At 68.2% G+C, this 227,093-nt stretch carries 200 protein-coding genes, 1 other RNA gene and 1 pseudogene (2 of these 202 running past the window's edge); 81 read left to right on the top strand and 121 right to left on the bottom strand.

From position 1 onward, the window contains the following. The 14 genes from AC1VNM_RS27960 to AC1VNM_RS27895 form a co-directional block, all read right to left on the bottom strand. Positions 1 to 193, bottom strand: partial view of a cell division protein FtsQ/DivIB gene (locus AC1VNM_RS27960; protein ID WP_483109076.1) — the start only. The gene continues 644 nt to the left of window position 1, outside the view; 193 of the gene's 837 nt are visible here — the first part of the coding sequence; the start codon lies at positions 191 to 193; its stop codon lies beyond the left edge, outside the window. A gap of 34 nt (positions 194 to 227) precedes the next feature. Further along, positions 228 to 1,187 carry a D-alanine--D-alanine ligase gene (locus tag AC1VNM_RS27955; protein WP_483109345.1) on the bottom strand — a complete coding sequence of 320 codons (960 nt, stop codon included), beginning with the start codon at positions 1,185 to 1,187 and terminating at the stop codon, positions 228 to 230. Positions 1,188 to 1,240: 53 nt separating this feature from the next. Beyond that, positions 1,241 to 2,701, bottom strand: coding sequence for a UDP-N-acetylmuramate--L-alanine ligase (murC, locus tag AC1VNM_RS27950; protein ID WP_377161529.1), 1,461 nt, complete (start codon positions 2,699 to 2,701; stop codon positions 1,241 to 1,243). Beyond that, positions 2,698 to 3,807: an undecaprenyldiphospho-muramoylpentapeptide beta-N-acetylglucosaminyltransferase gene (gene murG / locus AC1VNM_RS27945; protein WP_431102004.1), complete on the bottom strand. Its 1,110-nt coding sequence runs from the start codon at positions 3,805 to 3,807 to the stop codon at positions 2,698 to 2,700. Before murG ends, murC begins: the two co-directional genes overlap by 4 nt. Before the next feature lie 94 nt (positions 3,808 to 3,901). After that, the gene (ftsW, locus tag AC1VNM_RS27940; protein WP_377161531.1) at positions 3,902 to 5,128 is read right to left on the bottom strand and encodes a putative lipid II flippase FtsW; all 1,227 of its coding nucleotides are present in this window, start codon (positions 5,126 to 5,128) and stop codon (positions 3,902 to 3,904) included. A 62-nt stretch (positions 5,129 to 5,190) separates the two neighbouring features. Then, positions 5,191 to 7,038 (bottom strand): UDP-N-acetylmuramoyl-L-alanine--D-glutamate ligase, encoded by a 1,848-nt coding sequence (gene murD / locus AC1VNM_RS27935; protein ID WP_483109075.1) that lies wholly within the window; start codon positions 7,036 to 7,038, stop codon positions 5,191 to 5,193. Positions 7,039 to 7,055: 17 nt separating this feature from the next. Further along, complete coding sequence (mraY, locus tag AC1VNM_RS27930; protein WP_377157126.1) at positions 7,056 to 8,234, bottom strand: phospho-N-acetylmuramoyl-pentapeptide-transferase; 1,179 nt, start codon at positions 8,232 to 8,234, stop codon at positions 7,056 to 7,058. Beyond that, on the bottom strand, positions 8,224 to 9,660 hold the full coding sequence (locus tag AC1VNM_RS27925; protein WP_483109344.1) for a UDP-N-acetylmuramoyl-tripeptide--D-alanyl-D-alanine ligase: 1,437 nt from the start codon (positions 9,658 to 9,660) through the stop codon (positions 8,224 to 8,226). The genes mraY and AC1VNM_RS27925 overlap by 11 nt, the downstream gene beginning before the upstream one ends. 86 nt (positions 9,661 to 9,746) lie before the next feature. After that, positions 9,747 to 11,258 (bottom strand): UDP-N-acetylmuramoyl-L-alanyl-D-glutamate--2,6-diaminopimelate ligase, encoded by a 1,512-nt coding sequence (locus AC1VNM_RS27920; protein WP_483109074.1) that lies wholly within the window; start codon positions 11,256 to 11,258, stop codon positions 9,747 to 9,749. Between the two features lie 13 nt (positions 11,259 to 11,271). After that, positions 11,272 to 13,092, bottom strand: a complete 1,821-nt coding sequence (locus tag AC1VNM_RS27915) for a peptidoglycan D,D-transpeptidase FtsI family protein (protein WP_483109073.1) — start codon at positions 13,090 to 13,092, stop codon at positions 11,272 to 11,274. After that, the gene (gene ftsL, locus AC1VNM_RS27910; protein WP_377157130.1) at positions 13,089 to 13,415 is read right to left on the bottom strand and encodes a cell division protein FtsL; all 327 of its coding nucleotides are present in this window, start codon (positions 13,413 to 13,415) and stop codon (positions 13,089 to 13,091) included. Before ftsL ends, AC1VNM_RS27915 begins: the two co-directional genes overlap by 4 nt. Next, positions 13,412 to 14,428, bottom strand: a complete 1,017-nt coding sequence (gene rsmH / locus AC1VNM_RS27905) for a 16S rRNA (cytosine(1402)-N(4))-methyltransferase RsmH (RefSeq protein ID WP_483109072.1) — start codon at positions 14,426 to 14,428, stop codon at positions 13,412 to 13,414. The genes ftsL and rsmH overlap by 4 nt, the downstream gene beginning before the upstream one ends. Before the next feature lie 5 nt (positions 14,429 to 14,433). Continuing rightward, positions 14,434 to 14,862, bottom strand: coding sequence for a division/cell wall cluster transcriptional repressor MraZ (gene mraZ, locus AC1VNM_RS27900; protein ID WP_331614200.1), 429 nt, complete (start codon positions 14,860 to 14,862; stop codon positions 14,434 to 14,436). A 391-nt stretch (positions 14,863 to 15,253) separates the two neighbouring features. Beyond that, complete coding sequence (locus tag AC1VNM_RS27895) at positions 15,254 to 16,384, bottom strand: MBL fold metallo-hydrolase (RefSeq protein ID WP_483109343.1); 1,131 nt, start codon at positions 16,382 to 16,384, stop codon at positions 15,254 to 15,256. 297 nt (positions 16,385 to 16,681) lie between these two features. Between AC1VNM_RS27895 and AC1VNM_RS27890 the strand changes: the two genes are divergently transcribed. Further along, positions 16,682 to 17,290 carry a TetR/AcrR family transcriptional regulator gene (locus AC1VNM_RS27890; protein ID WP_483109342.1) on the top strand — a complete coding sequence of 203 codons (609 nt, stop codon included), beginning with the start codon at positions 16,682 to 16,684 and terminating at the stop codon, positions 17,288 to 17,290. A gap of 92 nt (positions 17,291 to 17,382) precedes the next feature. On the opposite strand, the gene AC1VNM_RS27885 is transcribed toward AC1VNM_RS27890, so the two are convergent. From AC1VNM_RS27885 to AC1VNM_RS27875, 3 genes are all read right to left on the bottom strand, one after another. Continuing rightward, complete coding sequence (locus AC1VNM_RS27885) at positions 17,383 to 19,200, bottom strand: methyl-accepting chemotaxis protein (RefSeq protein ID WP_483109071.1); 1,818 nt, start codon at positions 19,198 to 19,200, stop codon at positions 17,383 to 17,385. A gap of 169 nt (positions 19,201 to 19,369) precedes the next feature. Further along, positions 19,370 to 20,356 (bottom strand): carbonic anhydrase, encoded by a 987-nt coding sequence (locus AC1VNM_RS27880; RefSeq protein WP_483109070.1) that lies wholly within the window; start codon positions 20,354 to 20,356, stop codon positions 19,370 to 19,372. A gap of 111 nt (positions 20,357 to 20,467) precedes the next feature. After that, complete coding sequence (locus AC1VNM_RS27875; protein ID WP_483109069.1) at positions 20,468 to 21,691, bottom strand: multidrug effflux MFS transporter; 1,224 nt, start codon at positions 21,689 to 21,691, stop codon at positions 20,468 to 20,470. A 222-nt stretch (positions 21,692 to 21,913) separates the two neighbouring features. On the opposite strand from AC1VNM_RS27875, the gene AC1VNM_RS27870 reads away from it, so the two are divergent. The 4 genes from AC1VNM_RS27870 (at position 21,914) to AC1VNM_RS27855 (ending at position 25,212) form a co-directional block, all read left to right on the top strand. Beyond that, positions 21,914 to 22,873 (top strand): Gfo/Idh/MocA family protein, encoded by a 960-nt coding sequence (locus AC1VNM_RS27870; protein WP_377157139.1) that lies wholly within the window; start codon positions 21,914 to 21,916, stop codon positions 22,871 to 22,873. Positions 22,874 to 22,906: 33 nt separating this feature from the next. Then, an RNA gene (gene rnpB, locus AC1VNM_RS27865) (RNase P RNA component class A) lies at positions 22,907 to 23,352 on the top strand. A 97-nt stretch (positions 23,353 to 23,449) separates the two neighbouring features. Then, a complete protein-coding gene (locus AC1VNM_RS27860; RefSeq protein ID WP_377157141.1) occupies positions 23,450 to 23,917 on the top strand; it encodes a GNAT family N-acetyltransferase in 468 nt (155 codons plus the stop codon). 149 nt (positions 23,918 to 24,066) lie between these two features. Then, positions 24,067 to 25,212 (top strand): acyltransferase family protein, encoded by a 1,146-nt coding sequence (locus AC1VNM_RS27855; RefSeq protein ID WP_483109068.1) that lies wholly within the window; start codon positions 24,067 to 24,069, stop codon positions 25,210 to 25,212. 3 nt (positions 25,213 to 25,215) lie between these two features. Here AC1VNM_RS27855 and AC1VNM_RS27850 read toward each other — a convergent pair whose 3' ends face one another. From AC1VNM_RS27850 to AC1VNM_RS27840, 3 genes are all read right to left on the bottom strand, one after another. Continuing rightward, positions 25,216 to 26,274 (bottom strand): FHA domain-containing protein, encoded by a 1,059-nt coding sequence (locus AC1VNM_RS27850; protein WP_377157144.1) that lies wholly within the window; start codon positions 26,272 to 26,274, stop codon positions 25,216 to 25,218. Continuing rightward, positions 26,256 to 27,734 carry a S1 family peptidase gene (locus AC1VNM_RS27845; RefSeq protein WP_483109067.1) on the bottom strand — a complete coding sequence of 493 codons (1,479 nt, stop codon included), beginning with the start codon at positions 27,732 to 27,734 and terminating at the stop codon, positions 26,256 to 26,258. The genes AC1VNM_RS27850 and AC1VNM_RS27845 overlap by 19 nt, the downstream gene beginning before the upstream one ends. 158 nt (positions 27,735 to 27,892) lie before the next feature. After that, on the bottom strand, positions 27,893 to 29,110 hold the full coding sequence (locus AC1VNM_RS27840) for a cyanophycinase (protein ID WP_483109066.1): 1,218 nt from the start codon (positions 29,108 to 29,110) through the stop codon (positions 27,893 to 27,895). 463 nt (positions 29,111 to 29,573) lie between these two features. On the opposite strand from AC1VNM_RS27840, the gene AC1VNM_RS27835 reads away from it, so the two are divergent. Then, positions 29,574 to 32,387, top strand: coding sequence for a TonB-dependent receptor (locus AC1VNM_RS27835; RefSeq protein WP_483109065.1), 2,814 nt, complete (start codon positions 29,574 to 29,576; stop codon positions 32,385 to 32,387). Between the two features lie 170 nt (positions 32,388 to 32,557). On the opposite strand, the gene pyrC is transcribed toward AC1VNM_RS27835, so the two are convergent. The 8 genes from pyrC to AC1VNM_RS27795 all read right to left on the bottom strand — a co-directional run bounded on the left by pyrC (position 32,558) and on the right by AC1VNM_RS27795 (position 40,200). Next, positions 32,558 to 33,592: a dihydroorotase gene (gene pyrC, locus AC1VNM_RS27830; protein ID WP_377157151.1), complete on the bottom strand. Its 1,035-nt coding sequence runs from the start codon at positions 33,590 to 33,592 to the stop codon at positions 32,558 to 32,560. Between the two features lie 14 nt (positions 33,593 to 33,606). Next, the gene (locus tag AC1VNM_RS27825) at positions 33,607 to 33,822 is read right to left on the bottom strand and encodes a hypothetical protein (protein ID WP_377157152.1); all 216 of its coding nucleotides are present in this window, start codon (positions 33,820 to 33,822) and stop codon (positions 33,607 to 33,609) included. A gap of 281 nt (positions 33,823 to 34,103) precedes the next feature. After that, positions 34,104 to 34,838, bottom strand: coding sequence for an amino acid ABC transporter ATP-binding protein (locus AC1VNM_RS27820; protein ID WP_377157155.1), 735 nt, complete (start codon positions 34,836 to 34,838; stop codon positions 34,104 to 34,106). Positions 34,839 to 34,848: 10 nt separating this feature from the next. Further along, positions 34,849 to 35,514 (bottom strand): amino acid ABC transporter permease, encoded by a 666-nt coding sequence (locus AC1VNM_RS27815; protein ID WP_377157157.1) that lies wholly within the window; start codon positions 35,512 to 35,514, stop codon positions 34,849 to 34,851. Between the two features lies 1 nt (position 35,515). Next, positions 35,516 to 36,250 (bottom strand): amino acid ABC transporter permease, encoded by a 735-nt coding sequence (locus AC1VNM_RS27810; protein WP_483109064.1) that lies wholly within the window; start codon positions 36,248 to 36,250, stop codon positions 35,516 to 35,518. 78 nt (positions 36,251 to 36,328) lie between these two features. Continuing rightward, positions 36,329 to 37,222, bottom strand: a complete 894-nt coding sequence (locus AC1VNM_RS27805; protein ID WP_377157159.1) for an amino acid ABC transporter substrate-binding protein — start codon at positions 37,220 to 37,222, stop codon at positions 36,329 to 36,331. 177 nt (positions 37,223 to 37,399) lie between these two features. Further along, positions 37,400 to 38,329 carry a LysR substrate-binding domain-containing protein gene (locus tag AC1VNM_RS27800; RefSeq protein ID WP_483109063.1) on the bottom strand — a complete coding sequence of 310 codons (930 nt, stop codon included), beginning with the start codon at positions 38,327 to 38,329 and terminating at the stop codon, positions 37,400 to 37,402. Between the two features lie 11 nt (positions 38,330 to 38,340). After that, entirely contained in the window at positions 38,341 to 40,200 is a 1,860-nt protein-coding gene (locus tag AC1VNM_RS27795) for an ABCB family ABC transporter ATP-binding protein/permease (protein ID WP_483109062.1), read from the bottom strand. Positions 40,201 to 40,298: 98 nt separating this feature from the next. On the opposite strand from AC1VNM_RS27795, the gene AC1VNM_RS27790 reads away from it, so the two are divergent. After that, positions 40,299 to 40,766, top strand: coding sequence for an acyl-CoA thioesterase (locus AC1VNM_RS27790; protein WP_483109061.1), 468 nt, complete (start codon positions 40,299 to 40,301; stop codon positions 40,764 to 40,766). 251 nt (positions 40,767 to 41,017) lie between these two features. Then, positions 41,018 to 42,358 (top strand): dicarboxylate/amino acid:cation symporter, encoded by a 1,341-nt coding sequence (locus tag AC1VNM_RS27785; protein WP_377157165.1) that lies wholly within the window; start codon positions 41,018 to 41,020, stop codon positions 42,356 to 42,358. Between the two features lie 70 nt (positions 42,359 to 42,428). Here the strand turns inward: AC1VNM_RS27785 and AC1VNM_RS27780 are convergent, their stop codons facing one another. The 9 genes from AC1VNM_RS27780 to AC1VNM_RS27740 form a co-directional block, all read right to left on the bottom strand. Beyond that, positions 42,429 to 43,136, bottom strand: a complete 708-nt coding sequence (locus AC1VNM_RS27780; protein WP_483109060.1) for a hypothetical protein — start codon at positions 43,134 to 43,136, stop codon at positions 42,429 to 42,431. Beyond that, on the bottom strand, positions 43,133 to 43,381 hold the full coding sequence (locus tag AC1VNM_RS27775; protein ID WP_431101980.1) for a hypothetical protein: 249 nt from the start codon (positions 43,379 to 43,381) through the stop codon (positions 43,133 to 43,135). The genes AC1VNM_RS27780 and AC1VNM_RS27775 overlap by 4 nt, the downstream gene beginning before the upstream one ends. 224 nt (positions 43,382 to 43,605) lie before the next feature. Further along, complete coding sequence (locus tag AC1VNM_RS27770; RefSeq protein ID WP_297524543.1) at positions 43,606 to 44,367, bottom strand: enoyl-CoA hydratase; 762 nt, start codon at positions 44,365 to 44,367, stop codon at positions 43,606 to 43,608. An 84-nt stretch (positions 44,368 to 44,451) separates the two neighbouring features. Beyond that, complete coding sequence (locus tag AC1VNM_RS27765; protein ID WP_483109059.1) at positions 44,452 to 45,303, bottom strand: alpha/beta hydrolase family protein; 852 nt, start codon at positions 45,301 to 45,303, stop codon at positions 44,452 to 44,454. Between the two features lie 172 nt (positions 45,304 to 45,475). Next, a complete protein-coding gene (locus tag AC1VNM_RS27760) occupies positions 45,476 to 46,690 on the bottom strand; it encodes an acetyl-CoA C-acyltransferase (RefSeq protein WP_483109058.1) in 1,215 nt (404 codons plus the stop codon). A gap of 26 nt (positions 46,691 to 46,716) precedes the next feature. Beyond that, on the bottom strand, positions 46,717 to 49,113 hold the full coding sequence (locus AC1VNM_RS27755; protein WP_377157172.1) for a 3-hydroxyacyl-CoA dehydrogenase/enoyl-CoA hydratase family protein: 2,397 nt from the start codon (positions 49,111 to 49,113) through the stop codon (positions 46,717 to 46,719). A 79-nt stretch (positions 49,114 to 49,192) separates the two neighbouring features. Further along, the gene (locus tag AC1VNM_RS27750; protein ID WP_377157173.1) at positions 49,193 to 49,666 is read right to left on the bottom strand and encodes a DUF2147 domain-containing protein; all 474 of its coding nucleotides are present in this window, start codon (positions 49,664 to 49,666) and stop codon (positions 49,193 to 49,195) included. 96 nt (positions 49,667 to 49,762) lie between these two features. Further along, positions 49,763 to 51,553, bottom strand: a complete 1,791-nt coding sequence (locus AC1VNM_RS27745; protein WP_377157175.1) for an acyl-CoA dehydrogenase C-terminal domain-containing protein — start codon at positions 51,551 to 51,553, stop codon at positions 49,763 to 49,765. 55 nt (positions 51,554 to 51,608) lie between these two features. Further along, the gene (locus tag AC1VNM_RS27740; protein WP_377157177.1) at positions 51,609 to 52,373 is read right to left on the bottom strand and encodes a TetR/AcrR family transcriptional regulator; all 765 of its coding nucleotides are present in this window, start codon (positions 52,371 to 52,373) and stop codon (positions 51,609 to 51,611) included. A 318-nt stretch (positions 52,374 to 52,691) separates the two neighbouring features. Between AC1VNM_RS27740 and AC1VNM_RS27735 the strand changes: the two genes are divergently transcribed. The 9 genes from AC1VNM_RS27735 to AC1VNM_RS27695 all read left to right on the top strand — a co-directional run bounded on the left by AC1VNM_RS27735 (position 52,692) and on the right by AC1VNM_RS27695 (position 64,488). Continuing rightward, a complete protein-coding gene (locus AC1VNM_RS27735; protein WP_483109057.1) occupies positions 52,692 to 53,198 on the top strand; it encodes a chemotaxis protein CheW in 507 nt (168 codons plus the stop codon). Further along, on the top strand, positions 53,195 to 54,619 hold the full coding sequence (locus tag AC1VNM_RS27730) for a CheR family methyltransferase (RefSeq protein WP_483109056.1): 1,425 nt from the start codon (positions 53,195 to 53,197) through the stop codon (positions 54,617 to 54,619). Before AC1VNM_RS27735 ends, AC1VNM_RS27730 begins: the two co-directional genes overlap by 4 nt. Further along, complete coding sequence (locus AC1VNM_RS27725) at positions 54,616 to 55,188, top strand: chemotaxis protein CheW (protein WP_483109055.1); 573 nt, start codon at positions 54,616 to 54,618, stop codon at positions 55,186 to 55,188. Before AC1VNM_RS27730 ends, AC1VNM_RS27725 begins: the two co-directional genes overlap by 4 nt. A 16-nt stretch (positions 55,189 to 55,204) precedes the next feature. After that, positions 55,205 to 56,665, top strand: a complete 1,461-nt coding sequence (locus AC1VNM_RS27720; protein WP_377157187.1) for a CHASE3 domain-containing protein — start codon at positions 55,205 to 55,207, stop codon at positions 56,663 to 56,665. 50 nt (positions 56,666 to 56,715) lie between these two features. Further along, on the top strand, positions 56,716 to 58,812 hold the full coding sequence (locus AC1VNM_RS27715; protein WP_483109054.1) for a hybrid sensor histidine kinase/response regulator: 2,097 nt from the start codon (positions 56,716 to 56,718) through the stop codon (positions 58,810 to 58,812). Beyond that, positions 58,809 to 59,957 (top strand): chemotaxis-specific protein-glutamate methyltransferase CheB, encoded by a 1,149-nt coding sequence (cheB, locus tag AC1VNM_RS27710; protein WP_483109053.1) that lies wholly within the window; start codon positions 58,809 to 58,811, stop codon positions 59,955 to 59,957. The genes AC1VNM_RS27715 and cheB overlap by 4 nt, the downstream gene beginning before the upstream one ends. Beyond that, the gene (locus AC1VNM_RS27705; protein ID WP_483109052.1) at positions 59,954 to 62,932 is read left to right on the top strand and encodes a response regulator; all 2,979 of its coding nucleotides are present in this window, start codon (positions 59,954 to 59,956) and stop codon (positions 62,930 to 62,932) included. The genes cheB and AC1VNM_RS27705 overlap by 4 nt, the downstream gene beginning before the upstream one ends. Before the next feature lie 61 nt (positions 62,933 to 62,993). After that, positions 62,994 to 63,728, top strand: coding sequence for a response regulator (locus tag AC1VNM_RS27700; RefSeq protein ID WP_483109051.1), 735 nt, complete (start codon positions 62,994 to 62,996; stop codon positions 63,726 to 63,728). 199 nt (positions 63,729 to 63,927) lie between these two features. Next, positions 63,928 to 64,488: an HNH endonuclease gene (locus tag AC1VNM_RS27695; RefSeq protein ID WP_377157196.1), complete on the top strand. Its 561-nt coding sequence runs from the start codon at positions 63,928 to 63,930 to the stop codon at positions 64,486 to 64,488. A 28-nt stretch (positions 64,489 to 64,516) separates the two neighbouring features. Here AC1VNM_RS27695 and AC1VNM_RS27690 read toward each other — a convergent pair whose 3' ends face one another. From AC1VNM_RS27690 to AC1VNM_RS27675, 4 genes are all read right to left on the bottom strand, one after another. Continuing rightward, positions 64,517 to 64,834, bottom strand: coding sequence for a hypothetical protein (locus tag AC1VNM_RS27690; protein WP_483109050.1), 318 nt, complete (start codon positions 64,832 to 64,834; stop codon positions 64,517 to 64,519). A 182-nt stretch (positions 64,835 to 65,016) separates the two neighbouring features. Beyond that, on the bottom strand, positions 65,017 to 65,316 hold the full coding sequence (locus AC1VNM_RS27685) for a hypothetical protein (protein ID WP_377157199.1): 300 nt from the start codon (positions 65,314 to 65,316) through the stop codon (positions 65,017 to 65,019). Positions 65,317 to 65,322: 6 nt separating this feature from the next. Next, positions 65,323 to 65,949 (bottom strand): hypothetical protein, encoded by a 627-nt coding sequence (locus AC1VNM_RS27680; RefSeq protein ID WP_483109049.1) that lies wholly within the window; start codon positions 65,947 to 65,949, stop codon positions 65,323 to 65,325. Continuing rightward, a complete protein-coding gene (locus tag AC1VNM_RS27675; protein WP_483109048.1) occupies positions 65,946 to 66,557 on the bottom strand; it encodes a hypothetical protein in 612 nt (203 codons plus the stop codon). Before AC1VNM_RS27675 ends, AC1VNM_RS27680 begins: the two co-directional genes overlap by 4 nt. A gap of 278 nt (positions 66,558 to 66,835) precedes the next feature. Between AC1VNM_RS27675 and AC1VNM_RS27670 the strand changes: the two are divergent. Together AC1VNM_RS27670 and AC1VNM_RS27665 are read left to right on the top strand one after the other, a co-directional pair. Continuing rightward, positions 66,836 to 67,074, top strand: a pseudogene (locus AC1VNM_RS27670) (transposase); the annotation flags it as partial. Positions 67,075 to 67,688: 614 nt separating this feature from the next. Further along, positions 67,689 to 68,156, top strand: a complete 468-nt coding sequence (locus tag AC1VNM_RS27665; RefSeq protein ID WP_377157203.1) for an outer membrane lipoprotein — start codon at positions 67,689 to 67,691, stop codon at positions 68,154 to 68,156. Positions 68,157 to 68,236: 80 nt separating this feature from the next. On the opposite strand, the gene AC1VNM_RS27660 is transcribed toward AC1VNM_RS27665, so the two are convergent. The 10 genes from AC1VNM_RS27660 to cyoA form a co-directional block, all read right to left on the bottom strand. Further along, positions 68,237 to 68,410 (bottom strand): HepT-like ribonuclease domain-containing protein, encoded by a 174-nt coding sequence (locus AC1VNM_RS27660; RefSeq protein WP_377157204.1) that lies wholly within the window; start codon positions 68,408 to 68,410, stop codon positions 68,237 to 68,239. A 7-nt stretch (positions 68,411 to 68,417) separates the two neighbouring features. Further along, the gene (locus AC1VNM_RS27655; RefSeq protein ID WP_377157205.1) at positions 68,418 to 68,600 is read right to left on the bottom strand and encodes a HepT-like ribonuclease domain-containing protein; all 183 of its coding nucleotides are present in this window, start codon (positions 68,598 to 68,600) and stop codon (positions 68,418 to 68,420) included. Continuing rightward, positions 68,597 to 68,887, bottom strand: coding sequence for a nucleotidyltransferase family protein (locus AC1VNM_RS27650; protein WP_377157206.1), 291 nt, complete (start codon positions 68,885 to 68,887; stop codon positions 68,597 to 68,599). The genes AC1VNM_RS27655 and AC1VNM_RS27650 overlap by 4 nt, the downstream gene beginning before the upstream one ends. Before the next feature lie 87 nt (positions 68,888 to 68,974). Further along, positions 68,975 to 69,547: a response regulator transcription factor gene (locus tag AC1VNM_RS27645; RefSeq protein ID WP_377157207.1), complete on the bottom strand. Its 573-nt coding sequence runs from the start codon at positions 69,545 to 69,547 to the stop codon at positions 68,975 to 68,977. Continuing rightward, the gene (locus tag AC1VNM_RS27640; protein ID WP_377157208.1) at positions 69,534 to 70,943 is read right to left on the bottom strand and encodes an ATP-binding protein; all 1,410 of its coding nucleotides are present in this window, start codon (positions 70,941 to 70,943) and stop codon (positions 69,534 to 69,536) included. Before AC1VNM_RS27640 ends, AC1VNM_RS27645 begins: the two co-directional genes overlap by 14 nt. A gap of 10 nt (positions 70,944 to 70,953) precedes the next feature. Further along, on the bottom strand, positions 70,954 to 71,712 hold the full coding sequence (locus tag AC1VNM_RS27635; protein WP_483109047.1) for an SURF1 family protein: 759 nt from the start codon (positions 71,710 to 71,712) through the stop codon (positions 70,954 to 70,956). After that, positions 71,712 to 72,125, bottom strand: coding sequence for a cytochrome o ubiquinol oxidase subunit IV (cyoD, locus tag AC1VNM_RS27630; RefSeq protein WP_483109046.1), 414 nt, complete (start codon positions 72,123 to 72,125; stop codon positions 71,712 to 71,714). The genes AC1VNM_RS27635 and cyoD overlap by 1 nt, the downstream gene beginning before the upstream one ends. Beyond that, complete coding sequence (gene cyoC, locus AC1VNM_RS27625) at positions 72,122 to 72,730, bottom strand: cytochrome o ubiquinol oxidase subunit III (protein WP_431105026.1); 609 nt, start codon at positions 72,728 to 72,730, stop codon at positions 72,122 to 72,124. Before cyoC ends, cyoD begins: the two co-directional genes overlap by 4 nt. A 38-nt stretch (positions 72,731 to 72,768) precedes the next feature. Beyond that, complete coding sequence (gene cyoB / locus AC1VNM_RS27620) at positions 72,769 to 74,763, bottom strand: cytochrome o ubiquinol oxidase subunit I (protein WP_483109045.1); 1,995 nt, start codon at positions 74,761 to 74,763, stop codon at positions 72,769 to 72,771. Positions 74,764 to 74,828: 65 nt separating this feature from the next. Beyond that, positions 74,829 to 75,914 (bottom strand): ubiquinol oxidase subunit II, encoded by a 1,086-nt coding sequence (gene cyoA, locus AC1VNM_RS27615; protein WP_377157217.1) that lies wholly within the window; start codon positions 75,912 to 75,914, stop codon positions 74,829 to 74,831. 205 nt (positions 75,915 to 76,119) lie between these two features. Between cyoA and AC1VNM_RS27610 the strand changes: the two genes are divergently transcribed. The 6 genes from AC1VNM_RS27610 to AC1VNM_RS27585 all read left to right on the top strand — a co-directional run bounded on the left by AC1VNM_RS27610 (position 76,120) and on the right by AC1VNM_RS27585 (position 83,296). Beyond that, on the top strand, positions 76,120 to 77,478 hold the full coding sequence (locus AC1VNM_RS27610) for an MFS transporter (RefSeq protein WP_377157218.1): 1,359 nt from the start codon (positions 76,120 to 76,122) through the stop codon (positions 77,476 to 77,478). Between the two features lie 217 nt (positions 77,479 to 77,695). Continuing rightward, positions 77,696 to 78,202 carry a MarR family winged helix-turn-helix transcriptional regulator gene (locus tag AC1VNM_RS27605; RefSeq protein ID WP_377157219.1) on the top strand — a complete coding sequence of 169 codons (507 nt, stop codon included), beginning with the start codon at positions 77,696 to 77,698 and terminating at the stop codon, positions 78,200 to 78,202. Between the two features lie 25 nt (positions 78,203 to 78,227). Further along, positions 78,228 to 80,513, top strand: coding sequence for an FUSC family protein (locus AC1VNM_RS27600; protein ID WP_483109044.1), 2,286 nt, complete (start codon positions 78,228 to 78,230; stop codon positions 80,511 to 80,513). After that, on the top strand, positions 80,510 to 80,728 hold the full coding sequence (locus AC1VNM_RS27595; RefSeq protein WP_377157221.1) for a DUF1656 domain-containing protein: 219 nt from the start codon (positions 80,510 to 80,512) through the stop codon (positions 80,726 to 80,728). Before AC1VNM_RS27600 ends, AC1VNM_RS27595 begins: the two co-directional genes overlap by 4 nt. Before the next feature lie 97 nt (positions 80,729 to 80,825). Then, positions 80,826 to 81,776, top strand: a complete 951-nt coding sequence (locus AC1VNM_RS27590; RefSeq protein ID WP_377157223.1) for an efflux RND transporter periplasmic adaptor subunit — start codon at positions 80,826 to 80,828, stop codon at positions 81,774 to 81,776. Next, positions 81,773 to 83,296, top strand: a complete 1,524-nt coding sequence (locus AC1VNM_RS27585; protein WP_483109043.1) for a TolC family protein — start codon at positions 81,773 to 81,775, stop codon at positions 83,294 to 83,296. The genes AC1VNM_RS27590 and AC1VNM_RS27585 overlap by 4 nt, the downstream gene beginning before the upstream one ends. A gap of 156 nt (positions 83,297 to 83,452) precedes the next feature. On the opposite strand, the gene AC1VNM_RS27580 is transcribed toward AC1VNM_RS27585, so the two are convergent. Beyond that, on the bottom strand, positions 83,453 to 85,921 hold the full coding sequence (locus tag AC1VNM_RS27580) for a CehA/McbA family metallohydrolase (protein ID WP_483109042.1): 2,469 nt from the start codon (positions 85,919 to 85,921) through the stop codon (positions 83,453 to 83,455). A gap of 21 nt (positions 85,922 to 85,942) precedes the next feature. Further along, entirely contained in the window at positions 85,943 to 86,677 is a 735-nt protein-coding gene (locus AC1VNM_RS27575) for a PEP-CTERM sorting domain-containing protein (protein WP_483109041.1), read from the bottom strand. A gap of 392 nt (positions 86,678 to 87,069) precedes the next feature. On the opposite strand from AC1VNM_RS27575, the gene AC1VNM_RS27570 reads away from it, so the two are divergent. Together AC1VNM_RS27570 and AC1VNM_RS27565 are read left to right on the top strand one after the other, a co-directional pair. Next, positions 87,070 to 88,134 (top strand): flavodoxin family protein, encoded by a 1,065-nt coding sequence (locus AC1VNM_RS27570; protein ID WP_483109040.1) that lies wholly within the window; start codon positions 87,070 to 87,072, stop codon positions 88,132 to 88,134. Between the two features lie 59 nt (positions 88,135 to 88,193). Then, positions 88,194 to 88,442, top strand: coding sequence for a hypothetical protein (locus AC1VNM_RS27565; protein WP_431101950.1), 249 nt, complete (start codon positions 88,194 to 88,196; stop codon positions 88,440 to 88,442). An 89-nt stretch (positions 88,443 to 88,531) separates the two neighbouring features. Here AC1VNM_RS27565 and ubiE read toward each other — a convergent pair whose 3' ends face one another. The 3 genes from ubiE to AC1VNM_RS27550 form a co-directional block, all read right to left on the bottom strand. Then, a complete protein-coding gene (gene ubiE, locus AC1VNM_RS27560) occupies positions 88,532 to 89,263 on the bottom strand; it encodes a bifunctional demethylmenaquinone methyltransferase/2-methoxy-6-polyprenyl-1,4-benzoquinol methylase UbiE (RefSeq protein ID WP_483109039.1) in 732 nt (243 codons plus the stop codon). 58 nt (positions 89,264 to 89,321) lie between these two features. Continuing rightward, positions 89,322 to 89,759 (bottom strand): gamma-butyrobetaine hydroxylase family protein, encoded by a 438-nt coding sequence (locus AC1VNM_RS27555; RefSeq protein WP_483109038.1) that lies wholly within the window; start codon positions 89,757 to 89,759, stop codon positions 89,322 to 89,324. A 240-nt stretch (positions 89,760 to 89,999) separates the two neighbouring features. Beyond that, entirely contained in the window at positions 90,000 to 91,808 is a 1,809-nt protein-coding gene (locus AC1VNM_RS27550; RefSeq protein ID WP_431101947.1) for a S8 family peptidase, read from the bottom strand. 413 nt (positions 91,809 to 92,221) lie between these two features. On the opposite strand from AC1VNM_RS27550, the gene AC1VNM_RS27545 reads away from it, so the two are divergent. The 4 genes from AC1VNM_RS27545 (at position 92,222) to AC1VNM_RS27530 (ending at position 98,482) form a co-directional block, all read left to right on the top strand. Then, a complete protein-coding gene (locus AC1VNM_RS27545) occupies positions 92,222 to 94,258 on the top strand; it encodes a M13 family metallopeptidase (RefSeq protein WP_483109037.1) in 2,037 nt (678 codons plus the stop codon). Between the two features lie 411 nt (positions 94,259 to 94,669). Then, positions 94,670 to 95,203, top strand: coding sequence for a hypothetical protein (locus AC1VNM_RS27540; protein WP_483109036.1), 534 nt, complete (start codon positions 94,670 to 94,672; stop codon positions 95,201 to 95,203). 74 nt (positions 95,204 to 95,277) lie between these two features. Further along, positions 95,278 to 96,279, top strand: a complete 1,002-nt coding sequence (locus AC1VNM_RS27535) for a Bug family tripartite tricarboxylate transporter substrate binding protein (protein WP_483109035.1) — start codon at positions 95,278 to 95,280, stop codon at positions 96,277 to 96,279. Positions 96,280 to 96,547: 268 nt separating this feature from the next. After that, the gene (locus tag AC1VNM_RS27530) at positions 96,548 to 98,482 is read left to right on the top strand and encodes a methyl-accepting chemotaxis protein (RefSeq protein ID WP_483109034.1); all 1,935 of its coding nucleotides are present in this window, start codon (positions 96,548 to 96,550) and stop codon (positions 98,480 to 98,482) included. Positions 98,483 to 98,579: 97 nt separating this feature from the next. Here AC1VNM_RS27530 and AC1VNM_RS27525 read toward each other — a convergent pair whose 3' ends face one another. Further along, a complete protein-coding gene (locus AC1VNM_RS27525) occupies positions 98,580 to 102,503 on the bottom strand; it encodes a DUF3683 domain-containing protein (protein WP_483109033.1) in 3,924 nt (1,307 codons plus the stop codon). Between the two features lie 508 nt (positions 102,504 to 103,011). On the opposite strand from AC1VNM_RS27525, the gene ugpB reads away from it, so the two are divergent. The 5 genes from ugpB (at position 103,012) to ugpQ (ending at position 108,143) form a co-directional block, all read left to right on the top strand. After that, the gene (gene ugpB / locus AC1VNM_RS27520; protein WP_483109032.1) at positions 103,012 to 104,337 is read left to right on the top strand and encodes a sn-glycerol-3-phosphate ABC transporter substrate-binding protein UgpB; all 1,326 of its coding nucleotides are present in this window, start codon (positions 103,012 to 103,014) and stop codon (positions 104,335 to 104,337) included. An 80-nt stretch (positions 104,338 to 104,417) separates the two neighbouring features. After that, complete coding sequence (gene ugpA, locus AC1VNM_RS27515) at positions 104,418 to 105,305, top strand: sn-glycerol-3-phosphate ABC transporter permease UgpA (RefSeq protein WP_483109031.1); 888 nt, start codon at positions 104,418 to 104,420, stop codon at positions 105,303 to 105,305. Between the two features lies 1 nt (position 105,306). Further along, positions 105,307 to 106,155: a sn-glycerol-3-phosphate ABC transporter permease UgpE gene (gene ugpE, locus AC1VNM_RS27510; RefSeq protein WP_483109030.1), complete on the top strand. Its 849-nt coding sequence runs from the start codon at positions 105,307 to 105,309 to the stop codon at positions 106,153 to 106,155. 73 nt (positions 106,156 to 106,228) lie between these two features. Next, positions 106,229 to 107,314 carry a sn-glycerol-3-phosphate import ATP-binding protein UgpC gene (locus AC1VNM_RS27505; protein WP_483109029.1) on the top strand — a complete coding sequence of 362 codons (1,086 nt, stop codon included), beginning with the start codon at positions 106,229 to 106,231 and terminating at the stop codon, positions 107,312 to 107,314. Between the two features lie 49 nt (positions 107,315 to 107,363). Continuing rightward, on the top strand, positions 107,364 to 108,143 hold the full coding sequence (gene ugpQ, locus AC1VNM_RS27500; RefSeq protein WP_483109028.1) for a glycerophosphodiester phosphodiesterase: 780 nt from the start codon (positions 107,364 to 107,366) through the stop codon (positions 108,141 to 108,143). Between the two features lie 66 nt (positions 108,144 to 108,209). On the opposite strand, the gene AC1VNM_RS27495 is transcribed toward ugpQ, so the two are convergent. The 3 genes from AC1VNM_RS27495 to AC1VNM_RS27485 all read right to left on the bottom strand — a co-directional run bounded on the left by AC1VNM_RS27495 (position 108,210) and on the right by AC1VNM_RS27485 (position 112,231). Next, complete coding sequence (locus AC1VNM_RS27495) at positions 108,210 to 108,824, bottom strand: GNAT family N-acetyltransferase (RefSeq protein WP_377157258.1); 615 nt, start codon at positions 108,822 to 108,824, stop codon at positions 108,210 to 108,212. Positions 108,825 to 108,841: 17 nt separating this feature from the next. Then, positions 108,842 to 110,236 (bottom strand): MFS transporter, encoded by a 1,395-nt coding sequence (locus AC1VNM_RS27490; protein WP_483109027.1) that lies wholly within the window; start codon positions 110,234 to 110,236, stop codon positions 108,842 to 108,844. Positions 110,237 to 110,599: 363 nt separating this feature from the next. Further along, entirely contained in the window at positions 110,600 to 112,231 is a 1,632-nt protein-coding gene (locus AC1VNM_RS27485; protein ID WP_483109026.1) for a gamma-glutamyltransferase family protein, read from the bottom strand. A 186-nt stretch (positions 112,232 to 112,417) separates the two neighbouring features. On the opposite strand from AC1VNM_RS27485, the gene AC1VNM_RS27480 reads away from it, so the two are divergent. Then, entirely contained in the window at positions 112,418 to 112,681 is a 264-nt protein-coding gene (locus AC1VNM_RS27480) for a hypothetical protein (protein WP_377157266.1), read from the top strand. 172 nt (positions 112,682 to 112,853) lie between these two features. Here the strand turns inward: AC1VNM_RS27480 and AC1VNM_RS27475 are convergent, their stop codons facing one another. Beyond that, a complete protein-coding gene (locus AC1VNM_RS27475) occupies positions 112,854 to 113,090 on the bottom strand; it encodes a (2Fe-2S)-binding protein (RefSeq protein ID WP_377157268.1) in 237 nt (78 codons plus the stop codon). A 241-nt stretch (positions 113,091 to 113,331) separates the two neighbouring features. After that, positions 113,332 to 113,808: a bacterioferritin gene (gene bfr, locus AC1VNM_RS27470; protein ID WP_377157270.1), complete on the bottom strand. Its 477-nt coding sequence runs from the start codon at positions 113,806 to 113,808 to the stop codon at positions 113,332 to 113,334. 221 nt (positions 113,809 to 114,029) lie between these two features. Here bfr and hemP point away from each other — a divergent pair, with 221 nt between their 5' ends. The 8 genes from hemP (at position 114,030) to AC1VNM_RS27430 (ending at position 122,856) form a co-directional block, all read left to right on the top strand. Continuing rightward, entirely contained in the window at positions 114,030 to 114,254 is a 225-nt protein-coding gene (gene hemP, locus AC1VNM_RS27465) for a hemin uptake protein HemP (RefSeq protein WP_483109025.1), read from the top strand. Between the two features lie 176 nt (positions 114,255 to 114,430). Next, entirely contained in the window at positions 114,431 to 116,638 is a 2,208-nt protein-coding gene (locus tag AC1VNM_RS27460; protein ID WP_483109024.1) for a TonB-dependent hemoglobin/transferrin/lactoferrin family receptor, read from the top strand. A gap of 16 nt (positions 116,639 to 116,654) precedes the next feature. Then, a complete protein-coding gene (locus AC1VNM_RS27455; protein ID WP_483109023.1) occupies positions 116,655 to 117,752 on the top strand; it encodes a hemin-degrading factor in 1,098 nt (365 codons plus the stop codon). Next, entirely contained in the window at positions 117,746 to 118,627 is an 882-nt protein-coding gene (locus tag AC1VNM_RS27450) for a heme/hemin ABC transporter substrate-binding protein (protein ID WP_483109022.1), read from the top strand. The genes AC1VNM_RS27455 and AC1VNM_RS27450 overlap by 7 nt, the downstream gene beginning before the upstream one ends. Before the next feature lie 58 nt (positions 118,628 to 118,685). Further along, positions 118,686 to 119,783, top strand: a complete 1,098-nt coding sequence (locus AC1VNM_RS27445; RefSeq protein WP_483109021.1) for a FecCD family ABC transporter permease — start codon at positions 118,686 to 118,688, stop codon at positions 119,781 to 119,783. Next, positions 119,783 to 120,571, top strand: coding sequence for an ATP-binding cassette domain-containing protein (locus AC1VNM_RS27440; protein WP_483109020.1), 789 nt, complete (start codon positions 119,783 to 119,785; stop codon positions 120,569 to 120,571). Before AC1VNM_RS27445 ends, AC1VNM_RS27440 begins: the two co-directional genes overlap by 1 nt. Next, entirely contained in the window at positions 120,568 to 121,335 is a 768-nt protein-coding gene (locus AC1VNM_RS27435; RefSeq protein WP_483109019.1) for an energy transducer TonB, read from the top strand. The genes AC1VNM_RS27440 and AC1VNM_RS27435 overlap by 4 nt, the downstream gene beginning before the upstream one ends. 12 nt (positions 121,336 to 121,347) lie before the next feature. Further along, positions 121,348 to 122,856, top strand: a complete 1,509-nt coding sequence (locus AC1VNM_RS27430; protein ID WP_483109018.1) for a DUF2325 domain-containing protein — start codon at positions 121,348 to 121,350, stop codon at positions 122,854 to 122,856. 93 nt (positions 122,857 to 122,949) lie between these two features. Here the strand turns inward: AC1VNM_RS27430 and AC1VNM_RS27425 are convergent, their stop codons facing one another. The 3 genes from AC1VNM_RS27425 to AC1VNM_RS27415 form a co-directional block, all read right to left on the bottom strand. After that, positions 122,950 to 123,744 carry a hypothetical protein gene (locus tag AC1VNM_RS27425; RefSeq protein WP_483109017.1) on the bottom strand — a complete coding sequence of 265 codons (795 nt, stop codon included), beginning with the start codon at positions 123,742 to 123,744 and terminating at the stop codon, positions 122,950 to 122,952. A 314-nt stretch (positions 123,745 to 124,058) separates the two neighbouring features. Beyond that, a complete protein-coding gene (locus AC1VNM_RS27420; RefSeq protein WP_483109016.1) occupies positions 124,059 to 125,369 on the bottom strand; it encodes an HD-GYP domain-containing protein in 1,311 nt (436 codons plus the stop codon). Between the two features lie 45 nt (positions 125,370 to 125,414). Further along, complete coding sequence (locus tag AC1VNM_RS27415) at positions 125,415 to 126,869, bottom strand: sensor domain-containing diguanylate cyclase (RefSeq protein ID WP_483109015.1); 1,455 nt, start codon at positions 126,867 to 126,869, stop codon at positions 125,415 to 125,417. Between the two features lie 752 nt (positions 126,870 to 127,621). Here AC1VNM_RS27415 and AC1VNM_RS27410 point away from each other — a divergent pair. Next, the gene (locus AC1VNM_RS27410) at positions 127,622 to 128,197 is read left to right on the top strand and encodes a hypothetical protein (protein WP_483109014.1); all 576 of its coding nucleotides are present in this window, start codon (positions 127,622 to 127,624) and stop codon (positions 128,195 to 128,197) included. Between the two features lie 217 nt (positions 128,198 to 128,414). Here AC1VNM_RS27410 and AC1VNM_RS27405 read toward each other — a convergent pair whose 3' ends face one another. Both AC1VNM_RS27405 and AC1VNM_RS27400 read right to left on the bottom strand, forming a co-directional pair. Beyond that, positions 128,415 to 128,951, bottom strand: coding sequence for an Imm1 family immunity protein (locus tag AC1VNM_RS27405; RefSeq protein WP_483109013.1), 537 nt, complete (start codon positions 128,949 to 128,951; stop codon positions 128,415 to 128,417). Between the two features lie 43 nt (positions 128,952 to 128,994). Next, entirely contained in the window at positions 128,995 to 129,801 is an 807-nt protein-coding gene (locus AC1VNM_RS27400; RefSeq protein ID WP_483109012.1) for an SDR family NAD(P)-dependent oxidoreductase, read from the bottom strand. A 112-nt stretch (positions 129,802 to 129,913) separates the two neighbouring features. Here AC1VNM_RS27400 and AC1VNM_RS27395 point away from each other — a divergent pair, with 112 nt between their 5' ends. After that, a complete protein-coding gene (locus AC1VNM_RS27395) occupies positions 129,914 to 130,453 on the top strand; it encodes a MarR family winged helix-turn-helix transcriptional regulator (protein WP_377157285.1) in 540 nt (179 codons plus the stop codon). A 60-nt stretch (positions 130,454 to 130,513) separates the two neighbouring features. Here the strand turns inward: AC1VNM_RS27395 and AC1VNM_RS27390 are convergent, their stop codons facing one another. Continuing rightward, positions 130,514 to 131,746 carry a serine hydrolase domain-containing protein gene (locus tag AC1VNM_RS27390; RefSeq protein WP_483109011.1) on the bottom strand — a complete coding sequence of 411 codons (1,233 nt, stop codon included), beginning with the start codon at positions 131,744 to 131,746 and terminating at the stop codon, positions 130,514 to 130,516. Positions 131,747 to 131,829: 83 nt separating this feature from the next. Between AC1VNM_RS27390 and AC1VNM_RS27385 the strand changes: the two genes are divergently transcribed. Together AC1VNM_RS27385 and AC1VNM_RS27380 are read left to right on the top strand one after the other, a co-directional pair. Beyond that, positions 131,830 to 132,234: a tautomerase family protein gene (locus tag AC1VNM_RS27385; protein ID WP_483109010.1), complete on the top strand. Its 405-nt coding sequence runs from the start codon at positions 131,830 to 131,832 to the stop codon at positions 132,232 to 132,234. Positions 132,235 to 132,366: 132 nt separating this feature from the next. Next, complete coding sequence (locus AC1VNM_RS27380) at positions 132,367 to 133,485, top strand: ABC transporter substrate-binding protein (protein ID WP_377157290.1); 1,119 nt, start codon at positions 132,367 to 132,369, stop codon at positions 133,483 to 133,485. A gap of 22 nt (positions 133,486 to 133,507) precedes the next feature. Here AC1VNM_RS27380 and AC1VNM_RS27375 read toward each other — a convergent pair whose 3' ends face one another. The 3 genes from AC1VNM_RS27375 to AC1VNM_RS27365 form a co-directional block, all read right to left on the bottom strand. Further along, positions 133,508 to 133,900: a GFA family protein gene (locus AC1VNM_RS27375; RefSeq protein ID WP_483109009.1), complete on the bottom strand. Its 393-nt coding sequence runs from the start codon at positions 133,898 to 133,900 to the stop codon at positions 133,508 to 133,510. A gap of 61 nt (positions 133,901 to 133,961) precedes the next feature. Next, positions 133,962 to 134,573 carry a hypothetical protein gene (locus AC1VNM_RS27370; RefSeq protein WP_483109008.1) on the bottom strand — a complete coding sequence of 204 codons (612 nt, stop codon included), beginning with the start codon at positions 134,571 to 134,573 and terminating at the stop codon, positions 133,962 to 133,964. Positions 134,574 to 134,695: 122 nt separating this feature from the next. Further along, positions 134,696 to 135,160: a DoxX family protein gene (locus AC1VNM_RS27365; RefSeq protein ID WP_483109007.1), complete on the bottom strand. Its 465-nt coding sequence runs from the start codon at positions 135,158 to 135,160 to the stop codon at positions 134,696 to 134,698. A 460-nt stretch (positions 135,161 to 135,620) separates the two neighbouring features. Between AC1VNM_RS27365 and AC1VNM_RS27360 the strand changes: the two genes are divergently transcribed. Genes AC1VNM_RS27360 through AC1VNM_RS27350 form a run of 3 tightly spaced genes read left to right on the top strand, consistent with a single transcriptional unit; the run spans position 135,621 to position 138,231 of the window. After that, positions 135,621 to 136,772 (top strand): carbohydrate-binding protein, encoded by a 1,152-nt coding sequence (locus tag AC1VNM_RS27360; RefSeq protein WP_483109006.1) that lies wholly within the window; start codon positions 135,621 to 135,623, stop codon positions 136,770 to 136,772. Between the two features lie 13 nt (positions 136,773 to 136,785). Continuing rightward, complete coding sequence (locus tag AC1VNM_RS27355; protein ID WP_483109005.1) at positions 136,786 to 137,334, top strand: DUF2867 domain-containing protein; 549 nt, start codon at positions 136,786 to 136,788, stop codon at positions 137,332 to 137,334. Positions 137,335 to 137,379: 45 nt separating this feature from the next. Next, entirely contained in the window at positions 137,380 to 138,231 is an 852-nt protein-coding gene (locus AC1VNM_RS27350; protein ID WP_377157303.1) for a class I SAM-dependent methyltransferase, read from the top strand. Positions 138,232 to 138,274: 43 nt separating this feature from the next. Here the strand turns inward: AC1VNM_RS27350 and AC1VNM_RS27345 are convergent, their stop codons facing one another. After that, positions 138,275 to 139,537 carry an MFS transporter gene (locus tag AC1VNM_RS27345; protein ID WP_483109004.1) on the bottom strand — a complete coding sequence of 421 codons (1,263 nt, stop codon included), beginning with the start codon at positions 139,535 to 139,537 and terminating at the stop codon, positions 138,275 to 138,277. 282 nt (positions 139,538 to 139,819) lie between these two features. On the opposite strand from AC1VNM_RS27345, the gene AC1VNM_RS27340 reads away from it, so the two are divergent. Together AC1VNM_RS27340 and AC1VNM_RS27335 are read left to right on the top strand one after the other, a co-directional pair. Further along, complete coding sequence (locus AC1VNM_RS27340) at positions 139,820 to 140,602, top strand: CsgG/HfaB family protein (protein ID WP_483109341.1); 783 nt, start codon at positions 139,820 to 139,822, stop codon at positions 140,600 to 140,602. Between the two features lie 200 nt (positions 140,603 to 140,802). Then, the gene (locus AC1VNM_RS27335; RefSeq protein ID WP_483109003.1) at positions 140,803 to 143,457 is read left to right on the top strand and encodes an RICIN domain-containing protein; all 2,655 of its coding nucleotides are present in this window, start codon (positions 140,803 to 140,805) and stop codon (positions 143,455 to 143,457) included. A 116-nt stretch (positions 143,458 to 143,573) separates the two neighbouring features. Here the strand turns inward: AC1VNM_RS27335 and AC1VNM_RS27330 are convergent, their stop codons facing one another. The 4 genes from AC1VNM_RS27330 to AC1VNM_RS27315 all read right to left on the bottom strand — a co-directional run bounded on the left by AC1VNM_RS27330 (position 143,574) and on the right by AC1VNM_RS27315 (position 151,485). Further along, positions 143,574 to 146,396 (bottom strand): alpha-galactosidase, encoded by a 2,823-nt coding sequence (locus AC1VNM_RS27330; protein ID WP_483109002.1) that lies wholly within the window; start codon positions 146,394 to 146,396, stop codon positions 143,574 to 143,576. Further along, positions 146,393 to 147,535, bottom strand: a complete 1,143-nt coding sequence (locus AC1VNM_RS27325) for an amidohydrolase family protein (RefSeq protein WP_483109001.1) — start codon at positions 147,533 to 147,535, stop codon at positions 146,393 to 146,395. Before AC1VNM_RS27325 ends, AC1VNM_RS27330 begins: the two co-directional genes overlap by 4 nt. A 54-nt stretch (positions 147,536 to 147,589) precedes the next feature. After that, positions 147,590 to 148,414 (bottom strand): endo alpha-1,4 polygalactosaminidase, encoded by an 825-nt coding sequence (locus AC1VNM_RS27320; protein WP_483109000.1) that lies wholly within the window; start codon positions 148,412 to 148,414, stop codon positions 147,590 to 147,592. Between the two features lie 182 nt (positions 148,415 to 148,596). After that, a complete protein-coding gene (locus AC1VNM_RS27315) occupies positions 148,597 to 151,485 on the bottom strand; it encodes a TonB-dependent receptor (RefSeq protein WP_483108999.1) in 2,889 nt (962 codons plus the stop codon). Between the two features lie 335 nt (positions 151,486 to 151,820). Here AC1VNM_RS27315 and AC1VNM_RS27310 point away from each other — a divergent pair, with 335 nt between their 5' ends. From AC1VNM_RS27310 to AC1VNM_RS27290, 5 genes are all read left to right on the top strand, one after another. Beyond that, positions 151,821 to 152,711, top strand: a complete 891-nt coding sequence (locus tag AC1VNM_RS27310; protein WP_483108998.1) for an EamA family transporter — start codon at positions 151,821 to 151,823, stop codon at positions 152,709 to 152,711. A gap of 51 nt (positions 152,712 to 152,762) precedes the next feature. Beyond that, entirely contained in the window at positions 152,763 to 154,127 is a 1,365-nt protein-coding gene (locus AC1VNM_RS27305; protein ID WP_483108997.1) for a D-tagatose-bisphosphate aldolase, class II, non-catalytic subunit, read from the top strand. A gap of 110 nt (positions 154,128 to 154,237) precedes the next feature. Continuing rightward, complete coding sequence (locus tag AC1VNM_RS27300) at positions 154,238 to 155,413, top strand: SIS domain-containing protein (RefSeq protein ID WP_483108996.1); 1,176 nt, start codon at positions 154,238 to 154,240, stop codon at positions 155,411 to 155,413. Between the two features lie 94 nt (positions 155,414 to 155,507). After that, positions 155,508 to 156,521 carry a BadF/BadG/BcrA/BcrD ATPase family protein gene (locus tag AC1VNM_RS27295; protein WP_483108995.1) on the top strand — a complete coding sequence of 338 codons (1,014 nt, stop codon included), beginning with the start codon at positions 155,508 to 155,510 and terminating at the stop codon, positions 156,519 to 156,521. A gap of 68 nt (positions 156,522 to 156,589) precedes the next feature. After that, positions 156,590 to 157,399, top strand: a complete 810-nt coding sequence (locus tag AC1VNM_RS27290) for a DeoR/GlpR family DNA-binding transcription regulator (protein WP_483108994.1) — start codon at positions 156,590 to 156,592, stop codon at positions 157,397 to 157,399. A 288-nt stretch (positions 157,400 to 157,687) separates the two neighbouring features. On the opposite strand, the gene AC1VNM_RS27285 is transcribed toward AC1VNM_RS27290, so the two are convergent. From AC1VNM_RS27285 to AC1VNM_RS27260, 6 genes are all read right to left on the bottom strand, one after another. Continuing rightward, positions 157,688 to 158,542: a ChaN family lipoprotein gene (locus tag AC1VNM_RS27285; protein ID WP_483108993.1), complete on the bottom strand. Its 855-nt coding sequence runs from the start codon at positions 158,540 to 158,542 to the stop codon at positions 157,688 to 157,690. 177 nt (positions 158,543 to 158,719) lie between these two features. Then, on the bottom strand, positions 158,720 to 159,073 hold the full coding sequence (locus AC1VNM_RS27280) for a hypothetical protein (protein WP_483108992.1): 354 nt from the start codon (positions 159,071 to 159,073) through the stop codon (positions 158,720 to 158,722). 148 nt (positions 159,074 to 159,221) lie between these two features. Continuing rightward, positions 159,222 to 160,304 carry a S49 family peptidase gene (locus AC1VNM_RS27275; RefSeq protein WP_483108991.1) on the bottom strand — a complete coding sequence of 361 codons (1,083 nt, stop codon included), beginning with the start codon at positions 160,302 to 160,304 and terminating at the stop codon, positions 159,222 to 159,224. Continuing rightward, a complete protein-coding gene (locus tag AC1VNM_RS27270) occupies positions 160,305 to 160,691 on the bottom strand; it encodes a Rieske (2Fe-2S) protein (RefSeq protein WP_377157334.1) in 387 nt (128 codons plus the stop codon). It lies immediately after the preceding gene. Between the two features lie 61 nt (positions 160,692 to 160,752). Next, positions 160,753 to 161,409, bottom strand: coding sequence for an HAD family hydrolase (locus AC1VNM_RS27265; RefSeq protein ID WP_377157335.1), 657 nt, complete (start codon positions 161,407 to 161,409; stop codon positions 160,753 to 160,755). A 19-nt stretch (positions 161,410 to 161,428) separates the two neighbouring features. Continuing rightward, positions 161,429 to 162,469, bottom strand: coding sequence for an RluA family pseudouridine synthase (locus tag AC1VNM_RS27260; protein ID WP_377161551.1), 1,041 nt, complete (start codon positions 162,467 to 162,469; stop codon positions 161,429 to 161,431). A gap of 788 nt (positions 162,470 to 163,257) precedes the next feature. On the opposite strand from AC1VNM_RS27260, the gene AC1VNM_RS27255 reads away from it, so the two are divergent. From AC1VNM_RS27255 to AC1VNM_RS27245, 3 genes are all read left to right on the top strand, one after another. Continuing rightward, positions 163,258 to 166,389, top strand: a complete 3,132-nt coding sequence (locus AC1VNM_RS27255; protein ID WP_483108990.1) for an Rne/Rng family ribonuclease — start codon at positions 163,258 to 163,260, stop codon at positions 166,387 to 166,389. A gap of 234 nt (positions 166,390 to 166,623) precedes the next feature. Beyond that, positions 166,624 to 168,147: a POT-type proton-dependent oligopeptide transporter gene (locus AC1VNM_RS27250; RefSeq protein WP_483109340.1), complete on the top strand. Its 1,524-nt coding sequence runs from the start codon at positions 166,624 to 166,626 to the stop codon at positions 168,145 to 168,147. Between the two features lie 87 nt (positions 168,148 to 168,234). Then, positions 168,235 to 169,194, top strand: coding sequence for a hypothetical protein (locus AC1VNM_RS27245; protein WP_483108989.1), 960 nt, complete (start codon positions 168,235 to 168,237; stop codon positions 169,192 to 169,194). A gap of 82 nt (positions 169,195 to 169,276) precedes the next feature. Here AC1VNM_RS27245 and AC1VNM_RS27240 read toward each other — a convergent pair whose 3' ends face one another. Beyond that, a complete protein-coding gene (locus AC1VNM_RS27240) occupies positions 169,277 to 169,540 on the bottom strand; it encodes a hypothetical protein (RefSeq protein ID WP_483108988.1) in 264 nt (87 codons plus the stop codon). Positions 169,541 to 169,696: 156 nt separating this feature from the next. Continuing rightward, entirely contained in the window at positions 169,697 to 170,668 is a 972-nt protein-coding gene (locus AC1VNM_RS27235; protein WP_431101892.1) for a LysR family transcriptional regulator, read from the bottom strand. Positions 170,669 to 170,819: 151 nt separating this feature from the next. Here AC1VNM_RS27235 and AC1VNM_RS27230 point away from each other — a divergent pair, with 151 nt between their 5' ends. Next, entirely contained in the window at positions 170,820 to 172,037 is a 1,218-nt protein-coding gene (locus AC1VNM_RS27230) for an MFS transporter (protein WP_483108987.1), read from the top strand. A gap of 21 nt (positions 172,038 to 172,058) precedes the next feature. Here the strand turns inward: AC1VNM_RS27230 and AC1VNM_RS27225 are convergent, their stop codons facing one another. From AC1VNM_RS27225 to AC1VNM_RS27210, 4 genes are read right to left on the bottom strand one after another with little or no spacing between them, the layout of a single operon-like run. After that, positions 172,059 to 172,397, bottom strand: a complete 339-nt coding sequence (locus AC1VNM_RS27225) for a nuclear transport factor 2 family protein (protein ID WP_483108986.1) — start codon at positions 172,395 to 172,397, stop codon at positions 172,059 to 172,061. A gap of 50 nt (positions 172,398 to 172,447) precedes the next feature. Continuing rightward, positions 172,448 to 173,026, bottom strand: coding sequence for a putative glycolipid-binding domain-containing protein (locus AC1VNM_RS27220; protein ID WP_483108985.1), 579 nt, complete (start codon positions 173,024 to 173,026; stop codon positions 172,448 to 172,450). A gap of 1 nt (position 173,027) precedes the next feature. Continuing rightward, a complete protein-coding gene (locus AC1VNM_RS27215) occupies positions 173,028 to 173,426 on the bottom strand; it encodes a VOC family protein (protein WP_431101888.1) in 399 nt (132 codons plus the stop codon). Between the two features lie 13 nt (positions 173,427 to 173,439). Beyond that, positions 173,440 to 174,078 (bottom strand): LysE family translocator, encoded by a 639-nt coding sequence (locus AC1VNM_RS27210; RefSeq protein WP_483108984.1) that lies wholly within the window; start codon positions 174,076 to 174,078, stop codon positions 173,440 to 173,442. 105 nt (positions 174,079 to 174,183) lie between these two features. Between AC1VNM_RS27210 and AC1VNM_RS27205 the strand changes: the two genes are divergently transcribed. Both AC1VNM_RS27205 and AC1VNM_RS27200 read left to right on the top strand, forming a co-directional pair. Then, a complete protein-coding gene (locus AC1VNM_RS27205) occupies positions 174,184 to 174,597 on the top strand; it encodes a VOC family protein (protein WP_431101886.1) in 414 nt (137 codons plus the stop codon). Positions 174,598 to 174,647: 50 nt separating this feature from the next. Continuing rightward, positions 174,648 to 175,451 carry a prolipoprotein diacylglyceryl transferase family protein gene (locus AC1VNM_RS27200; protein ID WP_483108983.1) on the top strand — a complete coding sequence of 268 codons (804 nt, stop codon included), beginning with the start codon at positions 174,648 to 174,650 and terminating at the stop codon, positions 175,449 to 175,451. Positions 175,452 to 175,490: 39 nt separating this feature from the next. On the opposite strand, the gene AC1VNM_RS27195 is transcribed toward AC1VNM_RS27200, so the two are convergent. Continuing rightward, on the bottom strand, positions 175,491 to 176,072 hold the full coding sequence (locus AC1VNM_RS27195) for a demethoxyubiquinone hydroxylase family protein (protein ID WP_483108982.1): 582 nt from the start codon (positions 176,070 to 176,072) through the stop codon (positions 175,491 to 175,493). A 54-nt stretch (positions 176,073 to 176,126) separates the two neighbouring features. Between AC1VNM_RS27195 and AC1VNM_RS27190 the strand changes: the two genes are divergently transcribed. Then, positions 176,127 to 176,771 (top strand): DJ-1/PfpI family protein, encoded by a 645-nt coding sequence (locus AC1VNM_RS27190; protein ID WP_483108981.1) that lies wholly within the window; start codon positions 176,127 to 176,129, stop codon positions 176,769 to 176,771. A 59-nt stretch (positions 176,772 to 176,830) separates the two neighbouring features. On the opposite strand, the gene AC1VNM_RS27185 is transcribed toward AC1VNM_RS27190, so the two are convergent. From AC1VNM_RS27185 to AC1VNM_RS27155, 7 genes are all read right to left on the bottom strand, one after another. Further along, complete coding sequence (locus AC1VNM_RS27185; RefSeq protein WP_483108980.1) at positions 176,831 to 178,054, bottom strand: VWA domain-containing protein; 1,224 nt, start codon at positions 178,052 to 178,054, stop codon at positions 176,831 to 176,833. After that, positions 178,051 to 180,555, bottom strand: a complete 2,505-nt coding sequence (locus tag AC1VNM_RS27180) for a DUF5682 family protein (RefSeq protein ID WP_483108979.1) — start codon at positions 180,553 to 180,555, stop codon at positions 178,051 to 178,053. Before AC1VNM_RS27180 ends, AC1VNM_RS27185 begins: the two co-directional genes overlap by 4 nt. A 33-nt stretch (positions 180,556 to 180,588) precedes the next feature. Then, complete coding sequence (locus tag AC1VNM_RS27175; RefSeq protein ID WP_483108978.1) at positions 180,589 to 181,695, bottom strand: ATP-binding protein; 1,107 nt, start codon at positions 181,693 to 181,695, stop codon at positions 180,589 to 180,591. Beyond that, positions 181,692 to 183,356: a DUF5691 domain-containing protein gene (locus AC1VNM_RS27170; RefSeq protein ID WP_483108977.1), complete on the bottom strand. Its 1,665-nt coding sequence runs from the start codon at positions 183,354 to 183,356 to the stop codon at positions 181,692 to 181,694. Before AC1VNM_RS27170 ends, AC1VNM_RS27175 begins: the two co-directional genes overlap by 4 nt. Next, on the bottom strand, positions 183,353 to 184,819 hold the full coding sequence (locus AC1VNM_RS27165) for an SWIM zinc finger family protein (RefSeq protein ID WP_483108976.1): 1,467 nt from the start codon (positions 184,817 to 184,819) through the stop codon (positions 183,353 to 183,355). The genes AC1VNM_RS27170 and AC1VNM_RS27165 overlap by 4 nt, the downstream gene beginning before the upstream one ends. Positions 184,820 to 184,935: 116 nt before the next feature. Further along, positions 184,936 to 185,355, bottom strand: coding sequence for a lysozyme inhibitor LprI family protein (locus AC1VNM_RS27160; RefSeq protein WP_483108975.1), 420 nt, complete (start codon positions 185,353 to 185,355; stop codon positions 184,936 to 184,938). After that, on the bottom strand, positions 185,352 to 186,005 hold the full coding sequence (locus AC1VNM_RS27155) for a DUF7684 family protein (protein WP_483108974.1): 654 nt from the start codon (positions 186,003 to 186,005) through the stop codon (positions 185,352 to 185,354). Before AC1VNM_RS27155 ends, AC1VNM_RS27160 begins: the two co-directional genes overlap by 4 nt. A 35-nt stretch (positions 186,006 to 186,040) precedes the next feature. Here AC1VNM_RS27155 and AC1VNM_RS27150 point away from each other — a divergent pair, with 35 nt between their 5' ends. Then, on the top strand, positions 186,041 to 186,484 hold the full coding sequence (locus AC1VNM_RS27150) for an STY0301 family protein (RefSeq protein ID WP_483109339.1): 444 nt from the start codon (positions 186,041 to 186,043) through the stop codon (positions 186,482 to 186,484). An 18-nt stretch (positions 186,485 to 186,502) separates the two neighbouring features. On the opposite strand, the gene nagZ is transcribed toward AC1VNM_RS27150, so the two are convergent. The 19 genes from nagZ to AC1VNM_RS27055 all read right to left on the bottom strand — a co-directional run bounded on the left by nagZ (position 186,503) and on the right by AC1VNM_RS27055 (position 204,421). Then, complete coding sequence (nagZ, locus tag AC1VNM_RS27145) at positions 186,503 to 187,588, bottom strand: beta-N-acetylhexosaminidase (protein ID WP_483108973.1); 1,086 nt, start codon at positions 187,586 to 187,588, stop codon at positions 186,503 to 186,505. Positions 187,589 to 187,640: 52 nt separating this feature from the next. Next, positions 187,641 to 188,066, bottom strand: a complete 426-nt coding sequence (gene acpS, locus AC1VNM_RS27140; protein ID WP_483108972.1) for a holo-ACP synthase — start codon at positions 188,064 to 188,066, stop codon at positions 187,641 to 187,643. A gap of 70 nt (positions 188,067 to 188,136) precedes the next feature. Beyond that, complete coding sequence (locus tag AC1VNM_RS27135) at positions 188,137 to 188,919, bottom strand: pyridoxine 5'-phosphate synthase (protein ID WP_377157376.1); 783 nt, start codon at positions 188,917 to 188,919, stop codon at positions 188,137 to 188,139. Beyond that, positions 188,916 to 189,692, bottom strand: coding sequence for a DNA repair protein RecO (gene recO / locus AC1VNM_RS27130; protein WP_483108971.1), 777 nt, complete (start codon positions 189,690 to 189,692; stop codon positions 188,916 to 188,918). The genes AC1VNM_RS27135 and recO overlap by 4 nt, the downstream gene beginning before the upstream one ends. Before the next feature lie 5 nt (positions 189,693 to 189,697). Continuing rightward, the gene (era, locus tag AC1VNM_RS27125; protein WP_377161555.1) at positions 189,698 to 190,591 is read right to left on the bottom strand and encodes a GTPase Era; all 894 of its coding nucleotides are present in this window, start codon (positions 190,589 to 190,591) and stop codon (positions 189,698 to 189,700) included. 268 nt (positions 190,592 to 190,859) lie between these two features. Further along, positions 190,860 to 191,567: a ribonuclease III gene (rnc, locus tag AC1VNM_RS27120; RefSeq protein ID WP_377157381.1), complete on the bottom strand. Its 708-nt coding sequence runs from the start codon at positions 191,565 to 191,567 to the stop codon at positions 190,860 to 190,862. A 33-nt stretch (positions 191,568 to 191,600) separates the two neighbouring features. Continuing rightward, a complete protein-coding gene (locus tag AC1VNM_RS27115) occupies positions 191,601 to 191,957 on the bottom strand; it encodes a DUF4845 domain-containing protein (RefSeq protein WP_431101869.1) in 357 nt (118 codons plus the stop codon). Between the two features lie 94 nt (positions 191,958 to 192,051). Further along, complete coding sequence (gene lepB / locus AC1VNM_RS27110; protein WP_377157385.1) at positions 192,052 to 193,023, bottom strand: signal peptidase I; 972 nt, start codon at positions 193,021 to 193,023, stop codon at positions 192,052 to 192,054. Positions 193,024 to 193,040: 17 nt separating this feature from the next. Next, positions 193,041 to 194,849, bottom strand: coding sequence for a translation elongation factor 4 (gene lepA, locus AC1VNM_RS27105; RefSeq protein ID WP_377157387.1), 1,809 nt, complete (start codon positions 194,847 to 194,849; stop codon positions 193,041 to 193,043). A 553-nt stretch (positions 194,850 to 195,402) separates the two neighbouring features. Further along, positions 195,403 to 196,947, bottom strand: coding sequence for a DegQ family serine endoprotease (locus AC1VNM_RS27100; protein ID WP_377157390.1), 1,545 nt, complete (start codon positions 196,945 to 196,947; stop codon positions 195,403 to 195,405). Between the two features lie 70 nt (positions 196,948 to 197,017). After that, positions 197,018 to 197,485 carry a hypothetical protein gene (locus tag AC1VNM_RS27095; protein ID WP_483108970.1) on the bottom strand — a complete coding sequence of 156 codons (468 nt, stop codon included), beginning with the start codon at positions 197,483 to 197,485 and terminating at the stop codon, positions 197,018 to 197,020. 66 nt (positions 197,486 to 197,551) lie between these two features. Next, complete coding sequence (gene fabF / locus AC1VNM_RS27090) at positions 197,552 to 198,799, bottom strand: beta-ketoacyl-ACP synthase II (RefSeq protein ID WP_483108969.1); 1,248 nt, start codon at positions 198,797 to 198,799, stop codon at positions 197,552 to 197,554. A gap of 9 nt (positions 198,800 to 198,808) precedes the next feature. Beyond that, positions 198,809 to 199,048, bottom strand: a complete 240-nt coding sequence (acpP, locus tag AC1VNM_RS27085; protein WP_058936430.1) for an acyl carrier protein — start codon at positions 199,046 to 199,048, stop codon at positions 198,809 to 198,811. A 186-nt stretch (positions 199,049 to 199,234) separates the two neighbouring features. Next, the gene (fabG, locus tag AC1VNM_RS27080) at positions 199,235 to 199,984 is read right to left on the bottom strand and encodes a 3-oxoacyl-ACP reductase FabG (protein WP_483108968.1); all 750 of its coding nucleotides are present in this window, start codon (positions 199,982 to 199,984) and stop codon (positions 199,235 to 199,237) included. Between the two features lie 41 nt (positions 199,985 to 200,025). Then, a complete protein-coding gene (fabD, locus tag AC1VNM_RS27075; protein ID WP_483108967.1) occupies positions 200,026 to 200,967 on the bottom strand; it encodes an ACP S-malonyltransferase in 942 nt (313 codons plus the stop codon). A 125-nt stretch (positions 200,968 to 201,092) separates the two neighbouring features. Further along, a complete protein-coding gene (locus tag AC1VNM_RS27070; RefSeq protein ID WP_483108966.1) occupies positions 201,093 to 202,082 on the bottom strand; it encodes a beta-ketoacyl-ACP synthase III in 990 nt (329 codons plus the stop codon). Continuing rightward, the gene (gene plsX, locus AC1VNM_RS27065; protein ID WP_483108965.1) at positions 202,079 to 203,212 is read right to left on the bottom strand and encodes a phosphate acyltransferase PlsX; all 1,134 of its coding nucleotides are present in this window, start codon (positions 203,210 to 203,212) and stop codon (positions 202,079 to 202,081) included. Before plsX ends, AC1VNM_RS27070 begins: the two co-directional genes overlap by 4 nt. 196 nt (positions 203,213 to 203,408) lie before the next feature. Then, complete coding sequence (gene rpmF, locus AC1VNM_RS27060) at positions 203,409 to 203,594, bottom strand: 50S ribosomal protein L32 (RefSeq protein WP_067065736.1); 186 nt, start codon at positions 203,592 to 203,594, stop codon at positions 203,409 to 203,411. Between the two features lie 263 nt (positions 203,595 to 203,857). After that, positions 203,858 to 204,421: a YceD family protein gene (locus AC1VNM_RS27055; RefSeq protein ID WP_483108964.1), complete on the bottom strand. Its 564-nt coding sequence runs from the start codon at positions 204,419 to 204,421 to the stop codon at positions 203,858 to 203,860. A gap of 50 nt (positions 204,422 to 204,471) precedes the next feature. Between AC1VNM_RS27055 and AC1VNM_RS27050 the strand changes: the two genes are divergently transcribed. Next, positions 204,472 to 205,083, top strand: coding sequence for a Maf family nucleotide pyrophosphatase (locus tag AC1VNM_RS27050; RefSeq protein WP_483108963.1), 612 nt, complete (start codon positions 204,472 to 204,474; stop codon positions 205,081 to 205,083). Positions 205,084 to 205,119: 36 nt separating this feature from the next. After that, positions 205,120 to 205,911, top strand: a complete 792-nt coding sequence (locus AC1VNM_RS27045) for an SAM-dependent methyltransferase (RefSeq protein WP_483108962.1) — start codon at positions 205,120 to 205,122, stop codon at positions 205,909 to 205,911. Between the two features lie 42 nt (positions 205,912 to 205,953). Here AC1VNM_RS27045 and AC1VNM_RS27040 read toward each other — a convergent pair whose 3' ends face one another. Beyond that, complete coding sequence (locus tag AC1VNM_RS27040) at positions 205,954 to 207,522, bottom strand: DEAD/DEAH box helicase (protein WP_483108961.1); 1,569 nt, start codon at positions 207,520 to 207,522, stop codon at positions 205,954 to 205,956. A 74-nt stretch (positions 207,523 to 207,596) separates the two neighbouring features. Beyond that, positions 207,597 to 208,721, bottom strand: a complete 1,125-nt coding sequence (locus tag AC1VNM_RS27035) for an MraY family glycosyltransferase (RefSeq protein ID WP_483108960.1) — start codon at positions 208,719 to 208,721, stop codon at positions 207,597 to 207,599. A gap of 181 nt (positions 208,722 to 208,902) precedes the next feature. Here AC1VNM_RS27035 and AC1VNM_RS27030 point away from each other — a divergent pair, with 181 nt between their 5' ends. The 12 genes from AC1VNM_RS27030 to AC1VNM_RS26975 are packed head-to-tail and all read left to right on the top strand — an operon-like array spanning position 208,903 to position 222,589. Next, positions 208,903 to 210,921, top strand: coding sequence for an SLBB domain-containing protein (locus AC1VNM_RS27030; protein WP_483108959.1), 2,019 nt, complete (start codon positions 208,903 to 208,905; stop codon positions 210,919 to 210,921). After that, a complete protein-coding gene (locus AC1VNM_RS27025) occupies positions 210,858 to 212,045 on the top strand; it encodes a GumC domain-containing protein (protein ID WP_483108958.1) in 1,188 nt (395 codons plus the stop codon). The genes AC1VNM_RS27030 and AC1VNM_RS27025 overlap by 64 nt, the downstream gene beginning before the upstream one ends. A gap of 43 nt (positions 212,046 to 212,088) precedes the next feature. Next, a complete protein-coding gene (locus AC1VNM_RS27020; protein ID WP_483108957.1) occupies positions 212,089 to 213,105 on the top strand; it encodes a hypothetical protein in 1,017 nt (338 codons plus the stop codon). A gap of 1 nt (position 213,106) precedes the next feature. Beyond that, positions 213,107 to 214,177: a rhamnosyltransferase WsaF family glycosyltransferase gene (locus AC1VNM_RS27015; RefSeq protein ID WP_483108956.1), complete on the top strand. Its 1,071-nt coding sequence runs from the start codon at positions 213,107 to 213,109 to the stop codon at positions 214,175 to 214,177. Beyond that, on the top strand, positions 214,174 to 215,271 hold the full coding sequence (locus AC1VNM_RS27010; RefSeq protein WP_483108955.1) for a hypothetical protein: 1,098 nt from the start codon (positions 214,174 to 214,176) through the stop codon (positions 215,269 to 215,271). Before AC1VNM_RS27015 ends, AC1VNM_RS27010 begins: the two co-directional genes overlap by 4 nt. 11 nt (positions 215,272 to 215,282) lie before the next feature. Continuing rightward, entirely contained in the window at positions 215,283 to 216,125 is an 843-nt protein-coding gene (locus AC1VNM_RS27005) for a glycosyltransferase family protein (RefSeq protein WP_483108954.1), read from the top strand. Next, positions 216,122 to 217,246: an NAD-dependent epimerase/dehydratase family protein gene (locus tag AC1VNM_RS27000; RefSeq protein ID WP_483108953.1), complete on the top strand. Its 1,125-nt coding sequence runs from the start codon at positions 216,122 to 216,124 to the stop codon at positions 217,244 to 217,246. Before AC1VNM_RS27005 ends, AC1VNM_RS27000 begins: the two co-directional genes overlap by 4 nt. Positions 217,247 to 217,289: 43 nt before the next feature. Then, positions 217,290 to 218,285 carry an NAD-dependent epimerase/dehydratase family protein gene (locus tag AC1VNM_RS26995; RefSeq protein WP_483108952.1) on the top strand — a complete coding sequence of 332 codons (996 nt, stop codon included), beginning with the start codon at positions 217,290 to 217,292 and terminating at the stop codon, positions 218,283 to 218,285. Then, positions 218,278 to 219,087, top strand: a complete 810-nt coding sequence (locus AC1VNM_RS26990; RefSeq protein WP_483108951.1) for a glycosyltransferase — start codon at positions 218,278 to 218,280, stop codon at positions 219,085 to 219,087. Before AC1VNM_RS26995 ends, AC1VNM_RS26990 begins: the two co-directional genes overlap by 8 nt. Further along, positions 219,084 to 221,021 (top strand): HAD-IIIA family hydrolase, encoded by a 1,938-nt coding sequence (locus AC1VNM_RS26985; RefSeq protein ID WP_483109338.1) that lies wholly within the window; start codon positions 219,084 to 219,086, stop codon positions 221,019 to 221,021. Before AC1VNM_RS26990 ends, AC1VNM_RS26985 begins: the two co-directional genes overlap by 4 nt. Positions 221,022 to 221,048: 27 nt before the next feature. Beyond that, entirely contained in the window at positions 221,049 to 222,008 is a 960-nt protein-coding gene (locus AC1VNM_RS26980; protein WP_483108950.1) for a GHMP family kinase ATP-binding protein, read from the top strand. An 8-nt stretch (positions 222,009 to 222,016) separates the two neighbouring features. Continuing rightward, positions 222,017 to 222,589, top strand: a complete 573-nt coding sequence (locus AC1VNM_RS26975; RefSeq protein WP_483108949.1) for a D-sedoheptulose-7-phosphate isomerase — start codon at positions 222,017 to 222,019, stop codon at positions 222,587 to 222,589. 69 nt (positions 222,590 to 222,658) lie between these two features. Here AC1VNM_RS26975 and AC1VNM_RS26970 read toward each other — a convergent pair whose 3' ends face one another. The 4 genes in view from AC1VNM_RS26970 to AC1VNM_RS26955 are tightly spaced (at most 40 nt apart) and all read right to left on the bottom strand, a layout consistent with a single transcriptional unit that may run on beyond the window. Continuing rightward, the gene (locus AC1VNM_RS26970) at positions 222,659 to 224,527 is read right to left on the bottom strand and encodes a polysaccharide biosynthesis protein (RefSeq protein WP_483108948.1); all 1,869 of its coding nucleotides are present in this window, start codon (positions 224,525 to 224,527) and stop codon (positions 222,659 to 222,661) included. A gap of 17 nt (positions 224,528 to 224,544) precedes the next feature. Beyond that, positions 224,545 to 225,138 carry a sugar transferase gene (locus tag AC1VNM_RS26965; protein ID WP_483108947.1) on the bottom strand — a complete coding sequence of 198 codons (594 nt, stop codon included), beginning with the start codon at positions 225,136 to 225,138 and terminating at the stop codon, positions 224,545 to 224,547. A gap of 40 nt (positions 225,139 to 225,178) precedes the next feature. Continuing rightward, positions 225,179 to 226,390, bottom strand: a complete 1,212-nt coding sequence (locus tag AC1VNM_RS26960; protein WP_483108946.1) for a DegT/DnrJ/EryC1/StrS family aminotransferase — start codon at positions 226,388 to 226,390, stop codon at positions 225,179 to 225,181. Then, positions 226,387 to 227,093: the 3' portion of a class I SAM-dependent methyltransferase gene (locus AC1VNM_RS26955; protein ID WP_483108945.1), read on the bottom strand. Its footprint extends 19 nt past the window's final position; the window shows 707 of its 726 coding nt (coding positions 20-726); its start codon lies beyond the right edge, outside the window; the stop codon is at positions 226,387 to 226,389. Before AC1VNM_RS26955 ends, AC1VNM_RS26960 begins: the two co-directional genes overlap by 4 nt.

The raw sequence follows: 227,093 nt of genomic DNA, 5'->3' as shown, positions 1-227,093 counted from the left end.
CGCCGCTGTTGCGACTGACGTCGCCCTCGACCGTGATCGACTTGATCGAGAACGCCGGCTGCCGCGCCAGCCAATGCAGTCCCACGGCCCCCGCGGCCAGCGCCACGACGGCCAGCAGCAGGCCGGCCACGCCGTTCATCACGCGGATGTCCGGCGGCAGCGGGCTGGCGGTGTGGGTGAAGGTGGCGCCCATGGGGGTGGCTGGTGGGGGGTGACCCGGTGTCCGTTCAGGCCTGGCTGTCCAGCCGCGATTGCGACAGGAGGTACAGGCACAGCTTCGGGTAGGAGATGCCGACGGCGGCGGCCGCCTTCGGCACCAGCGAATGGGAGGTCATGCCCGGCGAGGTGTTGATCTCCAGCAGGAACAGCTGGCCGTCGGAGGTGCGCCGCATCACGTCGACGCGACCCCAGCCGCGCGCGCCCAGCGAGCGGTAGGCCGCCAGCACCAGGTCCTGCACGCGGGCCTGCTCGTCGGCCGGCAACTGGCCGACCAGATACTGGGTCGTGTCGGTGAAGTACTTGTTCTGGTAGTCGTAGTTGCCACCCTCGGCGCGGATCTCGATCACCGGCAGCGCGATCGCGTCGGCGCCCTCGCCCAGCACCGGGCAAGTCAGCTCGGCGCCGTCGACGAATTCCTCGCACAGCACTTCGGCGTCGTACTTCGCGGCGAGTTCGACGGCCGCCTGCATGTCCGAGTAGCCCATCACCTTGCTCGCCCCGATGGAGGATCCCTCGTGCGGCGGCTTGACGAAGATGGGCAGGCCCAGCTCGTCCGGCACGGTGCGGACGCGCTCGCACTGCAACTCGCCGCGCTTGAGGCTGACCCAGCGCGGCGTCGACAGCTTGTCGGCCAGCCAGACGCGCTTGGTGGTGATCTTGTCCATCGCGATGGCCGATGCCATCACGCCGGAGCCGGTGTACGGGATGCCCATCAGTTCGAGCGCGCCCTGCACCGTGCCGTCTTCGCCGTGGCGACCGTGCAAGGCGATGAAGGCGCGCTGGAAGCCTTCCGTCTTGAGGTCGAGCAGGTTGCGCTGGCCCGGGTCGAAGGCGTGCGCGTCGACGCCTTCCGACTGCAGCGCGGCCAGCACGCCGCTGCCGGACATCAGCGAGACCTCGCGTTCGGCCGAGTCGCCGCCGAAGAGCACGGCGACCTTGCCGAGCGCCTTCGCATCGATGGCATCGATGCCGAGGTGTCGATACAGCGCCGATGGCGCCGAGGCATTGTTGAGGTCAGTGGTCATGCACGGCCTCCCTTCGTCATGAGTTCAACGGTGCGCGCGGGGACGGCGGCGATCGAGCCGGCCCCCATCACGATCACCACATCGCCGGCGCGCGCCTGGTGGGCGATCGCCTGCGGCAGTCCCTGCCAGTCGCCGACGAAGCCCGCCGCGGTGCCGCGGTCGGTGACCGCCCGCGCCAGGCTTTCGCCGCTGATGCCGGGCAGCGGGGACTCGCTGGCGGCATAGATCTCGGTCAGCAGCACGCCGTCGGCCTGCGCGAGGACGTCGGCGAATTCTTCGAAGCAATCGCGGGTGCGCGTGTAGCGGTGCGGCTGGAAGGCCAGCACCAGGCGACGGCCCGGATAGGCGCCGCGCGCGGCCTTCAGCACGGCCTGCATCTCGACGGGGTGGTGGCCGTAGTCGTCGATCAGCAGTGCGGTGCCCACGCCCGCCGCGCCGCTGGAGGCCGCATCGGCGCCCTCCCCTGTGGCCAGCACCGGCAGCTCGCCATAGGACTGGAAGCGCCGGCCCACGCCGCCGAAGTTGGCAAGACCTTGCAGCAGCGCCGCGTCGTCGACGCCCAGCTCCATCGCCATCGCGATCACCGACAGCGCGTTCAGCACGTTGTGCTGGCCGTTCAGGCGCAGCAGCACCTGCAGCGGCGGCAGCTCGCGGCCCTGGCGGTCGCGGCGCAGCGCGTTGAAGCGCATGCCGCCGCCGGCCTCGGCGCTGACGTCGGTCGCGCGCACGGCATTGCCCGCGTCCAGCCCATACAGGATCACCGGCCGCGACAGCATCGGCACGATGCTGCGCACGCCCGCGTCGTCGCCGCACAGCACGGCCGCGCCCCAGAACGGCATCCGGTGCAGGAAGTCGACGAAGGCCTGACGCAGACGGGCCATGTCGTGCCCGTAGGTGTCCATGTGGTCGGCGTCGATGTTGGTGACGATCGCCAGCTGCGGCAGCAGGTGCAGGAAGGAGGCGTCGGACTCGTCCGCCTCGACGACCATGTGCAGCCCGCCGCCCAGCGCCGCATTGGCGCCCGCGGCCAGCAGCTGCCCGCCGATCGCGTAGCTCGGGTCGAGGCCGGCCTGCTGCATCACCGTCGTCAGCAGCGAGGTGGTCGTCGTCTTGCCGTGCGTGCCGGCGACGGCGATGCCCATGCGCGGGCGCATCAGCTCGGCGAGCATCTGCGCGCGCAGCAGCACCGGGATGCCGTGCTGGTGGGCGGCCATCAGCTCGGGGTTGTCGGCCTTGATCGCGCTGGACTTGACCAGCACCTGCGCCGCGCCGACGTGCTCGGCGGCATGGCCGATCTTCACGTCGACACCGAGTGAACGCAGGCGGCGCGTGGTGTCGCTCTCGCCCTGGTCGGAACCGCTGACGCGATAGCCCTGCGCGGCCAGCAGCTCGGCGATGCCGCTCATGCCGGCGCCACCGATGCCGGTGAAGTGGATGCGTTGGATGGCGTGCTTCATGTGCGCACTCCATTGCCGGACTTCGCGTCCCGCGCATTCACCAGCGCCTCGAGCTCGTCGGCCACGCGCGACGCCGCGCGCGGGCGCGCCAGCGAGCGCGCCTTCGACGCCATCGCCAGCCAGTGCTCGCGCGGCTGCTGGAGCAGGTCGAACAGCGCCTGCGCGCTGAGCTCGCCCTGCGGCAGGTGCGTGCCGGCGCCGTGCTGCGCCATGTATTGCGCGTTGTCGCGCTGGTGCGAGGTCGTGCTGACGACCAACGGCACCAGGATGCTGGCGACACCTGCGGCGCACAGCTCGGACACAGTCACCGCGCCGGCGCGGCAGATCACCACGTCGGCCTCGGACAGGCGCTGCGCCATGTCGTTGATGAAGGGCACGACCTCGGCCTGCACGCCGACCTTCGCGTAGGCGGCCTGCACGAGCGGGAAGTTGGCTTCGCCGGTCTGGTGCGTGACCTGCGGACGCTGGTGCTCGTCCCACAGCGCGAGCGTCTGCGGCAGCACGTCGTTGATCGCGCGCGCGCCGAGCGAGCCGCCGACCACCAGCACCTTCAGCGGACCGTTGCGATCGGCGAAGCGCAGCTCGGGCGCGGGCAGATCCTCGATCTCGGCGCGGACCGGGTTGCCGGTGACGACGCTCTTCTTCTGCTGCGCGGCGGCAAGGCCGTCGAAGCCGAAGGCGATCTTCTTCGCCACCGGCGCGAGCGCCTTGTTGGACAGCAGCAGCGCCGCGTCGGCATTCACGAGCATCAGCGGACGGCGCATCACCCAGGCCATCAGGCCACCGGGGAAGCAGACATAACCACCCATGCCAAGCACTGCATCGGCCTGGCGCGCGCTGAAGATGTGGGCGCTCTGCCCCAGCGCCTTGAACAGGCGCACGACGCCGAGCAGCGAATGCTTGAGGCCCTTGCCGCGCAGGCCGGCGAAGGACAGCCGGTCCATCGGCAGGCCCGACGGCGGCACGAGCTTGTTCTCCATGCCGGCTTCGGTGCCGAGCCAGGACACGGTCCAACCGCGGCGCTGCATCTCGGCGGCCACGGCCAGTCCAGGAATGACGTGACCGCCCGTACCGGCGGCCATCACGACGAGGTGACGCGTGCTCATGCGCGGCCCCCTCGCATCAGTTGTCTATTCTGGCTGCGCCGAACCCGCAAAGCCTCGCTTCGCGCGGCCGGCTGGCCACGATGTGTCCAGCCGCTCATGCTCGGCCTCCTCGCATGAGTTGGCGGTTTTCAATGTCGATTCGCAAGCAGATCGCCAATGCCACGCAGTTGAGGACGGTGGCGGAACCGCCGTAGCTCATCAGCGGCAGCGTCAGGCCCTTGGTGGGCAGCGCGCCGAGGTTCACGCCCATGTTGATGAAGGCCTGGCCGCCCATCCAGATGCCGATGCCCTGCGCGTAGAGACCGGCGAAGACGCGGTCCAGCGCCACCGCCTGACGGCCGATGTGGAACAGCCGGCGCGACAGCCAGAAGAACGCGAAGATCACGATGGCCACGCCGATGAAGCCGAGCTCCTCGCCGATGACGGCGAGCAGGAAGTCGGTGTGGGCCTCGGGCAGGTAATGCAGCTTCTCGAGGCTGGACCCCAGGCCCTGGCCGAAGAACTCGCCGCGCCCGAAGGCGATCAGCGAGTGCGTCAGCTGGTAGGCCTTGCCCTGCGCGTACTTCTCGTCCCACGGGTTCAGGTAGGCGAAGATCCGTTCGCGACGGAAATCGCTGAAGGTGATCATCAGCACGAAAGCGCCGATCAGCACCGCGACGCTGAGGAAGAACATGCGGCCGTTGACGCCGCCCAGGAACAGGATGCCCATCGCGATGGCCGCGATGACCATGAAGGCGCCCATGTCCGGCTCGGCCAGCAGCAGCATGCCGGTGAAGGCCAGCGCGGCGGCCATGGGCCACACGGCGCGGACGAAGTTCTCCTTCACCTCCATCTTGCGGACCATGTAGTTGGCCGCGTACATCGCGATGGCCAGCTTGGCCAGCTCGGACGGCTGGAAGTTCATGACCCCCAGCGGCAGCCAGCGGCGCGCGCCGTTGACGCCCTTGCCGACGTGCGGGATCAGCACGATCATCAGCAGCGCCAGCGCGACGACGAAGATCTTGGGCGCGTGACGCTCCCAGAAGCTCACCGGCACCATCACGGTGATCCAGCCGGCCAGCAGGCCGATCACGATGAACAGGCTCTGACGCACGAAGAAGTGCATCGGCTGGTACTTCGCGAACTTGGGGTTGTCCGGCAGCGCGATCGAGGCCGAGTAGACCATCAGCAGGCCCAGCGCCAGCAGCGACAGCACGACCCAGATCAGCGTCAGGTCGAAGCCGAGCAGCCGCGTGGGCTGGCCGGACGAGGTGGAGACCCAGTCCCGCACCGGCACGTCGACGCTGCCGGCGCCACCGGCGCCCGCGGCCCCCGCGCCCATGCCGCGGCGCGAGGCCAGCGCGCGCATGCGCTCGCTCAGGTTGTCGAAGATCGATGCGGCGCTCATCCGATGAGGCCCTCGTCTTCCGCCAGTTCGCGCACGGTGGCGATGAACACCTCGGCGCGATGGGCGTAGTTGCGGAACATGTCCAGGCTGGCGCAGGCGGGGCTCAGCAGCACGCTGTCGCCCGATTGCGCCTGCGCGAGCGCCCAGTGCGTCGCGGCCTCGAGCGAGTCGTGGCGATGCATCACGACGCCGCTGTCCTGCAGCGCGGCTTCAATCTGCGGCGCGTCGCGGCCGATCAATGCCACCGCGCGGGCATGCAACGCAATCGGCGTCGCGAGCGGCGAGAAGTCCTGCCCCTTGCCGTCGCCGCCCAGGATCATCACCAGCTTGGCCGGTGCGCGGTCGGCGCCCAGGCCCATCACGGCGGCGACGGTGGCGCCGACGTTGGTGCCCTTGGAGTCGTCGTAGAAGTCGACGCCCTTGATCGCGGTGACGAACTCGACGCGATGCGGCTCGCCGCGGTACTCGCGCAGGCCGTGCAGCATCGGGGCCAGCGGGCAGTCGATGGACGTGGCGAGCGCCAGCGCTGCCAGCGCATTCGCCGCGTTGTGGCGGCCGCGCACGCGCAGCGCGTCGGCGGGCATCAGGCGCTGGATGATGAGGTCTTCGTCATCGTCCTTGCGGCGCTTCAGGCCCTTCAGCTCTTCTTCCTGCTCGCGGGCACGGACCAGCCAGGCCATGCCGTTCTCGACGAGCAGGCCGAAATCGCCGGGACGACGCGGCGCGTCCAGACCGAAGCGCACGACGTTGCGCTCGACCAGCTTCGCTGGACGACCGCGGCCCTGCTTCACCGTGATCGGTGCGGGCACCAGCGCTTCGACCTCGGGGTCGTCGCGGTTGATCACGAGCACGCCGTGCTCGCCGAAGATGCGGCCCTTGGCGCGCGCGTAGGCCGGCATGTCGCCATGCCAGTCCAGGTGGTCCTGCGTGATGTTGAGCACCGCGCCGGCGCTCGGCTCGAAGCCCTTCACGCCGTCCAGCTGGAAGCTCGACAGCTCCAGCACCCAGACCTGCGGCAGCACCTCGAACTCGGCGGGCTTGGGCGGCGGCGGCTTGATCGGCAGCGGCTGCTCGTCGAGCAGGTCGGCGACCGTCTCGAGCGCGGTGCGGTCGTCGGTCGGCGCTTCCACCACCGGTTCGTCGACCGGCGCCAGCAGCACATCGGCCGGATCGTCGACGGCGACATCGGCAGCGTCATCGTCGGGCACCACCGCCTCGACAGCCAAGTCGACGATCGCCTCTTCGGCCGCATCGACGTCGGTCGCCGCATCGGCGACTGCTTCGTCCTTCGGCTGCGGCATCGGCTCCTTGTCGAGCGCGTCGCTCAAGGTCCCCAGCAGCGTCGGGCCGATGTTGCCGGCCATCGCGACGCGGCGGCCGGCGCGCTCGACGAGCAGCGCGGTCATGCTGGTCGTCGTCGTCTTGCCGTTCGTGCCGGTGATTGCGAGCACGCCGGGCTCGTAGCGGTACAGCGTCTTGAGCTCCGCCAGCGCCTGCGCGAACAGCTCCAGCTCACCGCGCACGCGCAGGCCGATCTCCTCCGCCCGCGCGAGCAGCGGCTTCAGGCGCGCATCCAGCGGCGACAGGCCGGGGCTCTTCAGCAGCACCCAGCTGTGGTCGATCGCGCCCAGCAGCTCCGGCGAGAAGTCGCCGTGCTCGAAGGCGGCGTCGGGCAGGCGCTCGCGCAGCGCGGGCAGCTGCGGCGGCTGCTCGCGGCTGTCCCAGACCGTGACGCGCGCCCCCAGGCGCGCGGCCCAGGCCGCCATCGCGAGCCCGGAGTCGCCCAGGCCCAGCACGAGCGCGTGCCGATCCTGGAAGAGCGCCGGGAAGTGGAGGGAGGACATCGTCGTTCCGTTCCCGCTCAGCGCAACTTCAGGCTGGCCAGCCCGACCAGGCACAGCAGCATCGTGATGATCCAGAACCGGATGACGACCTGCGTCTCCTTCCAGCCCGACTTCTCGAAGTGGTGGTGCAGCGGCGCCATCTTGAAGATGCGCCGGCCCTCGCCGTACTTCTTCTTCGTGTACTTGAACCAGGTCACCTGCAGCATCACCGACAGCACCTCGGCGACGAAGACGCCGCCCATGATGCCGAGCACGATCTCCTGGCGCGTGATGACGGCCAGCGTGCCCAGGCCGCCGCCGAGCGCCAGCGCGCCCACGTCGCCCATGAACACCTGCGCCGGATGCGCGTTGAACCACAGGAAGGCCAGCCCCGCGCCCGCGAGCGCGGCGCAGAAGATCAGCAGCTCGCCCGCGCCGGGGATGTAGGGGAACAGCAGGTAGCGGCTGTACACCGACGAGCCGGTCACATAGGCGAAGACGCCCAGCGCCGAGCCCACCATCACCACCGGCATGATCGCCAGGCCGTCCAGGCCGTCGGTGAAGTTCACCGCGTTGCTGGTGCCGACGATGACGAGGTAGGACAGGCCGATGAAGCCGAACACGCCCAGCGGGTAGCTGATCGACTTGAAGAACGGCAGCATCAGGTCGGCCTTGGGCGGCAGCTCGGTCGAGAAGCCGCTCGTGACCCAGCGGAAGAACAGCTGCACGACGCCGAGGAAGCTGGTCTCCGACACGCTGAAGGCCAGGTAGATCGCCGCGATCAGGCCGATGATCGACTGCCACAGGAACTTCTCGCGGCTGCGCATGCCCTCGGGGTCCTTGTTGACCACCTTGCGGTAGTCGTCGACCCAGCCGATCAGGCCGAAGCCCATCGTCACCAGCATCACCACCCAGACGAAGCGGTTGGACCAGTCGAACCACAGCAGTGTCGAGATGCCGATGCCGATCAGCACCAGCACGCCGCCCATCGTCGGCGTACCGCTCTTGGCCAGATGCTGCTGCACGCCGTACTCGCGGATCGGCTGGCCGATCTTGAGCTCGGTCAGGCGGCGGATCACCCACGGGCCGAAGGCCAGGCCGATCAGCAGCGCCGTCAGCGCCGCCATCACGGCGCGGAAGGTGATGTAGCTGAAGACGCGGAGGAACCCGAGTTCAGAGTAATTGGCCTGCAGCCACTGGGCCAGACTAAGCAGCATGGGGGTCTCCTGGGCCGCCGGACTGCAAGGCGGCCACGATCTGTTCCATCTTCATGAAGCGCGAACCCTTGACGAGGATGTTCTGCACTTGCGGCGCGTCCTTCAGCGCGCCGATCAGCCCGGCGACGGTGTCGAACGCGCGGGCACCCGCGCCGTACGCGGTCGCGGCGTCACGCGCGGCGGCGCCGGCCGTCCACAGCGCGGCCAGGCCCTGGTCGGCCGCGTGCGCGCCGACTTCCTGGTGGAAGGCGGGGCCCTGCTCGCCGACCTCGCCCATGTCGCCGAGGATCAGCCAGGACGCGCCCGGCAGTTCCGCCAGCACGTCGATGGCGGCGCGGACGCTGTCGGGGTTGGCGTTGTAGCTGTCGTCGATCAGCGTGATGCGGCGGCCCTGCCACACCGCCGTCTGCAGCGCCGAGCGGCCTTTCACGGCCTTGAACGACTGCAGACCGTCGCGGATCGCCGCGAGCGGCGCCCCCGCGGCCAGCGTGCAGGCCGCGGCGGCCAGCGCGTTGCGGACGTTGTGCTGGCCGGCCATCGCCAGCGCGACCGGGATCGCGCCGGCGGGCGTGAGGATCTCGATCGCCCAGTGACCCGCACCGCCGGCGATCACGCTCGCATCGGTCGGCGCGACCCACTGCGCGCGGCCCATCACGTCGGCCTGGCCCTGCAGCGCGAAGCTCAGCGTCGCGCGGCCCACGGCCTGCGACTGCCACACCGGCGCGCACGGATCCTCGGCGGGGAACACCGCGACACCGGCCGTGCCCAGCGCGCCGATCACGGCGCCGTTCTCGCGCGCGACGGCCTCGACGGTGTGCATGAACTCCTGGTGCTCGCGCTGCGCGTTGTTGACCAGCGCCACCGTCGGCTGCGTCATCGCGGACAGCGGTGCGATCTCGCCCGGGTGGTTCATGCCGAGTTCGACCACCGCCGCGCGATGCCAGGCGGCCTCGTTCTGGCGCAGGCGCAGCAGCGTCAGCGGCACGCCGATCTCGTTGTTGAAGTTGCCTTCGGTCGCGAGCATCGCCGCGTCGCCCAGCCAGGCGCGCAGGATGGACGCGATCATCTGCGTCACCGTCGTCTTGCCGTTGCTGCCGGTGACGGCGATCACGGGCAGGTGATGCTGCTCGCGCCAGGCCTGGGAGAGCAGGCCCAGCGCGGCCTTCGCGTCGGGCACCAGCAGGCCTGGCAGGTCGGCCTCGGCCAGACCGCGCTCGGCGATGGCCGCGGCCGCGCCGGAGGCCTTGGCCTGCGCGAGGAAGTCGTTGGCGTCGAAACGCTCGCCGCGCAGCGCGACGAACAGGTCACCCGCGCGCAGTGAGCGCGTGTCGGTGTGCACGCGCAGCAGCGGCGTGGACGGCTCGCCCACCAGCGTCGCCGCCGGCAGCAGCGGCGACAGCAATTCGAACGCGCGGCCGAGCGTCATCATCGGCGCGCTCGATTCGCTCGACGCGCTCAGCGCACTCGATGCGCCCGGAGCGGCGGAGCCGGCGTTGATCGGGGTCGTGTCGCTCACAGCCCGGCCCTCTCGATCAGCGCGGCACGCGCCGCCTGCACGTCGGAGAACGCGCGACGTTCGCCGTGGATCTCCTGATAGTCCTCATGCCCCTTGCCGGCCACCAGCACGACGTCACGCGCGCCCGCCTGATCGACGGCGCGCGTGATCGCCGCGGCACGGTCCGCGATGACTTCGCGCGCGACACCCGCCGGCAGGCCGGCCTCGATGTCGGCGAGGATCTTCAGCGGGTCCTCGGTGCGCGGGTTGTCGCTGGTCAGCACGACGTGCGCGGCCAGGCGCGCGGCGATCGCGCCCATCAGCGGGCGCTTCGTCGGATCGCGATCACCACCGCAGCCGAACACGACGCGCAACTCGCCGCCACGCGCGGTGGCCAGCGGCTTCAGCGCGCTCAGCGCCTTCTCCAGCGCATCCGGCGTGTGGGCGTAGTCGACCACCAGCTGCGGCAGCTCACGACCGCTGCCCACGCGCTGCATGCGGCCCGGCACCGGCGTCACCAGCGCGACGACGCGCGCGATGTCCTCCAGGCCATGGCCCAGCGCCCGCAGACCGGCGATCACGCCGAGCAGGTTGGACACGTTGTAGTCGCCGATCAGGCCGGTCTGCACCGGCACCGTCGCGGCGCCCTCGCGCAGCGTGAAGGCGAGACCGTGCGCGTCGTGACGCAGGTCGATCGCGCTCAGGCGCGCATCGGCCCGGTTGAGCCCGTAGGTCCACACGTCGAGCTGGCCGGCAGCGCTCAACTCGGCGGCGAGCTCGACGCCCTTCGGATCGTCGATGTTGAGCACCGCGGCCTTCAGGCCGTCCCAGTCGAACAGCTTGCGCTTGGCCACCCAGTAGGCGTCCATGCCACCGTGGTAGTCGAGGTGGTCCTGCGTGAAGTTGGTGAGCAGCGCGACCTGGATGGTGGTGCCGCTGAGCCGGTGCTCCTCGATGCCGATCGAGGAGGCCTCGATCGCGCACGCGCCGAAGCCGTCATCGGCCATGCGCTTGAAGGCCTCCTGCAGGCGCACGGGATCGGGCGTCGTGAGGCCGGTGGCTTCGATCGAGGCATTCGTCGTGGCGCCGGGCACCGGCGGCTGGCCGACGCCCAGCGTGCCGATCACGCCGCAGCGCGATCCCAGCAGCGTCAGCGCCTGCGCGATCCACCAGGCGCTGGAGGTCTTGCCGTTCGTGCCGGTGACGGCGAGCACGTTCAGGCGCTTGCTCGGCTCGCCGTAGAACGCCGACGCGATGCGGCCGCAGTTCAGCTTCAGGTCGGGCAGCGACGCGATGCGGGCGTCGGTGAAGCCGTACTCTGCAGCGCCCGCATGCTCGACCAGCGCGGTCGCCGCGCCGGCCGACAGCGCGCCCGCGACGAACTGCCGCGCGTCCTTCGCATAACCGGGCCACGCGATGAACGCGTCGCCGGCGCCCACGGCGCGGCTGTCCGTGCGCAGCTGGCCGCTCGGCGTCCATTCCTGCAGCCAGCGGGCGGCGGCTTCGGGGGATTTCAGGTGCATCAACATGGTTCGTGCCCGCTCAGAAACTCTCGTCGACGGCTTGCAGCCGTTGCTGCGCCACGATCTGCGGCTTCACGTCGAGGTCCGGCGGCTCGCCCAGCAATCTGAGCGTCTGCGCCACGACCTGGCTGAAGACCGGACCTGCCACGGCGCCGCCGAAGTACTGGCCGTTCTTCGGCTCGTCGACCATCACCGCGACGATGATGCGCGGCTTGGAAATCGGTGCGATGCCCACGAACCACGAACGGTATTTGTGGCTCGCATAGCCCTTGCCTTCCTGCTTGTGCGCCGTGCCGGACTTGCCGCCGACGCTGTAGCCGGGAACCATCGCCTGCGGCGCCGTGCCGCCCGGGCCGGCCGCCATCTGCAGCATCCCGCGGATGTCCGCGGCGACCTTCGGGCTGAAGACCTTGATGCCGTTCACCGGCTGGTCGGCCGGGCGCCGGGTCATCGTGATGGGGATGATGTCGCCCTCGCGCGCGAAGACCGTGTAGGCGCGCGCCAGCTGCAGCAGCGACGCGGACAGGCCGTAGCCGTAGCTCATCGTCGCCTGCTCGATCGGACGCCAGCTCTTCCACGGGCGCAGCTTGCCGGTCACCGCGCCGGGGAAGTCGATCTGCGGCCGCTGGCCCAGGCCGATCGCGGTGAACATCTCGTGCATCTCGCGCGGCTGCATCATCAGCGCCATCCGCGCGGCGCCGATGTTGCTGGACTTCTGGATCACCTGCGTCACCGTCAGGTCGCCGTGCGGGTGCGCATCGGTCGGCGACCAGCCGGAGATCACCACGCTGCGCGGACCGGTGCTCAGCAGTGTGTCGGGACGCACCCGGCCGGTCTCCAGCGCCAGCGCGGTCGTGAACGGCTTCATCGTCGAGCCCGGCTCGAAGACGTCGGTCAGCGCGCGATTGCGCAGTTGCTCGCCGGACAGGTTCTGGCGGTGACCCGGGTCGTAGCTCGGGAAGTTGGCCAGCGCCAGCACCTCGCCGGTGTGGGCATCCAGCACGACCACCGAGCCGGCCTTGGCCTTGTTCTCCGCCACCGCGTCGCGCACGCGCTGGTAGGCGAAGAACTGCACCTTCGCGTCGATCGACAGCTCGATGTCCTTGCCGTTGGTCTCGGGCACGCGCTCGCCGATGTCCTCGACGACGCGGCCCAGCCGGTCGCGCACGACCGAGCGCGAACCGTCCCGGCCCTGCAGGTCCTTCTGGAACGCGAGCTCGATGCCTTCCTGGCCCTGCTCCTCGATGTTGGTGAAGCCGACGATGTGCGCGGCGGCTTCGCCCTCGGGGTACTGGCGCTTGTATTCGCGGTCCTGGAACACGCCCTTCAGGCCGAGTTCCTTGATCTTGCGGGCGGTTTCGTCGTCAGCCTGGCGGCGCAGGAACACGAAACGGTTGGCCGGGTCGAGGCGCTTGTCGAGCTCCGCGCGCGACATGTCCAGCAGCTTCGCGAGCTGGCGGCGCTTGTCGGGATCGGTGTCGACTTCCTTCGGGAAGGCCCAGATCGACGGCACGGCCACGCTGGCGGCCAGCACCTGGCCGCTGCGGTCGCTGATCTTGCCGCGGCTGGCCGGCAGCTCCATCTTGTGGGCGTAGCGGGCTTCGCCCTGGCGCTGGAAGAAGTCCTCGCCGATCAGCTGGATGTAGGCCGCGCGCGCCAGCAGGCCGGCGAACGCCAGGCCCACCAGCGCGACCAGGAACCGCGAGCGCCACGGCGGCGTCTTCGACGCCAGCAGCGGGCTGCTCGAATAGCTGACGCCACGCGTCGAGCCGTTGCGCGCTGCATTGCGCGAGGCGTTCCGGGCGCTGTTGCCCAGCTTCTTGCGGAGCTTGCCGATCATCGGGCGGCTCCTTGCACTGGAGGCTGCGCACGACCGCGCACACCGCTGGCCTCGATCGCCGGCGCCTCCGGATTGAACGTGATCGCCGGCGAGATCGGACGCATCTTCAGCCGCTCGCGCGCGACCTGCTCGACGCGCAGGTTGGTCGCCTGCGCCTGGCGGTCGGCCATCAGCTTCTGGTAGTCGGCGTCGAGCCGGCGGCCCTCGGTCTGCGCACGGTCGAGCTCGGTGAACAGGCGGCGCGATTCATAGGCGCTGCGCACCATGTAGATGCCGGACACCATCACCGCGGCGATCAGCAGCAGGTTCAGGCGGCCGATCATCGACGGCCCCCCTTCTTGCGCTTGCCGGTGTCCTCGGCGACCGGCGGCGGCAGCGGCGCGTCGGTGCGCTCGGCCACCCGCAGGATCGCGGAGCGCGAGCGCGGGTTGCCGCGCACCTCGTCCTCGCTGGGCTTGACGCGCGCGATGGCGCGCAGCGGTTGCGGCTTGGGTTCGGCGAACGGAGCGCGGCGGTCGAACACTTCCTTGCTGTGTTCAGCGATGAAGTTCTTGACGATGCGGTCTTCCAGCGAATGGAAGCTGATCACCGCCAGCCGGCCGCCCGGCTTGAGCTTGGCCAGCGCGGCCTTCAGCCCCTGCTGCAACTCTTCAAGCTCGGCGTTGACGAATATCCGTAGAGCCTGAAATGTGCGCGTCGAAGGATCCTTGCCCGGCTCGCGGGTTTTGACTGCACCAGCCACGACTTGGGAAAGCTCGGCGGTTGTCCGGACAGGGCGCCCGCCTTCCCGGCGAGCCACAAGCGCCTTTGCAATCGGGAGAGCAAACCGTTCTTCGCCATAGTCGCGGATCACCTGTGCAAGTTGGTCCACCTCCGCGCGGGCGATGAACTCCGCGGCGCTTTCGCCCCGCGTCGTGTCCATGCGCATGTCGAGGGGGCCGTCGAAGCGGAAGCTGAAGCCGCGCTCCGGGTTGTCGATCTGCGGGCTGGAGACGCCCAGGTCCAGCAGGATGCCGTCGACCTGGTCGACGCCCAGCGCGTCGAGTTGCGCGCCCATGTCGGCGAACGCGCTGTGGCAGATGTGGAAACGCGGGTCGTCGACCCGCGTCTGTCCGGACGTTGCGGCCGCGACCGCCTCCGGGTCGCGGTCGATGGCAATCAACCGTCCCTTCTCCCCCAGCCGTGACAGCAGCAGGCGGGAGTGGCCGCCGCGCCCGAAGGTGCCGTCCACATAGATGCCGTCGGGGGTCGTGAAGGCGCCGTCCACCGTCTCGTGCAGCAGCACGGTCGTGTGGGCGAAGGCGGGGGCGGCGGAGGACGGGGACTGCTCGCTCATGACGGTTAGAAGCTGAAGTCCTGGAGCACGGCCGGCATCTCGGACTGCATCACGGCGGCCTCATGGGCGGCGTAGGCCTGGGCGTCCCAGAGCTCGAAGTGGCTGCCCATGCCGAGGAGCATCGTGTCCTTCTGCAGCCCGGCGGCGGTGCGCAGCTCCGGCGCGATCAGCACGCGGGCGGCGGAATCGATCTCGACGTCCTGGGCGTTGCCGAGGAAGACGCGCTTCCAGCCGGCGGCGGACATGGGCAGCGCGGCGACCTTGTCGCGGAACTGTTCCCAGGCGGGACGGGGGAAGACCATCAGGCAGCCTTCAGGGTGCTTGGTCAGCGTGAGCTGGCCGCCGCACAGCGCCTGCAGGACCTCGCGGTGCCGAGCAGGGACGGTCAAGCGCCCCTTGGCGTCCAACGCCAAGGCACTCGCCCCCTGAAACACGACATTCGCCACTTTGCCCCACCGAATTGCACTTTCTCCCACTTTAATGGCGGGCCGCGCCCCGGTCAAGGTAATTTGGCGTTTTTCCCAATCAAATCAATTACTTAGCTCCCATTTTCAAGCCAGTGCGTGAAATAAAAGTCGTTCAAAATGAAGGACTTAACAACTGCAGTGCAAGTGATGGATCAACTCAAATCGACTGTCGTACCCGCCTGAAACCGGGACAGCGGCCCCCAGGCGGAGGCACCAATGTGGGGGTCGGCCGCGCTCCCACCCTGCCTCAATGAGCTATCCACCGTCCGACAGTGGCGGAAAAGTGGGAGCCATGCAAAAAGCCCGGCCAGGCCGGGCTTTTTGGTGGGAGAGCGGTTCGAAACCTAGCGGCCGAGGCTCAGGGGGTCACAGCGGATGCGGCGGTCGATGCGGCCGCCGGCTGGCCCGCGCCCGTGGAGACCGGCGAAGCGACGGCTGCACCCTGCCACCACTGCGGCGTCGGCCCCGGCTGTTCAATCGCCAGCGGCGAACCGATCACCGGCGTCACCAGCTCCACGTTGCGCAGCCGCGCCAGCGCGCTGATGCGCTCGAACGGGTCCTGCCAGCGGTGCATTGCCAGGTCGAAGGTGCCGTTGTGGATCGGCAGCAGGCGCTTGCCCTTCAGGTCGACATGCGCCTGCATCGTCTGCTCCGGCTGCATGTGGACGTAGGGCCAGCGCGGGTCGTAGGCGCCGGTTTCCATCAGCGTCAGGTCGAAGGGGCCGAAGCGCTCGCCGATCGCCTTGAAGCCGTCGAAGTAGCCGGTGTCGCCGCTGAAGAACACGCGCAGGTCGTCGTCGATCAGCACCCACGAGGCCCACAGCGTCGAGTTGCGGTCGCTCAGGCTGCGGCCCGAGAAATGCTGCGCGGGGGTCGCGGTCAACTGCACGCCCGCGATCGACGTGCCCTGCCACCAGTCGAACTGCTGCACCTTGGCCGCGGGGACGCCCCAGTCGATCAGGCGCTGCCCCACGCCCAGCGGCGTCACGAAGTGGCGCACCTTGGGCGCCAGCGCGAGCACGGTGTCGTGGTCGAGGTGGTCGTAGTGGTCATGCGACAGGATCACCGCCTCGATCTCCGGCAACTCGTCGAGGGCGATCGGCGGCGCGTGGAAGCGCTTCGGACCCATGAACGAGAACGGCGACGCGCGCTCCGAGAACACCGGATCCGTCAGCCAGAAGCGGCCGCGCAGCTTCAGCAGCAGGGTTGAATGACCGAGGCGGAACAGCGTCCGGTCCGGCGCGGCCAGCAACTGGGCCTTGGTCAGCGCCTGCACCTCGATGGGCGTGTCCGGCGCGGTGCCGGCAGGCTTGTGGAACATGAAGTCCCACATGATGCCCATCGTCTTCCAGAAGCCCTGCTCGGGCTCCACCGCGGGGTTGTGGAACTGGCCCTTCGCCCATTGCGGCGACTGCTCGACGGCGGGCTGGGTGCCCTCCGGCGCGGGGGCGGAGACGCCCTTCGAGGGGATGGCGGCGGGCGAGGACATCACGCGGGAAGCGGTCATGGCGAGGGCTCCAACAATCAGGATGGCGGCAACGCTGCTCAGCGCGCTCAAGGAGCGCGGCAGCAAGGCGCGGGCGCTGCGGACGACGGGGTGGCGGGGAGACTGAGGGCGCATTTGAAAACTTGCACTACACAGTGTAGTTTTGCAGCAGTCTAGACGCTCAATCCTGAAAAGTAAACTCCCCGGTGTAAGATTGATCCCATGACTTCCGACGCCGCCCGCCCCCTGCCAGCGCCGCTCGCTCCCGAGGAACTCGCCGCCTACGGCGAGGCGGAGCGCATGCGGCTGACCGACCGCAAGCGCCAGGCGATCGTCGACGCGGCCATCGCGGAGTTCCGCGAGCATGGTTTCGAGGTCGCGAACATGGACCGCATCGCGGGCCGCGCGCAGGTGTCCAAGCGCACCGTCTACAACCATTTCAGCGGCAAGGACGCCCTGTTCGACGCGATCCTGGAGCGGCTCTGGGTCGCGACCGAGGCGAAGCTCAAGCTGACCTACCGCGCCGACCGGCCACTGCGCGAGCAGTTGCTGACGCTGGTCGAGCAGAAGCTCGCGATGAGCGACGACCCGCAGTTCCTGGATCTGGCGCGGGTCCTGATCGCCGAGGCGATCCACGCGCCGCAACGCGCGCGGGAGATGCTGTGCCGGCTCGGCGGCCGAGAGGAAGCGCTGACTGTGTGGATCCGCGCGGCGATGGCGGACGGCCGCCTCAAGGACGGGGATCCGGCCTTCGCCGCGGCGCAGCTGCAGGCCCTGGTCAAGGGCTTCGCTTTCTGGCCGCAGATCACGATGGGACAGCCGTCGCTGGACAAGGCGCAGCAGCGGCAGGTGGCCGATTCGGCGACCGACATGTTCCTGCGCTTCCACGCGGTCGATCCGGCGCGCTGAGCGGCACGCCCGGCATCGCCATCCTGCGCAGGCCGCTGGCCCTCACCCCTTCCCTCTCCCGCAAGCGGGAGAGGGGGTAAGAGCGGCGGGGATCAGAACGTCGTCGACGCCGAGCCGCTCAGGCGGAAGGTGCCGACGACGTCGGCCAGCTTCTGCGCCTGGTCCTTGAGACTTTCCGCGGCAGCCGCCGATTCCTCGACCAGCGACGCGTTCTGCTGCGTCACCTGGTCCAGCTGCGCGACGGCCACGTTCACCTGGCCGATGCCGTGGCTCTGCTCCTGCGCGGTGTGGCTGATCTCGCCGATCATCTGCGCCACACGCTGCACGCTGCCGACGACCTCGTTCATCGTCTCGCCGGCGGAGGACACCTGGCGCGCGCCAGTGTCGACGCGCTCGACGCTGGCCGTGATCAGCGTCTTGATCTCCTTGGCCGCGCCGGCCGAACGCTGCGCCAGCGCACGCACCTCGCTCGCCACGACCGCGAAACCGCGACCCTGCTCGCCCGCACGCGCGGCCTCGACGGCGGCGTTCAGCGCGAGGATGTTGGTCTGGAAGGCGATGCCGTCGATCGTGCCAATGATGTCGCCGATCTGCCGCGAGCTGGTGCTGATGTCCTGCATCGTCGCGACCACCTGGCCCATCGCCTCGCCGCCCTGGCGCGCGACGCGGCTGGCGGTATCAGCCAGTTGCCGCGCCTGGTCGGCGTTGGCGGCACTGTTGGCCACGGTGCTGTTGAGCTCCTCCATCGAGCTCGCCGTCTCCTGCAGGTTGCTGGCCGTCTCCTCGGTACGCTGACTCAGGTCATGGTTGCCGGCGGCGATCTGGCGCGACGCCACCGCGATCGACTGGCTGGTCTCGCGCACCTGCAGCATCACCTGCTCGATCTTGTGCACGAACTGGTTGAAGCCGCGCGAGATGTCGGCAAGCTCGTCCTCGCCACGCACCTGCAGGCGCTGGCTGAGATTGCCCTCGCCGGCGCCGATGTCGTTCATCGCGCGCTTGATGCCAGCCAGGCCTTTGAGCAACGCACCGACCGCCGCGGCGGCGACCAGTGCCGCCACAATCGTCACGACCAGCATCGTCAAGCCCGCGTTGCGCAGCACGTCGGACAGCGCGGCCAGAGCCTCGTTGCGCTCGGCTGCGGCCACCAGCACCCAGTCCGTGCCGGGCACGTCCACGGCCTTCAGGAAAAAGCGGGCGGCGCCGACCTCGGCCAGCGTCGGCTCGTCGCCATGGGCGGTCGACAGCAACGCGCCGTCGATCGCGGCGGACAGGTCCTTCACCGGCTTCAAGGTCAGTGCCGCGTCCGGGTGCGCAATGACGGTGCCCTGCTTGTCCAGCAGCATCGCAAAACCGCTCGCGGTCGGCTTGATCGACTTCATCGTTGCGACGATGTCGTCCAGCGCCACGTCGGTGCCCACCACGGCCTTGAGTTCGCCGCCCGCGCGCACCGCACTGGCGAAGGTGACGACCAGCTTCTTGCTCGACGCCGCCACGTAGGGCGCGGTGATCACCGGCTGGTCCGTGCCGGACGCCAGCTTGTACCAGCCGCGGCCGGTCGGGTCGTACTCCGCCGGGCGTTGGCGGTCGGGGATGGAGATCATCCGCTTGTCCGCGCCGCCGACGTAGGCCAGATCCAGCCGGCCCGACTGCAAGGCCTGCGTCAGCACGGGGCGCGGGTCCTCGAGCTGCGCGGCCGATGCCATCGCGGTGACCACGTCCTTCTGCGTCTTCACCCACGCGGCGATGCCGGCGGCATTGGCGGTGGCCAGATCGGTCAGTTGGGCCTGCACCTGGCGGCGCGCATGATCGCGCACGGCCCAGTAGCTGGCGAAGGTGGCGAGCGCGACGGCCGCCACGACGATCAGGATGCTGATGGCGATCAGGCGCGATTTGATGGTCTTCAACACGGTGGGAGTCCGGGGGGGGGGAGGCCGGCATTGTGCGGGTAGCGTCACCTCCAACCAAGGGTTTCCACCAAGAAGAAGGCCGAGGCGTGACGGTGGTCACGGCCTCGGCCCAAAGCGGAAACAGTGCTTTCCGCGGCTCAGAAATTGAAGAGACGAACCCTTCGCTGATTCAGTTCGATTCCTTGATCAGACGGCCCGACTGCGCCTGCAGCGGCCGGGCGTTCATCGGGTACAGGTGCGAGAACACCGAGATCTGCTGCGACGACACCTGCACCGGTTGGCGCAGCACCAGCCACAGCACGCCTTCGCTGCAGGGCGGCGTGGTCATCGAGCCCATGTACGAGAAGTAGGCCTGGTCCCGCGGCAGCAACTGGGTGAGGTCGATGGGAACCGGCGCCGTATAGGTATCGCCGCGTTCGAGGGGGAGGTAGTTCCAGACCGTCTGGATCAGCGCCTGGTCCTGGCCGCGCTCCAGCAGCACCGCCACCGTGGCCTGGCGCCCCTCGGCATCCTTGTGGACCAGGTGGGCCACCATGTCGTACTGGCGGCCGTTGATGCGCTCCTCGCTCGGGCGATGGAAGTGGAACTGCTGCAGTTCGTAGCGCCGACCCATGATCGTCAGGGCATTGCCCGCCGCCACATTCACCTGGATCGTGTGGCCGTTGTCGACCACGGAGAAGCTGCTGGGCTTGTAGTCGAACTGGATGCGCTCCTGATCGACCTTGATCGTGTCGCGCAGGTCGATCGGGCTCTGGCGGGTGCCGATCGCGCATTGGCGGAACTCAGGCTGCAGTTGGCCCCATTTGTCGGGCGCGCCTTCGCCGGTGTAGGCCCAGGGGATCGAGGATTTCGCCGCGGAGGCCGCCACCGCGGGCTTGGCGGCGCGGCGCGCGCGCAGGTCAACCGGGTTGGCGGTTTTCACGTCCATCGCCGCGCCGGCCGGTTTGGTGCTCAGCTTGAGCGCGGCGGCGTCCTCCTTCAGGCGGTCCGCCAAGCGGTCACGCAACTGTTCCCCGGACGCCTCCCCTTTCGGAGCGGGCGCAGGCGCAGGCTCGGCCGCGCGGAGCGCGCCAGGCAGCAGCAGGCACAGGCAGAGGCAGAGGCAGAGGCAGAGGGCCGCCGGCAGCAGGACACCGGATGCGGGACGGTCAGACATGAAAGGGAGCTCCGGGAACGACAGAAGGATCGCCCTGTCTATTTCGGAGCCTGGCCGGGCATCTTGAGGGTCGCCCGATGTGCCGATGTGCCGATGTCCGATGTTCCGATGTCACGCGGGCGGCGCCGCCGCGGACACCTCGCGCTTGACCCAGGTCCAGGCAACCAGCCCGATGCACATCATCGCGGCGGAGGTCACCGCCAGCGCGAGCATCGAGTGCATCACCAGCGGCACCAGCACGCCCGCCACCAGGCCGTTGGCCGCGCTGCCGATGCAGGCCTGCAGCGAGGAAGCCATGCCGCGGCGCTCGGGTGCCTGGTCCAGCACCAGCAGCGTCACCACCGGCACCATCAGCGCCCAGCCGAAGGCGAAGCTGCTGATCAGCGGGAAGGCCCACAGCGGGCTGTGCGGCAGCGTCAGGTTGCAGACGATGTTGGCGACGGACGTGAAGCCCATGATCAGGAAGCCGCGCCGGATCTGCTTGCGCGGCGCGATCTTGCCGGCGAGCCGGCCGCTGAGCCAGGCGCCGCCCATGATCCCGCCGATGCTGAACAGGAAGAAGATGAAGTACTGCGTCGGCGCCAGGCCCAGGTGTTCGCCGAGGAAGACCGGCGCGGCCAGCACGTACAGGAACATGCCGTTGAACGGGATGCCGCTGGCCAGCGCCAGCAGCAGGAAGCGGCGGCTGCCGACGAGCGAGCGGTAACCCCGCAGCAGCGAGCCGACATGGAAGGGTTGGCGGTGGTCGCGATGCAGGGTCTCCGGCATCAGGCGCCAGGTGATCGCGAACAGCAACGCGCCGACGAAGACCAGGAACCAGAAGATCGCGTGCCAGTCGGCGTGCACGTAGAGGAAGCCGCCGATCATCGGCGCGATCGCCGGCGCGAGGCCGAAGAAGATCGTCACCTGCGACATCACCCGCTGCGCCTCCGACGGCGGGAACATGTCGCGGATGATGGCGCGCGAGACCACCACGCCCGCCCCCGCCGACAGCCCCTGCACCGTGCGCCAGAACACCAGCTGGCCGATGCTGCCGGCCAGCGCGCAGCCCATCGAGGACAGCGCGAAGACCGCCATGCCCCACAGCACGACCGGGCGGCGGCCGAAGCTGTCCGACAGCGCGCCGTGGAACAGGTTCATCACCGCGAAGCCGAGCAGGTAGCCCGACAGCGTCTGCTGCATCTCGATCGGCGTCGCGTCCAGCGCCTGGGCGATGCCGGCGAAGGCCGGGATGTAGGTGTCGATCGAGAACGGCCCCACCGTGGCCAGCGCGGCCAGCAGGATGGCGAGGGCCCAGCGCGGGGCGCGCCACAGTTGGCTGGCTTCGGGGTTCATGCGTGGATGCGGTGCGAGCGTGCGAGGAAGCCGCCGACGATAACGCCGGCAAGCCGCGGAGCTGGCCGTCATGCAGGCCGGGAACGCCGCTTGCGGGTGAAGCGTGCGCGGGTCGCCCGGGCGTCCCGGGCGATGACCGGCAGTGTAGCGGGGCCCCTACACTGCGGGACTTTTGCGGAACTTCGGGCGGGGAACGTGGTGCCAGGCGTATTGAGCATTGGGGTGGTCGGACTGGGGGTGATGGGTCAGCGGATGCTGGCGCGTCTGGCCGGTCACGCCCGGCTGCGGGTGACCCGCGTCTGGGACGAGAACCCCGAGGTGCTGGCGCAGGCGCTGGCCCACGACCCGCTGCTGCGCGCGGCCACCAGCGCCGAGGCGCTGATCCGCGAGCCGGGCCTGCACGGCCTCTACATCGCGACGCCGCCGGGGCCGCACATCGCCTTGACGGAACAGGCATTCGACGCGGGCCTCGTGGTGCTGTGCGAGAAGCCGCTGACCACCGATTTCGAGGCCGCGCGCGCCTGCATCGAGCGCATCGAGCGCGAGCGGCAGCGGGCGGCGGTCAATTACTCGCTCGCGTCGTCGACCGGACTGGCGCAGCTGCAGCTGGCCTTCGGCGCCGGATCGCGGCGGCCGATGGGCGCGCTGCACGGCGTGGCCATCGACTTGCGCTTCGCCGCGTGGCCGCGCCCCTGGCAGGCCGGCGCCGGCGCCTGGCTGTCGCAGCGCGCCGAGGGCGGCTTCTCGCGCGAGGTGCTGTCGCATTTCATCTTCGTGCTGCAGCGGGTGCTGGGACCGGCCAAGGTCGTGCGCAGCCAGGTCGAGTACCCGGACGACGGCGTCGGATCCGAGCTCGCGGTGGAGGCGGAACTGGTCGCCGCCGGCGTGCCGGTGACGATCAGCGCCAGCCTTGGCGGCGATCGCGCCGACGACAACCGCATGCTGTGGCGCGCCAGCGAAGGCGAGATCGAGCTGCGCGACTGGTTCGGCGTGACGCAGCAGCGCCAGGGCGAACGCGTCCAGAGCATGGGCGACGCCGAGACGCTGCGCATGAACGGCATGACGGACCAGCTCAGCCACTGGTCGGCGATGCTGGACGGACACTCGCACAGCCTGCCGGGCTTCGCCGAGGCGCTGGCGGTGCAGAGGACCATCGAGGCCGTGCTCGCCGGCCAGCCCTGAGCCCCCCTGCCCCCGGGGTAAACTCGCGCCCGTGAAGCAAGCCAGACCGCCGCTGGTGCGATCGTGGAAACACGGCACTGGAGGAAGGTCCGGACTGCATAGAGCGGCGTAGCAGCTAACGGCTGCCCGGCGAAAGCCGAGGATCAGAGCAACAGAGACGAGTCGAAGCGGGTTCCGCCAATCGGGTGTTCTGTGAGGGAGAGGGCGCAAGCCCTCTCGTTCGTGAGGCGCAAGCATCGCGGACTTGCGCGCAAGCGCAAACCGAGCAGCCACCCGACGCGGGCAAGGCCCGCGTCGGGTGAAACGGGCAATCTCTACGCGCAGCAACACCAAGTAGGCCAGCGTTGATGCGGCTCGCAGAGCTGGCGGGTAGGTGGCACCGAGCCGGGCAGTGATGCCCGGCCCAGATGAATGGCGGTCACGCGGAAAATCGCAAGAGGATCCGCGCACAGAATCCGGCCTATCGGCTTGCTTCACGCTTATGACAAACCTGCAAGCGAACATTGGCTTGCAGAACTTTTCAGGGTCTTTCGCGGATCCGGCCCGGTTGGGCACATCGGTTGCTACCTTCGGGCCATGCAGATCGAACCTCTGGACCCCCACAGCCCCGCCGCGATGTCCCTGCTGGCGCAGTCGGACGCGTACATGGCGGCCCTCTACCCGAGCGAGAGCAACCACCTCGAGGATCCGCACGCGTTGGCCCAGCCGCGGGTGCGTTTCATTGGCGTGTGGCTGGCGGAATGGCTGGCCGGATGCGCGGCGGTGAAGGTGGTCGACGACGCGGAAGTCCCCTACGGCGAGATCAAGCGGGTCTTCGTCCAGCCGCACTTCCGGGGACGCGGAATCTCCAAGGTGTTGATGGAAGAGCTGGAGTCCCACCTCAGGGCGCAAGGCATCGAACTGGCGCGGCTGGAGACCGGCGTGCACCAGCCGGAGGCGCTGAAGCTGTACGAGACGCTGGGCTACGACCGCCGCGCGCCGTTCGGCAACTATGCCGAGGACCCGCTGTCGGTCTTCATGGAAAAGCGCCTGACGGCCAACTGAAGTCGACCGAGCGTTGACCAGGCGTCGACACGCGCGACGCTGTCCCCTGGAGGGGTTCCCCCGTCCCGGGGGACGTCCGGTGAACCGACGCCGCGGTGCCGCCGTACCGTGCGAGGCTGTCCTGGCTCTCGCCGACGCGCCGCCGCCTCATGGCCCCGACCGCCCCTTCCCACGCGCCCCACGCGTCACACGCGTCACACGCGTCTCCCCACGCCGCCGCGCCAAAGCTGGCTTCGATCGAGGCCGCCCGCGCGCTCGCCGCGCTGGCGGTGGTGCTCATGCACGCGACGCACCTGATGCGCGTGCCGCAGTTCACCGGCCATGTCGCGCTGGGCGGCGTGTTCGACTTCGGCTACGTCGGCGTCGACTTCTTCTTCGTCCTGAGCGGCTTCATCATCACCTTCGTCCACCACGCGGAGCTGGGCCGCGGCGCGGCGCGCTGGCCGGGTTACCTGTGGAAGCGCTTCGTGCGCGTGTTCCCGATCTACTGGATGGTGCTGGCCATGACCGCCGGACCCTCGATCCTGTCGAGGCTGCTGGCCGGCCGCATGCCGGTCTCGGAACTCGGCAGCGACGACATCCCCGGCACGCTGCTGCTGTGGATCGGGGCGAAGGAGCCGGAGTACGTCGGCGTCGCCTGGTCGTTGCAGTACGAGGTGATGTTCTATCTGAGCTTCTGCGTGTTGCTGCTGCACCTGCGCGGCGGCCTCGCGCTGTATGGGCTGTGGGCCGCGCTCGTCGTGGCGCAGACCTTCGGCGCGCTGCCTGGCACCCTGCCCTGGAAGCTCGGCGACCCGCATTGCCTGCAGTTCCTGATGGGCGTCGCGACCGGGCTGCTGGCGCGCCGCGCGACGCTGCCGCTGGTCCGGTGGCAGGGGTGGATGGTGGGCGCGATCTTCGTCGCCGCCGTGCTCTACGAACGCCTCGGGCCGCAAGGGGCGCATGCCTTCGGGGGACGCGTCGCGCTGGGGCTCGCCTCGGCGTCGGTGCTGGCCACGCTCGTGGCCATGGAACGGCGCCATGCAGTCCGCGTGCCGGCCGCGCTCGCGCAGCTCGGCGCGGTGTCGTACTCGCTCTACCTCGCCCACTGCCTGCTCATCAACATCGTGCTGGCGCTGCTGGCAAAAGCCGGCGTGTATCGCGCACTGCCGGAAGTGGCGACCTTCTCGATCGCCGTCGTGGCAGCCGTCGTCGGCGGGTGGCTGATCGGGCGATGGCTCGAGCTGCCGGTGGTCGCCTGGCTGCGACGGCGCACGGCGCCAGGCGCGGCGCCGGTCGCGATGACCACCGGCTAGGCCCTACTCCTCGTTGTCGCCGCTGCCGCCGGCCTGCTCGTTGCGCTTCTCGGCCTGCCTCAGCAGCGGGGCCTCGAGCTTGTCCATGCCGTCGATGAAGCTGTCCACCGGCTTCGGCGTGGCCAGGCGCAAGGACGGCGGGGCCAGCGTGGCCATGTAGTTCGGGCCCAGCCAGTACTGCTGCTCGGTGCGCCGTCCCACCGTCAGCACCAGGCCGACAAGGCACATCGCGCCGATGCCCACCGCCACGCGCCGCGAGGCGCGCGGCCAGACCACGGTCGCGTGCCACCACAGCAGCAACGCGGCCCCCACCGACATGACCACCGTTTCCAGCGCCAGCAGCCGCGGCGCGTTGAACATGTAGGCCACCAGCGGCAGCAGCAGGTCCAGCAGCTGCATGGCGACCGTCGCGACCAGCGCCCGCCACAGGTGGGCGCCGAATGCGAACCAGTGCCGGAACAGCTGCGTGATGAGCGCCCAGAGCGCCGACCAGATCAGCGCCACACCGATCGGCGCGAGCAGCGCGCTCACCGTATCGACCCAGCTCGCGGAGCCGTCGTTGCCTGCCCAGTTGGAGCCCCACAGCATCAGCGCCCAGAGCGCCAGCATGGCGGGCAGCGCCCACGACGGCCGCGCGTCGCGCTTGACGGGCTCGTCGGCGCGGTTCATCGGCTTCTCGGCCGGCAAGGGATCCAGGACCGTGCGCAGCCGCAGCCGCGTGGTGCCGATCTGCAGCAGGGCCGACGACGGCCACGCCGCGCGGCTGCCCGCCGCGAGCCGGCGTCCGTCGAGCCATCCGCCGTTCTGGCTGGGCAGCAGTTCCAGCACCGGGCCACCCGCGGCAGGCGCGGCCTGCTCGTCCAGGGTCTCGTCGCTGCGCTCGGCGGCCGGTTCGCCGCGGTCCCAGTGCAGCAGCGCGTGGGCGCCGGCCAGGTGCGGATCGGACAGCACGAGGTCGCAATCCGGCGACCGCCCGATGCGCAGCGGCCACGCGCGCACGCGGTGCACTTCCCGGCAATGACCGTCCCGGTCGACGATCTCGATTACCGCGGCGTGGTCCATGCGAATCCTTGCAGATAGTGACGCGTCAGCTTGGTGGCATTCGCGAAGCTGACGCCGCGGGCGTCGAAGCGGCCGAGGGCGCCTTCCGTCGCGGCGTCCACGTTGGTGACCAGCACGGTCAGGTCGAAGAGCCCCTCCAGCTTGCGGTAGGCGCGCAGGCAGGCGACCGCCCGCAAGGGCGGACCCTCCTTCTGCTGGACGAAGTCCTCGCGGCAGTAGGGCGCGGTGCGGTCGCGATCCGGACCGCCCAGGCGTTCATTGCGGAAGCTCGCCGAATAGATCGCGGAGAAGCGGATCGCGCCGAGCTTGCTGCCGTCGTAGACCTCTTCGGTGACGCCGAAGTAGCCGGTCTGCAGCGACTCGCTGATGAACAGCGCATGCTCCATCCGGCATTGCGTGCGCTGCATCTGCAGGCCCTGCTCGTCGGCGGAGGAACCGCTGCCCCAGCAGCGCATGTACTCCTCCTGCGGGATCGGGAAGCGGTAGCGCGGATGCGTGAGCGTGCGCCACGGCTGCGCGAGGAAGTTGCGCGAGAGCTCGTCCTGGTAGGCCATCAGCTGCTGGCGCAGCTTGGGCCACGCGGCGCCCTTCATCGGCGCGGCGTTGCGGCTGCGCGCGAGCAGCGCGGCCGCGTGCTCCGCCGGGACGAGGAAGCTCATCTGCTGCGCGAAGATCATCGTGGACACGTTGATGCCGACGATCTCGCCGTCCTCGTCGATGACCGGACCGCCGCTCATGCCGGGGTTGATCGAGCCGGAGTAGTAGATCAACGGATCGAAGCTGCGCTCGACCAGGCCGTTGTACGTGCCCTCGACGACGGCGAACGCGACGTCGTGCGGGTTGCCCATCGAGTAGATGCGCTCGCCCTTGGCCAGCGGCTGGTCGGCCTTGCGGAACACCAGCGGCGTGGCCGTCATGCGGGCGATCACGTTCTTCGGATCGCCCTGGGGATCCGTCGCGGCGCCCTTGCGCACGATGCGCAGCAGCGCGAGGTCGCGGCGGGCGTCGAAGTCCAGCAGTTCGATGTCGCCGCCGTCGCCTTCGGGCGTCTGGTACTGCAGGCGATAGCGTTCCGGCTCCAGCGCGTGCTGGCTGATGACGTGGTAGTTGGTGATGACGTGGCCTTCGGCGCTGACGACAAAACCCGACCCCACCGAGGCCTGGCTGCCGTTGTACAGCGTGCGGACCTGCAGCAGCTGCGAACGGCTGCGGTCATAGAGCCGGCGCGCGCTGGCCGAGACCGGCGCCGACGGCATCGCCTGGCTGGCGGCGATCGAGGGGGCGCTGGGCGGAACGGCCGGGGTGGTCGGCAGGGCCGGTGAATGCGGCACGACGGGCGAGGCCGGCGCCACCGGCGCGGGGCGTGTCTGCGCCGCGGCGGGCAGCCCCAGTGCCGCGCTCAGCAGCAGCAGGACCGCCCCGGCGGCGGCACGCCCAGGGGTGAGAGGTTTTCGCGACAACGCAGGAGACTCCAGGAGAAGAGCAAGGAAGAGCGGACGCCGCATGCTAGCGGCTTTGCCCAGGCCGGCAGCAATCGGGATGCCGGACGGCCTTGCCTGCCGCCCGGGCGGCCAAGCAGGGCGCGGCCGAGGGGCACGGGCCTGCAGGCACTCGTCACTCACTGCTGGGGGCGCTCTCCGGCAGGGGGCTCCTCGGCCGCGGCCGGCTTCTTCGGGCGAGGCTCGCCGGGCCAGGGGCCGAACAGCGGCAGCGGCATGCGCACCGGCGTCACGTCCAGGTAGAGGTTGACCACCGTGTAGTCCTCGGGCCCGAGTTCATCGGTGCTCCAGCCGATGCTGCCCGGTCCCTTGTAGAGCCGGAACAGGAAACCCAGATCCGCCAGCGTATCGCCGGCCCTGGGCGCGGCCTCGAAGCTCAACCCCCGGAACTCGGGCTGCACGCTGTCGATCAGGATGGACATCGCCGTGGAGATCGTCGAGTCGCCCAGCATGTCCGTGTAGAACTGCGGCAGCGTGTAGTAGGGCTTGTAGTCGGGCGCGCCGGGCTCGAGCTTCTGCCCGCGCAGCTTCACCGCCGAAGGCGTGACGCCGCGGGTGCGCAGGTTCATCCGGTCGCCGTGGTCGAGGTAGGTCAACCGGGCGTTCTTCAGGTTGAAGACGCCGAGCCCGCGATCCGAGGACGCCTCGCTCAGGTCGACCAGCAGCGCGCCCTTGTGGCCGATGATCTCGACCTCGTCGCCGCGGATCACGGCGGCGGAGTTCTCGTCCACGCCGAGTCCGAGCTTGTAGTTCTTGGCCAGCATCAACGGCACCATGCGGCCGAAACGCCCGCGCTTGAGGAAGTGCTGGTCGACGAAGAGCCCGGGCCCGACGAAGCCCAGGCCGCGGTCGATCTGCTTGCCCTCCTCCCACTGGCCCTTGAGGATGCTGATGACGCTGGGCGCGTCGCGGAACATCACCGTGCTCATCACCGCGGCGCCGGCCGAGGTGCCGGCCACGACGCCGCCCTTGCGGTAGACGTCCCAGATGGCGTCGAGCATCGGCGTCGAATGCCCGCCGGGGAAGAGCACGTCGACGATGCGCTCCTGCGAGCCGCCGGTGAAGAAGATGCCCTTGGCGTTGCGCACCTTGGCGATCAGCGCGGCGTCGCGCACGACCTTGTTGAGGTCGACCCAGGAGAACTTCGGCGCGACGGGCAGTGCCTCGGCGATGGCGCCGCGGCGCTGCAGCTGCTCGACGACCTGCTTGGCGCTGGCCTCGGGATCCTCGGCCGCGGTGCCGAACACGACGAAGCGCGCGCCGCGTCCGCCGGCCAGCGCGATCAGGCGATTCCAGACCTCGTCGTTGTCGGCCTTCAGCGCGCCGCCGATGGCCATCGCGTGGCCTTTAATGGGGACATCGGACGAGGGGCCAGTCGTTGCCTGGGTCGGCGGCGCGGACGACGGGGCCATGGCAGCGGGAGCGGCCGTGGTAGCGGGAGAGGCTGTGGGAGAGGCTGCGGGAGAGGCGGAGGCCGGCGCGGCCGTCTTCCCGGTCGCCGCCGACCGGGGCGGCGCGGGAGTGGCGGGCGGCGCGGCGAGCGCCGGCAGCACAGTCCACGACAACAGGAGCGCGCCGACGGCGCGGCGCAGCAGACAGCGATCGAACATCGTCAGAGCCTCCCGCCGCGCGGGGGCGGCTTCTCGCACCACCATAGCCTCCCCCACCCCCCAACGGGTGACCATTGGTCACAGGTCAGTTGCTTCGTCGCGACTGTCGCGGGTCATCACCCTTGTCCGTGACGGTCCGCTCCCTAGACTGGTCCGACAGAGCCACCCCCATCGGCCCAGGGAGCCCACCATGACCCTCCGCACTTCGCGCGTCAGCCGCGCCACGCATCGCCCGCCGTTCGCGCCCCGCGTCTGCGCGGCCGCGGCACTGATCGCGCTGTGCGGGTTGGCGCACGCGCAGGTGACGCCGCCGGAGTCGGCCGCATCGGCCCCCTCCGCCCCGCAGAAGCTGCAGCGCGTGCAGATCACCGGCTCCGCGATCAAGCGCATCGCCGACGAGGGCGCGCTGCCCGTGCAGGTGATCAACCGCAGCGACATCGTCAAGGCCGGCGTCACGACGGCGGCCGAGATCATGGCCACCGTCTCCGCGATGAGCAACGCGCTGACCGACGGCGTCAGCATCGGCACCGGCGGCTTCCGCGACCAGATGGGCTTCAACTCGGCCAACCTGCGCGGGCTGGGGACCTCCTCGACGCTGGTGCTGCTGAACGGCCGGCGCATGGCCAACTTCGCGTCGCCCGGGGACGACAACGGCGTCGACCTCAACAACATCCCGGCCGCGGCGATCGAGCGCGTCGAGGTGCTGCTCGACGGCGCCTCCGCGATCTACGGCACCGACGCGATCGGCGGCGTCGTCAACTTCATCACCCGCAAGGACTACCAGGGCGTGCAGGTCGACGTCTACGGCGGCAAGACCGGCGAAGGCGGCGCCAGCAAGCGCACCGCATCGATCGCCGCCGGTCATGGCGACCTGGCGCGCGACCGCTTCAACGTGATGGGCGTGCTGGACTTCCAGAAGACCGGCGCGCTGCGGACCTCGCAGCGCGACTTCATCTCGGACCTGCGCATCCCGGAACGGCTGCCGCATCTGCTGTCGTCGGCGGGCTTCCCCGGCAACATCCGGCTGGGCGGCGATCAATTCGACTACCTCGAGTCGCAGGGCTTCGCGATCAACGGCAAGCCGATCACGTCGCGCAACATCAACCTCAGCGCGCCCAACTGCCAGCCGCCGCACACGCTCTACCTGCCCGCGGGCATCGGCGGCGTGGACGGCTGCACCTACGACTACATGCGGGACCTGGAGCTCTATCCGAAGACCGACAAGGGCAGCTTCCTGGGCCGCGGCGTGTTCAAGGTCGCCGACAACCATGAGGCCTTCGTCGAAGCCTCCTACACGCGCAGCAAGAGCTGGTACGTGGGCACCAGCAACCGCATCGACGCCGACCTGGACGTGTCGATGATCCCGGCGCTGGCCGCGACGGGCCTGGGCGACGCGCTGCCGGACGACCGCCTCATCACCGTGCGCACCCGCATGCTGGAGGCCGGGCCGCGCGCCAGCGAGCTGATCAGCACCGGCAGTCGCGTGGTGGTCGGCATGACGGGCACGGTCGGCGCGTGGGACTACGACTGGGGCTACAACCACAGCGTCAATCGCGTGTCCGATCGCGACGTGCGCGGCTACCTGCCCTACACCGAGACTCTGCAGGCCTACGCCGACGGACTGCTCAACCCCTTCGGTCCGTCGAGCGAGGCCGGCCTCGCCTTCCTGCGGAACAACAACATCAACCAGGAAGTGCGCAGCGCCCGCGGATCGATGGACAGCCTCGACGTCAAGGCCACGCGCAGCCTGATGAAACTCGGCGGTGGCGATCTGGCGCTGGCGCTCGGCGCGGAACTGCGACGCGAGAAGTCCAGTTCGGCCGCCAGCGACCTGCTGATCTCCGACGAGATCCTCGGCGATCCGACGCCGGGCGACGCGCAGTTCACGAACAACTCGCGCAAGGTCTGGGCCGCCTACGGCGAACTGCTGGCCCCCATCACCAAGGAGTGGGAACTCCAGTTCGCGCTGCGGCACGACCATTACCAGAAGGTGGGAGCGACGACCAACCCGAAGGTGGGACTGCGCTACGCGCCGATGAACAACCTGACCTTCCGGGCATCGGCCGGCACGGGCTTCCGAGCGCCGTCGATGAATGACCTCTATCGCTCGGTCAAGACCAGCGAGACCGCCACGCTGCCCGATCCGGTGTGCATGCTGGAGAACGACAACGACCTCGGGTTCTGCGCCAACAACTGGGAAACGCGGACCTACTCGAACCCGAACCTGAAGCCGGAGAAGTCGCGTCAGTTCTCGATCGGCCTGCTGACCGATCCGACGCCCGAATGGAGCCTCGGGCTCGACTACTGGCACATCGAGAAGCGCAACCTGATCAGCACGATCGGCGATGACGTGATCCTCGCCAACCTCGACAAGTACGAGCCGCTGGTGCATCGCTACAACGAGAACGAGGGGCTCGCCGGTTGCGACTATGACCCGGATGATTCCGACATCTGCTACATCGAGCTGCACAAGGAAAACCGCGGCAAGCAGAAGGCCTCGGGACTGGACATCACGATGCAGTACCGCTCACCGGCCTCGTCGCTGGGACGCTTCGGGGTGAAGCTGGTCGGGACCTGGACGCTGAGCTCCAAGAAGCAGACCGGCAACGGGGATCCTTACATCAGCAACCTGGGCCGCTTCGTCACCGACGGCGTCGTCCAGCGCTGGCGGCACCGCGTCAACTTCGACTGGTCCCGCGGAGCGTGGAGCGTCAATCTGGCCAACTCGTTCTCCAGCGGCTACGACGACCAGAATTCGGCCATCGATACCAACACCGGGCTGATCGTCGGGAAGAACAAGGTCAAGGCATATTCGCTCTGGGACCTGTCGGGCGGGTGGGACGCCACCTCCGCCCTCACCCTCCGGGCGGGAGTAAAGAACCTGTTCGACAAGGCACCGCCGTTCTCGAACCAGGCTTACTTCTTCATTTCGGGGTATGACCCGAGCTATACCGATCCGAGGGGACGGTTCTTCTACCTGTCGGCGTCGTATCAGTTCAAGTGAGGGCGCCTGCCTGCTGACGTCTGTGCGTTGGCCGCCAGTGCGTGGGGCCCCGGAGTCAAGCTCCGGAACCCCACGCACTGCCGTCCCCAACCACCGTCTCACTTCAACGGTTTTGCGACCGAGGACTCAGTCGAGTTCTCGATCAAGCGCTCGGCGTTGCTGCCGAGGACTCAGTCGAGCTTCCAGCTCATGACTTCGCCGCCGCGCAGCGGCTTGAGCTGCGCAGCCTCGCCGAAAGCGACGGACTCGGGGAGCGTCCAGTCGGTCTTGCGCAACGTGACCTGCGTGGTGTTGCGCGGCAGGCCATAGAAGTCGGCGCCGTGGAAGCTGGCGAAAGCCTCGAGCTTGTCGAGCGCGCCCGCGGCCTCGAAGGCCTCGGCGTAGAGCTCGATCGCGGACAGCGCGGTGAAGCAGCCGGCGCCGCAGACCGAGTTCTCCTTCATCACCGACGCGTGTGGCGCGCTGTCGGTGCCGAGGAAGAACTTGGCGCTGCCGGACGTCGCGGCCTTGATCAGCGCGAGGCGATGCTCCTCGCGCTTGAGCACCGGCAGGCAGTAGTAGTGCGGACGCAGCCCGCCCATGAAGATCGCATTGCGGTTGTAGAGCAGATGCTGCGGCGTGACGGTCGCGCCGGTGAAGCGGTCGGCACCGGTGACGTACTGCGCGGCTTCCTTCGTCGTGATGTGCTCGAAGACGACCTTCAGTTCGGGGAAATCCTTGCGCAGCGGCTGCATCACGCGGTCGATGAAGAAGGCCTCGCGGTCGAAGACATCGACGTCGCCGTCGGTCACTTCGCCATGCACCAGCAGCAGCAGGCCGGCCTTCTGCATGGCCTCGAGCGTCGCGTAGGTCTTGCGGATGTCGGTGACGCCGGCATCGCTGTTGGTCGTGGCGCCGGCCGGATAGAGCTTGAGCGCGACGACACCGGCGGCCTTGGCGGCGGCGATGTCATCCGGCGTGGTGCGGTCGGTCAGATAGAGCGTCATCAGCGGCTCGAAGTCCACGCCGGCGGGCACCGCGGCGAGGATGCGCTGGCGGTACGCGAGGGCCTGCTCGGCCGTCGTGATCGGCGGCTTCAGGTTCGGCATCGCGATCGCGCGCGCGAACTGGCGCGCGGTATACGGGACGACGCTCTGCAAGGCGGCACCGTCGCGCAGGTGCACGTGCCAGTCGTCGGGACGGGTCAGGACAAGGGTTTCGCTCATGGGGCGGGATTGTCTCACCGCCCCAAATGCACGCCCGCCAGCACCATCAGCATGACGATGCCCATACCGCTCAGTCCGCCCACGAACAGGTTCCAGAGACTGCCACGGAGGTGGCGCCATCGACGCGCCGACGCCAGCTCCATATCGATCTCATCCATCTTGGTCTGGAACTCCTGCCGGGTCACCGGCTGTTGAGACCTCGGAAGGGTGTGATGGTCTTGCATGTTCATTCAGATCTCCTTGGTTGGTGCCAGGTGTTGCCGGGCGGATTCCCGCACGATGTCATCGCGCCTCGTGCGGCTCGCCGCACAGTTCGGTCGAATCGCGAAGACACCGATTGTTGGGATCCGACCGCCGCTCGTCACTGACCTCAACCAGGAGTCTTCCGCTCATGCATGCCGTGGACGAGTGACAACCCCTCCGCCTTCCGGTGAAGGCCGGAAAGCAGAAGGCCCGCACCTTGCGGAGCGGGCCTTCGTGGCGGTACGCGGGACGCCAGCGGCGTCCGGGATCAGTGCTGCAGGATCTTCGCCAGGAAGTCCTTGGCGCGCGGCGAACGCGCCTCCGGATCGCCGAAGAATTCGTCGCGGGTGCAGTCCTCGATGATCTTGCCGGCGTCCATGAAGATGACGCGATGGCTGACCTTGCGCGCGAAACCCATCTCGTGCGTCACGCACATCATGGTCATGCCCTCGTTGGCCAGCTGGACCATCACGTCCAGCACCTCGCCGACCATCTCCGGGTCCAGCGCCGAGGTCGGCTCGTCGAACAGCATCACGATCGGATCCATCGACAGCGCCCGCGCGATCGCCACGCGCTGCTGCTGACCGCCCGAGAGCTGGCCCGGGAACTTGTCCTTGTGCGCCATCAGGCCCACGCGCTCCAGCATCTTCAGGCCGCGCGTCTTGGCGTCCGCCATGTTGCGGCCCAGCACCTTCACCTGCGCCAGCGTCAGGTTCTCCGTCACCGACAGGTGCGGGAACAGCTCGAAATGCTGGAACACCATGCCCACGCGCGAGCGCAGTTTGGGCAGGTTGGTCTTGGGGTTGGTCAGGCTGGTGCCGTCGACGACGATGTCGCCCGCCTGGATCGGCTCCAGCGCGTTGACGGTCTTGATCAGCGTGGACTTGCCCGACCCCGACGGACCGCACACCACCACCACCTCGCCCTTCTGGATGTTGGTGGAGCAATCGGTCAGCACCTGGAACGGGCCGTACCACTTGGAGACGTTCTTGATTTCGATCATGGAGCGGACCTCAGCGGATGATGGCGATCTTCTTCTGCAGCCGGCGGACCAGCATGGACAGGCTGAAGCAGATCACGAAATAGACAGCGGCCGCGACCAGGTAGGTCTCCATCGGCCGGTTGAAGTTCGAGCCGGCGGACACGAAGCCCTTCAGCAGGTCATAGGCGCCGATCGCGTAGACCAGCGACGTGTCCTGGAACAGCACGATCGTCTGCGTCAGCAGCACCGGCAGCATGTTGCGGAAGGCCTGCGGCAGCACCACCAGGCTCATGGTCTGGCGGTAGGTCATGCCCATCGCGTACCCCGCGAAGACCTGACCCTTGGACACCGACTGGATGCCCGCGCGCATGATCTCCGAGTAGTAGGTCGCCTCGAACAGCGTGAAGGTGATCAGCGCCGTCTTCTCCGCGCCCAGCGGACCCGCGATGTACGGGATCAGCAGGAAGAACCACAGGATCACCATCACCAGCGGGATCGAGCGCAGCGTGTCGACGTAGATCGCCGCCGGGCGCTCCAGCCACCACTTGCCCGACAGGCGCATCAGCGCCAGCACCGTGCCCAGCACGATGCCGCCGATCATGGCCGAGACGGTCAGCTGGATCGAGAACCACAGCCCCTTGGACACGAACGAGACCAGGACATCCCAGGTCAGGAACGAGAAATCGAGTTGCGTCATGTCACTTCGCCCCCAGGATGCCGGGCACGCGCACGTACCACTCGATCACCTTGGCCACGCGGTTGATCGCGTAGGCCGAGACGAAATACAGGATGGTCACCGGCAGGAAGATCTGCACGAAGCTCGACTGCTCCGACGCCTGCAGCGAGAACTGCGCCAGGTCGGGAATGCTCACCGCGAAGGCGACCGCCGAGTTCTTGACGATGTTCATGCTCTCGCTGGTCAGCGGCGGGATGACGATGCGGAACGCCATCGGCAGCAGCACGTGGCGATAGGTCTGCGGCAGCGTCAGCCCCAGCGCCTGGCCCGCGTAACGCTGGCCCTTGGGCAGCGTCAGGATGCCGGCCTTGACCTGCTCGGCGATCCGCGCCGAGGTGAACAGCCCGATCGCGATCACCACCAGCACGCTGGGCGGCATGTCCAGCACCGGGAACAGGCGCGGGATCACGTGGTACCAGACGAAGAGCTGGACGATCAGCGGAATGTTCCGGAACAGCTCCGTCCAGGATTCCCCGAACATCGCCAGCTTCCTGTTCGGCACCGTGCGCAGCACGCCGATCAGCGATCCGGCCACCAGCGCGACCAGCAGGCCGGCGACCGAGACGAACATCGTCCACCCCCAGCCGTGGATCATCGCGTCCAGGTAGGTCTCATAACCGGGGGCCCCGAAACACTTCGGCGCGGCCTCCCCGGTCACCATGTCTGTGCAGTACAACTGCCAATCCCAGCTCGCCATGGCGTGCTCCATCCATCAAAACGAAAGCCTGTTGCGACAAGGCGCCCCGCGGGGCGCCTTGTACTCAGGCGAGGCCGATCACTTCTTGAGGTATTCCTCGACCGGCTTGTCGTTCGGGTTCGCCCACGCGTCCTTGGTCGCCGCCGTGGCCGGCAGGCCGACCTTGGTGTTGGTCGGCGGGATCGGCTGCGTGAACCACTTGTCGTACAGCTTGGCGATGTCGCCGGACTTCATCAGGCCCTTGATGCTGTCGTCCACGGCCTTCTTGAAGGCCGGGTCGTCCTTGCGGATCATGATGGCGATCGGCTCGACCGACAGCACTTCACCCACGATCTTGAAGCCCGCCGGATTGCGCGACTTGGCGATGTTGCCGGCCAGGATCTGGCCGTCCATCACGAAGGCGTCGGCACGGCCCGACTCCAGCAGCAGGAAGCTGTCGGCGTGGTCCTTGCCCAGCACTTCCTTGAAGTCCACGCCGGTGGCGCGCTCATGCTTGCGCAGCAGCTGGACCGAGGTCGTGCCGGTGGTCGTCGCGACGGTCTTGCCGTTGAGCTGGGCGATCGTGGTGATGCCGGAATCGGCCTTCACGGCGATGCGCACTTCCTCGACGTAGGTCGTGACGGCGAAAGCCACGTCCTTCTGGCGCGTCAGGTTGTTGGTGGTGGAACCGCACTCGATGTCCACGGTGCCGTTCTGCACCAGCGGCACGCGGTTCTGCGAAGTCACCGGCAGGTACTTGATGTCCAGCTTGGCCAGACCCAGTTGCTTCTGGACGTCGGCCAGGACGCGCTGGCAGATCTCGACGTGGTAGCCCACGTACTTGCCGTCGCCGAGCGTGTACGACAGCGCGCCCGAGGACTCGCGCACGCCCATGGTCACGCTGCCGGTGTCCTTGATCTTCTTGAGCGTGTCGGCCTGCGCCACGCCAACCAACGCAGCGCCAAGGGCCAGTACCAGCAATGCCTTCTTCATAGATGCTCCTGCTTTGTTCGGATTCAAAAAGCGGATTCGAGGGAGGTTCGAACGGTGGTCCCCCCAACCGGCAGAGCAGACCATGACCGGTCGCTTTGCTGGGTAGGGAGTATCACGCATCTCGACTTGTTGCGTGGCTTACGTATGCAGGTTCCGTGCCTGGTTGAGCTATCGAGGTCAGGGGGCGATTTTCTCGGCATGGGTCAGGAAGTTCCACAGCGCCTGCGCGACCGGCTTGACCCGCCGCGTCGACCCCTGCCGCTCGCGGTACATGCGCAGCTCCATGTTGAGTTCGTACTGGCCGGGCTCGGCCGCCCGCACCAGGCGGCGCGCCTTCACTTCCTTCTTCACCGAGCTCGCCGGGAGGAAGGCCAGCCCGTGGCCCTCGATGGCCATGGCCTTGAGGCTCTCGGCCATGTCGGTCTCGAAGACCGATTCGAAGTTGAGCGGTTGCGCCGCGCCCTTGACGATCAGTTCCACCAATCGCCCGAGGTAGGCGCCCGAGGCGTAACTGAGGAATGGGATCTTCTGGCCCGGGTGTCCGGAAATCCGGAACATCGGCGCGCCGCTTGTGTCAGCTTTCGCATACGCGGCCAGCGTCTCGTGGCCGAGCGAGACCGACTCGTAACGCTCCGGGTCCAGCTGCAGCGGCTGGCTGGGGTGGTGGTAGACGACCAGGAGGTCGCAGTTGCCTTCGCTGAGCTGCAGCGTCGCGTCGTGGACGTTGAGCGCGTTGAGCCGGCACTTCACCTCGCCGAAGCGCTGGCGCAGTTCCATCAGCCAATGGGGGAAGAAGCTGAAGGACAGCGAGTGCGGGACGGCGAACTCGATCATGTCCTGCCCCGCCGACTGGTGGCTGCGCAGCATGTTGCGCGTCGCCTGCAGGTTGCCGAGCAGGTCGACGGCCTGGCCGAGCAGCGTCTCGCCGGCGGCGGTGAGCCGCGTCGGATAGGACGAGCGGTCGACCAGATCGACGCCCGCCCAGGCCTCGAGCGCCTGGATGCGGCGCGAGAACGCGGGCTGCGTGACATGCCGCAGTTGGGCCGAGCGGGAGAAGCTGCGCGTCTCCGCCAGGCTCACGAAGTCTTCAAGCCATTTGGTTTCCACGGCGCGGGAGTTTATCCCTGCGGATCCTGTCGGTCCTGCCCGTCCTGCTGAAGGGCCCACATCTGGGCGTAGCGGCCGCGTTGCGCCAGCAGCGCCGCGTGCGTGCCCCGCTCGACGATGAGACCCTGCTCCATCACCAGGATCTCGTGCGCGTCGACCACGGTGGACAGCCGGTGCGCGATGACCAGCACGGTCTTGTCCTGCGCGGCGGCCTCGAGCTCGGCCTGGATGGCGCGCTCGTTGCGCGAGTCCAGTGCCGACGTCGCCTCGTCGAAGATCAGGATGGGCGGGTTCTTCAACAGCGTGCGCGCGATGGCCACGCGCTGCTTCTCGCCGCCGGAGAGCTTCAGGCCGCGCTCGCCGACCATGGTCTGGTAGCCCTGGGGCAGATGGCGGATGAAGTCGTGGATGTGCGCGGACTTCGCGGCGGCCTCGATCTCCTCGGTCGTCGCCTCGGGCCGGCCGTAGGCGATGTTGTAGGCGATCGTGTCGTTGAACAGCACCGTGTCCTGCGGCACGATGCCGATGGCGCGGCGCACGCTGTGCTGCGTGACCTCGGCCAGGGACTGATCGTCGATGGCGATGCGGCCCGACTGCGCGTCGTAGAAGCGGTAGAGCAGCCGCGCCAGCGTGCTCTTGCCCGAACCGCTGGGGCCGACGACCGCGACCTTCTTCCCCGCCGGGATCTCCAGGCTCACGCCCTTGAGGATGGGGCGCTGCGGCTCGTAGGCGAAGTGCACGTCATCGAAACGCACCGCCGCGCCGCTCACGCGCAGCGCCTGCGCGCCGGGCGCGTCGGCGATCTCGCGCTCGCGGGCCAGCAGGCCGAACATCTTGTCCAGGTCGGTCAGGCTCTGCTTGATCTCGCGGTAGATCACGCCGAGGAAGTTCAGCGGGATGTAGAGCTGGATCATGAACGCGTTGATCATCACGAGATCGCCCAGGCTCATGCGGCCGTCGACGACGCCCTGTGTCGCGCGCCACAGCATCGCCACCAGCGCGACCGCGATGATCACCTGCTGCCCGCTGTTGAGCAGCGACAGCGTCCGCTGCGACTTCAGTTGCGCGCGGCGCAGGCGCTCCAGGCTCTGGTCGTAGCGGGCGGCCTCGAAGTCCTCGTTGTTGAAGTACTTCACCGTCTCGTAGTTCAGCAGCGAGTCGATCGCCTTGCTGTGCGCGTGCGAATCGAGCTCGTTGAGCAGCTTGCGGTACTTGGTGCGCCACTCGGTGACCACGATCGTGAAGCCGATGTAGAACACCAGCGCCGCGCCGGTGATCCAGGCGAAGAGCACGTCGAACTTCACCGCGAGCAGGCTGAGCACGAGCACGACCTCGACCAGCGTCGGGAAGATGCTGTAGAGCGAGTACGAGATCAGCGCATGCACGGCGCGCGTGCCGCGCTCGATGTCGCGGGTCATGCCGCCGGTCTGGCGCTCGAGGTGGAAGCGCAGGCTGAGGTCGTGCAGGTGACGGAACACCTGCAGCGAGATGCTGCGCGAGGCGCCCTCGGTGGCCTTGGCGAAGATCAGCTCGCGGGCCTCGGTGAAGAGCGAGGTGCACAGCCGCAGCAGGCCGTAGGCCAGAAGCAGCCCGACCGGCACGACCATCAGCGCCTGCGCGCTGCCGGCGGGGATGTCGAGGCTGTCGACGAGCTGCTTGAGCAGCAGCGGCACGCCGACGTTGGCCAGCTTGGCGGCGACCATGAAGGCCAGCGCGATGCCGACGCGCCAGCGGTAGCGCCAGAAGTACGGGAGCAGGCGGGCGATGGTGTGCCAGTCGCCGCGCGCTTCGGGCGCGGCGGCGCCTTCGGGCAGCGGCGCGGACGGGGCCGAGGGAGTCGGCGTAGTGCCGGCGAGTGTGGAACGGCGCATGGAGAGGGAGCGTGGGCCTGCCGTGGAGTCGGGCATCCGCCCTGGCGAGGGCGGACATGCTGGACGACAATGCCGCTCATTGTCACCGTTTGGCCATCATGAGCGACTCCACCGATCCGAATGCCCCCGCCAGCACCGCCGGCCCCGCCGCGCACCCGTCGGGCGCGCCCCTGCTGTCGCCCGAGACCATCGGCCCGCGCGAGCTCGTGATGCGCGTGATGCCGATGCCGGCGGATGCCAACGGCAATGGCGACATCTTCGGCGGCTGGATCATGGCGCAGGTCGACCTGGCCGGATCGGTGCTGCCGGCGCGCATCTCGCGCGGCCGGATCGCGACGGTGGCGGTGAACCAGTTCATCTTCAAGCAGCCGGTGTCGGTGGGCGACCTGCTGAGCTTCTACGCGCAGGTCACGCGGATCGGGCGCACGTCGATCACGGTGCACGTCGAGGTCTTCGCCGAGCGCAACCCGGCCAATCCGCATGTGGTGAAGGTGACCGAGGCCAACCTCACCTACGTCGCGATCGATCGCGACGGCAAGTCGCGCGTCTTCGGCGAAGCGGTCTGATCGCCGCCCGGGCACGACACGCTGCGCCTGGCCCCGTGGCCGTCCTCGTTGCCCGTTGGTGAACGGCGCGGCCCCGCAATGGGGCCGTCCGGCTGGTCTGCGCCCCGTGGTGCGAATGGGCATTCGCGCACCAGGGTTAGTACGTAGATCCCGCAGCATCGAAAAAACCTCGGGTGGGATACTGCCCGGCCAGGGTGCGCAGACACGCCGGTGACGGCGCCTGCGGCCACCCGCAACCGGAGCCGTATCCCATGCTGACCCCCTCCGCTTCCGCCGCGCCGGCCGAGTCCGTGCCGTGGTATCGCCACCTCTACCTGCAAGTCATCATCGCGATCGCGATCGGCATCACGCTCGGCTATTTCGAGCCCGCCTTCGCCGTCAAGCTGCAGCCGCTGGGAGACGCCTTCATCAAGCTGGTGAAGATGATCATCGCGCCGGTGATCTTCCTGACCATCGTGACCGGCATCGCCAGCATGACGCAGCTGAGCGCGGTCGGCCGCGTGTTCGGCAAGGCGATGGTCTATTTCCTGTTCTTCTCCACGCTGGCGCTGATCGTCGGCCTGGTCGTGGCCAACGTCGTGCAGCCGGGCGCCGGCATGAACGTCAACGTGGCGGACCTGGACCAGAAGGAAGTGCACCGCTACGTCGAGAAGACGCACGACCTGACCCTGGTCAGCTTCCTGATGGACGTGATCCCGAAGTCGCTGATCGGCGCGCTGGCGGACGGCAACATCCTGCAGACGCTGTTCGTCGCGGTGCTGTTCGGCATCGCGCTGGCGCTGACCGGCGACCGCGGCAAGCCGGTGCTGACTTTCTTCGAGTCGCTGACGGCGCCGGTGTTCCGGATGGTCCACATCCTGATGAAGGCCGCACCGATCGGCGCGCTGGGCGCGATGGCGTTCACCATCGGCAAGTACGGGCTGGCCTCGCTGCTCAACCTGGGCATGCTGGTGGGCAGCTTCTACCTGACCTCGCTGTTCTTCGTGCTGGTGATCCTGGGCATCGTGGCGCGGCTGTGCGGCTTCTCGATCCTGAAGCTGATCCGCTACCTGAAGGCCGAGCTGCTGCTGGTGCTGGGCACCTCGTCGTCGGAGTCGGCGCTACCGTCGCTGATGGAAAAGATGGAGAAGGCGGGCTGCAAGAAGACCGTGGTGGGGCTGGTCGTGCCGACGGGCTACTCGTTCAACCTGGACGGGACCAACATCTACATGACGCTGGCGGCGCTGTTCATCGCGCAGGCGACCAACACCGAGCTGACGCTGACCCACCAGATCACGCTGCTGCTGGTGGCGATGCTGAGTTCCAAGGGCGCGGCGGGCGTGACGGGCGCGGGCTTCATCACGCTGGCGGCGACGCTGTCGGTGGTGCCGGAGGTGCCGGTGGCCGGCATGGCGCTGATCCTGGGGGTGGACCGTTTCATGTCGGAATGCCGGTCGCTGACCAACTTCGTCGGCAACGCGGTGGCGACGATCGTCGTGTCGAAGTGGGAGAACGCGCTGGACCACGACGCGCTGGACCTGGCGCTGTCGGGCAAGACCGTCGATCCGGACGATCTGCCGGTGCGCGTGGCCGGACCGGCCGAGACCGCGTGAGCGATCACGCGGCATGAACGACAACGGGCCTCGAGGGGCCCGTTGTTCATTCTTCTTCGTGCGGTCGGCGTCATGGCGAGGCCCTCACGCGAGGTTTGCTGGCGGTGCGCGCTTGGACGGCGCGGGCCATTGCCGCATCGGCCTCCGCCAGTTCCTCATCGCTGAGCAATGCAGCGCCTACGCCCTCCGGAAGAAACCAACCGAGCACACACTGCTGATCTCGCACAGCCAATTGGATGTGCGTACCCGAGCGGAATTCGGTGCCGTCCAAAATCGGCCGTCCCTGATAGAAGGCGGCACGAACGAGTTGCCAAGACGGATGTCCATCCCGTTCACGCATTTCGTGCCCGATGTTGAACACCGCGCAGTCCAGCCCGCGCAGCAACATGGATTCATCCTCGGCGTCAGCAGGTCGATTGACCGGCATGGGGCGTCCGGACAGGTTCTGCGCGACCCTGAGTTCGGCCATGGCGGACTGGTACTCCCGCCGACCGGACAGCGTCGTCATGTCCCAGCATTGAGAGACACAGAGCACCGCGCCAACGACGGCAGGAGAAACAATGGGGCGTGCCGAGTAGAGCTTGGAAGCCTGCTGGCGTGAAGCCTCCGCAAAACCCAACGCACGCTCTGCATCCCCTTCAAAGAAATACACACCGTCCCCAAGCCAGTCATAGCGATTGGCGGATGGCGTGAGTCGCGCAAGTCGCCCCTTCACCAGCCTGTCGCGAACCGTGATATCGCAGCCGTGGAATGCGAGGATCAACTGCCCCTGGTTCATTGATACCTCGGCATCAGGTTCCCCTCGTCGTCGATGATGCCGGCCTTCTTGGCCAGTTCGAACGCCACCTCCGGCGAATGCACCTTCAAACTGTCTTCGCGCGGCAGCCCAAAGGTGCCGACCTTGTGCGCCCAGCTCGGCGGCTCGGTCACTTTCACCGACGCCTTCGCGACCTGCCCGCAGCGCTCGCACAGACTTTTGCGCTTGGCCGGCTTCGCGCTCTTTCCATTCGACTTCTTGCTCATCAGGACTCGCTCCAATCAACAGAGGAGTGCTCATGATTTCAAGGCGGCGTGATCGCGCCAATCGCACGTTGTCGTGCAGTTGGCGCTCTCGGTGACTCGGTCAAGTGGTGCCAATTGCGCGAATGAGGGTTGTCCGTCGACGGCATCCCGCAGAAAGCAGAAAGCAGAAAGCAGAAAGGGCGCCCACGGCGCCCTCTCGTTCAGTGCGGCATCGCCGCGCCCGATCAGAACTTCGAGAAGTCCGGCTGGCGCTTCTGGAAGAAGGCCTGGAAGGCCTCCATCGCCTCGGGGCTGCGCAGGCGCGCGCCGAAGATCTCGGCCTCGGCCTGGATCGTCGCCAGGAGCTCGTCCTTCGACGAACGGCGCATCAGCTGCTTGCTCTCGCGCACGGCGCTGGGGGGCAGCTTGTTGAAGCGCTCGGCGATGCGGCGCGCATGCGCCACGACTTCGCCCGCCGGCAGCACCGCGTTGGCGACGCCGCATTCCACCGCCTGCTCGCCGGTGAAGGGATCGCCCAGCAGGATCTTCTCGGCCGCGCGGCGCGGGCCCATCAGGCGCGGCACCAGCAGGCTCGAGCCGAATTCCGGCACCAGGCCCAGGCTCACGAAAGGCATCGCCAGCCGCGCGTCGTCGGCCACGTAGACGAAATCACAGTGCAGCAGCAGCGTCGTGCCGATGCCGATCGCCGCGCCGTTCACCGCCGCCACGATCGGCTTGTCGCAGCCCACCATCGCCCGCATGAACTGGAACACCGGCGCGTCCTCGTCCCGCGGCGGGCTGCCCATGAAGTCCTCGATGTCGTTGCCCGAGGTGAAGATCTGCGGCTGGCCCTGGATCAGCACCGCGCGCACGGCGTTGTCGGCGTTGGCCGTGACCAGCGCGTCAGCCATCTCCTGGTACATCGCGCGGGTCAGCGCGTTCTTCTTTTCCGGTCGTGCGATCTCGATGGTCTGCACGCCGTTCACGATGGCGGTCTTGATGCTCATGAAGCACTCTCCTCGTTAGGTCTGCCGTCCGCCTGCTGCCTCATGCAGTCCGGCAACGGATGGTGTTCGGATGAATGGACGCGATCATGCCAGCCACGCGCTCACCTGCGGCCACAGGCTGCGCTCGAATCGATCGCGGAAGAAGCCGAAATGGCCGATGCGACGCTCCCCGATGTCCTTGGGGGCGATGCGGCGCATCTCCGGACGCGCGCCGGCATAGAAGCCGTGCAAGGACTCCGTGTTGCGGCGGGACATGAACTCGTCGTCGGTGAAGGCCAGCGAGAGCATCGGCACCGACAGCGACGCGTACTGCGCGCGCAGCGCGTCGCCGCCCTCCCCCATCATGTACTCGCGGTCCAGGCACCAGCGTCGCCATTGCGCCATCACGCCGCGCGGCAGGTCGCCGACCTTGCGCAGCTTGCGGCCGGGGAAGTAGCCGAAGGTCGGCAGCGCGAGCGGGACCACGACGTACCAGAGCCACCACACGTAGCGGCGCAGGCCGATCGAGTTCTCGCGCCAGTAGCCGCTGCCGCAGCCCACCGTCACGGCGCGAGACACGCGGGAACGGTTGGGCAGCATGCCGAGGATCTGGCCACCAAGGCTGTGACCCAGCCAGTGGATCTCGCGGCGGTCGCCGAGCAGGCGGTCAAGGTGCGACAACGCCGCTGCGGCGTCGCGCTCGGCCCAGGTGTGGATGTCGGCTTCAAGCCCTCGCAAGGAGCGCTTCATCGCGTCCGGACGCGAGGCGCCCATGCCGCGATAGTCGAAGCTCAGCACCAGCCAGCCCTGCTCCGCCATCCAGCGGGCGAAGGCAGCGTAGTAACGCTGCTCCACACCCATCGCCGGAGCGATCAGCAATCCCGCCTTCGCGGTCGCCACATCGCCGTAGAGATGGCCTCGAAGCTCAAAGCCATCCTCCGCTCGGAAACTGATCATCGCGATCTCCCCCGATGCCGTTTGGCGTCCTGCTCAGGGCGCCTACCTGCGCTTGGCCAAGCGCGGGCTCTCCACGCAGCAGGGGGCATCCCTCCGGGAACCCCCAGCAGCATTCCGGCCCCAGCGAATCTCTTGGACTCGCGAAGACCGTACTTGAAGAACCGAGCGCTTCTTACAGGCGCTCGATGATGCCCGCCGCGCCCTGGCCGGCGCCGACGCACATGGTGACCATGCCGTACTTGCCACCGGTGCGACGCAGACCGTGGATCACCGACGCCGCACGGATCGCGCCCGTCGCGCCCAGCGGGTGGCCCAGGGCGATCGCGCCGCCGTTGGGGTTCACCTTGGAACGGTCCAGCACGATGCCCTTGCTGTCCAGGTCGTTCAGCACCGCCAGCGATTGCGCGGCGAAAGCTTCGTTCAGCTCGATCCAGCCCAGGTCCTCGGCCTTGATGCCGGCCAGCTTCAGCGCCGCCGGAATCGCCTCGATCGGGCCGATGCCCATGATCTCGGGCGGCACACCACGCACGGCGAAGGAGACGAAACGCGCCAGCGGGGTCAGGCCGAAACGCTTCACGGCCGCTTCAGACGCCACGATCAGCGCGCCCGCGCCGTCCGAGGTCTGCGAGCTGTTGCCGGCCGTGACGCTGCCCTTGGCGGCGAACACCGGCTTGAGCTTGGCCAGACCTTCCATCGACGTGTCCTTGCGCGGACCTTCGTCGGTGTCGACGATGCGGCTCTTGACGATGACCCCGTCACCGTTCAGGTCCGGCTGGCGGTCCTTCAGCTCGAACGGGGTGATCTCGTCCTTGAAGTAGCCGCCTTCGATCGCGGCCAGCGCGCGGCGGTGCGACTCCAGCGAGAACTCGTCCTGCGCCTGGCGCGAGACCTTCCACTTGTCGGCGACCTTCTCGGCCGTCAGACCCATGCCGTAGGCCAGGCCGATGTTCTCGTCGCGTTCGAAGATCGCAGGCGGGAACGAGGGCTTGTTGCCGCCCATCGGGACCATGGACATCGATTCGACGCCGCCGGCGATCATCACTTCGGATTCGCCGATGCGGATGCGGTCCGCCGCCATCGCCAGGGCGGTGATGCCCGAGGCGCAGTAGCGGTTCACCGTCACGCCGCCGACCGTGTTCGGCAGGCCCGACAGCACGGCCGCGACGCGCGCGATGTTCATGCCCTGCTCACCTTCGGGGAAGGAGCAGCCGATGATGGCGTCCTCGATCACCGACGGGTCCAGGCCCGGCACCTGGGCCATGGCGGCCTGGATGACGCGCGACAGCATCTCGTCCGGACGGGTGTTCTTGAAGTAGCCCCGGCCCGACTTGCCGATGGGCAGGCGGGTGGCGGCGCAGATGTAGGCGTCTTGAACTTGCTTGCTCATGATGTGTTCCTTGTGTGCCGCTCGGATCAGTTGCGGACCGGCTTGCCGGTCTGCAGCATGCCCATGATTCGCTCTTGGGTCTTCGGATGCTCGAGCAGGCTGCAGAAGTGCTTGCGCTCCAGCGACATCAGGTATTCCTCGGTCACCAGCGAACCGGCTTCCACTTCACCGCCGCACACCACGTCGGCGATCAGCGAGGCCAGGTGGAAGTCGTGCGCGCTGATGAAGCCGCCGTCACGCATGTTGGCCAGCTGGGCCTTCACGGTGGCGATGCCGGAACGGCCCGCGACCGGGAACTTGGCCTTGAGCGGGGCGCGGTAGCCGGAGTCCGCCATCGCCTTGGCCTGGGCCGTGGCGACGAACAGCAGCTCGTCCTTGTTGGGGACGATGATGTCGCTGTCGAGCAGGTAGCCCAGCTTCTGCGCTTCCAGCGCGGAGGTCGCCACCTTGGCCATCGCGGCGTTGGTGAAGCCGTCCTTCAGGAAGGCGAAGATGTCCGCGTTGGCATTGCCGGCCGAGGCCATTTCCGCGGCGCGGCGCGCGATGTAGGTCAGGCCGCCGCCGCCCGGGATCAGGCCGACGCCCACTTCCACCAGGCCGACATACGACTCCATGTGCGCGACGCGGCGGGCGCAATGCACCGCCAGTTCGCAGCCGCCGCCCAGCGCCAGACCGCGCATCGCGGCGATGACCGGGACGCTGGCGTAACGCACGCGCAGCATCATGTCCTGCAGCTTCTTCTCTTCCGGGGCGATGCCCTTGGCGCCCTTGGTCATGAAGACCGGCATCAGCGCTTCGAGGTTGGCACCGGCGGAGAACACGTCGTCCGGCGACCAGATGACCAGGCCCTTGTACTTGGCCTCCGCGATCTCGACGGCCTTGAGCAGGCCCTCGGTCACCGTCGGGCTGATCAGGTGCAGCTTGGCGTTGATCGAGGCGATCAGCACTTCGCCGTCCAGCGACCAGACGCGGACTTCCTCGTTCTTGAACTCTTCGGTGCCGGCCTTCAGCGGCTCGACGGCGCCTTCGCCGACCAGCGCTTCGGGGAAGGCCTGGCGCTCATAGACCGGCAGCTTGGCGCGCGGCTTGAACTTGCCTTCGGCGGCGCTCCACGAGCCGTCCTTCGAGTGCACGCCGCCGTTCTCGGCGACCGGGCCTTCGAAGACCCAGGCGGGCAGCGGCGCGCTCGACAGCGTCTTGCCGGCGTCGATGTCGGCCTTGACCCACTCCGCGACCTGCTTCCAGCCGGCGGCTTGCCACAGCTCGAACGGGCCCTGCTGCGAGCCGAAGCCCCAGCGCATGGCGAAGTCGATCTCGCGCGCGGTGTCGGCGACGGTGTCCAGGTGCACGGCCACGTACTGGAAGGAGTCGCGCAGGATGGACCACAGGAACTGGGCCTGCGGGTTGCTCGATTCGCGCAGCAGCTTGATGCGGTCCGCGGCCGGCTTCTTCAGCATGCGCGCGACGATCTCCTCGGCCTTGCCGCCGCCGGCGACGTATTCACCGGTGGCGAAGTCCAGGCGCTGGATGTCCTTGCCGACCTTCTTGTAGAAGCCCGCGCCGGCCTTCTGGCCCAGCGCGCCCTTCTCGATCAGGCCCGCCAGCACCTTGGGCGTGGCGTAGGTCGAGTAGAAGGGGTCATCCTTCAGGTTGTCCTGCATCGTCTTGACGACGTGGGCCATCGTGTCCAGGCCCACCACGTCCGCGGTGCGGAAGGTGCCCGACGAGGCGCGACCCAGCTTCTTTCCGGTCAGGTCGTCGACGACGTCGACGGAGAGGCCGAACTTCTCCGCCTCGATCATCGTGGCCATCATGCCGGCGATGCCGACGCGGTTGGCGACGAAGTTGGGCGTGTCGTTGGCGCGCACGACGCCCTTGCCGACCGCCGAGGTCACGAAGCTCTCGAGCTGATCGATGACTTCGGGGTTGGTGGTCGGCGTGTTGATCAGCTCGACGAGGTACATGTACCGCGGCGGGTTGAAGAAGTGGATGCCGCAGAAGCGCGGCTTGATCGATTCCGGCAGGACTTCCGACAGCTTGGTGATCGACAGGCCCGAGGTGTTGGACGCCACGATCGCGTGCGGTGCCACGAAGGGCGCGATCTTCGTGTACAGGTCCAGCTTCCAGTCCATGCGCTCGGCGATGGCCTCGATGATCAGGTCGCAGTCCTTGAGCAGCTCGAGGTGTTCCTCGTAGTTGGCCTGCTGGATCAGCGCGGCGTTCTCGGCCACGCCCAGCGGCGCCGGCTTGAGCTTCTTCAGGCCCTCGACGGCCTTGGTGACGATGCCGTTCTTCGGGCCTTCCTTGGCGGGCAGGTCGAACAGGACGACCGGCACCTTCACGTTGACCAGATGGGCGGCGATCTGCGCGCCCATCACGCCGGCGCCGAGCACGGCCACCTTGCGAACTTGGAATCGACTCATGGTTTCTCCAATGAACATCCCGAGGATGTAGGAATGTGGTTTGTACGGCGCGCTCATGTCGGCGCGTCCATCGATCGCTTTATTCGACGCGGATCCAGGTCTGCGTGCGGCCCAGCATCGGCATGCCGACGAAACCGCGGACCTCCAGCTTCTTGCCTCCGTCGACCGGACGCAAGCGGACGCGATAGACCTTGCCGTTGCCCGGGTCGAGGATGTCGCCGCCGTCCCAGAGCGCGGCGTCGCCGACGTTCTTCTTGACGCCGCGCAGGATCGTCAGCCCGATGATGGGCTGGCCCTTGCGCTCGTCGCTGCATTCGTCGCACTTGGCGTCCTGCTTGCCCGGATCCGTGATCTTCTCGATCTTGCCGGAGAGCACGCCGTTGGTCTCGCTGATGCGGACCGTCGAGCGCTCCTGCTTGGTGTCGTCGTCGATGGTCTTCCAGACGCCGACCGGCGTGGTGGCGGTCGCCGCCGGCGCGGAGGCCTGCGCGAGCGCCAGGTTGGCGGACAGTCCGAGGCCCAGGGCGACGGCGGTGGCGAACAGCGGTTTCATCGTGTCTCTCTCCGATCTTTTATTTGGGAACGCAGCGGCGGACGCGCCAGGGGGAACGCGGGCGCCCCGCTCGAGGGGGCGCCCGTGACGCTGTCCTTAGAACAGCGCCTCGTCCATTTCCATCAGCGGGCTCAGACCGGTGCGCGCGGTGCGGATCAGGCTCGCGGTCTCGGGCAGCAGCTTGGCGAAGTAGAAGCGCGCCGTCGCCAGCTTGGCGGTGTAGAACGGATCGCCGCTGTCCTTCTTCTCCAGCGCCAGCTTGGCCATGCGCGCCCACATGTAGGCGAAGGTCAGGTGACCCACGACGCGCAGGTAGTCCACCGCGGCGGCGCCGACTTCATCGGGGTTCTGGAAGGCCTTCATGCCGATCTCGGTGGTCAGCTTGGTGACCTTGTCGCCGATGTCGGCCAGCGGGTTGATGAACTCCTGCATCGCTTCGCTGGTGCCCTCTTCCTCGACGAACGCGGCGATCTTCTTGCCGAACTTCTTCAGCGTCGCGCCGTTGTTGCCCAGGATCTTGCGGCCCAGCAGGTCCAGCGACTGCACGGTGTTCGTGCCCTCGTAGGTCATGTTGATGCGCGAGTCGCGCACGAACTGCTCCATGCCCCACTCGTGGATGTAGCCGTGGCCGCCGAAGACCTGCATGCAGTGCGAGGTGGCGATCCAGGCGTTGTCCGAGATGAAGGCCTTGATGATCGGAGTCAGCAGGGCGACTTCGTCCTCGCAGGCCTTGGCCTCGTCGGCGTCGTCGCTGCTCAGCGCCTTGTCGAGCTGCAGCGCGGTGTAGGCCGACAGCGCGCGGCCGCCTTCGGCGTAGGCGCGCGCGGTCAGCAGCATCTTGCGGACGTCGGGGTGGACGATGATCGGATCGGCCGGCTTGTCCGGCGACTTCGGGCCCGACAGCGCGCGCATCTGGATGCGGTCCTTGGCGTAGACGACGGCGTTCTGGTACGCCACTTCGGTCAGGCCCAGCGACTGGTTGCCGACGCCCAGGCGGGCGGCGTTCATCATCACGAACATCGCCTGCAGGCCCTTGTTGGGCTGGCCGACCAGCGTGCCGACGGCGCCGTCCAGCACGATCTGCGCCGTGGCGTTGCCGTGGATGCCCATCTTGTGTTCCAGGCCGCCGCAGTAGACCGGGTTGCGCTCGCCCAGCGAGCCGTCGGCGTTCACGTTGAACTTCGGCACGATGAACAGCGAGATGCCCTTGGAGCCTTGCGGCGCGTCCGGCAGGCGGGCCAGCACCAGGTGGACGATGTTCTCGGCCAGGTCGTGCTCGCCGGCGGAGATGAAGATCTTCTGGCCGGTGATCTTGTAGGTGCCGTCGGCCTGCGGCTCGGCCTTGGAGCGCAGCAGGCCCAGGTCGGTGCCGCAGTGCGGCTCGGTCAGGCACATCGTGCCGGTCCACTCGCCGGAGGTGAGCTTGGGCAGGTAGGTGGTCTTCTGCTCGGGCGTGCCGTGCGCATGCAGCGCTTCATACGCGCCGTGGCTCAGGCCCGGGTACATGGTCCAGGCCTGGTTGGCCGAGTTCATCATCTCGTACATGAACTGGTTCAGCAGGACCGGCAGGCCCTGGCCGCCGTACTCCGGGTCGCACGACAGCGAGGGCCAGCCGCCCTCGACGTACTGCGCGTAGGCTTCCTTGAAGCCCTTGGGCGCCTTGACCTCGTGCGTGGTCTTGTCCAGCGTGCAGCCTTCCTGGTCGCCCGACAGGTTGATCGGGGTCAGGACTTCCGACGCGAACTTGCCGCCCTCTTCCAGCACCGCGTTGATGGTGTCCTCGTCGACCTCCGCATGCGCGGGCAGCAGCTTCAGCTCGTCGACTGCGTGCAGCAGCTCGTGCAGCACGAACTTCATGTCGCGCAGGGGCGGGTTGTACTGAGGCATGGGGGTCTCTCCTGAGGATTGGTTCTGTGAAAGGATCGAAAGGGACTCGCCCCGCTCAGGCGCGCTTGCGTCCCGAGGCCGCGGCCACGGTCGCGCCGGCGGCGGCGGAGTGAGGAGGTGTCTGCCGCGTCTCGGCATCGGCCTTGCGGCCGGCCGGCGTGGCGAAGCTGCCGAGGATGCGCTCCAGGCCCGTGCGGGCCCGCGCCAGCGCGCCTTCGCTGCGCAGGAAACGCGCATCGTGATGCAGCGACAGGATCAGGCCGTGCATCTCGAAGAGGATCTGGTCCGGATCGGCGTCCGGGACGAGGTGACCGACCTCCTGCGCCAGCAGGATGGCCTTGCGGATCGCGGCGTGCCAGTCGCGCACCATGCCCACCAGCGCGTCGCGCACCAGGCCCGGCCGGTCGTCGAATTCGACGGCGCCGCTGATGTAGATGCAGCCCGAGTCGACTTCGACCGAGGTGCGGTGCACCCAGCGCTCGAACAGCGCGCGCAGGCGCGGCAGGCCGCGCGGCTGGCGGATCGCGGTGTAGAAGACTTCCTCTTCGAACTTGGCGTGGTACTCGCGCACCACGGCGATCTGCAGTTCCTCGCGCGAGCCGAAATGGGCGAAGACGCCGGACTTGCTCATCTTCGTCACATCGGCGAGCGCGCCGATGGACAGCCCCTCCAGCCCCATGTGCGAGGCCAGGCCCAACGCCGCGTCGAGGATCGCGGCACGGGTCTGCGCGCCCTTCTGCAGCGAGCGCGAGCCGCTGCGCGACGAGGCGAGCGGCTTGGCGGCGACAGGCTTGGCGGAGGTGAAGGAGGAGGTGGACACGGTGCCCGGAATAATAAAACGAACGATCGTTCTATTTTGAGCAGTTCCGGGCCGGAAACGCAATCCTTGACCACCCTTTTTTAGTGATGCCGGCCTAAAAAAGAACCAGGCGGCTCGTCCGAGTTCAGCAGCCCGGCATGACCGCATCACGACGATGCGGCCGCGATGACGAAGCCATGCCGAGGGTTTACCCGACCCCGCACGTCCGACTTCTCTGCGACGCTGGCTCACCTGCGGGGCGTGGGAGCCGAAGTGACCTTCGACGACACGCGCCCGCCAAGCGCCGGCATAGACTGGCGCAAACAGGGAGCCACAAGAATGCACCAGCCATCGAATGGCGTGTTCCGGGTTCTGGTGTGCCGGGTGCAATCCCGGCTGTGCGGCCTGCCGCTGGACGCCGTCGAGGAGACCCTGCGGCCGCAGCCGCTGCGGCCACTGGCGTCGCCGGTGGTCCATGTCCAGGGCCTGGCGCGCATCCGCGGCGACTGGCTGCCGGTCGTCGACCTGGCCGGGCTGCTCGGCCTTGAGCCGGCGCCGCCGCGTCGCTACGTGATCGTGCAGGCCGGCGGGCACCGGGCCGCGCTCGCGGTGACCGAGGTGCTCGGCCTGCAGGCCCTGCCGGCCGACGAGATCCGCGCCCTGCCCCCGCTGCTGCGCGATCGCGCGCATGGCGCCATCGCCGCGCTGGCGGAGCGCGACAACGATCTGATCGCCGTCCTCGACCAGGCGAGACTGCTGCCGGAAGAGGCGCTGTCGGCGCTCCACGACATCGACGGACCGTCGGACGACGGCACGCCCCCGGCTCGAGCGGAGGCCGGTTCATGACGCGCGCCGCGCCGGCCGCCCTCGATCCTCCTCTGCTGCTGTCGCGGCTGCGCGTGTTGCTCGCCGCCCGGCTGGGCCTGCATTTCGACGAACGACAGGATGACCGGCTCACCGCGGCGCTCACGCGCGTCGCGGGGCCGGTCAGCCCGGAACGCTTCCTCGACCAGATGGAGCTGGCGCCGACGCGCGCCCGGCTCGACGCGCTGGCGGCGGAACTGACCGTCGGCGAAACCTTCTTCTTCCGTCACCCCGAACAATTCGACGCGCTGCGGTGCGACCTGCTGCCCCTGCTGGTGCGGGGCGCGTCGGGCGCCTCGGACAGCGGCGCGCCCACCCGGCGACTTCGCGCGTTGTCCGCCGGCTGCGCCAGCGGCGAGGAAGCCTACACCCTCGCGATCACCCTCCACCGCGCCGGCCTGCAGGCACAGGGCGTGGACTGGGACGTGCTCGCGGTGGACCTGAACCCGGCCGCGCTGGCCCGCGCCACGGCAGCCCGCTACGGCGAGTGGAGCCTGCGCGCGACGCCGCAGGAACAGCGCGACCTCTGGTTCCGTGGCGTCGATCCCGGCCTGTGGACGCCGCTGCCGGCGATCCGGGAGCGCGTGCGCTTCGCGCAGCGGCACCTCGGTCAGCCGGACGCGATGTTCTGGGCCCCCGGCAGCTTCGACATCGTTTTCTGCCGCAACGTGCTGATGTACTTCGAGCCCACCGCGCTGCGCCAGGCGATCCGCAATCTGACCGGCGCGCTGGCACCGGGCGGTGTGCTCTTCCTGGGCCACGCCGAGACGCTGCGCGGCAAGGACGAGGCGCAGGAGGCCGGCCTCGTGCTGAGGCAGGCGCATGGGTGCTTCTTCTACCGGCGCGAGGCGCCCGAGACGACGCCGTCCTGGCCCTTCGCGTGGCCGGCCACGACGCCGGGCCCCGCCGCCACGCCGGTGACGGACACGCAGGGACAGACCGCTGCCGTCGTCACGGTCTCGTCCCGGGACGTCCCGCCCCCGGACGGGGACGCCGACCAGACCCTGCTCGACGAGGCGCTGCAGCTGATCGAAGCCGGCCAGGTGGAGGACGGCCTGCGCGCCTGCGCGCGCCTGCTCATCCCCGGAACATCGGCGACGCTGCAGGCCGAAGGCCTGTTCCTGCAAGGATTGGCCATGGAGGAGCGCGGCCAGTTGCCCGCCGCCGAATGGCATCACCAGCGCGCCGCCGCCAAGGACGCCGCCTTCGCGCTGCCGCATCTGCGGCTGGGCCTGCTCGCGCGCCGGCGGGGCGAGATCGTCGCCGCCGGTCGCGAGTTGCGCCGCGCGCTGGAACTGCTCGACCACGAATCGCCCGAGCGGCTGCGCCGCTTCGGCGGCGGTTTCGACCGCGACGACCTGCGGCGCCTGTGCCGCGACGAGATGCAGGAGACCCGCGCATGACGCAAGCGTCCCGCGAGCTGCTCGCCGAATGGCGCGAGTCCTTCGACCGCTCCTTCGGCGAGCCCCGCCGCCACGCCGACGAGGAGGCGGTCCTCGACGTGCTGGGCATACGGATTGCCGGCGACCCGTTCGCCCTGAACTTGGCCGACCTGGCCGGACTGACGCCCGCGATGCCCGCCGCCCCGTATCCCGCCGCCGCCCCCGGGCTGCTCGGACTCGCCGGCCATCAGGGTCAGGTCTTGCCGCTGTACGACCTGCAGGCGCTGATCGGCCGCGGCCCTGCGGGCACCGTGCGCTGGTGGGCGATCGCGCGCAGCGCGCCGCTGGCGCTCGCCTTCGAGGGATTCGACGGCCAATGGCGGCTCGCCGCCGGCGACCGGCTGCAGCAGAGCGACGCCGCCGGCACCGGCTGGGCCGTGCGCTGCGGCGGCGCGCTGCGTCCGCTGATCGAGCTGGACGGCCTGATCGCCGCCGTCACGGCCAACGCCGACAGCGGCGCGCCGACCTCCTCGACGACCTCCGCGACGACCTTCACGACGACAACAAGCGCCGGCGCCGCCGGCCGATGACAGGGAGACCCGTGCCATGTGGACCTTCGGAAGAAAGCTGTCGGTGGGCTTTGCGCTGTCCTTCGCGCTGCTGCTGCTCATCGGGATCCTGTCCTACCGCGGCGTCGACGTCATGACGCAGACCAGCTACCAGGTGGCCCGCACGCATACGGCGGTGGGTCACATCGGCACGGTGATGAGCCTGATGAAGGACGCGGAGACCGCGCAGCGCGGCTACCTGCTGACCGGCGAGGAGCCTTACCTCGAGCCCTATCGCAGCGCCCTCGCCAACGTGCCCCGGGTGCTGGCGGAACTCAAGCCGATGCTCCGCGACAGCCCCGCGCAGCAGGCCAGGTTCAACCAGGCGGTCACGATGATCGACGGGCTGATGCAGCTGCACAAGGACCGCATCGAGACCCGCCGCACCGGCGGCCTGGACACCGCCTTGAAGACGGTGTCCCTGGGTGAAGGCAAGCGCCGCATGGACGAGCTGCGCGCGGTCGTCGGCCAGATGGAGGAGGAAGAGAACGACGTGCTGCGCGAACGCGCGAAGGAGGTCGAGTCCACCGCCACCACGGTGCGCGCGGCGATCGTCTGGGGCACGGTGGCGGGCGCGCTGCTGGTCCTGATCGCGGCGCTGACGCTGAGTCGCGCGTTGAGCGGGCAGGTCGGCACGGCGGTGAAGCACGTGCAGCGCTCGTCGGCGGAGCTGCAGGCCGCCGCGAACCAGCAGGCCGCCGGCGCGCGCGAGACGGCGACCTCGATGACCGAGATCTCGACCACCATCTCCGAACTGCTGGCGACCTCGCGCCAGATCGCCGACAGCGCGCAGCGCGTCGTCGTCATCGCCGAGCAGACGGCCGGCCTGGCGCGCGGCGGCGACGGCACGCTGCAGTCGGCGCGCGAGAGCATCGCCGCGATGCGGCGGCAGATCGACCTCGTCGTCGACCACATGCTGGACCTGGGCCGCAAGTCGCAGCAGATCGGCGTCGTGCTGGACCTGGTGGGCGAACTGGCCGAGCAGACCAACATCCTGGCGATCAACGCGACCATCGAGGCCACCGTGGCCGGCGACGCCGGCCGGCGCTTCAGCGTCGTGGCGGACGAGATCCGCAAGCTCGCCGACCGCATGACCGCGTCGACCAAGGAGATCCGCCTCCAGATCGACGACGTGCGCGGCGCGGTCAACACCACCGTGATGGCGACCGAGACCGGCTCGAAGGCGGTCGACGCGGGCGCGCGCCAGTTCGACGACGTCGCCGCCAGCTTCGCCAAGATCGCCGGCCAGGTCGTCACGACGACGGACGCGGCCCGCGAGATCGAACTCTCCACCAAGCAGCAGGCCACCGCCGTCGAGCAGCTCAACGTCGCGCTGTCCAACACCGCGCAGGCCTCGCGCGAGACCGAGGCCAGTTCCGGCCAGACCTCCCAGACCGCCACCGAGCTGGCGGAGATGTCGCGCGACCTGCTGCGCCTGGTGCAGTCGCAGCCGACCTGACCCGGCGGCAAAGCCTTCAACTCCCCCGTCAACCCGAGACACCGATCGCCGTGGCCAAGGACCCCTACCGCTTCTTCCGCGTCGAAGCCCGTGATCTGCTGCGGCAGATGGGCGAGGCCGTCCTCGCCGCGGAGCAGGCCCCCGCGCACGACCTGCCCCCGCGGCTGCTGCGGCTGGCCCACACGCTCAAGGGCGCCGCGAGCGTCGTGCGTCTGCCCGCGATCGCCGCGCAGGCGCATGCGATCGAGGACCTGCTGACGCCGCTGCGCGACAGCGGCGACGCGCCGGGCCGCGCCGAGCTCGACGCGCTGCTGGCGCTGATCGACGCCGCCGAGGAATCGATCACGGCGCTCGACGCGCCCGCGGCGGGTGCGGGTACGGGCGCGAGGGACAAGGTCGCCGCGGCATCTTCCTCGAAGGTCGAGATGTCCGCCGGGCCGGTCCCGGCGGCACCAGCGCCCGAACGCGTCGATGGTCGCGTCGACGATCCTGTGGACGACCCCGTCGGCGCGTTGCTGACGATCCCCCAGCTGATGCCCGAGGAACTCGACGGCTTGCTCGCCGACATCGCCCGCACGCAGGGTCACCTCGCGCCGCTGGAGCGCGCCGGCATGCTGCTGCGCGAACTGCGCGGCGCCCTGCAAGGCCAGCAGGAGATGCTGGCCGGCCCGCTGGCGCGCATCGAGGACCAGATCGAACGCGGTGCGCGCCAGCTCGCGCGCGAGCTCGTCGCCTTGCGCGACAGCGCCGAGCAGCTGCGTCTGCTGCCGGCGTCACAGCTGTTCGCGCCCTTGCAGCGCGCGACGCGCGACGCCGCGCGCTCGCAGGACAAGCAGGCGCGCCTGACCGGCCACGGCGGCGATGTGAAGCTCGAAGCCGCGCTGCTGAACGCCATCTCCGCCGCGCTGGTGCAGATGGTGCGCAACGCCGTGGCGCACGGCATCGAATCGCCGGCTGAGCGCGTCGCCGCCGGCAAGCCGCCGCAAGGTCGCATCGAGTTGCGCATCGAGCGCCGCGGTCGCGACGTGCTGTTCTGCTGCTCGGACGACGGCGCCGGCCTGGACCTGGACGCCGTGCGGCGCACCGCCGTCGACAAGGGCGTTCCCGGCGCGGCCCATCTCGACGACGCGGCGCTCATCGACCGCCTGCTGCGCGGCGGCCTCAGCACCGCGCGGCGCGTGGACGCGCTGGCCGGCCGCGGCGTCGGCATGGACGTGGTCCGCGACACGGCCGACCGGCTCGGCGGCCGCCTGACGCTGCACAGCCGCCGCGGCGAAGGCACGACGGTCGAGCTCTGCGTGCCGTTGCAACTGGCCGCGCTGCGCGCGATCCGTCTGTGCGCCGGCAGCGTGTCGGCCTGGGTGCCGCTGGAGGCGGTCGAATGCGTGCTGCAGCGCCCGGTACTGACCGGCTCGCACGTGGCCGTGGGCGACGAGCTGCTGCCCCACCTGTCACTGGCCGAGGCGCTGCGCCCCGGCGTCGCGGCCCCCCCGCCGCGTTCCGCGCTGGTGCTGCGCGCCGGCGGGCAACGCGCGGTGCTGGGCGTGGATTCGCTGGACGGCGTCACCAGCGTCGTGCTGCGACCGCCGCCGGCGCTGCTGCCGGCCTCGCCGCTGATCTCCGGCCTGGCGCTGGACGCGGCCCAGCAGCCGGTGCCGGTGCTGGCGCCCGAGGGCCTGATCGCCGCGGCGCGTCAGGCGCGCCCCCGGCCCGTCGCGGCGCCGCCGCGCACCGGCACGATCCTGGTCATCGACGACTCGCTGACGACGCGCATGCTGGAACAGAGCATCCTCGAAGCCGCCGGTTATCGCGTGCACATGGCCGCCTCCGCCGAGGACGGCCTGGAAGCCGCGAAGCGCGAGCGTTATGCGCTGATCCTGTGCGACGTGGAGATGCCGGGCATGGACGGATTCGAATTCATGACGCGCATCCGCGCCGACGCGGCGCTGCGCGACATCCCGGCGGTGCTGGTGACCTCGCGCAATGCGCCGGAGGACCTCGCGCGCGGCAAGGCCGTCGGCGCGGACGGCTACATCGTCAAGGGCGAGTTCGCGCAGAACGAGTTCCTGGCGCAGGTCGCGGGGCTGGTCGCGCGCTCGGCCGAGGCCGGCGCGGGCGGCGTGCCGCTGCAGGGAGCCTCGGCATGAGCAGCGGTTCCGGGGCATCGGGCGCATCGGGCGCGGCCGGCGGTGCCGGCGGCATCGGCGGCCTGGGCGGCAGTGCGCCGCCGTCGACGAAGACGCTGCGCGTGCTGGTGGTCGAGGACTCGATCACCGTGCTGGCGCACATCCGCGAGGTCCTGGCCGCGCAGCGCGACATCGAGGTCGTCGGCGAAGCCCACGACGGCGCGCGGGCCGTGGCGCTGTGCCAGCAGCTGCGGCCGGACGTCGTCTCGATGGACATGATGCTGCCCGGCATGGACGGCCAGGCGGCGACCGAGGCCATCATGGCCCACTGCCCGACGCCGATCCTGATCGTCTCGTCGTCGACCAACCGCGGCGAGCTGCTGCGCACCTACGAGGCGCTGGCCGCCGGCGCGGTCGAGGTGCTGGAGAAGCCCAGCGCCGGCCAGCCCGAGGGCGAATGGGAGGAGCGCTACGTGACGCTGCTGCGGCTGGTGGCGCGGATCCGCGTCATCACGCATGTGCGGGCACGCATCGGCGGCCGTCCCGCCGCGGGGCTGTCCGCGCTCCCGCCGACGCCGCGCCGCGCGGTGCTGGCCCTGGGCGCGTCCACGGGCGGACCGGGCGCGCTGATGAAGGTGCTGCAGGCGCTGCCCGCGCCGGCACCGTTGCCGCTGCTGATCGTGATGCACATCAACGCCGTCTTCAGCCGCGGCTTCGCCGAATGGCTGGACGCGCAGACGCCGCACCGCGTGCGCTACGCCCACGGCGGCGAACGCCTGCACGACCTGGCCGGCCAGGTCGTGCTGGCGCCACCGGACGTGCACATGGTCGTGCGCGGAGGACAGATCGAGCTCAGTCACGCACCGCCGCGGCACTCGTGCCGGCCGTCGGTGGACGAGCTCTTCGAATCACTGGCCGCGGAGATCGGCCCGGGCGTCGCGGCGGCGCTGCTGACCGGCATGGGGCGCGACGGGGCGCAGGGCCTGCTCGCGATCCGGCGCGCGGGCGGCTCGACGCTGGCGCAGGATGAAGCCAGTTCGATGGTCTACGGCATGCCGCGGGAGGCCGCCCAGCTGGGCGCCGCCGAGCGCGTGCTGCCGTTGACCGACATCGGCCCCGCCCTGTTGGGCTTGAGCGGCATGGCCTGGGGAGGGGCCCGCACATGAACAAGAGAACCCTCATCGTCGAGGACAGCCTGACGGTCCGGATGGACCTGCGGGAGGCGCTCGAGGACGCCGGCTTCGACTGCGTCGAATGCGCGACGCTGGCGCAGGCCCGGGCCGCCCTGGCCGACGGCATGCCCGCGCTGGTCCTGCTGGACAACCAGCTGCCCGACGGCGACGGCGGCAGCTGGCTGGCCGAGCTGCGTGCCACGCCGCAGGGCGGCGCCGACTGCATCGTGCTGATCCTGTCCAACGCCTCGCAGGCCGGCGACCGGCTGCGCGGCATCGCGCACGGCGCGGACGAGTACGTCGGCAAACCCTACGACCGCACCTACGTCGTCGACCGCGCCCGCGAGCTGGTGCGCCAGCGGCAGGCACGCGTGGCGACGCCGGAGCCGCATGTCGCCTCCGTGCTGCTGATCGACGACAGCGAGACCTTCCGCGAGGCACTGGGCGAGGCCCTGGAGCCGCACGGCTACGACATCCACATGGCGGCGCACGGCGAGGAAGGCCTGCGCCAGGCCGCGGCGCTGCGGCCCAATGCGGTGATCGTGGACCAGCACATGCCGGGCATCGACGGCGCCGCGGTGATCCGCCGGCTGCGCCTGGACCCGGCGCTGCGCCACACGCCCTGCCTGCTGCTGACCGCGGACGAAGGCCCGGAGGCGGAACTGCGCGCGCTGGAAGCCGGCGCCGATGCGTTCGCGCGCAAGCAGGACGACGTCGACCTGATCCTGGCGCGCGTCGCCGCGATGCTGCGCAGTGCCAAGTCCAGCCTGCCCGAGCAGGGTGCGAGCCTGCTCGGCCCCAAGCGCCTGCTGCTGGTCGACGACAGCGCGAACGTGCTGGCGGAACTCGGTGCGACGCTGCGCGACGACGGCTACGACGTGATCGCCGCCGGCACCGGCGAGCTGGCGCTGGAGCTGCTCGCCGTGCAGCCGGTGGACGCGGTGCTGCTCGACGTGCAGATGCCGGGCATCGGCGGGCTGGAGACCTGCCGCCGCATCAAGTCCGCGCCGGCCCTGCGCGACATCCCGGTCGTCCTGCTGACGGCCTTCGAAGGGCGCGCGTCGATGCTGGCCGGCCTGGAGGCTGGCGCCGACGATTACGTCGTCAAGGCCAACGGCGAGGTCGAGCTGCTCAAGGCCCGGCTGCGCGCGCAGCTGCGCCGCAAGCAGTTCGAAGACGAGGCCCGCCGCGTCCACGCCGAGCTGCACAGCAACGCGTTGGAGGCCGCCGAGGCGCGCGCCGCGCGCGACCTGGCCGACAGCCGCGCGGAGCTGCTGGCCGTGCTGCAGCAGCGCAACGACGCGCTGGAGCAGCTCAATGCCGAGCTCAGCCGCGCCAGCAGCGCCAAGACCGCCTTCCTGTCGACGATGTCGCACGAGCTGCGCACGCCGCTGAACGCGGTGATCGGCTTCGCCCAGCTGATGCGCGACGGCGCGGCGGGTCCGGTCAGCGACCGGCAGTCCGAGTTCTGCAACCACATCCACAACGCGGGGCAGCATCTGCTGTCGCTGGTCAACGACCTGCTGGACATGGCCAAGATCGAGGCCGGCCGGGTCGACCTCGACATCGAGCCGGTGGACCTCGACGAGCTGCTGCGCGACGCGCTGGCGATCGTCCAGGAGCGCGCGCGGCTGAACCGCATCCAGATGGACTTCTTCGGCGTCGGCGGCGGCCAGCGGCTGTGTGTCGACCGTCGCCGTCTGCGGCAGATCATCTACAACCTGCTCTCCAACGCCGCGAAGTTCACGCCCAAGGGCGGCAACATCCGGCTCGAGGCGCGCCGCGTGACGCGGCTGCGCGCGCGCGAGGCGCTGCCGGGCTTCCCGGACGGGCGGCGCTCCGAGCTGCCGGACAACGAGTTCGGCGAGTTCATCCAGATCAGCGTCACCGACAACGGCATCGGCATTCCGCCCGAGGGGCTGGACAAGCTGTTCCAGCCCTTCAACCAGGTCCGCAACGTGCTGACGCACAAGGTCGAAGGCACCGGCCTGGGACTGGCGACGGTGGCGCGCCTGGTGCAGTTGCACGGCGGCGCGGTGGCGGTGAGCAGCGCGCCGGACCAGGGCAGCTGCTTCACCTGCTGGCTGCCATGGCGCGATCCGGTCGTGCCCGACGTCATCCTGCCGGAAGAACCCGGCACGAGCCCGCTGGCGCTGGTCATCGAGCACAACCAACCGGCCGCGGCGCTGATGCAGACGCAGCTGAACGCGGCGGGCTTCCGCGTGCGCCACGTGGCCTCCGCGGAAGCGGCGTTGGAGCTGGCGCCGCAGCTGCGGCCCGACCTGATCACGCTGGAGGTCAACCTGCCGGGCGGGCTGGACGGCTGGGAGCTGCTGTCGCGCCTGAAGAACCTGCCGGGCTGGGCGCACATCCCGGTCGTGGTGGTGTCGGTGGACGCGGGGCAGGAGGTGGCGCTGTCGCTCGGCGCATCGGCGGTGCTGCACAAGCCGGTGTCGCGCAAGGCGCTGAGCAAGGAACTGGAGATGCTCGGCTTCAAGCCGACGGCCACGCGCAAGTTCCTGGTGCTGGCGATCAGCGACGCGCCCGGCGACCTGCAGTCGCTCAGCGCGCACCTGTCGCAGCCGGGCTTCTCGGTGCTGCGCGCGACCGGCGGCAAGGAAGGCATCGAGCTGGCGCGGCGTCATGTGCCCGACCTCATCGTGCTGGACCTGCTGATGACGGAGGTCGACGGCATCGGCGTCGTCGAGGCGCTGCAGCGCGATCCGCTCACGGCGGCGATCCCGGTGATCGTCGTCGCGGCCTCGCAGCTGACGAGCCGCGACCGCGAGCTGCTGAACCGCCACGTGCAGCGCGCGACCGCCACCCGCGACCCGGCCGTCGAGGGGGCCGCGCCGACGCCCGCGCCGGGCACGCGCACACCGGCGAACCCGCAGGGACACTTCATGGACGAGGTCAAGCGCGCGATCAGCCGCACGAGCTGGGGCGACCTCGATCCGCTGGACGAATGAACACGAACGAGACGTGCGACGAGGGAGACACGACATCACGATGCAAGCGACCGCGATTCCCATGACCATCGTCCTCGTCGAGGACTCGCTGACCATCCGCCGCCAGCTGCTGCAGCGGCTCGACGCGGTGCCCGGGCTGCGCGTGGTCGGCGAGGCCGCCGACGAGGCCACCGCCCTGACGCTGATCGGCCACCTGCGGCCGGACGCCGTGCTGCTGGACCTGTCGCTCGCCCAGGGCGGTTCCGGCCTGGCGGTGCTGAAGGCGCTGCGCAAGCAGGGCTACGCGGGGCAGGTGCACGTGCTGTCGCACCAGACCGACGCCTACCGCGCGGCGGTGCTGGCGGCGGGTGCGAACGGCTTCTTCGACAAGGCCGAGGAACTCGACGTGATGCTGTGCCAGCTGATCGGTCGGTCAGAGGTGCCCGCGCCCGAGCCGCTCTCGCCCGCGGCGCTGCGGGAGCGCCTGGACCAGACGGTGAAGCTCGCGATGCGGGACGGCTCCGAAGTTGTCGTGCACATGATCGCGGGGCCGCCCGCCTCGCTGCCGCCGCTGGCGGCGCAACTGATCGTCGCGCTGGACGGCGCGGACCTGGTCGGCTGGAGCGGTGCGCCAGGCGATGCGCAGCTCTGCGTCGTGCAGATCGACGGCGACGACACGCCAACGCTGCGGGAGCGGCTGGACGCGCTGGCGCCGGAGACGCGGCTGGGACAAGCGCGGCTGCCGGACGATGCGCTCTCGGCGGGCGGGCTGGTGGCCGTCGCGGAGCTCCGGGCGCTGGGGAAATTGCCGTCCTGAGCCGTGACGAGCGTGCGACCGGGGACATGACTCGAACGGGTCAGCGCTTACGGGTCATTCGCCGACTTGAACCTCGGCCAAAGGGCGCCTAAGTTCGGCGAACAGCTGAAATAACGTCTCGGCGGCACCACCGTGCCCGTCTGGCACTTGAGTTGCCCCCTCCGACTGGATTACTCTCTGTCGCAGGAGGTCAACGACCGTGGACGTTCTGCAGCTGGACATCTCGGGCCGACCGCAGGCCTGGATCTCGTCGAAAGAAGCAGCGGTGCTGTACGCCAGCGACGCGATCGCGTGGACGCTGGGGGCGCCCTTCCACGTCCTGCGCGGCGGGTACCAGCGTCTGACCGGCCTGCAGTCACGGATCGAGCTGCATCCGATCGTGGCGGTCCGCGGCGCGGTCCCGAGCCGCGCCTGGCGCCAGGCGCCGGCGCTCTCCAACTTCAAGCTCTTCGCGCGGGACCGCCATGTCTGCGCGTACTGCGGGCACGTGCTGCACGCCGACCTGCTGACGCGGGAGCACATCCAGCCGGTGTCGCGCAACGGCCGGGACACGTGGATGAACTGCATCACCGCCTGCCGCGCCTGCAACGGCCGCAAGGGCAACCGCACGCCGGAAGAGGCGCACATGTCGCTGCTCTACCTGCCCTACGTGCCCAGCCTGCACGAGGACATGATCCTGCGCGGCCGCCGCATCGTGGCCGACCAGATGGAGTTCCTGCTGGCGAGCGTGCCGAAGTCGTCGCGCTTGTATCTGTCGTAGCGACGCCCACGCAGTGTGATGGCCGCTGTCAGTTCGCCGGCGTCGGCGCCGTGCGCACCACCGCCTTGCGGTTGCCGGCCGCGTCGTAGGTGTAGGTCACCGTCGAGCCGTTGGAGTACCTCATCTTCTCGATGCGACCCAGCGCGTCGTAGCTGTAGCTCTCCGACACCGGCGGCGCGACCTGGTTCTTCTTGATCGCCGCCAGGAGGGCCGGCATCAGCAGATCCAGCAGGTCGTCGTCGTCGGTTGCCTGTTGCGCATGGCTGGGCAGCGCGAACGAGGCCGACAGGCAAAGCGCCACGAGGCGCCGCGCGTTGCGGCGCGAACCCTTGGAAACCGTGGTCATTTCGAATCCTCCCTCTCTTACTTCATGAACCGGACGCCGGAGAACAAGGCCTCCTTGCCGGGCGGGACCCGTCACGACAGTTTCGAGACCTGCCGCGCCGTGGCCCGATCGTGATTCACCAGCGCGGTCAAGGTCTCGAAGCGAATCTCCACCAACCCGAGGCGATCCTCTACGCGGATCGTCTAAGGGTCGCTGAGTTCGCGCGCGGGCGTCACGTCGATCCAGACGGACAGGCGGCCGGACGGCGCCCGACTGAACTTGCCAACCCGAAAGATGAATTGCTCGGCCCGGTAGATCGACTCGGCATGCAGTTGCCTGGGCACCGCGAAAACGTGCGCCTGCTCCTGGCCGCGCAGCGGGTCGAATCCCTCCCGCACATGTAGAGCCCGTCGAGCGGCGCCGCGCTGCTCGCCGCCGACGACAGGCTCGGCAACGCCGCGAGCGCGGTCTTCAATGGCGTGGTCCTCACGTCGACTGGTCACCGTCTCTCATTTCATCAATCTGACGCCCGCCGCCATGAACGGCTGGCCCGGGACCGCGTCGCACATGACATCGTCGAACCGCCGTTCGACTTGGCGCGTGTGATTCACCAGTGCAACCAACGACTTGAATCGGATCGCCACCAGTCCCCGGCGGTCCTCCACGTAGAGCGTGTACGGGTTGGCGTACTCGGGCGGTGGCGTCACCGCGATCTCGGTCGCCCAACGGCCGGAGGCGCCCCGATGAAAAGGGGCCACCCGGATCTCCTGGTCATAGATGTGAGATGTCCCCGGCCGGAGTCGCATGGAAACGGGGAACTCGTGGGTTTGCTCCTCGCCGCGCAGCGGATCCAGCCCTTCGCGAATGCAGGAGAGCCCCTTGGCGAGTCCTTCGCACCCGATGAGTACCGTCGAGATGGTCTCGCTGCCCTGGCCGTCACTGGGCTTGCTATCCCGGAAGGTCTTCTCGATGCGGCCCGTCTGCAGATCAATGACGATCTGACCTTCCGGATCGTGGCAACGGAACTCGTGACGCCCGGTTGGGACGACGACCGCCTCGACACCGGTGCCCAACAGCAGCAGTCCAGCGACAAATCCCCGCTTCAGTAAGAACGGGTACATGCCCATCCGCTTCATGGGTTGCCTCCTCGTTCGATCAACCGCACTCCGCTGAACAAGGTGGGTTCCTTCGCGTTCGCCATGCAGTCCACCGTGCCGAAATGGCGTGCAGCCTTGCGGCGGACATTCGCCGGCCCGATCAGTGACTCGAATCGGATACCAACCAAGCCGTGTCGATCCTCGACACGCAGGGTGTAGTGCCCGCTCAGGTTGCGCGAGGGAATGACCTCGATGTCGGTGGCCAGCAGGCCGGATGCATTGCGATGAAATGCCCCCACACTGAAGGCATAACCCTCTACCTCGTAGTGCTCGCCAGCATGCAGGCGCTTTGGAAACGCGAAGACATGCGTCTGCTCCAGCCCCATCCGCGGATCGATTCCCTCGCGCAGGCAGAACAGAGATGCAGTGCCGCATCGGACAGGCACGGTGAGAAGCCGTTCGAAGCCTTTGCCATCCGAGGGCTGAGCCTCATGAAAGACCTTGCCGATGGCGGCCCCCGCATATGAATTGACGAGCATGCTCCCACGGTCGCCGCAGTTGAAGCGGTACAACCCATCGGCATGGGCCGCCACGCCTATCGACAGCAGCGAACACGCGAGGATGGCGGTCGGTCCAGTGACATGCACGACTGTTTCTCCCTATCGGCAGCTCGGGGTCGTCTACTTCAACATCTGCCGGATGGCGGTGTCAAAGGGTCCGTGATGTGCCTTGTCGTTGTATTGCGGATCAGCGCCCCGGTTCCAACGGTACACATTTGAAGCCCCCCTGGCGTCGTTCGTCAGGTGTATCGCCTCGTGGAGAACAGCGTGGGTGGAGTTCCCGTTGAACCCGGACCTAAGGAGACTCTGCAAAACCCCGCGCTGATCTGCCGCAAGAGCGTGACGGTTCGGGGAGCATGCTGCACATGAAGCAGCTCGGATTTCGATTCAATCGCTCCACGAAGAAGACGCGCAAGCGCGAGTTTCTTGAGGAGATGGAGCACGTCGTGCCGTGGGGCGTCCTAATGCAGGTCGTGGACCCGTACTACTCGAAGGCCAAGACCGGGCGCCCGTTCCCGGTGGAGACGATGCTTCGGATCCACTATCTGCAGCAGTGCTTCGCCTGCCCGATCCGGCGATGGAGGAAGCGTTGCACGACGTGCCTCCCTTAAGTTCATCTACGGCCTGTAGCGGCCGTTTCGATGCGTGCAGTCCAATGTAAGGGAGTAGTCCACCGCATATGACTCCCCGGTTCGGGCGGTCAGTGGCGGGAGGAGGATTGGTCGGCGCCCGCCGAGGGCCATGACCAGGTCAGCGGATCAGGGGTTCCCGCAGTGGTCGCCGGCCGCGCTCGGACGTGGAACCCGGTCTTGTAAACAACTTGCTTCGGAACTACCACCTGTGGACAACTTCGAAGTCCATCCCCCTGCGCGACCCCCATGGATTCGAGGGTCTACGCGGTGTTGACGCAGGGGGTGTCCATAGCAGGTCCTGCTGGCGAGCGTGCCGAAGTCGTCGCGCTTATATCTGCTCTAGCGCGACCTGCAGCCGGTCCTCTCATCGGGCCGCAGCGTCCCGCACGCCTGGGAAGCCCCCTTGCCCGTGCTGCCGTCGCAGTCGTTCGCAAGCGCTTAAGAGGCTCCAAAGCCGACTCCTGTAGAGTCACTCCATGCCCTGTTGCGGGCGGCATGTCCCATGCCGGCGAGGTAAAGACTTGTTGCCTGGTCAACGGAAGGTCACAGATGTTCGTTGGCCGGTGCATCGATTTGGAGAACTGAGATGAAGAAGCTGCTGATTGCCACGATGGTGGTGGCCCTGGCCGCCTGCACGACGACGAATCCCGACGTGATCCAGCGCGGCGACGCGCAGCGGCTGTCGCAGGTGCAGGACGCCACGGTGCTGTCCTGGCGGCCGGTGACGGTGGACGGCTCGCAGAGCGGGGTCGGCGCCGTTGCGGGCGCGGTGGCGGGTGGCGTGGCCGGCGGCAGCGTCGGTGGCAGCCGGGAAGGCGTGATCGTCGGTGTGCTGGGCGCGGTGGCTGGCGCGGCGCTGGGCAACGCCGTGGAGCGCAGCACGACGAAGGAACAGGCTGTCGAGATCCTGCTGCAGCTGCGCAACGGCGAACGCCGCGCGATCGTCCAGGCGCAGGGCAACGAGAACTTCGCCTCCGGCGAGCCGGTGATCATCGTCACCACCGGCGGCAAGTCGCGCGTGATGCGCGCGCCGCAGGCGACCCGGACGAACTGAGCGCCGCTCAAGGGAGCGCGTTGCACGCTCATCACGACGAAGGGGCCCCACGGCCCCTTCTTGCGTTTACATATTCACAATCAGCCATTGCCGGTCGCGGCAACCCGCAACGCTGGAAGTTGTTCCAGCAGGTTGACGATGTGCACGTCCACAGCCTCCCATACCAAGTCGACATCGATGTCGCTGGCGCTGTGGGCGATACGATTGCGCATGCCCTTCATGAGCCGCCACGGCACACGCGCGTGTGCCGTCACGAACGGCTCATGCTCCTTCAGGAGCCTCGAGGCGGCTTCTTCCCAACACCAGCACATTGAAAAGCACAGCGTGTTGCGTCTTCTGGTCTGCCAGAAAGTCGGCCTTGCCGAGTCCGGTCACATGGTTGCACGCGAAGCTCGCGGCTTCCTGCATGTGTTCCAAATGGTCGAGCACGCTGAACCTGCTCATACGGGTCGCGCCTCCGCGAGAACCTTGCTGCGATATTTGATCGGCACTTCAGGCGGCGTCAGCAGGCACACGGGAACGCCCAACGCCTCTTCGAGGTCGAGGTAGAGTCCCCCGAGATCGAACAGCGACGCCCCGGGCAGCGCGTCCACCAACAAGTCCAGTTCTTCGTTGTCTTGATCCTTGCCATGCACCACCGAGCCGTACACACGCAGGTTGGTGGTGGGATATCGGGCCACGATCGCACCCAATTGGTCTCGCTTCAGAGCGAGTGCTTCAGAGGGCTTCATTCATGCTCCTTTCGCTGCGGAAAGCTCACCGCAGTCAGAAAAGGATAAGGCCGCTCCGACGCGCTCAAAACGAGCGGTGTTGCGGAATCACTTCACCCGCTGCTTCTCGAGCTTGCGCGCCAGCGTGCGCCGGTGCATGCCCAGCCGACGCGCGGTTTCCGAGATGTTGAAGTCCGTCGCCGCCAGCGTCTCGTGGATGTGTTCCCACTCCAGCGTCTTGATGGACGTGGTCGCGCGGTCGGTGACCTCGACCTCGGCATCGCCCTGCGCGCGCGAGAACGCGGCCTCGATGTCGTCGGTGTTCGCCGGCTTGGCCAGGTAGTGCCGCGCGCCGAGCTTGATCGCCTCCACCGCCGTCGCGATGCTCGCGTAGCCGGTCAACACCACGATCACCATCTCCGGATCGTGCTCATGCAGGGTCTGCACGCACGCCAGGCCCGAACCGCCGCCCGCGAGCTTCAGGTCGACGACCGCGTACTCCGGCGCTTCCTCCGGCCCGCGGTCGGTCAGCAGCTTCTGCACCTGCTCGGCGCTCGTCGCGCGCAGCACCTGATAACCGCGGCGTTCGAACGAGCGCGACAGCGTCCGCGCGAACGCATCGTCGTCCTCGACGATCAGCAGCAGGCGGTCGGTATCGGTGACCAGGTCATCCGGCGTCATGGGCAGCATTGTCGGGGAGTCCAAGGGGGGCCAGCGCGGACAGGGGCATTCGGATTTCCACCTCGGCGCCGCCGCCCTCCTCCGCCGGCCGGTTGCGCGCCTGCAGCTTCCCGCCCAGCGAGCGCACCACGTTCAGCGCGAGGAACAGCCCCAGCCCGCCGCCCGCGCGGCCCTTGCTCGATTGATAGGGCTTGCCGAAGCGCTCCAGCATCTCGGGCAGGAAGCCCGCGCCGCGGTCGCTCACCTGCAGCACCAGCTCGCCGTCCTGGGCAAGCGCGCGCAGCGTCACCGGCCGGCCCGGCGCGGCCTCGAGCGCGTTGTCCAGCACGTTGTCGATCATCTGCTTGAGCCCGACGTCCGACACGATGCGCACCTTCGGCAGGTCCGGCGCCGGCAGGTAGGCCAGGCCGTGATGCGGCCGGGTCGCGCGCCAGTGCTCCGTCAGATCGTCGAGGAAGACCTGCAGCGTGGTCACCACCGGCGCCTCGCCGCGCAGCTCGCCCGCCGACATCAGGATCCCGCTGACGATCGCCTTGCAGCGGCGCAGCTGGATCTGCATCTCCTCGATTTCCTCGCGCAGCTCCGGATCGCCGGCGAACGGCGCCATCCGCGACCAGTCGCCCAGGATCACCGACAGCGTCGCCAATGGCGTGCCGAGCTCGTGTGCCGCGCCCGAGGCGAGCAGGCCCATGCGGACGATGTGCTCCTCCTCGGCGGCGCGCTGGCGCAGGTCGGCCAGGCGCGCGTCGCGCTGGCGCAGGTTGCGTCCGATGCGCTGGATGAAGATCACCAGCAGCGCCGCGTTGATCGCGAAGCAGATCAGCAGGCCGCCGATGTAGTGCGGCGGCAGCGCCAGCCCTTCCATGTCCGGCACCAGCAGCGGCAGGTGCCACTGCGTCAGCGCGACGAAGCAGCCGCCCGTCACCGCCACCGTGAACCAGATGTAGCGCGACGGCAGCAGCACCGCGCCCACCGCGATCTGCAGCAGGAACAGGAAGATGAAGGGGTTGGTAACGCCGCCGCTGTAGTACAGCTGGCCGCTCAGCACCGCGATGTCGACGAGCAGGCCGGCGAAGAGCTCGGCGTTGCGCACGCTCGGCACCCAGCGCGTGCGCAGCCAGCAGGCGACGTTGAACAGCACCAGGATCGCCAGGAGCGTCAGCATCTCCGGCATCGGCAGCCGGATGTGCAGCGCGAAGTGCACCGACAGCACCGTGCCGAACTGCCCCGCCGCCGCCAGCCAGCGCAGCTGCACCAACTGCTGCAGGTTGTTGCGGCCGGCCTGCAGCGCGCCCTCGCCGGACGAGTCCGCGATGCCCAGCGTCCCGGCCGCGCCGTCCAGGTAGCGGCTGTCGTCGGGGTGGTCGTCGTCCGGATCGGGACGGCTCAGCGGCATGGAGGTCGCCTCAGTCCGCCAAGCGGCGGCGCTCCGCGCGCCACAGCCAGAGGCCCACGCCCGCGAGCATCGCCGCCATGGCGAACCACGTCAGCGCGTACTGCAGGTGGTGGTTGTTGAAGCGCACCACCGTCAGTCCGCCGCGCGGCCACTGGGTCTGGTCGTCCGCCGCGGCGGCGTCGACGAAGTACGGTGCCACCGGCCCCTCGACGACCTTGCGCGCCTTGGCGATCGCGTCGACATCACGCGAGTACCAGCGGTCCTCCGCCGGCACGTTCCTGCGCAGCAGGCTGCCGCCCGGCTCGCTCAGGCGCAGCAGGCCGATGACGCGATCCTCGCCCTGCGTCTCCGACGCCGTGCGCGACGCGCGCGTCTTGAATTCCGGCGGCACGAAGCCGCGGTTGACCAGCACCCAGTCGCCGCGCTCGGTGCGCAGCGGCGTCAGCACCCAGTAGCCGGTGCCGAGCTCGGTGCTCGCGCCGACCAGCGTCTCGCGCGAATGGTCGAAGGTGCCGGTGAGCGCGACCTTGCGGTACTCGTCGTCGACCTTGGTGATCGCGTCCCAGCGGTCCGCGCCGGGCGCGCGCTCGGGCGCGGCGGCCAGGCGCTTGTCCAGCCGGGCGATCAGGTCTTCCTTCCACGCCAGCCGCTGCACCTGCCAGACGCCGAGCGTCACGAAGACCGCAAACGAAAGGGCCGCGCCCAGCAGCAGCGCCCAGAAGGCGATGCCGCGGCGCGGCCGCTGCGGTTCCGGAGGGAACGCCGTCATCAGGGCATGTTGCGCATGTCGTGGACCGGCATCATGTTGCTGTTCAGGTGGAACATCACCCAGATCGAGCCGGCCAGCATGATCACCACGACGGCGATCGTGAAGATCAGCGACAGCATGGACCAGCCGCCCTCGACCTTCGAGTTCATGTGCAGGAAATAGACCATGTGGACCACGATCTGCACGACCGCGAAGCCCAGCAGCACGATGCCCATCGCCGCCGACGACGAGATCGACTTGGTCATCACCAGGAAGAACGGGATCGCCGTCAGGATCAGCGACAGCAGGAAGCCGATCAGGTAGCCCTTGACGGTGGCGTGGTAGCCGACGTCCTCGTGATCGTCGTGGCCGTGGCCGCCATGGTCGTGGCCATGCGCGTCATGGCCGTGGTCGTGTTGGTGGTTGTTGCTCACGGCAGCACTCCCATCAGATAAACGAAGGTGAAGACACCGATCCAGATCACGTCCAGGAAGTGCCAGAACATCGACAGGCAGATCAGGCGACGCTTGTTCTCCTTGGTCAGGCCCAGCTTGGAGACCTGGATCATCAGCGTCACCAGCCAGATGCAGCCGAAGGTGACGTGCAGGCCGTGCGTGCCGACCAGCGTGAAGAACGAGGAGAGGAACGCGCTGCGCTGCGGACCCGCGCCTTCGTGGATCAGGTGCGCGAACTCATAGAGTTCCACCGCCAGGAAGCACAGGCCGAGCACGCCGGTGATCGCCAGCCAGGCCAGCGTGCCGGTCTTCTTGTTGCCCAGCATCTTGATCATGGCGAAGCCATAGGTGATCGAAGACAGCAGCAGGAAACCGGTGTTCAGCGCCACCAGCGGCAGGTCGAAGAGGTCGGCACCCGACGGGCCGGCCGCGTAGCTGCGGCCCAGCACCGCATACGTCGCGAACAGCACCGCGAAGATGAGGCAGTCGCTCATCAGGTAGATCCAGAACCCGAGGAGCGTGCCGTGCTGCGGGTGGTGGTCGCCGTTGTCGTAGAACACCGGCGTGCCGGTGTTGTTCGTCATGGTCGTTGCTTGCATGTTGGAGTTCGCTCGCTGCGCAATCAGGCCTGGGCGGCCAGCACCTTGGTGCGGGCTTCTTCCGTGCGGGCCACTTCATCCGCGGGGATGTAGTAGTCACGCTTGTAGTTGAAGGTATGGACGATCGCCGCGATGACGGTCACCGCGAAGGCGACACCCGCCACCAGCCACATGTGCCAGATCAGGGCGAAGCCGAACAGCGTCGACAGGCCGGCCAGGATCACGCCGGCGCCGGTGTTCTTCGGCATGTGGATCTCCTTGAAGCCGCCGACCGGACGCTGATGTCCGCGGGTCTTCATGTCGTGCCACGCGTCGTGGTCGTGGACCACCGGCGTGAACGCGAAGTTGTACTGCGGCGGCGGCGACGAGGTCGACCACTCCAGCGTGCGGCCCTGCCACGGATCGCCGTCGAAGTCGCGCAGCTGGTCGCGCTTGAAGTAGCTCACCACCAGCTGGATCAGGAAGCTGCCGATGCCGGCCGCGATCAGCAGCGCGCCGAAGGCGGCGATCTGGAACCAGATCTGGAAGGACGGATCGTCGAAGTGGCTCATGCGGCGCGTCACGCCCATCAGGCCGAGCACGTACAGCGGCGTGAAGGCGACGAAGAAGCCGATCTGCCAGAACCAGAACGAGCACTTGCCCCAGAACGGATCCAGCTTGTAGCCGAAGGCCTTCGGGAACCAGAACGAGATGCCCGCCAGCAGGCCGAACAGCACGCCGCCGATGATCACGTTGTGGAAGTGGGCGATCAGGAACAGCGAGTTGTGCAGCACGAAGTCGGCCGGCGGCACCGCCAGCAGCACGCCCGTCATGCCGCCGATCACGAAGGTGACCATGAAGCCGACGGTCCAGTACATCGGGACCTCGAACTTGATGCGGCCGCGGTACATCGTGAACAGCCAGTTGAAGATCTTCGCGCCCGTCGGGATCGAGATGATCATCGTCGTGATGCCGAAGAACGAGTTGACGCTGGCCCCCGACCCCATCGTGAAGAAGTGGTGCAGCCACACCAGGTAGGACAGGATCGTGATCACGACGGTCGCGTAGACCATCGACGCGTAGCCGAACAGCTTCTTCTGGCTGAAGGTCGAGACGACTTCAGAGAAGATGCCGAAGGCCGGCAGCACCAGGATGTAGACCTCGGGGTGGCCCCAGATCCAGATCAGGTTGATGTACATCATGGCGTTGCCGCCAAGATCGGTCGTGAAGAAGTTGGTGCCGACGTAACGGTCCAGCGACAGCAGCGCCAGGGCCGCGGTCAGGATCGGGAACGAGGCCACGATCAGGATGTTCGAGCACAGCGAGGTCCAGGTGAAGACCGGCATCTTCATCATGGTCATGCCCGGCGCGCGCATCTTGATGATGGTCGCGATCAGGTTGATGCCCGAGAGCGTGGTGCCGACCCCCGCGACCTGCAGCGACCAGATGTAGTAGTCCACCCCCACGCCCGGACTGGCGAGCAGCCCCGACAGCGGCGGATAGGCCAGCCAGCCGGTGCGCGCGAATTCGCCGACGAACAGCGAGGCCATGCACAGCACGGCGCCGCCGGTGGTCATCCAGAAGCTGAAGTTGTTCAGGAACGGGAAGGCCACGTCGCGCGCGCCGATCTGCAGCGGCACGACGTAGTTCATGAAGCCCGTGATCAGCGGCATCGCCACGAAGAAGATCATGATCACGCCGTGGGCGGTGAAGACCTGGTCGTAGTGGTGCGGCGGCAGGAAGCCCAACTGGTCGCCGAAGGCGATGGCCTGCTGCGCGCGCATCATGAGCGCGTCGGCGAAGCCGCGCAGCAGCATCACCAGGCCCAGCACGATGTACATGATGCCGATCTTCTTGTGGTCGATGCTGGTCACCCAGTCGCGCCAGAAGGGGCCCCAGAGGCGGAACTTCGTCATCAGCGCGAGGAGGACGAGCCCTCCCAGCGCGACCATGGCGAAGGTGCCGATCAGGATCGGCTCGTGCAGCGGAAGCGCCTCCAGGCTGAGGCGCCCGAAGATGAGCTTTTGAACGTCAATCATCTTGGATCTCTGTTGTGCTTGCGATCCCGGCGCGGCTGGTCACAGCGAACGCACCGGGAAGCCGGTCAGTTACGGGTGGCCGAGGCCTGCCATTGCGAGGCGTACTGCCCCGCGTTGTCAGGCGTGCACAGCGCGGCCACGAAGATCCGCTTCTGCTCGTTGCTCCAGGGCTTGCTGGCCAGGCCGTCGATGGCGCCCTTGCCGCCGCCGCCGGCGGCGTCGATGGCCATCATCTGGCCCATGCACATCTTGGAACCGTCGACGCAGCGATTGACGACCGCGTCGAACAGGCCGGGGGCGACGCTCGAGTAGCGGCGCACCGGCTGGCGCTCGGAGGGCTTCTCGAGATCGAGGTACAGCTCCTTGGTCAGCGCGACGCCGTCGGCCTTGTTGCGCTCGACCCAGGCGGCGAACTCGTCGTTGGACAGGCCGTGGAACTTGAAGCGCATGTGCGAGAAGCCGTCGCCGCTGAAGTTGGCGGAGAAGCCGTCGTACACGCCGGGCTTGTTGATCACCGCGTGCAGCTGGCTCTGCATGCCGGGCATCGCGTAGATCATGCCGGCCATGGCGGGCACGTAGAACGCGTTCATCACGGTCGACGAGCTGATCTTGAAGTGGATCGGGCGATCCACCGGCGCGACCAGTTCATTGACGGTCGCCACGCCCTGGTCCGGATAGATGAACAGCCACTTCCAGTCCAGCGCCACGACCTCGACGTTCAGCGGCTCGACACCGGCGGGGATCGCGCGCTGCGCGTCCAGCCGCTCCAGCGGGCGGAAGGGGTCGAGCTTGTGGGTGCTGATCCAGGTCATCGCGCCCAGCGCGATGATGATCAGCAGCGGCGCGCCCCAGATGATCAGTTCCAGACGGGTCGAATGGTCCCACTCCGGCGAGTAGGTCGCCTGGGTGTTGGACGCGCGGTAGCGGAAGGCGAAGACCAGCGTGAGGATGATCACCGGGACGATGATCAGCAGCATCAGCAGCGTCGATGCGACGATGAGCTGCGCCTGCTGGTTCGCGATGTCGCCCGAAGGTTTCATCACGACCATGTTGCAGGCGGTGAGGGGCAGCGCCAGGGCCAGCAGCCCGAGACGGGCCAGTGACCGGATGGGGCCGGCGGGACTTGTTTTTGCAGATGCTTTGAGGTACATGGGACTCAGCAGACCATCAGGCGTAGTTCACGCGGAACCCCCTTCCTCGCCTCGGGTTCCCGTCAGCGGAAACCGGGTGGGGTTTCTTCCGAAGGGAAAGCGATAAAGGGGAAAACGACACTTGTCGACCGTTGCACGCCGGGCGCAGATTTTGCCCGATTGACCAAAGCTAACTATTGGACATTTTGTCCCAGGTAGGAGACGTATGAACAGCAGCACCCTTCCGACAGCCGGGCAACACCTCGCGACCGTGGGGCAGCCGCTGCCGCGAGGCAGCGGGGTGGCGACGAAAGAGGAACAGGACGCGGTCGCCCCGGGCGACATCGCGGTGGGCGTGGTGATCGGACGGGCGTCCGAGTACTTCGACTTCTTCGTCTACGGCATCGCCTCGGTGCTGGTGTTCCCGTCGATCTTCTTCCCGCACATGGAGCGGCTGGAAGGGACGCTGTACGCCTTCGCGCTGCTGGCGCTGGCTTTCGTGGTGCGGCCGATCGGCACGCTGGTGGGCATGGAGATCCAGCGGCGCTTCGGCCGCAGCGTGAAGCTCACGGTGGCGCTGTTCCTGCTGGGGATCTCGACCTGCACGATCGCCGTCCTGCCCGGGTTCAACACCTGGGGCGGCGCGGCCATCGGCCTGCTGGCGCTGTGCCGGATCGGTCAAGGCCTGGCCCTGGGCGGCTCCTGGGACGGCCTGCCCTCGCTGCTGGCGCTGAACGCCCCCGAAGGCCGGCGCGGCTGGTACGCGATGCTGGGGCAGCTCGGCGCGCCGATCGGCTTCCTGATCGCCGCGGCGCTCTACGCCTACCTGTGGAGCAGCCTGGCGACCATCGACTTCCTGAGCTGGGGCTGGCGTTTCCCGTTCTTCGCCGCGTTCGCGATCAACGTCGTGGCGCTGTTCGCACGTCTGCGCCTGGTCGTGACGCACGAGTACGAGAAGAACCTCGAGGAGCATGAGCTCGACCCCTGCGACGTCGACGAGCTGTTCGAGAAGCAGGGCGCCACCCTGTTCATCGGCGCGTTCGCGGCGCTGGCCAGCTATGCGCTGTTCCACATCGTCACGGTGTTCCCGCTGTCGTGGGTGATGCTGTACGGGGACCAGAACGTCACCCAGTTCCTGGTCGTGCAGATCATCGGCGCCCTGCTGGCGGCGGGGGCCATGCCCATCTCCGGGCTGATCGCCGACCGGATCGGCCGGCGCAGCACGCTGGGCATGCTGGCCACGACGATCGGCATCTTCAGCCTGTTCGCCCCGATCCTGCTGGACAGCGGGACCATGGGCCAGAACATCTTCATCCTGGTCGGCTTCGTGCTGCTGGGGCTGTCGTACGGCCAGTCCTCGGGCGCGGTGACGTCCAACTTCCTGCCCCACTTCCGCTACACGGGCGCGGCGCTGACCTCGGACCTGGCCTGGATCATCGGCGCGGCCTTCGCCCCGCTGGTGGCGCTGGGGCTGTCGGCCAAGTTCGGACTGTGGGCGGTCACCGCCTACCTGCTGTCGGGCTCCATCGTCACGCTGGTGGCGCTGCGGACCAACCGCATGCTGACGATGAAAGACAAGGATTGACCCCCGGCGCGTCCGACGCCTTGCGCGCCTGACGCCCAAAGTCGCTACACGGGCTTGACAGCCCGCGACGCGAAAAAGCAACGGCCGATCGAGAGATCGGCCGTTTTCTTTTGTGCCTCGCCCACCGCGCACCGCGCTCGCCCGCCCGAGGCTGGTTTGAAGGACCACAAAAACCCTACTGAATTAGATAGCAAGCTACCTAATTAGAATCGCGGTCATGACGTCCTCGAACTCCAAGCCCCCTCGCACCTTGACGCGCACCGCGCGCGAGACCGCGCTGATGTCGATCGGCATGACGCTGCCCGTGCTGGAGCGGGCGTACCGCGCGAAGGCCAACCTGGCCATGGCCCATGTCGGCCTGTCGCAGGCGCTGGCCTGGCCCCTGGTGATGATCGGTCGCCGCGGCGACGGCCTTCGGCAGGGCGAGCTCGCGACGCTGCTGAGCATCGAGGGCCCGTCGCTGACGCGTTCGGTGGACCAGTTGATCACCGGCGGCTTCATCGAGCGCCACGAGGATCCCGACGACCGTCGCGCCAAGACGCTGCACCTGACCGCCTTGGGCGCGGACGCCTGCGAGCAGATCGAGGACACGCTGCGCGACCTGCGCAACGCGCTCTACGAGGGCATCCCGGACGCCGACATCGAAGCCGCGCTGCGCGTCTTCGCCACGCTGTCCGAGCGCGTCGGCGCGCCGAAGGCGATCGTGCCGCCGCGGCGCAAGTGACGCCGACTTCCGCAGCCCCTCAGTCATGAAGTTCCCCGCCCTTTCCTTGCCATCGCTGCGCATGCCGTCGCTGCCGCCCCTCCTGCGGCCGCGTTTCACCCGCGCCGAGTGGATCTTCTCGCTCAAGGCCTTCGTCGGCGCGATGCTGGCGGTGTGCCTGGCGAGCTGGGCCGGTCAGCCACACCCCTTCTGGGCCATGATGACGGCGTACATCGTCGCCAACCCCATGGCGGGCGCCGTGCGGTCCAAGGCCGTCTTCCGCTTCTGCGGCACGCTGGTCGGGGGCACGGCGGCAGTGCTGCTGGTCCCGCGATTCGCCCATGCGCCGGAACTCCTGAGCCTGGCCCTGGCGTTGTGGGTCGCGGGCTGCCTGACCCTGTCGCTGCACGACCGCACGCCGCGCGCCTACGCCTTCATGCTGGCGGGATATACGGCGGCATTGATCGGCTTCCCGTCCGTGGACGCGCCGTCCTCGATGTTCGACACCGCCGTCGCCCGTGTCGAGGAAATCGGCCTGGGCGTGCTCTGCGCCACGCTGGTCCACAGCCTGGTCTGGCCCACCAGCCTGGCGACGTCGGTGCTGGGGCTGCTGGATCGCACGCTGGGCGACACGCGCGGCTGGCTCACGGACATCGTCTCGCGCCGTGACGGCCGGACCGACCGCCGCCGGGTCGCCGGCGACATCACGCAACTGCGGCTGCTGTCCACGCACATCCCCTTCGACACCGGTCACCTGCGATGGACTGCGGAGGCCGTGCACGCGATGCAGGACCGCGTCGCCGCGTTGACGCCGCTGCTGGGCAGCATCGAGGACCGCCTTCAGGCGCTGGAGGCGCATGGCGGCGTGCCGGAAGACGTGCAGGCGCTGCTGGACCGCCTCGGCCCCTGGCTGGCGCTGCCCGCCGCCGATGCGCAGGCGCAACTGCCGGCGCTGCGCGCGCAACTCGCCGCCTTGACGGGCGACGCGCCGCGCGGACAACTCGCCGACGATCCCTGGGCCCGGCTGCTCCGCCTCGCGCTCGCCGAACGACTGTCTCAATTGCTCGACGGCTGGCTGCACAGCGTGCAACTGAGGGCCGACATCGACCGCGGCCTCGCGGGTGCTGCCGTGCCGTTGCGACCGTCGCCCGCGCCGAGCGGCGCAAAGCTGCACGTGGATCTGGGCATGGCGCTGTGGTCCGGCGCGGCGGCGCTGATCGCGATCCTCGTCTGTTGCGCCTTCTGGATCCTCACCGGATGGTCGTCGGGGTCGGGGGCCGCGCTGATGGCCGCGATCTTCTGCTGTTTCTACGCCTCGATGGACGACCCGGTGCCCGCGATCAATGGCTTCCTCACCTGGACCCTCTGGTCGCTGCCGGTCGGCGCGCTCTTCGTGCTCGTGGTGCTGCCGCTGGTCCAGGACATGTGGACCCTGGCCGTGTTGTGCGCGCCGGTGTTCCTGGTGCTCGGCGCCTTCCTTGGACGTCCGTCGACCGTTGGAGCCGCGCTGCCGTTCCTGTTCGGTGTCATGGGCACCCTGGTGATGCACGACTCGGCGCAGGCCGACCTGACGAGCTTCGTGAACGGAACGCTGGCCCAACTGGCCGGCGTTTTCGTGGCCTCGCGCGTGACACGGCTGATGCGCTCCGTCGGCGCGGACTGGAGCGCCCGCCGCATCCAGCGCGCGACCTGGCGCGAGCTCGACGACCTGGCCCGCCTGCCGCGATCCGCCGGCCGCGCGCAGGCCTACCTGCTGCGCATGCTGGACCGCATCGCGCTGCTCGCGCCGCGCGTGGCGCAGGCGGGCGGCTCGGTGCCGGGCGTCCCGACCGACGATGCGCTGCACGACCTGCGCGTCGGCGCCGACCTCGTGGCGCTCCAAGGCGCGCGCGGCCAGTTGCCGGGCGAGGTGACCCTGCCGCTGCAGCCCTTGCTGACGGCCATCGGCGACTGGCAGCGCGCGCGCATCGCCGGCGACGCCGACGCGATCGCATCGCCACCCGCCCTTCTGCTGGATCGACTGGACACGGCGCTCGCGCGTCTCGTCGAGGTCTATCCCACGTCCCGGTCGCTGCCGACCGAAGCGATTCCCGCCGCCAGCGCGCTGACAGGCCTGCGTCGCAACCTGTTCCCGCAGGCGCCGGAGCCGCGACTGCCCATCGACGCGATCGTTTCCCCCGAGGGGCCGGATCGATCCGGAGAGGACGGACTTGCCGACGAGATGGAGCCGACCGACGGGAGCGAACCCATCGAAACGACCGACACGACCGACACGACCGTTTCGAGCGGCTCGAGCGGCTCGAGCGATCTGAACAAGGAGAACCCGGCATGACCGGCGCAGTGGATTTCTTCGGGCTCTACCTGCCCTGGCTGATGCCGCTCGCGGCGCTGGCGCTCCTGGCGCTGTCCGCCGTGCGGCGGCTGCTCGCATGGGCCGGCGCATACCGCTGGATCTGGCATCCGGCGCTGTTCGACCTCGCGGTCTACGTGCTGCTGCTGTGGGCCTTGAGCGTCGCCTCGCTGCGCGTGCTGCACGGGCCGGGATGACGACGCTGACGACCTGCCGCCTTCAACGAGCGACCTCTCCGCATGACGGGTCGACCGATCAACGTATGAACGACTCCGGAAACCTGGACTCCACGACATGAAGCCTTCTTCCTTCCCCCTGCGCCGCGCGATCTCGATGGTGGTCACCCTGGCGGCGGTCGGCGGCGCCCTGTGGGCGGCCGGCAAGCTCTGGGACCGTTACGAGCTCCAGCCCTGGACACGCGACGGCCGCGTGCGCGCCAACGTCGTGCAGATCGCCCCCGATGTGTCCGGCCTCGTCACCGCCGTGCCGGTGCAGGACAACCAGCAGGTGGCCGCCGGCGCGCTGCTGTTCGAGGTCGACCGCGCGCGCTACGAGCTGGCGCTGCGGCAATCGCAGGCGCAGCTGTCGGCGCAGAAGGTCGCGCTGGCGCAGGCGCTGCGCGAGGCCGATCGCAACAAGGGACTGGGCACGCTGGTCTCACAGGAAGCGAGTGAGCAGACCCGCAGCCGCGCCGAGCAGGCGCGCGCCGCCGTCGCACAGGCCGAGGTAGCCGTCGACAGCGCCAAACTCAATCTGGCGCGCGCTGAGATCCGCGCGCCATCCGCCGGCACCATCACCAACTTCGACCTGCGCCAGGGCGCCTATGCGACCGCCGGGCATGCGGTGCTCGCGCTCGTGGATGCGGGTTCGCTCTACGTCGAGGGCTACTTCGAGGAAACCAAGCTGCCGCGCATCCACGTCGGCGACGCCGTCGAGGTCAAGCCGATGGGCGCGAGCCGCGCGCTGACGGGCCGCGTGGAAAGCCTCTCCGCCGGCATCGCCGACCGCGACCGCAGCACCAGCGCCAACCTGCTGCCCAGCGTGAACCCGACCTTCAACTGGGTGCGACTGCCGCAGCGCGTGCCGGTGCGGGTGAAGCTCGATCCGCTGCCGGCGGGTGAGCGGCTCGTCGCCGGTCAGACAGTGACGGTGCAGGTGATCTCCGGCACGACGGCCAAGGGCTCGGCAACGGCAACGGCCGCGGCAACGGCGGGCTCGACAGCAAAGGCGGAGTTGAAGTCATGAGCGTCGTGATAAGACCGCTGCTGGCGGTGATCGCCGCCGCAGCGTTGGCGGCGTGCTCCACCACGCCGAAGGGGCCGGACTATCAGGTGCCCGCCGACGCCGTCGTGATGAAGCCGCGCGCATCGGCGCCCTTCCTTGAACAGGCACGCGCCGCGGACGCCGCGAAGATGGCGAGCGCCGATGCCGGCGCGGATCGGGCGGCGGCGACGCCGGTCCCCTTCGACGCGGCCCCGCTGCCGCCGCATTGGTGGCGCTTGTTCCAGGACCCCAGGCTCGACGATCTGGTGGAACGTGCCCTCGCGCGCAACACCGACCTGCGCCAGGCGGTCGCGAACCTCGAACGCGTCCAGGCCCTCGAGTCCGAAGTCGCCGGCGGCGAGAAGCCGACCGTCAGCGTCAACGGTGGTCCCAGCTACGGTCACCCGTCCGGCCTGTCGATGCTCAGGAAGGACTACGTGCCGCCCGACACCTACCGCTACAGCGCGGGCGTGGGTCTCTCGTACCAGCTCGACCTGTTCGGCCAGATCCGCCGCGCGATCGAGTCCTCGCATGCGAGCACCGAGGCGGCCTCGGCCGCGCTCGACCTCGTGAAGGTCAACGTGGCGGCGGGCACGGCGCGCGCGTATGCGGAAGCCTGCGCGACGGGCCAGCGGCTCACGTCCGCGCAGCATTCGGTCGATCTGCAGCGCGAGGCGATCGACGTCACCGAGCGCCTGCAGCGCGCCGGCCGTGTCGGCGAGATCGACGCGGCGCGCGCCCGCAGCCAGCTCCAGCAACTGCGGGCGGCGCTGCCGCCGTTGCTGGCTCAGCGGCAGTCTGCGCTGTACCGCCTCGCGACCCTGACCGGCGAACTGCCCGAGGACTTCCCGCGCGAGCTGGCCGACTGCCATGTCGCGCCGCACGTGGCGGGCACAATCCCGGTTGGCGACGGTGCCGCGCTGCTGCGCCGCCGTCCCGACATCCGGCAGGCCGAGCGCGAGCTGCATGCGGCGACGGCGCGCATCGGCGTCGCGATCGCGGACCGTTATCCGAAGATCAGCCTGGGCTTGTCGGCCGGCTCGGCGGGCACGCTCTCGGGCTTCGGCAAGAGCGACACGCTGAGCTGGAGCCTGGGGCCGCTGATCTCGTGGACGCTGCCCAACAACGGCATTGCGGACGCGCGGATCGCACAGGCTGAAGCCGGCACGCGGCAGGCCGCGGCCCGCTTCGACGGTACCGTGTTGAACGCGCTGCGCGAGACCGAGACAGCCCTCAACCAGTACGCCCGCGAACTGGACCGTCGCGCGGCGCTGCAAGCCTCGCGCGACGAGGCGGCGATCGTCGCCGGACAGGCGCGGCGCCTCTACCAGGGGGGCAAGGTCGCCTACCTGGACGCGCTCGACGCCGAGCGCGCGCTCGCCGCGAGCGATGCCGCGCTGGCCGCCTCCGAGGCCACGCTGATCGATGAGCAGGTGCAGCTGTTCCTCGCGCTGGGCGGCGGTTGGGAGTCGGTCGAGCCCGCGACGCAGGCCGCGCGCTGACAAAAAAAAGGCGGTCCTTCGCGGGACCGCCTTCTTCTGACTTCACCGGCTGTTGGCCTTCACTCCCACCCTCTCCCGCAAGCGGGAGAGGGTGCAAGTGTGAGAGCGCTCGCGCCGCCTCCTCCCCGGCCGCCCCTCAGCGGCCGTGTTCCTTCATCAGGGATAGCTGATCGTCAGCTTGTAGGGCGAGGTCGTGCTCGATCCCGAGTACGACATCACCTTGATGTAGACCGTCTGCGCGGTCGCGCCGTTCTGGTACGTCAGCGACTCCGTGCTGCCGACCGCTTCCGAGCGTGCCAGGCCCGTGCCGGTGGACTTCACCACGTACAGGTCGTAGTCGATGCTCGACGAGGTCGGGCCGGTCATGTCCACGCGCAGGCGCTGGTTGGCGGCGAGCGTGACCTTGAAGAAGTCGATGTCGCTGGCGCTGCCGATGAAGCCGGTCAGCTGGTTGCGGCTGCCGACGGCGTTCGCGGCGGAGATCGTGTTGTTGGGCTCGACCTCATCCGCCGCGTCGACCACGTTGTTGACGGTGAAGCTGACCGGCGTCGAGGTCGTCGTGTTGCCGGCCGCGTCGTAGGCCTTGGCCACGAGGCTGTGCGTGCCGTTGGCCAGCTGCGCCGAATTGACGGCGATCGAGTACGGCGCGGTCGTGTCGATGTCGCGCAGCGCGCCGTCCAGCCAGAACTCGACCTGCGTCACGCCGACGTTGTCGCTGGCGGTGGCGGAGAAGGTGATCGTGCCGGTGGTGCCGTTGACCGCGGCGGTCACCGAGGGCGGCGTGGTGTCGCCGCCGCTGACGCCCTGGTTGACCCAGATCGGCGCGGACCACAACACCTTGCCGTCGTCCTGCGTGACCTTGGCGTAGTAGAAGTGCTTGCCGTTGGCCGGCGTGACGGTGGCGGTCGGGTTGCTGCTCAGCAGCGTGACCGTGCCGTTGCGGCCGGGCACGCCTTCCCAGATCTCGGTCTGCACGACGGTGCGGCCGTTCGGGTTGTAGAACCCGACGTTCAGCGACAGCGCGCCCGCGTTGTCGAAGCGCTCGCCCATGATCTTGCCGTTGGCGCTGAAGATCAGTTGCGAGTTCTTGTCCAGCGTCGCGAAGACGCGGCGTGCCTTCAGCGCGTCGACCAGCGCGGCCTTGCTCAGCGGCGTGCCCGTGGGGATCAGCACCGCGGTGCGGTTCGTGTAGGACTTGCCCCAGTTGGCGCAGTGGTTGTCCTGGTTGGTCGCCGGCGCCACGTGGAAGCCGCGCTCCAGCAGCTTCTTCCACGAGCCTTCGTACGAGCTGCGCGAGGTCTCGGTCTCGGTCGTATTGGACGAGAACGCCGAGGTGTTCATCACCTCCGACATCACCATCACCTCGTCGCCGTCGGCGCTGTAGGCCATGTCGGTGCCGCTGATGATGAACTGGCCGTTCGAGTCCGGATGGTTGAACTGGCCGATCAGCCCCTGGGCGCGCATCACCGAGTACAGCGTGGCGTAGTCGTTCTTGGCGATGTAGCGGTCGCCGAAGAGCTCGTTCTGCGCGTTGTATTCCCACGAGAACAGCTCGTTGCTGTTGAAGATGTTCAGGTGGCCGCCGTTGCTGATGACGCCCCACTCCATGCCGTACATGGCGAGGAAGCCGGCGTTGGCCGCGGTGTAGTCGGCCGCGATCTGCAGGCCGCGCTGGTAGCGCGCCTTGGCCGCGGTGGCGCTGCCGCTGGTGTTGGTGCTGGACGAGCCGTCGTAGTAGTGGTTGTGGTCGGTGTTGGCGAAGATGTCCAGGCCCGCGTCCTTCGCGTACGGGAAGGCCGCGTCGGGACCGAAGGCGCCGCTCTGCGCCGGCTGCGACGAGTTGCAGCTGCCGATGGCGCCGCCGCCGTCGGAGTCGTTGGTCTGGCCGTGGAAGCTGCCGTAGTAGATGGTGTAGGGCCACGAGCCCGCGCCCACCGCCGCCGACTGCGCGCGCACGCGTTGGTCGGCCTCGCCCGCGGCGCCCATCGCCAGCGGACGCAGCGTGCCCATCGCGATCCTGGCCGGCTTGCCGATGGCGAAGTTCCAGCTCTGTTCGACCGCGTGGCCGCCTTCGCCGGCCTGCTGGGCGGCGAGGATCTCGGCGAACTGGGCGTCGCCGCCGCTGCTCTTCAGGGCGACGTCGGCCTTGGCGCTGAGCGCGGTCAGCGTCGCGGTGTAGATGCCATCCGGCAGGCCGGCGCTGCCGCGCCCGGCCCAGTTCAACGTGACGCTCTTGACGTCGCCGGCGTACTTCTCGACGCCGCTCCAGCGCTTGACGACGGCACCGGCGGGCGAGCGCAGTTCGACGCGATAGGCCAGCAGCGTGCCGACGGGCGCGCCGACGTAATCGAGGTGGACCGCGAAGTCGCGCGCGCCGGTAGTCTCGGCGCCGGTGAACGGCACGTCGAGCGCGGCGTCGAACTCGTGGTGGTCGGGGTACTTCGCCGAGGGATCGGCGGTCAGCGCGGTGGCGCGGTCATCGGGCGTGGTCGCCTGCTGCTGCGTCTGCGACTTCTCGCCGTTGAGGCCGCCGCCGCAGGCGGTCAGCACGACAGCCATCGCGCTCAGCGTGGTGAGGCGCAGCACGGCGCGTCCGGACTGGGGGAACAGGGTGCGGAAGTTCATGGGAGTTCTCCTCGACTTGGTTCAGGCCTGCTTGCGGCGGCGGATGCTCAGGCCCATCGCGCCCAGCGCGACCACGGCCAGCGCGATCGAGGCGGGCTCGGGCACTTCCGGCACGTCGACCTCGGGGATCAGCGAGCCGGCGAACTGGACCATGTCGTAGCGGATGGTCCCGCCGGTGCCGTAATTGCCGCCGGTGCCGGCGTAGGCCTGCGTGCCGGGCGCGAACATGCTGACCAGTTGCACCGCGAAATTGGCGTTGTCGTCCACGCCGGCGATGTCGGAGAAGTTGAAGCCCAGCCCCTTCACGAAGACGCTGTCGCGCAGCATGCGGAAGGTGGTGGCCTCGACCCAGTTCTCGCCATCGATCGTGTACAGCAGCGCGGTCCAGGCGGACGCGGTGGCGCTGTTGCGCTGGTCGAAGGTCAGGACGATGTCCTGGAATCCGGTGGTGTCGATCGAGAACTGCACGCCGGTCGTGCGGTCGCCCGTGCCCTGGCTCGCGTAGCCGGCGGTGTTGAGCGCCATGCTGCCGCCGGTGGTGTCCGACGAGCCGGACTGGCTGACGAAGGTCGTGGACACGCCCAAGGTGTCCAGGAAGGCACCGCCGTGGTCGGTGTAGGTCGGCTTGGTCGAATAGACCGGCTGGTTCTGGGCATTGACCCCGACCTGGTTGAAGCCCCACAGCGCGACGGTGTCGGCATGGGCCAGACCGGCCCACAGGAGACCTGCGGCGAGCAGGATGGATTTGAATTTCATGGCAACCCCCGGACTGTCGTATCGATGATTCAACGGTTTGCGCAAACGTTTACGGCAACAATTTGTCGGCAAATCATGTGAAGTTGTGCGCTTGACTTCACGCACGTGAAGGAACGGGCGGAGCGTAGGGTCGCTTCGTGACAAGCAGGTTGCGGGGAACCCCGGAGGCGGGAATGCCGCACCCCGCGTTTGAGGGGGAGGACGACGGGCCGGCGCCCGCCCACGGTGCGATGCACCGTGCAGGCCGCGTGATCAGAGTGCATGGCGCACCTCCCTGGAACGGTCGCCGCGACGCGCGTAGGACAGCACCCGTCGCACAAGGCGCCTTCGTCCGACGGGTGTCTCCCGCGGGGCCCCGAATACTGTCCGCACCGCCACCCGAGGGGCCGCCGATGACCGTGATCCGCAAGGGCCAGCAGCCCGCGGAGCTGACCCGCGAGCAATTCCATGAGCGCTTCATGCGCCGCTTCCAGGACCCGGCCTACCGCGCCGAGCACGAGGCCATCGCGCGCCTGGAGGTCATCGCCTTCGAGGCGATGAAGGAGGGCCGCAAGTCGCCGATCACCCGTCCAGCGGGCAGCGGCTTCAAGGACCCGTCGTACGAGACCTCGGTCGAGTGGCTGGACGCGCATCAACGGCTCCAGCTGGCGCAGCAGCGCTGGAGCGATCCGGCCACGCGCTCGCGCGTGCTGCTCATCTGCGGCAGCGACCGCAACGACGGCACCTGCCCGGGGGAGATGTCCAAGACCTGGCGTCTGACCCAGATCGCCAAGGACCAGCTCAGCCGGCACGACGTGATCATCGATGTCCTGGACCTGAGCCTGATCACGTCCGAGTACGGCCGCCAGATCCATCCGTGCAAGGGCTGCGTGTCCACCGCGATGCCGCTCTGCCACTGGCCCTGCAGCTGCTATCCGAATCACGCGCTCGACCAGTCCAGCGACTGGATGAACGAGATCTACGAGCGCTGGGTCTCCGCGCACGGCGTGATCCTGTTCACCCCGACCTACTGGTATCAGTCGCCCAGCGCATTGAAGCTGATGATCGACCGCCTGGTCTGCGCGGACGGCGGCAATCCCGATCCGACTTCGACCCATGGCAAGAAGGCCGCGGAAGCCAAGGCGATCGAAGAAAAGGGGTGGGACTATCCCAAGCACCTCGAAGGCCGCGCTTACGGCCTGGTGGTGCACGGCGACGTGGCCGGCGTGGAAGCTCAACGCCGCAACCTCGGCGACTGGCTGGACTGGATGGGCCTGATCGACGCCGGCAACCTGTCCCGGCTCGACCGCTACATCGGCTACTTCGAGCCCTACTTCAACAGCCACGAGGCGCTCGACCGCGACGAGGCCCTGCAGGACGAGGTCCGACTGGTGGCCAACCTTGTCGGCGACGCGGTCAAGCAGTTGCGGGAGGGAAAGCTGCCCCGTTCCAATCGCAAGGCCGTCCGCCCGAAGTGACGACGGCCTTGCCATTCCGTAAGACCTCCCCTCGACTCATCGACTCAAGGAGCACTCCGATGGCCCATTCCCCCTCCCATTCGACGCATCAACTCCGCCCGGAACTGCCAGCCGACACGCCGCCGTTCCCGACCTCCGATACCGACGTCGATTCCGACGACCTCGACAGCGTCTACGGCCAGCTCGTGAAGGGCGTGGGCCATGAGTTCGTCACCGACGGCAACGTCGACGAACTCGCCCGTCGCGCCGAGCAGGACGGCCATCCCATCCTCGCCACCGAACTCCGGGAGTGGAAGGCGCCCTGCTGACGCCGGCCCGCTGATCTCCGTTCCGCAATGAGCCAGGGCCCCTTTCGGGGCCCTGCTTGCTGGCGCGCGGGGTCAGGCCTTGCCGTCGCTCAGCACTTGATGCCGGCGTGCAGCGCCACGACGCCGCCGGTCAGGTTGTGCACGTCCACATGACCGAAGCCCGCCGTCTTCATCATGGCCTTGAGTTCGGCCTGCGGCGGGTGCATGCGGATCGATTCGGCCAGGTAGCGGTAGCTGTCGGCGTCGCCGGCGATCAGCGAGCCGATGCGGGGCAGGATCTTGAAGGAATACCAGTCGTAGGGCTTGCGCAGCGGCGCCGCGACCTGCGAGAACTCCAGCACCAGCAGCCGGCCGCCTGGGCGCAGCACGCGGTTCATCTCGGCCAGCGCCTGGTCCTTGTGCGTCATGTTGCGCAGGCCGAAGGCCACGCAGACCAGGTCGAAGGAGCCGTCCTTGTAGGGCAGCGCCTCGGCGTCGCAGAGGTTGGTGGGCAGCACCATGCCCTCGTCGATCAGACGCTCGCGGCCGGTGCGCAGCATGGCCTCGTTGATGTCGGTGTGCACGACCATGCCGCGCTCGCCGACCTTCTTCGCGAACAGCCGGGCCATGTCGCCCGTGCCGCCGGCGATGTCCAGCACCCGGTCGCCCGGCTTCAGGTTGGCCACGGCCAGCGTGTACAGCTTCCAGGCGCGGTGCATCCCCATCGACATCAGGTCGTTCATGACGTCGTAGCGCGCGGCGACCGAGTCGAACACGCCGCGCACGCGCCTGGCCTTGGCGGTTTCGTCGACCGACTCGAAGCCGAAATGGGTGGAGCTCATGGTGGGGTCCTGCTGAATGGGGGCGCGTCGGAGGCAATCGCCGCGCGAGGTCGATCGATCAATGGCTGCCGCAGCTGCTGCCGCCGCCGTGCGAATGGCCGCCCGCGGCCTTCGTCGCCATGGGCGCGTCGCGGTCCAGGCCCGCGGCGGCCAGCTTCTCTTCGTACTCGCGCATCAGGCGGTCCTGGTCACGGCCGAGCTCGTACAGATAGGCCCAGGTGAACAGGCCGCTCTCGTGACCGTCGGAGAAGGTCGGCTTCAGCGCGTAGTGGCCGACCTGCTCGACCGCCACGATGGTCACATCGCGCTTGCCGGTCTGCAGCGTCTCCTGGCCCGGGCCGTGGCCCTGCACTTCCGCCGACGGGCTGCGCACGCGCATCAGCTCGAACGGGATGCGGAAACGCACACCGTCGGTGAAGGCGAGCTCCAGCACCTTGGATTGCTGGTGCACGACGATGTCGGTGGGGAGCGGGGTGGTGGAATCGATGCCGGCCATGATCACGCGATCTCCCCGGCTGACCGGGCACATCGCTGCGAAAAACAAGCGGGCAGTGTACCGGTGCGTGGCCTCGCACGACGGGGGCTGGTCGGGTGGGCGATCGGGGCGCCCGGCCGGCGGGGTGAGCAACGAAAAAAATCCCGCCAGCTTTCACCGGCGGGATTCAACGGGAGCCCCGTTCGGGCCCGAGGCACCCGGCTTACCAAACGAGGAGAGTGGCAAGTCCTGCGGGGCTCCTTACCAGCTCAGGTTCAGCGTGTACGTGCCGCTGGTGCCCGAGTAGTAATAAGCCCGCACGTACACGACGATCGAGGACGATCCGGTGTTCGCGTACGTGAAGCTGTCGACGGCGCCAGCGCCGTTTTCGCTGAGCTTGAGCTGCGTGCCGCTGCTGTTCTGCAGCTGCAGGTCGAAGTCCTTGCCGCTGGCCGGCGTCAAGGTCGCGCTCAGCGTCTTGCCCGCGGGCAGCGTGACCTTGAAGTAGTCGTTGGTGTCGGAAGTCGACAGGCTGCCCGTCACCTGGACCGGCGCGCTGACGGTCTGCGGCGCGGTGCGGCTGTTGTTGGGCTCGACCTCGGCGATCGTGCCGCCGCCACCGCCGCCGCCCTTGATCGCCGTGATCGCGGCGTTCGCGTCCAGCAGGCCGGAACCGCACTGGCTGCAGGTGCCGGGGAAGGCGCGGGCGCTGCTCTTGAGCGCGGCCGTGATCTCGTCCGGCGTGGCGGTGGGCTTGGCGCTGTACATCAGGGCCGCGACACCGGCCACGTGCGGCGTGGCCATCGAGGTGCCCTGGTAGTAGGCGTAGCTGTCCGCGCCCGGCGTGCTGGTGCCGTTGTTCAGCGTCGACAGGATGCCGTTGCTGGCGCTGGAACGGACGTCGCCGCCCGGCGCGGCCAGCGTCACGATCGAGCCGTAGTTCGAGTAGTACGCGCGGGCGCCGTTGCGATCCGTCGCCGCGACCACGACCACGCCCGAACAGTTCGCCGGGCTGGAGTTCGACGCGTTCTGGTTCTCGTTGCCGGCGGCGACGATGACGCTGGCGCCGCGCGAGCGGGCACCGTTGATCGCCGTCTGCGTCGTGGTGTCGCAGGCGCCGCCACCGCCCAGCGACAGGTTCAGCACCTTGGCCGGCGTCGCGTTGGTCGGCAGGCCGGAGACGCTGCCGCCCGAGGCCCAGGTCATGCCGTCGGCGATGTCGGAGGTGTAGCCGCCGCACTTGCCCAGCACGCGGATCGGCTGGACCTTGGCGTTGTAGGCGATGCCCGCCACGCCCAGGGCGTTGTTGGTCTTGGCCGCGATCGTGCCGGCCACGTGCGTGCCGTGCCAGCTGGACGTGGAGGCCGGGTCGCCGGCCTGGCACTCATTGGCGGCGTTGTAGTCGCCGGGGTCGCTCGGGTCGTTGTCACGGCCGTTGCCGTCCACGGAGACCGTGGTGTCCACGATCATGTCGTAGCCCGCGACGATCTGGCCCGACAGGTCCGCATGCGGCCGGTAGCCGGTGTCGATGACCGCGACCACGACGCCGGTGCCGGTCGCCTGGTCCCAGGCCGCCGGTGCGCGGATGCCGCCGACGCTCTCGGACAGGTCCCATTGCGAGCCGTAGCTGCTGTCGTTCGGCACGAACAGCGCGTGCATCTTGCGGTCGGGTTCGACGTATTCGACGTTGGCGTCCTGCGCCTTGATCCGATCGCCCAGCTCGCGCAGTTCCTGCAGGTTCAGCCGGCGGTCCAGCTTGAACACGTGGGCGCCGGTGCCCATCTGGCGCACCAGCGACAGCCGGGTGCCCAGCGGCGCCGCCAGTTGCTGCAGGCGCTCGGTACGGGCGCCGATGGCATCGCTGGCCACCGATTGCGCCTGGATCGCGGCGCCCAGGCGCCCTTGCACGACGGTGCTGCCGTCCTTGTATTTCACGATCAGACGATCGGTCTGTTCGCTCAGTTGCCGCGGCGCCTTGTCGATGTCCACCGACGACACGCCCGCCTGGGCGGCGCCCATCGTGACGAGACCCACAGCCAGCGCGACGCTGAGCTTGTTCAATCGCAACATGCTTGTCATCTCCAGAGTTCTCGATCGACGCCGGGTTCGCCGACGCCTGCAAAGCCCCGAACGTCTGGCGCGTTGGCACCGCTGGTGGGGCACGCCGATCGGCCCAATCCGATTGGCGTGCGATGCAGTGTAGGAAGACAGTTGGGCGCCAACCGACCTACCTGAAACAGTTAACAGGAAGGAATACCCCTATAACCTATTTGTGTCAAAACGCAGACTTTGATCCGCCAATCGCCCCTTTCTTGCAGCTAACGCCCTGATTCGTAATGTTTGCGCGCAGTTTGCGGACCTGCGCGAACGGCGTGCCCGGGGTGTCGGAAGCCATGCGCGGGACGCCTCGGATGGCGGGGGACAGGGGGGTCGATTAGCCTGTGCGGCTTGTCGTTTTCGCCACACATTGGTGACAAATAACCATGCTTCCACTACGCCTGATTGCGGCCGCGGCTGCCTCCACCCTGGCCCTCGCCGCAGCACCAGCGCGCGCCCTGGATGTCGCAAGCTTCTCGCCCGACGTCCAGCCTTGCGCCGACTTCTATGACTACGTGAACGGGCCGTGGGTCGCCCGCACCGAGTTGCCGGCCGACCGCACCCGGATCGGCAGCTTCGACGCGCTGCGCGTGGCCAACGACCGGCTGCTGAGCGATGCGCTGGCGGAGCTGCTGGCCAAGCCGGAGCTGCAGAAGTCGCCGGGCTTGAAGCAGGTCGCCGCGTACTACGCCAGCGGCATGGACCGGGCCGCCATCGAGGCGCAGGGCCTGAAGCCGATCAAGCCGTTGCTCGATCGCGTCGCCTCGATGAAGTCGGCGGAGGACCTGCCCTTCGTGCTGGCGCAGTTCGGCCGCGTGGGCATCGCCGCGCCGGTGGGCGCCTCCGTGCGCGCCGACGTCAAGAACACCCGCGTGAATGTGCTGACGCTGGGCCAGTCGGGCCTGGGCCTGCCGGACCGCGACGACTACTTCAAGGACAGCGACATCGCCAAGAAGCTGCGCACGGCCTACCGGCTGTATGCGCAACGGCTGTTGTCGTCGGCAGGCTTCGACGCCACGCCGGCCGCGATCGACGCGCTGATGGCCTTCGAGTCCCAACTGGCCGACGCGACGACGCCGCGCGCGCAGCTGCGCGATCCGCTCAAGGTCTACAACCCGATGACCACGGCCGAACTCGCGGGCAAGGCGCCGGGGCTGGCCTGGGACGGTTATCTGAAGGCGCTCACCCGCAGCGACACGCGGGCCGGCGGCGTCGAACGGCTGATCGTGGCGCAACCCGACTTCCTGGCGCGCGTCGCACAGATGGCCGGGAAGGTCCCGCTCGCCACCTGGCAGACCTACCTCCGGATGCGCGTGCTGGAGAACAGCGCCGCCCGCCTGCCGAAGGCCTTCGCCGAGGCGGATTTCGACTACCGCGGCGCGACCATCTCCGGGCTCGAGCAGCCGATGCCGCGCGACGAGGAAGTCATCCAGCTGATCGGCGGCCGCACCGGCGGCAGCCCGCTGGGCCTGGCGCTGGGCGAGCTGTTCGTGTCCAAGGCCTTCTCGCCCGAGGCGCAGCGCCGCGCGACGCTGCTGATCGGCGACGTCAAGGCCGCGATGAAGACGCGCATCCAGAACCTCGCCTGGATGAATCCCGACACCAAGGTCAAGGCGCTGGAGAAGCTCGAGGCGATGCAGCCCAAGATCGGCGCGCCCGCGTCCTGGCCGAAGTACGAGGGCATGACGCTCGATCCGAAGGACTTCGCCGGCAACCAGCTGCGCGCCGCGGCCTGGTTCCACGGCGAGCAGATCAAGGACCTGGACCGCCCGAGCGACCGCACGCGCTGGACGATGTCGCCGTACATCGTGAACGCTCAGGCGGGCGGCCTCAACGAGATCACCTTCCCCGCCGGCATCCTGCAGCCGCCGTTCTTCGACGCGAAGGCCGACGACGCTGTCAACTACGGCGGCATCGGCATGGTGATCGGGCACGAGATCGTCCACCACTTCGACGACCGCGGCCGGCAGTTCGACAGCATCGGCAGCCTCAACGACTGGTGGACCGCCGCTGACGCCGAGAACTACAAGGCGCGCGCCGACCGCGTCGTGGCGCTCTACGAGAGCTACGAGCCGGTCAAGGGCACGCACATCAACGGGCGGCTCACGCTGGGCGAGAACATCTCCGACATGGCCGGCATGCCGATCGCCTTCGACGCGCTGCAGAACGCGCTGCGCCGCACGGGCAAGACCGACAAGATCGACGGCTTCACCCCCGAGCAGCGCTTCTTCCTGTCCAACGCCATGGTCTGGCGCAACAAGTCGCGCGAAGCGGCGCTGCTGAACCAGCTGCGCACCGACCCGCACTCGCCGGGCAAGTTCCGCGTGCTGGCGCCGATGTCCAACATGCCGGAGTTCGCCAAGGCCTTCAGTTGCAAGGGCGGCGACGCGATGGTGGCAGCGGATCCGATCAAGGTCTGGTGACGCGCCGACCCCGCCGCGGCGACACCGTGCCGCGGCCTCCGGGGCCTGCCCGCCGTGAGGCGCGGCAGGCCCCGTGCCATTCGGGACCCATGCCTTTCGGGACGGCCGAGCGGAAGTCATGGCCCGAACCCATCACGCCGAGGGTCAGGTCTTGTCATCGCGTCGTCATGCGCTGCGGAGCCGATCGTCATGCATGACTTTCGACCCGATGGATACTGGGGAAAGTCGATTCACGGCGGGTCGCGATGAGGTGCGTTTCGTCGCGGAATTCCGGCGCTCCGGCCCTCGGCTTCGACGCTTGGTCGCGCGCCGCTTGGTCGAGGCCCTCGTGCTGCCTACGCTGAAAAAAGACCGATCGTTCCGCCACCGTGATGCGGGCCGCGACGGTTCCTCAGCCCACAGGAGCACGACATGCACGCCACCACCCGCCCCGTCCGCCACGTCCCCACGAACTTCCTCCGCGCCGCCGCCCGTCTCACCGCCGGCGCGGTCTTCGCCGTCCTGACCGCGGGCGCCGCGCAGGCGGCGCCCGACGACCTGCAGCGCGTCGAGATCTCCGGCCGCCGCCCGGGCGAGATCCCGCGCACCGACGTGCGCGCCACCTGCCCCGGTGTGGACAAGGCGCTCGGCGACCGCCTGGGCCGGGTCCAGTTCATCGAAGGCAAGGAAGGCCTCTCCACGGTCAGCTTCCGGCTGAACGGCAACGTCATCAGCGAGGTGCAGGACCGCGGCCCCCTCGCCTATCGCACCCCGCTGCGCCGGGCCGTGCGCGCGCTGCAATGCCAGGGCGCGGCGCGCGACACGCTCTACGTGATGCAGGTGTCGTTCCGCAACGAGGACTCGCGCGACGACATGAGCGGCCGCATCGCGCTGCTCGAGATGGCACCGCCGGCGGCAGGATCGACGGGCGGCGCAGCCAGCGCGGCGATGGTCGACGGGCGCTGATCGGGTTGTTCCGGGAGGGGTCTTCTCCGGCGGCTGGCTAGGATGGCCGGCACGACAACCCGGAGACCCCATCCATGCCCGTCCGCTCCACCGACGCCGCGCGCCGTTCCCTGCTGATCACGGGTGCCCTGGGCGCCACCGCCGGCGCCCTCGGCTGGCCCGCCACCGCGCGCGCGCAGGCCTGGCCGTCCAAGCCGGTCCGGTGGGTCGTCGCCTACCCGGCGGGCGGCGGCTCCGACTTCCTGGCGCGCCAACTGGCGCCGGTGCTCGGCAAGGCGCTGGGGCAGACGCTGGTCATCGACAACAAGCCCGGCGCGGCGGGGATCATCGGCACCGACAACGCCGCCAAATCGCCGCCTGACGGCTACACCATCCTCACCGGCGACAACGGCGCGATGGTGTTCAACAGCGCGCTCTACAAGAAGCTGCCCTACTCGCCGGCGGACTTCGCGCCGGTCGGCTTCATGGCCCGCTTCCCGCTGCTGCTGGTGGTCAACCCCAACGCCGGCTTCAGCTCGGCGAAGCAGTGGCTCGATACCATCAAGGCCAGACCCGGCAAGTACAGCTATGCCTCGCCCGGCGTCGGCAGCCCGCATCACCTCGCGATGGAGCTGCTGAAGGATCGCACCAACAGCTACATCGTCCATGTGCCTTATCGCGGCACGGCGTTCTCGACGCAGGATCTGATCGCGGGCGTGGTGCCCATGGGCATCCTCGACACCGCCGCCGCCCTGCCGCACCTGCGCGCCGGCAAGCTGAAGGCGCTGGCGGTGCTCGCGCCCAAACGCATTGCCGCGCTGCCCGACGTGCCGAGCTTCGACGAGACCGGCGTCACCGGCGTCGACGTCAGCGCCTGGCAGGGTCTCTTCGTCCCGAAGGGCACGCCCGAAGCGATCGTGGCGAGGCTGGGCGCGGAGCTGGGGAAGGCGCTCACACAGCCGGAACTGAAAGCGAAGCTGGAGGATTTCGGCCTCGAAGTCGCGCCGGGCGACGCCGCCGCGTTGGCACGTTTCATCCAGTCCGAAACCCAGAAGTGGCATGCGCTGATCCGCAGCCGCGGCATCTCGGCGGAGTGAGCCGTTGCGCCGGCCGGGAGAGCCGACCGTCCGGTCGGTCACCTCCTGGGAGGTGATAGCGCTGTCCTCCTCTGAGGGAGACCGGACTCATTACTCCACGTGACCGTGAAATAGCCACGGGTTATCCCTTGAAGGGCGATAAACGAAACGCCCTGACAGGCTGTCATACGCAATACAGTTTGACCCAGCGCAAAGACAAAATGACAACGACGCGCTAGGAGACCTCCACCATCACTCCAGTTCCGCCTCATCGCGGAGCCGTCCGGTCATGAACAACAACAACGCCGTGCGCGCGACGGTGGCCCGTCGCGTCTCCATCTGGTCAAGTGCCGCGATCGCGGTCCTTCTGATCGTCATCTGCGGTGCCCTGTCCTGGGTGCTCACCAATCAGGCGCGGCAGCGCACGCAGGACTACATGTCGGCGGAGGCGACGTCGGTGGCGCGCGTCGCGGATGCCCTGGACCGCACGGCGCGGGATTCGGCGAACCGGCTGTACGACGTGCTGGCCGGCGACTTCGAAGGCGGCACCTTCACGCTCGCGGGCGACGGGGAACTGGCCTTCAACGGCCAGAAGCTCAACGGCAACTTCGACGCGGTCGACCGCTTCACCCGCCGCACCGGCGGCGTGGCGACGATCTTCGCGCGCAAGGGCACGGACGACTTCATCCGCATCACCACCTCGCTGAAGAAGGAAGACGGCTCGCGCGCCGTCGGCACGACGCTGGACCGCGCCGGCGCCGCCTTCGGCAAGCTCTCGGCGGGGGACACGTACGTGGGCCCGGCGACGCTGTTCAAGTTGCCCTACATGACGCGTTACTCGCCGATCAAGGACGCGGACGGCAAGGTCGTCGGCATCCTGTTCATCGGCTTCGACATGCGCGGACTGCAGCAGGAGCTCGTGAAGATGGCCGACGCGGTCAAGCTCTACGACACCGGCGGGCTGTACCTGCTCGATCCGGGCAAGACGCCGGCTGACGCGCTGCTGCGCGCCCACCCGCGCGCCCAGGGCAAGAAGCTGTCCGAAGTGATGCCGGCCGACCAGGCCGAGCAGTACGTCAAGACGCTCGTCGACGATCAGGACGGCGTGCTGGAGACGGTCCGGGCCGTCTACGGCGAGAACTACAAGGACGCGTTCGCGGTGGCGCGCAAGTCTCAGGCCACCGGCTGGTGGGTGATCGCCGAGGCCTCGCGGGCGCAGGCGCTGGCGGCCCACAACACCACGCTGTGGGTGCTGTGGGGACTGATGCTCGCGACCGTTGTCCTGCTGGGGTTGGGCGTGACCTGGATGCTGGGACGCTGGGTCGGGCAGCCGCTCGCGGACCTGAACGAGGCCGTCGCCGCGGTCGCGGCCGGCGATCTGACCCGCCCGGTGATCGTGCGTCAGCAGGACGACCTTGGCGCCCTGTCCGCGGGCGTCGAGCGCATGCGCCTGCAGCTCTCGCGCACCATCAACGAGGTGCGCCAGGCCAGCGATTCCATCGGCACCGCCTCGGCGGAGGTCGCCGCCGGCAGCCGCGACCTGTCGGCCCGGACCGAGCAATCGGCCAGCCATCTGCAGGAGACCGCCTCCGCGCTGGAAGAGCTCGCCAGCTCCATGAGCCAGACCGCCGCGTCGGCCGCGCAGGCCCATCAGCTCGTCGGCGAGTCCGACCGCGCGGCGCAGCGCGGCGGCAACGTCGTCGCCCAGGTCGTGACCACCATGGACGCGATCTCCGCCGCCAGCCGGCAGATCGGCGACATCATCGGCACCATCGACTCCATCGCGTTCCAGACCAACATCCTGGCGCTCAATGCCGCGGTCGAGGCCGCGCGTGCCGGTGAACAAGGTCGCGGCTTCGCGGTCGTCGCCGCCGAAGTCCGGCACCTCGCCCAGCGCAGCGCGGAAGCCGCCAAGCAGATCAAGGGACTGATCACCACCAGCGGCGAACGCGTGGAATCCGGTGCCAAGCTCGTCGGCGATACCGGCGAAGCCATGCGGGACATCGTCACCAGCGTGAAGCGGGTGACCGACATCATCGGCGAGATCTCCACCGCCTCGCGGGAGCAGTCCCAGGGCGTGACGCGCATCAATGGCGCGGTGGCCCAGCTCGACCAAGGCACGCAGCAGAACGCCGCGCTCGTCGAGGAAAGCACCGCCGCCGCGGAAAGCCTGCGGGAACAGGCCCATCGCCTGGTCGCGCAGGTCGGGCAGTTCCGGGTCTGACACGCACCGCCCCGCCCCAATGCAAAGCCCGCCTTCCGGCGGGCTTTTTCGTTGGCGTCGCGCCGACGTCGCGTCGGCGCGTCGGCGGCTCAGGTCCTCAGACCAGCACCCGCTCGATGCCCCCGTTGTTGGCCTTGGCGACGTACTCGGGCATCCAGTTCTCCCCGAGGATCTTGCGGGCCATCTCGACGACGATGTAGTCCGCCTCGAGCAGGCCGTTCTGCAGATCGTCGCCGTAGCGGCTGAGCCCTTGCAGGCAGGACGGGCAGCTGGTGAGGATCTTGAGATTCTCCTCGGCGCCGACCTTGCCCGCCGCCCGCAGCTGCGTCTCCGCCTTGCGCAGTTCCTCTTCCTTGCGGAAGCGGACCTGGGTCGACACATCCGGTCGCGTGACACCCAGCGTGCCGCTCTCGCCGCAGCAGCGTTCGCTCTTCATGACTTCGGGGCCGACGAGCGCCTTGACGGTCTTCATCGGATCCTGCAGCTTCATCGGCGAGTGGCAGGGATCGTGATAGAGGTAGGCCTGCTTGGTGTCGAGCTGGATGCCCTTCTCGAGCAGGTACTCGTGGATGTCGATGATGCGGCAGCCGGGGAAGATGTCCTCGAACTTGTAGCCCTGGAGCTGGTCGTAGCAGGTGCCGCAGCTGACCACCACCGTCTTGATGTCGAGGTAGTTCAGCGTGTTGGCCACGCGATGGAACAGCACGCGGTTGTCGGTGATGATCTTCTCGGCCTTGTCGAACTGACCCGACCCGCGCTGCGGGTAGCCGCAGCAGAGGTAGCCCGGCGGCAGCACGGTCTGCACGCCGGCGTGCCAGAGCATGGCCTGCGTCGCCAGGCCGACCTGGCTGAACAGCCGCTCCGAACCGCAACCCGGGAAGTAGAAGACCGCCTCCGCTTCCGCCGAAGTCTTCTGCGGATTGCGGATGATGGGGACGTAGTCCTTGTCCTCGATGTCGAGCAGCGCGCGCGCCGTCTTTTTCGGCAGACCGCCCGGCAGCTTCTTGTTGATGAAGTGGATGACCTGTTCCTTGATCGGCGCGGTCCCCACGGTCGCCGGCGGCGCGCCGGTCTGCTTGCGCGCGACGCGCTTGAGCAGGCTGTGCGCGATGCGCTGCGCCTTGAAGCCGACGCCGACCATCGCCGCCCGGGCGATCTTGATCGTCTCCGGGTTGGTCGCGTTGAGCATCAGCATCGCCGCCGCATTGCCGGGGCGGAAGCTCTTCTTGCCCATCTTGCGCAGCAGGTTGCGCATGTTCATCGTGACGTCGCCGAAGTCGATCTTCACCGGGCACGGGTTCAGGCACTTGTGGCACACCGTGCAGTGGTCGGCGACGTCCTCGAACTCCTCCCAGTGCTTGATCGACACGCCGCGGCGCGTCTGCTCCTCGTACAGGAAGGCCTCGACCAGCAGCGAGGTCGCGAGGATCTTGTTGCGCGGGCTGTAGAGCAGGTTGGCGCGCGGCACATGCGTCGCGCACACCGGCTTGCACTTGCCGCAGCGCAGGCAGTCCTTGATGGACTCGCTGATCGCGCCGATGTCGCTCTGCTGCATGATCAGCGACTCATGCCCCATCAGCCCGAAGCTGGGCGTGTAGGCATTGGTCAGGTCGGCGAAGGTCGTCTGGCTGCCACGGCCGCCGGTCCCCGGGCGCAGCAGCTTGCCCTTGTTGAAGCGCCCTTCCGGATCGATCCGGGCCTTGTAGCCGGCGAAGCCCGCCAGCTCCTCATCGGTGAGGAACTCGAGCTTGGTGATGCCGATGCCGTGCTCGCCGGAGATCACGCCGTCCAGCGAGCGCGCCAGCGTCATGATCCGCGCGACCGCCTCGTGCGCGGTCTGCAGCATCTCGTAGTTGTCCGAGTTCACCGGGATGTTGGTGTGCACGTTGCCGTCGCCGGCATGCATGTGCAGCGCCACCCAGACGCGACCGCGCAGCACTTCCTTGTGGATGCGCTTGCACTCCTCCAGGATCGGCGCGAAGGCGCCGCCCGCGAAGACGTCCTGCAGCGGCTTGAGGATCTGGCGCTTCCAGCTCGCGCGCAGCGTGTAGTCCTGGAGCTGCTCGAAGTAGGAGCGATCGCCTTCACGAGGGACGTCCAGCTCCTGCATCCAGGTGCGCCATTGCAGGCCGGTCTCGTCCAGCAGCGCCAGCGCCTGCGCCACGCGGTCCTCGAGCAGCTCCGCGCTCGGGATCTCGCCGGCGTCGTCGCCCTTGCCCAGCGGCAGGTTGCCGTCGGCGAAGAAGGTGCGCAGCGCGTCGATCAGCGCCAGCTTGTTGCGCAGCGACAGCTCGATGTTGATGCGCTCGATGCCCAGCGTGTACTCGCCCATGCGGGGCAGCGGGATCACCACGTCCTCGTTCACCTTGAACGCGTTCGTGTGCTTGGAGATCGCCGCCGTGCGCTTGCGGTCCAGCCAGAACTTCTTGCGCGCATCGGCGCTGACCGCGACGAAGCCTTCGCCCGAACGGCCGTTGGCCAGGCGCACGACCTCGCTGGTGGCGCGCGCGACCTCATCGGCGTCGTCACCGACGATGTCGCCGATGAGCACCATCTTCGGCAGCCCGCCGCGCTTGCTCTTGGTGGCGTAGCCGACCGCCTTCAGGTAGCGGTCGTCCAGATGCTCGAGGCCGGCGAGGATGGCCCCGTTGGGCTTCTTCATCTCGCCGAACATGAAGTCCTTGATGTCGACGATCGACGGCACGCAGTCCTTCGGATTGCCGAAGAACTCCAGGCAGACCGTGCGCACGTGCGCCGGCATGCGGTGCACGATCCAGCGCGCGCTGGTGATCAGGCCGTCGCAGCCTTCCTTCTGGATGCCCGGCAGGCCCGCGAGGAACTTGTCGGTGACGTCCTTGCCCAGGCCCTCCTTGCGGAAGGTGCGGCCCGGGATGTCCAGGCGCTCGGTACGCTCCAGCGTCTTGCCGGTCGCGTCGTAGTAGTGGAGGTCGAAGCTCGCGACCTCGACGTCATGGATCTTGCCGAGGTTGTGGTTGACGCGCACGACCTCGAGCCACTTCGCATCCGGCGTGACCATGCGCCAGGAGGCGAGGTTGTCCAGCGCCGTGCCCCAGAGCACCGCCTTCTTGCCGCCGGCGTTCATCGCGATGTTGCCGCCGACGCACGAGGCCTCGGCCGAGGTCGGATCGACCGCGAAGACGAAGCCGTGCAGCTCCGCCAGGTCCGACACGCGCTGCGTGACGACGCCGGCCTCGGTCCAGATCGTCGGGATCTCGCGATCCAGGCCCGGCAGGCGCTGCATCTCGACGCCACGCATGGCCTCGAGCTTCTCGGTGTTGATCACCGCGCTGTTCCAGACCAGCGGCACCGCGCCGCCGGTGTAGCCGGTGCCGCCGCCGCGCGGGATGACCGTCAGCCCCAGCTCGAAGCAGCCCGCCACCAGCGCAGCCATCTCGGCCTCGGTGTCCGGGGTCAGCACCACGAAGGGGTACTCGACACGCCAGTCGGTCGCGTCGGTCACGTGCGCGACGCGCGACAGCCCGTCGTACTTGATGTTGTCCTTGGCGGTGGTCTTCGCGAAGACCTTGGTCGCGCGCTTGCGCAGTTCGGCCACCTGCTCGAACTGGTGCGAGAACGCGGCCACCGCCGCCTCCGCCGCGGTCAGCAGCTCGCCGACCCAGGCGTCGCGCTTGGCGTCGTCTTCCGGATGACGGCGGCGCTGCACTTCGCCCAGGCGATGGCGCAACGCGCCGATCAGCGCCTCGCGACGCTTGGGGTTGTCCAGCAGGTCGTCCTGCAGGTACGGATTGCGCTGCACGACCCAGATGTCGCCGAGCACCTCGTACAGCATCCGCGCGGAGCGGCCGGTCTGACGCTCGGTGCGCAGCTGGTCGAGCAGTTGCCATGCGCGGGCGCCGAGCAGGCGAAGGACGATTTCGCGATCGGAGAAGGACGTGTAGTTGTACGGAATCTCGCGCAGCCGGGCGGCGGGCGCGTGCGGCTGGTTCGGGTCGCCGGCCATCGCGGGGTCGGCGGGCATCAGCAGATGCGGTGCATTCATGGCGGCCAGGTGCTCGCGCACCGGGGTTGCGGCAGGCCGGCGTCCAGGGGAGCGGACACCGATGCCAGGCTGGAAAGACAGGCGGAGAAGGCAAGGGCCCGCGACCGGACAGCGCCCTGGACTTGTGGTCCCCGCACCCGCTGGACACGGGCATGGAAGCGGCGTTCGCGAATGGCCGCGATCAGCGGCCGGCCCGGTCTGGGCAATGGTTGGAATCCTAACCCACCCCCAGAGGGCCATCCCCGGCGAGGGACTCTATAAACCTCGGCGTCCCCGCGGCCGATGCGGCATCGATTCGGGATGCACCGCTAGGCGCAAGCCACAGCCATAGCAACGCTATGGCGAGGACTTGCAACGACGCGGGGCGCCCGAAGCGATGCTGCAGCGGCTGCGGGGAAGTTCGCCAGTGTCACAATGGCTGGATAAGCTCGCCGGCCCTCGGCGGACCGTCCACCCGACGACGTCCGCCGCGGACCGCAGAACCACCCTCCCCGAGCATCGGAGACCCATGAAGCACCTCCCGACTTCCCTGTTGGCCACATCGGCCGTCGCGCTGGCCGCGCTGATCGCCCCCGCCGCCGCGTCGGCGCAGACCGAGATCCAGTGGTGGCACTCGATGGGCGGCGCCCTCGGCGACTGGGTCAACGACCTGGCCAAGGACTTCAACGCCAGCCAGAAGGACTACAAGATCGTCCCGACCTACAAGGGCAGCTACGACGAGTCCATGGCCGGCGCCATCGCCGCCTTCCGCGCCGGCAACGCGCCGCACATCCTGCAGGTCTTCGAGGTCGGCACCGCCACGATGATGGCCAGCAAGGGCGCGATCGTGCCGGTGGGCCAGGTCATGCAGCAGGCCGGCGTGAAGTTCGACAACGGCGCCTACGTGCCCGCCGTCGCCGGTTACTACACCGCGCCGAACGGCCAGATGCTGAGCTTCCCGTTCAACAGCTCGACCACCGTCTTCCACTACAACAAGGACGCGTTCAAGGCCGCCGGCCTGGACCCGAACAAGCCGCCGAGCTCCTGGCCCGAGGTCGCCGCCGCCGCCGCCAAGCTCAAGGCCGCCGGCCACAAGTGCCCGTTCACCACGAGCTGGGTCAGCTGGACGCAGCTGGAGAGCTTCTCCGCCTGGCACAACGTCGAGTACGCGACGAAGAACAACGGCTTCGGCGGCCTCGACGCGCGGCTGGCGTTCAACTCGCCGCTGCACGTGCGCCACATCGAGAACCTGGCCAACATGGCCAAGCAGGGCCTGTTCGTCTACAAGGGCCGCGGCAACAGCGCCGACGCGACCTTCTACTCCGGCGAGTGCGCGATGGAGACCGGCTCCTCCGGCCTCTACGCCAACATCAAGAAGAGCGCCAAGTTCGCCTCCGGCATCGCGCCGCTGCCCTACTACCCCGACGTGCCCGGCGCGCCGCAGAACACCGTCATCGGCGGCGCCAGCCTGTGGGTGATGTCCGGCAAGAAGCCGGCCGAGTACAAGGGCGTGGCCGCGTTCTTCCAGTACCTGTCCAGGGCCGACGTCGCGTCCGAGAGCCACAAGCGCACCGGTTACCTGCCGGTGACCAAGGCGGCCTACGAGCTGACCGAGCAGAGCGGCTTCTACAAGCAGAACCCGGGCACCGACGTCGCCGTGCAGCAGATGATCCGCAAGACGACGGAGAAGTCGCGCGGCGTGCGCCTGGGCAACTTCGCGCAGATCCGCACCGTCATCGACGAGGAGCTGGAACAGGTCTGGGCCGGCAAGAAGCAACCCAAGGAAGGCCTGGACGCCGCGGTCAAGCGCGGCAACGAACTGCTGGAACGCTTCCAGAAGGCCAACAAGTCCTGACCCCCGGCTGAGCCGACCGGGGCGCCGTCGCGCTCCGGTCTCCCCGCCCTTTCCGATTCCTCTTTCGACGCCCTCCCCGGATGTCCCAACAGAAACGCGTGGTGTTCCGATCGCGCTGGCTGCCCTGGCTGCTGCTGGCGCCGCAGGCGCTGGTGATCGGCGTGTTCTTCTTCTGGCCCGCGGCGCAGGCGCTGCTGCAGAGCCTGCAGCAGCAGGACGCCTTCGGCCTGTCGACCGAGTGGGTCGGCCTGGCCAACTTCCAGAACCTGATCGAGGACGACAGCTACCTCGCCTCGTTCAAGACGACGGCGGTGTTCTCGCTGCTGGTGGCGGTGATCGGGCTGGCGGTGTCGCTGCTGCTGGCCACGATGGCCAACCGCGTCGTGCGCGGCGCGCCGGTCTACAAGACGCTGCTGATCTGGCCCTACGCGGTCGCGCCGGCGATCGCGGGCGTGCTGTGGCTGTTCATGTTCGCGCCGTCCATCGGCGTGGTCGCCTACGGCCTGCAGCAGATGGGCATCAACTGGAATCACCTGCTCAATGCCGACCACGCGATGACCCTCGTCGTGATGGCCGCGATCTGGAAGCAGGTCTCCTACAACTTCCTGTTCTTCCTGGCCGGGCTGCAGTCCATCCCGAAGTCGCTGCTGGAGGCCGCCGCGATCGACGGCGCCGGCCCGTGGCGCCGCTTCTGGACGATCACCTTCCCGTTGCTGTCGCCGACCTCGTTCTTCCTGCTGGTGATCAACGTGGTCTACGCCTTCTTCGACACCTTCGGCATCATCGACGCGGCCACCCACGGCGGCCCCGGCAAGGACACCGCGATCCTGGTCTACAAGGTCTACTACGACGGCTTCAAGGCGCTGGACCTCGGCGGCTCGGCCGCGCAGAGCGTCGTGCTGATGGTCATCGTGATCACGCTGACGGTCCTGCAGTTCCGCTTCGTCGAAAAGAAAGTGCAGTACTGACATGGTCGAGCGTCGCCCCGCCCTGACGATGCTGTCGCACCTGATCCTGGTGCTCGGCGTGCTGATCGTCGCCTTCCCGCTGTACATCGCCTTCGTCGCGTCGACGCAGACGGCCGCGGAGATCGTCCAGTCCCCGATGCCGCTGCTGCCGGGATCGCACCTGCTGGACAACTATGCGGCCGCGCTGTTCGGCAACACCGGCGGCGGCTCCAAGGCGCCGGTCGGCCAGATGATGTGGATCAGCTTCGTCTCCGCGATGGTCATCGCGGTGGGCAAGATCGCGATCTCGCTGTTGTCGGCCTTCGCGATCGTCTACTTCCGCTTCCCGGCGCGGAACTTCTTCTTCTGGGCCATCTTCGTCACGCTGATGCTGCCGGTGGAAGTGCGCATCGGCCCGACCTACCAGGTCGTCTCCGACCTGAAGATGCTCAACACCTACGCCGGGCTGACGGTACCGCTGATCGCCTCGGCGACCGCGACCTTCCTGTTCCGGCAGTTCTTCCTGACGATCCCGGACGAGCTCGTCGAAGCCTCGCGCATCGACGGCGCCGGTCCGCTGCGCTTCTTCCGCGACGTGCTGCTGCCCTTGTCGAAGACCAGCATCGCGGCGCTCTTCGTCATCCAGTTCATCTACGGCTGGAACCAGTACCTGTGGCCGCTGCTGGTCACGACCGACGAGCAGATGTACCCGGTCGTCATCGGCATCAAGCGCATGATCAGCGGCGGCGACGCGGCCAACGACTGGAACATCATCATGGCCACCGCGATGCTGGCGATGATCCCGCCGGCGCTGGTCGTGGTGCTGATGCAGCGCTGGTTCGTGAAGGGTCTGGTGGACACCGAGAAGTAAGCGCCGGGAAGCAACCGCCGAGAAATAACCGCCGACCACCAAGCGCCGACAAGTAAAACGAGAGAAGACTCCGATGGCAAGCATTTCCCTGCGCAACGTCGTCAAGCAATACGGCAGCGGCGCCAAGGCCAACCCCGTCGTCCACGGCGTCAACGCCGAGATCCGGGACGGCGAGTTCGTCGTCATCGTCGGTCCGTCGGGCTGCGGCAAGTCCACGCTGCTGCGCATGGTCGCGGGGCTGGAAGAGATCAGCGGCGGCGAGATCGCCATCGGCGAGCGCGTCGTCAACGAGATCGAGCCCGCGGACCGCGACATCGCGATGGTGTTCCAGAACTACGCGCTCTACCCGCACATGAGCGTGTTCGAGAACATGGCCTACGGGCTGAAGATCCGCAAGCTGTCCGAAGCGCAGATCCGCGAGCGCGTCGACAAGGCCGCGCGCATCCTGGAACTCGCGCACCTGCTGCAGCGCAAGCCGCGCGAACTCTCCGGCGGCCAGCGCCAGCGCGTCGCGATGGGCCGCGCGATCGTGCGCGATCCGCAGGTCTTCCTGTTCGACGAGCCGCTGTCCAACCTCGACGCCAAGCTGCGCGTGCAGACGCGGTTGGAAATCCAGAAGCTGCACCGCGAGCTGGGCGTGACCTCGCTGTTCGTCACGCACGACCAGGTCGAGGCGATGACGCTGGCGCAGCGCATCGTCGTCATGAACGGCGGGCGCATGGAGCAGTTCGGCACGCCCGACGAGGTCTACGGCCGCCCGGCCACGACCTTCGTCGCGAGCTTCATCGGCTCGCCGGCGATGAACCTGCTCAAGGGCCGCGTCGAGGGTCGGCGTTTCGTCATCGGCAACACCGCCCTGCCGCTGCCACAACCGGCGCCGCGCGAGGGCGAGCTGATCCTCGGACTGCGTCCCGAACACGCGCTGCCGCACGATGGGCAGATCGTCGCGGGCGACACCACAGCCTGGCCGCTGAAGGTGGACATGGTCGAGATGCTGGGCGCGGAACGGCTGGTGTACGGCCGTCTCGGCGATGCGGCCTTCACGCTGCGCATCGACGGCACCGACACGCCGCCGCAACCTGGCGCCGAGGTGCTGCTGACGGCGCCGGCCCAGCGGCTGCACTGGTTCGATCCCGCGACGGGGCAGCGCGTCGACTGAGCGCGCACGCCTTGCCTGGCTTCGAGGATCCACGATCAGGGAGAACGACATGACGAACCGGACACCGATCCTCGACGACGAGACCAACTGGCCCTGGTCGCTGCCCTTCTGGGTCGCGCATCGCGGCGCGGGCAAGCTGGCGCCGGAGAACACGCTGGCGGCCTTCCGCGAAGGCGCGCGCCACGGCTACCGCGCCTTCGAGTGCGACGTGAAGCTGAGCGCCGACGGCGTTCCGTTCCTGCTGCACGACGCGACGCTCGACCGCACGACGACCTCGCGCGGCCGCGCCGCGGACCGGACCTGGAGCGAGCTGTCCCGGCTCGACGCGGGCCGCTGGCACAGCCGTGCATTCGCGGGCGAACCGCCGGCCAGCCTCGAAGCCATCGCCGCCTTCGTGCGCCGCAACCAGCACGCGCTGAACATCGAGATCAAGCCCACCCCGGGCGACGAGTTCCGCACCGGCGAGGTCGTCGGGGGCGAGGTGCTGCGCCTGTGGGAAGAGACGGCGCCAGACTCGGTGCTGTTCAGCAGCTTCCAGCCGGAGGCGCTGCGCGGTGCGCGCGAGTCCGCGCCGCAGGTGCCGCGCGGTCTGCTGCTCGACAAGCTCGAGGGCGACGGCTGGCTGCAACTGGCGCAGTCGCTGGGCTGCCGCGCCGTCATCACGCATTACGCGCTGATGGATCAGACGCTGGTGGCTCGCCTGCACGAGGCCGAGATGAAGGCGCTGGTCTACACGGTGAACGACGCCGCTGCCGCGCAATGGCTGATCGCCAACGGCGTCGACGGCATCATCACCGACGCGGTCGACCGCTTCAGCCCGACGGCCTGAGCCGCCGATCGCGGAACCTCGGCGGACCTGGCCGGACAACGCAGCGCCCCGTGCGCGCGGTCGCTTTCAGCGCGAGGGATCGATCAACTCGTTGATCGAGATCATCCCGTAGATGCAGGTATCGCTGAGCTGCCCGGTGACGTTCAGCGCGTCGTCGCGCAACAGCCCTTCGAGCGAGAAGCCGCAGCGCTCGGCGACCGCCCGACTGGCCGCATTGCGCGAATCGGTGCGGATCTCCAGGCGACGCGCACGCAACTGGCCGAAGGCCATGCGCGCCAACGCGATCACTGCCTCAGACACCAGCCCGCGCCCGGTGTGCGACGGGCTGATCCAGTAGCCGAGCTCGTAGCGGCGCACCTTCCATTCCAACGTGTGCAGTCCCGCGCCGCCGATCAGCCGGCCCGCTTGGCCGTCCGGCTCGCGCTCATGCAGGTAGTAGGCGAGGTGCTGCCGCTGCAGGAACTGCGACTGCATGCGCCGCGCGATCGCCTCGGACTGCTCGACGCTGGGCGTCTCGTGCGCCCAGGGCATCCAGGGCTTGAGGTGCTCCTGGGCGTCGAGGACGGCGCGGTTGAGGACAGGCCCGAGGCCCGCCCGCGGTGCCAGGAGCAGGAGACGCGAGGTCTCCAGGCGCTCGGGAACGTCGATGAGGATGGGGTCGTCGGCAGGCATGACTCGCATGATGGAAGGCGGTCCTGTCAGTTGCCGTTGGCCGGCTGCAAGTTCGTGCCGCCCGTCTGACTCGCAGGAGGGACGCCAGGCATCGCCTCGGCCCCCAGCGGGGGCTCCTCATCCTCGACCTTGGGCAGCACCTTCACCGAACGGATGGCCTGGACCTGCCAGGCCAGCGCCGCCAGCAGCAGGGCGCCCACGCCGGCGAAGGCCAGCGCGGCGCGCAGGCTGACGTGCTCGCCGAGCCAGCCGCCGATCAGCGCGCCGGGACCGGCGGGGATCAGGATGAGCCAGCGCATCGTGCTGGTCATGCGGCCCAGCAGCGGCCCGGGCGTCACCGCCTGTCTCAGCGACAGGAAGTTGATGAAGATGAACACCGCGCCGATGCCGAACATGAACAGCGTGAAGGCGAAGGCCGCGACGCCCCAGGCGTTGGCCGGCGCGACGCACAGCGCCGCCCAGCCGACGCCGCACAGCGCGAAGCCGCTGACCAGGCAAGGCCCGGGTCCGAGGCGCGCGCTGACGCGGTGGCCGATGGCGCTCGCCAGCACCGTGCCGGCGCCCAGCGCGATGTAGGACAGGCCGACGCTCTGCGCCGACAGCCCGAGCACGCGCGTCGCGAACAGGATCTGCACCACCTGCGCCGCCTGGTTGAACATCTGCCAGCCGCCGACCGCGCAGGCCAGCGCGACCAGCATGGGCTTGCCGCGCACGAAGGCGACGCCGGCCTTCAGGTCGCGCCAGAAATCGGCACCGTCCAGGCGATGCAGGGTCTCATTGACCTTGACGCCGCGCAGGATCGCCGCGGAGGCCACCAGCAGCAGCGCGTCGACCGCCAGCGCCAGCGGCGCGCCGACCAGCTTGATCAGCGCGCCCGCCACACCGGGACCGGCGACTTCCGCGCCCGACGAGGCCAGGGCGTTCTTCGCATGCGCCTCGACCAGCCGGTCCCGGCTCACCACCTGCGTCAGCACGATCTGCGAGGCGCTGCCCGCGATCGTGTACACGGTGCCGAGCAGGAAGCCGACGAAGTACAGCCAGGGCATGCCCAGCCAGCCCAGCCAGTGGGCGATCGGCACGCTGGCCACGGCCACGGCCAGCGTGAGCTCCCCGACGATGTAGACCGGCAACTTGCGCACGCGGTCCAGCCACACGCCGGCGGGCAGCGAGAACAGCACGAACGGCACGAGTTCCATCGCCGTCAGCACGCCCATCTGCGTCGGCGACGCATGCAGCAGCACCGCCGCGGTCAGCGGCAGCGCCAGCAGCGTGATCTGCCCGCCCAGCGAGCTGATCAGGATCGACGTCCACAGGCGCCGGTAGACGAGGTTGCGCAGCAGATCGCCGGCGGGGAGCCGGATGAGATCCAGCAGGCGGTCGAGCAGACGGTCGACCCACGTGGTTGTCCTCTTGGGCAACATGATGAAACTCCGGATGCGGGCCGCGCGGGGCGTCGTGCGCCGGGTGCGGACCGGGCGAGCGGGACGCGTCGGCGTCGCGGTCGCGGAAAGCCAGGGACCTGGGAGTCCGGCCGCAGCGGGCCGGCGGGCATCGTGAAGATGCCTACGGTCGTCGCGCCCAGCCGGCCTGGCCAAGCGCGCGCACCGACGCCAGGGCGTCGTTTCTGGTGCGGTCGAGCAGCTTGGTCATCAGTCGGCTCCGATCGTTGATCGTGGCGTGAGAGCTTCCGGGGAGGAAGAAGGCGTCGATGCTATCAGCGCCGTCATGTCGTCCACAAGTGAGGAAAGGCAGGGGAGCGGCCCTGCCCCGCACGCGCAGCGGGTTCACCACCCCGCAGCCGCACCGTCGCGCCGCGGATCGCTGGCCGCGACGTAACCCTCCACCGCCGGATCGCCGAGGCGCCAGATGAACTGCCCCGCGCCGAAGTCCTGGTAGCTGTCGCTGATCCCGGCGATCTCGTGGCCGAGCGCCCGCAGTCCCGCGACGGCTTCGGGGTTCATCGTCGACTCGACGTTGATCGACAGCCCCGCGTTGTAGCGCCAGCGCGGCGCGTCGCAAGCGGCCTGCGGATGCTGGCGATGGTCGAGCATCCGCACCAGCGTCTGCAGGTGACCTTGCGGCTGCATATTGGCGCCCATCACGCCGTAGCTCATCTGCGGCTGGCCGTCCTTCATCAGGAAGGCCGGGATGATCGTGTGGAACGGCCGCTTGCCCGGCGCGACGACGTTGGCATGACCCGCCTCGCGCGTGAAGCCATGACCGCGGTTCTGCAATGACAGGCCGTAGGCCGGGACCACGACGCCCGAGCCGAAGCCGTGATAGTTGCTCTGGATGAAGCTGACCATCATGCCGTTCTCGTCGGCGGCGGTCAGATAGATGGTGCCGCCCTTGACCGGATTGCCGGCCTGGAAGTCCTGCGCCCTGTTCCGGTCGATCAGCTTCGCGCGCTCGGCGAGGTAGCCCGGGTCCAGCAGTTCGGCGACCTGGACTTCCATCGTCCGCGCATCGCTGACGTAGCGGTAGGTATCGGCGAAGGCGAGCTTCATCGCCTCGATCTGCAGGTGATGGGAAGCGGCGCTGTCCGCGGGCAGCGACGCGATGTCGAACTGCTTGAGGATGCCCAGCGCGATCAGCGCCGCGATGCCCTGCCCGTTCGGCGGGATCTCGTGCAGCGTGTGGCCGGCATAGTCCATCGAGATCGTGTCCACCCACTGCGGCGCATAGGCGGCGAAGTCGGCGGCGGTGATCGCGCCGCCGGTCTCGCGCGCGAAAGCCGCGGTGGCCTCGGCGATCTCACCGCGGTAGAAGGCTTCTCCCTTCGTCTGCGCGATCAGGCGCAGCGTGCGCGCGGCCGCGGCGAAACGGAACACCTCCCCCACTTCGGGCGCGCGGCCCTTGGGCAGGAAGGCCTCGGCGAAGCCCGGTTGCGACACGAGGTCCGCGACCTCGGACGCGAGGCGCCACTTGCCCTGCACGATCACCGGCACGGCGTAGCCGCGCTCGGCGATCTCGATCGCCGGCGCCATCAGGTCGGCGAACGGCAGCTTGCCGTAGCGCTCGCTCAACGCGACCCAGCCGCCCACCGCGCCGGGCACCGTCACCGCGTCCCAGCCGCGCAGCGGCAGCGATGCGCCGGCGCCGTGCTTGCGGTCGAAGTACTCGGGCGTCCACGCCTGCGGCGCGATGCCGGAGGCATTCAACCCCTGCAAGGTCTTCCCGTCCCACACGATCGCGAAGGCATCCGAGCCGAGGCCGTTGCTGCAGGGCTCGAGCAGCGTTATGCAGGCCGCGGTCGCGATCGCGGCGTCCACCGCGTTGCCGCCCTGCCCCAGGATGCGCAGACCGGCCTGCGCGGCCTGCGGATGCGAGGTCGACACGACATTGCGCGCGAAGACCGGGCTGCGTTGGCTCGCGTAGCCGAGGGTCCAGTCGAAGGTGGCGTGGGGGGCTGTCATCGGGGTCTCCTGAATGCGTGCGCGGCATCTTGCCCGATGGCTCCCGGGTCCGACAGCGCGCAAGACCTGACCCGTGAAGAACCCGTGCGGATTGCGTAACCCATTGCAAAGCTGCACGGGGCTGTCAACACATCGTGTCGCGGCGTCGTTGTCTGCTCACCTTGTTCAACCCGCTGGAGAAACCAGATGCAAGCCTTCAAGACCATCAAGACCCTGGCCCTGATCCCCGCCCTGCTGATTGCCGGCGCCGCGATGGCCCAAGGCACCGCCACCCCGGCAGCGCCCGCCACGCAAGCGGCTCCGGTGGCGACCGCCGCTCCGGCGTCCGACGCCAAGACCGAGCACAAGGCTGCGAAGCACCACAAGGCCGCCGGCGACAAGACCGCCGCGCACAAGACCAGCCACAAGAAGGCTGAGAAGCCGGCTGAAGGCGCCTCCGCCGCCAAGTAATCGGCGCGGAAGTCGAAGGCGCCTCGCGCGCCTCGCGCGCCTCGACGCCTCAAAAAAGAAACCGCAGCACCGGGGGACCGGTCTGCGGTTTTTCTTCGTCCGGCGCTGTTGCCGGAAGCGGCTCGATCAGCCGCCGGGCATCAGGACGCTTTCGCGAGCAGAACGCCTTCGATCAGGCGGCCAGTTGCGCGATCGGGATGACGCGCGACGTGCTGGCGCAGGTCACGCCGTGGGCGGCGGCGCAGTGGCGCAGGGCTTCATTGAAGACATCGCGCGCGCAGTCGTGGCAGCTGCCGCAGGCGGAGGCCACCTGCGTCTCGTCCTGGAGCACGTCGAAGTTGTGAACGCCGTCGGCCACGGTGCGGCGGATATCGCGGTCGGAAACTCGATGGCAGAGGCAGACGATCATGGCGGCGGCGAGTCAGGATGAACCTGGGATGGCCGGAATACTAACGCAAACGCGAATCCCTCTCAATTGAGTTGCAGAGTCCCCTCAGCGCGTCGGACAACTGTCGGTGAACAACGACACGGATGACGCCCCCCGTCCTCCAGACGCAGCCTGACCGCCAAGCGGACGAAAAAAAGCCCCGGCGAGCGGGGCTTCGGGGTTCCTGGCGGCGGCTGGGGCCCCGGGATGGGCGGGCTGGCGTTCAGCTGGCGTCGCCCATCTGGCTCTGCAGCCAATTCTGTTCGCCGATCTGCGCGATCAACTCGATCTGGGTTTCCAGATGGTCGATGTGCTCTTCGGTGTCGGCGAGGATCTCCTCGAGCACCTCGCGGGAGATGTAGTCACGCACGCTCTCGCAGTAGGCGATGGCTTCCTTCAGCAGCGGATGGCTGCCCATCTCGATCTTCAGGTCGCAATGCTGGGCCTCGACCGCGTTCTCGCCGATGTAGAGCTTGCCCAGGTCCTGCAGGTTGGGCAGGCCTTCCAGCAGCAGGATGCGATCCATCAGCTTGTCGGCGTGCTTCATCTCCTCGATGGACTCGGCGTACTCGTGCTTGGCCAGGCGCTCCAGGCCCCAGCTCTTGTACATCTTGTAGTGCAGGAAGTACTGGTTGATCGCGGTCAGCTCGTTCTTCAGCTGCGCGTTCAAGTACTCGATGACCTTGGCGTCGCCCTTCATGTTCTTCTCCTGGAATTCGGTGGGATTGGGCGCATTGTCCTCATCCCTACGACGAATGGGGACAAGACCCGGCGGCCCCGCTCTGCATGCGAAGTATTCGCAGCCCGTTTCCGTCGGCGCCGCCTCTGAGGAGAGGCCGTCCGGACGCGATCCGACAAGAAAAATCCAATCGTCGCGATTCTTGGTTGCTATTGCGAATCGTTCTCATTAAGATGCGTCGCATGAATGCCCACCACCACTCCCATCTCGAAGCCCTGCAAGCCGTTGCGCTGGACAGCGCACGGGTCGCCGCAGGTTCGCCGCGCGAAGCGGTTCCGTTGGTCCAGCGCCGCCGCATCAGCAGCCAGGCGCTGATGGGCAACGACCGGGAGGTCGAGATCGAACACGCCGGCTCGCTCTACCGGCTGCGTGTGACATCGCTGGGCAAGCTCATCCTGACCAAGTGATCCGCCGGGCGGCGGCCGGCCGAGGACCGGTCCGCCGCTCGCGATCGCTGTCGCGGTTTCCCTTTCCGTTTCGCTTTCCCTTCTGAACGCCGGCCGTCCGCGAGGACCGCCCGCCGCACCAGCCCGCGTCGTGCCAGCCCGTGCGAGATCCCAAGAACTACAAGGATTTCGTCACCATGCAATTGCGCCCGACGCCCGTCGCGCTCGCCCTGTCCTTGGCTTTCCCGCTGGCATTCGCCCAGACGACGGCCGCCACGACCCCACCGAACGCCGAGAACCCCCAACAGCTCGGCGAACTGACCGTCTCCGCGACCCGCACCGAACGCTCGGTCGACGCGGTGCCCAACACGGTCACCGTCAAGAACCGCAAGCAGCTTGATCGCCGCGACGCGCGCGACCTGAAGGACCTGCTGTCCGACGAGGTCGACCTCGATGTGAAGGCGATGACACCGCGCTTCACGGCCGCGGGCGCGTCCACGGGCCGCTCGGGCAATGAAGGCATCAACATCCGCGGCCTGGAGGGCAACCGGGTGCTGATGATGGTCGACGGCATCCGCCTGCCGCAGAGCTTCGCGTTCGGCGCGTTCGCGAGCGGCCGCGCCGACTTCGTCGATCTCAACAGCCTGGCGAGCGTCGAGGTCCTGCGCGGCCCGACGTCCACCTCCTACGGCAGCGACGGCCTGGCCGGCGCGCTGAGCCTGCGCACGCTGTCGCCGGAGGACCTGCTGGTGAACGGCAAGACCTTCGCCGGCTTCGCGCGCCTGGGCGCGCTGAGCGTCGACGACTCCAAACGCGCCAGCGCCGCGGTCGCCTTCGGTGCCGGCGACTGGAGCAGCCTGGTGCAGGCGTCGGTCCAGCGCGGCCACGAGACGAAGAACGAAGGCGACAACGGCGCGGCCAACGCCACCCGCACCAAGCCCAACCCGACCGACGTCGACACCCACAGCGTGATGGCCAAGCTCGGTTATCGCGTCAACGCGAACCATCGCCTGATGGGCACGCTCGAATACCGCGAGCGCAAGATCGACACCAACGTGCTGACGGCCGTGACCGCCCCGCCGGCGACCGGCACGCTGCCGTCGACGGCCGTGCTGGCGCTGGACGCGCACGACAAGATGGACCGCACGCGGGTCTCGCTGGAGCACCGCTACGAGGACCTGAACGCGACCTGGCTGCAGCAGGCGACGACGCATGTCTACGTGCAGGACAGCGAGACGCGTCAGTTCTCCTACGAGGACCGCAACACCGCCGCGGACCGCACGCGGCTGGGCACGTACAAGGAACGCGTGATCGGCCTGAGCTCGCAGGCGCAGACGCAGCTGGCCCACCAGCGCCTGAGCTACGGCATCGACGTCAGCCGCAACACGATCGAAGGCGTGCGTGACGGCACGGTCCCGCCGGCCGGGGAGACTTTCCCGAGCAAGCCCTTCCCCGACACCAGGTACACGCTGGCCGGCGCCTTCGTGCAGGACGAGATCGAGGCGGGCGATTTCACGATCATTCCCGCGCTGCGCTTCGAGCACTACAAGCTGTCGCCGAAGCAGGACGGCTACACCGGCCAGATCGTCTCGCTGTCGGACCAGGCCGTGACGCCGCGCATCGGCCTGATCTGGCGCGCCACGCCCGCTGTCCAGCCCTACGTGAACTGGGCGCAGGGCTTCCGCGCGCCGACGCCGGACCAGGTGAACAACGGCTTCGCCAATCCGATCCAGGGCTACCAGAGCATCGGCAATCCCGACCTGAAGGCGGAACACGCCAACAGCTGGGAACTGGGCCTGCGCGGCAAGCTGCTGGAGACGCTGCGCTGGCAGCTGAGCGCCTACGACAACCGCTATCGCGACTTCATCTCGCAGGAGATGGTCGGCGGCGCCTTCACGCCCGCGAACCCGGCGATCTTCCAGTACGTCAACCTGAGCCAGGCCCGGATCAAAGGCGTCGAGGCGCGCTTCGTCTGGGACATCTCGTCGACCTTCAACGTGAACGCATCGGTGGCGAAGTCACGCGGCCACAGCATCGAGAACGGCGTCGAGACACCGCTCGACAGCGTGCAGCCGCTGCGCGGAAAGATCGGCGCGCACTACGAGTCCGGTCCGTGGGCCGTCGAGGCCAACTGGCTGCACAGCTCCGGCAAGAAGCCGTCGGACGTCAGCACGGCGACCCAGTACACGCCGAAGAAGTACGACGTGGTCGACCTCGGCGGTGCGTACCGCTTCGACAAGACCTTCTCGATCTCCGCGTACGTCACCAACCTCTTCGACAAGAAGTACTGGCGCTGGGGCGACGTGACCGGCATCAGCGCCGCCACGCCGGCGGCCCTGGCCGTGATCGACAGCTACACCGCCCCCGGCCGCGCCTTCCAGGTGACGCTGCGCGCCGATTTCTGATCAGGAGTCTTCCGCCATGCAAGCCAGCTTCACCGCCCTGCGACAGGCCTTCGCCACCGCGCGTACGGAGCGCAAGGCCCGCCACCGCGACATCGCCAGCGACCTGCGCATCTCCGAAGGCGCGCTGCTCGCCGCCCACGCCGGCCCGTTCGCCGACGACGAGTCCCCGCTGCGCGCGCGCCGTCTGCGCGCCGAGTGGCAGGACCTGATCGCCGCGCTCGAGCCGCTGGGGCCGGTGATGGCGCTGACGCGCAACGAGTCCTGCGTCCACGAGAAGGTCGGCGTCTACACCGCCGTCAGCGCGCAGGGACCGCAGCGCCAGGTCGGCTTGGTGCTGGGTGGCGCGATCGACCTGCGCATCTTCTACAGCCACTGGCGCCACGGCTTCGCCGTCGCGGAGCGGCTCTCGGACGGCGCGCTGCAGCGCAGCCTGCAGTTCTTCGATGCCGCCGGCCAGGCCATCCACAAGGTCTTCGTGAAGCCGGAGAGCGACCTCGCCGCCTATGAGGCGCTGGTCGATCGCTTCCTGGCGGAAGACCAGCAGCCCGGCTTCGAGCCCGGCGACGCGTGGCAAGACCCAGCGGAGATTGCCGACGAGCGCGTCGATGTCGCGGCCTTCCGCAGCGAGTGGGCGTCGCTGCGCGACACGCACGACTTCTTCGGCCTGCTCAAGCGGCACGGCCTGAGCCGAACGCAGGCGCTGCGGCTGGCCGAGCCGCGCTTCGCGCAGCCGCTGGCCCTGTCCAGCGCGCAGGAGCTGCTGAGCCGCGCCGCGCAGGAGAACGTGTCGATCATGGTCTTCGTCGGCAACCCCGGGATGATCCAGATCCACAGCGGCCCGGTGAACAACGTCGCGATGATGGGGCCGTGGATCAACGTGCTGGATCCGGGCTTCAACCTGCATCTGCGCGAGGACCACATCGCCTCGGCGTGGCTGGTGCGCAAGCCCACGATCGACGGGCTGGTGTGCTCGCTGGAGCTGTTCGACGCGCAGGGCCGCACGATCGCGATGCTGTTCGGCGAACGCAAGCCCGGTCAGGCCGAGCGCTGCGACTGGCGCAACCTGCTGGAGAGCCTCGTCGAAGGCGCGCCAACGGAGACCGTGCCGTGCTGAGCCGCCGCCACGTCCTGTCGCTGGCGCCGGTCGCGGCCCTGCTGTCGATCAGCGGCCGCGCGTGGGCCGCGCCGCAGCGCGTCATCGCCGTCGGTGGCGCGTTGACCGAGCTGATCTATGAGCTGGGCGCGCAAGCCGAGCTGGTCGGTGTGGACAGCACCTCGCTGTATCCGGCCGCCGCGACGAAGCTGCCCAACGTCGGCTACGCGCGCACGCTCGCCGCCGAAGGCCTGCTGTCGCTGGCGCCGACGATGGTCGTTGCGACCGAGGAAGCCGGCCCGCCCGCGGTGCTGCGCCAGCTCGAGGCCGCGAAGGTGCCGCTGCACGTGCTGCGCGCGGAGCACCGCTTCGAAGGCGTGCTCGAACGCACCCAGGCGCTCGGCGATCTGCTCGGCCGCCAGCAGCAAGCCGCCGCCTTGTCGCAGAAGCTGCGGGCCGAATGGAGCGCCAGCCGGGCGCAGGTGACGAAGCTGGCCGCCGGCCATCGCGCGCCGCGCGTGCTCTTCGTGCTGTCGAACGCGGCGAACCAGGCGCGCATCGCCGGCGCCGACACGGCGGCGGACGCGATGATCGGCTACGCCGCCGCGACCAATGCGCTCGGCGACGCCCATGGCTACAAGATGCTCTCACCGGAGGCCGCGATCGCCGCGGCGCCGGACGTGATCCTCGCGACGACGCAGGGCGTCGACGCGAGCGGCGGCATCGACGGTCTGCTGAAACTGCCAGGCCTGGCGCAGACGCCGGCCGGTCAAAACAAACGCGTGGTCGTGATGGAAACGATGGCGCTGCTCGGCTTCGGACCGCGCACGCCGAAGGCTGTCTCGACATTGGCTCAGGCCCTGCATGCGCCGGCGGGTACGGGCAAGGCGGCGTGAGCGTCCAGCGTCGGACAGAACGACGAACGGCACGGCCAACCACACGACGGACAGCACGATGAGCACGATCGGATCCGCCCTGCCCTCGCGATCTTCGCCGGTGGCCGCGACGTCGGCGCGACACGCGTGGTCGCGCCGCGCGTGGTCGCGTCCGATGTTGCTGGCGGTCGCACTGGTGCTCGCGCTCATCGTGGCGGTGCAGTTCGGCGCGGTGCCGATCGCGGCGGCGGACTGGCTCAACGGTCCGTGGAGCGACGCCCCCAAGACCGGCGGCGCGCACGTGCTGTGGCAACTGCGCTTGCCGCGCCTCGGGCTGACGCTCGCGGTCGGCGCGGCGCTCGGCCTGGCCGGCGCGCTCAGCCAGGCGCTCTTCCGCAATCCGATGGCCGAGCCCAGCCTGCTCGGCGTCACCAGCGGCGCCGCCGCGGCGGTGGCGCTCACCCTGACGGTCTTCGCCGGCCTGCACGCCGCGCTGCCCGCGGAGGCGCGACTGTGGCTGCTGCCGCTGGTCGGCTTCGGCGGCGCGCTGGCGGTGTGCTTCTCGCTGGACCGGCTCTCGCGCTGGCTGGCGCCGGGCTCGATCGCGGCGCTGCTGCTGTGCGGGCTGGCCTTGCAGGCCATGACCTTCGCGATCGTCGGCCTGTGCAGCTTCATCGCCAACGACGAGCAACTGCGCGCGATCAACTTCTGGACGCTCGGCTCGCTGGCCGGCGCCAACTGGATCATGGCCGCGGTGATGGGCGTCGCGTTGCTGGTGCTCGGCGCGGTGGCGCTTCGCATCGCACCGCGCCTGAACGCGCTCGCGCTTGGCGAGGCGGCGGCCGCCCACGTCGGCATCGATGTCGAACGGCTGCGCTGGTGGTGCATCTCCATGGTCGCCCTCCTGTCGGCGCTGGCGGTGGCCTGGTGCGGGAACATCGGATTCATCGGCCTGATGGCGCCCCACCTGGCCCGGCAACTGGTCGGCGCCGACCAGCGCCAGGTGCTGCCCAACGCGATGCTCGCGGGCGCGCTGCTGCTGGTCGTGGCGGACACCTTCGCGCGGACGCTGGCGGTGCCGGCGGAGATCCCCGTCGGCGTGTTCAGCGCGCTGATCGGCGCGCCCTGGTTCCTGGTCCTGCTGCGCGGCGCGGTCCGCCGCCTGGGGGGCGCGTGATGGCCTCGCTGCTGACCCTGCAGGACGTGCGCGTGACGCTGGGCCACGCAACGATCGGACCGGTGACGCTGCGCGTCGATCCGGGCGAGCGCATCGCGATCCTCGGCCCGAGCGGCGCCGGCAAGTCGACCCTGCTGCGACTCATCGCGCGCGAACTGCGTCCGGCATCGGGCACGCTGCATTTCGACGGACGTCCCCTCACAGCCTGGTCACCGGCCGATCTCGCGCAACGACGCGCGGTGCTGCCGCAACAACATGGCGTCGCGTTCGGCCTGCCCGTCGAGCTGGTCGTCGCCCTGGGCCGCGTCGCGCGTCAGGGCGACGGCCGCCAGGATGCGATCGTGCGCGAGGCGCTGGCGCACGCGCAGGCCGATCACCTCCTCGGTCGCCGCTTCGACACGCTGTCCGGCGGCGAGCAGGCGCGCGTGCAACTGGCACGTGTGTTCGCACAGGCCTGGGATGCGCGCGACGGATTGCTGCTGGTCGACGAACCGGTCGCGGCGCTCGATCCGGGACTGAGCGTCTCGCTGATGGCGGCGATGTCGGACTTCGCGGCGGAGCGCGGCCATGCGCTGGTCGCGGTGCTGCACGACCTCAACCTCGCGATGAATCATGTCGACCGGCTGTGGCTGATGAAGTCCGGCCGGCTGCTGGCCGACTGCGACGCGCTGCCGGCCACGCTGCCGCTGCTGGAACAGCTCTACGACACGAGACTGCGACTGCTGCGCGACCAACATGGACTCGCGATCCTGCCGATGCTCGGCGGCGCGGTGGGAGCGCGGGCATGAGTGCCACTGCCCTGCAACTGCACGGCCGAATGCCGCGCTGGAGCGGCTGGGCCATGACCGCCGTAATCCATGCGGCCCTGCTGCTGGCGCTGGCCGGCGCCTTCGCGCCGAAGCGCTCGCCCGCACCGGCGCCGATGACGATCAGCGCGCGACTGGTGCCATCGACGACGGCGCCGATCACGCCGTCGATCCCCATCGAACTGCCACGCTCGGCGCTGAGCGTTCCGCCGATACCGGACATCCCGCCACCGCCCGTGCAAATCGAGGCAACGCCGCCGATCGCTGTCGCGGCGACGCCGCTCCGATTCGATCCGCCGGCGGCCGCGACGGCGGACCAGAACCCGGCCAAGGCCCGGCCCGTCGCAGTCGTCGCGCCCGCCGTGGCCGCCGTGGTCGTGGCCACGGCGGCGGTCGTTCCGCCTGCGCCGATGCCCTTGCCCGCGCCGGCCACCGGCGATTCCCCGGTCCAGATGCCCGCCGACCACCGCGCATGCAGTGCCCAGCAGACCGCGCGCCACTATCCGGCCATGCTGCGTGACCGCGGCATCCAGGGTCAGGTCGTGCTACGCGTCAAGGTCGACGCCGACGGTCATGCCGCCGAGGTCGTCGTGGCCGGCGGCAGCGGCTGGCGGCTGCTGGACGAGGCGGCGCGCCGCGTCGCCGAATCCTGTTCCTTCATCCCGGCCCGGCGCGGCGACCAGCGACTGGTCAGCTGGGTCGAGTACCCGGTGCGCTTCGCGCTCCAGGCGTCCCCCTTGCAGTAAGGAGTCCACCCCATGTGCGACAAGCCGATCCCCACTTCGCTCCTGAGCCTGCTGGCGCGTCCCGGCGCGAGCGCTTCCGACCCGCTGGGCGATTCCCCCGTGCTGGCATCCGCCGCGGGCGCGGTGACAGGAGGTGGCGTCTTCATGCAGGAAGGCGACGCTGTTCCGGCCGCCGTGGCGGGACTGCCGCTGGCGCAGGCGCTGGCGCGCGGCGAGGCTTCGCCCTTGTCCTCCTCCTCTTCGTCCTCGTCCTCGTCCTCGTCCTCGTCGTCCGACGATATGCCGGTGCCGCGCGGTTCGCGCCGTCGGCGCCTATGGGAACTGCCGGCGCAGGCGCTGTGCCCAGTGATCGGCGTGTGCCTGCCGATGCCCGTGCTGCGCCGCAAGCTGGGCAAGCTGCTCGGCGGTCAGGCGCTGACCAACGATTACGAGATGCACTGCGGCGCGATCAACGAATGCGCGCGCCGCGGGCCGGTGTCGGAGATGCTGCAAAAGGAGCTGGACCAGCGCTTCTCGATCGCGCTGCGACAGTCCGCGCAGCACAAGACGGCGGAGTCGCTGACACGCTGGTGGAACGCCGCGCAACAGGGCAACGACGTCGGCGGCGCGCTGTGGGGCGCGCTGACGCATGCGCGGTGCGACGCGGCACTGCAGGAGCAGGTGCTGCGCGACATCCACATGCTGCAGCACCAGGTCGGCGCGGCGAACCGCGCGGACCTGCAGCGGCTCGATGAGCTGCAGGACGAGCACGCGATCCTGACGCGCGAACTGGCGCAGGCGCAGTCGCGCAGCACGCGGCTGCTCGCGGAGCGGGCCCGGGAGCTTGAGCTGTCGCAGGCCGAGTGCCTGCGCCTGCGCGGCGAGCTGCTGGCGCGCGACACGCTGGCGGCGGGACTGCGCGACGAGCTGCAGCAACTCGAAGAAAGCATCCCCGGCCTGCGCCATCGCCATGAGCAGGCGAAGCACCTGCAGACGCAACAGGACCGCATCCATCAGCTGGAGCGCGCGCTGCTGACCTCGCGCCAGCAGGCGGAACGCGAGCAGCGCCGCGCGGACGAACTGCAGCAGGCGCTGGCGTTGTCGGAGCGCCAACGGGACCAGCAGCAGGCGCAGGCATCGCTGCAAGCTGATTCACAACCGAACGCTGAAGGCACGCTGCCGTCGCTCGACGAACGCTCGGTGTTGTGCGTCGGCGGTCGGCCGGCGGTGGTGCCGATCTACCGTCAGTTGATCGAACGCACCGGCGGTCGGTTCCTCCACCACGATGGCGGCGAAGAGGACGCAGTCTCCAAGCTCGACGCGAGCTTGGCGGCGGCGGACCTCGTGATCTGCCAGACCGGCTGCATCAGCCACGACGCGTATTGGCGCGTGAAGGACCACTGCAAGCGGCACAACAAGAAGTGCGTCTACATCGAATCGCCGAGCGCCAGCGGCATGCGCCGGGCGCTGGGCTCGCTGAGCGGCGGCGACGGCGAGGTCGATATGGTCGGCAGCGCGCCCTTGCCAGCCCGCGAATCCTGAGTCCTTCCGCGGAGTCCGGCGACGGCAGCGGCCGTTTCGCATCGCCGGAAACAACAAGGCCCCGAAGACCGGGGCCTTGCTCCAGCAGCGCGTTCAGCGCACGAGATGCTCGAACACGCCTTCGACCATCGTGGCGAAGGACACATGCGCGTCACCGCACACAGTCGGCACGATCGCCAGAAAGTCCGACGCCAGCAACTTCTCGGTGAACCTGCGCCGAGTACTGGCGTCCAACATCCACTCGCGAATCTCCTGCCGGAATGTTCCGCGATCCGAGGCAAAGGGATTGCGGTAGTCATGCTCGTGCCAGAAGTCCCAATGGCTCTGCCTGACGAACTGCACGGTGGACATCGGGTCATCGCATTCCAACCAATGCGCCAACAGCGGCTGGATCGCGATTCCTCCGCCATCGAACATCAAGAGCACCTCGAAAGGATCATCCGGCAATACTCGCCCGCGCGGATCGACGACGCCGCCACGGATTGCAAGCGCAAAGTAGGCCGACGCAAAGCGCAACAGGGCCGACTGTTGCGTCACCGTCCAACTGCCGGGTGGACATCCCCCCATGCGATCCAAGGCAATCGCAAGCGAATGACGGATCTCGGCCCCCTCCGCCAACAGCTCCAACATGCGCGGCACGAAATATCCCACCTCTGCAGGGTTCTGCACCTGACTCTTTGCGGAATCGCCGTACTCAAAAAGATGCTCGACCGTCAGCCGCTTCAACGGCCACTCGTGCAACTGCTTCGCCACTTCTTCCGGCACGCAACAGACCGTGCAGACATCCAGCGGCAGGGCTGGCCTGCGGAACTCGGCGAAGGCGGCGTATGTTTCCTCCACCGCGGCGCGAAGCATGTGCAAGAGTTCGGCGTGCTCGGTGGCTGTCATTGGATCGTGCTGGGAGAAGGCATCGATTCTGCCTGCCAGCCCGGGTGCATCAGCCAGGACGCCTACTGGCGCGTGAAGGACCACTGCAAGCGGCACAACAAGAAGTGCGTCTACATCGAATCGCCGAGCGCGAGCGGCATGCGCCGGGCGCCGGGCGCTGGGCTCTGGGCTCGTTGAGTATCGAAGAGCGAGCGGAAACAGCGGCCCAGCCGCAAGATCAGCAAGGCTGAGTCATCTGCTCGGCCGGCAGTACTGAACCGGGGGATAACTGCTTCAGGCTGAAAGCGGAAGTTGGCCCCGCCCACCAGGCAACACTAGGAAGCGCCCGAACGTTCGCCCTTCAAGCGGCAAAGCAGCTCTTCCATAACAGCGCCTTCATCGGGTGGAAGAAGTCCAGCTCGGAGGAGCGATTCCCGCTCTAGTTCGCGCAGCCGCCACTCGAGCTCGCCAACGACAGTCATCAATTCGGCATGGAGCGCGAGGTCGCGATGCTCGGCCAAATCAGCGAAGAGGCCATCGGGATCATCGGTGTCCAAACCGGTGCTGGAAAAGGCAGTTTGGATACGCAGAAGTCGATTCAAACCGGCCTCAAGAACGGCGCGCAGGCCGGGGCTGGAGGCGGAGATCCGGCTTTCGATCCACGGGCGTGATTGCTGGAAGCGTCGCAGCACCGAGGCGATGCTAATCACACGCGGGATTGCCGATTCCAGCGGCACTGGGTCTACCACCGTTGGGGCGGACGAGGTGTCGGATAGGGACGCGGCGGTAATGACTTCGGTGATTTCGCGACTGAATTCTCCGGGGATGAGCTTGGTCGCCACACTGGCTCGTGTCAGCGGAGTCATGCTGCCTTCGATGAGGGCCATGAGCCATTCGGCGGCGGCCAGGATCTGGCCGTTGAGTGGCAAGGCGTCGCCTCGTACACCGCGCGGATAGCCGAACCCGTCCAATCTCTCGTGGTGATGCAGCACCGCGCTCGCGATCTCCCGACCGGCGCCCGGCATGTCGCGAAGCACTCGTTCTGCAACAACGGGATGTGACGCGATATGTCGCCATTCCTGCGGGCCTAGGGGCGCACCAGACCGAAGGTAGGAAGGGTCGATATATAGCTCTCCGACGTCGTGAAGCAGGCCCGCTAGTGCCAACATACGGTGCCGTTCCGCTTCGCCGGGCAATAGGCGACGTGCAAGGGCCAGAGCCAACATTGCTACCCCCGCCGTGTGTTTGAGCCGCTCGCCTTGGCACTCAGCGTAGACCGTCAACAGGGACTGAACGGGTACAGAGAGTTTGAGCGTCGACAGCGAACCTGGCGCGGCGGGATAGAGATCGTGGGCACATAGTGCCTTGAGTAGAGGGTGCTGACGAAGCAGAGCCTCAGCCAACGGCCCGAAGCTTTCCGGCATGACACCTTGCTGGACCTGAATGCAGCCTTCGAGCGGCTTCTGCAACTTGTGCATGAGGAGCCGCTCGCGCACCAGGTTGTCTATGTGCGCCCCCTTCGCAAGCAGCTTGATGCCATTCTGGCTAACGATGTCTTCAGCCGCCTCGACCTGCCGTGACTGGGAGACCTGAATGACATGGTCCAGGTAATGCGGATTGACGTTCGAAGTGCTAACGGAGGTCATTTGCGCTCGTGTGCTCTTTTTGCCGTGCCAAACGTGGCCCGCCTTTCAATTATTCCGCTCGGCCGACACCGTCGCACTCTGGCTCCAGGCGGCCTGCACTTGATGCCGACCTTGGGCCTTGGCGCGGTACAGCGCTTCGTCTGCATTACGGATGAGGTCCGAAGGGCTCACCTGGACGGAGCCGACCTCCATGGACGCAACGCCGACGCTGATCGTTACGCACGGTCCGATGGGGGAATCTGGATGAGGAACAGAGGCTAGGTCGATCGCTTGGACGCATCGTCTGGCAACCTTGAGAGCCTCGTCTCGCGTCGTGTGGGGTAGCAACACAGCGAACTCCTCACCCCCAAAGCGGGCCACGACGTCCGCCCCTCTCAACGAACAACTGGAAAGCACAAGTGCGACCTGCTTCAGACACTCGTCCCCCGCCACATGCCCGCATGCATCGTTCACGCGCTTGAAAAAATCAATATCAACGAGCACTAGAGCCAGCGAAAATGAGTGCCGAGCTACGCGAGAACATTCTTCTTCCAGCCTAAGGTCAAGGAGGCGCCGATTCGCCAAGCCGGTAAGAGCGTCGGTCTGCGCGAGGCGCTCTAACTCGGCGTTGGCCTCGCGCAGTGCCTTTTTGCTCTGCATGAGCTCACTGACGTCGATGCTGAACGCCAGGATGCCGCCGTTAGGCAGTCTTTGCTCGACCACACGCCGCCAATGTCCATTGGGCATGTGTCGGATCAAGGGCCCCTGCGGATCAGCGTGCTGACGTATCCGCTCCTCGATCCACTGCTGCTCTTGTCCAGCTGCTCCTGGTAGTTCGCCGCCCGACACGGCCAGCTCAAGCATCTCTTGGAACGTCTGACCTTTTTTGAATCGGTGCCCAACGCTGGGGTACAGCCGACGAAAGTCGCTGTTGCACAAGAGCATTCGGTCTTGCGCGTCATAGAGCACCACGCCGGCTTCCATGGCGTCAAACGTATCCCTGAACAGCTTCTCTGACTCGGCGAGAGCGGCGCGCTTACGGCTCAATTGAACTGCAAGACGGTGGCTGATGGCACCGATGACCATGGGATAAATGACCAGGAATGGCAGACATGCGAGCAGCGTTGCGGGAGTCGGCATGAAAGCTGGAACAGGCCTGATGAGCAACCAGCTTATTGCTGCAACCAGCGCCTGAGCTCCGAGACCGAGGCGAAGCAGTCGACTTCCACCGACTGCTAGACAGTCCATAGCCAACATGGTCACCAGCAACACGCTGGGCAGCACACTGCCGCCCATCTGTACTACCCAGAAACCGCCGAACGCTGAGTCGAGCACAAGGTTGAGACGCTCGGTGCGGTTGGACTGGATACTGCGACGGGCCAGCCAATATGCGAGGTGAGGCCACAACAGCGCGTTGCATGCGAGAAGAATCCATAGCCAAAGAGGGCGCGGCTCGCCTCCGATGGCGACGCCGACGACCACACCACCTAAGCCCAGGCCGACCGCCCGCGGCAAATACATGCGCCTCGCCAGACGTGCAGTCTCTTTGGCAAGCGGGGGGGAACGGTGGCTTGTCATGGTGAATAGGCGAGCGCAAGCGGTTGTGAAACTGCAAAAATGCTACGACCCTGGTGTCGATTTTGTCAGTTAATTCCGCACGTCTAGCGCTCTTTCGGCGGTTGAGACCCAATTTCTTGTCTGATTCGAGTTCGATTCGAACCGCAGGAGGTCGCCTGTGAGTGTGGCTGTGCGGTCGCGACCTGGAGCCCTGTCCCTGCAAATGAATGTATAGGCGTGTCGCGAGGCTGATGTTGGAGTCAACTACTGGGACGCAATGAACCGCGCTGGACTTAGGGACCCTTTACGCTGTGGTCCTTAACCGACATGCGAATGGCGAAACTCAGCAACGTGAGTCTGCGCCTTGCGCCGAGGACTGCAATAGCGGGCTAATCAGCAACTAGGCGTAGGCAATCGACTACGAGCCAACGCTCTTCGACTCCTTCTGAAGCCAGTTCCGATGGAATTCCTCGGTCGTATCCTCGCGCCGCTGCGCAGCCTACAAGCCCAGGAGGCGGGTCATGGAGCTGTGGCCTCAGGGCCGCGATGAAAGAATGCCCCGGCAGGTGGCCGATGCTTGAAAGCCCTCGCAGTGCTCGCTAAGGCTCCTGCTCAGGGAGGAAAAGCGGGGGCTACAGCAGCGCCGTGAGCCCAAATAAAGTCTACGGCTCCGCCGAGTACAGGTGCTCTTCAGCCTGATGGCGCTAGAACCGCTCATGTCCTCCATGCTGGGCGTTGCGGACGAAGGTCTGCTTCCGCTGCGTCCCAACCGCGGCTCAAGGCTGGAAGCGGGCCCTGGCGCAGTCCGGCATACTGACTGCATGCCTACCGCCGAACGCCTTGACAAGCTGGCCAAGCTAATCGCACTGTTCGATGATTTTCATCAGGCGCTTTCTGTGCTCGATGACGCAACCGCGCGAAAGCTTGTTGCGAACTGGGCCGATGTTCGGAACCGGTACGCTGGACCGTCAGGAGTACCTCGCTCAGCACTTGCCTCCGGGATGGAGCAAGGCCTTCGAGAAACACCGATGCTGATGCATTCGATGAATTCCGAAGCTCGGAAGCGGGCAAATCAGGCACTGGCATCGGCAACGATGGCGCACTATCCAGATTTCCTCGCCAAGACCGCCGGGCGGATTGCAAAGGTGAAGGCACGCGGCTCCATTCGTGGCGAGGGTGAATTCCACCTCATCCGCCACCAAGCCGACCTAATGGAAGGCATGCCGGGTCAGACCGCGGAACTTCAGCAGATTTACGCGTTGCTAGATGCCTACGAGACCCGTTCGGCTTGACGAGCCAAGCTTCATCGCGAAAAGGCCGGGAACGGACCTCCGCACATGGGCCAATGACCGGTAGGTATCGACCCTGAGCGGTCAGGTGCAAGTCCTGAGCTCGCTACGGGAAGCCTTCATAGGGAGTTGTGAACGCGCGGCCAAGGCCCCGGTGTTCCGGCAAGAGTGAGCTACGCCTGCGGCTAGCCCGCCCTACGCGACTCAACAACTCGCGAATCTAGTCTTCATGCCACTCGATCCATTCGGGCCGTGCCCCAGAGTTCTCGTAGAAGTAGGCAACAGCCTTGTAGCACTGCTCCAACTCAATGCACCAAGACAACAGATACGCGTCGACCTGCCCATTTGCTAACGTGAAGTTCGTCGAGCCTGGGCGGCCACTTGTCGATCTTGAAGAGAACCCGCTGTCGCCGGCATGCCGCAGATACATCAGCCATGCATCTTCACCATTGCGCAGCATGCATAGGGAAGGCCCTGCCGGGACGGAAGCCCAAAGCTCGAACGAGGGTGACCGATCGAAATGATCGAGGAGTCGCCCCATTTGCTCCGTGGAAAGCACGGGCTCGCGTTGACCATTGAAGTCGAAATAGATCAAAGATGCGCCACAACGTTTGAGTTCAGCTGACCAGCCTACCCGAAAGCTGCTTGGTTGAAGCGACCGCGGCAAGAAGTGCGTCCACATCGAGTCCCCGGGCGCCTGCGCCAGCGGCATGCGCCGCGCGCTGGGATCGCTGAGCGGTGCCGAGGCCGAAGACACCGCGGCGCCTCAAGCCGCGCGGGCACTCTGAGCGACCCGGTCCTCAGGCAACGCCGTAGCGCGACGCCGGCTTGCCCGTCTGCGTCGCGGCGAACAGCTGGGTGCGAGCGGCGTCGTACGCCTTCAGCAGGCCGTCGTTCTCGACGGAGGGCAGCGTGACCAGCTCGCCCTGGTCCAGCCCGCGCAGCGCTGCGTCCACGCAATCCTCGGCGCTCATGACGGTCTCCTTCGCCAGCGCCTCCAGCGGCACGCCGGAGACCTTCTCCGACCAGATCTCCGTGGCGGTCGACGCGGGCAGGACGGCCTGCACGCGGACCTTCGAATTCGAGGCGGCCAGCTCGTCCTGGATCCCGCGCGTGTAGTTCAGCACGTAGCCCTTGGTGCCGCTGTAGATGGCGCTGATCGGCAAGGCATGGAGCGCCAGCACCGAGGCCACGTTGATGATCGTGCCCGCATCGCGCTGCTTGAACAGCGGCAGGACGGCCTGCGTCAGACTGGTCAGTGCCACGATGTTCACCGCGATCTGTTCCGCGGTGCCTTCGGCGGCCGCGCCGACCGCCGAGCCCAGGCGCGCCAGGCCGGCGTTGTTCACCAGCACCTCGATGCTGGCGTCTTCACGCAGCACTGCTTCGACCTTGCGGACGTCGTCCGACTTCGCGAGGTCGGCGACCACGGTCCTGACGGTCACGCCATGCTTGCTGGCGAGGTCCTTCGACAGCGCCGCGAGGCGATCCGCCCGGCGGGCGACGATGACGAGGTCATAGCCGCGCGCGGCCAGACGATCGGCGTAGACGGCGCCGATGCCCGAGGAGGCACCGGTCACGACGGCAGTTTTCTTGGAGGAAACCATGGCGTACTTTCGACAATTCGGTTGAGTGCTCAATTAATTTCATTGAGGGCTCAAATGTACACTTGGCGCTCTGGGGTCTGTCAATGGTTTTGTGCTCAACTTTTCCCGCTGAATGAAGAACACCCGAAGCCGCGCGGCGCCGAGAAGCGAGCCGCAGGACACCGATGAACCGGGCGCATGGGTCCTGCCCGCGTGCAACAACACGTCGTTGCGCCGGGCGGCGCGACGCCTGGGAAGTCTGTATGACGCGGCCCTGGAGCCGCTCGGACTGAAGGCGACCCAGTTGGGGCTGATGGCCGAGATCGAGCGGATCAAGGCCGAGAACGAAGGCCAGGAACCGACGCTTCAGGCGCTGGCGACGAAGCTTGCCATCCAGATCTCCGCGCTGACGCATGCGCTGCGACCGCTGGTGCGTGACGGCCTCATCGAGCTCCAGGTGGACGAGCGCGACAAGCGCGCCAAACGCGCCGTGCTGACACCGGTCGGCACCGCCCAGCTGCACGCCGCGCTCGCGAGCTGGGCGGAGGTCAATCAGCGATTCGAGGCGGTGCTAGGGGTGGAGGCGGCCGCGGCCCTGCGCGCAGTGGCGGACCACGTCGCGTCCGACGAGTTCATGTCGGCGTTCGAGGCGGATCGCGAGAGCAAGAGCTAGCAAGGACTGACCCTTGCGACGGTGAACCGTCCTGTGGGATTCCGTTGGGCGATTCGCTGCTCAGCCATACACCGCGCGCCGCACATCCCGATGCAGCGCCTCGTCGAACGGGAACTTCTGGGCGAAGAACACCACCGCGATCCGGTTCGCCGGGTCGACCCAGAACAGGGTCGACGCCGCGCCACCCCAGGAGAACTCGCCCACCGCGCCGGGCGGCTCGTCGGCCGTGGTCGGCGCGATGCGCACCGAGCCTCCAAGCCCGAATCCGAGACCCGGGCTCTTCAGGAAGTGACGTGGCGAGATGGCCGGATCCAGGTGATCGACGAGCATGAGCTTCACGGTCGCCGGGCGCAGCACGCGCACGCCGTCGAGCTCGCCTTCGCCCAGCAGCATGCGCGCGAAGCGCAGGTAGTCGTCGATGGGTCCGATCAGGCCCGCGCCGCCGCTGGCGAAGGTGAAGGGCATGTCCGGCTCTCGCTGGGGCGGACCACCGTCGGGCAGGCGGTAGGTCGCGGCCATCCGGTGCTTCAGCGCTTCGGGCTGCGTCCAGTCCGTCTCCTGCATCCCCAACGGCCGCAGGATGTGACGGCGGACGTGTGCGTCGAAGGGCTCGTCGCCCAACACTTCCACCAGCCGGGCCACGATGTCGGTGGAGGTGCCGTAGTGCCAGGCCGTGCCCGGCTCGTGGCGCAGCGGCAGCGCGGCCACCGCGCGACTGAACGCCGCCAGGTCGGGCGCCGTCTCGAGCGGATTCGCCGCGCGGAAGGCGTGGTCGGCCGGGCCGTCCTCCATCGCGTAAGTGAGGCCCGACGTGTGCCGCAGCACGTCCCGCACGAGGATCGGACGCGCAGCCGGCCGTTCGCCTCGACCATCGTCGGCGTGCACGCGCATGGACTTGAACTCCGGCAGGTAGCGCGCGATCGGATCGTCGAGCCGGAAGCGCCCCGCATCCCACAGGCGCATGAGCGCCACCGACGCCACCGGCTTGGTCATCGACCAGATGCGCGCCAGCGTGTCGCGAGCCATCGGCCGACGCGCTTCCACATCAGCGAGACCGAACGCGCCGAAGTAGCGTTCCGCCCCGCCCTGCCAGACCACGGCCGACACGCCCGCGGCGCGGCCATCGGCCACCGCGCCGCGGAGCATCCGCTCGATGCGCCGCGGCGAGAACCCGGACCAGGGCGTGCCGGCGGAACGGGAAGTCCCGCCCGGGCTGGCCGTTGCGGCAACGGCCGCGGCGGGCGCCGCCAGTGCAGCGCCGAGGAGATGGCGACGAGAAGGGGCTTGCGTCATGACCCCATGCTAGAGCCGTACCTGCCTGTAATCTGAAGCGCCGCCTCTTTCGCAGATCATCTGCATCAAGCTCTGGAGTCCCCGTGCCCTACCTGCAGCTGGACGTCAACGACCACTATCCCGCCGCCGCCAAGCAGCGCCTGGCCGAGCGCATGAGCCGCACCTACGCCGAGATGATGTCCGTGGACATCCGCCGCATCAGCGTCGCGATCCGCGAACTCGGCGAGGGCGGCGTCTGGCGCATCCCCGACGCGGATGGCCCGCCGGTGCCCGTCTCGCTGATGATGCTGGACATCCGCCAGGGCCGCCCGCCCGAACTGCGCATGGCGCTGGCCAAGGCGCTGTGCGCCCATTGCATCGACATCCTGGGCTTGCGCGAGGATCGGCTCAACGTCGAATTCACCCAGCACACCGGCGACGAGATGTACCACCCGACGCTGGGCGGCTTCAGCCCGGACTGGACGCCGGGCGAGGGTTCGCTTCCCTGAACCTTCTTTCGGCTGGCAGCTGCCGCTTGTCGCCGCACCCGGCCGCCGTTCTCCCAGTCGCCCAACTGTTACCGCAACCATCATCGTATTGATCACAATGACCGGTCCTGCACGCCTGTTGCCGCATTGACCATGACCCTCGCTTTCGCCCGCCGCGCCCGCCGCCTGATCACCCTCCTGTGCCTCGCGGCCGCCTCGACGGCGCATGCCGACATCGTCATCGGTCAGGTGGCCCCGTTCACCGGCCCCCAGGCGGTCACGGGCAAGGCGATCCGCGCCGGCGCCAAGCTGTGGATCGACGAGGTCAACGCGCGCGGCGGCGTCCGCGGCCAGAAGATCAAGTTCGTCACCCGCGACGACGCCAACAAGCCCGAGGACACCGTCCGGCTGGTCAAGGAACTGATCGCCGCGGACGCGCCCACCGCCCTGATCGGCACCGTCGGCACCTCCAACCTGGAGGCGCTCAAGCAGGACGGCGTGCTCGAGAAGTCCCACGTTGCCATGGTCGGCGCGGTCTCCGGCGCCAACAGCGTGATCACCGCGCGCGGCATGTACCCGGTCAAGGCCAGCTACCGCGAGGAGGTCGACCGCCTCTTCAAGCAGCTCAGCGAGATGGGTCGCACCAAGGTCGCCATCGTCTACCAGGACGACGGCCTGGGACGTGACGCGCTCGCGGGTGCGCAGGCGTCGGCGAAGACCTACGGCCTGTCGCTGGTCGCGCAGTCGGGCTACGCCCGCAACACCACCGAGGTCGGCAAGGCGGTGGCTGACATGATCAAGCAGTCGCCCGACGTGATCTTCCTCGCCGCGACCACCGCGGCCGCCATCGAGTTCACCGACAAGTACCAGAGCGCGGGCGGCCGCGCCGGCCTCTACGGCATGTCCATCATCGACGTGCAGGCGCTGCTGGCCAAGCTCGGCCCGGATCGCGCGCGCGGCTTCGCGTTCTCGCTGGTGCTGCCCACCGACGACCGCGCCGACCGCGAAGTCGTCCGCGACTACCAGCGCCTGCGCGGCAACGCCAAGGATGCGGACCTGTCCTCGCGCTCGCTCGAGGGCTTCATCGCCGCCCGTGCGCTCGTGAAGGCGCTGGAACGCACGCCGGCCGCCGGACCCGCGGCCCTGAGCGAGGCCCTGGAACGCGGCTTCGAGACCGACGTCGGCGGCCATCGCCTGACCTTCGGCAAGGGCCCGACCTCGCGCTACGTGGACTTCGCCGTGCTCGGCGCGGGCGGCAAGCTGGTGCGTTGAGCCCGGCGCCGCGAGGCGCGCCTCAGTAGTGCTCCGCCTCCGCCGGCGGAACGACCCAGCCGTGCTTCCGACTCTCGTAGACCGACACGCCTGGCGCCGGAAAACCCGGATCGGCGAACGCGCCGACCGGGACGGCGATGAAGTCCGGCATCGCCTCCATCTCGTAATAGACCGTCGCACCACAGGTCGGACAGAAGTGGAAGATCGCGCGGGTGCCTTCATCACCGGTGATCGCGTAGGTCGACGAGACGCCCGACGGGGTCACGTCTTGACGATGGAACCGGGCCTGCTGGGCGAAGGGGCCGCCCGTCCTGCGCTGGCAGTTCAGACAGTGGCAGATGGAGATGCGGACCGGCTCGCCCACGACCTGGGCCGTGAGCTGACCGCAACTGCAGGAGGCGAGGCGTTGAGTCATGGCGACAGACTACCACCGGCCCGGGCCGGCGGTCTCGCCGCTCAGCAGGGACCGGGTCCGGTCAGGCTTGGGCGGGCATGAAGGTGCCGATCAGCGCCATCACGATGAACAGGCTTCCCAGCACGATGGCGATCCAGTTCAGCGCGCCGAAGCGATCGTTGCGGGGCTGGCCCGGCGTGACGGTCTCGTTGACGGCGTTCATCGCGCTCTGCACCGGCATCAGGAAGGCCGGAGCGACCATCGCGATCCACCATACCGGATCCGGCGCCTTCCACATGAGCGAAAAGACGATCCAGGCGGCCGCCAGGCCGCCGGCACTGAGCGCGTCTTTCGCACTCACGCCCGCGCCCAGCTGCGAGTCACGCACTCGGCCGAACAGCGACCAGACGAAGAACACCGCGAAGATCGCGCGCATCGCCGGCAGGATGGACGACTTCTCGCGGTCGCGCACCAGCGTCCATTGCTTGTAGAGCCAGTAGACGCCGTAGAGCTGGAGCGTGACGGTGCACATCACCAGCAGCTTGAGCGGCGAGACGGAGAACCACATCGGCTGGCCCAGGGCCTGCTCGGGCGCGACGGCCTCGACGCGGGCCTGGGGCGGCGCGAAGCGCGCGGCGATGTCGGACGTGGTGTCGGTCGGCAGCGTCGCGGCCGACTCCGGTTGCTGGGACATGAGGTTTCCTCCCTGAAGGCATTGAACAAGACGCCGGGCCGGGGCGCGAGTCTGTGGCTCGCTGCCGCGCCGGCGCGCAGGGCGGCATGATGCCCGCTGCAGGAAATGCCTCAGGTCCCGATCTACCCTTTCCTTGCCTGGGTGCGTGACGGATTGAGCATCCTTCCATCCATCGCATACGCCCCGCCGCCCCGCACGACGACGTAGGCCGCGAGCACCGCCATCAGCACCGGGTACTCGATGCCCCGGTCGATCCACGGCCAGGTCGGACCAAGCGCGACGCAGATGCCGATCATCTCCATCGTGAACGCGAGCGCCACCCAGCGCGTGCAGAAGCCGATGGCCAGTGACACCGCGCCGACGGTCTCCAGCAGCATGACGAGAAAGGCCAGCTGCGGCGCGAAGGGCAGCCCCATCACCTGGTCGATGAGCCGGATCGAGCCGGCCATCGGATCCGCCATCGACCCGTGCGAAGTCCCCAGCGCCTTCGGCAGTCCATGCGTGAACAGGATGGCGCCGAAGGCGAACCGCAGCAGCGCATACGCCGCCGGTTCCAGGCGGGCGGCCGCGCCGCGTAGCGGCGTCACACGCCGTGAATCCGGAAGGGGGACGGTGGTCATCGCGGGGACTCTCTAGTTGCTGGTCGATCGCATTCTTCGGATCCAGACCCCGCCGGTCGAGAGGTGCCCACGAGCTTGTGAATTCAACGCGTCTCAACAATGGCCGCGCCCACGCTGCGCGGATCGTCACGAGGGCAACACCTGGATACCGGCTCGCCCTCCGACTTGCCACCGCACAACCGCTTGTCACCAACGAAGCGAAGTTCCCAGGGTTTTCCCGAGAGACATACTGAAAGCGCTTTCAGATAGTCATGCCGGAGAGGCGGCGGCGCATCGACGAGCGATCGGCGGCGCGCCAGCAGCCCCACGGGCTTACTTGATCTCGGGCGTCGACACCCGGTCCTTGCGGCCGGGCCCCCTGGAGACGCCGCTCCTGTCCTTCGCGCGCGTCTCCTCCATCACCACCACTGGTTCCGAGGAGATCCCAATGACACGCTGGATTCGATCGCTCGCCGCGGTCGCGGTCGCCCTGACGGGCGTCGCGGCGCAGGCCCAAAACTGGCAACTCGTCTGGCAGGACGAATTCACCAACAGCATCGGCCCGCAATGGCGGTTCGAGACCGGCACCGGCTCGGGCGGCTGGGGCAACAACGAGCTGCAGTACTACCGGCGCGAGAACGCGAGCATCGAGAACGGCCAGCTCGTGATCACCGCCAAGCGCGAGGACTTCGGCGGCATGCGCTACACCTCCGCGCGCATGACGACGCAAGGCCTGGCCACCTTCAAGTACGGCCGCATCGAGGCGCGCATCAAGGCGCCGTCGAGCTCCGGCATGTGGCCCGCGTTCTGGATGCTGGGCAGCAACATCACGTCGGTGGGCTGGCCCGCCTCGGGCGAGATCGACATCATGGAACACGTGAATGCCGACGCCGACATCCACGGCACGATCCACTGGCAGGGTCCGGACGGCGGCCATGCGTCCTACGGCGGCCACACGGCCACCAACGTCGCGGACTACCACGTGTACGCGGTCGAGTGGGACGAGAAGTTCCTGCGCTGGTTCGTCGACGGCCGCGAGTACCACGTCGCCGACATCACCAACAGCGTCAACAGCACCGAGGAATTCCATCGCGACTTCTTCCTGCTGCTGAACCTGGCGGTCGGCGGCAACTGGCCGCAATGGAACATCGACGAGAGCAGGCTGCCCGCGAAGATGTACGTGGACTACGTGCGCGTCTACAAGAAGGACGGCGGCACACCGGCGTTCACGACGACGCTGCAGGCGGCCAACTTCGCGCTGCAGTCGGGCATGCAGCTCGAGGCGTCGAGCGAAGGCGGCCAGAACCTCGGCTGGATCGAGACCGGCGACTGGGCCGTGTGGAACCTCAACCTGCCGCAGGGCGGGACCTACACGGTCGAGTACCGCGTCGCCAGCCTGAACGGCGGCGGCAGCCTGCAGCTGGAGATGGCGGGCGGCACGCCGGTGTACGGCGCGGTGAACGTGCCCTCGACCGGCGGATGGCAGAACTGGACGACGGTCTCGCACCGCGTCACGCTGCCGGCCGGCCAGCAGCAGATCGCGGTGAAGGCCAACGGGCCGGGGTGGAACCTGCGGTCGGTGAAGATCACGAAGTCGTGATGCAATGCGGCGGATGTCACTCGTCCGCCGCGTTGCCCCTCCGACTGAAAGCCAGCTCGCGTCGACCTATGCCGGCGCGAACCTCGCCGACGCCTTCGCCATCACGCTGGCGGACGATGCGCCTGACGACGCGATGACGCTCGCCCGAGCGACGCTGGCCGCTCCGCCGATCTGGTTCCGCGCGCTGCTCGCGATCCGCGATGCGGCGGTGAAGCCGCTCGGGCTGAAGACCTCGGCGGCGATGCGCCAGCACCTCGATGAAATCGGCGTCGAGCACGTGGACATCTTCCGCGTGCTCTCCGCCACGCGCGAGGAGGCGATCTTCGGCGAGCAGGACCAGCACCTCGATTTCAAGCTGTCGATCCTGGTCCGTCGGGTGGACGGATCGACACGTCGCGAGGCGGTGGCGACAACAGTCGTGAACTGCCACAACCGGCTCGGGCGGTTCTACCTCGCGCTCATCCTGCCGGGGCACGTGCTGGTCGTGCGCTCGCATCTGGCGGCGGCGGCGCGGCGTTTCGGCGCGACCCCTCAGAAGTCCTCGGAGCCTCCCGGCGGCTGATCGGTCAGAATCGACGGACACTGGACCAGCGGAAGCGGGGACACGATGGACTGGCGATTGAAGGTGGGCCGACAGGCCGTCCTCGCACGGCTGCCTTTCGGTCAGGCGCTGCGCGGCGTCAAACGCCGGCTGCTGGGCTACCGCCCCGATCCGGACAACCTCAGCCAAACGCTGAAGAACTGGTCGCAGATGCGGGCGGCGCTCTCGCACACCGGCGGCTCGATTGAAGGCGCCACAGTGCTGGAGATCGGCACCGGCTGGTTCCCCACGATTCCCATCCTGCAATGTCTGCAAGGCGCCAGGCGCGTCTACATGTCCGACCTCAACGTCCATCTGGACGACGTCAGCTTCGCCGCGACGCTGGACTTCCTGCGCCGGGTCGATCCCGGGGACACACGGCTGCGTGCGATCAAGTCGCGCGCCGACCTGCCGCTGACCTACCTCGCACCGTTCGACGTCAATGCCATCCCGGACGGCTCGATCGACCTGGTGACCTCGCGCACGGTGCTCGAGCACATCCCGCCGGACGTGCTGCTCGATCTGTTCAAGGCTTTGCGCCCGAAGCTCTCCGCGCGGGGCCGCATGGTGCATCTGGTGGACCACTCGGACCACCTGGAACACTCGGACAAGTCGATCAGCAAGATCAACTTCCTGACCTGGCCGGACGGCAAGCACGCGTGGATCAACCGGCTGACGCGCGAAGGCGAGAACCGCCTGCGGCATCACGAATATCCGCCGCTGTTCGCTCAGGCTGGCTACCGCGTCGTGCTTGAGCAGCACAAGGTCCACGAGCCGACACGGCAGCTGGCGAAGTCGCTGCCGCTGCAGCCGCACTACGCGGCGATGACGCCGGAGCAGCTGGCGACGATGTCGTCGCTGTACGTGCTGGAGCCGTGAGCGTCGACGGCCGCGCGACCGCCGATGAATGCCTCGCGCCGCATCAAGCGGCCGGCGCCGCCTTCTCCTGATCGCGCCTGCCGGCGGTGAGCCACAGGATCACCGCGAACACCGCGCCGCCGACGCTGGCGAGGCCGAAGAACAGCATCATCGACTCGTAGCCGGCGGGGTTCTGCGCGCTGGCACCGGCGCGGTCGTTGAGCCAGCCGGCGACGAGGTTGGCCCCGGCGATGCCGGCGTTCTGCGCCACCCACATCAGGCCGATGGCCGTGCCGAAGCGCGCGGGCGCGACCAGCTTGCTGGCCAGCGGCCACATCACCGCGGGCACCAGCGAGAAGCTCACGCCGATCAGCGCGGTCGAGATCCACAGGCTGGCCGAGGTGAACGCCATCGTCGCCATCGCGATGGGCAGCAGGATCGCGCCGAAGGCCAGGAACGGCGCGTAGCGGCCGACGCGGTCGCACAGCCAGCCGAAGGTCGGCGTCGCGAAGACGGCGGCGAGGAACACGTAGCTGTTCATCGCGCCCGCCGAGGCCAGGTCCAGGCCGTGCGCGTGCTGGAAGTACTTGATCGAGAAGGTGCTGCGGAACGCGAGGATCACGGAGTACCAGAGCACGCACAGCGTCAGCAGGTACCAATAGGCCTTGCCGAAGTGCAGCAGGTCGCGCCACACGAAGGGCTGCGCCTGCTGTTCGATCTCGCCCTTGGCGGAGGCGGCGACGCGGCGGTCCATCGCCCAATAGCACAGCGCGGCGGCGAACGAGGCCGCGGCCATCGCGGCGGCGATCATCAGCGGCGGTTGCCAGCCTTGCGCGTAGGCGGCGGGGAACCACGTCGGCGACATGTCGGAAGAGAACGACCCCAGGCGGCCGATCGAGAGCGCCAGTCCCATCGAGAACGCGACGTTGCCGCCGACGAAGTACTGGGCCAGCGCCGCGAGCGTGGCGATGCCGAAGGTCTCGGCGCCGATGCCGAACAGCAGCCGTCCCGCGGCCATGCCGGCGAAGCTCGGGCTGAGCGCGGTGAGCAGCGCGCCGAGGAAGCAGATCGCGGCCGTCCACAGCGTCATGCGCGCGGCGCCGAAGCGGTCGACGAGCACGCCGCCGACGAGGATCAGCACGACGTTGGGCAGGCTGTAGATCGCGTTGAGCAGGCCGATCTGCTGGTCGCTGAAGCCGCGCTGGCTCTGCAGCGCATCGGCGACGGGGCCGATGGAGTCGTACACGTAGTAATTGCCGTACAGCGACGCGGCGATCAGGGCGCACACCAGCCACGCGACGGCGCGGCTCGGGGACTTGTCGTTCATGAGGAGAGCCTCGAGGATCTTGTGCGGTCGCGGGGAACCGAAGGGGCGGATTCTCGCCTCCCCCTGGTAACCGCCCGTAAAGCTGCCGTCACGACGCGACATTCCGCGACGCAGCCACCCATCAGTGGGGGCCGGGTTCGCCCGCATTTGGGATAAGGTCCGGGCCGTTCCCGCAGCCCTTGCGTTCAGGAGATCCTCATGGCATTCGCGCGTTCCTTCGCCTCCATCGGCCCTTCTCTGCCCCGCGTGGGCGGCGTGATCGCCGCTTGCGTCGCCGTGGCGATGCTCGCCGGTTGCGGCAAGCAAGGCGCGACGCTGGGCGACGGCAGCTCGGAGATCACCGGCTCCGCCGGCCCGGCCGGCGCCAACAAGGCCAACCGCGAACTGATGAAGTGCGACGCGCCGGTCGCAACGTTGTCGCTGATGGAGAACCCCAACGGCTACACGATCAGCGCGCCCAACGGCCTGCCGAATTCGCCACTGCCCCTCGTGCGTCTGCTGGCGCAGCAGAGCGGCTGCTTCCGCGTCGTCGATCGCAACTCGGGCCTCAAGGCCACGATCAAGGAGCAGGAGCTCAAGGACGCCGGCATCCTGCGCCAGCAGGGCAGCACCGTGCACAAGGGCAAGGGCTACGAAGCCCAGTACACGCTGATCCCGAGCCTGACCTTCAGCGAGCAGGACGCGGGCCGCCAGGTCGGCGGCATCCTCGGGATGATCCCGGTGCTCAACAAGTTCGTCGGCGCGGCCGAGCACATCAAGCTCAAGGAAGCGCAGGTCGCGCTGCTGCTGACCGACAACGAAACGACCGAGCAGGTCGCCGCCGCCACGGGCTCGGTGCGCGTCACCGACCTGGGCATGGGCGGGCTCGTGCTGGGCAAGCTCGGCGGCGCCGCGGGCGCGGGCTGGGCCAACAGCAATGAAGGCAAGGTCATCGCCGCGGCGTTCCTGGACGCGCACAACCAGCTCGTCGTCCAGGCCCGCATGCTGCAGGCCAAGGACCTGCCGGATCCGGTGCCGATGAAGAAGGCCGGAGACACGGCCAAGAAGGCCGCAGCCGGCGCATGACCTGACCCGCCGCGCGGCCTGCGGCGGCGCGACCTCGATGGCGACGACCCAAGCGCCATCGAGCGTTCTGCAGCCCCCCTCCTCGGGAGAGGTAGTGTGTCCATCGACGCTTACCGCTGATTGCAGCTCTTGCGTCTACCCGTTGGAACCGCTTTCAAGGCACGGGAAGAATCGCCGTCGACTCACAACGAGAGACGAGCATGACCCTTGCTTCCAGCCCGAACTTCGGAAAGCTCCAGGCCGCGCCGACCGCGATCGCGCTGGCCGTCAGCCTGCTGCTGAGTGCCTGCGGCGGCGCCGACTCACCCGACTCGACCGCCGGCCCCGCCGGCACGGCGGCCTCCGATCGTGCGAGCGCCCAGGCGCAGTCGACGACGTCGCAGACCGCGTTTCCCGTGGGGCAGTACAGCCTGCGCGGCGTTCAATCGGGGATGTGCATCGACATCGAAGGCGCGAGCACGGCCGACGGCGCCAAGACACTGCAGATGCCGTGCAACGGTGCGGCCAGCCAGCGCTTCGACATCAGCGCCGCCGCCGACGGCAGCTACGCCTTCCGGAATGTCCGCAGCGGCAAGAACCTGGACGTCAGCGACATCTCGACCGCCAACGGCGCCCTCATCCAGCAATGGGGCTACGGCGGCGGCGCGAACCAGCGCTTCGCCGTCGCGGCCAAGGGCGATGCGTTCCACATCGTCGCGAAGCACACCGGCAAATGCGTGGATGTGAAGGACTTCAGCCTCGTCGCCGGTGGCCGCGTCCAGCAATGGGACTGCGGCAACAACGACAACCAGCGGTGGACGTTCGTGGCGGCCGGCACTCCGGCTCCGGCTCCGGCTCCAGCCCCTGCGCCCGCGCCTTCCCCTGCCCCCGCGCCATCGCCCGCGCCGGCGCCCTCGCCTGCACCAGCCCCGTCCCCCGCACCCGCCCCGTCGCCCGCGCCATCTCCGGCGCCTGCGCCATCGCCGGCGCCTGCGCCTTCACCGGCTCCTGCTCCAGCCCCTGCTCCAGCCCCTGCGCCCGGACCGGCTCCCGCGCCGGTCCCCGGTCGCGGCGCCAACGTGCCATGGGTCGAGTACCAGGCCGAAGACGGCCAGACCAATGCCCAGGTCCTCGGCCCGAGCCGCCAGAAGTGGGACGCGAACCACATCGAGGCTGAAGCCATCGGCCGCAAGGCGGTGCGTCTGAACCGGACCGGCGACTACGTGTCCTTCAAGACCACCGCGGCCGGCAACGGCGTGGTGGTGCGCTACTCGATTCCCGACGCGCCGAACGGCGGCGGCATCGATGCCACGCTGGGCCTCTATGTGAACGGCGTGCGCGTGAAGTCGCTGCCGCTGACCTCGCGCTACAGCTGGTCCTACCAGGGCGGCCTGATTGGCGATCCGATCGTCGACAAGCCGGCCGGCCAGCCCCACACCTTCTTCGACGAAGTGCGCACGCTGCTGCCCGACAACATCCCTGCCGGCGCGACCGTCATGCTGCGCCGCGACGCGCAGGACACCGCGGGCTTCTACGTGATCGACCTGGTCGACATCGAGCCGGTGCCGCCGGCGCTGACGATGCCGGCGGGCTTCACCTCGGTGACGGCCTTCGGCATCCAGCCGGGCGACGGCAAGGACCATGCGAACGACGTGCTGCGCGCCCTGCGCTCGACCAGCAAGCTGTGGTTCCCGCCGGGCGACTACCTGCTGCAGAAGATCGACGGCGGCAACGTCGGCCTGGACAACCCCGGCATCGAGGTGCGCGGGGCCGGCATGTGGCACACCAACCTGCGCGGTCCGAAGTCGATGTTCTTCTGCTACGGCGCGAGCGCCCGCTGCGTCTTCGGCGACTTCTCCATCCTCGGCGAATCCAAGGCCCGCGCCGAGGAAACCGAAGGCGTGCAGAAGGCCTTCGCCGGCCCGATGGGCGCCAACAGCCTGATCGAGAACGTCTGGATCGAGCACGTGGTGGGCGCGATCTGGGTCGGCAACGATCCCCCGTACCAGACCCAGCCGACGCATAATCTGACCATCCGCAACTGCCGCATCCGCAACACCTACGCGGACGGGATCAACTTCGACAACGGCACGTCCAACTCGCTGGTGGAAAACTGCCACCTGCGCAACACCGGCGACGACGCGCTGGTGGTGTGGTCCATCAAGTGGACCGACTGGGTGAAGGACAAGACTTGGCAGCTGGGCGACGGCTTCATCTCGCCCGCGGGGAAGAACGCGCCGGACCAGGGCCAGGGCGTCAACAACGTGTTCCGCAACAACACGGTGCAGATGCCGTGGCGCGCCAACTGCTTCGCCGCCTATGGCGGCGCGGGCAACGTGTTCAAGGACAGCGTCTGCGAGGACGTGCTGACCTATCCGGGCATCCTGATCGACAACGAGTTCAGCCCCTACCCGTTCGGACCGGGGACGACGACCTTCAGCAACATCTCGCTGATCCGCGCGGGCGGGCCGATGTTCAACGAGAACACGGGCAACCCGTGGCTGCATGGCGCGCTGAAGTTCTACCTGCGCGAGGGCGACGTGAACGACATCCTGGTGGAGAACGTCGACATCATCGACCCGACCTACTCGGGCATCGAGTTCCGCGGCTTCGGCACGGCCTTCGTGCCGCCGGGCGAGAAGTTCCACCCCGACCTGCTGCGCGATGCCGACAACGCGAAGTTCCGCAACGTGAGGTTGAAGAAGATCCGGATCACCAACCCGGGTCGGTACGGCATCGAGGTGATCGACAACGGCGGTCGCGGCGCGGTCAACTTCGACGGCGTGGTGGTGACCAATCCGGCGCTCGGCGGCCTGAAGCAGGACAACGCGCCGGGGAGCTTCTTCATTCGAGGAAGCGGCAACGCGGGCTGGTGACTCCCTGTCTCACGTTCCTTTCCGCACACGGGGGGAGCAAGAGCGCTGGCGTACTTCCACCGCCGCTGGCCCTCACCCCTGCCCTCTCCCGCAAGCGGGAGAGGGAGTAAGACGGGCTAGGCTTCGAGTCGCAGTTGCCCGAACGCCGCGGGCACATGGAAGTTGGCCTTCTCGCTGCCCGTCGGATTCCAGGCGCTGAACTGCCGCGATGCCTTGTTCCCTTCGATGCGGAACAGGTTGATCCGCCAGCCGTCGAGCGACTGCGCGTTGCGCGGCATCGGCACGACGAGCTCCGCCGTCCACATCCGGTGGACCTCGTCGACCGTGGTGCGCGCCCGGCTCTCGCCGATGAAGCGCTTGCGGCCCTGCCCGCGCACCTCGAGGTCCATCGTCAAGCCGTTCGGCGAGACCTCGACCTCGCGGTAGCGGTCCGTGCCCGCGTCCTGCGGCGCCTGCAGGAAGACTTCGACGACGTCGCGCTCCCACAGCGGCCAGATGTCCGTCGCGGAGACCTCGCGTTCATAGGTCGTCAGCGCGTTGTAGCGGCTGCTGAAGCGCAGGTGCAGCGCGCCGTCCGCGTGCAGCAGCTGCACGCGCGTCGACTGCGTGCCGGTCAACGGCCGGCCGCGCCAGTCGTGCGCGAAGAACAGCGCCGGCGCTTCCTCCCACGCCGAGGCCAATGCGAAGCCATCGCGGCCGATCAGCCGTGACGGCAGTCGCGCTGCGCGTGCGAGCGGGCGCTCGATCGCGGAGCTCAGCACCGCTTCGATCAGCAGGTTCTCCTTGAAGCTCACCTTCAACGTCGGCTTCGCCGCGTCGACCGAACCGAGCTCCGTGCCGTTCACGTAGTCGCGGATCTTCCAGACGCCCGGGCCGAGGCCGCGCAGCGTCACCGAGCCGTCGAAGCTGGGCGCGTAGAACGCGTAGTGCATCACCCCGTTCTTCTCGACGACGTGCGTCTCGGGCTTGTCGAACGCGATGTCGTAGAGCTCGCCGCGATAGGCGCCGTCGGACAGGCCCTTCGCGTTGTGCGCGGTGATCCACTTGCGCCAGTGCGTCTCGCGCTCCGGCGTCAGCAGGAAGGAGTCCTTCGGCTTCGGATCCTCGGGCCAGGTGAACTTCGTCGACACCACGCCGCCGACGCCCACCGCGGACGCGAAGTCCATGCCGCCGGTCGACAGCTCGACATGATCGCCGGCATACGCCGACCAGCGCCCCATCTGCGCCTTCAGCGCCTTGCCCTTGTGACGCACCTGCCAGCTCGACAGCGGGTCCGACGCCGGCGCCTGGTCGATCCACGGCATGTTGTGGAACGCGTAGCTCGTGCCGCAGGGGCAGACCTCGACCACCGCCTCCGGATTCACCGCATGCGCCGCCTCGAACATCGCGCGGTAGAAGTCCGCCATGTGCTCGTACGAGTGCTCCGGCTTCGCATGTTGGTGCTTGGGGTTGAAGCAAGGCGCGACGCCGTTCAGGTGCTGGCCGTCGACCTTCACGCCGTCGAAGCCCCAGTCCTGGATGATCTTGCGGAACATCGCCGCCGTGCGCTCCTGCGTGCCCTTCGCGCCCGGGCACAGGTAGAGGCAGTTCCACCACGTGATCATCTGCGGCGCGCCGTTCTGGTCGAGCAGCAGCAGATCCGCGTGTTCATGCAGCTCGTCGCTGCCCGGCGCCACCGCCAGCGGCGCGATCCACAGCCGCGCCTTCATGCCGCGCGCATGGATGTCGGCGACCAGCGCCTTCATGTCCTCCTCGCCGCGCGGGAACTTCTTGAGGTCGATGTCGAACCAGTCGCCCGTCTGGCGCTGCCAGCCGTCGTCGAGCACGGCCCACTTCAGGCCGAGCTCCTGCGCCTTTGGCAGCGTGGCGCGCACGCGCTCCAGCGAGAAGTCGCGCTCGTAGCCCCACGCGCACCAGACCGCGTCGTGCGCGCTGCGTGGCGGCTCCGGCGCGGCCAGGCCTTGTGCGTTCATGAGTCGCCGATAGCGGTCCAGCGGCACGAAGCAGTCGCCCTCGTGCACCGCGACGAAGGCCAGCGGCAGCGCCAGCGTCTCGCCCGGCGCGAGCGTGCGCGGCTCGTCGCCGCGCAGCGCGATGTCGACCTGCTCGCCGACGGCCTTCACCGGCAGCGAGACCAGGCGCGGCAGCTTGTCCAGGTGGCCGACCGCGACACCCAGGTCGCGCCGCCACACGTCCACCAGCGGCGTGCCGCCGCCGTAGTCGGACGAATCCATGCCGAGGAAATTGCGCTGCTCGAAGCCGCGCTTGACCGGCTGCATCCAGTCGCGCCGGTCCGTGTGCGTCGAGCCCGAGTAGGTCCACCACCCGCCCGCATGCCGCGGCGCCGCCAGCAGCCGATGCGACGCGACGGTCCAGCCCTGAACCCTCAGCGGCTTGTCGGAGCGGTTGATGAAGGCGACCTCGATCAGCGCGACGCCGGGGTGCTCGTCGAGCAACGTCACGGTCATCGTCTTCTCGACGGCGGCGCCTTCGGCCTTGCCCGTCAGCGTCAGCCGCTGGCCCGCGCCGAACGGCGTGGCACCGCTGCTCGGGACGGCGCTCGTCAACGCGAAGCGTTCGAGCGTCCGGGTCGTCATCGGAGGTGGCGCGCCGGCCGCTTCCGCGCCGAGCGCCGTGGCTGCTGCGCCAGCCGCGACCGGCTTCAGTTCCGCGACGATGAGCTGCTCACCCGCATCGAAGCCGGTCAGCGCCAGCGGCCGCGCGCCGCCGAGCCGCACGATCCGGCTGCGCATGCGTTCGTCGAATTGCAGCGAGAGCCGCTCATCCTGCAGCCGCACGTGACCGCGTCCAAGGTCGGCCGCGCGCGCCGCCGCGGCCGACCCTGGCGACGCGGCCGTCGCGGCCAGCGCCAGCGTCGGCGTGATCGTCGCGACCGGGGCCGCCCCCAGCCATTGGAGGAACGCGCGGCGCCCGGTCATTGAGCCGCCTTCCAGGCGGTGGGATAGCTCCGCTCGGCGTTGAGGTGGTACAGCTTGTCGACGACGACCTTGGGCAGGCCGAGGCCCTTCACCGGCTTCTTGAGATCGGACACCTTGAACGACTCCTCCGTGTTGAAGTAGCGCCAGTGCATGCGCCACACCGGCTCGACTTCCTTGAGCAGCTCGGCCCCCGATTGTTGCGGCGGTTGCGAGACGTCGGTCCCGTACATCAGACGGTCCTGATACTTGATCATGAAGGCGCGCACCTTCGCGCGATCCAGCTGGCTCTGGTACTGCAGTTGCCCGATGCGCGCGGCCAGGTCGACCTTGGCCAGCGGGAAGCGGTCCAGGAACGCGGCCAGCTCGTCGACGTTGCGCTCCAGCGAGGCCATGTGCATGCCGACGAACTTCAGCCTCGGATGCGCCGCGACCATGCGGTCCCGCGCGGCCATCTGGTCTTCCCAGCTCGGCATCTCCGGATGCAGCGCCATGTGGTACTGCGGGTGGTGCGCGAAATACTCCCGGTCGTTGATGACCGTCATCTTGTCCAACGGCAGCCAGCAGTTGTGCGGCTCGCCCTGGTGACCGAGCATCGTGATGCCCTGGTCCTCGAACCACGTGAACAGCGGCTTGAATCGCGCGTCGTCGATCATGACGAGCCGGCCCTGCTTGTCGCGCAGGCTCATGCCGATGTTCTTCCACACCTTCACGCCGACCGCGCCGGCGCGCAGGCCGGCATCGACGCGCTGTTTCGTCGCGTCGAGCCAGCCTGGTTGATCCGAGGTCTCCGACGAGAAACTCACCGCCCACGCCACGTCCGCCGGACGTGCCTTGCGCAGCTCGATCGCCGCCTGCTGCTGCTCGTCCAGCAGCGGGAAGTCCGGGTAGTCGACGTTGATCGTCAGCACCTTGAAGCCGAGCTGGCGCGCGGCGTCGATGAACGCCGGATCGGCGTTGTGCAGGTGCACGTGCGAATCGATCTTCGGGACCTTCGCGAAGTCCGCCATCGTGTAGCGGGCTCCGTCAGCTACCTTGGACTTCGGTGCCGCCAGGACGCCTTGAGAGGCGACCATCGCGACGGCCGTCAATACGGCGCTCAGCAGGACCGGCAGCGCGGCGCGGACGGGAGTTCTCGTCATATGGGTCATGGGATCAACAACAGTGGAAACAGTGGGAACTGATGAGAGAGACGGTCAGTTGCAGCTGTAGCGGTAGGCGTCGTCCAGATCCAGCGGCAGCACCAGCGTGCGGATCTTCGCGGCGGTCATCTTCGCGCAGAGCTTGTCGCGCGCGCCGTTGGTGTTCTTCTTGTACTTGGACGCGTACTCGGCGTTGAACACGGGCTTGTTCTTGCTCGTGAAGACCGAGTAGCCGCCGCACTCGTCGTACTGGTTGCACTGCTCGTTGACGGCCATGTCGAAGTAGGGCTCCAGCTGGGCCAGCTGGTCGACGTCGTTCTTCAGCGCGATCGCCAGACCGCGGCCGTGGGCGGCGTTGGCGAGGTACTTGTTGTAGTCGAGCTGCGTGGCCGACGTCAGCGGGAAACCGGTCGAGTTGGTGTACCCGTCGACGTTGTCCGGCTCGACGCCGTCGCAGCCCTTCGAGACGGCCAGGTCCAGGCGGCTGAGCATCACCGCGCGCACGTTGGCGGAGCGCGTGTCCAGCCACTTCTCGCCGGCCCAGCCGTCCAGCGCGTTGCCCATGTCGGCGGCGTTGAAGCTGCCGAAGTCGGCGCGCCAGTTCTCCGAGCTGCCGGCGGAGAAGTAGCAGACGACCTTGCGGCCCTGCGCCTTCAACCCGGCGATCGTCTGCGCGGAGGTGTCGAAGAGGTCGATGTCGTACACGGCCACGTTGTAGCCGGTGTTGAGCGTGCCCGTCAGTTGCCACTGCCAGGTCGTGTTGACGCCGGGCTTCCACCACGACTGCGCTTGCGCGCCGGTCGCGGCGGTGAGACCCACCGCAAGCGCGGCGGCGGTGGCGAGGCGGGTGGCCATCGAACGGATCAGCGATCGTTTCATGAGTTCTCCTGGGATGCGGCCGGCAACGCGGCCTGCTTGTTGTGGAACACCCAACGTCCTCTCAAGAACATCCCGACTCGAATGCGGCGACCGGATGACGCCGACTGGATGGCCCAATCCGACGTCTCCCGTCTGTCCTGCTCGCTTGTCTAGCTCGTGTTCTTTTTTTGATCGGCGCGGCCTCAGAACTTGATGCTCGCCCCGATCGTGAACGCCCTGCCCCAGCGGTTGTAGCCCTGCGGCAAGGTGATGTCGCCGTTGCCCAGCGTGTACTCCTGCTTGGCATCGGTCAGGTTGCGGCCCTCGATGGAGATCCGCAGCCATTTGTTGACTTCGTACGCGGCCTGCGCGGTCAGCCAGGTGATGGCCTTGGCGCGCTCGTTGAAGCCCGGGCCGATCACGTTGATCGCCGACACGAAGTCGTCCGTGTGGTCGGCCGTGGCGCTGATGCTCCACGGGCCCTTCTCGTACAGCAGGCCCAGCGAGGAGGTCGCCGGCGCGATGCCTTCCAGCGGACGCTTCTCGCCGCCCACCCAGCTGTCGGAGCGGTTGCGCGTGTACTGCGCCCGCACGCCGAAGCCGTTGTCCCACAGGTGCTGGAAGCCGATCTCCATGCCGCGGACCTTGGCCTTGTCGCCGTTGATCGGCTTCATCACGTTGAACAGGTGACCCGGCACGCCGATGTCGACGCCGGTCTCCCAGCTGGTGGTGATCTGGTTCTTGATGTCCTTCTGGAACACCGCGAAGGTCAGCGCCGAGTTGCGCGCGTAGTACCACTCCAGCGAGGCGTCGTACTGCTTGGCGCTGTAGGGCTTCAGGTCGGCGTTGCCGCCGAAGACCTGCGTGAAGTCGCCCCAGGCGACGCTGGCCGTCGTGCTGGTCGGCGCGAGCTGCTCGACCGACGGACGCGCCATCGTCTTCGCGGCGCCCAGGCGCAGCTGCAGCTTGTCGGTGAAGTGCCAGACGAAGTTGGCCGACGGCAGGCCGTAGGTGTACTCGGCGTTCTGGCTGATCTCGGTCGGGTCCGCGTAGACGGCGGAGTAGTTGAACGGGCCGTTCTCGGTCAGGCTCTCGATCTTGGCGTCCCAGGCCTTGGCCGTGGTCTTGGTCTTGACCAGGCGCACGCCGATGTCCGCGTTCCACTGCTCGCCGGAGAGGTCCGCCTCGATGAAGAACGAGGTCGTCTTCTCGCGCACGCGGTAGCTCTGCAGCGGGTTCCAGACCGGGCCGGCCTGGCTGAAGTCGTAGGTGCCGCCGTCGGGGCGCGGCTTGCCGTTGTAGGCCTGCAGCGCCGCCAGGTAGTTGGGCACGTCGAAGCCCAGGAAGCTGCGCGGGAAGCTGCCGCTGACGCCGTTCATGAAGTTGGGCGGGGTCAGGTGCTCGTTGAGCACGTTGCCGCCGAGCTGGCCGACGTTGATCGCGTTGGTGCCGGAGTAGTAGTTCTCGCCGCCGTTGATCGCGTTGTCGACCAGGTCGCGGTTCTTGTCGCGCCGCGTGGCCTGCACGCCGAACTGGATCTGGTCGACGTTGAAGCGGTCCACCGACCAGGCGCCGTTCAGCGTCAGGCCGCGGATCTTGTCGTCGATGTTGTCGCCGCTCAGGCCCAGGTAGTGGGTGTTGAAGTCGCTCGGGCCGAAGGCGCCGCTGGCCAGGCCGGAGATCAGATCGCGACCGTCGGAGAAGGTGGTCTTGATGTCGGGCACCTGCGAGCCGGTCAGGTTCACCGTCGTCACGTTGGGCTGGTTCATGCGCAGCACCGTGTAGGTGTCCTGCCCGCCCGAGTGCCGCTTGGAGGTCGACTGGTAGACGTCGCCGTTGAACTTCAGCGTCTCGGTGGCCTTCCACTCGGCGTTGATGCCGTAGACGGCGCTGTCGACGACGCGGTGCGTGGTCAGGTTCAGCAGCTCCGGATTCAGCATCAGGTCCGGGTCGGTGCTGTCCATCGTGAAGCCGGTGACGACGCCGTTCCGGGTCTTGATGTTGGACCAGCGGCCCGGCGAGAACAGCGTGTAGAACGACTGCTGGTAGCCGACCTGCGGCGAGTTCAGCCGCGTCTTGATCCCGTCGACGGTGACCTTGAGCGCGTCGCTCGGCCGCCATTCGACCTTGCCCGACAGGGCGGTGCGCTTCTTCTGTTCCTGGATGGTGCCGACGCGGAACTGGCCCGGGCCGATCAGGCCCTCTTCATCGGGGTCCAGCACGCCGTTGCCGTTCGGATCGATGTTGCCGCCCCAGGCGTTGCCGGTCCAGTTGGCGGCCGGGTCGGAGATGGGGTTGCGCGTCCAGCCGCCGTCGTTGCCGGCCGTGTCGGTGCGGACCTTGCGGTCGGCGTAGACCACGCCGAACAGCACGCCCAGCTCCTTGCCGAAGGTGTTGCTGTAGGTGGCCGAGACCTTGCCGCCGTTCAGCTTGGACATCGTGTTGCGGTCGCCTTCGACGCGCAGGATGCCGTGCTGGCCGGGCTGGTCGAAGGGGCTGGCGGAGCGCAGGTTCACCAGGCCGCCGATGGCGCCTTCCATCACCGAGGCCTGCGCGGACTTGACGACGTCGGCGCCGCTGATGATGTCCGAGGGCAGCACGTCGAACGCGAAGTCGCGGCCTTCGCCGTCGGTGGCGAGGATGCGGTTGTTGAAGGTCGTCAGCGTGTATTCGGGGCCCAGGCCGCGGACGCTGACCTTCTGGCCTTCGCCGCCGGCGGTGCGCGAGATCGACACGCCGGTGATGTGGCTCAGCGAGTCGGCGACGTTGTCGTCGGGGAAGCGGCCCAGCTCGGTCGCGCTGATGCTGTCCTGCACGCCCGACGCGCTGCGCTTGAGGTTCAACGAACGCTGCAGGCTGGCGCGGGTGCCGGTGATCTCGACGCGCTCGAGCGTCTGGTCGGCGTCCTTGCCCTTGGCGTCGGCCTTCGATTCAACGGGCTGGGTGTTGGCGGGCGCCGAGGCGGCGGCGGCCGCGGGCTGGACCTGCGCCTGGGCCGCGCCCACGGCGGTCAGCGCGGCGATCGCGGCGGCGGCGGCGACGGGCCGCGGCGCAAAACCGGCAATCAGGAGGGAGGACAGGGGAGCTCGCATCTCATGGTTCCTTTGTTGGCTTGTCCGCTGCCAGTCCTGGACCTCGACCGGCTTGCCGCAAGTCTACGTAGTCTTTCGATTAATTTCGCATATCGTTTTTACCGACGTTTATTCTTTCGAATTGATGACGCACGAAAGAATTCGAGCAAGACAATCACTCCACTGCACCTCGATAGCGCCTGATTTATCCGGGTTTTCCCGCGAAATACACCGCTTCAGGGCCTGTCACGGTTTCTTCCGTTGTGTTTCCGGTTTCCTTGCCCTATTCTTTCGTTCGAAAGCTTCCGACGATCCACCGAGCCCGTCGAGCCCCCTCCAAGAAAGAAAGCGATCCCATGCAACGACATTGGCTGACCTACGCGCTTGTCACGACCCTGTTCTGGGGCGCGTGGGGGGCGCTGACGGGCTTGTCTTCCGAACGCGGCTTCCCGGACACGCTGGTCTACGTCGTGTGGGCGCTGACGATGATCCCGCCGGCCGTGTTCGTGCTGGCCCGCGCCGGCTGGAAGCTGCAGCGCGACCGCCGCGCCGTGATCCAGGGGCTGACCGTCGGGCTGCTGGGCGCGGGCGGGCAGATGCTGCTGTTCCGCGCGGTCGAGTCCGGCCCGGCCTACCTGATCTTCCCGATCGTGTCGCTGTCGCCGGGGGTGACGATCACGCTGTCCTTCGGACTGCTGCGCGAGCGTACCGGCAAGCTCGGCGTCGCCGGCATCGTGCTGGCGCTGTGCGCACTGCCGCTGTTCGACTACCAGCCCGGCCAGCAGAGCCAGGCGCTGGGACTGTGGTTCGCGCTCGCCGTCGTCGTCATGGCGGCGTGGGGCCTGCAGGCCTATTTCCTGAAGACCGCCAACAACGCCGCCAGCGCGGAGAGCGTCTTCTTCTACATGACCGTCAGCGCGCTGCTGTGCATCCCGGCCGCGCTGTGGATGACGGACTTCTCCAAGCCCATCCCGTGGGGCTGGGACGGCCCCGGCCTGGCCGCCGTGATCCAGGTACTCAACGCGATCGGCGCGCTCACGCTGGTCTACGCCTTCCGCTACGGCAAGGCGCTGGTCGTCTCGCCGCTGGTCAATGCCGGCGCCCCGCTGCTGACGGCGCTCGCCTCGATGGCGATGAGCGGCGCCACGCCCGGCGGCTTCAAGCTGGCCGGCGTCGCGCTGGCGCTGCTCGCCGCGCTGCTGCTGGCCCTGCAACCCGAAGGCGACAGCAAGGACAGCAAGGCCTGACCCCGGCGTCCCGCCGTCCGCCCCACCCTCATTCGACAGGAAGGATTCCCCTTGAAGCTCATGCTCGATCTCGTGCGGCGCCACAAGCAGTCGGCGCCGGGATCTTCGGCCGGTCCGGCCATCGGCACGGCCGCTCCGGCCATCGGCACGGCCGCTCCGGCCATCGGCACGGCCGCTCCGGCCATCGGCATTCCCTCGATGTGCTCCGCCCATCCCGTCGTCATCGCCGCGACGCTGCGCGAATGCGGCGCGCTCGGCCGCCCCGCGCTGATCGAGGCGACCTCCAACCAGGTCAACCAGGACGGCGGCTACACCGGCATGACGCCGGTCGACTTCCGCCGCTTCGTCGAGGCGATCGCCCAGGCCGAGGGCGTCGCCACCGATCTGCTGATCCTCGGCGGCGACCACCTCGGCCCGAACGCCTGGCGCAAGTTGCCGGCCGCGCAGGCGATGGCCAAGGCGGAAGTGATGGTGGCGCAGTACGTCGCGGCCGGCTTCCGCAAGATCCACCTGGATTGCTCGATGTCCTGCGCGGACGATCCGGTGCCGCTGTCCGAGGCCGAGATCGCCGCCCGCGCCGTGCGCCTGTGCCTGGCCGCGGAGGCCGCCTGGCGCGACACGCCCGACCGCGGCGAACCGCCGGTCTACGTCATCGGCACCGAGGTGCCGGTGCCGGGCGGCGCGCACGAGGACCTGGAAGACCTCGCGGTGACCTCGCCCGAAGCGGCCGGCGCGACGCTGGCCCTGCATCGCGATGCCTTCGGCGCGGCCGGACTCGATGCAGCCTGGGAGCGCGTGATCGCGATGGTCGTGCAGCCGGGCGTCGAGTTCGACCACCACAAGGTCATCGACTACAAGCCCGAAAAGGCGCGCGCGCTGAGCGCGTTCATCGCATCGCAGCCGGGCCTGGTCTTCGAGGCGCACTCGACGGACTACCAGACGCCCGAACGCCTGGCGCAACTCGCGCGCGACCACTTCGCGATCCTGAAGGTCGGCCCGGGCGCGACCTTCGCGCTGCGCGAGACGCTGTGGGCGCTGGCCGCCGTCGAGCGCGAATGGCTCGGCCCGCAGGCCGGCCAGGGCAACCTGATCGACACGGTGCTCGGCGTGATGCGCGCGGAGCCCGGCCATTGGCAGCCGTACTACCAGGATCCCTCGCGCCTGCAGGTCGATCTGGCCTACAGCCTGAGCGACCGCATCCGCTACTACTGGGCGCACCCGAAGGTCCAGACCGCCTGCGCGGCGCTGCTGGACCGGCTGGAGCATTCGCCGCCGCCGCTGACGCTGCTGAGCCAGTTCCTGCCGCGCCAGTACGACGCGATCCGCGACGGCCGCCTGCGCAACCGTCCCGCGGAACTGCTCCGCGACGGCGCCGCGCAGTCGCTGCGGCCCTACCTCGCGGCCTGCGCCGCCTGAAGGCCTGAATGCTTGAACGCCCGACCGTCCGGATGCCAGAACGCGTGACCGCCTGAACGCCTGAACCGCTCCGACACCCGGCCCTTACCCACAGAACAAGACCCGTCACGATGAGCCTGCTCCACTTCGAACCCGCCGAACTCGACCGCCGCGGCGCCACGCACACCGCGCGCGAGATCGCCCAGCAACCGCAAGTCTGGCGCAGCGTGCATGCGCTGGTGCAGTCGCAACGCGCGGCGATCGACGCCTTCCTGCAGCCGCTGCTGGCGCTGCCGGACCTGCGCATCGTGCTGACGGGCGCGGGCAGCTCCGCCTTCATCGGGCAATGCCTGACCCCCGCGCTGCTGCAGCAACTGGGCGCGAAGCCCGGCCTCCGCATCGAGGCGATCGCCACCACCGACATCGTCTCCAACCCCGCGCAATGCCTGCAGCCCGGCGTGCCGACGCTGCTGGTCTCGTTCGCCCGCTCGGGCAACAGCCCCGAGAGCCTGGCGGCGGTGGACCTGGCCGACGCGACCCTCGGCGAGTGCCATCACCTCGCGGTCACCTGCGCGGCCGAAGGCACGCTGGCGCGCCGGCTCGGCGAGCGCGAACGCGCCCACGTGCTGCTGCTGCCCGACGAGACGCATGACCGCGCCTTCGCGATGACCTCGAGCTTCACCGGCATGCTGCTGGCCGCGGCCTGGGCCTTCGGCATGGCGCTGCCGTCGGCCGAGACGCTGGGCGACGCGGCGCGCCAACTGCTCGCCACCGAGGCCGCCCGCCTGGACGCGCTGAACGCGCAGCCCTTCGAGCGCGTCGTGGTGCTCGGCAGCAACGGCCTGCAGGGCCTGGCGAAGGAAGCGGCGCTGAAGGTGCTGGAGCTGAGCGACGGGCGCCTTGTCGCGCTGGCCGATTCGCCGCTGGGTTTCCGCCACGGCCCGAAAACCATCCTGAACGACCGCACGCTGGTGCTGATCGTGCTGTCCAACGACAGCTACACCCGGCGCTACGACCTGGACCTGCTGCGCGAGCTGCGCCGCCAGGGCCGCGGCCGGATCGTCGCGCTGAGCACCTCGGCGTTGAACGCGGAGGACGCGCTGGCCGCGGACGACGTGCTGCTCGACCTGCCGGTCAACGCGCCCGACCTCGCGCTGACGCCGGTGGCGCTGGTCTTCGCGCAATGCCTGGCGCTGCTGGCCTCGCTCAAGCTCGGCATCACGCCGGACAATCCGAGCGCGTCGGGCACCGTGACGCGCGTCGTCAGCGGCGTCATCATCCATCCGCTCGCCGCGGCGGCGCCTTGAGTCGCCCGGCGCCCGCACCACGACTCTCGCAGCGACGCGCCCCACGGCTTGCACCCGCATCGCCCCGACCTCCGACCAGTCCGATGATCCGCTCATGACTCCCGTCACCCACGACGCCACCGACCGCCCGATCTTCCTCGGCATCGACGGGGGCGGCACCAAGACCTCCTTCCTGCTGCTGGACGGCGACGGCCGGCTGCTGGCGCGTCACGTCGGCAGCACCAGCTACTACCTCGAGATCGGCTTCGATGCGCTGCGCGCGCTGCTGCGCGACGGCGTCGCCGAGACGCTGAAGCAGGCCGGCCTGGCGCCGTCGCGGGTGACGTCGACCTTCGCCGGTCTGCCCGCCCACGGCGAGGACAGCGCGCTGCTGGCCGACTTCGACGGTCTGCTGGCCGGCGTGCTGCCGCGCGCGGTCATCGGCAACGACATGGTCTGCAGCTGGGCCGGCTCGCTCGGCGGCGCCGACGGCATCAGCCTCGTCGCGGGCACCGGCTCGATCGCCTACGGCGAGTGGCAGGGGCGCGGCGCGCGCTCCGGCGGCTGGGGCGAGGTCTTCGGCGACGAGGGCTCGGCCTACTGGCTCGCGCGCGAAGGCCTCGCGCTCTTCTCGCGCATGGCGGACGGGCGCGCCGCGCCGGGACCGCTGCTCGGCCTGGTGCGGGAGCATTTCCAACTCGCGCACGACCTGGACCTCTGCGCGGCGATCAACGGCGACGCGGCGCGCAGCCGGCTCGCGCAGTTCGCGCGGCTCGTGTCCGCGGCGGCGGCCGACGGCGACGCGCAGGCGATCGCGCTGCTCGAGCGCGCCGGCGAAGAACTCGCCGCGCTCGCGGGCGCCATCGCCCGGCAACTGGCGCTGCCGGCGGACGCGACGGTGCCGGTCTCCTACACCGGCGGCGTCTTCGAGGCCGGAGCCACCGTCACCGATGCGCTGCGGCTGGCGCTCGCGCGCGAGGTCCCGGGCGCCGAGTTGATCGTGCCGCGCTTCGGTCCGGAGATGGGCGCAGCCATGTATGCCGCTCGGCTGGCGGGCGTGCAGCTCCGGCCTGCGACGGCCGCTGGCCCTCACCCCCACCCTCTCCCGCAAGCGGGAGAGGGAGCCTGAGGGTCGGGCCGGGGCTTGCGAACATCGCCGGATCGATATCATCCGAAAGTTCATCGCTTCCGTTTCCCATGACCACCACTACTTCCACCATCGCCGAGAAGCCTGACGCCGCGTTGCTGATCGACGAGCGCCGGCGGCTGATCCGCGAGCAGGTGCAGGCGCAGGGCAAGGTCACGGTGGAGGAGCTGGCCGAGCGCTTCGGCATCTCGGTCGTGACGATCCGCAGCGACCTGAACGCGCTGGCGTCGACGGGCGCGCTGCTGCGCACGCACGGCGGCGCGCTGGCGCATCGCGACACCGAAGAGGTGCCGATCAGCGTCAAGCAGAAGCTGCACCACGAGCAGAAGGTGCGCATTGCCGTCGAGGCGGCCAAGCTGATCCGCGATGGCGAGACCATCCTGCTGGACTCCGGCTCGACGACCGAGGAGATCGCCAAGCAGATCCGCGGCCTGCGGCTGCAGTCGCTGAACGTCATCACCAACGCGCTGAACATCGCGGTGCTGCTGGCGACGGTGCCGGGCGTCAACGTGATCATGCCGGGCGGCCTGCTGCGGCAGAACTCGTATTCCCTGTCGGGCCCGCAGGCCGTGACGGCGCTGCAGAGTCTCTACGCGGACCGCCTGTTCCTGGGTGTCGACAGTCTCGACCCTGAGATCGGGCTGATGACGCCGCACCTGCTGGAGGCGCAGCTGAATGCGCAGATGATGAAGATTGCGCGCCAGATCGTTGCGGTCGCGGACGCCTCCAAGCTGATGAAGCGCAACCTCTCCGTGATCGCGCCGGTCGAGCAGATCGACATGCTGATCACGGACAAGGAAGCCGACGAGGGCATCGTCGGGGAACTGCGGCGGCGTGGCGTCGAGGTCGTGCTGGCCTGAACACCCCGTCGTTCTTTGCCCGACTTCCATGGGCTCAGTGCATTCGGGCAACTGCGACGAAGCCTGTTGCCATGCCGGCAGGGGTTGGCCCTCACCCCCGCCCTCTCCCGCTAGCGGGAGAGGGAGTCCTACCGGAGCCCTTCCTACCCTTTCTTCCCTTTGCGAAAGAGAGGCGTGGCTGCGCCCTTCTTACCCCCTCTCCCGCTTGCGGGAGAGGGCAGGGGTGAGGGCCAGCGGCCGCGGCAGTACCGCAGTATTCGAGCCAAAGGTCCGCAGGCCCGAGCCCACTCAGCGCTTGAACTGCGCGCAGGGATCTTCGCGGGACGGCGCGGGCGCACGTTCGACGCGGTCGTAGCCGTCGACCGGAGCCGGGCTCCCCGGCTCCAGATACGCGATGGCATCGATGTCCGACGCCGGCACCCCGGCCGCCTGCAGGTAGACCGGCACGGCGACATCGCGGCGCACGTGCCCGTTCCCCGCGATCAGCACGACGCGTTTCGCGCCCGACTTCCTCGCATCGAGCATCGCCTGCGCCATCGCCGCGTCACGCGCGCGTTGCGCCTGGACCATGCCGGGCAGCATGGCCTCCGGCATCGCACCGCAGTGGCCGTCCTGGATGTCCTTGCGCAGCGCGTCCTGCTGCGTGCCGTTCCAGACGGTGCGATCGCGCAGCGCGATGAGATCCGCGGGCCAGGCGGCGTCGCCTTCGCGGACGATCTTGCGAACCTGGTCGCGATCGATGTTGCCGCCGCGGACTTCCGCGCCGGATTGCAGCGCGACATCGAACAGCGGCTGATGCAAGGGCCAGCGCCAGCCCTTGCGATCGAACTTCGCCGCATCGATGACGGCGTTCACATCGCCCGGAGACGTCTTGCGCGCCTGTGCGACGGCCGCGTCCTCGCCGCGCGAGAACTGCTCGAAGACGACCACCGTCTTCGGCTCCTGCGCGATCAGCCGACGCAGTTGCTCGGCGCGGGCGCGGTGGTGTTCGGGGTTGTCGTGCAGCTCGCCGAGCAGCACGAATTCGGGCTCGACCTGGGAGGATGCCGGCGTCGTCCGCGGCGCCTCGGTGGTGGATGACGCGCACGCCGCGAGCAGGAGAGGAAGAAGCACCGACGCGGCGCCGCGAGAGGCAATGTTCATGGAAGCAGTCCTGGGGGCTGGGAGTGTGAACAGGCCTGGCGACGTCGCCGCGGTGCGCGGAAGGCGCGCTCGCGGCGATGGCTGGGTCGGCCCGCATTGTCGGGCATCCGCCCCGCGGACACGACGGCCGGCATCACACGAAGCCGGCCGCCGTCCCGCTCCCGGAACGGCGCGGGCTCAGAGCACCGCGTTCGCCTGCTCGACCCCCTGCGGCTGATTCATCAGCACGCCGGGGTTGAGGCCGACAGCGATCCGCAACACGTCCTCGGCCAGGACGTCAGCCGCGATGCGGTCGACGTCGGTCGTGGCCAGGAACCCTGCCGAGATGGCCTGGATCAGCTGCTGCTCCTGCGCGTCGGGCAAGGCCGCTTTCACGGCCAAGCCATTGAATTCAGCCCATTCCCCGGCAAACGGGAGGAACCAGGTCGACTGACTCAGGATCGAACCCGCGTATTCCAGTGCGAGCATCGACGGTTCGATATCGGCCCTCGTCGTGGACAGGGGCAGGTGCTGCGATGCAGTCGTCGTCATGAGAAGTTCTCCTTCGGAAGAATGGCACGTCAGGGCGTGCCGGTACGGAACGCACCGGCCGCGCGCCGCCTTGCGGCGCACGGCGAAGATGCCGCGCCGTAGTCCTCTTCCGCTGGAGATCGGATCGCCGGATCGCTGGATCAGCGGATCAGCGAATCGTCGTCATCGAGCGCATCGCCTTGACCGCGCCCTCGCCCATCGACGCGCCGAAGCGCTTGGCGATGCGTTCGGCGACGTTGTCGCGCGGCGTGTAGTCGACGACGTCCTCGGCCTTCACCACCTCGCGGGCGATGTAGTCGAGGTTGCCCGTGCCGTCGGCCAGGCCGAGCTGGATCGCCTGTTCGCCGTTCCAGAACAGGCCGGAGAACATCTCCGGCGTCTCCTTGAGCCGCGTGCCGCGCCCCTCGCGCACGACCGCGATGAACTGCTGGTGGATCTGGTCCAGCATCGCCTGCGCGTAGGCCTGCTGCTTCGGGGTCACCGGCGAGAACGGATCCAGCATCCCCTTGTTCTCGCCCGCCGTCATCAGGCGGCGCTCGACGCCGACCTTCTTCATCACCTCGGTGAAGCCGAAGCCGTCCATCAGCACGCCGATCGAGCCCACCACCGACGCCTTGTCGACGTAGATCTCGTCCGCGCCCGCGGCGATGTAGTACGCGCCGGAGGCGCAGATCTCCTCGACGACCGCGTAGACCTTCTTCTTGTGCAGCGCCTTCAGGCGCTTGAGCTCGTCGTTGACGATGCCCGCCTGCACCGGACTGCCGCCCGGCGAGTTGATGCGCAGCACCACCGCCTGCGACCCCTGGTCCTCGAACGCGGCCTTCAGCGCGGCGTTGATGAGCTCGGCACTGGCCTCGGTGTCGGGCGCGATCTCGCCGCGCACCTCGACGAGCGCCGTGTGCGGCCCGGTCGTCGCGCCACCATGGTGCTTGGTCGCGAACATCGACCAGATGAACAGCAGCAGCACCGACACCCAGATCAGCCGGAAGAAGGTCTTCCAGCGCCGGTCGCTGCGGCGGTCGCGCAGGTAGTCATGGGCGAACTGCTCGATCACGTGCTCGTAGCGGCCTGGCAGCGGCGAAGCACCGGCCGAGGCCTGCGAGGCGGACGCCGTCGCGGAAGCAGGCGCGGCGGGCGCCGCGGCCTTCAGGATGTCCTCCGGGCGCGCCGTCGCGTCGGGGATCGGGCGCGGCAGGTCGCTGCCGGCGCTGGAGTCGTCGTTGGGGTTCATTCAATCCTCGAAAACGGGTCGCGTGTCGCGGGAGGGATACCAGAAGACCTGGCCGTCGCGCTCGCGCACGTCGAGCTTGGTCAGGCCGAAACGGCCGCACATGCCGGTCACGCAGCGTCCGTCCCGCGGGTGGTACACGGCGCCGTGGATGCTGCAGATGATGTATTCCTTCTTGCTGTCCAGGAACTCGCCCTCCTGCCAGTCCATCTCGGTCGGCACATGCGCGCAGCGGTTCAGGTAGCCGACGACCTCGCCGTCGAAGCGCAGGACGAAGGCCGAGGCGGGCTGGCGGAACTGCAGCACGTCGAAGGTGTGCGCGCGACCGCGTTCCTCCAGCTCGGAGGAGGCGCACAGCGGCACCGGGGGCAGGTCTTGCTCGGGGGTCATTCGGGAGGGGTCCGGGAAGCGGGACAGATCGGAGGGAAATCAGGAAGCAGTCAGGCGTGGGTCAAGCGTTCGTCAGCAGCCAGTCGCGCAGCGTCGGCACATCGTGCGCGACCAGCAGCGGCTCGAAGCCGCGCAGCGATTCGTGCTCATGCGCGCCGTAGGTGACCGCCACCGCCGGGCAGCCGGCGTTGCGCGCCAGCTGCAGGTCGTGCGTCGTGTCGCCGATCATCAGCGTGCGCTCGGGGTCGGCGCCGAACTCGCGCATCAGCTCCAGCAGCATCTGCGGATTCGGCTTGCCGGCGGTTTCGTCCGCGGTGCGGGTGCCGTCGAACAGCGTCTTCATGTCCACGGCGGCCAGCGCCTCGTCCAGGCCGCGGCGGCTCTTGCCCGTCGCGACGGCCAGCCAGTGGTGTCGCGCCTTCAGGTCGCGCAGCAGTTCCGGCACGCCGTCGAACAGCGTCACCTCGTGCGCCGACGCGAAGTAGTGGTGCCGGTAGCGCTGGCCGAGCTCCGGATACCGCGACGGGTCCAGGCCCGGCAACGCGTACTGCAGCGCCTCGATCAGGCCCATGCCGATGACGTAGGCGGCGCGCTCGCGCGACGGCGGCTCCAGGCCGAGGTCCGCCGACGCGGCCTGCATGCAGCGCACGATCAGCGCGGTGGAGTCGAACAGGGTGCCGTCCCAGTCGAAGACGATCAGATCGAAGCGTTGAGGCATGGCAGTCCGCAAGAGGTCGTCAGGGCGCCGGGCGGCGCAGCGCGGCCAGCAGTTTCTCGCACTCCGGCGGCAAGGGCGCCTCCAGGGTCAAGGTCTCGCCGGTCGCCGGGTGCACCACGCGCAGTTGGCGCGCATGCAGGAACATCCGGTCGAAGCGCAACGCACCGCGGGCCAGCGCGCGGTTGGCCTCGAAGTCGCCGTACTTGGGATCGCCGACGATCGGGTGGCCTTCGTGGGCCAGGTGGACCCGGATCTGGTGCGTGCGACCGGTCTTGATCGTGACGTCGAGCAGGCTGTAGCCGCCGCTGCCGGCGGCCTTGCCACTGTTGCCGCCGCTGTCGCCCGAATACGCTTCGACCACCTTCACCAGGCTGATCGACCGTTTGGCCTGGTCCGCCTGCGGATCCTTGGGATCGGGCACCGCCCTCACCCAGCGCTCGCCGTCGCTGCCGACGAACTTCAGCAGCGGGACGTCCACGACCTTCTTTCCCTTCGCCCACGCACCGGCGACCAGCGCCGCGTAGGTCTTGCCGGTCTCGCGGTCGCGCAACTGGTCCTGCAGGTGCGTCAGCGCGCTGCGCTTCTTGGCGATCATCAGCAGGCCCGAGGTTTCCTTGTCCAGCCGGTGCACCAGCTCCAGGAACTTCGCCTGCGGGCGTGCGCGCCGCAGCTGCTCGATCACGCCGAAGCTCACGCCCGAGCCGCCGTGGACCGCCACGCCGGCGGGCTTGTCGACGACGATCAGGTGCTCGTCCTCGAAGACGACCGGGAACTCGCGGGCGGGAACGGCGGCGGCCTGCTCGGCGGGCTTCTCCGCCAGGCGCACCGGCGGCACGCGCACCACGTCGCCCACGGCCAGCCGCGAGTCGGCGCTGCAGCGGCCCTTGTTGATGCGCACCTCGCCGGACCGGATGATCCGGTAGACCAGCGTCTTGGGCGCGCCCTTGAGTTCGCGGATCAGGAAGTTGTCCAGCCGTTGTCCGGCGGAGCCCTCGTCGACGGTCAGTTGACGGACCTGCGCCGAGGCGACGGGCGTCACCGTCGCCGCAGGCGGCGGCACGGCCGGCGCCGCAGACACGGCCGAAGCGGCCGAAGCGGCCGAAGCGGTTTTGGGGGGCGCGGCCCCCCTCGCGGCACTGCGGGCAGTCCCTGGGGCGGCCTTGCGGGCTTTAGCCCCTATAATGCTGCTTGCCACGTTTCCGTTGTAAGTATTTGATTTTTCTCATTTTACTCGGACGTGCGCGTTCGAGGTCGACGAGAACGTGGCGGTGAGCAGTCATTGTGAGTAGGCTGCTCATCACTTTTGGTGATGCAACGTCAGGTCATCGAGGTCGGGCCCGCTTCCCAAAGCGAGCGGGCAGGCACCGAGGCCGGACGGCAGAGCAACGTCGTCAGAACCATGCCCATGTGGCCGGTCGCATTCCAGGATGTCGGCAGGCGGCGCGGGCAGCACAACAAGGTTTCACGACGTCAGAAGACGGGCGCAAGCCCCGGCGCTGACGTCAGCACCCAGGCTCCGTTTCCGGATGTTTTCTTCGGTCCATTCCACCCCCCGCCGCCTGCGAGCGCGTGTTGGCTTCGTCCACACGCCAGGCTCCGGCCGTGGTCGGGTCGCGCCTCAGTCGGCGCGCTTGAGGACCCAAACAGCCGATCCGGGGCCCGCGGCGCACGCGCCAACGCTGCATCGCTGAACGGTCGAACGAGCCGTTCAATTTGCAGTCCAGGGCGATCCTTTCATTGGTTCTTTCGCGTTTCTCGTGCATCGGTCGAATCGCCCGCCGGTGAATCTCCGGCGGCGGTTCTGAGGTACGCGCGTCAGCGGCAACGCCCTGGCGTGGAGGAGAACTGATGAAACGCATGCTGATCAACGCGACGCAGCAGGAAGAGCGTCGCCTGGCCATCGTCGATGGCCAGAAGCTGTTGGACTTCGAGACCGAGATCGAAGGCCGCGAACAGCGCAAGGGCAACATCTACAAGGCGGTCGTGACGCGCGTCGAGCCGTCGCTGGAGGCCTGCTTCGTCGATTACGGCGAGGACCGCCACGGCTTCCTGCCGTTCAAGGAGATCTCGCGCACCTACTTCCGCGAAGGCGCCGACGTGCGCTCCGCCAAGATCCAGGACGTGATCAAGGAAGGCCAGGAGCTGCTGGTCCAGGTCGAGAAGGAAGAGCGCGGCAACAAGGGCGCGGCGCTGACGACCTTCGTGTCGCTGGCCGGCCGCTACCTGGTGCTGATGCCCAACAACCCGCGCGGCGGCGGCGTCTCGCGCCGCATCGAGGGCGAGGACCGTGAAGAGCTGAAGGACGCGCTCGACCAGCTCGAGTACCCGAAGGGCATGTCGCTGATCGCCCGCACCGCCGGCATCGGCCGTTCCGCCGCCGAGCTGCAGTGGGACCTGAACTACATGCTCAAGCTCTGGACCGCCATCGACGAAGCGTCGGGCGGCAAGGGCGCCTTCCTGATCTATCAGGAGTCGTCGCTGGTGATCCGCGCGATCCGCGACTACTTCACCGCCGACATCGGCGAGATCCTGATCGACACGGACGACATCTTCGAACAGGCCCACCAGTTCATGTCGCACGTGATGCCGGAGACGGCACACAAGGTCAAGCGCTACCGTGACGACGCGCCGCTGTTCAGCCGCTTCCAGATCGAGCACCAGATCGAGACGGCCTTCAGCCGCACGGTGAACCTGCCGTCGGGCGGCGCCATCGTGATCGACCACACCGAGGCGCTGGTCTCGGTGGACGTGAACTCGGCGCGCGCCACCCGCGGCGGCGACATCGAGGAAACCGCCACCCGCACCAACCTGGAAGCCGCCGACGAGATCGCGCGCCAGATGCGTCTGCGGGACCTGGGCGGCCTGATCGTCGTGGACTTCATCGACATGGAGGAGTCCAAGAACCGCCGCGAGGTCGAACAGCGCCTGCGCGACGCGCTGCGCCAGGATCGCGCCCGCGTGCAGTTCAGCTCGATCAGCAAGTTCGGTCTGCTGGAACTGAGCCGCCAGCGCCTGCGCCCGGCGCTGAGCGAAGGCAGCCACATCACCTGCCCGCGCTGCAACGGCACCGGCCACATCCGCGACACGGAGTCCTCCGCGCTGCAGATCCTGCGCATGGTCCAGGAAGAGTCCATGAAGGACAACACCGCCGCCGTGCACGTGCAGGTGCCGGTGGAAGTGACCTCGTTCCTGCTCAACGAGAAGCGCACCGAGATCACCAAGATCGAGCTCAAGCAGCGCGTGACCGTGCTGCTGGTGCCCAACCGTCACCTCGACACGCCGAACTACAAGCTCGAGCGCCTGCGCCACGACGATCCCCGCCTGGAGAACCTGCAGGCGAGCTACACGATGATCGAGGAGCAGCAGGAAGAGGAAAGCATCACCCGCCGCGGCGCCGAGAAGAAGAACAAGCAGGAGCCGCTGATCAAGGGCATCCTGCCAGAGCAGCCGGCCCCGATGCCGGTCGCGCCCGCGCCCAAGGCTGTCGAGCCGGTGGCTGCCGCCCCGGTGGCGGCGCCTGCCGCCGCGGCCGCGCCCGTGGCCGCCGGTGGTGGCTTCTTCGGCTGGATCAAGAGCCTGTTCGGTGGCGAGCCTGCGCCCGCACCGGCGCCGGCCCCCGCAGCCAAGTCGGCCGAGCCCGCCAAGAAGGAACGTGGCGAGCGCGGTGAGCGTGGCGAACGTGGTGGTGATCGCGACCGCAACGGCGGCCGTGGCGGCGATCGCAACCGCCGTGGCGAACGCGGCGAGCGCGGTGAACGCGCAGGCGGTGAACGCGGCGAGCGCGGTGAACAGAAGGCCCGCGACGGCAAGCCGCGCGGCGAAGGCAAGCCGCAGCAGGAAGGTCGCGCCGAGCGTCCGGAACGCGGCGATCGCGCCGAGCGCGGCGAGCGTGCAGAGCGTGGTGACCGTGGCGAGCGCGGCGGTGACCGTCCGCGCCGCAACGAACGCGCCGACAAGCCGGAACAGGCCGTCGAAGGCGCGCCGCGTCAGGAACGCACCGAACGCGGTGATCGTCCGGAGCGTGGCGACCGTCCGGAGCGCGCCGAGCGCGGTGACCGGGGTGAGCGCGGCGAAGGCCGCCGCCGCCGCGAGGAACGCCCCGCCGACGTGAACCAGGAGCAACTCGCCACGCTGGCCGGCACCGAAGCGGCCAACGTCGAGTCGCCGATCGCTTTCGCCGACACGCAACCGCTGGAGACGCCGCTGGGCGAAGCCGGCGACGAGCGCCAAGGCCGTCGTCGTCGTCGTCGCGGCAACCGTGATCGCGGTGAAGGCGTCGAGGGCGCGGAGCAGGTCGAAGGCGCGCTGGTCGAAGGCCAGGCCCCGACCGGCGAGACCTCGTTCGCTGATGGCGCCGAGTCCGCCGCGGCCCCGGTGGTCGAGGGCGACGCACCGGCCGGCGAGGAAGGCGCGGAAGGCGGCGCGGAAGGCCAGGGCCGCCGTCGTGGCCGTGGTCGCGACCGTTATCGCCGTGACCGCCGCGAAGGCGAAGGTGAAGGCGCGCCGGTCGATGGCGTGAACGCCGCGGGCGACGTCGCTCCGTCGCCGGCAGTCGCCGCGCTGGACGGCATCGTGCTGGATGCCGGCGCCGCGCCGCGTCAGCTGGAACTGGGCGACGAGCCGAAGCAGGCACCGGTGCAAGCGCCGGTGGCCGCTGTCGCGCCGACGCCGGCTCCGGTCCAGGCCCCTGCCCCGGTCGCTGCGCCTGCCATCGCGGCAGCCGCGCCGGCCCCGGCCTCGGTGCCTCGTTTCGAGCTGCCGATGACCGAGCTCAGCGCTGTCGCCGAAGGCGCCGGCCTGGTCTGGGTCAACAGCGACGCCGACAAGATCGCCGCCGCCAAGGCTGCGATGGCTGCCGAGCCGGCCGCCGCGCCGCTGGGCCGCGAGCCCGCGCCGGTGGTGGTGGTCGATGAGGGCCCGCTGGTGCTGGTCGAGACCCGCAAGGATCTCAACCAGATCAAGCTGCCCTTCGAAGCGTAAAGCAACGACGATCGCGCCTGATGAAGGCCGGTTGATCGACTGAAGATCGCGGCGGACACCCACCGGTGTTCGCCGCCAAGCCGCCGAGGCCCTGCCCGGCGGCTTTCCTTTTGGGGCGTCACGAGCGCCTCGCGACATGACGGAGACAGACTCTTGAACACCTCCTCCACCATCGCCGCCCCTGGGGGCGACGCGGCAGGCGCGGCAGACTCGGCGGCGAAGGCCAAGCCGAAGATGCCGCCGCAGATCCCGTACATCATCGCCAACGAGGGCTGCGAGCGCTTCAGCTTCTACGGGATGCGCAACATCCTGACGGTGTTCCTGATGACCAGCCTGCTGCTGGCGATCCCGGAGCCGCTGCGCAAGGGCGAGGCCAAGGAGGTGTTCCACACCTTCGTCATCGGCGTCTACTTCTTCCCGCTGCTGGGCGGCTGGCTGTCGGACCGCTTCTTCGGCAAGTACAACACCATCTTCTGGCTGAGCCTGGTGTACTGCGCCGGCCATGCCTGCCTGGCCATCTTCGAGAACAACCTGCGCGGCTTCTACTTCGGCCTGTTCCTGATCGCGCTGGGCTCGGGCGGCATCAAGCCGCTGGTGAGCTCGTTCATCGGCGACCAGTTCGACAAGAGCAACCGCACGCTGGCGCAGAAGGTCTTCGACGCCTTCTACTGGATCATCAACTTCGGCTCGTTCTTCGCGTCGCTGCTGATGCCGATCTTCCTGGACAGGTTCGGCGCGAGCGTGGCCTTCGGGATACCGGGCGCGCTGATGTTCCTCGCGACGGTGATCTTCTGGAGCGGCCGCCGCAAGTACACGCACGTCCCGGCCGGCGAGTCGCACCGCGACCCGCACGGCTTCCTGAAGGTCGTGCGCACGGCGCTGCTGTCGCAGGCGCCCGGCCAGGGCCGCGGCGGGCTGTTCGTCGCGGGGCTGGGCGTGGTGCTGGCCATCGGCGCGCTGCTGCTGACGCCCAACCTCGGCTTCGTGATCGCGTTCTGCTCGGCGCTGGTGCTCGTGATGGGCTTCGGCGGTATCGGCGCATGGATGCAGCTGGAGCGCGCCCGCGCGGTGCACCCGGCCGAGGCCGTCGAAGGCGTGCGCACGGTGCTGCGCCTGCTGGTGCTGTTCGCGCTGGTCACGCCGTTCTGGTCCCTGTTCGACCAGAAGGCCTCGACCTGGGTGCTGCAGGCCGACCAGATGGCCAAGCCCGAGTGGTTCAAGTCCTCGATGATGCAGGCGCTGAATCCGGCGCTGGTCATGATCCTGATCCCGTTCAACAACCTGGTGCTGTATCCGCTGTTGTCGAAGCTGGGCCTGAAGGTCACCGCGCTGCGCCGCATGGGCGCGGGCATCGCGTTCGCGGGCCTCGCCTGGATCGTGGTCGGCGGCCTGCAGCTGTGGATCGACGGCGGCCACGCGGTCGACATCACCTGGCAGGTGCTGCCCTACGCGCTGCTCACGCTGGGCGAGGTGCTGGTGTCGGCGACCGGTCTGGAGTTCGCCTACAGTCAGGCGCCGCTGGCGATGAAGGGCGTGATCACGAGCTTCTGGAACCTGTCGGTGACGATCGGCAACCTGTGGGTGCTGCTGGCCAACTCCAGCGTCAAGGGCGCCGCGGTGACGGCCTACATCCAGTCGACGGGCACCAGCGTCACGGCCTTCCAGATGTTCTTCTTCGCCGGCTTCGCGCTGCTCGCGGCGCTGCTCTTCGCGCTGTATGCGCGCGGGTACCGGATGCAGGACAACTACCGGGGCTGACGGTCCACCGCCCCGGCAGATTCACGAAGATTCACGCGGAATCACGCAGACTCAAGCAGACTCAAGCAGATCCAGGGAGACACGCACATGGCTCGAATCCTTTCCCTCGTCGCCGCGCTGGCGGTGCAGGCCGCGGTGGCGGTGCCCGCCGCGATGGCGCAGGACAGCGTCAAGCTCAACATGGTGCCGCTGCCGTCGACGCGGCAGCAGGTCGACATCGCCATGGACATGAAGATGAACATGTCCATGCAGCTGCCGCCGAACGCGACCGAGCAGCAGCGCGCGCAGATGGCGCAGATGAAGGCCTCGATGCCCATCACGATGAAGATGGGCATGCGTCAGGACCTGTCGACGACGGCGAAGGGCCCTGACGGCGCCTACACGCTCAACGCCGAGGTCACCACGCTCCAGAGCGAGATGCGCGACGGCACGGGTCAGGCGCGGCCCATGCCGCCGCAGGGCCCGATGCGTTTCAGCGCGCAGCTGAAGGACGACCAGTTCGAGAAGATCGATCTGCAGCTGTCCAACGCCGGGCAGGCGCAGGCGCTGAGCAAGGAGATGCAGGAGAAGATCTTCAACCAGAGCTTCGACTGGATGCGCAAGTTCAACGGCAAGTCGCTGAAGGTCGGCGAGACCCTCGAGATGCCGATCGACATGAACCTGCCGATGGCGTCGTCGAAGGCGGGCAAGCTGCTGGGCCGGTACACGCTGACGTCGGTGAACAAGGGCATCGCGTCGTTCGACGTGGACGTGCGGATGGACATGAGCTTCGCCGCGCCGGCACCGGCGGCCTCGGGCGCGTCGGCGCCGGCGGGTCCGGTGGAGGGCGCGATGACCGGCTCGGGCCGCGGCAAGATGGACCTGCGGCTCGCGGATCGCCTGATGGTGCGCAGCACGATGGCGATGACGATGGGCGTGGACATGGCCGGCCCGCAGGGCAACAAGATGCGCATGGACATGGAGATGTCCATGACCGGCAACGGCAAGGCGCTGCCGCCGGGAGCGAAGAAGCCGGCCGCGCCGGCGAAGCCCGCGACCAAGGGCTGATCGCTCGCTCGTCGTTGATCGGAAGATTCAACGGCACCATGAAGAAGACCGCCCTCGGGCGGTCTTCTTCTTCTTCGGCAGGTCATGGAAGCAACCGGTACAGGTTGAGCACGATCCCCAGAATTCCAAAACCTCCGCCGATGGTCACGATGGTCCAGCACAAATGGGCGCCGAATCGCCGCTCCATCACCGACAGGATTTCCGTCTTAGCCTTGTCCACATCCTTCTTGGACGCCAGTTCGTCCTTCACGTCCTGAAACCTCGCCTTGATCTCGTCGCCCACAGCATCAGTGGCGGTGTGCGCGTCGCTCTCGGACACGCCGGCACGGCGCAGTGCGATGAACATTTTGATTTGCATAAGCCCTCTCATCTCAAGTTGCACAGCCAGAGCCAGCAATCTACGCATCGCGGCAAGCCCTGGCACTGGCTGGTTCTGAGGCTCTTGGTCGAGATGTGCGACGGATGAGTCGTCGTGATCCTCAACTTGTGGAGGTGGAAGCACTCACGTCCTGGCGCGGCGGCGGACTTCGCGCATGCCGCGCATGGTGGGAATGACCTCGCGCATCACCTGCAGGAACGCACGCAGCCGGGCGGGCTGCAGTCGGCGCGAGGGATAGACCAGCGAGATCGGCAGCGGCGTCGCGCACCACTCGGGCAGCACGCGCACGAGACGCCCTTCGGCCATGTCGTCGAAGACGGCCCACTGCGACACCAGCGCGAGGCCCAATCCGCGACGTGCCGATTCGATCAGCGCGAAGAGGCTGTCCGTCCCCAGGCGCGGACGGAACGCGATGTGCATCCGCGCCTCGCCGTCCGCGGCGCGCAGATCCACGCCGTCGCGATAGAACGCCAGCAGCGCCAGCCACGGCTGCGCGCCGAGCAGTTCGGCGATCTCCTCCGGCGGCCGCTTGCCCAGGCCCTTGGGCAGCTTCTTCGCGAGCTGCGGCGTCGCCACCAGCACGCGGGGAATCTCGGCCAGTTGCGTGGCGACCAGGTTGGGCTGACTGATCTCGCCGACCAGCAGCGAGCAGTCGACGTTCTCGCGGCTGAAGTCCGGCAACTGGTCCTGCAGCATCCACTCCACCGACACTCTCGGGTGCTTGGTGAGGAAAGCCGCGAGCGGCTCGATCAGCTGACTCTGCCCGAAGGCATGCGGCACGCGCAGCCGAAGGGTGCCGGACAGCTCCTCGCCGCCTTCGAGTTCTTCCGCGAGGGACTGCCAGCCGTCGATCAGGTCCTGCGCCTGCGCGGCGCAGCGCTCGCCCTCCTCCGTCAAGCGGAGCCCGCGCGTGGAGCGCTCGACGAGCCGGGCGCCGAGCAGCGACTCCAGCATCTGCACGCGGCGGCTCACGGTGGGTTGCGTGGTCGCGAGCTGCAGCGCGGCGGCGGAGAAGCTGCCCGCCTCCGCCACGCGGAGAAAGGTCTGCAGCAGTGCGAGGCGGTCCTGGCCGCTGTCCCGGTTGGCGTCGTTCATGGCTCGCTTTATACGCCGTGCGTATGGGCGCTGTGCAAGCCGGACCGGTTCCCGCCAAGGCCTTGAATCCGAAGAATGCGGGTCATCGGGTGCTCACCCACCTCGCCTCCTTCCTCTTCACGCCATCTTGACCCATCCTTCGGGAGTTGCCATGTCCAGCCTTCCCATGCCTTCAAACGCCGCCGCCGCCGCGCCGCGCGACCCCGCCACCCCGTCCGCGCCGCTGATCGTGCTGCTGGCGGCGTCGGCGGGCCTCGGCGCCGCGTCGCTCTATTACAGCCAACCGATCCTGGCGCCGCTCGCCGAGGACCTGCATGCCTCGACCGCCGGCATCGGCGCGGTGCCGATGCTGACGCAGCTGGGCTACGCGGCCGGCATCCTGCTGCTGACGCCGCTCGGCGACCGCTTCGATCGCCGCAAGGTCATCCTGACCAAGTTCGTGCTGCTGATCGCCACGCTGCTCCTGTGCGGCTTCGCGCCGGGCTTCGCGCCCTTCCTGGTCGCGAGCGCGGTGCTCGGACTGACAGCGACGCTGGCACAGGACGTCGTGCCGATGGCCGCCTCGCTGAGCCCCGCGGAGCATCGCGGCCGCATCGTCGGCCAGGTGATGACCGGACTGCTGCTCGGCATCCTGCTGTCGCGCGTGATGAGCGGCGTGATCGCGCAGGCGCTGGGCTGGCGCTGGGTCTACGGCCTGGCGGCGCTGGCGCTGACGGTCGCGGGCCTGGCCAGCTGGCGCTGGCTGCCGTCCTCGCCACCGGTGATGCGCACGACGTATGGCGCGCTGCTGAACTCGCTCGGCGGCCTGTGGCGGACGCTGCCGAGGCTGCGTCGCGCAGCGATCGCCCAGGCGCTGCTGGCCGTGGCGTTCAGCGCGTTCTGGTCGACGCTGGCGGTGATGCTGCACGAGCGCTTCGGGCTGGGCAGCGCGGTGTCGGGCGCGTTCGGCCTGGCGGGCGCGGCGGGTGCGCTGGCTGCGCCGCTGGCGGGACGCATCGCCGACAAGCGCGGTCCCGGCGTGGTGACCAAGCTGGGCTCGCTGCTGGTGGCGCTCTCCTTCGCCGCGATGTCGGTGACGGCATGGCTGGACCGCAGCGCGGCGATCGTCGTGCTGGTGGTGCTCGCGATCGTCTTCGACTTCGGCGTGCAGGCCGCGCTGGTCGCCCACCAGACGATCGTCTACGGGCTCGATCCGGCCGCGCGCAGCCGCCTCAACGCATTGCTGTTCACGGGCATGTTCATCGGCATGGCCACCGGCGCGGCGCTGGGCAGCGTGCTGCTCACGCACTGGGGATGGATTGGCGTCACGGGCCTGGCGACGGTGGCGAGCGTCGGCGCCTTGCTGGTGCGGCTCACCGCCGACGAATGACGCCGCGCGCGACGGGCACGCTCAATCGCCCCGCCCGAGGAAGGCCCGGATCGCCGTGATCCGGCCTTCCGCATCGAAGTCCAGCACATCGACGACGAACAGCTCGATGTGCCCGTCGACGAGGATGCGCAATTCGCCGGCCACCGAGCTCGCGTTCTCCAGCACCCGAAGCACCTCGATGTGGATCGAGGCGGCGGACTCGAAGTTCTTGCGCGTCTCCGCGATCGCAGCATGGCGCCCCGTCACCGAGAGATTCCAATCGCGCAGCGTGACGTCCTCCGAGAACATCGCGGCAATGCCGTCGAGGTCCTTGGCGGCGTAGCGGTGGAGGTAGTCGATGAACGCGGCTTGGAAACTCATGGTGTGGAGGCAACGGTCGGCGGGGTCGCGCAGTATCGCGACCTTCCGCATCAGTCACGATGACGCCTGAAAAGACCCGGGTAGTCCAGGACCAGCAGGTCTTCATCCACCGGCAACTCCGCCTCGAAGCCCGAGCCGTTGAGCGACTCGAAGCGATAGAGCCGCTCGTCGAGCCGTGTATAGGCCTGCGCCTGCGGGCGCACGGTCAGCGCGGTGCCGTCGACCCAGGCCATGCGGAACTCGCGTCGTTCCCCGACGGCCAACGGGACGCGGCGAACCGGAAAGCTGTTGGTGAACGGCGTGGGCCAGATGTCGATGTCGAGGCATCCGTCGAGTTCGGCGAGGACACGCCCCGCACCGTCCTGCCAATGGCCACTGCCGTCGGTCTTCAACTGCATCGCACGGAGGGCACGGCCCTCGTCGTCGATGAGAGACAAGGTCGCCTCGCGCAATCGCCACGATTTATCCCAGTCCAGCCTATAGGCAAGCCGGAACGGTCCGGCCTCCTCATCGATCGCGATCACGATGCCATCGGCACGCCCGTCGGAGAGCAGCAGGTGCTCGATGCCGACGCCGGGCTGCGCGTCGTTCCAGAGGGGGATCCAGCAGACGGTGCGGGGCAACGGCATGTCAGACCGGCTGCGCCGCATGACACACCACGCACAGCTTGTTCCCATCCGGATCGCGGAAGTAGGCGCCGTAGTAGTGCTCGTGATAGTCGGGCCGCAGACCGGGCGGTCCTTCGCAAGTGCCGCCGTGCGCGAGGGCCGCGGCATGTGCCGCGTCGACCATCGCGCGCGTGTCGGCCATGAACGCGGTCATGTGACCGTTGCCGGCGGCGGGCGCGAGTTCGTCGAATGGCCGGCCGATGAGGAACAGAGGACGCGGCCCGGGCACCGACTGCCATCCCGCCCACGGTCGGCTGTCATCGCGGAAGCGCTGCGGCAGGTTGAGCACGGCCATCAGCGGCGCGTAGAAACCGATGGCGCGATCGAAGTCGGCGACGCCGATGAACACATGCGAGAACATGGCCGCGCCGCGCTCACTGCGTCCGGCCGCGCCAGCCGATCAGGCTGACGCCCAGCGCGACGAAGCACGCGCCGAAGGTCCGGTTCATCAGCTTCACCCGCGTCGGCGACGCCAGCCCCCGCCGCAGCGCCCGCGCGAGCAGCACGTAGAACGCGTGCGCCAGCACCGCGCAGGACGAGAAGGTCACCGTCAGCACGACGAAGTCGCGCAGCGCCGTCTCCGGGTGGTTCATGAACTGCGGGAACAGCGCGGTGAAGAACAGGATCGCCTTGGGATTCGTCAGCGCGACCATGATGCCGCGCAGGAAGAGCGCCTGGCGCGACAGGCCGGCGACCTCCGCCGCGGCGGCGTCGCCCGTGGCCATCGACATCCGCGCGCCTTGGCGCCACTGCTTGATGCCCAGCCAGATCAGGTAGCAGGCGCCGAGCAGCTTCACGACCAGAAAGGCCTGGGCCGAGGTGCTCAGCAGGACGCCGAGGCCCGCCGTCGTCGCCGCGGACACGGCCAGCAGCCCGATCGCATTGCCCAGCGATCCGACCATCGCGCGCCGCGGCCCGACGCTGAGCGAATTCGAGATCGCCATCAGCACCGCCGGCCCCGGCGTGAACGTGACGAACAGCGCCACACTGACAAAGCCCAACCAGCTGGTCATATCCACACCGATCTCCCAAGCGCACGACACAGAGGAGTCCGATGTTAGCGGGCGCGGCTTCGGGGCTAGGATCGTCCGATCGATCACCCCTGCCCGGGAGTCCCCATGCGATCCGTGTTCCACCTGGCCTATCACGTGCGCGACCTCGACGATGCCCGCGCCTTCTACGGCGGTGTGCTCGGCTGCGAGGAGGGCCGCAGCACCGACACCTGGGTCGATTTCGATTTCTTCGGCCACCAGATCTCGCTGCACCTCGGCGAGCCGTTCAAGACCGGCAACACGGGCAAGGTCGGGGATCACCTGGTCCCCATGCCGCACCTCGGCGTGATCCTGGCGATGCCGGACTGGCGCGCGCTCGCGGACCGGCTGGAGACGCGCGGCATCGAGTTCGTGCTCAAGCCCAGCATCCGCTTCGCCGGCCAGCCCGGCGAGCAGGCGACGATGTTCTTCCTCGACCCATCGGGGAATCCGATCGAGGTCAAGGGCTTCGCGTCCACGGACGGGATCTTCGCCACCTGATCCGACCCGGTGACCGACCGCGCGTCCGCCCGCTCACCCGACTGCCCGCGATGAACGAGGCCGTCGCCATCGGCCCGCTGGTACTGCCATGGGCCTTTCTGCACCTGTGCGCGGCGGTGGCCGCATCGCTGACCGTCGCGACCTTCCTCATGCGCAAGCGCGGGCAGGACGCAGGGCCGCTGCTGTGGCGCGGCCTGTGGGTTGCCATCGTGTTCGCGCGGCTCGGCTTCCTCTACCAGTACAAGGAGCTGTACGCCGAGCACCCGCTCAGCATCCTCAACCTGCGCGACGGCGGCTGGTCGCCCGAGGTCGGCATCGTCGCGATGTGGATGTACGTGACCTTCAAGTTGAGGAACGCGCCGGCGATGCGGCTCTCGGCGACCGTGCCGCTGGCGCTGGGCACCGCGATCGTAATCGCGGGACAGATCCAGCTCGCCATGCGGCCTGCCGCCGAGCCGCTGCCGGCCTTGCGCTTCGAGCAGTTGAACGGCGAGGCGATCGATCTCGCCGCGTTGCGCGGGAAGCCCGTGCTGATCAACCTGTGGGCCACCTGGTGCGGACCGTGCATCCGCGAGATGCCGATGCTTGCGCAGGCGCAGCGCGAGCGGCCCGATGTGCGCTTCGTCTTCATCAACCAGGGCGAGGACGCGGCCCATGTCGAGAAATGGCTGAGCCAGCAGCGCCTGACCATGAGCAATGTCGCCATCGACGAACGCCGCCAGGCCAGCGCGGTGTTCAAGCAGGCGGGTTATCCCACCACGCTGCTCTTCGATGCCTCGGGGAAGCTCGTCGGGAAACGCACCGGCGAGCTGTCGCAGCCGGCGCTGGAGGCGATGTTGGCGCGGCTGCGTTGACGCTGGCGGTCACAGGGTGCGCCGGCGCGTGGGTCCGCCTCACAAGCGCAAGCCGAGCCAGATGACCGTCTTCGTCGACGCGGCCACGACCGGCGTGAGCAGCGTCACCCACAACGAGCCTTCGCCGAGCTCGTCAGCGAAGGCATCGCAATGCTCACGCTCCTCGGCCACGATCGCGGCGATGGCGTCGACCGCCGCTGCGTCCTTCCCTTGCAGGCAGGCGACCTGGGCGTCGAGATGGGCCAGCACGACGCGCTCGACGGCGACCGTGGTCGCCGCGATGGCCCGGCGGCCGAGCAGGCCGGTCACGAGGCCCAGCCCGAAGCCGCCGAGGGCGCATGGCCAGTAGCTGCGGCACCGCGGCCGACCTCGGCGCTGCAGCTCGCGCCAGAAGATCGCCCGATGACCTTCCTCATGCGCCTTGAACTCGCGCAGCGCGGGGAGCATCGAGCGTGCCCGGATGCGCGCCATCAGGATCTGCCCCGCGTAGATATGCACGGCGCCGTGCTCGCCCGCATGGTTGACCTTCAGGAAGCGATCGCCGAGCGTTTCGCCGTCGCGCAAGGAGACAACAGTGAGATCCATCCGGCGAGTGTCGCCCACGCCTTGTGACGCCGTCATGCGCGGTTTCTCCAGGGTCTGACCGGCGGGCACGCACCTTGCCGCCACGTCGGCATGAGCACCACCGCCCCCACCCGCACCGTCCATCTCTACCTCTTCGAGGGCTTCGCCGACTGGGAGGCCGCCTACGCGGTCGCAGGCATCAACACGCCCGAATTCCAGAAGACGCCCGGTGACTGGCAGGTGAAGACCGTCGCCGCCGCCGGCGCCAACTTGGCGCGTTCGATGGGCGGGCTGTCGGTGATGCCCGACATCCGCCTGTCGACGCTGTTCCCCGACGACAGCGAGCTGCTGATCCTTCCCGGCGGCGCCGGCTGGGACAAGGGCGAGCACATGGAAGCGGCGAAGAAGGCCAAGGAGTTCCTCGACGCCGGCAAGCGCGTCGCCGCGATCTGCGGTGCGACGGCCGGCCTCGCGCGGCTCGGCGTGCTCGACGATCGGCAGCACACGAGCAACGCGCTGTCCTACCTGAAGGGCGTCGACGAGTACGCCGGCAGCGACCGCTACGTCGACGAGCCCGTCGTGATCGACCGCGGCTTGATCACCGCGGGCGGCATGTCGGCGCTGGACTTCGCCCGCGCGATCTTCAACACGCTCGACATCTACGAGCCCGAGACGCTCGAGGCCTGGTACCAGCTCAACAAGACCGGCCAGTCGGCGTACTTCGCGAAGATGGCGCAGGGCGCGGGCGGACGCTGAGTCTGAGACGAGCCGGCAGGCCGATCGTCCGTCCGGCACCGACGCCCCACGGGCGCGGCTCAGGCGCCCTTGGCCGCCGTCACGATCCCCTGCCCCGCCGCCCACGCGCCGATGTCGTCGCGCCGGATCGCCGCGGCCATCAGGCCCGGGAAGGCATCCGGCGTGCACGCGAACGACGGTACGCCCAGCGCCGCCAGCTTGGCCGCGAGCGCACGGTCGTAGGCCGGCGCGCCCTCGTCGCTCAGCGCCAGCAGGGCCACGCACTGCACGCCGCTCTCGACCAGGGACGCAGCGCGGCGCAGCAGCTGCGGCTCGACGCCGCCTTCGTACAGGTCGGAGATCAGCACGAAGATCGTGTTGCGTGGCTCGCGGATCAGCGACTGGCAATAGGCCACCGCACCGTTGATGTCGGTCCCGCCGCCCAGTTGGACGCCGAACAGCAGATCGACCGGATCGTCGAGCTGCTCGGTCATGTCGACCACCGCCGTGTCGAAGACCACCAGCTTCGTGCTCACCGCCGGCAGCGACGCGAGCACCGCGCCGAAGATGCTCGAGTACACGACCGAGTTGGCCATCGACCCGCTCTGGTCGATGCACAACACCACCTCGCGCTGCGGACGCCGCGCCTTGCGGCCGTAGCCGTGCAGCGTTTCGGGGATCACGGTGCGAAGCTCAGGCTGCCAGTGGCGCAGGTTGGCGCGGATCGTGCGGTGCCAGTCGATCTCCGACAGCCGCGGCCGGCGGTTGCGCTGGCTGCGGTCGAGCGCACCGGTCACCGCCGCCCGCATCGGTTCCTCGAGCCGCTTCATCAGCTCGTCGACGACCTGCCGCACGACGCGACGCGCCGTCTCCTTCGTTCCCGCCGGGATCACCCGCGACAGGGCCATCAGGTTCGCGACCAGGTGCACGTCCGGCTGCACGCCTTGCAGCATCTCGGGCTGCAGCAGCATGTCGCGCAGATGCAGGCGCTCCAGCGCATCCTTCTGCATGACCTGCACGACCGAGCTGGGGAAGTACTTGCGGATGTCGCCGAGCCAGCGTGCCACGCGCGGCGCGGAGTTTCCACGGCCGCCTCGCCGGTCGTCGCCCAGGCCGCCGCCGTCGCCGTAGAGCGCGCTCAGCGCCTGGTCCATCTCCACCGCGTCGCCGTTCAGGCCGCCGCAGCTGTCCTCGGCTTCGCCGCCGAGCACCAGGCGCCATCGGCGCAGGCGATCCGCATCGGTCGTCGTCACGGAGCCGGTCACGACGGGCGTCGGGTCCTTCAAGTCGTCAGGCGCGCTCATGCATCCACTCCCAGCATCAGTCGCAGCAACGGCAGGGGCAGCGCCGCGCGCGCTTCGTCCCACTCCGCCGCTGCCATCACGGCGCCGGCACCACCGCCCTTGCGTGCCGCGCGCTGACCGAGGTCGCGTCGCTCCCCCGCGTCGAAATGCGCGAAGGTGCGACGCACCAGCGGCAGCACGCGGATGAAGTGCTCGTCGTCGAGCCCGCTCAGCCACGCGTCGACCAGCGGCCAGACGCCGTCGTGATGCAGCAGCACGACGGCATTGCGATTGAGGAATCCATCGAGCCACGCAGCGGCCCTGGGCGGTTCCGCCGCGCGCGACAGCTGCAGGGACATCGCGGTGCCGGCGTCGTCCGCCGTGATCAGGCCGTCGTCCAGCAGCAGTCGCGTGCAGAGGCCGCGCAGCAGCGCGTGTGCGCCCTCGCGGCCGGCCAGTTGCGCAATGGCGGCCCGCCACTGCGTCGACGGCTCGGACTGGCGACCCGGATCGCGCAGCCGCACCGCCGCCTGCGCGCCAAGAAGCCGATCGCGGACCTGTTCCGCCGCGGCCTCGTCCAGCGAGTCGCCCATCAGCGGCAGGCTGATCGCCGCGCGCGTCACGAGGCCGTCGAAGACCTGCCCCACCATCGCCGCATCGGTCTGCCGCACATTGCCGTAGCGGAAGACGTTGGCCAGTGGCGGCAACGCGCCCAGCAACTGGTCGGCATCGCCGGTGACGGCGGCATGGTCCTGCAGCGCGCGGGACGCGATCGTCACCGCCTCCGGCAGGTCGGCCAGCAGCACGCGATCGACCAGCTCGGCCAACGCGGCGAGCGTGGGGCCCTTGCCGGCACTCAGCGCGCTCACCGCACTGCCGGCACCACCGGCGCCACCGCTGCCGTTGGCGCCGCTGGCGCCGTTGGCATTTCCGAACGTCGCATCACTCCCGCAGCGCTCGGCCACCGCGGTCGTCGCCGCCCGCGCGACCGACTGTCCCCAGCGGCTCGCCTCGATCACGCGCAGCGCGAACTCCGGCTGCCACTGCAGCGTCCAGATCTCGTGGAAGGTGCCGCGCGAGGACTTGCCCGTGCGCGCGATCTCGCCCCACGGCAGATCGATCAGCCGCAACCGGTGCAGCAGGTGGCTGCGCGCGAGGTCGTTGGGCTGGCGCAGGTCGAGGTCCAGCGTCTTCTGCGTCACCTCGGGCTTCATGCGCAGCGACTTCTGCAGCTGCTCCAGATCGCGCTGCAGCGGTACGGTGGGCACGTCGGACGGCACGCTCCCGAGGCGATCGCCGATGACCAGCTCGTCGCGGATGAAACCGAGCACCGCCTCGTCGCCCAGCGTCATGACGGTGCGCGTCGCCTCGTGCAATTCGTCCAGGCCCGGCGCGGGCCGCTGCCGCAACGCGGCCAGCGTGTCGGCGAGCCGGGCCGCCTCGATCAGATGGGCGGAGGAGCAATCGAGATCACGCTCGCGCATCAGCCGCGCCACACGCGCCAGCCAGCCGATCGCACGGGGACGGCGCTCGCCGTCGAGTCCGCTGAGCCACAGGTGTTCGTACCAGCCGGGCGAGTGGATGCCGGCGCCGTAGCCGCTTTCGCGCGCGAGGTGCCGGTAGGTCCACGGCACCCAGGTGCTCGTGACCTTGAGCTTGGGCTGGCCCTTGAGCAGCGCCTGGTCAGCCTTCGCGGTGACCTCGGCACGCAAGCCCCCCAGGTGCCACGCGCCGCAGACGACCGCGATGCGCGCGAAGCCCTCCTTGCGCGCCGCGCGGATGCACTGGCGCATGTGGGCCTCGCGCAGTGCCTCGCGATGGGCGTGCGGCGTCCGGGGATCGAGCGTCTCGTCGTCGCCGGACTCGGCGCGCAAGGTCGTCATCGCCTCCGAGATCGCGGCGAACAGGTCCTCGCCGTCGCCGCGCTCCTCGACCATGTGGTTCCACCAGGTCTCGCCATCGGCGTAGCCGACCGCGCGCGCGAGCCAGTCCAGCGGATCGCCGCGGCGCGTCGAGCGTTCGATGGGCTCTTCCGTCGCGGCATCCGCCTGAGCCTCGTCCACATCGCGCGTGTCGGCCGTCCCCGCGGACCTGGGCTCCACGGACTTGGACTCTGCGGACTCGGCCTCCTCGGATTCGGACTCTGCGGACTCGGGCTCCGCAGGCGCCTGCCCGGTCGCCTCTTCCCTCGCCTTCTCCAGAGCGAGCGAGACACCGACCGGCAGATCGATGAACCGCACCGGCACGCCGGCAACGCCCGCCCAGCGCAAGGCCTGCCACTCCGGCGAGAAGCTCGCGAACGGGTGATAGACGGCGCGGCCGGATTCCTCCACGCCGTGCGTCAGCAGCGCCACCGGCGGCGCCATCGCGGGGTCGAGCACGGCAGCGACGAGGCCGTCCGCCTCGGGCGGACCCTCGATCAGCACGCAGTCGGGCTTCAGCGCCTCGAACGCGGCGAGCAGGCTGCGCGCGCAGCCGGGGCCGTGGTGCCGCACGCCGAAGTAATGGACCGGATCGCTCATGACCGCTCAGGACATCTCGGGAGACTCGTCGGCTCAGGACTGCTCGCGGCAGGCGCGGTACAGGTCCTTCCACTCGGTGCGTTCCTTGACGACCGTCTCGAGGTATTCGTTCCAGACGACCTGGTCCTGCACGGGATCCTTGACGACCGCGCCGAGCAGGCCCGACGCGACGTCGCGCGGACGCAGCACGCCGTCGCCGAAGTGCCCGGCCAGCGCCATGCCGCTGTTGATCACGGAGATCGCCTCCGCCGTCGACAGCGTGCCGCTGGGCGACTTCAGCTGCGTCTTGCCGTCCTCGGTGCGGCCGTTGCGCAGCTCCCGGAAGATCTGCACGATGCGCCGCACTTCCTTGAGCGCCGGCGGCTCCGCGGGCAGCTGCAGCGCGACGCCCAGTTCGGCCACGCGCTTGACGACGATGGACACCTCGGCCTCCTCGCTCGCCGGCACCGGCAGCACGACGGTGTTGAAGCGGCGCTTCAGCGCGGCGGACAGCTCGTTGACGCCCTTGTCGCGGTTGTTGGCCGTGGCGATCACGCTGAAGCCGCGCGTGGCCTGCACCTCGGATCCAAGCTCCGGCACCGGCAGCGTCTTCTCCGACAGCACGGTGATCAGGCTGTCCTGCACGTCGGCGGGAATGCGCGTCAGTTCCTCGATGCGCGCGATCTTGCCGGCGCGCATCGCCTTCATCATCGGGCTGGGCACCAGCGCCGCCTCGCTGGGTCCGTTGGCCAGCAGCTGCGCGTAGTTCCAGCCGTAGCGCAGCTGTTCCTCGCCGGTGCCGGCGGTGCCCTGGATCAGCAGCGTCGAATCGCCGCTGACCGCCGCCGACAGGTGCTCCGACACCCACGACTTCGCCGTGCCCGGCACGCCGTACAGCAGCAGCGCACGATCGGTCGCGAGCGTGACGATGGCGATCTCCATCAGCCGCTCGTCGCCGATGTACTTGGCGCTGACCTCGAAGCCGTTCTCCAGCCTCCCGCCCATCAGGTAGCGCAGGACGGCCCACGGCGACATCGCCCAGTTCTCCGGACGCGTGCGGGTGTCCTGGCGCTTCAGCTCGGCGAGCTCTTCGGCGAACTGGTGCTCCGCATGACGGCGCAGGAGCTGCGAGGCGGCGGAGGTCTCGGTGGAAGTCGTCATGAGGTCCTCGGGATCGAATCGGGTTGGGGAGCGCGCTGGCGGGCGTCAGACAGGGCGTCAGACAGGGCGTTCGGCAGGGGGTTCGGCAGGGCGAGCAAGGCACGGCGCAGCGCGGCCGTCTGCGCGACGGCCTGCAGCTGCTCCGCGTGGGCGGTGGTCTCGTCGGCGGCGCGGATGTCGGCCAGCGACGCGTACGCGGACAGGCTGTCGGCATGAACGACCGCGCCGAAGTCGACCAGCATCGCGCGGACGGCGTAATCGTCCTTCAGCGTGCCGGCGCGGGCGCGCGTCAGCAGTTGTCCGGTCAGCGCGCGCGAGAGGTCGGTGCCGAGCGTCTCTCCGCCGCTCGCCGCCGCGATCAGTGCCGACAGCGGCAAGGAGCCCTGCTGCACATGTCGCAGCCAGTGGCGCTCGCGACGGGCCTGCGGCAGCCAGTTGAGCGCCTGCGCTGTCTGATGCATCTGCAGCGGGACGTTCGCCTGAGCCGCACTGCCGGTGGACGCCTGCAAGGCATCGAGGAAGGCTTCGCACCACTCGACCTCGCGCGTCGCGGCCAGTGCGTCGAACCAGCCGCGCATCAGCGCTTCGCTCCAATCGGTCTTGGCGGCCCAGCCGAGCAATTCGGCGGGCGTCATCGAGGTCGTCGTGGTCCACCAGCCCAGCGGCACCTGGCGCACCAGTTGATAGAGCCACCAGGCGCGCTCGCCCAGCTTCTCGGTGGACGGACGAGCGACGACGATCTGATCGGATGGCCAGTCGGCGGCCGCGGCCTGCGGTGCGTCGATGACCCAGTGCTGGCGCAGCAGCGCACGCTCGCGGCGCACGAGCGGCGCGAGCCGCTCGATCGCGCGTCGCGGATGCGCGGCGTCGGGCAGGCGCAGCAGCAGATCGAGCGCGACGTCGCGCACCTCGCGGCTGCGGTCGGCGCGCAGCCGATCGAGCAGCGCCTCGTCCCCCATGCCGAGCCCGACCGCCAGTTGCGCGACCAGGTCGGCGCGCTCCTTCGCGGAGAGTTCCGTCAGCGCGGATTCCAGGCGGCTCCGGGCCGCGGCGGCATCGACGGCGCGCTCGCGCGCCAGGAACGCGCGGCGCTGTTCCAGCGTGCCTTCGGTCCAGAGCGTCTCGCCGGGCGCGTCGCCACCGGCGCCCGCGGCGTAGTGCCAGTCCTCGCGCTGCCGGGCCAGCCACAGCCCGCGCTCGCCGAGCACCGGCAGCAGCGGGGCTCGCAAGGCGACCGCGCGGCGTCCAACGTCGAGCGCCAACGGCAGCAGGCTCTCGGGCAGGCGCAAGCCTGCCGCGGCCAGATCCATGAACGCCTGCTGCTGAAGGCGCCCGGGCGCCTCGGTCAGGACCCAGCGCAGCAGCGCGTGCAGCGAGCCGGCGGCGCCGTCGACGCGCGCCGGCACGACGCGCAGGCGATCGTCCGCGGCGGCCTCGGGCAACGGCGCGGTCCAGACGCGATCCTGCATGCCGGCCGCCTCGCACGGAGCGATGACGGCCATCGTGCGCAAGACCTGGCCCGCCGGATGGCCGGCGACATCGGCCGCCTGAGCCGCGAGCGCCACGAGCGCGCCGATCTCACCCGGCCATTCGGGCAAGGGTCCCGGCTGTCGATCGGTGCCGACCATCGCGACGGGCAGCAGCGGCGTCCAGGCGCTCATGCGGCGCTCCTCGTCCACGCAGGGCCCATCGCTCCCGACCGCCACGCGGTCAGCGGACGCAGCCCGCGGCCATCCCATTCGCCCATCACCGCGATCGGGTGCCCGCCGGCGACGGCCATCAACGACCACCAGTCGGCATCGCCGACCTGCAGCGGCACGGCGCGGCCGTCAGCGATGAGATGCGGGCCCGCCTCGGACGCGACCGGCGTCGCATGCCCGAGCACGACGGGATGCAGCAGCGCGAAGGGATTGGCGGCCACGCGTTCGGCGACGCGTCGCCATTCGTTCTGCCATTCGTTCTGCCATTCGTTCTGCCGTTCGTTCTGCCAGACCTCCGAGCCGTCGAGATCCATCGTGCCGGCCGTGCCGGCCGTGCCGATCGTTTCTTTCGGCTCGGGCGGCGGTGAAGCCTCGGCGATCAGCGCTCGCAGCGGCGCACTGCCGGGATAGAAGGCGAGCGTCAGGTCGGCGGCGATGCCGGCCACCCACATGCCGTCGAAACCGCGACCGCCGTGCGTGTGATCGAGCAGCCACGCGCGCCGGCCCGAGCGGTCGCCGCGCAGCCAGACGCGGCGCTCGTTCAGACGCGCGTCGCGCTCCTCCACGATCACGCCGAGCACGGTCCAACGGTCGGTGACGCGTTCCCCGGTGGCGAGAACCTCCGCCTGTTCGATCGGCCAGCCGCAGACCGTGCGCAGGTCGGCCTGAACGGGCTCGGGCAACGCCCCGCGACGCGCAATGCCCGCACAGGCGAGCTGCAGCAGCCCAAGTCGGGCGAGCATGCGTTCGGGCCAGTCGGCGCCGACGCGCCAGCCCTCCGCGGCAGCGACGACGCGCTGGCCGAGACCCGGCGCCTGGGCATCCACCATCCGCGCCGCCATCGTGCGCCAGCCGCGGATCGCGGCATCGTCGAGCGCGCCGAGGCCGCGACCGATCTGGTCGCCGAGCCAGCGTTGCAGTTCGGCTGCTGCGTCCTCGATGCGGCGCCAGCGTTGGGCCTCTCGCTTGAATGCGGTGTCGGGATCGGCGAGCGCCGACGCCGCCTGCGCGGGATCGACGCCGTCGGCGATCTGCGCGGCGCGTTCGGCGGCGCGTTCGACGGCCTGCTGGTCGCGTTCTTCCTTCTTCTGCGCGCGCTCGCCGCGGGAGGCGATCCATTCGGCGACCCAGGCGGGTGGCGCGCCAGGGGTGAAGCGGGAGGCGTCCTGCGCCCGCAGCATCAGCAGCGCGAGGCCGTGCTTGCAGGGGAACTTGCGGCTGGGGCAGGAGCAACGGAAGGCGGGGCCGTTGAGGTCGACCTGCGTCTGATACGGCTTGGAGCCGCTGCCCTGGCACTCGCCCCAGACGGCGGCGTCATCGGCGCCGAGCAACGGCCATTTGGCCGGCGAGGTCAGTCCCCGCGCGGCCTTCGCCGATGCCTCGTCCGGCGCCAGCGCCAGCACGCCCTCCATGGTCAGCGACATGCTGGCCCGCTCCCTGGTCGAATCGTTGTGGGTGAGTTGGGGGCGAGTCTAGCCGGAGTGAATGACGGGTCCAGGCGTCGGAACAATGCGACGCGTTGCTGCGTTGCCGCGGTGGCTCAAGGCTGGGTCTTGAACGCCTCGAGCTGCTTGATTCGCAACTGCGCGTGATCGCGCATGCAGCCGAGGTACTGGAGGTTACGGATCGAACCTTCGGACCACAAGTCGAGCACCGCCTTGCAGTCGGCCTCGCGGAACTTCACCCACAGGCGCTGCGCGGCGACGACGCTCTCCTTCGGCTTCGCCGGCCTGGCGCCGCCGACCTTGGCCGGTGTCTCCGCCAGCACGCGGCGATAGACGTCATTGAGCTGCTTCTCGACCTGCTGCTGCTCCTGCGCGGCGCAGTCGTTCATGTCGACCGTGCTGAAGGCGTTGGCGCAGTCGAGCGCGTGCGCGGACGAGACGGCGGACATCACCAGTGCCGCGAGGGCGAGGCGTCGCGCGATGGCGCGGTCGAAGCCGAGAACGTTCCTTGTCATGGATGCTCCTTCAGGTCTGGGGGAAGTGCGGCCCGGTAGGCGGAGTAGATTCGCTCAGGATCTTCGTCGGCGGCCACATGAACGACGATCAACTCGTCGAGAGGCTCTATGGGATGACTGGCGCACTGGATGGCGAAGTCGAAGACCTCGCTCAAGGGCTGATCGTCGTGCCAGGTCGTCAACACGAACGAACGCTCCGGCACGTTGTAATCGAACCGTGCGAGGTTGGCCCAATCCACCGCATCATCCCAACTGCTCGCCGCCACGCCCCATGCCATCGCGTAGAGGCATCCTTCGGCAACGAGCCAATCGCTGATGCGATTCTGCTGGGTGGCGGTCACGGAGACTTCAGCCACGATCACCGCGCGGAATGGCGCACGCGCTCCGAGCGCGGGCAGCGCCGCGTCTGGCTCGACGTGGTGGTAGGTTGGCAACCGGGCATCAATCGGAGCATCGCGCATGTATATCGCCGTTTCGCGCCATTTCATTTCTGCCGAGAGGACGATGACCTTCGTCATCGGATTCTCCTTGAGAACGGTGGCGTCGTCGGCTTTACGATCATCGAGCAGTACCGCGGTCTGCAGTTCATCCAGGAGCGGAAGGTCTACTTCGATCCTGTGACCCGCAAGCAGAGGAACGACTACCTGCATCGCGGTTCTGCCTGCGCAACGATCCAATGGTGACCATGTCCCTGCCTCAGACCGCCATCGCCATCCTTCTGGCCCTCACCGGTCTTCAGGCTTGCGCCGCGCCCGCGTCTTTCAGTTGCCCCACCGAATGGGCCGCCACGAAGCAGGAAGCTGCAGAGGTACCTGAAGGGTTCACGGCCTCGCGTGAAGTGCCACAGGCGAAACACGACCTCAGCGGCTTCCGCATCAACCAAGGTCCCATCGAAGAGCGCCAAGGTGCCATCTACGACGACTTGAAGACCCAGCGCGACGCGAAAGGCGGCGTCACGGAAACGCTGATCTGGAACGTCGCCACGCTCGATCGCCCGCTCGCGATCTGCAGCTACACGGGCACCCAGCTCGTTCTGACGCGACCACTTGCCGGCTATGTCCAATGTACGGCCATCATGCGCAAGGAACCCGGCGCCATGATGACCATCCGCTCGGTCAACTGCCGCTGAGCAGCGGGGCCGCGCCCCTCAAGGCAAGCGCGCCAGCGCTTCCAGATACCTCGGCGCCAGCATCAACTCATCCCACGTCAGCGGCGCCGATTGCGGCACCAGCGCCGCGCGACGGGCTTCGCTGTCGATCGCGGGCGTCCATGTGCCCTTCGCCTGCGCGTCGGTCAGGCCGTCGAGCAGCTCGTCGATCGCGCGGCCGCCCTGCTCCAGGCTCTGGTTGCACAGCAGCACCAGGTCACAGCCCGCGCCCAGCGCCGCGAGCGCCGCCTCCGCGTAACCCACCGGGCGGCCTTCGATCACGCGCGCCGCGGCCATGCCGAGGTCGTCGCTGAACACCGCGCCGGCGAAGCCCAGGCGGTCGCGCAGGATGTCCTGCAGCCAGCGCTGGCTGAAACCCGCCGGCCGGCTGTCCACCTTGCGGTAGATCACGTGCGCCGGCATCACCGCCGACAGGCTCAGGCTCAGCCATTCGAAGGGCCGCACGTCCTCCGCCAGGATCGCCTTCAACGACCGCGTGTCCACCGGCACGCCCACGTGCGAATCGACGCTCACCGCCCCATGTCCCGGGAAGTGCTTGCCGCAGCTCGCCATCCCCGCCAGTGCCAGGCCTTGCATCAGGCTCTGCGCCAGCAGGCTCACCACGCGCGGATCGCTGTGGAAGCTGCGCGATCCGATCACCGGGCTGATCGACTGCCGGCTCGCGTCCTGATGGTCCAGGTCCAGCACCGGCGCGAAGCTCATGTCGACGCCGCAGGCCCGCAGCTCCAGCGCGAGCACGAGGCCCGTCGCCGTCGCCGCCTGGATCGCCCGCATCGCGTCATCCATCCACAGCTCGCCGAGCGCGCGCATCGCCGGCAGTGCCGTGAAGCCGTCCGTGCGGAAGCGCTGGACGCGGCCGCCTTCCTGGTCCACCGCGATCAGCAGATCGGGGCGGATCGCCTTCGCCTCCGCGCACAGCGCGGTCAGCTGCGCGCGGTTCTCGAAGTGGCGCGCGAACAGGATCATCCCGCCCGTCAGCGGATGGGCCAGCCGGCGGCGGTCGTCCGCGGTCAGCGTCGTGCCGGCGATGTCCAGGATCACGGGCGAATGAAAATGCTCGGTCATTGACTGTGTCTCTTTCGTTGGTCGCGCGTCATCGCGCTTTCAGCTGTCGTTGTCAGGTCGCGCGTCCGGATCGCGCCTCGGTGCCATCGCGTGTCTCGACGACGACGAACGCCGTCGCATAGTCGGTCTCGTCGCTCACGCTGACGTGCGCGCTCAGCCCCTTGGCCTCGAACCACTCGGCCAGCGCGCCGTGCAGCTGGATGCCCGGCTTGCCGCTGCGCGCCTTGACGATCTCGCAGGCGCGCCACGTCATCGGCATCCGCATGCCCATGCCGATCGCCTTCGAGAACGCCTCCTTGGCCGAGAACCGCGTCGCCAGGTAGGCGATGCCCCGCGCCTCGACCTTGGCGTACCGCTCGCGGAACACCTCGATCTCGTGCGGGCCCAGCACCTTCTCGGCGAAGCGCACGCCGCGCCGTTGGAAGGTCTCCCGGATGCGCCGGATGTCGCAGACGTCCGTGCCGATGCCGTAGATCATCGCGGCCCTTTCATGCGCAGCGCGTGCGCGCTTGGTGCCCGCCGTGTGGGCATAACGTGCGGAAGTGCAATCAGACGTACGCGCGCTGGATGCAGCGCTGGTAGTCGCGCACCGCCTCGGTGTAGCCGAGCTCCAGCGCGTCCGCGATCAGCGCGTGGCCGATCGAGACCTCCGCCACGCCCGGCACCTCGCGCAGGAAGCGCGTCAGGTTGTCGCGGTTCAGGTCATGGCCGGCGTTGATGCCCACCCCTTGCGCCAGCGCCGCGCGCGCCGCGGCGGCGAAGGCCGCAACCACCTCGGCCTCGCGTGGCGTGCCGAAGGCGCTCGCCCAGGTCTCGGTATAGAGCTCGATGCGGTCCGCGCCCAGCGCGGCCACGTGCGCCATCGCCTCCGGCAACGGGTCCATGAACAGGCTCACCCGCACACCCAGCGACTTGCACTCCGCGATCATCGGACGCAGGCGTTCGGCGTCGGCCGGCAGGTTCCAGCCGTGGTCCGAGGTGAACTGGTCCTCGCTGTCCGGCACGAAGGTCGCCTGATGCGGCCTCAGCTCCCGGATGAAGTCCATCAGGTTCTGCGTCGGGTTGCCCTCGATGTTGTACTCGGCCTGCGGCCAGGCCTTCATCAGCGTGGCGAGCTCGCGCACGTCCTCGGCGCGGATGTGCCGCGCGTCGGGTCGCGGATGCACCGTGATGCCCTGCGCTCCAGCCTCCAGGCACAGCTGCGCCGCGCGCGTCACGCTGGGGATGCCCAGGTGGCGGGTGTTGCGCAGCAGCGCGACCTTGTTGACGTTGACCGACAGCGCGCATCGCGCGTCGTGTCGGCCGGATTCGGGAGCGATCAGCGGATTCATGTGAGCAGCTTCTGGACGTCGAGCAGCACTTGCCGCGTCCGCAATGGACGATGCCCGAGATGATAGTGAAGCAATGCGCGCGACAACGGCTTCAGCGCCGGACCCGCGAGCTCGCAGGCCTGCTGCAGCGCCGCCTGGCTGCCGTGCAGCAGCGCCGCCTGGAGCTGGATGAAGGCCTGTCCCGTCAGCTGTGGCGCGTCGTGTGTCGGCACGATCACGCCGGACTCCGGCGCGAGCATGTAGAGCCGCTCCGGATCGAGCGGCGCCTGCGTCGTGGACAGCACGCTGAGGTCGGGCAGCAGGCCGCAGATCGACAACATCTTCAGCTCGAAGGCCCGCAGCGCGGCGTGCGCATCGTCCACCGACCGAAGTTGCGGCAGCAGTGCCGCGTAGGCGTCGAAAAGCTCCGGCTGCGCGTCCTGCCGCGGCAGGAACTTCATCAGCAGCTCGTTCACGTAATAGCCGCTGAACAACGCGGCACCGCTGGGCAGCGTCTGCCCGCCGACCCACTCCGCGCCGCGCAGCGACTGGACCTCGGCCGCGCCGTCCTCGTTCATCTTCGACGGTTTGGACAGCGTCACCTGCAGCCGCAGGAAGGGCAGCAGCACCGATCTCAGCTGCGAGTATGGCCGCTTCGCGCCCTTCGCGATCACCGCCAGCCGGCCGTGCTCGCGGCTGAACAGGTCCAGCACGAGGCTGGTCTCGCTCCAGTCGTAATGGTGCAAAACAAAAGCCGCCTGCGTCGCGGGCGGCTTGGTGGCGCGGGTGGCCATGGGCCTCACTCGTAGCCGTAGCTTCTCAAGTGTTCTTCGGAATCGGCCCAGCCGGACCGGACCTTCACCCAGAGCTCGAGGAACACGCGCGCATCCCACAGCTTCTCGAGTTCCTGACGGGTCTCGGAGCCGATGCGCTTCAGGCGCTCGCCGCCCTGGCCGATGATCATGCCCTTCTGGGCGTCGCGCTCGACCACGATGGTCGCGGCGATGCGGCGCAGGTTGCCCTCCTCTTCCCAGCGATCGATGATCACCGTCGCTTCGTAGGGCAGTTCGTCGCCGGTCAGGCGGAAGAGCTTCTCGCGGATCATCTCCGCGGCCATGAACTTCTCGCTGCGGTCGGTCAGCGCGTCTTCCTCGTAGAACCATTCCTGGTTCGGCAGGTAGGGCTTGAGGATCTGGAACAGGCGCTGCACGTCCGAGTCCTTCTTCGCCGACAGCGGCACGAATTCGGTGAAGTTGCGGCGCTCCTGCATGCTCTTGAGCCAGGGCATCATCTCGGCGCGGCGCGTCACCGCGTCCAGCTTGTTGGCGACCAGCACGACCGGCTTGTTCTGCGGCAGCAGCGACAGCACCTTCGCGTCGTCCAGGCCGAAGCGGCCAGCCTCGACGACGAACAGCACCAGGTCCACGTCCGCCAGCACGCCCTGCACCGTGCGGTTCAGGTTGCGGTTCAGCGCGCTGCTGTGTTTCGTCTGGAAGCCGGGCGTGTCGACGAAGACGAACTGCGCCTCGTCGACGGTGCGCACGCCGGTGATGCGGTGGCGGGTGGTCTGCGCCTTCTTCGAGGTGATCGAGACCTTCTGCCCGACCAGCGCGTTCAGCAGCGTCGACTTGCCGACGTTGGGCCGGCCGACGATCGCGATCAGGCCGCAGCGCAGGTCGCCCTCGTACGGCATCGCGCCGATGCCGCCCTGGACCGGGGACAGCTCGCCGCCTTCATCGTCCTCGTGCTCGTCGTGCACGTCGCCCTCGTCGTCGGGGGCGATGGCGTCATGGTCCAGCGAGGTCTCGGGGTCGTGCGGCGTGGCGGGGTCGTGCGGGGCGTTCAGATCAGGGTCCTCGGAAACAGGGGTATCGGAAAGGGAAGAAGCAGAAACGGAATCGGACGAGGACGTCGGCTTCGGCGTCCTCGGAGTGGTCGGTGCGTTCATCGCGGGCTCCGCGTCAGTCGCGCAGGCCGGTGCCGGGCCGATCGCCGGCGAGCAGTTCGTCCAGCACCTGACGGGCGGCCTCCTGCTCGGCGATCCGGCGCGAGCGGCCCTCGCCGCGGCGCGACAGCGTCAGCGCGGCCACTTCGCATTCGACGGTGAAAGTCTGCGCGTGAGCCTGGCCCCGCGTCTCGGCGATGCGGTAGGACGGTACCGGCAGCTTGCGCGCCTGCAGCCATTCCTGCAGCGCCGTCTTCGAATCCTTCGCCCACTGCTCGATGCCGCTCGCGGCGATCGTCTCGCCCAGCAGCCCGCGCACGATCTCGCGCGCGGCCTCGTAGCCGCCGTCCAGGAACGCGGCGCCGATCACGGCCTCCAGCGCGTCCGCCAGGATGGACGGCCGCTGGCCGCCGCCGCCGCGGGCCTCGCCCTCGCTCATCCGCAGCGCTTCCGGCATCTGCAGCAGCAGCGCGAGCCGGTGCAGGCTGTCCTCGCGCACGAGGTGCGCGCGGATGCGGGTCAGGTCGCCCTCGTCGGAACCGGCGAAGCGGTCGAACAGCAGCGAAGACACCGTCAGGTTGAGCACCGCATCGCCCAGGAACTCCAGCCGCTCGTTGTGCTGCTGGCCGAAGCTGCGATGCGTCAGCGCGCGCTGCAGCAGGCCCGGCTGCTTGAAGCGGTAGCCGAGGCGTTGCTGGAGGGCGTCAAGCGCTTGCGGTGTCATGGACGGTGGTCAGGGAAGCGGTGGGCCGTGCGGTCAGCGTGACTCGCCTTTGTACTTGATCACCAGGAACACCGGGCCGAACAAGGGCACTTCCTTGTCGTAGGCGAAGCTGATCTTCACCTTGTCGTCGACCTTGGTGATGATCAGGTCCTTGGGCTCGATGCTGACGATGGAATACTCGATCTGCTTGGTGCGTTCGAACGAATCGCGCGCCGCCGGCACGGTCGACGGGCCGTCCTTGGCGATCTTGTCGATCGCGCGCTGGATCGTGTAGTACTCCATCACCGTCGGTACGACGCGCAGCAGGATCACCGACCCGCCGCCGATGATGACCGCCCAGAACAGCAGTCCCAGCAGGCTGATGCCCCGTTGAATCTTCCGTGCCCTCATCACGTATCACTCCGGTGGTTGTTGTTGGAACAGCGTAGTCGATCGTTGGCCGGCAATCCGTGAATCGATGTGTCAGCCGGTGTGTCGGCGGGTCTTACTGGATGCCGCCGATGCGCTTCAGGCTGCCGAAGTTCATCCAGACCACGAAGGCGCGGCCCACGATGTTCTCATCCGGCACGAACCCCCAGAAGCGCGAATCCTGCGAGTTGTCGCGGTTGTCGCCCATCATGAAGTAGTGGCCGGCCGGCACCTTGCAGGTCACGCCTTCCAGCGTGTACTTGCAGTTCTCGTTGTAGGGGAAGTCGTACAGCTTCCCGATGCGTCCCTGCGGCTGCGCGTCCACCAGGATCTGGTGCTCGACCTCGCCCAGCTTCTCGGTGTAGCGCGAACGGAAGCGCATCGAGTTCGGATCCTCGTCGAAGAACTCGCCCTGCGCGACCGTCTCGACCTGCTTGCCGTTCACGTACAGCTTCTGGTTCAGGTAGGCGATCTCGTCGCCCGGCAGGCCGACCGCCCGCTTGATGTAGTCGATGCTGGGGTTCTGCGGGTAGCGGAACACGACCACGTCGCCGCGCTTCACGTCGTTGTTGCTGATGATCTTCTTGTTGATCACCGGCAGTCTCACGCCGTAGTGGAACTTGTTCACCAGGATCAGGTCGCCGATCAGCAGCGTCGGCACCATCGAGCCGGACGGGATCTTGAACGGCTCGAACATGAACGAACGCAGCAGGAAGACGATCAGGATCACCGGGAACAGGCCGGCGGTCCAGTCCAGCCACCAGGGCTGGCGCAGGATCTCCTCGCGAGCGCCCTCGACGTCGCCGTCGACGCGCTGGATGCCCTGCGCGGCCAGCGAGGCGCGGCGCTGTTCGTCGTTCTTGGCCAGCCGCTCCGCCGCGCGTTCCCGCGAGGGCTGGAAGTGGAAGCGCTCGGCCAGCCAGTACGCCAGCGTCACCGTGGTCAGGATCAGCAGCAGCAGGGAGAAGTTGCCGTTCCAGTAGCCCTGGTACCAGCCGCCCAGGTAGGCGATCAGGGTCACGTACAGCAACCCGGTCAGTGCGCTCATGGCTTTCATGCGGAGACTTATTCTTCGACTTGGAGGATGGCCAGGAAGGCTTCTTGCGGCACCTCCACCGAACCGATTTGCTTCATGCGCTTCTTGCCGGCCTTCTGCTTCTCCAGCAGCTTGCGCTTGCGGCTGATGTCACCGCCATAGCATTTTGCCAGCACGTTCTTGCGCAAGGCCTTGATGTTCTCGCGCGAGATGATGTTGGCGCCGATGGCCGCCTGGATGGCCACGTCGTACATCTGGCGCGGGATGATCTCGCGCATCTTGGCCGCCACCTGGCGACCGCGGTACTGGGACTGGGCCCGGTGCACGATCAGCGACAGCGCGTCGATGCGGTCGCCGTTGATCAGCATGTCGACCTTCACGACGTCGGACGCGCGGTATTCCTTGAATTCGTAGTCCATCGACGCATAACCGCGCGAAACCGACTTCAGCTTGTCGAAGAAGTCCAGCACGATCTCCGCCAACGGGATCTCGTAGGTCAGCATCACCTGCCGGCCGTGATAGGCCATGTTCAGCTGCACGCCGCGCTTCTGGTTGGCCAGCGTCATCACCGCACCGACGTACTCCTGCGGCATGTACAGGTGGACCGTCACGATCGGCTCGCGGATCTCGGCGATCTTGCTCTGCTCCGGCATCTTGGAGGGGTTCTCCACCTCGATCACCGTGCCGTCGCCCAGCTGGACCTCGTACACCACGCTGGGCGCGGTCGTGATCAGGTCCTGGTCGAACTCGCGCTCCAGGCGCTCCTGCACGATCTCCATGTGCAGCAGGCCGAGGAAGCCGCAGCGGAAGCCGAAGCCCAGCGCCTGGGAGACTTCCGGCTCGAAGCGCAGCGACGCGTCGTTGAGCTTGAGCTTCTCCAGCGCGTCGCGCAGCTGGTCGTACTCGCTCGCTTCGGTCGGATACAGGCCGGCGAAGACCTGGGGCTGGATCTCCTTGAAACCGGGCAGCGCCTCGGTGGCCGGACCCAGGTTGTTGGGGAGCTTCTTTTCCAGCGTGATGGTGTCGCCCACCTTCGCCGCGGACAGCTCCTTGATGCCGGCGATGATGAAGCCGACCTCGCCCGCGTTGAGCTGGTCGCGGTTCTCCGACTTGGGCGTGAACACGCCCAGGTGCTCGGCCGGATAGATGGCGTTCGTCGCCATCATGCGGATGCGTTCGTTCTTCTTCAGCGTGCCGTCCACCACGCGGACCAGCATCACCACGCCGACGTAGTTGTCGAACCAGGAGTCGATGATCATCGCGCGCAGCGGCGCCTCGACCGTGCCCTGGGGCGGCGGCATGCGGGTGATGACCGCCTCCAGGATCTCGTCGATGCCCATGCCGGTCTTGGCCGAGCACGGGATCGCATCGGTGGCGTCGATGCCGATGACTTCCTCGATCTCCGCCTTCGCGCCGTCCGGGTTGGCCGACGGCAGGTCCATCTTGTTGAGCACCGGGACGACTTCGACGCCGAGCTCCAGCGCGGTGTAGCAGTTGGCCACCGTCTGCGCCTCGACGCCCTGGCTGGCGTCGACCACCAGCAGCGCGCCTTCGCACGCCGACAGCGATCTGCTCACTTCATACGAGAAGTCGACGTGGCCCGGGGTGTCGATCAGGTTCAGGTTGTAGACCTGACCGTCGCGCGCCTTGTATTGCAGCGCGGCGGTCTGCGCCTTGATCGTGATGCCGCGCTCGCGCTCGATGTCCATCGAGTCCAGCACCTGCGCTTCCATCTCCCGATCCGACAGCCCGCCGCAGCGTTGGATGATCCGGTCGGCCAACGTGCTCTTGCCGTGGTCGATGTGGGCAATGATGGAGAAATTGCGGATGTGGTTCATGGACTCGGACGGAGACCGCGCGGTTCGTCCGCCACTTCCAGCGACGCTCGAGCGGCGCACGCTGATGCATGCTGAACATGCTGGGGACGGTCGATCGAGGCGGTGATGCAGGGCCCTTCGCAGGACCTGAACGGGACATAAAAAAAAGGCACGTCTAAACGGTGACGCGCCTTCCAACAAAACGTATGGCAACTGCTTGTTGGGCTTTCATTGTAGCCAAAAGCCCCGCCCTGGAAACCGCATGGATGCGAGCTTCTCGCGCGTTGCCCTTCGCCAACAGCGATTTTGTACACAGGTTATCCACAAAACTTGAGGACATCCTGTGGATCGCTGAGCCCATCAAAATGATGCCTTCCGATTCACCGTCGGAACAGCGACAAAGCTGGCCGAACGCGGCTCGATTGTAGCGGAGCGGGGCACCAATACCCCGCCTTGGTCACATCCGTTAGCAAGCACCAACCGACGTCCAGTTGTGCACCGGTTCACCGCCCGTCGGCTGGATTTTCCGTATTGTGGAAAGCCCCATGCCGGCGGTGGGTTGACGGCAACCGCCTCAGCCCTTGCCCGGCTTCAGCACGACGTAGGTGGCGACCTCGCCCCGGCGCACCAGCATCTGGAGCGACTTGCCCTTCTCGAGCTTTGCCAACGCCGCCTGGAACTGCTTGACCGTCTTCACCTCGGCGTTGTTGGCCGAGAGGATGACGTCGCCGGTCTTCAGGCCTGCCCGTGCGGCGGGACCGTCGACGGTGTCGATGCGCAGGCCGCCATCGACCTTGAGCTCCTTGCGCTGCGCGTCGGTCAACTCGCTGACCGTCAGACCCCAGGCCGACGCGCCGGTCGCGGCCGGCGTCTCCGCTTCCGGGGTCGGCGCCGCGCGATCGTCGGGCAACGCATCGAGCGTCGCGCTCAGGTCCTTGTAGGCGCCTCGGCGGAACACCTGCAGCGGCACCTTGGTGCCCGGCTTGGTCGCCGCGGCGAGACGGCGCAGATCGACCGCCTTCTCCACGGTCTTGCCGTCGAACTTCGTGATCACATCGCCGAGCTGGAGGCCGGCCTTCTCGCCAGGGCCCGCCGGCGTGATGCGGCTGATCAACGCGCCTTGCGGCTTGCCCAGGCCGATGGCCTCGGCGACCTCCTTGCTGACGTCGTCCGGATAGACCCCCAGCATGCCGCGCGTCACGCGGCCGCCGGCGCGCAGTTGGTCGGCCACGCGCATCGCCTCGTCGATCGGGATCGCGAACGAGATGCCCATGAACCCGCCCGACTGGCTGTAGATCTGCGAGTTGATGCCCACCACCTCGCCGCGCAGGTTCAGCAGCGGACCGCCGGAGTTGCCCGGGTTGATCGCGACGTCGGTCTGGATCAGCGGCAGCAGGTCGCCGGTGTCGCGCGCCTTGGCGCTGACGATGCCGGCCGTCACCGTGTTGTCGAAGCCGAACGGCGAACCGATGGCCATCACCCACTCGCCGACCTTGAGCTTGCCGACGTCGCCCATGCGCAGCATCGGCAGGTTGCTGGCCTCGATCTTGAGCACGGCCACGTCCGTGCGGCGGTCCAGGCCGATCACCTTGGCCTTGAACTCGCGCTTGTCCGTCAGCGTGACCGTCACCTCGTCGGCGTCGTCGACGACGTGCGCGTTGGTCATCACGAAGCCGTCCGCGCCGATCACGAAACCGGACCCCAGCCCGCGACGTTGCGGCGCGTCGTCATCATCATCGTCGTCCGGGGTCGGCGCGGGCGCGGGGGCGGCTCCCGGCGGCGTGCGACGCTGCGGCGGCACGGGGATCCCGAAGCGGCGCAGCAGTTCGCGCATCTGCTCGTCGATCTGCGCGTTGGCGACCTTGACCTTCTCCGACGTCCGGATGTTGACGACGGCGGGACCGGCCTGTTCGACCAGGGCGCTGAAGTCCGGCAGCGCACGCGCCAGCTCGGGCGCGGCGACCGGCACCGAACCGGCGACAGGGGCCACCGGCGTCGCGGGCGCGGCGGGCTTGGCCGCCGTCTGCGCGGCCGCGCCGAGCGAGGCGCTCAGGAGGGCGGCACCGGCGAGCGCCAGGGCAAGACGTCGAGGGGAACAGGTGCGGTCGGAATTGAGCATGAACACTCGCAGGTGGCGATGCAAAAACGAAAGGCCCACATCATGCCCGGATTTCAACAAGGACATGGTGTCAGCCTGCAGCGAGGAACAGGTGGAGGCGCAGCGGTGCCCATTGCGCTTCGTGCGCGCTGCGCGACAGGGCGATCCAGCGCTCCGGCGGCTTGCGACCCCGAACGCCTTCAGCGTCGATCGCGGCATTCAGCCGCAGCAGCATCCACTGTTCGAGGTCGATGACGACGTCCGGCGTGATGGCAAGCGGCTCTCCCGCGCGTTGCCACCACCATTGCGCGCCGTCCCATCGCAACACGGCCCGTGCCGGTTCGCGGACCGGCAGCGCGGCGCCCGCCAGGCTCGCGAGCACAAGGCCGAGCCACGGCCCGATGCCATCGGCGACGCCCGCGTGAAGCGCCACCGCGACAAGCGCCGCGGCCACGCCGCCGCACAGCGTCGCGCGCTGAACGCGCACCCAGCGCGGATCGTCCGCCAATGAAAAACGCCGGGCAGCAGCCCGGCGTGATGTCGATCGGTCCGGCGTCATGGGTCGCCGTCCTGATCGAGCTTGTGATTGTGCTTGAGCGCTTGAGGCGATCAGCAGCTCAGGCGATCAGACCCGCTTGAAGATCAGCGTCCCGTTCGTGCCGCCGAAACCGAAGTTGTTCTTCGCGGCGTACTCGATCGGCATCTTCCGCGCCTCGTTGGCGCAGTAGTCCAGGTCGCACTCGGGATCCTGGTTGAAGATGTTGATCGTCGGCGGCGCGACCTGATCGTGCAGCGCCTTGACGGTGAAGACGGACTCGATGCCGCCCGCGCCGCCCAGCAGGTGGCCGGTCATCGACTTCGTCGACGACACCACCAGGCCGCTCTTTGCATGCGAGCCGAAGGCCTGCTTGATCGCGTTGGTCTCGTTGGCGTCGCCCAGCGGCGTGGACGTGCCGTGCGCGTTCATGTACTGGATCTGGTCCGCGTTCAGGCCGGCGTTGCGCAGCGCGTTGCGCATCGAGCGCGTCGGGCCGTCCACGTCGGGGGCGGTCATGTGATACGCGTCCGCGCTCATGCCGAAGCCGACCAGCTCCGCATAGATCTTGGCGCCGCGCTTCTTGGCGTGTTCGTACTCTTCGAGCACCAGCACGCCGGCACCTTCACCCAGCACGAAGCCGTCTCGATCCTTGTCCCAGGGGCGGGACGCGGTCTTGGGGTCGTCGTTGCGGGTGGACAGCGCGCGGGCCGCGGCGAAACCGCCGACGCCCAGCGGCGACACCGTCGATTCCGAACCGCCCGCGACCATGACGTCGGCGTCGCCCGCCTCGATCATGCGACCGGCCGTGCCGATGCTGTGCAGACCCGTCGTGCACGCCGTCACGATGGCCAGGTTCGGGCCCTTGAAGCCGCACTGGATCGAGACGTGGCCCGAGATCATGTTGATGATCGAGGCCGGCACGAAGAACGGACTGATGCGGCGCGGGCCGCGATTGGTCAGTTCCGCATGGGTCTCCTCGATCATCGGCAGACCACCGATGCCCGAGCCGACGAGCACGCCGATGCGCTCCGCCAGTTCCGGGCTCAGCGCGTCGCCGGTGGGCAGACCCGCGTCGCGGACCGCCTGCAGCGAGGCGGCCAGCCCGTAATGGATGAACGTGTCCATGTGCCGGGCTTCCTTCGCGGGGATGTATTCATCCACCTTGAAGTCCTTGACCTCGCCCGCGAAGTGGCAAGACAAGACGCTGGCATCGAAACGGGTGATGGTGTCGATGCCGGACCGACCGGCCACGATGTTGGCCCAGCCCTGCTCGACCGTGTTGCCCACGGGCGAGATCAGGCCGAGTCCGGTGACGACGACGCGACGACGGCTCATGCTGCTTGCTTACGCCTTCTGGTGCTTGACCGCGTAGTCGATGGCCAGCTGCACGGTGGTGATCTTCTCGGCCTCTTCGTCCGGGATCTCGATGCCGAACTCGTCTTCGAGGGCCATCACCAGTTCCACGGTGTCCAGAGAATCAGCGCCCAGATCGGCGACGAAGGCCTTTTCATTGGTCACATCGGCTTCGGGCACGCCGAGCTGCTCGGCGATGATTTTCTTGACACGTGCTTCGATATCGCTCATGACTCCTCCAGGAGGGGGTGGTTTGCTAGAACAACCCGGGATTCTAAGGCCTTAGAGTGGCGCCCCTAGTCGGACCTCCCGAGGCGCGTCTTCCACGATGGATACGGCGCGCGCTCGCACTCTATCAGCCCTACACCGGCCGGGTGAATCCGGTGGGTGGCCCGCCCACTGGGGGCGGCGTCCACCTCAATTCATGTACATGCCGCCGTTGACGTGCAGCTCCACGCCCGTGATGTAGCTGGCCTCCGGGGAAGCCAGGAACGCCACGGCATGGGCGATCTCGGCCGGATCACCCAGGCGGCCGGCCGGGATCTGGGCCAGCAGCGCGGTCTTCTGCGCCTCGGGCAGCACCTCGGTCATGTCCGTGGCGATGAAGCCGGGAGCCACGCAGTTGACGGTGACCGAGCGGCTGCCGAGCTCACGGGCCAGGGCACGCGTCATGCCCGCGACGCCAGCCTTGGCCGCCGCGTAGTTGGCCTGGCCGGCATTGCCGGACGCGCCCACCACCGAGGTGATGTTGATGATGCGGCCGTAGCGCTGCTTCATCATCGGGCGCATCACGGCGCGGCTGGCGCGGAACACGGCCTTCAGGTTCGTGTCCAGGACGGCGTCCCAGTCCTCGTCCTTCATGCGCATGGACAGCATGTCCTTCGTGATGCCGGCGTTGTTGACCAGCACCTGGATGCCGCCGTCCTGCTTGACGATCGAATCGATCAGCGCGTCGACGGCCGCGCCGTCGTTGACGTTCAGGACCGCGCCGCGGCCGCCGTGCGGCGCCAGCGCTTCAGTGATGGCCTGGGCGCCGGAGTCGCTGGTCGCGGTGCCGATCACGACGAAGCCCTTCTGGGCCAGCGTCAGCGCGATCGCGCGGCCGATGCCACGGCTGGCGCCGGTCACCAGCGCCACGTGCTTGTTGTCGGGCTTGTTGTCGGACATGGGAAACCTCGGAAGGGATTCGGAAAGAAGAAGACGCCGGCTCAGACCAGCAGCGCCTTGGCTTCGGCCAGCGAAGCCGGGTCCAGCACCGTGGCGCTGACCAGGTCGGCGTCGATGCGCTTGGCCATGCCGGCCAGCACCTTGCCGGGACCGCATTCGATGACGGTCGTCAGGCCGCGCGCCTTGAGCGCCTGCACGACCTCGACCCAGCGCACCGGACCGAAGGCCTGGCGGAACAGCGCGTCGCGCAGCGCCTGGGCGTCGTCGGTCACGGCGACGTCGATGTTGTTGATCACGGGGAAGGCGGCGGACTGGAACGGCACCGCGGCGAGCTTCTCGCGCAGGCGCTCGGCGGCCGGCTTCATCAGGCTGGAATGGAACGGCGCCGACACCGGCAGCGGCAGCGCGCGCTTCGCGCCGGCGGCCTTGAGGGCCTCGTTGGCCTTCTCCACGCCGGCCTTCGAGCCGGCGATCACCGTCTGCTTCGGGTCGTTGAAGTTGACGGCCTCGACGACCTCGCCCGATTCGGCGGCGATCTTCTGGCAGACCTCGCGGACGACGGCGGCGTCCAGGCCCAGGATGGCCGACATCGCGCCGGTCCCCACGGGCACGGCCTCCTGCATCGCCTGGGCGCGGAAGCGCACCAGCGGCAGCGCGTCGGCCAAGCTCAGCGCGCCCGCGGCGACCAGCGCCGTGTACTCGCCCAGCGAGTGGCCGGCGGCGGCGGCGGGGACCAGGCCGGTCTCGGCCATCCAGGCGCGGTAGCAGGCGATGCCGGCGGTCAGCATCACCGGCTGGGTGTTGGTCGTCAGATCCAGCTGTTCCTTCGGACCGTTCTTGATCAATGCGCCGATGTCTTCGCCCAGCGCGGCCGAGGCCTCCGCCAAGGTGCGGACGACTTCCGGATGATCGCCCCAGGCGTCCAGCATGCCGACCGACTGCGAGCCCTGGCCGGGAAAGACGATTGCGAAGTTCTTGCTCATGGTTCGAGTCCGAGACTATCTACGAGGAGGGAGAAGCGCGCGTGACAGCAGCGCGGCACCTCGGGTGCCGCCGTTGCGCGAGCGGATCCGGCCACCACGATCCGGCGCCGGAACGGCTTCGGGAATCAGAAGTCCAGCAGCACCGCGCCCCAGGTGAAGCCGCCGCCGACGCCTTCCAGCATCACCGTGTCGCCGCGCTTGATCTTGCCGGCGCGCACCGCGACGTCGAAAGCCAGCGGAATCGACGCGGCGGACGTGTTGCCGTGCTCGTCGACGGTCGCGATCAGCTTGTCCAGCGGCATCTTCAGCTTCTTGGCCGTGCCCTGCATGATGCGGATGTTGGCCTGGTGCGGAATCAGCCAGTCGATGTCGGCATCGGTGCGTCCGGCCTTGTCGAGGACCGAGCGAGCGACTTTCTCAAGCACGCCGACCGCCAGCTTGAACACCGCCTGGCCGTCCATCTTCAGCAGCGGATGGCCCAGGACTTCACCGCCGGACACGGTGCCCGGCGTGCAGAGGATGTCGACGTGGCGGCCGTCGGCGTGCAGTTCGCTGGCGAGGATACCGGGCTCGTCGCTGGCACCGACCACCACGGCGCCGGCGCCGTCGCCGAACAGCACGCAGGTCGTGCGGTCCTTGAAGTCGAGGATGCGCGAGAACACCTCGGCGCCAACCACCAGCGCCTTCGTCGCGGCGCCGGTCTTGATCATCGAATCGGCCACCGTCAGCGCGTAGACGAAGCCCGAGCACACGGCCTGCACGTCGAAGGCGGCGCAGCCGTGGATGCCGAGCTTCTGCTGCAGCAGGCAGGCGGTCGAGGGGAACACCATGTCCGGCGTGGACGTGGCGACGATGATCAGGTCGATCTCCTCGGCGCGCACGCCGGCGGATTCGAGCGCGGCGAGCGAAGCCGGCAGGGCCAGGTCGCTGGCGGTGACGTGCGGGTCGGCGAAGTGACGGGCGTGGATGCCGGTCCGTTCGACGATCCAGTCATGGGAGGTCTCGATCCCGTCGCGGGCCAGGCGTTCCGCCAGGGCCGAATTGGTGACGCGGTTCGCGGGCAGGTAGCTGCCCGTACCGAGGATGCGGGCGTGGCGCGTGGAAGCAGTGGTCATGCAGCGTGGGCGGCGGCGGCCGCCGTGTCTCCTGCATCGCCGCCCTCCTCATTGGCAGGCACGGGTAGCGCCTGCAGCGTCGCGACGATGCGATCGTGAACCCGGTCTAGGAGCCGGTTGCGGGCCGCATCATACGCCCGGTTCAATGCCTGCTCGAAAGCGAAGGCATCGGCCGAACCGTGGCTCTTGAAGACCAGGCCGCGCAGCCCCAGCAGCGCGGCGCCGTTGAAGCGGCGATGGTCGACGCGGTCCTTGAACCGCTGCAGCACCGGCATCGCCAGCAGCGCGATCGCCTTCGTCCACCAGCTGCGGGTGAACTCCGCCTTGATGAAGCTGGAGATCATGCTGGCCAGGCCCTCGGCCGTCTTCAGCGCCACGTTCCCGACGAAACCGTCGCAGACGACGATGTCCGTCGTGCCCTTGAAGATGTCGTTGCCTTCCACGTTGCCGTGGAAATTCAACTGGTCATGCGAGGCGGCCTCGCGCAGCAGTTCGCCGGCGCGCTTGATCGTCTCGTTGCCCTTGATCATTTCCTCGCCGATGTTCAGCAGGCCGACCGTCGGGTTCTCCTTGCCATCCACCGCCGACACGAGCGCGCTGCCCATCACCGCGAACTGCAGCAGGTGTTCCGGGCCGCAATCGACGTTGGCACCGAGGTCCAGCACCGTGGTGAAGCCGCCGATCTGGTTGGGCATCACGGTGGCGATGGCCGGGCGATCAATGCCCTCGAGCGTCTTCAGCAGGTACTTGGCGACCGCCATCAGCGCGCCGGTATTGCCCGCCGAGACGCACGCATGCGCCTGCGCGGGGGTGCCGTCCTTGGCCGGCTTGAGCTGCGAGAGCGCCACCCGCATCGATGAATCCTTCTTGCGCCGCAGGGCGACCTCGATGGAATCGTCCATGCTGACGACCTCGCTGGCCGCAACGATCCGGGTGCGGGGCCAGGATTCAGCCGCCTTGAGGGCGTCGGGCAGACCGACCAGCACGAGTTCCGCCTGCGGGTGCGCAGCGAGGAAGGCCTGGCATGCCGGGAGCGTGACGGCGGGGCCATGATCGCCTCCCATGCAGTCCACCGACAGGCGGAGCGGCTCGGCGGAAGGCGATGAGCGGGTGGCGGGAATTGCGGTCATCGAAACCTGAGAAGAACACCGGTCGAAGGTGCGACTGTAGCGACCTCGCAAGAAGCGTGCGCGACAAGGGAACCCTTCCGGAGGAAGGATCGGAAATGCGAAAGCCCGGCAACGCGTGATGCGGAACCGGGCTTGTCTTGTTTGTGCGACCAGGCGGAGGCCTGCGGGAGCCCTCCGGACCGGCTGATCGAATCGATCAGGCGGCGTCGGCCTTGGTCTTCAGCACCTTGCGGCCACGATAGAAGCCGTTGGGGCTGATGTGGTGACGCAGATGCACTTCACCGGTGGTCGGCTCGATCGCGGTGCCCGGGGTGACCAGGGCGTTGTGCGAGCGGTGCATGCCACGCTTCGACGGGGACTTCTTGTTTTGCTGAACGGCCATGATGGATTCTCCTAAAGGCTTCGGCTGGCTGGTGATTCGAGGTTGCTCGGGCTCTCGAGAGAACTCGAGCTGTGCCGCGGATCCGACGAGGATGCTCCCCGACGAGGACGCTCCGCTACCGACGCCTCGGTCCCGGTGCCGCGCACCCACGTTGATTCACATGGACGCACTTCTATCCGGGAAAGCCGGAAACTATAGCACAGCACCCGATGAGCTCGCAATTCCGGCGTACCGAAATGCTTCGCAGGGGCGCCGCCCAGGCCTCAAGCCTTGCCGCCGGAGCCCTTCTTCAAGGCCGCCAGCGCCGCGAACGGATTCGGCCGCTCCTCCGCCGGCACCTCGTCTTCCTCGACATTCGCGTGCGGCAGCGGCTCCGGGCACACGTCGTGGCGCGGCACGACCGGCAAGGTCAGCAGCAGCTCGTCCTCGATCAGTTCGCGCAGGTCCAGGTGGCGCGGCAGGGCCAGGACGTCGTCGTCCGAGTCCATGTCCATTTCCGCCGCCATGTCCTCGTCCTTGACGAAGCGGAACCAGCGCGACACCGCCAGATCTTCGCGCACCGGCTGAAGGCAGCGCTGGCAGGTCACCGCGACCTGCGCCTCGGCGGTCAGCTCCAGCCACGCCTGCGGCTCGCCGCCTTTGGGTGTGCGCAACTCGCCATGGGTGGACCAGGACACGGGCGGCCATTGGGCCGGATCGGACTCGGGCGCGGCAGCTTCTGCCAGGCGCGTCAGGCTGGTCGCGGGCCACTCGCCCTCCAGCGTGCCGCCCTCGCGGGCAAAGACTCCGACATCGAGCTTCAATGGATCGAACGAACGCGGTTTCATGGGGCGCAAGTGTACGAGCGGCCTCCGCCCCGATGGGACAATCCCGGCCCATGACCGCCGCCTCCCCGCCCGCTCGCCCGCTCGTCCTGGGCTCGACCTCCCGCTACCGGCGCGACTTGCTGGAGCGCCTGCGGCTGCCGTTCGAGACGGCAGCGCCCGACGTCGACGAGACCCCGCAACCAGGCGAAACGCCGGAGGCCCTCGCGCGCCGCCTGGCCATGGCCAAGGCCCGGGCGGTGGCGGCGCGTTTCCCGCAGGCGCTGGTGATCGGCTCGGATCAGGTCGCCGACCTGGACGGACAACCGATCGGCAAGCCGGGCACGCACGAGCGCGCCGTCGAACAGCTGCGCGCGATGCGTGGCCGCACCGTCGTGTTCCAGACGGCGCTGGCCGTGGTCTGTGAGGCGACGGGCTTTGTCGCGGAGGACCTCGCGCCAGTGCGCGTCCGCTTCCGCAACCTGAGCGATGCCGACATCGAGCGCTACCTCCGCGCCGAACAACCGTACGACTGCGCCGGCAGCGCCAAGGCCGAAGGCCTGGGCATCGCGCTGCTCGATGCGATCGACTCCGACGACCCGACCGCGCTGATCGGCTTGCCTCTGATCCGCACCGCCGCACTGCTGCGTCGGGGCGGGCTGGACGTGCTGAGCCTGCTGCCCTGAACCCGTTTCCTTGAATCAGCCTTTCAGAGAACAACAATGACCCGCGGCCGCCTCTTCCTCGTTCCCAACACCCTCGACTTCGGCATGAACGGCCAGGAGGTCGACCTGCGCGAGGTCCTTCCGGACGCGGTGCTCGTACGCGCCGCCTCGATCACGCACTGGGCCGCCGAGAACGCCAAGACCACGCGCGCCTTCCTGAAGCGTGTCGGTGCGATCCATCCGCTGGCGTTGCCGCTGCAGGAGCAGCACATCGAGGAATTGCCGCGCCCGCCCAAGGGCCGCGGCCCCGCAGCAGGCGCCGCGACGAGCTCGTCCAGCGAGGAGAAACTCTGGCTGGCGCTGCTGGAACCGGCGATGGCCGGTCACGACATCGGCCTGATCTCCGAGGCGGGCATGCCTGCCGTGGCGGATCCGGGCGCGAAGCTGGTCGCAGCAGCCCACGCAGCGAAGGTGCAGGTCGTGCCGCTGACCGGACCGAGCTCGCTGCTGATGGCGCTCGCCGCCAGCGGACTGAACGGCCAGAGCTTCGCCTTCGTCGGTTATCTCCCGCTGGACGCGGCCGAACGCACGGCGCGCATCAAGGCGCTGGACAGCTTCTCGGCGCGCGAGCAGCAGACGCAGCTGATGATCGAGACGCCGTATCGCAACGGCGCGCTGCTGCAGGCGCTGCTGGCGGCGCTGAAGCCGGGCTCGCTGCTGTCGGTCAGTTGCGGGCTGAGCCTGAAGGACGCATGGACGCACACGGCCACGGTGGAGCAATGGCGTCAGGCGCCGAAGGCGCTGCCGGAAAAGGTACCGGCGGTGTTCGCGATCCTCGGCATGCGCTGATCAGAGCTCGCTGATCAGGGCATACCGATCAGAACACGCCGATCAGGATTCGCTGTCGGCCGTGACCGGCGGCCGCTTGGCGCCGAACAGCGCCGCGACCTTCTTCTTCGGCTTGATGTTGGCCGACAGGCCGCCGCGCGGCGCGTTCGCCGGGCCCTTTTCCCAGGCCGGCACATCGCCTCCCTGCGTGGCCTCGTAAGGCTTGTCGAACAGCGGGTCGTACGCCTGGCGCGGCGCACGCGCCGGTGCGTGCGCGTGCGAGCCATGCGATCCGTAGGCCTCGTCTCGCCGATCTTCGCGCTCTCGGCGGAAGTCGCGACGCTCCCCACTGCCCTCGCCTTGCGAGCTTCGTTCCGTCCGCTCGCCTTGCGGCGGGCGTTCGGTGCGCTCGGCGCGCGGGGCACGGTCACCACGCTCGCCGCGATCACCGTCGAAGCGACGGCGTTCGCCCTCGAGTTCGATCGGCTCCAGATCCAGCTTGCGCTTGATGAGCTTCTCGATCTCACCGACCAGGCGCGCATCGCCCTTGGTCACCAGCGTGAAGGCCAGGCCCGATGCGCCCGCGCGGCCGGTACGACCGATGCGATGCACGTAGTCCTCGGCATTGAACGGGACGTCGAAGTTGAAGACAGCCGGCAGGTCGGCGATGTCCAGGCCGCGGGCGGCCACATCGGTTGCGACCAGCAGGTCCACTTCGCCGCGCTTGAACGCGTCCAGCGACTTCAGGCGCTCGTCCTGCGACTTGTCACCGTGCAGGGCAGCGGTCCTCAGGCCGTCGCGCTCGAAGGAGCGCGCCAGGCGTGCCGCGCCGAGCTTGGAGTTCACGAACACGATCGCCTGCCGGATCTCGCGCTGGCGCAGCAACTGCTTGACGGCGGCACGCTTGTCGTCGTCGTCGACGCTGAAGAAGCGCTGCTCGACGGTCGAGGCTGTCGCGTTCGGGCGGGCAACCTCCACCAGCTCCGGATCCTGCAGGTAGCTCTGCGCCAGCCGCTTGATCTCGGGCGAGAACGTCGCCGAGAACAGCAGCGTCTGACGCGCCTTGGGCAGGTAGCTCAGGATGCGTTGCAGATCGGGCAGGAAGCCGATGTCCAGCATCCGGTCGGCCTCGTCGAGCACCACGTACTCGACGTGGTTCAGCACGGCGTTCTTGGCCTCGATGTGGTCGAGCAGGCGGCCCGGCGTGGCGATCAGGACCTCGACGCCGCCTTTCAGCTGCAGCGTCTGGGGCTTCATGTCGATGCCGCCGAAGACGCAGGCCACGCGCAGTTGCGTGTGCTTGGCGTAGGCCTTGACGTTGTTGGCGACCTGGTCGGCGAGTTCGCGGGTCGGGGCCAGCACCAGCGCGCGCACCGGGTGGCGGGCGGGCGACATCGAGGCGTTCTCGTGCTTGAGCATGCGCTGCAGCAGCGGGATCGAGAACGCGGCGGTCTTGCCGGTGCCGGTCTGCGCGGCGCCCATCACATCGCGGCCGGCGAGGACGATCGGGATCGCCTTGGCCTGGATGGGCGTCATCGTCGCGTAGCCCTGATCGGACACGGCGCGCAACAGCTTGGGGTCCAGCGGCAGCGTGTCGAAAAGAGGGTTTGGCGTCGGGGTGGTTTCTGTCATAAGCGGCGGATTATCCTCCAAGCCCTTGAAAGCCCCGGGAAACCACCGATCCGCGCATGCGGACCGGCGAGGGATCACTGCGTGGAGCGATCAGTGAGCTTGCGCTGGTCGCCGCGGAACACCATCCACTTCGGCGTCCGGAATCGCACGATGCGCCAGTACAGCGCGACGTACGCCACCCCGAACAGCACCATGCACGCGGCGATCATCGGCGTCGAGTCCCAGAACAGCAGCGCCGGCGCCAGCGACGAGAGGCACAGCGTCCAGAGATAGGGCGCCGTCATCGAATTGCGGCGCGTCATCAGGCGCGCGTCGCGTGCGCCAATCGCCCAACGCATCAGGCGGCGGTAGATCAGCGAGTGCAGATGGATGCCGTCCGGATCGCCCGGGCTGGTGTTGCGCAGGAAGCGGCGGCGATAGATGGAGAAGACCGTCTCGAACACCGGATAGATGCACACCATCAGCGCGAACAGCGGCGACACCTGCGGGTGGCGGTGGATCAGCAGGATGGCGATCTCCGCCAGATAGAAGCCCATGAAATACGCGCCGCCGTCGCCCAGGAAGATCAGGCCGGCGGGGTAGTTCCAGACGAAGAAGCCGAGGATGGCGCCGACGCCCGCGAGCGCCCAGAGCGCGAGTTCGGTGTCGCCGACCTGGTAGGCCACGTAGGCGAGGGTCAGCAGCATCAGGCTGACGCACATCGAGGACAGGCCGTTGAAGCCGTCGATGATGTTGACCGAGTTGGCCACGCCGGCGACGACGAAGATGGTGATGACCACCGCGCCGACGGTGGTCCCGACAATGAAGTCGAGGCCGGGGATGTCGGTGCGCGAGATCATGGCCTGGAGCAGCCAGCAACCCAGGCCGGCGGAGATCGCGGTGGCGATCAGGCGCTCGCGCGGGGAGACCTTCTTGGTGAAGTCCTCGATGAGGCCGGCGGCGAAGGCGGGCAGGCCGCAGAGCAGGAGCAGCAGCCCGGTCTTGGCTTGCGGGTGCTTGAGGAAATAGGCGAGCGCGACCATGCCGCACAGGCCTATGAAGATCCCGACACCACCGATGCGCGGCACAGGGCGGGCATGGAATTTCTGCGGGCCGGACAGGTCGTGGTCCGCGGACAGGTGGCCGTGCACCGTCGACGAGTGCACCACATAGAGCGTGATCGCCGCAGCCAGCGCAAACGGGATGAGCAAATACAACATGGGCGGCAGTGTAACGACGGGCTTCCGCGCGGGGGCGGTTTTGGCGCCACAGTGCTGCCATAGAATGCGCCGCTGGTCGCTCCGACGCCCTGATCATCAGGCACGCCGCGGGCGGCCAAGTTCATCTGAGACGAGATCACGCATGGAACTTCGCGCCCAACGCGCCCTTTCGCCGGCATCGATGACTCGCGCCCGCCCGTTCGCCATCAGGCCCGTGCTGGCGGCCCTGGCGGCCTGCCTGATGGCGGCGCCGGCCTTCGCGCAGATGGCGACGAACTACGGTCAGACCACCTCGGACCAGGGCTCCGAACTGTCCGGCCCCGTCCGCCTGAATGCGACGAACCGCAACGCGCAGGATGCCGTCCAGCAGCAGCAACAGCAGCAGGGCTTGGGGCAGGCCTCGCAGAGCCGGTCGCCCAAGTATGTGCCGGGCGAATTCGAGATCTACGTCAACAAGCTGCTGGGCATCGATCTGACCGATCCGCTGACGCTCGAGCAGCTGCGTCGCTCCGACGTCGGTCTGGCGGAAGTCGGCACCGTGACCCAGTCACAGATGAGCGGCATCGGCAAGACCTCGACGATCTCGGCCGACAACGTCGTGCGCCGACTCGGCGCCGACCTGATGCTCGACGACCGCTCGCGCGGACAGGGCCAGCCCCCCGAGGTCGACGGACCGCGCCAGGCGCCGTCGGACTACCTGATCGGCATCGGCGACGAGATCCAGGTCACCGCCTGGGGCTCGGTGGATGCCGATCTGCGCCTGACGGTGGACCGCGCCGGCCGCGTGACCATCCCCCGCGTGGGCCCCGTGCTGGTCGCCGGCGTGCGCTACGGCGACCTGAACGAGGTCGTCCGCGCCCGCTTCGGGCAGGTGTTCAAGAACTTCCAGGTCAGCACGTCGCTGGGCAAGCTGCGCACGATCCGCATCTACGTCACCGGTTTCACCGGGAAGCCCGGCGCGTACACGGTCAGCAGCCTGGCCACGATCGTCAACGGCCTGATCCGCGCCGGCGGTCCGTCGGCGGCCGGCAGCTTCCGCCAGATCGAGCTGCGCCGCAACGGCCAGGTCGTCGCGGCCTTCGATGCCTACGACCTGCTGCTCAAGGGCGACAAGGCCAGCGACCGCGCGCTGCAGGCCGAGGACGTGATCCACATCGGACCGATCGGCCCGCAGGTGGCCGTGCTGGGCAGCGTGAACAAGCAGTCGATCGTCGAGCTCAAGCCGGGCGAGACCGTGGACGACGTGCTGGCGATGGCCGGGGGCTTCAGCGCCGTGGCCGACCGCTCGCGCGTGTCGATCGAACAGTTGAGCGACCGCAACGACCGCCGCGTGCGGGAGTTGCAATTCCCCGCCCAGTTGAAGACCGCGGCCGCCAATGGCGACGTCCTCCGCGTCTTCAGCAGCGTCAATACGGCGCTGCCGCTGGGCAAGCAGTTCAAGCGCGTGACGGTGGAGGGCGAGGTCGCACGCCCCGGCGAGTACGTGATGCCGCCGACGAGCACGCTGCAGGACGCCATCGCGGCGGCCGGCGGCCTGACGTCGCAGGCCTACGTGTTCGGCACGGACTTCTCGCGTGAGAGCGTCCGTCAGTCGCAGCAGGAAAACTACGACCGGGCCCTGCGCGACCTGGAGACGGAGTTCACCAAGAACAGCAGCACGCAGCGCGCGACGACGGCCGACGAGGCCGCCGGCAACGCCCAGCGTGCCGCCGGCACCGAGCGCCTCGTGGCCCGTCTGCGCGCCGTGCGCCCGACCGGGCGGGTGGTCCTGCAGCTCGAGTCCGATGCGCGCTCGCTGCCATCCCTGACCGTCGAGGATGGTGACCGCCTGCTGATCCCGTCCAAGCCCACGACCGTGGGCGTGTTCGGCAGCGTGTTCAACGCGGGCAGCTTCCTGCTCCAGAACGACGCCTCCGTCGACGACGTGATGAAGCTGGCCGGCGGCCCGACCCGCGGCGCGGACGCCAGCGGTGCCTTCGTGATCCGCGCCAACGGCACGGTCGTCAGCGCGCGCCAGTCGAGCAGCGGCTGGCTGGGCTTCGGCTCCAACCTCGCCGGACTGCCGGCGCTGCCGGGCGACACGGTCTTCGTGCCCGAACAGATGAACAAGTCGACGTTCATCCAGGACGCGAAGGATTGGACGCAGATCCTGGCCAACTTCGGTCTGGGTGCTGCGGCATTGAAGACCATCCGCAACTGATGCCCTCCTCCTTGAACAACTCTCAGACCATGGACCGTGCGGACACAGTGGCCGAGGCAGAGGCGCCGAGCTTGCTCGAGTTCATCAAGTTTCTCGCACCGCGCTGGAAGCAACTGGCCGGCGCCGCGCTCGGCGGCGCGGTGCTGGCTTATGGCGCGACCTTCCTCGTGAAGCCGGTCTTCACCGCCCGCGCCAGTTTCATCAGTCCGCAGCAGCAGCAGAATTCAGCGATGGCCGCGTTGGCGTCGCTGGGCTCCATCGGCTCGCTGGCGGGGGCCGCCACCGGCATCAAGAGTCCGGCGGATCAATACGTCGCGCTCATGCAGAGCCAGACCGTCAGCGATCGCATCATCAAGCGCTTCGGCCTGATGGAGATCTACGACGAGAAGTTCCAGGTCGATGCTCGCCGGGAGCTTGACCGCAATGTGCGGATCACGGCTGGAAAGAAGGACAACCTGATCGTTGTCGAAGTGGACGACATCCTGCCTTCCCGGGCGGCGGAGATGGCCAACGTCTACATCGAAGAGCTGCGCGAGCTCAACAACACCCTGGCGTTAACCGAGGCCAAGCAGCGCCGCATCTTTTTCGAGCAACAGCTCGACGGCACCCGCACAGCGCTGACCAAGGCGCAAACCCAGTTGCAGGACACCGGGTTCCGGGCTGCGAACCTGCGAAGCGAACCCAAGGCCGCTGCCGAGACCTATGCCCGGACCAAAGCCGAATTGACCGCCAATGAGGTCAAGCTGTCGGCGCTGCGCCGCTCGCGCACGGAGGCCTCGCCGGAAGTGCAGCAGCTGTCTGCGGTGATTGACGGCCTGCGCCGCGAGTTGGCACGCATCGAAGTCCCCGAGAACAAGACCGGCGACCAGGACTACACGACGGCCTATCGCGAGTACAAGTACCAGGAGTCCTTGTTCGAGATCTACGCGAAGCAGTACGAGCTGTCGCGCATGGACGAGGCACGCGACGGGACCCTGATCCAGGTCGTGGACGCCGCAACGCCGCCTGAGAAGAAGAGCCGCCCCAAGCGACTCCAACTGGCGATTGCCGGCTTCATCGCCGGACTGCTCGTTGCCGTGGCCGCGCTCTGCGTGACCGCGCTGCGCCGCCGGTCGCGCGCCTGAACGCAGCTTTCCGGGCCTGATTGCGTCGAATGCTGGAGTGGACATGAAGGCCCGGATCGCCTATCAGGCGCTGCTCTTCTTCAACTCGACGCTGCTTTATTCGTTTGCGGTGCGGAGCACGGGGTCGCGGGACCTCCTGTTCTTCTCCGCGTTCATCGCGGCGCTCTCGCTGACAGCCAATCTGGCGGTTCAGTTGTCTGATTCCCAGTTCCGCAGCGGCATCTGGGGTTTGAAGATCGCTTCCATCGCGTTGTTGACCTGGGTGTGCCTGCGGACGGGAATTGCGCCGCCGGCGATGGCGCTGGCGCTCGGCATCGCGGCCATCCTGGTGACGCATCGCGATGCCTTGGCGGGGGCTCCCACCCAGCTGTCGATGGTGGCGGCCGGCGGACCGATTCTGGCGACCGCTGTCTGGACCGTACTGGCATGGGGCAATTGGCTTGCGATCGATGACGGCGCCATTCTTCTGCTGCTAATCCTGCCGTACCTTCTGACGGCGCTCGCGAACCGACGGCGCACACCGGACGCCCGCCCTGCCGGCGTCGAAGGTGAACGCCTGCACGCGTGGACGCTGATCGTGTCACAGCTGCTGCCCACAGCCTCCTCCTTCGTCATGCTCACGATGGTGTCGTACGAGAAGGACGCGGGCGCCGTCGCCAACTTCGTGATGATGGAGCGGGCGATCGCCATCGGCGGGAGCCTGGTGTACTTCTATGCGCGGGTGAAAGGCACGGTCCGGCCGCTGGCCTGCATCGTTGCGGGTGGCTTTCTTCTCACCATGGCAACGGTCTCCGCAGCCGCAGTGTTCGAAGTGGCTGGGCCATTTATCGCCCTTGCCTATCTCGCGTCCGGATGCCTGCTGTCGTACGGGACCATCTCGCTGGGAGCCCGCCATGCCAAAGGGATCCTCGCCATCAACGGCACCGCCTTGGTCGCCGTCGCGATTGCATCGTCCCGCTTCCCTTCTCTGCATCCTGTTGACGTGCTGGCGGTCTACATCTGCCCGCAACTGCTTCTGATGTCTGGGCTCGTCGTCTTCGCTTCCCGTAATCATGCTTAACTTGCTCAAGAACCTTTACGTCGCTGCGGATTACAAGCGCAGTGCGGCAAGCCTGAATCACACCTTGCGCATTGGCGGTCCCGCAACGGCAGGCTCGATGGTCGTGCTGGTCTATCGCCTGGAACCGCGCTCCGGCGGTCTTCGCAATGTGGCGCGCATCGTGAACGCTCTTGCCAGCTACCTCGGCAAATCGATCCAGCTCTACATCCAGAATCCGGAAAAGACGGATGCAGCGCTGACCCAGGAGTACGGATTCAAGGGCCCCATCGCCCCCTCCTTGCCAACGGGGGCGGACCTCTATGTGACGACGAGCTTCATCTTCAGCCTCAGCCTTCCCGACCTTCTGGCGAAGTTTCCGGCCCGTTGGAATCACATCATCCAGGACTACGACGAGTTGTTCTTCCCGATCTCGAGCCGGTATTACCATGCTGCGAAGGTCAAGGTCGGCCCCGAAGCCTTCATCGCCTCCGGCAAATGGATGAAGCTTCCGGGCAAGACGGCCTACTTGCCTTTCCCTGTCGATCCGGCGATCTACCATGCCCGCGCGGAATCGGTCGTCGAGCGTGACATCGATGTTCTGTTCTTCCACAAGCCCGAGTTGCCACGCCGCTGCGCACTCGTCTGCGATCAACTGGCCGAGACACTTCTGAAGGCCCGGCCGGATCTCCGGATCGCCTTTTATGGCTCCACTCTGTCGAAACGGCTGACGAAGACTCGCGTCCAGCACCTGGGCGCCCTTCCGTCGCTGGAGGCTCTGGGGAACGTATACCGGCGATCGCGCATCGGCGTATCGTTCAATCTGACGAACCCCTCGTTGATCCCCTTCGAACATATGGCCAGCGGGTGTATGCCCGTGTCGCCCTACGTTGAATCTCCGCCAGAATTCCACCTGCCCGGCATCCACGTCGACGGCACCCTGAATCAACTGAGCGAATACATCCTGGCGCGACTCCAGGACAAGGACCTCGAGCAGCAGGCACTGTCCCTCTGCGAGAGCTATTTGACCCAAGGTTATCTGTGCCGCAAGGAAGACTTCGATCGCGCCGTCGTTGAGGCCATCGAGACCCTGTGAACCTGACCGTCCCGTTTCGGCTGATTGCAGGAAGCCTGTGCTTCCTCTATCTCATCCTCCCGCTGGCTTTCGTCACCAGTGTTCGGGAGGTGCTGGCGCTCGCCCCGGTTGCCCCGTCCGATTTCGCGCTGGGCGCTATGTACTCGGTTTGTACCTTCCTGATCGTCCTGCTGGTTCCTCGTGACATCGTCATCCGCAGCGACGCACTGAGGCTTGACCGAGGCTTCGCCCAGGTGATCGCATGGCTGACGATCCTGCTCTCCACATACTTCTTCGCCAATGCGCTGCGTGGCCTCGAAACCTTGATCTACTTCGACAAGGTCGCGGCACACGCGGCATACGAGGAGCTCAACGCCGAATACGGCTTGCGCCTGAAGTACAACATCCTGCTTTGCCTGTTCTTGGTCGCAAGCCTCAAAGCCGGCATGCGGGGATGGGGGGTCCTTTTCTTCGTCGCCCCTATCCTGTTTGAAGTGGTTTTCTCGAAGCACAACTACGCCACTCACCTGCTGACCTATCTATTCATCCTGACCTGGAACTCGCGCGTATCCCGCAAAGCGATCCTGATCGCCTTTGCCGCAATGGTCGGGACCCTGCTGGCGCTCCGTTTCACCTTCTACTCCGACTTCCAGAACGATCCCGTGCAGTCGATCGCCGCGATGCTCGGCGAGTTCACGATCTCCTGGCAGAGCATTCCTTCCGCGCTGGGCTACACGGGCAGCACCTACACGGGACCGACGGAGTGGTACTCGGACGTCATTAGCAACGCTGCCGGTCTGGAGATCGGGCTGGCGGGAAATCCCGTTGCCGAGGCGATCTTCTATTTCGGGGACTGGGCTGGCCTGGGTGTGATCGGTGGAGCGCTCGCGTTCGTGCTGCTGGCAAGGGCGTCCGCCAGGAACTTCGCCGCTGGCATCGCTTTGCTGGTGGTTACGTATTACATGCGGGATTGTTTCCGCACAGGTTGGAGTCTCGGACTGTCAGTCTTCGTCAAATCGTTCGTCATCTTCTCATTCATTACCCTGGGCTTGATGGCGATTCATTTCATCGGATCGCGTCTTCCGAGGCACGCATCCCCTCAACATCACGGTTGATCTTTCGCTCCATGGACAAGGTTCTTTCAATCGTCTGCGCGTACTTTCCAAACGACGAGCGGCTCTCCTCATTGGTCTCCTCGCTCCTGGAGGCCGGGGACGTCGTGGTGGTGAACAATGGCGGCACGATCAAGCTCGATGTGCCGTCAGGCCCATACCAGGCCTCTGTCATCGATTCCGGTCGCAATCTGGGCACGCTCGCTTCATACAACCTGGTGATCGCTCAGAAGCAGACGTACAGCCACTTCTGGCTCTGGAATCAGGACAGCGAGATCACGCCTGAGAATGTGAGAGCGTTCGTTTCCAAAGCCGGGCAATGCTTCTCGAACGACGCGACAACCGTGTGCGTCACGGTATACGACAAGAAGAACTTCGTTTCGCCGCTGAACCACCAGTTGATTCTTGCGAAGGAATCCACGTCGATCCTGTCACGCGAACGTATCCAGAAGCTCCTGCCCGACTGGTTCGACGAAAAGCTCTTCATGGATTACGGAGACTGGGACTTTTCGTACCGTCTTTTCAAGACCGGCGGGCGTGTCAGCCAAATCGAGGGCGTCCACATTGGCCATCAGTTGGGCGAGCCCGAACAGACCGTATTTGGCGCCATGAACCGATCCTCCCCCATGCGGCTGCACATGCAGGGGATCAACACCGCCTACCTGATCCGCAAACACGGTGCCTTCAACTTTCCGAATGCGCTGCTGATGGCGCGCTTCTTCTTCCTCCCGTTCAAGAATTTCTTGTTCAAGGGTTCGATCAAGAGAAACAAGCAATTTCTTTCGGGCGTGATGTCCGGCATCAAGGGCGGGCTCAGCTCGACGTACGCAAACAATCTGAACAGGGGGATGAAATGAATATTCTGATCACCGGTGGCGCCGGTTTCATCGGACTGAAGCTCGCGGACGCGCTGGTCCGCGCGGGCGATTCGATCTTGGTGCTGGACAACCTGTCACCGCAGATCCATGGCGAGAACGCTGATTGGCCAGTGCTGCTCAAGAACCTCTCCAACACGACCCTCGTCCGCGGCGACGTCAACGACGAGGCCCTCATCAGGAGCCTGGTCGCGCAGTCCGACGCAATCGTCCATCTTGCCGCCGAGACTGGCACTGGCCAGTCCATGTACGAGATCAACAAGTACTCGCACATCAACGTGTCGGGCTCCGCACTGCTGCTGGAGGTCGCCTCCCAACATCGGCATCGTCTCAAGAAGTTCGTGTTCGCCTCGAGCCGTTCCGTCTACGGCGAAGGCTCTTACTCCGCCGCCGACGGCACACTTCACTTCCCGCCTCCGCGGTCGCCACGCGATCTTGGCGCGAAGCAATGGGACCACCGAGCTGCGGATGGCTCCGCGCTGCACGCGATCGGCACGGCCGAGCAACACGCCATCTCGCCCGCGTCGATCTACGCCGCGACCAAGTATTCGACCGAACTCTATTGCCGCATCGTCGCCGATGGGTATGGCATGGCCATCGATGCGCTGCGTTTCCAGAACGTGTATGGCGAAGGCCAGTCGCTGAAAAACCCCTACACCGGCATCCTCTCGATCTTCTCGAACCTCTTCCGCCAGAACAAGGAGATCAATGTCTTCGAGGACGGCGAGGAATCCCGCGACTTCATCCATGTGTCCGATGTCGTGCGCGCCATCGAGATCTCGCTGCGCGGAGAGTCCGCCGGTTATCGCGTGTTCAACGTGGGGACCGGGAAGCCAACGTCCGTGATGGCCATTGCGAGCAAACTCCGATCCATCCTCAAGAGCGACTCGGCGTTGCGCATCTCCGGTGATTTCCGGGTTGGAGACATTCGTCATTGCTTCGCGGACACCTCGGCGGCGAAGGCGCAGCTGAACTTCGAAGCGTCCATCGACATCGATGAAGGGCTTGGCCGATTCGCCGCCTGGGTCTGCACGCAACCCATCGTGACGGCCGATCCGGCCCGCGCCATGGCGGAGCTCAAAGAGAAAGGGCTGGCGAGCTGATCGCCATTGCCGTCGTCCAACCTCGTATTCGGATCAATCTCAAATGAACGTTTCCATCATCGCCGGTGGCGCCGGCTTCGTCGGCTGCAACCTGCTGCCGCTGCTCGCCAAGGAAGACCGTCATCTGATGGTCCTGGACAACCTGTGCCGCGGTCGCGAGGAGTACCTCGACGCCGCGCGCGAAGTGGCGTCCGGACGCGTGCACTTCATCCAGCTGGATCTGTCCGACCGCGCCGCGACCCTGCAGGCCTTCGAAGCCGCCGCGAAGCTCGGCACTGTCGATGAGGTCTGGCACCTGGCCGCCAACTCCGACATCCCCGCCGGCGTCATGGACGCCAACGTCGACTTCCGCGATACCTTCATGACGACCTTCTCGCTGCTAGAAGCGATGAAGATCCACAAGATTCCCGCCCTGCACTTCGCCTCCAGCTCGGCCATCTACGGCGATCTCGGCGGCGTACCGCTGCACGAAGCCATCGGGCCGCTGCTGCCGATCTCGAACTACGGCGCGATGAAGCTGGCGTCCGAGGCCCTCATCTCCGCAGCGGCAGAGTCCTACCTGGCGCGCGCCAACCTGTTCCGCTTCCCCAACGTCGTCGGCGCCCCCGCGACCCACGGCGTGATCCTGGACTTCATCAACAAGCTCAAGACCGACGCCGGCCGCCTCGACGTGCTGGGCGACGGCACGCAGCAGAAGGCCTATCTGCACGTGTCCGATCTCGTGGAAGCCATGATGCACATCCGCGGCGCCACGCAGCTTCCCAAGATCTTCCCGGTCAACATCGGCCCCGTCGACGACGGCGTGACGGTGCGCTTCATCGCCCAGTCGGTCGCCGAGCGCGTGAGCCCGGAGGCGGCCCTCCACTTCGGCGTCGGCAACAAGGGCTGGGTCGGCGACGTGCCGAAGTTCCAGTACTCGGTCGAGCGTCTGCGCGAGGCCGGCTGGTCCCCGAGCCGGAACTCCGCCGACGCGGTGCGTTACGCCATTGACCAGATCGCGACGCAGGAAGGCTTCCCGGCAGGCGTGTCGCATGGCTGACTCCCCCAAGGTGACGCTCCTGGTGCCGGCCTTCAACGAGCCGGAACACATCCTGGAGCAGAGCCTGTCCAGCGTGATGGCGCAGACCTTCACCGATTTCGAGTGCATCGTCGTCGACGAGAGCACGCGCCCCGAGGCCGCCCAGGCGTGCGAGCGGATCTGCGCGCGCGACGCCCGCTTCCGCTATGTCCATCCGACCGAACGCCTTCGCCTGCCCGGCAGCCTGAACCTGGCCATCTCCATGGCCCGCGGGGAACTGCTGGCGCGATTCGATTCGGACGATCTCTGCCTGCCCGAGCGTCTGGCGGATCAGGTCGCTTTCATGGATGCCCACCCGGAGATCGGCGTCGTCGGTGCCGGCCTCCAGTTGATCGACGAATCCGGGCACCCGACGGCCGTGCGCCACTATCCGGAGCGTTCCGACGACATCGCGCGAAAGCTGCAGTTCACGACCACGCTCGCCCATCCGACGGTCATGTACCGGGCCGAGATCGCCAAGCAGCACGGCGGCTATGACACGTCCTTCCGGTTCGCGGAAGACCTGGACCTGTGGCTGCGATGGCTCAATCGGGGCGTCAAGTTTGCGAACCTGCCGCAAGTCCTGGTCAAGTACCGCCAGGCGCAGACGCGCCGGCATCGGGACCACTGGAAATTCAATCTCCGCGCGCGCTTGCGCAATTTCAGCCTCCGGCACGTCTTCCGCCGTATCGCCGGCATCGTGTGCATCGGCACCTGGTCGATCCTTCCCCCTTCCGTGCAGGAGTCGGTCTTCCGCCTCATGCTCCTCCGCGTCCGTCGATGAACACCACCATGACATCGTCCCCTTCGTTCCTCTGCAACGTCGCCATCCTCGCGGGCGGCCAGGGCACCCGCCTCGCCAGCCGATCCGGCGACCTGCCCAAGCCCATGGTCCCGGTGATGGGCAAGCCGGTGCTGCAGCATCAGATCGAACTCTGCCGCAAGCACGGATTCAGCGACATCGCGCTGCTGGTCCATCATCGGCACGAAGCGATCTCCGACTTCTTCGGGGACGGTTCACGCTTCGGCGTCCGCATCCGCTACGAGGTCGAGGAGACGCCGCGCGGTACCTCGGGCGCGCTGCGCGATGCGCTGCATGCGCTCACGCCGCAATTCCTGCTCCTCTACGGCGACACCTACCTGGACATCGATCTGCGCCGGTTCTTCGACGCGCATCTGGCGTCGGACGCCAACGCCACGCTGTTCCTGCACCCGAACGACCATCCCTACGACTCCGACCTCGTCGACATCGATGACCGGGGACTCGTGCGCGGCATCCATCCCTATCCGCATCCGGAAGGCCAAAACCTGCGCAACCTGGTCAATGCCGCGCTTTATGCCGTCCGAAACGAGGTGCTGACCTCGGTCACGCCCGAGACCGGCAAGGCCGACATCGCCAAGCACATGTTCCCCGCGATGCTCACGGCGGGCCTCTGCCTGCGCGGCTACGTGACGCCCGAGTACATCAAGGACATGGGCACGCCCGACCGCCTCGACAAGGTCGAGCGCGACATCGAGGTGGGGTTGCCGGAGCGCTTGTCCTGGCGCGGCCTGCGCAAGGCCGTGTTCCTGGATCGCGATGGCACCCTGAATCGTGAGGTCAATCACCTGAAATCGCCCGAACAGATCGAGCTGCTGCCTGGTGTCGGCGAAGCCGTGCGGCAGCTCAATCGCGCGGGCGTGCTGGCCGTCCTGACGACCAACCAGCCCGTCATCGCTCGCGGCGACATCACGGTCGACGGCCTGCATCACATCCACGCCCGGCTTGAAAGCCTGCTCGGCACGCAACGCGCCTACCTCGACGCCATCTACTACTGTCCGCATCATCCGGACAAGGGCTTCGACGGCGAGGTGCCGGCGCTGAAGATCGTCTGCGAATGCCGCAAGCCTGCGGCCGGCATGATCGAGCAGGCGTCGCGCGATCTGGCCATCTCCCGCGCCGACTCCTGGATGGTCGGCGACACGACTGCAGACGTGGAATCCGGTCGCCGCGCCGGCGTGCGCACCGTGTTGCTGCACACGGGACACGCGGGCGGCGACGCCAAACTCCCCGGTCGCCCCGACTATGTCGCCAACAGTCTGGTCGACGCGGTGCAATGGATCACCGTGGGCCACGACCGCGCCCGCCAACGCCTGGCCCCGATCGCCGTCCAGGCGCTGAACCGCCGCGTCGTCCTGATCGGCGGTCTGGCGCGCTCGGGAAAATCCTCCGCGGCGCAGGTGCTCAAGGAGCTGCTGGCGTTCCTGGGAAAACAGGCCCACGTCATGTCGCTGGACGGGTGGCTCAAGCCGGGGGCTCAGCGCGGAGAGGGAACCGGCGTGCTGGATCGCTACGACCTGCCCACCGCAGAAAGACAACTGTCCGAGATTGCCTCGGCGAAGCAACGCGTCGAGTTCGACGAGCCGGTCTACGACCGCTTCGCGCGCTCGGCCTCGCCTCATGCCGAGCGTCACTCAGTGGGTACCGCCGACGTCCTGATCGTGGAGGGTGTGCCAGCGCTGTATTTGAGCTCGCTCGCGGCGCAGGAGCGCACCCTGCGCCTGTTCATCGCCGAATCGGAGGAGATCCGCGTTCAGCGGCTCAAGGACGACTACGCGTCCCGCGGCTATCCGGCGGAGAAGATCGATGAACTTCTGGAAAGCCGAGCCGTAGACGAATCCGCGACAATCCGTAAGTCCGCAGATGACGCGGACCATGTGATTGATTGGGAGAAATAAGTGATTGTCAGCAAGACACCTTTGCGGATGAGTTTCGTAGGTGGCGGCAGTGACCTGCCCGCCTACTACCGCGAAGAGATTGGCGCCGTGCTGTCGACATCGATCGACAAGTACATGTACATCTGCGTCAACAAGAAATTCGACGGACGCATACGGCTCAGCTATACCAAGACCGAGGACGTCCAGTCGCGGCATGAGATCGAGCATCCGCTGGTGCGTCAGGCGCTGGACGTTGTCGGCATCGACGGCGGCATCGAGATCGCGTCGATGGCGGATATCCCGTCGAAGGGGTCCGGCCTGGGATCCTCCAGCACCTACACCGTGGGTCTGCTGAACGCGCTTTATGCGTACCGCAACCGATTCGCCTCGAAGGAGACGCTCGCACGTCAGGCCTGCGAAATTGAGATCGACCGCTGCGGCGAACCCATCGGCAAGCAGGACCAGTACGCTGCAGCGTATGGCGGCTTGAACCTGATCCGTTTCCATCCGGACGACTCGGTGTCGGTCGACCCCGTCATCTGCAAGCCCAGCCTGCTGCAGGAGATGGAAGACTCGACGCTGGTGTTCTTCACCGGTCGCACCCGTAGCGCATCCGCCGTGCTGGCCAACCAGTCCGCGGCGATGCAGGCCACCGACCGTCGAGCACTGATGCGCAGGATGGTCCAGTTGGCCTTCGAAATGAAGGAGCAACTGGAGTCCGGCACGTTGGATCACCTGGGCACGCTGCTCGACGAGAACTGGCGTCTCAAGGCCCAATTGACCGCCGGCATCTCGGACCCGCAGATCGACGGCTGGTACACCGCCGGCATGGCCAACGGCGCCTTGGGCGGCAAACTGCTCGGCGCCGGGAACGGCGGTTTCATGATGTTCTACGCTCCTCCGGAGCGTCATGCGCAGATCAACGCTGCGCTCGGCGACCTGCAGCCCGTAAAGTTCCGCTTCGATCGCACTGGCGCGCAGATCGTTTTCTACCAACCCACCGAATGACCCCCTCCATGCCCACCGAATTCACCGTCTCCAACTACCTGGCCGCCCACACCCGTCTCGCGCAGCAGCTCGACACCGCCGCGTTCCAGAAGGGCATCGACATGGTCCGCGCCGCCTTTGAAGGCGGCAAGAAGATCTTGACCTGCGGCAACGGCGGCAGCGCCTCGACTGCCTCGCACTACATCACCGACTGGAACAAGATGGTCAATCTGGCCACCGGCAAGAAGTTCCGCGGCGTGTGCCTGTGCGACAACATGGGTCTGATCACCGCCTACGGCAATGACCTGTCCTACGCGGACGTGTTCGCCGGCCAGGTGGACGCCCTGATGGACGAAGGCGATCTGCTGATCGCCGTCAGCGGCAGCGGCAACTCGCCCAACGTGCTGAAGGCCATCGAGTCCGCCCGCCGCGCCGGCGGCAAGGTCCTCGGCGTGGTCGGCTACGACGGCGGAAAGATGATGCCGATGTGCGATCACAGCGTCTGGGTGAACTCCTTCGACATGCAGATGTGCGAAGACGTCCACCTGATGTTCGGCCACATGGTCATGAAGACCCTGTGCAGCACGCCCATCAAGGAATGACCTCGGCTCGACGCCGCTGATCCACACGAGCGGGGTCTTCCAGGCCCCGTTCGTTTTGGCGCATCGCTTTCAGTGTGCGCGGGTGTACTCGGTGGGAAGCAATTGATGCAGCTTCGTCTTCACCGTGTCATCGCTCCGGCTCGCGGACTCGAGCGTCTCGCCGAGCCAGTCGACGATTTGCTGCGCCGCATCCGCGCTGTTCAGGCGCGCAATGCTCAACGCCGGGAACGATGTCGGCAAGGTGTTGTCCCGGTCGTTCAGGAGCTCCTCGTAGAGCTTCTCCCCCGGCCTCAACCCCGAGAACTCGATCCGGATGTCTTTCGCCTCGCGTCCGCTCATCCGGATCATCGTCTTCGCCAGGTCCACGATCTTCACCGGCTCGCCCATGTCGAGGACGAAGACTTGTCCTGATTCGCCGATCGCGCCGGCCTGGACGACCAGCCGCGCCGCCTCCGGAATCGTCATGAAGTACCGCGTGATCTCAGGATGCGTCACCGTCACCGGCCCGCCCTTGGCGATCTGCTCCTTGAACTTCGGGATCACGCTCCCGCTTGATCCGAGCACGTTCCCGAACCGCACCGCCATGAACTTCGTCGAATGCCCCTGCCCGGCCATATGGCTGATGACCAGCTCCGCCGCGCGTTTGGTCGCCCCCATCACGTTCGTCGGATTCACCGCCTTGTCCGTCGAGATCATCACGAAGCGTTCCGCGCCGGACTCCGCCGCCGCCACGCACGCGTGATGCGTCCCCAACGTGTTGTTGCGGAGTGCCGCCCACGCGTTCTCCTCCTCCATCAACGGCACATGCTTGTAAGCCGCCGCATGGAAGACGATCTGCGGCCGGTACTTCCCGAACGTGAAGCGCAGGTGCTCCAGGTCCTTCACATCCCCGATCAGCCGCACCAGCGGGATGTGCGGGAACTTCTCGCTCAGCTCCTGCTCGATCCGATACAGCGCGAACTCGCTCAGCTCATACAGCACGATCTTCGACGGCCCGTACCGCGCCACCTGCCGGCACAGCTCCGACCCGATCGAGCCGCCCGCGCCGGTGATCAGCACCGTCTTGCCACCGATGCATTCGCTGATCCCGCCTTCGTCCAGCTCCACCGGCTCGCGCCCCAGCAGGTCCTCCGGCTCGATGTCCCGCACCTGGTTCACCGCGCGCCCCGCCAGCAGCTCCTGGCTGCTCGGCACCGTCAGCACCGCCAGCCCCGTCTTCCCCGCCAGGTCCAGCGCACGGCGCCGCTCCAGCGTCGTCGCCGCCGGCATCGCCACGATCACGTGCGTGATGCCGTGCATGTCGGCCAGCCGCGTCGCGTCCTCCAGCGTGCCGATCACCGGCACGCCCGCGACGCGCGCACCGCGCTTCTCCGGCGCATCGTCCAGATAACCGACGACCACCCAGCCCTGCTGGTGCTGGATCCCCGCCACCAGCAGCCGCCCGGCATCCCCCGCGCCCATCACCAGCGCGCGGCGCTGCTCCAGCGCGCTGCCGCTGATACGGCTGCGCATGTGCTCGTAGAGCATCCGGTAAGCCATGCGGATCATCGCCAGCACCATCAGCGTGAACACCGGATGCAGCGCCAGCACCGCGCGCGGCACCTTGGTCAGCTGCGCCATCAGCACCGCCACCGCGGCGATCAGACCCGCGGTGACGCACACCGCCGCCAGCCGCTTGACCTCGCCGAAGCCGCTGAAGCGCCACATCCCCTTGGGCACCTGGAACAGCTTCAGCAGCACGCCGTACAGCGCCACGATGCCCAGCATCACCCAGTGGTCGTAATCGGGCCGGGCTTCGAACCAGCGCTCGAACCCCAGCCGGAACAGGTAGGTCGCCTGCCACGCGAGCGCCACCGCCACCATGTCGAGCGCGAGCGCAAGCGCCTCGCGGTACGGGCGGATCCGCGTCAGGAAGGCATCCAGGGACAACCAGTTCATCGTGTTCTCTTGTTCTCTCAAGCCTTGATGGCGCCCAGCGTCGCCAGGATCAGCCGGATGTCGCCGCCCAGGGTGGCATTGCGCACATAGTCCGCCGCCAGCCGCAGCTTCATCGGCATGACCACCTCCACGTACTCGCGCTCGGGATCCTCGGCCTGCGCCAGCAGCTCGCTCTCGTTGCGAAAACTCAGCGAGGCCGGATCCGTGATCCCGGGCCGCACCGACAGCACGAGCGCACGCAACTCTGCCGGGTACATCGCCACGTAGCGCGGCACCTCGGGCCGAGGCCCCACCAGGCTCATCGCGCCACGCAACACGTCCCACAGCTGCGGCAGCTCGTCGACCTTGCTCGCGCGCAACCAGCGGCCGCTGCGCGTGATGCGCGCATCGTCGCCGATCGTGATCTGCGGACCGAGCGTCGGCGCGTCGACGCGCATCGTCCGGAACTTGTGGATGCGGAAGCTGCGGCCGAAACGCCCCACCCGCTCCTGCCGGAACATCACCGGCCCTCGCGAATCCAGCTTCACCCACACCGCCACGGCCAGCAGCAGCGGGCTCAGCAGCAGCAGGCCCACGCCGGCGCAGAGGATGTCGAAGAGTCGCTTGGCCATCGGCCGTTCCGTCCCGTTTCCGTATGCCTGAGGCGTCCGCTCAGAAGCCCAGGCTGCGGCGCACCGCGGCGATCACGCGCTCGACCTGTTCGTCGGTCATCGCCGTGTACAGCGGGATCGTCACCGTGCGCTCATAGGCCTTCTGCGATTCGGGGAACATCTCCGGCGTCAGGCCGTAGAGCGCCTGCCAGTACGGGTGCTGGTGCAGCGGCACGTAGTGGACGCTGCAGCCGATGCCCTGCTCGAACATGCGCTCGATGAAGAGGTCGCGCGATACCTCGGTCGCGTCGGACAGGCGCAGCACGTACAGGTGCCAGCTGTGGACGTCCTCGTTGGGCGCCTTCGGCGGCAGGATCAGCGGCAGGTCGGCGAGCGCCTCGAAGTAACGCGCCGCGATCTGCTCGCGCCGCTTCTGGAAGGCCGGCAGCCGCTTGAGCTGGTGCAGCCCCAGCGCCGCGGCGATGTCGGTCAGGTTGTACTTGAAGCCGGGCGCGACGATCTCGTAGTACCAGCTCGGCACCTTGGCGGTGAAGCGGTCGAACGCGTCGCGGTTGATGCCGTGCAGGCGCATCACGCGGGCGCGCTTGGCCAGCTCCGGATCGCGCGTGACCAGCATGCCGCCCTCGCCCGTCGTCATCGTCTTGTTGGCGTAGAAGCTGAACACGGTGGCGTTGCTGCCCATGGTGCCGATCAGCTCCTTCTCCAGCGTCGTGGGCAGCGCGTGCGCGGCGTCCTCGACCACCTTCAGCCCGTGCTTGCGCGCGATGTCCAGCAGCGTCAGCATGTCCACCGCCAGGCCGGCGTAGTGCACCGGGATGATCGCCTTCGTGCGCGGCGTGATCGCGGCCTCGATCTGGTCGATCGCGATGTTCATCGTCGCCGGGTCGATGTCGACCAGCTTCACGTCCGCGCCCAGGTAACGCACCACCTCCGCCGTCGCGGTGAAGGTGTGCGTCGTCGTGATGACCTCGTCGCCGGGGCCGATGCCCAGGGCCTCCAGCGCCAGGTGCAGGCCGGCGGTCGCGGAGTTGACCGCGATGCATTCGATCTGCGGCTCGGCCAGGAATTCGGCGAAGGCCTGCTCGAAGCGCCTGGCCTTCGGGCCGGTCGTGATCCAGCCGCTCTTGAGCGTGTCGACGACCTCGGCGATCTCCTCGTCGCCCAGCTCGGGCAGCGCGAACGGGAGGAACGGGAGCTTGGGCTCGGCCGGGCGCTCTGACTTCGGATCGGACTTCGGATCGTTGGTGCTCATGGTGTCTTGGTGATCAGCGCCAGCACGTGGCTGCGCAGGAAGGGGATCGTGTTGAGGACGCGGTAGGCGCCGGGATGGACGCGACAGGCGGCACGCGCGATCGGCGGGGCCAGCGTGACGCGGCGCACCGCCATCCGGCCCTCGGGGAACAGCGCGCGCACGCGCTTCAGCGGCACGCCCCGGACGTCGGGATTGCGGGGATTGTCGACGATGAAGTCGTACCAGAGCACCGCACCGCCCGGCGCCACCCAGCGCCACATCGCCTCGGCGAGCCGGCGCTGCAGGCCGTCGTCCAGGATCGAGGAGAACACCGTCGACTGCAGCACGAGGTCCTGGCTGCCGGCCTCGACGTCCGCCTGCGACGCATCCCCCGCCAGCAGCCGCACCTGCTGCGGCAGCGCGGCCCGCGCGGCGTCCAGCCGCTCGGGCAGCAGCTCGATGCCGGTCAGGTGCTGCGGCTGCAGGCCCAGCCGCAGCATGTCCATCAGGTTGCCGCCGGCGCCGCAGCCGACTTCGGCCATCCGCCAGCCGCTCAGCGGCGCGGCCGGATCCGGCAGGGTCGCGCGGTGCGCCGCCAGCAGCCGCAGCATCGCGGCCTGGCGCTCGTGCAGCATCTGCCAGACCTCGGGGCGCAGCAGGCTGTAGCGCTCCAGCCCGGCCAGCCGCTGGTCGCGCCGGGCGTAACGCTGGGCGATGGCCTGGA

The organism is Mitsuaria sp. MSU3D, from assembly GCF_056867975.1.
Note: the sequence above shows the minus strand (reverse complement) of the source record. Positions and strands in the feature narration are given on the sequence as shown.

Coding starts and splice junctions, on each gene's coding strand:
- murC (WP_377161529.1), bottom strand. CDS start 2,701: ATGAAGCACGCCATCCAACGCATCCACTTCACCGGCATCGGTGGCGCC.
- murG (WP_431102004.1), bottom strand. CDS start 3,807: ATGAGCACGCGTCACCTCGTCGTGATGGCCGCCGGTACGGGCGGTCAC.
- ftsW (WP_377161531.1), bottom strand. CDS start 5,128: ATGGGCGCGGGGGCCGCGGGCGCCGGTGGCGCCGGCAGCGTCGACGTG.
- murD (WP_483109075.1), bottom strand. CDS start 7,038: ATGTCCTCCCTCCACTTCCCGGCGCTCTTCCAGGATCGGCACGCGCTC.
- mraY (WP_377157126.1), bottom strand. CDS start 8,234: ATGCTGCTTAGTCTGGCCCAGTGGCTGCAGGCCAATTACTCTGAACTC.
- AC1VNM_RS27925 (WP_483109344.1), bottom strand. CDS start 9,660: ATGACGCTCGGCCGCGCGTTCGAATTGCTGTCGCCGCTGCTGCCGGCG.
- AC1VNM_RS27920 (WP_483109074.1), bottom strand. CDS start 11,258: ATGTTGATGCACCTGAAATCCCCCGAAGCCGCCGCCCGCTGGCTGCAG.
- AC1VNM_RS27915 (WP_483109073.1), bottom strand. CDS start 13,092: ATGATCGGCAAGCTCCGCAAGAAGCTGGGCAACAGCGCCCGGAACGCC.
- ftsL (WP_377157130.1), bottom strand. CDS start 13,415: ATGATCGGCCGCCTGAACCTGCTGCTGATCGCCGCGGTGATGGTGTCC.
- rsmH (WP_483109072.1), bottom strand. CDS start 14,428: ATGAGCGAGCAGTCCCCGTCCTCCGCCGCCCCCGCCTTCGCCCACACG.
- AC1VNM_RS27895 (WP_483109343.1), bottom strand. CDS start 16,384: ATGTCCTCGCCCGCCGCCATCCCCTCGAAGGGCGTCTCCGCCCCCGCG.
- AC1VNM_RS27890 (WP_483109342.1), top strand. CDS start 16,682: ATGCGGCTGACCGACCGCAAGCGCCAGGCGATCGTCGACGCGGCCATC.
- AC1VNM_RS27880 (WP_483109070.1), bottom strand. CDS start 20,356: ATGTCTGACCGTCCCGCATCCGGTGTCCTGCTGCCGGCGGCCCTCTGC.
- AC1VNM_RS27875 (WP_483109069.1), bottom strand. CDS start 21,691: ATGAACCCCGAAGCCAGCCAACTGTGGCGCGCCCCGCGCTGGGCCCTC.
- AC1VNM_RS27860 (WP_377157141.1), top strand. CDS start 23,450: ATGCAGATCGAACCTCTGGACCCCCACAGCCCCGCCGCGATGTCCCTG.
- AC1VNM_RS27855 (WP_483109068.1), top strand. CDS start 24,067: ATGGCCCCGACCGCCCCTTCCCACGCGCCCCACGCGTCACACGCGTCA.
- AC1VNM_RS27850 (WP_377157144.1), bottom strand. CDS start 26,274: ATGGACCACGCCGCGGTAATCGAGATCGTCGACCGGGACGGTCATTGC.
- AC1VNM_RS27840 (WP_483109066.1), bottom strand. CDS start 29,110: ATGGCCATCGGCGGCGCGCTGAAGGCCGACAACGACGAGGTCTGGAAT.
- AC1VNM_RS27835 (WP_483109065.1), top strand. CDS start 29,574: ATGACCCTCCGCACTTCGCGCGTCAGCCGCGCCACGCATCGCCCGCCG.
- pyrC (WP_377157151.1), bottom strand. CDS start 33,592: ATGAGCGAAACCCTTGTCCTGACCCGTCCCGACGACTGGCACGTGCAC.
- AC1VNM_RS27825 (WP_377157152.1), bottom strand. CDS start 33,822: ATGAACATGCAAGACCATCACACCCTTCCGAGGTCTCAACAGCCGGTG.
- AC1VNM_RS27820 (WP_377157155.1), bottom strand. CDS start 34,838: ATGATCGAAATCAAGAACGTCTCCAAGTGGTACGGCCCGTTCCAGGTG.
- AC1VNM_RS27815 (WP_377157157.1), bottom strand. CDS start 35,514: ATGACGCAACTCGATTTCTCGTTCCTGACCTGGGATGTCCTGGTCTCG.
- AC1VNM_RS27810 (WP_483109064.1), bottom strand. CDS start 36,250: ATGGCGAGCTGGGATTGGCAGTTGTACTGCACAGACATGGTGACCGGG.
- AC1VNM_RS27805 (WP_377157159.1), bottom strand. CDS start 37,222: ATGAAGAAGGCATTGCTGGTACTGGCCCTTGGCGCTGCGTTGGTTGGC.
- AC1VNM_RS27795 (WP_483109062.1), bottom strand. CDS start 40,200: ATGCGCCGTTCCACACTCGCCGGCACTACGCCGACTCCCTCGGCCCCG.
- AC1VNM_RS27790 (WP_483109061.1), top strand. CDS start 40,299: ATGAGCGACTCCACCGATCCGAATGCCCCCGCCAGCACCGCCGGCCCC.
- AC1VNM_RS27785 (WP_377157165.1), top strand. CDS start 41,018: ATGCTGACCCCCTCCGCTTCCGCCGCGCCGGCCGAGTCCGTGCCGTGG.
- AC1VNM_RS27780 (WP_483109060.1), bottom strand. CDS start 43,136: ATGAACCAGGGGCAGTTGATCCTCGCATTCCACGGCTGCGATATCACG.
- AC1VNM_RS27775 (WP_431101980.1), bottom strand. CDS start 43,381: ATGAGCAAGAAGTCGAATGGAAAGAGCGCGAAGCCGGCCAAGCGCAAA.
- AC1VNM_RS27770 (WP_297524543.1), bottom strand. CDS start 44,367: ATGAGCATCAAGACCGCCATCGTGAACGGCGTGCAGACCATCGAGATC.
- AC1VNM_RS27765 (WP_483109059.1), bottom strand. CDS start 45,303: ATGATCAGTTTCCGAGCGGAGGATGGCTTTGAGCTTCGAGGCCATCTC.
- AC1VNM_RS27760 (WP_483109058.1), bottom strand. CDS start 46,690: ATGAGCAAGCAAGTTCAAGACGCCTACATCTGCGCCGCCACCCGCCTG.
- AC1VNM_RS27755 (WP_377157172.1), bottom strand. CDS start 49,113: ATGAGTCGATTCCAAGTTCGCAAGGTGGCCGTGCTCGGCGCCGGCGTG.
- AC1VNM_RS27750 (WP_377157173.1), bottom strand. CDS start 49,666: ATGAAACCGCTGTTCGCCACCGCCGTCGCCCTGGGCCTCGGACTGTCC.
- AC1VNM_RS27745 (WP_377157175.1), bottom strand. CDS start 51,553: ATGCCTCAGTACAACCCGCCCCTGCGCGACATGAAGTTCGTGCTGCAC.
- AC1VNM_RS27735 (WP_483109057.1), top strand. CDS start 52,692: ATGCACCAGCCATCGAATGGCGTGTTCCGGGTTCTGGTGTGCCGGGTG.
- AC1VNM_RS27730 (WP_483109056.1), top strand. CDS start 53,195: ATGACGCGCGCCGCGCCGGCCGCCCTCGATCCTCCTCTGCTGCTGTCG.
- AC1VNM_RS27725 (WP_483109055.1), top strand. CDS start 54,616: ATGACGCAAGCGTCCCGCGAGCTGCTCGCCGAATGGCGCGAGTCCTTC.
- AC1VNM_RS27720 (WP_377157187.1), top strand. CDS start 55,205: ATGTGGACCTTCGGAAGAAAGCTGTCGGTGGGCTTTGCGCTGTCCTTC.
- cheB (WP_483109053.1), top strand. CDS start 58,809: ATGAGCAGCGGTTCCGGGGCATCGGGCGCATCGGGCGCGGCCGGCGGT.
- AC1VNM_RS27705 (WP_483109052.1), top strand. CDS start 59,954: ATGAACAAGAGAACCCTCATCGTCGAGGACAGCCTGACGGTCCGGATG.
- AC1VNM_RS27700 (WP_483109051.1), top strand. CDS start 62,994: ATGACCATCGTCCTCGTCGAGGACTCGCTGACCATCCGCCGCCAGCTG.
- AC1VNM_RS27690 (WP_483109050.1), bottom strand. CDS start 64,834: ATGACCACGGTTTCCAAGGGTTCGCGCCGCAACGCGCGGCGCCTCGTG.
- AC1VNM_RS27680 (WP_483109049.1), bottom strand. CDS start 65,949: ATGAAGCGGATGGGCATGTACCCGTTCTTACTGAAGCGGGGATTTGTC.
- AC1VNM_RS27665 (WP_377157203.1), top strand. CDS start 67,689: ATGAAGAAGCTGCTGATTGCCACGATGGTGGTGGCCCTGGCCGCCTGC.
- AC1VNM_RS27655 (WP_377157205.1), bottom strand. CDS start 68,600: ATGAGCAGGTTCAGCGTGCTCGACCATTTGGAACACATGCAGGAAGCC.
- AC1VNM_RS27650 (WP_377157206.1), bottom strand. CDS start 68,887: ATGAAGCCCTCTGAAGCACTCGCTCTGAAGCGAGACCAATTGGGTGCG.
- AC1VNM_RS27645 (WP_377157207.1), bottom strand. CDS start 69,547: ATGACGCCGGATGACCTGGTCACCGATACCGACCGCCTGCTGCTGATC.
- AC1VNM_RS27640 (WP_377157208.1), bottom strand. CDS start 70,943: ATGCCGCTGAGCCGTCCCGATCCGGACGACGACCACCCCGACGACAGC.
- AC1VNM_RS27635 (WP_483109047.1), bottom strand. CDS start 71,712: ATGACGGCGTTCCCTCCGGAACCGCAGCGGCCGCGCCGCGGCATCGCC.
- cyoC (WP_431105026.1), bottom strand. CDS start 72,730: ATGACGAACAACACCGGCACGCCGGTGTTCTACGACAACGGCGACCAC.
- cyoB (WP_483109045.1), bottom strand. CDS start 74,763: ATGATTGACGTTCAAAAGCTCATCTTCGGGCGCCTCAGCCTGGAGGCG.
- cyoA (WP_377157217.1), bottom strand. CDS start 75,914: ATGTACCTCAAAGCATCTGCAAAAACAAGTCCCGCCGGCCCCATCCGG.
- AC1VNM_RS27610 (WP_377157218.1), top strand. CDS start 76,120: ATGAACAGCAGCACCCTTCCGACAGCCGGGCAACACCTCGCGACCGTG.
- AC1VNM_RS27605 (WP_377157219.1), top strand. CDS start 77,696: ATGACGTCCTCGAACTCCAAGCCCCCTCGCACCTTGACGCGCACCGCG.
- AC1VNM_RS27600 (WP_483109044.1), top strand. CDS start 78,228: ATGAAGTTCCCCGCCCTTTCCTTGCCATCGCTGCGCATGCCGTCGCTG.
- AC1VNM_RS27595 (WP_377157221.1), top strand. CDS start 80,510: ATGACCGGCGCAGTGGATTTCTTCGGGCTCTACCTGCCCTGGCTGATG.
- AC1VNM_RS27590 (WP_377157223.1), top strand. CDS start 80,826: ATGAAGCCTTCTTCCTTCCCCCTGCGCCGCGCGATCTCGATGGTGGTC.
- AC1VNM_RS27585 (WP_483109043.1), top strand. CDS start 81,773: ATGAGCGTCGTGATAAGACCGCTGCTGGCGGTGATCGCCGCCGCAGCG.
- AC1VNM_RS27580 (WP_483109042.1), bottom strand. CDS start 85,921: ATGAACTTCCGCACCCTGTTCCCCCAGTCCGGACGCGCCGTGCTGCGC.
- AC1VNM_RS27575 (WP_483109041.1), bottom strand. CDS start 86,677: ATGAAATTCAAATCCATCCTGCTCGCCGCAGGTCTCCTGTGGGCCGGT.
- AC1VNM_RS27570 (WP_483109040.1), top strand. CDS start 87,070: ATGACCGTGATCCGCAAGGGCCAGCAGCCCGCGGAGCTGACCCGCGAG.
- AC1VNM_RS27565 (WP_431101950.1), top strand. CDS start 88,194: ATGGCCCATTCCCCCTCCCATTCGACGCATCAACTCCGCCCGGAACTG.
- ubiE (WP_483109039.1), bottom strand. CDS start 89,263: ATGAGCTCCACCCATTTCGGCTTCGAGTCGGTCGACGAAACCGCCAAG.
- AC1VNM_RS27555 (WP_483109038.1), bottom strand. CDS start 89,759: ATGGCCGGCATCGATTCCACCACCCCGCTCCCCACCGACATCGTCGTG.
- AC1VNM_RS27550 (WP_431101947.1), bottom strand. CDS start 91,808: ATGTTGCGATTGAACAAGCTCAGCGTCGCGCTGGCTGTGGGTCTCGTC.
- AC1VNM_RS27545 (WP_483109037.1), top strand. CDS start 92,222: ATGCTTCCACTACGCCTGATTGCGGCCGCGGCTGCCTCCACCCTGGCC.
- AC1VNM_RS27540 (WP_483109036.1), top strand. CDS start 94,670: ATGCACGCCACCACCCGCCCCGTCCGCCACGTCCCCACGAACTTCCTC.
- AC1VNM_RS27535 (WP_483109035.1), top strand. CDS start 95,278: ATGCCCGTCCGCTCCACCGACGCCGCGCGCCGTTCCCTGCTGATCACG.
- AC1VNM_RS27530 (WP_483109034.1), top strand. CDS start 96,548: ATGAACAACAACAACGCCGTGCGCGCGACGGTGGCCCGTCGCGTCTCC.
- AC1VNM_RS27525 (WP_483109033.1), bottom strand. CDS start 102,503: ATGAATGCACCGCATCTGCTGATGCCCGCCGACCCCGCGATGGCCGGC.
- ugpB (WP_483109032.1), top strand. CDS start 103,012: ATGAAGCACCTCCCGACTTCCCTGTTGGCCACATCGGCCGTCGCGCTG.
- ugpA (WP_483109031.1), top strand. CDS start 104,418: ATGTCCCAACAGAAACGCGTGGTGTTCCGATCGCGCTGGCTGCCCTGG.
- ugpE (WP_483109030.1), top strand. CDS start 105,307: ATGGTCGAGCGTCGCCCCGCCCTGACGATGCTGTCGCACCTGATCCTG.
- AC1VNM_RS27505 (WP_483109029.1), top strand. CDS start 106,229: ATGGCAAGCATTTCCCTGCGCAACGTCGTCAAGCAATACGGCAGCGGC.
- ugpQ (WP_483109028.1), top strand. CDS start 107,364: ATGACGAACCGGACACCGATCCTCGACGACGAGACCAACTGGCCCTGG.
- AC1VNM_RS27495 (WP_377157258.1), bottom strand. CDS start 108,824: ATGCGAGTCATGCCTGCCGACGACCCCATCCTCATCGACGTTCCCGAG.
- AC1VNM_RS27490 (WP_483109027.1), bottom strand. CDS start 110,236: ATGTTGCCCAAGAGGACAACCACGTGGGTCGACCGTCTGCTCGACCGC.
- AC1VNM_RS27485 (WP_483109026.1), bottom strand. CDS start 112,231: ATGACAGCCCCCCACGCCACCTTCGACTGGACCCTCGGCTACGCGAGC.
- AC1VNM_RS27480 (WP_377157266.1), top strand. CDS start 112,418: ATGCAAGCCTTCAAGACCATCAAGACCCTGGCCCTGATCCCCGCCCTG.
- AC1VNM_RS27475 (WP_377157268.1), bottom strand. CDS start 113,090: ATGATCGTCTGCCTCTGCCATCGAGTTTCCGACCGCGATATCCGCCGC.
- bfr (WP_377157270.1), bottom strand. CDS start 113,808: ATGAAGGGCGACGCCAAGGTCATCGAGTACTTGAACGCGCAGCTGAAG.
- hemP (WP_483109025.1), top strand. CDS start 114,030: ATGAATGCCCACCACCACTCCCATCTCGAAGCCCTGCAAGCCGTTGCG.
- AC1VNM_RS27460 (WP_483109024.1), top strand. CDS start 114,431: ATGCAATTGCGCCCGACGCCCGTCGCGCTCGCCCTGTCCTTGGCTTTC.
- AC1VNM_RS27455 (WP_483109023.1), top strand. CDS start 116,655: ATGCAAGCCAGCTTCACCGCCCTGCGACAGGCCTTCGCCACCGCGCGT.
- AC1VNM_RS27445 (WP_483109021.1), top strand. CDS start 118,686: ATGAGCACGATCGGATCCGCCCTGCCCTCGCGATCTTCGCCGGTGGCC.
- AC1VNM_RS27440 (WP_483109020.1), top strand. CDS start 119,783: ATGGCCTCGCTGCTGACCCTGCAGGACGTGCGCGTGACGCTGGGCCAC.
- AC1VNM_RS27435 (WP_483109019.1), top strand. CDS start 120,568: ATGAGTGCCACTGCCCTGCAACTGCACGGCCGAATGCCGCGCTGGAGC.
- AC1VNM_RS27430 (WP_483109018.1), top strand. CDS start 121,348: ATGTGCGACAAGCCGATCCCCACTTCGCTCCTGAGCCTGCTGGCGCGT.
- AC1VNM_RS27425 (WP_483109017.1), bottom strand. CDS start 123,744: ATGACAGCCACCGAGCACGCCGAACTCTTGCACATGCTTCGCGCCGCG.
- AC1VNM_RS27420 (WP_483109016.1), bottom strand. CDS start 125,369: ATGACCTCCGTTAGCACTTCGAACGTCAATCCGCATTACCTGGACCAT.
- AC1VNM_RS27415 (WP_483109015.1), bottom strand. CDS start 126,869: ATGTATTTGCCGCGGGCGGTCGGCCTGGGCTTAGGTGGTGTGGTCGTC.
- AC1VNM_RS27410 (WP_483109014.1), top strand. CDS start 127,622: ATGTCCTCCATGCTGGGCGTTGCGGACGAAGGTCTGCTTCCGCTGCGT.
- AC1VNM_RS27400 (WP_483109012.1), bottom strand. CDS start 129,801: ATGGTTTCCTCCAAGAAAACTGCCGTCGTGACCGGTGCCTCCTCGGGC.
- AC1VNM_RS27395 (WP_377157285.1), top strand. CDS start 129,914: ATGAAGAACACCCGAAGCCGCGCGGCGCCGAGAAGCGAGCCGCAGGAC.
- AC1VNM_RS27390 (WP_483109011.1), bottom strand. CDS start 131,746: ATGACGCAAGCCCCTTCTCGTCGCCATCTCCTCGGCGCTGCACTGGCG.
- AC1VNM_RS27380 (WP_377157290.1), top strand. CDS start 132,367: ATGACCCTCGCTTTCGCCCGCCGCGCCCGCCGCCTGATCACCCTCCTG.
- AC1VNM_RS27375 (WP_483109009.1), bottom strand. CDS start 133,900: ATGACTCAACGCCTCGCCTCCTGCAGTTGCGGTCAGCTCACGGCCCAG.
- AC1VNM_RS27370 (WP_483109008.1), bottom strand. CDS start 134,573: ATGTCCCAGCAACCGGAGTCGGCCGCGACGCTGCCGACCGACACCACG.
- AC1VNM_RS27360 (WP_483109006.1), top strand. CDS start 135,621: ATGACACGCTGGATTCGATCGCTCGCCGCGGTCGCGGTCGCCCTGACG.
- AC1VNM_RS27355 (WP_483109005.1), top strand. CDS start 136,786: ATGTCACTCGTCCGCCGCGTTGCCCCTCCGACTGAAAGCCAGCTCGCG.
- AC1VNM_RS27350 (WP_377157303.1), top strand. CDS start 137,380: ATGGACTGGCGATTGAAGGTGGGCCGACAGGCCGTCCTCGCACGGCTG.
- AC1VNM_RS27345 (WP_483109004.1), bottom strand. CDS start 139,537: ATGAACGACAAGTCCCCGAGCCGCGCCGTCGCGTGGCTGGTGTGCGCC.
- AC1VNM_RS27340 (WP_483109341.1), top strand. CDS start 139,820: ATGCTCGCCGGTTGCGGCAAGCAAGGCGCGACGCTGGGCGACGGCAGC.
- AC1VNM_RS27335 (WP_483109003.1), top strand. CDS start 140,803: ATGACCCTTGCTTCCAGCCCGAACTTCGGAAAGCTCCAGGCCGCGCCG.
- AC1VNM_RS27330 (WP_483109002.1), bottom strand. CDS start 146,396: ATGACCGGGCGCCGCGCGTTCCTCCAATGGCTGGGGGCGGCCCCGGTC.
- AC1VNM_RS27325 (WP_483109001.1), bottom strand. CDS start 147,535: ATGACGAGAACTCCCGTCCGCGCCGCGCTGCCGGTCCTGCTGAGCGCC.
- AC1VNM_RS27320 (WP_483109000.1), bottom strand. CDS start 148,414: ATGAAACGATCGCTGATCCGTTCGATGGCCACCCGCCTCGCCACCGCC.
- AC1VNM_RS27315 (WP_483108999.1), bottom strand. CDS start 151,485: ATGCGAGCTCCCCTGTCCTCCCTCCTGATTGCCGGTTTTGCGCCGCGG.
- AC1VNM_RS27310 (WP_483108998.1), top strand. CDS start 151,821: ATGCAACGACATTGGCTGACCTACGCGCTTGTCACGACCCTGTTCTGG.
- AC1VNM_RS27300 (WP_483108996.1), top strand. CDS start 154,238: ATGAGCCTGCTCCACTTCGAACCCGCCGAACTCGACCGCCGCGGCGCC.
- AC1VNM_RS27295 (WP_483108995.1), top strand. CDS start 155,508: ATGACTCCCGTCACCCACGACGCCACCGACCGCCCGATCTTCCTCGGC.
- AC1VNM_RS27290 (WP_483108994.1), top strand. CDS start 156,590: ATGACCACCACTACTTCCACCATCGCCGAGAAGCCTGACGCCGCGTTG.
- AC1VNM_RS27285 (WP_483108993.1), bottom strand. CDS start 158,542: ATGAACATTGCCTCTCGCGGCGCCGCGTCGGTGCTTCTTCCTCTCCTG.
- AC1VNM_RS27280 (WP_483108992.1), bottom strand. CDS start 159,073: ATGACGACGACTGCATCGCAGCACCTGCCCCTGTCCACGACGAGGGCC.
- AC1VNM_RS27275 (WP_483108991.1), bottom strand. CDS start 160,304: ATGAACCCCAACGACGACTCCAGCGCCGGCAGCGACCTGCCGCGCCCG.
- AC1VNM_RS27270 (WP_377157334.1), bottom strand. CDS start 160,691: ATGACCCCCGAGCAAGACCTGCCCCCGGTGCCGCTGTGCGCCTCCTCC.
- AC1VNM_RS27265 (WP_377157335.1), bottom strand. CDS start 161,409: ATGCCTCAACGCTTCGATCTGATCGTCTTCGACTGGGACGGCACCCTG.
- AC1VNM_RS27255 (WP_483108990.1), top strand. CDS start 163,258: ATGAAACGCATGCTGATCAACGCGACGCAGCAGGAAGAGCGTCGCCTG.
- AC1VNM_RS27250 (WP_483109340.1), top strand. CDS start 166,624: ATGCCGCCGCAGATCCCGTACATCATCGCCAACGAGGGCTGCGAGCGC.
- AC1VNM_RS27245 (WP_483108989.1), top strand. CDS start 168,235: ATGGCTCGAATCCTTTCCCTCGTCGCCGCGCTGGCGGTGCAGGCCGCG.
- AC1VNM_RS27240 (WP_483108988.1), bottom strand. CDS start 169,540: ATGTTCATCGCACTGCGCCGTGCCGGCGTGTCCGAGAGCGACGCGCAC.
- AC1VNM_RS27235 (WP_431101892.1), bottom strand. CDS start 170,668: ATGAACGACGCCAACCGGGACAGCGGCCAGGACCGCCTCGCACTGCTG.
- AC1VNM_RS27230 (WP_483108987.1), top strand. CDS start 170,820: ATGTCCAGCCTTCCCATGCCTTCAAACGCCGCCGCCGCCGCGCCGCGC.
- AC1VNM_RS27225 (WP_483108986.1), bottom strand. CDS start 172,397: ATGAGTTTCCAAGCCGCGTTCATCGACTACCTCCACCGCTACGCCGCC.
- AC1VNM_RS27220 (WP_483108985.1), bottom strand. CDS start 173,026: ATGCCGTTGCCCCGCACCGTCTGCTGGATCCCCCTCTGGAACGACGCG.
- AC1VNM_RS27215 (WP_431101888.1), bottom strand. CDS start 173,426: ATGTTCTCGCATGTGTTCATCGGCGTCGCCGACTTCGATCGCGCCATC.
- AC1VNM_RS27210 (WP_483108984.1), bottom strand. CDS start 174,078: ATGACCAGCTGGTTGGGCTTTGTCAGTGTGGCGCTGTTCGTCACGTTC.
- AC1VNM_RS27205 (WP_431101886.1), top strand. CDS start 174,184: ATGCGATCCGTGTTCCACCTGGCCTATCACGTGCGCGACCTCGACGAT.
- AC1VNM_RS27200 (WP_483108983.1), top strand. CDS start 174,648: ATGAACGAGGCCGTCGCCATCGGCCCGCTGGTACTGCCATGGGCCTTT.
- AC1VNM_RS27195 (WP_483108982.1), bottom strand. CDS start 176,072: ATGACGGCGTCACAAGGCGTGGGCGACACTCGCCGGATGGATCTCACT.
- AC1VNM_RS27190 (WP_483108981.1), top strand. CDS start 176,127: ATGAGCACCACCGCCCCCACCCGCACCGTCCATCTCTACCTCTTCGAG.
- AC1VNM_RS27185 (WP_483108980.1), bottom strand. CDS start 178,054: ATGAGCGCGCCTGACGACTTGAAGGACCCGACGCCCGTCGTGACCGGC.
- AC1VNM_RS27180 (WP_483108979.1), bottom strand. CDS start 180,555: ATGAGCGATCCGGTCCATTACTTCGGCGTGCGGCACCACGGCCCCGGC.
- AC1VNM_RS27175 (WP_483108978.1), bottom strand. CDS start 181,695: ATGACGACTTCCACCGAGACCTCCGCCGCCTCGCAGCTCCTGCGCCGT.
- AC1VNM_RS27170 (WP_483108977.1), bottom strand. CDS start 183,356: ATGAGCGCCTGGACGCCGCTGCTGCCCGTCGCGATGGTCGGCACCGAT.
- AC1VNM_RS27165 (WP_483108976.1), bottom strand. CDS start 184,819: ATGTCGCTGACCATGGAGGGCGTGCTGGCGCTGGCGCCGGACGAGGCA.
- AC1VNM_RS27160 (WP_483108975.1), bottom strand. CDS start 185,355: ATGACAAGGAACGTTCTCGGCTTCGACCGCGCCATCGCGCGACGCCTC.
- AC1VNM_RS27155 (WP_483108974.1), bottom strand. CDS start 186,005: ATGCAGGTAGTCGTTCCTCTGCTTGCGGGTCACAGGATCGAAGTAGAC.
- AC1VNM_RS27150 (WP_483109339.1), top strand. CDS start 186,041: ATGTCCCTGCCTCAGACCGCCATCGCCATCCTTCTGGCCCTCACCGGT.
- nagZ (WP_483108973.1), bottom strand. CDS start 187,588: ATGACCGAGCATTTTCATTCGCCCGTGATCCTGGACATCGCCGGCACG.
- acpS (WP_483108972.1), bottom strand. CDS start 188,066: ATGATCTACGGCATCGGCACGGACGTCTGCGACATCCGGCGCATCCGG.
- AC1VNM_RS27135 (WP_377157376.1), bottom strand. CDS start 188,919: ATGAATCCGCTGATCGCTCCCGAATCCGGCCGACACGACGCGCGATGC.
- recO (WP_483108971.1), bottom strand. CDS start 189,692: ATGGCCACCCGCGCCACCAAGCCGCCCGCGACGCAGGCGGCTTTTGTT.
- era (WP_377161555.1), bottom strand. CDS start 190,591: ATGCCGTACGAGGGCGACCTGCGCTGCGGCCTGATCGCGATCGTCGGC.
- rnc (WP_377157381.1), bottom strand. CDS start 191,567: ATGACACCGCAAGCGCTTGACGCCCTCCAGCAACGCCTCGGCTACCGC.
- AC1VNM_RS27115 (WP_431101869.1), bottom strand. CDS start 191,957: ATGAGGGCACGGAAGATTCAACGGGGCATCAGCCTGCTGGGACTGCTG.
- lepB (WP_377157385.1), bottom strand. CDS start 193,023: ATGAGCGCACTGACCGGGTTGCTGTACGTGACCCTGATCGCCTACCTG.
- lepA (WP_377157387.1), bottom strand. CDS start 194,849: ATGAACCACATCCGCAATTTCTCCATCATTGCCCACATCGACCACGGC.
- AC1VNM_RS27100 (WP_377157390.1), bottom strand. CDS start 196,947: ATGCTCAATTCCGACCGCACCTGTTCCCCTCGACGTCTTGCCCTGGCG.
- AC1VNM_RS27095 (WP_483108970.1), bottom strand. CDS start 197,485: ATGACGCCGGACCGATCGACATCACGCCGGGCTGCTGCCCGGCGTTTT.
- fabF (WP_483108969.1), bottom strand. CDS start 198,799: ATGAGCCGTCGTCGCGTCGTCGTCACCGGACTCGGCCTGATCTCGCCC.
- acpP (WP_058936430.1), bottom strand. CDS start 199,048: ATGAGCGATATCGAAGCACGTGTCAAGAAAATCATCGCCGAGCAGCTC.
- fabG (WP_483108968.1), bottom strand. CDS start 199,984: ATGTCCGACAACAAGCCCGACAACAAGCACGTGGCGCTGGTGACCGGC.
- fabD (WP_483108967.1), bottom strand. CDS start 200,967: ATGAGCAAGAACTTCGCAATCGTCTTTCCCGGCCAGGGCTCGCAGTCG.
- AC1VNM_RS27070 (WP_483108966.1), bottom strand. CDS start 202,082: ATGACCACTGCTTCCACGCGCCACGCCCGCATCCTCGGTACGGGCAGC.
- plsX (WP_483108965.1), bottom strand. CDS start 203,212: ATGACCGCAATTCCCGCCACCCGCTCATCGCCTTCCGCCGAGCCGCTC.
- rpmF (WP_067065736.1), bottom strand. CDS start 203,594: ATGGCCGTTCAGCAAAACAAGAAGTCCCCGTCGAAGCGTGGCATGCAC.
- AC1VNM_RS27055 (WP_483108964.1), bottom strand. CDS start 204,421: ATGAAACCGCGTTCGTTCGATCCATTGAAGCTCGATGTCGGAGTCTTT.
- AC1VNM_RS27050 (WP_483108963.1), top strand. CDS start 204,472: ATGACCGCCGCCTCCCCGCCCGCTCGCCCGCTCGTCCTGGGCTCGACC.
- AC1VNM_RS27045 (WP_483108962.1), top strand. CDS start 205,120: ATGACCCGCGGCCGCCTCTTCCTCGTTCCCAACACCCTCGACTTCGGC.
- AC1VNM_RS27040 (WP_483108961.1), bottom strand. CDS start 207,522: ATGACAGAAACCACCCCGACGCCAAACCCTCTTTTCGACACGCTGCCG.
- AC1VNM_RS27035 (WP_483108960.1), bottom strand. CDS start 208,721: ATGTTGTATTTGCTCATCCCGTTTGCGCTGGCTGCGGCGATCACGCTC.
- AC1VNM_RS27030 (WP_483108959.1), top strand. CDS start 208,903: ATGACTCGCGCCCGCCCGTTCGCCATCAGGCCCGTGCTGGCGGCCCTG.
- AC1VNM_RS27020 (WP_483108957.1), top strand. CDS start 212,089: ATGAAGGCCCGGATCGCCTATCAGGCGCTGCTCTTCTTCAACTCGACG.
- AC1VNM_RS27005 (WP_483108954.1), top strand. CDS start 215,283: ATGGACAAGGTTCTTTCAATCGTCTGCGCGTACTTTCCAAACGACGAG.
- AC1VNM_RS27000 (WP_483108953.1), top strand. CDS start 216,122: ATGAATATTCTGATCACCGGTGGCGCCGGTTTCATCGGACTGAAGCTC.
- AC1VNM_RS26995 (WP_483108952.1), top strand. CDS start 217,290: ATGAACGTTTCCATCATCGCCGGTGGCGCCGGCTTCGTCGGCTGCAAC.
- AC1VNM_RS26990 (WP_483108951.1), top strand. CDS start 218,278: ATGGCTGACTCCCCCAAGGTGACGCTCCTGGTGCCGGCCTTCAACGAG.
- AC1VNM_RS26985 (WP_483109338.1), top strand. CDS start 219,084: ATGAACACCACCATGACATCGTCCCCTTCGTTCCTCTGCAACGTCGCC.
- AC1VNM_RS26980 (WP_483108950.1), top strand. CDS start 221,049: ATGAGTTTCGTAGGTGGCGGCAGTGACCTGCCCGCCTACTACCGCGAA.
- AC1VNM_RS26975 (WP_483108949.1), top strand. CDS start 222,017: ATGCCCACCGAATTCACCGTCTCCAACTACCTGGCCGCCCACACCCGT.
- AC1VNM_RS26970 (WP_483108948.1), bottom strand. CDS start 224,527: ATGAACTGGTTGTCCCTGGATGCCTTCCTGACGCGGATCCGCCCGTAC.
- AC1VNM_RS26965 (WP_483108947.1), bottom strand. CDS start 225,138: ATGGCCAAGCGACTCTTCGACATCCTCTGCGCCGGCGTGGGCCTGCTG.
- AC1VNM_RS26960 (WP_483108946.1), bottom strand. CDS start 226,390: ATGAGCACCAACGATCCGAAGTCCGATCCGAAGTCAGAGCGCCCGGCC.